This is a genomic window from Alteribacillus bidgolensis (assembly GCF_002886255.1).
Classification (GTDB): domain Bacteria; phylum Bacillota; class Bacilli; order Bacillales; family Marinococcaceae; genus Alteribacillus; species Alteribacillus bidgolensis.
Map to the genome: position 1 here is coordinate 573,697 of NZ_KZ614149.1, position 230,686 is coordinate 804,382.

The 230,686-nt window shown below is 37.9% G+C and carries 213 protein-coding genes, 7 pseudogenes, 3 riboswitches and 1 other annotated feature (2 of these 224 running past the window's edge); of the genes and pseudogenes, 181 read left to right on the forward strand and 39 right to left on the reverse strand.

All coding sequences use genetic code 11. The features are described from left to right. The 16 genes from CEF16_RS03065 to CEF16_RS03140 all read left to right on the forward strand — a co-directional run. Nucleotides 1-360, forward strand: the 3' portion of a protein-coding gene (locus CEF16_RS03065; RefSeq protein ID WP_091579509.1) for an ABC transporter substrate-binding protein. 615 nt of this gene lie to the left of the window's left edge; the window shows 360 of its 975 coding nt (coding positions 616-975); its start codon lies off the left edge, out of view; it ends in the stop codon at nucleotides 358-360. Further along, entirely contained in the window at nucleotides 344-1,387 is a 1,044-nt protein-coding gene (locus tag CEF16_RS03070) for a FecCD family ABC transporter permease (RefSeq protein ID WP_091579512.1), read from the forward strand. Before CEF16_RS03065 ends, CEF16_RS03070 begins: the two co-directional genes overlap by 17 nt. A gap of 22 nt (nucleotides 1,388-1,409) precedes the next feature. Next, nucleotides 1,410-2,897, forward strand: a complete 1,488-nt coding sequence (locus tag CEF16_RS03075; RefSeq protein ID WP_091579514.1) for a heme ABC transporter ATP-binding protein — start codon at nucleotides 1,410-1,412, stop codon at nucleotides 2,895-2,897. After that, on the forward strand, nucleotides 2,888-3,853 hold the full coding sequence (gene cbiB, locus CEF16_RS03080; RefSeq protein ID WP_091579516.1) for an adenosylcobinamide-phosphate synthase CbiB: 966 nt from the start codon (nucleotides 2,888-2,890) through the stop codon (nucleotides 3,851-3,853). Before CEF16_RS03075 ends, cbiB begins: the two co-directional genes overlap by 10 nt. Beyond that, the gene (cobD, locus tag CEF16_RS03085) at nucleotides 3,840-4,922 is read left to right on the forward strand and encodes a threonine-phosphate decarboxylase CobD (protein ID WP_091579519.1); all 1,083 of its coding nucleotides are present in this window, start codon (nucleotides 3,840-3,842) and stop codon (nucleotides 4,920-4,922) included. The genes cbiB and cobD overlap by 14 nt, the downstream gene beginning before the upstream one ends. Beyond that, entirely contained in the window at nucleotides 4,916-5,470 is a 555-nt protein-coding gene (locus CEF16_RS03090) for a bifunctional adenosylcobinamide kinase/adenosylcobinamide-phosphate guanylyltransferase (RefSeq protein WP_091579522.1), read from the forward strand. Before cobD ends, CEF16_RS03090 begins: the two co-directional genes overlap by 7 nt. Next, nucleotides 5,467-6,966 carry a cobyric acid synthase gene (locus CEF16_RS03095; protein WP_091579524.1) on the forward strand — a complete coding sequence of 500 codons (1,500 nt, stop codon included), beginning with the start codon at nucleotides 5,467-5,469 and terminating at the stop codon, nucleotides 6,964-6,966. The genes CEF16_RS03090 and CEF16_RS03095 overlap by 4 nt, the downstream gene beginning before the upstream one ends. Further along, nucleotides 6,963-7,766, forward strand: a complete 804-nt coding sequence (locus CEF16_RS03100) for an adenosylcobinamide-GDP ribazoletransferase (RefSeq protein ID WP_091579527.1) — start codon at nucleotides 6,963-6,965, stop codon at nucleotides 7,764-7,766. The genes CEF16_RS03095 and CEF16_RS03100 overlap by 4 nt, the downstream gene beginning before the upstream one ends. Next, nucleotides 7,724-8,332 carry a histidine phosphatase family protein gene (locus CEF16_RS03105; RefSeq protein ID WP_091579529.1) on the forward strand — a complete coding sequence of 203 codons (609 nt, stop codon included), beginning with the start codon at nucleotides 7,724-7,726 and terminating at the stop codon, nucleotides 8,330-8,332. Before CEF16_RS03100 ends, CEF16_RS03105 begins: the two co-directional genes overlap by 43 nt. Continuing rightward, a complete protein-coding gene (locus CEF16_RS03110; RefSeq protein ID WP_091579532.1) occupies nucleotides 8,281-8,721 on the forward strand; it encodes a bifunctional adenosylcobinamide kinase/adenosylcobinamide-phosphate guanylyltransferase in 441 nt (146 codons plus the stop codon). Before CEF16_RS03105 ends, CEF16_RS03110 begins: the two co-directional genes overlap by 52 nt. 13 nt (nucleotides 8,722-8,734) lie before the next feature. Beyond that, nucleotides 8,735-9,316 carry a cob(I)yrinic acid a,c-diamide adenosyltransferase gene (locus CEF16_RS03115; protein WP_091579535.1) on the forward strand — a complete coding sequence of 194 codons (582 nt, stop codon included), beginning with the start codon at nucleotides 8,735-8,737 and terminating at the stop codon, nucleotides 9,314-9,316. A 194-nt stretch (nucleotides 9,317-9,510) separates the two neighbouring features. Further along, nucleotides 9,511-11,013 carry a spore germination protein gene (locus tag CEF16_RS03120; RefSeq protein ID WP_091579537.1) on the forward strand — a complete coding sequence of 501 codons (1,503 nt, stop codon included), beginning with the start codon at nucleotides 9,511-9,513 and terminating at the stop codon, nucleotides 11,011-11,013. A 28-nt stretch (nucleotides 11,014-11,041) separates the two neighbouring features. Further along, entirely contained in the window at nucleotides 11,042-12,139 is a 1,098-nt protein-coding gene (locus CEF16_RS03125; protein WP_091579540.1) for a GerAB/ArcD/ProY family transporter, read from the forward strand. Beyond that, nucleotides 12,136-13,233 (forward strand): Ger(x)C family spore germination protein, encoded by a 1,098-nt coding sequence (locus CEF16_RS03130; RefSeq protein WP_170031542.1) that lies wholly within the window; start codon nucleotides 12,136-12,138, stop codon nucleotides 13,231-13,233. Before CEF16_RS03125 ends, CEF16_RS03130 begins: the two co-directional genes overlap by 4 nt. An 84-nt stretch (nucleotides 13,234-13,317) precedes the next feature. After that, a complete protein-coding gene (locus CEF16_RS03135; RefSeq protein WP_091579545.1) occupies nucleotides 13,318-14,010 on the forward strand; it encodes a peptidoglycan DD-metalloendopeptidase family protein in 693 nt (230 codons plus the stop codon). A gap of 60 nt (nucleotides 14,011-14,070) precedes the next feature. Continuing rightward, the gene (locus tag CEF16_RS03140; protein ID WP_091579548.1) at nucleotides 14,071-14,475 is read left to right on the forward strand and encodes a hypothetical protein; all 405 of its coding nucleotides are present in this window, start codon (nucleotides 14,071-14,073) and stop codon (nucleotides 14,473-14,475) included. Between the two features lie 41 nt (nucleotides 14,476-14,516). Here CEF16_RS03140 and serA read toward each other — a convergent pair whose 3' ends face one another. Beyond that, nucleotides 14,517-16,139, reverse strand: coding sequence for a phosphoglycerate dehydrogenase (gene serA, locus CEF16_RS03145; RefSeq protein ID WP_091579551.1), 1,623 nt, complete (start codon nucleotides 16,137-16,139; stop codon nucleotides 14,517-14,519). A gap of 158 nt (nucleotides 16,140-16,297) precedes the next feature. Next, nucleotides 16,298-16,519, reverse strand: a binding site (T-box leader). Nucleotides 16,520-16,666: 147 nt separating this feature from the next. Here serA and CEF16_RS03150 point away from each other — a divergent pair. Continuing rightward, entirely contained in the window at nucleotides 16,667-17,731 is a 1,065-nt protein-coding gene (locus tag CEF16_RS03150) for a M14 family metallopeptidase (RefSeq protein WP_245917744.1), read from the forward strand. 42 nt (nucleotides 17,732-17,773) lie between these two features. Here the strand turns inward: CEF16_RS03150 and CEF16_RS03155 are convergent, their stop codons facing one another. Then, a complete protein-coding gene (locus CEF16_RS03155; protein WP_091579553.1) occupies nucleotides 17,774-18,265 on the reverse strand; it encodes an inorganic diphosphatase in 492 nt (163 codons plus the stop codon). Nucleotides 18,266-18,475: 210 nt separating this feature from the next. Next, nucleotides 18,476-18,724: a ferredoxin gene (locus CEF16_RS03160; protein ID WP_091579556.1), complete on the reverse strand. Its 249-nt coding sequence runs from the start codon at nucleotides 18,722-18,724 to the stop codon at nucleotides 18,476-18,478. 332 nt (nucleotides 18,725-19,056) lie between these two features. Between CEF16_RS03160 and CEF16_RS03165 the strand changes: the two genes are divergently transcribed. From CEF16_RS03165 to CEF16_RS03175, 3 genes are all read left to right on the forward strand, one after another. Next, nucleotides 19,057-20,139 (forward strand): YpbB family protein, encoded by a 1,083-nt coding sequence (locus CEF16_RS03165; protein WP_091579558.1) that lies wholly within the window; start codon nucleotides 19,057-19,059, stop codon nucleotides 20,137-20,139. Continuing rightward, nucleotides 20,111-21,595 (forward strand): RecQ family ATP-dependent DNA helicase, encoded by a 1,485-nt coding sequence (locus tag CEF16_RS03170; RefSeq protein WP_091579561.1) that lies wholly within the window; start codon nucleotides 20,111-20,113, stop codon nucleotides 21,593-21,595. The genes CEF16_RS03165 and CEF16_RS03170 overlap by 29 nt, the downstream gene beginning before the upstream one ends. An 84-nt stretch (nucleotides 21,596-21,679) precedes the next feature. After that, nucleotides 21,680-21,919, forward strand: a complete 240-nt coding sequence (locus tag CEF16_RS03175; RefSeq protein WP_139185880.1) for a hypothetical protein — start codon at nucleotides 21,680-21,682, stop codon at nucleotides 21,917-21,919. Between the two features lie 364 nt (nucleotides 21,920-22,283). Here CEF16_RS03175 and CEF16_RS03185 read toward each other — a convergent pair whose 3' ends face one another. Continuing rightward, nucleotides 22,284-22,508 carry a hypothetical protein gene (locus CEF16_RS03185; RefSeq protein ID WP_091579569.1) on the reverse strand — a complete coding sequence of 75 codons (225 nt, stop codon included), beginning with the start codon at nucleotides 22,506-22,508 and terminating at the stop codon, nucleotides 22,284-22,286. 286 nt (nucleotides 22,509-22,794) lie between these two features. On the opposite strand from CEF16_RS03185, the gene yhfH reads away from it, so the two are divergent. The 56 genes and pseudogenes from yhfH to CEF16_RS03460 all read left to right on the forward strand — a co-directional run bounded on the left by yhfH (nucleotide 22,795) and on the right by CEF16_RS03460 (nucleotide 77,402). After that, entirely contained in the window at nucleotides 22,795-22,926 is a 132-nt protein-coding gene (gene yhfH, locus CEF16_RS03190) for a protein YhfH (protein ID WP_091579572.1), read from the forward strand. Between the two features lie 314 nt (nucleotides 22,927-23,240). Then, entirely contained in the window at nucleotides 23,241-23,996 is a 756-nt protein-coding gene (locus CEF16_RS03195; protein WP_091579575.1) for a metallophosphoesterase, read from the forward strand. An 82-nt stretch (nucleotides 23,997-24,078) separates the two neighbouring features. Further along, nucleotides 24,079-24,642: an adaptor protein MecA gene (locus CEF16_RS03200; protein ID WP_091579577.1), complete on the forward strand. Its 564-nt coding sequence runs from the start codon at nucleotides 24,079-24,081 to the stop codon at nucleotides 24,640-24,642. Nucleotides 24,643-24,812: 170 nt separating this feature from the next. Next, complete coding sequence (locus tag CEF16_RS03205; protein ID WP_281259206.1) at nucleotides 24,813-26,045, forward strand: Glu/Leu/Phe/Val family dehydrogenase; 1,233 nt, start codon at nucleotides 24,813-24,815, stop codon at nucleotides 26,043-26,045. A 111-nt stretch (nucleotides 26,046-26,156) separates the two neighbouring features. Continuing rightward, entirely contained in the window at nucleotides 26,157-27,164 is a 1,008-nt protein-coding gene (locus CEF16_RS03210) for a YpdA family putative bacillithiol disulfide reductase (protein ID WP_091579583.1), read from the forward strand. Nucleotides 27,165-27,176: 12 nt separating this feature from the next. Then, a complete protein-coding gene (locus CEF16_RS03215; protein WP_091579585.1) occupies nucleotides 27,177-28,133 on the forward strand; it encodes an asparaginase in 957 nt (318 codons plus the stop codon). A 132-nt stretch (nucleotides 28,134-28,265) separates the two neighbouring features. Further along, nucleotides 28,266-28,925, forward strand: a complete 660-nt coding sequence (gene prsW, locus CEF16_RS03220; protein ID WP_342750462.1) for a glutamic-type intramembrane protease PrsW — start codon at nucleotides 28,266-28,268, stop codon at nucleotides 28,923-28,925. A 15-nt stretch (nucleotides 28,926-28,940) separates the two neighbouring features. Further along, complete coding sequence (locus tag CEF16_RS23560) at nucleotides 28,941-29,105, forward strand: hypothetical protein (protein WP_170031545.1); 165 nt, start codon at nucleotides 28,941-28,943, stop codon at nucleotides 29,103-29,105. A gap of 63 nt (nucleotides 29,106-29,168) precedes the next feature. Continuing rightward, nucleotides 29,169-29,281, forward strand: a riboswitch (SAM riboswitch). A gap of 100 nt (nucleotides 29,282-29,381) precedes the next feature. Next, entirely contained in the window at nucleotides 29,382-30,485 is a 1,104-nt protein-coding gene (locus CEF16_RS03225) for a methionine biosynthesis PLP-dependent protein (protein ID WP_091579588.1), read from the forward strand. A gap of 32 nt (nucleotides 30,486-30,517) precedes the next feature. Further along, complete coding sequence (locus CEF16_RS03230; RefSeq protein WP_091579591.1) at nucleotides 30,518-32,344, forward strand: bifunctional homocysteine S-methyltransferase/methylenetetrahydrofolate reductase; 1,827 nt, start codon at nucleotides 30,518-30,520, stop codon at nucleotides 32,342-32,344. A gap of 31 nt (nucleotides 32,345-32,375) precedes the next feature. Further along, a complete protein-coding gene (metH, locus tag CEF16_RS03235; RefSeq protein ID WP_091579594.1) occupies nucleotides 32,376-35,819 on the forward strand; it encodes a methionine synthase in 3,444 nt (1,147 codons plus the stop codon). Between the two features lie 245 nt (nucleotides 35,820-36,064). After that, nucleotides 36,065-37,033, forward strand: coding sequence for a spore cortex-lytic enzyme (sleB, locus tag CEF16_RS03240; RefSeq protein WP_091579597.1), 969 nt, complete (start codon nucleotides 36,065-36,067; stop codon nucleotides 37,031-37,033). Nucleotides 37,034-37,050: 17 nt separating this feature from the next. Beyond that, nucleotides 37,051-38,409 (forward strand): germination protein YpeB, encoded by a 1,359-nt coding sequence (gene ypeB, locus CEF16_RS03245; protein ID WP_091579599.1) that lies wholly within the window; start codon nucleotides 37,051-37,053, stop codon nucleotides 38,407-38,409. 330 nt (nucleotides 38,410-38,739) lie between these two features. Beyond that, a complete protein-coding gene (gene cmk, locus CEF16_RS03250; RefSeq protein WP_091579602.1) occupies nucleotides 38,740-39,417 on the forward strand; it encodes a (d)CMP kinase in 678 nt (225 codons plus the stop codon). After that, a complete protein-coding gene (locus CEF16_RS03255) occupies nucleotides 39,414-40,010 on the forward strand; it encodes a lysophospholipid acyltransferase family protein (protein ID WP_091579605.1) in 597 nt (198 codons plus the stop codon). The genes cmk and CEF16_RS03255 overlap by 4 nt, the downstream gene beginning before the upstream one ends. 120 nt (nucleotides 40,011-40,130) lie before the next feature. Beyond that, a pseudogene (gene rpsA / locus CEF16_RS03260) lies at nucleotides 40,131-41,286 on the forward strand (30S ribosomal protein S1). A gap of 16 nt (nucleotides 41,287-41,302) precedes the next feature. Further along, nucleotides 41,303-42,367: a type 2 isopentenyl-diphosphate Delta-isomerase gene (fni, locus tag CEF16_RS03265; RefSeq protein WP_091579610.1), complete on the forward strand. Its 1,065-nt coding sequence runs from the start codon at nucleotides 41,303-41,305 to the stop codon at nucleotides 42,365-42,367. Nucleotides 42,368-42,458: 91 nt separating this feature from the next. Further along, nucleotides 42,459-43,061, forward strand: a complete 603-nt coding sequence (locus CEF16_RS03270; RefSeq protein ID WP_091579612.1) for a YphA family membrane protein — start codon at nucleotides 42,459-42,461, stop codon at nucleotides 43,059-43,061. 183 nt (nucleotides 43,062-43,244) lie between these two features. Then, nucleotides 43,245-44,558, forward strand: coding sequence for a ribosome biogenesis GTPase Der (der, locus tag CEF16_RS03275; RefSeq protein WP_091579615.1), 1,314 nt, complete (start codon nucleotides 43,245-43,247; stop codon nucleotides 44,556-44,558). A 45-nt stretch (nucleotides 44,559-44,603) separates the two neighbouring features. Next, nucleotides 44,604-45,251: a glycerol-3-phosphate 1-O-acyltransferase PlsY gene (gene plsY / locus CEF16_RS03280; protein ID WP_091579617.1), complete on the forward strand. Its 648-nt coding sequence runs from the start codon at nucleotides 44,604-44,606 to the stop codon at nucleotides 45,249-45,251. 15 nt (nucleotides 45,252-45,266) lie between these two features. After that, nucleotides 45,267-46,349, forward strand: a complete 1,083-nt coding sequence (locus CEF16_RS03285; RefSeq protein ID WP_091579620.1) for an NAD(P)H-dependent glycerol-3-phosphate dehydrogenase — start codon at nucleotides 45,267-45,269, stop codon at nucleotides 46,347-46,349. Between the two features lie 65 nt (nucleotides 46,350-46,414). Further along, nucleotides 46,415-46,681, forward strand: a complete 267-nt coding sequence (locus CEF16_RS03290; protein WP_091579622.1) for a stage VI sporulation protein F — start codon at nucleotides 46,415-46,417, stop codon at nucleotides 46,679-46,681. Nucleotides 46,682-46,954: 273 nt separating this feature from the next. Continuing rightward, entirely contained in the window at nucleotides 46,955-47,149 is a 195-nt protein-coding gene (locus tag CEF16_RS03295) for a DUF2768 family protein (protein ID WP_091579625.1), read from the forward strand. Between the two features lie 50 nt (nucleotides 47,150-47,199). Then, nucleotides 47,200-47,919 (forward strand): hypothetical protein, encoded by a 720-nt coding sequence (locus CEF16_RS03300; RefSeq protein ID WP_245917745.1) that lies wholly within the window; start codon nucleotides 47,200-47,202, stop codon nucleotides 47,917-47,919. Between the two features lie 369 nt (nucleotides 47,920-48,288). Continuing rightward, the gene (gene spoIVA, locus CEF16_RS03305; RefSeq protein ID WP_091579627.1) at nucleotides 48,289-49,770 is read left to right on the forward strand and encodes a stage IV sporulation protein A; all 1,482 of its coding nucleotides are present in this window, start codon (nucleotides 48,289-48,291) and stop codon (nucleotides 49,768-49,770) included. Nucleotides 49,771-49,948: 178 nt separating this feature from the next. Next, a complete protein-coding gene (gene folE / locus CEF16_RS03310) occupies nucleotides 49,949-50,518 on the forward strand; it encodes a GTP cyclohydrolase I FolE (protein WP_091579630.1) in 570 nt (189 codons plus the stop codon). 23 nt (nucleotides 50,519-50,541) lie between these two features. Further along, on the forward strand, nucleotides 50,542-50,760 hold the full coding sequence (mtrB, locus tag CEF16_RS03315) for a trp RNA-binding attenuation protein MtrB (RefSeq protein WP_091579632.1): 219 nt from the start codon (nucleotides 50,542-50,544) through the stop codon (nucleotides 50,758-50,760). 395 nt (nucleotides 50,761-51,155) lie between these two features. Beyond that, nucleotides 51,156-51,968 (forward strand): heptaprenyl diphosphate synthase component 1, encoded by an 813-nt coding sequence (locus tag CEF16_RS03320; protein WP_170031548.1) that lies wholly within the window; start codon nucleotides 51,156-51,158, stop codon nucleotides 51,966-51,968. A gap of 16 nt (nucleotides 51,969-51,984) precedes the next feature. After that, nucleotides 51,985-52,719: a demethylmenaquinone methyltransferase gene (locus CEF16_RS03325; RefSeq protein ID WP_091579638.1), complete on the forward strand. Its 735-nt coding sequence runs from the start codon at nucleotides 51,985-51,987 to the stop codon at nucleotides 52,717-52,719. Then, on the forward strand, nucleotides 52,716-53,576 hold the full coding sequence (locus CEF16_RS03330) for a UbiA-like polyprenyltransferase (RefSeq protein WP_091579640.1): 861 nt from the start codon (nucleotides 52,716-52,718) through the stop codon (nucleotides 53,574-53,576). The genes CEF16_RS03325 and CEF16_RS03330 overlap by 4 nt, the downstream gene beginning before the upstream one ends. Next, on the forward strand, nucleotides 53,573-54,181 hold the full coding sequence (locus CEF16_RS03335) for a UbiX family flavin prenyltransferase (RefSeq protein WP_091579643.1): 609 nt from the start codon (nucleotides 53,573-53,575) through the stop codon (nucleotides 54,179-54,181). Before CEF16_RS03330 ends, CEF16_RS03335 begins: the two co-directional genes overlap by 4 nt. Beyond that, entirely contained in the window at nucleotides 54,178-55,041 is an 864-nt protein-coding gene (locus CEF16_RS03340) for a menaquinone biosynthesis protein (protein WP_091579646.1), read from the forward strand. Before CEF16_RS03335 ends, CEF16_RS03340 begins: the two co-directional genes overlap by 4 nt. Nucleotides 55,042-55,052: 11 nt before the next feature. Beyond that, nucleotides 55,053-56,024: a heptaprenyl diphosphate synthase component II gene (gene hepT, locus CEF16_RS03345; protein WP_091579649.1), complete on the forward strand. Its 972-nt coding sequence runs from the start codon at nucleotides 55,053-55,055 to the stop codon at nucleotides 56,022-56,024. 127 nt (nucleotides 56,025-56,151) lie between these two features. Next, nucleotides 56,152-56,595 (forward strand): nucleoside-diphosphate kinase, encoded by a 444-nt coding sequence (ndk, locus tag CEF16_RS03350; protein WP_091579651.1) that lies wholly within the window; start codon nucleotides 56,152-56,154, stop codon nucleotides 56,593-56,595. Between the two features lie 133 nt (nucleotides 56,596-56,728). Beyond that, nucleotides 56,729-57,556, forward strand: a complete 828-nt coding sequence (locus CEF16_RS03355; protein ID WP_091579654.1) for a CheR family methyltransferase — start codon at nucleotides 56,729-56,731, stop codon at nucleotides 57,554-57,556. A gap of 157 nt (nucleotides 57,557-57,713) precedes the next feature. Then, entirely contained in the window at nucleotides 57,714-58,886 is a 1,173-nt protein-coding gene (gene aroC / locus CEF16_RS03360) for a chorismate synthase (protein ID WP_091579657.1), read from the forward strand. Further along, on the forward strand, nucleotides 58,886-59,986 hold the full coding sequence (gene aroB / locus CEF16_RS03365; RefSeq protein ID WP_091579659.1) for a 3-dehydroquinate synthase: 1,101 nt from the start codon (nucleotides 58,886-58,888) through the stop codon (nucleotides 59,984-59,986). Before aroC ends, aroB begins: the two co-directional genes overlap by 1 nt. Beyond that, a complete protein-coding gene (gene aroH / locus CEF16_RS03370) occupies nucleotides 59,979-60,353 on the forward strand; it encodes a chorismate mutase (protein WP_091579661.1) in 375 nt (124 codons plus the stop codon). The genes aroB and aroH overlap by 8 nt, the downstream gene beginning before the upstream one ends. A 294-nt stretch (nucleotides 60,354-60,647) precedes the next feature. Then, nucleotides 60,648-62,186 (forward strand): anthranilate synthase component I, encoded by a 1,539-nt coding sequence (trpE, locus tag CEF16_RS03375; protein WP_091579663.1) that lies wholly within the window; start codon nucleotides 60,648-60,650, stop codon nucleotides 62,184-62,186. Next, the gene (gene trpD / locus CEF16_RS03380) at nucleotides 62,155-63,180 is read left to right on the forward strand and encodes an anthranilate phosphoribosyltransferase (protein WP_091579666.1); all 1,026 of its coding nucleotides are present in this window, start codon (nucleotides 62,155-62,157) and stop codon (nucleotides 63,178-63,180) included. The genes trpE and trpD overlap by 32 nt, the downstream gene beginning before the upstream one ends. Beyond that, entirely contained in the window at nucleotides 63,173-63,946 is a 774-nt protein-coding gene (gene trpC / locus CEF16_RS03385) for an indole-3-glycerol phosphate synthase TrpC (RefSeq protein ID WP_091579668.1), read from the forward strand. The genes trpD and trpC overlap by 8 nt, the downstream gene beginning before the upstream one ends. After that, complete coding sequence (locus CEF16_RS03390; protein WP_091579672.1) at nucleotides 63,927-64,571, forward strand: phosphoribosylanthranilate isomerase; 645 nt, start codon at nucleotides 63,927-63,929, stop codon at nucleotides 64,569-64,571. Before trpC ends, CEF16_RS03390 begins: the two co-directional genes overlap by 20 nt. Continuing rightward, nucleotides 64,564-65,763: a tryptophan synthase subunit beta gene (trpB, locus tag CEF16_RS03395; RefSeq protein WP_091579675.1), complete on the forward strand. Its 1,200-nt coding sequence runs from the start codon at nucleotides 64,564-64,566 to the stop codon at nucleotides 65,761-65,763. Before CEF16_RS03390 ends, trpB begins: the two co-directional genes overlap by 8 nt. Beyond that, nucleotides 65,760-66,569: a tryptophan synthase subunit alpha gene (gene trpA, locus CEF16_RS03400; RefSeq protein WP_091579677.1), complete on the forward strand. Its 810-nt coding sequence runs from the start codon at nucleotides 65,760-65,762 to the stop codon at nucleotides 66,567-66,569. Before trpB ends, trpA begins: the two co-directional genes overlap by 4 nt. A 115-nt stretch (nucleotides 66,570-66,684) precedes the next feature. Next, on the forward strand, nucleotides 66,685-67,791 hold the full coding sequence (gene hisC, locus CEF16_RS03405) for a histidinol-phosphate transaminase (protein WP_091579680.1): 1,107 nt from the start codon (nucleotides 66,685-66,687) through the stop codon (nucleotides 67,789-67,791). 112 nt (nucleotides 67,792-67,903) lie between these two features. Then, a complete protein-coding gene (locus CEF16_RS03410) occupies nucleotides 67,904-69,004 on the forward strand; it encodes a prephenate dehydrogenase (protein WP_091580718.1) in 1,101 nt (366 codons plus the stop codon). Nucleotides 69,005-69,332: 328 nt separating this feature from the next. Next, entirely contained in the window at nucleotides 69,333-70,208 is an 876-nt protein-coding gene (locus CEF16_RS03415; protein WP_091579681.1) for a hypothetical protein, read from the forward strand. 17 nt (nucleotides 70,209-70,225) lie between these two features. Next, nucleotides 70,226-71,494: a tetratricopeptide repeat protein gene (locus CEF16_RS03420; protein ID WP_091579684.1), complete on the forward strand. Its 1,269-nt coding sequence runs from the start codon at nucleotides 70,226-70,228 to the stop codon at nucleotides 71,492-71,494. 80 nt (nucleotides 71,495-71,574) lie between these two features. After that, nucleotides 71,575-72,129, forward strand: coding sequence for a ReoY family proteolytic degradation factor (locus CEF16_RS03425; protein WP_091579687.1), 555 nt, complete (start codon nucleotides 71,575-71,577; stop codon nucleotides 72,127-72,129). 179 nt (nucleotides 72,130-72,308) lie between these two features. Beyond that, nucleotides 72,309-72,773, forward strand: a complete 465-nt coding sequence (locus CEF16_RS03430; RefSeq protein WP_091579690.1) for a YpiF family protein — start codon at nucleotides 72,309-72,311, stop codon at nucleotides 72,771-72,773. Nucleotides 72,774-72,917: 144 nt separating this feature from the next. Continuing rightward, a complete protein-coding gene (locus tag CEF16_RS03435) occupies nucleotides 72,918-73,418 on the forward strand; it encodes a Rieske (2Fe-2S) protein (RefSeq protein ID WP_091580720.1) in 501 nt (166 codons plus the stop codon). Nucleotides 73,419-73,432: 14 nt separating this feature from the next. Continuing rightward, a complete protein-coding gene (gene qcrB, locus CEF16_RS03440; RefSeq protein ID WP_091579692.1) occupies nucleotides 73,433-74,107 on the forward strand; it encodes a menaquinol-cytochrome c reductase cytochrome b subunit in 675 nt (224 codons plus the stop codon). Between the two features lie 52 nt (nucleotides 74,108-74,159). Beyond that, nucleotides 74,160-75,023, forward strand: a complete 864-nt coding sequence (locus CEF16_RS03445) for a menaquinol-cytochrome c reductase cytochrome b/c subunit (protein ID WP_091579695.1) — start codon at nucleotides 74,160-74,162, stop codon at nucleotides 75,021-75,023. 69 nt (nucleotides 75,024-75,092) lie between these two features. Beyond that, a complete protein-coding gene (lhaT, locus tag CEF16_RS03450; RefSeq protein WP_425427949.1) occupies nucleotides 75,093-75,695 on the forward strand; it encodes a lipoprotein heptaprenylglyceryl N-acetyltransferase LhaT in 603 nt (200 codons plus the stop codon). A 96-nt stretch (nucleotides 75,696-75,791) separates the two neighbouring features. Beyond that, the gene (locus tag CEF16_RS03455; RefSeq protein WP_091579698.1) at nucleotides 75,792-76,616 is read left to right on the forward strand and encodes a sporulation protein YpjB; all 825 of its coding nucleotides are present in this window, start codon (nucleotides 75,792-75,794) and stop codon (nucleotides 76,614-76,616) included. A 108-nt stretch (nucleotides 76,617-76,724) separates the two neighbouring features. Further along, the gene (locus CEF16_RS03460; RefSeq protein WP_091579701.1) at nucleotides 76,725-77,402 is read left to right on the forward strand and encodes a zinc metallopeptidase; all 678 of its coding nucleotides are present in this window, start codon (nucleotides 76,725-76,727) and stop codon (nucleotides 77,400-77,402) included. Between the two features lie 39 nt (nucleotides 77,403-77,441). Here CEF16_RS03460 and CEF16_RS03465 read toward each other — a convergent pair whose 3' ends face one another. Then, on the reverse strand, nucleotides 77,442-78,317 hold the full coding sequence (locus CEF16_RS03465; protein WP_281259142.1) for a YitT family protein: 876 nt from the start codon (nucleotides 78,315-78,317) through the stop codon (nucleotides 77,442-77,444). A gap of 143 nt (nucleotides 78,318-78,460) precedes the next feature. Here CEF16_RS03465 and CEF16_RS03470 point away from each other — a divergent pair, with 143 nt between their 5' ends. From CEF16_RS03470 to CEF16_RS03560, 19 genes are all read left to right on the forward strand, one after another. Continuing rightward, nucleotides 78,461-78,802 carry a nucleotide pyrophosphohydrolase gene (locus tag CEF16_RS03470; protein ID WP_091579703.1) on the forward strand — a complete coding sequence of 114 codons (342 nt, stop codon included), beginning with the start codon at nucleotides 78,461-78,463 and terminating at the stop codon, nucleotides 78,800-78,802. Beyond that, a complete protein-coding gene (gene dapB / locus CEF16_RS03475) occupies nucleotides 78,802-79,605 on the forward strand; it encodes a 4-hydroxy-tetrahydrodipicolinate reductase (RefSeq protein WP_091579706.1) in 804 nt (267 codons plus the stop codon). The genes CEF16_RS03470 and dapB overlap by 1 nt, the downstream gene beginning before the upstream one ends. Before the next feature lie 12 nt (nucleotides 79,606-79,617). Further along, nucleotides 79,618-80,031 (forward strand): methylglyoxal synthase, encoded by a 414-nt coding sequence (mgsA, locus tag CEF16_RS03480; protein ID WP_091579709.1) that lies wholly within the window; start codon nucleotides 79,618-79,620, stop codon nucleotides 80,029-80,031. Next, entirely contained in the window at nucleotides 80,028-80,735 is a 708-nt protein-coding gene (gene bshB1, locus CEF16_RS03485) for a bacillithiol biosynthesis deacetylase BshB1 (RefSeq protein WP_245917746.1), read from the forward strand. Before mgsA ends, bshB1 begins: the two co-directional genes overlap by 4 nt. Then, complete coding sequence (gene bshA, locus CEF16_RS03490) at nucleotides 80,732-81,853, forward strand: N-acetyl-alpha-D-glucosaminyl L-malate synthase BshA (RefSeq protein WP_091579714.1); 1,122 nt, start codon at nucleotides 80,732-80,734, stop codon at nucleotides 81,851-81,853. The genes bshB1 and bshA overlap by 4 nt, the downstream gene beginning before the upstream one ends. Before the next feature lie 17 nt (nucleotides 81,854-81,870). Continuing rightward, nucleotides 81,871-83,028: a CCA tRNA nucleotidyltransferase gene (locus CEF16_RS03495; RefSeq protein WP_170031551.1), complete on the forward strand. Its 1,158-nt coding sequence runs from the start codon at nucleotides 81,871-81,873 to the stop codon at nucleotides 83,026-83,028. Continuing rightward, nucleotides 83,018-83,983 carry a biotin--[acetyl-CoA-carboxylase] ligase gene (locus CEF16_RS03500; RefSeq protein ID WP_091579719.1) on the forward strand — a complete coding sequence of 322 codons (966 nt, stop codon included), beginning with the start codon at nucleotides 83,018-83,020 and terminating at the stop codon, nucleotides 83,981-83,983. Before CEF16_RS03495 ends, CEF16_RS03500 begins: the two co-directional genes overlap by 11 nt. 188 nt (nucleotides 83,984-84,171) lie before the next feature. Next, on the forward strand, nucleotides 84,172-85,011 hold the full coding sequence (gene panB / locus CEF16_RS03505; protein WP_091579722.1) for a 3-methyl-2-oxobutanoate hydroxymethyltransferase: 840 nt from the start codon (nucleotides 84,172-84,174) through the stop codon (nucleotides 85,009-85,011). Further along, entirely contained in the window at nucleotides 85,008-85,901 is an 894-nt protein-coding gene (gene panC / locus CEF16_RS03510) for a pantoate--beta-alanine ligase (protein ID WP_091579725.1), read from the forward strand. Before panB ends, panC begins: the two co-directional genes overlap by 4 nt. Next, nucleotides 85,876-86,259 carry an aspartate 1-decarboxylase gene (gene panD, locus CEF16_RS03515; protein WP_091579727.1) on the forward strand — a complete coding sequence of 128 codons (384 nt, stop codon included), beginning with the start codon at nucleotides 85,876-85,878 and terminating at the stop codon, nucleotides 86,257-86,259. Before panC ends, panD begins: the two co-directional genes overlap by 26 nt. 99 nt (nucleotides 86,260-86,358) lie before the next feature. Beyond that, on the forward strand, nucleotides 86,359-89,175 hold the full coding sequence (gene dinG, locus CEF16_RS03520; protein WP_091579730.1) for an ATP-dependent DNA helicase DinG: 2,817 nt from the start codon (nucleotides 86,359-86,361) through the stop codon (nucleotides 89,173-89,175). A gap of 25 nt (nucleotides 89,176-89,200) precedes the next feature. Beyond that, entirely contained in the window at nucleotides 89,201-90,538 is a 1,338-nt protein-coding gene (locus CEF16_RS03525) for an amidohydrolase (protein ID WP_091579733.1), read from the forward strand. Then, a complete protein-coding gene (locus CEF16_RS03530; RefSeq protein ID WP_091579736.1) occupies nucleotides 90,538-91,014 on the forward strand; it encodes a hypothetical protein in 477 nt (158 codons plus the stop codon). The genes CEF16_RS03525 and CEF16_RS03530 overlap by 1 nt, the downstream gene beginning before the upstream one ends. Nucleotides 91,015-91,221: 207 nt before the next feature. Next, nucleotides 91,222-92,406 (forward strand): pyridoxal phosphate-dependent aminotransferase, encoded by a 1,185-nt coding sequence (locus CEF16_RS03535; RefSeq protein WP_091579738.1) that lies wholly within the window; start codon nucleotides 91,222-91,224, stop codon nucleotides 92,404-92,406. A gap of 100 nt (nucleotides 92,407-92,506) precedes the next feature. After that, on the forward strand, nucleotides 92,507-93,796 hold the full coding sequence (gene asnS, locus CEF16_RS03540) for an asparagine--tRNA ligase (RefSeq protein ID WP_091579741.1): 1,290 nt from the start codon (nucleotides 92,507-92,509) through the stop codon (nucleotides 93,794-93,796). A gap of 72 nt (nucleotides 93,797-93,868) precedes the next feature. Then, nucleotides 93,869-94,573 carry a DnaD domain-containing protein gene (locus CEF16_RS03545; RefSeq protein ID WP_091579743.1) on the forward strand — a complete coding sequence of 235 codons (705 nt, stop codon included), beginning with the start codon at nucleotides 93,869-93,871 and terminating at the stop codon, nucleotides 94,571-94,573. Between the two features lie 17 nt (nucleotides 94,574-94,590). Further along, a complete protein-coding gene (gene nth, locus CEF16_RS03550) occupies nucleotides 94,591-95,253 on the forward strand; it encodes an endonuclease III (RefSeq protein WP_091579745.1) in 663 nt (220 codons plus the stop codon). Then, nucleotides 95,246-95,782 carry a YpoC family protein gene (locus CEF16_RS03555; RefSeq protein ID WP_091579747.1) on the forward strand — a complete coding sequence of 179 codons (537 nt, stop codon included), beginning with the start codon at nucleotides 95,246-95,248 and terminating at the stop codon, nucleotides 95,780-95,782. Before nth ends, CEF16_RS03555 begins: the two co-directional genes overlap by 8 nt. 27 nt (nucleotides 95,783-95,809) lie before the next feature. Beyond that, a complete protein-coding gene (locus tag CEF16_RS03560; protein WP_091579750.1) occupies nucleotides 95,810-99,400 on the forward strand; it encodes a dynamin family protein in 3,591 nt (1,196 codons plus the stop codon). 58 nt (nucleotides 99,401-99,458) lie between these two features. Here CEF16_RS03560 and CEF16_RS03565 read toward each other — a convergent pair whose 3' ends face one another. Beyond that, nucleotides 99,459-102,191, reverse strand: coding sequence for a penicillin-binding protein 1A (locus CEF16_RS03565; RefSeq protein ID WP_091579752.1), 2,733 nt, complete (start codon nucleotides 102,189-102,191; stop codon nucleotides 99,459-99,461). Nucleotides 102,192-102,290: 99 nt separating this feature from the next. Continuing rightward, nucleotides 102,291-102,881, reverse strand: a complete 591-nt coding sequence (gene recU, locus CEF16_RS03570) for a Holliday junction resolvase RecU (RefSeq protein WP_091579755.1) — start codon at nucleotides 102,879-102,881, stop codon at nucleotides 102,291-102,293. Between the two features lie 253 nt (nucleotides 102,882-103,134). On the opposite strand from recU, the gene CEF16_RS03575 reads away from it, so the two are divergent. The 4 genes from CEF16_RS03575 to CEF16_RS03590 all read left to right on the forward strand — a co-directional run bounded on the left by CEF16_RS03575 (nucleotide 103,135) and on the right by CEF16_RS03590 (nucleotide 105,576). Continuing rightward, the gene (locus CEF16_RS03575; protein WP_091580728.1) at nucleotides 103,135-103,392 is read left to right on the forward strand and encodes a DUF370 domain-containing protein; all 258 of its coding nucleotides are present in this window, start codon (nucleotides 103,135-103,137) and stop codon (nucleotides 103,390-103,392) included. A 324-nt stretch (nucleotides 103,393-103,716) separates the two neighbouring features. Further along, a complete protein-coding gene (locus CEF16_RS03580) occupies nucleotides 103,717-104,211 on the forward strand; it encodes a helix-turn-helix domain-containing protein (RefSeq protein ID WP_091579757.1) in 495 nt (164 codons plus the stop codon). 82 nt (nucleotides 104,212-104,293) lie between these two features. Next, the gene (locus tag CEF16_RS03585; protein ID WP_091579760.1) at nucleotides 104,294-104,662 is read left to right on the forward strand and encodes a YppE family protein; all 369 of its coding nucleotides are present in this window, start codon (nucleotides 104,294-104,296) and stop codon (nucleotides 104,660-104,662) included. A 74-nt stretch (nucleotides 104,663-104,736) separates the two neighbouring features. Further along, nucleotides 104,737-105,576 carry a sulfurtransferase gene (locus CEF16_RS03590; RefSeq protein ID WP_091579762.1) on the forward strand — a complete coding sequence of 280 codons (840 nt, stop codon included), beginning with the start codon at nucleotides 104,737-104,739 and terminating at the stop codon, nucleotides 105,574-105,576. A 49-nt stretch (nucleotides 105,577-105,625) separates the two neighbouring features. Here the strand turns inward: CEF16_RS03590 and CEF16_RS03595 are convergent, their stop codons facing one another. From CEF16_RS03595 to CEF16_RS03605, 3 genes are all read right to left on the reverse strand, one after another. Continuing rightward, nucleotides 105,626-107,302, reverse strand: a complete 1,677-nt coding sequence (locus tag CEF16_RS03595; protein WP_091579765.1) for an ABC1 kinase family protein — start codon at nucleotides 107,300-107,302, stop codon at nucleotides 105,626-105,628. A 54-nt stretch (nucleotides 107,303-107,356) separates the two neighbouring features. Continuing rightward, nucleotides 107,357-107,686: a phasin family protein gene (locus tag CEF16_RS03600; RefSeq protein WP_091579767.1), complete on the reverse strand. Its 330-nt coding sequence runs from the start codon at nucleotides 107,684-107,686 to the stop codon at nucleotides 107,357-107,359. A 123-nt stretch (nucleotides 107,687-107,809) separates the two neighbouring features. Further along, nucleotides 107,810-107,989, reverse strand: coding sequence for a hypothetical protein (locus tag CEF16_RS03605; protein WP_091579770.1), 180 nt, complete (start codon nucleotides 107,987-107,989; stop codon nucleotides 107,810-107,812). Between the two features lie 226 nt (nucleotides 107,990-108,215). Between CEF16_RS03605 and ilvA the strand changes: the two genes are divergently transcribed. The 5 genes from ilvA (at nucleotide 108,216) to CEF16_RS03630 (ending at nucleotide 111,750) form a co-directional block, all read left to right on the forward strand. Next, nucleotides 108,216-109,463 carry a threonine ammonia-lyase IlvA gene (gene ilvA, locus CEF16_RS03610; RefSeq protein WP_091579772.1) on the forward strand — a complete coding sequence of 416 codons (1,248 nt, stop codon included), beginning with the start codon at nucleotides 108,216-108,218 and terminating at the stop codon, nucleotides 109,461-109,463. A gap of 66 nt (nucleotides 109,464-109,529) precedes the next feature. Then, nucleotides 109,530-110,279 carry a DUF3891 family protein gene (locus CEF16_RS03615; protein WP_170031554.1) on the forward strand — a complete coding sequence of 250 codons (750 nt, stop codon included), beginning with the start codon at nucleotides 109,530-109,532 and terminating at the stop codon, nucleotides 110,277-110,279. A gap of 58 nt (nucleotides 110,280-110,337) precedes the next feature. Then, complete coding sequence (locus CEF16_RS03620) at nucleotides 110,338-110,862, forward strand: type 1 glutamine amidotransferase domain-containing protein (protein ID WP_091579777.1); 525 nt, start codon at nucleotides 110,338-110,340, stop codon at nucleotides 110,860-110,862. A gap of 114 nt (nucleotides 110,863-110,976) precedes the next feature. Then, complete coding sequence (locus CEF16_RS03625) at nucleotides 110,977-111,309, forward strand: thioredoxin family protein (RefSeq protein WP_091579780.1); 333 nt, start codon at nucleotides 110,977-110,979, stop codon at nucleotides 111,307-111,309. Nucleotides 111,310-111,324: 15 nt separating this feature from the next. Then, a complete protein-coding gene (locus CEF16_RS03630) occupies nucleotides 111,325-111,750 on the forward strand; it encodes a TlpA disulfide reductase family protein (RefSeq protein ID WP_091579783.1) in 426 nt (141 codons plus the stop codon). Between the two features lie 38 nt (nucleotides 111,751-111,788). Here the strand turns inward: CEF16_RS03630 and CEF16_RS03635 are convergent, their stop codons facing one another. Continuing rightward, nucleotides 111,789-112,514 carry a metallophosphoesterase family protein gene (locus CEF16_RS03635; protein ID WP_091579785.1) on the reverse strand — a complete coding sequence of 242 codons (726 nt, stop codon included), beginning with the start codon at nucleotides 112,512-112,514 and terminating at the stop codon, nucleotides 111,789-111,791. A gap of 218 nt (nucleotides 112,515-112,732) precedes the next feature. Between CEF16_RS03635 and CEF16_RS03640 the strand changes: the two genes are divergently transcribed. From CEF16_RS03640 to CEF16_RS03655, 4 genes are all read left to right on the forward strand, one after another. Then, nucleotides 112,733-113,875: a conserved virulence factor C family protein gene (locus CEF16_RS03640; RefSeq protein ID WP_091579788.1), complete on the forward strand. Its 1,143-nt coding sequence runs from the start codon at nucleotides 112,733-112,735 to the stop codon at nucleotides 113,873-113,875. Nucleotides 113,876-114,157: 282 nt separating this feature from the next. Further along, nucleotides 114,158-114,370, forward strand: coding sequence for a hypothetical protein (locus CEF16_RS03645; RefSeq protein WP_091579791.1), 213 nt, complete (start codon nucleotides 114,158-114,160; stop codon nucleotides 114,368-114,370). Nucleotides 114,371-114,388: 18 nt separating this feature from the next. After that, on the forward strand, nucleotides 114,389-114,868 hold the full coding sequence (locus tag CEF16_RS03650) for a PH domain-containing protein (protein ID WP_091579792.1): 480 nt from the start codon (nucleotides 114,389-114,391) through the stop codon (nucleotides 114,866-114,868). Continuing rightward, complete coding sequence (locus CEF16_RS03655; RefSeq protein WP_091579795.1) at nucleotides 114,861-116,294, forward strand: PH domain-containing protein; 1,434 nt, start codon at nucleotides 114,861-114,863, stop codon at nucleotides 116,292-116,294. The genes CEF16_RS03650 and CEF16_RS03655 overlap by 8 nt, the downstream gene beginning before the upstream one ends. 51 nt (nucleotides 116,295-116,345) lie before the next feature. Here the strand turns inward: CEF16_RS03655 and CEF16_RS03660 are convergent, their stop codons facing one another. From CEF16_RS03660 to CEF16_RS03675, 4 genes are all read right to left on the reverse strand, one after another. Next, entirely contained in the window at nucleotides 116,346-117,344 is a 999-nt protein-coding gene (locus CEF16_RS03660) for a DUF2777 family protein (protein ID WP_091579798.1), read from the reverse strand. A 312-nt stretch (nucleotides 117,345-117,656) separates the two neighbouring features. Then, nucleotides 117,657-118,595 carry an MBL fold metallo-hydrolase gene (locus CEF16_RS03665; protein ID WP_091579800.1) on the reverse strand — a complete coding sequence of 313 codons (939 nt, stop codon included), beginning with the start codon at nucleotides 118,593-118,595 and terminating at the stop codon, nucleotides 117,657-117,659. Nucleotides 118,596-118,716: 121 nt separating this feature from the next. Continuing rightward, nucleotides 118,717-119,655 carry a hypothetical protein gene (locus CEF16_RS03670; protein ID WP_091579803.1) on the reverse strand — a complete coding sequence of 313 codons (939 nt, stop codon included), beginning with the start codon at nucleotides 119,653-119,655 and terminating at the stop codon, nucleotides 118,717-118,719. 43 nt (nucleotides 119,656-119,698) lie between these two features. Then, on the reverse strand, nucleotides 119,699-120,736 hold the full coding sequence (locus CEF16_RS03675) for a toxic anion resistance protein (protein WP_091579806.1): 1,038 nt from the start codon (nucleotides 120,734-120,736) through the stop codon (nucleotides 119,699-119,701). 226 nt (nucleotides 120,737-120,962) lie between these two features. On the opposite strand from CEF16_RS03675, the pseudogene CEF16_RS03680 reads away from it, so the two are divergent. The 5 genes and pseudogenes from CEF16_RS03680 to kapB all read left to right on the forward strand — a co-directional run bounded on the left by CEF16_RS03680 (nucleotide 120,963) and on the right by kapB (nucleotide 129,086). Next, a pseudogene (locus CEF16_RS03680) lies at nucleotides 120,963-121,375 on the forward strand (DUF2203 family protein). Nucleotides 121,376-121,392: 17 nt separating this feature from the next. After that, on the forward strand, nucleotides 121,393-122,157 hold the full coding sequence (locus CEF16_RS03685) for an NRDE family protein (RefSeq protein WP_091579809.1): 765 nt from the start codon (nucleotides 121,393-121,395) through the stop codon (nucleotides 122,155-122,157). 228 nt (nucleotides 122,158-122,385) lie between these two features. Further along, on the forward strand, nucleotides 122,386-126,984 hold the full coding sequence (gltB, locus tag CEF16_RS03690) for a glutamate synthase large subunit (protein ID WP_091579811.1): 4,599 nt from the start codon (nucleotides 122,386-122,388) through the stop codon (nucleotides 126,982-126,984). An 84-nt stretch (nucleotides 126,985-127,068) separates the two neighbouring features. Then, on the forward strand, nucleotides 127,069-128,553 hold the full coding sequence (locus tag CEF16_RS03695; RefSeq protein ID WP_091579814.1) for a glutamate synthase subunit beta: 1,485 nt from the start codon (nucleotides 127,069-127,071) through the stop codon (nucleotides 128,551-128,553). 149 nt (nucleotides 128,554-128,702) lie between these two features. Next, nucleotides 128,703-129,086: a kinase-associated lipoprotein KapB gene (kapB, locus tag CEF16_RS03700; protein WP_091579816.1), complete on the forward strand. Its 384-nt coding sequence runs from the start codon at nucleotides 128,703-128,705 to the stop codon at nucleotides 129,084-129,086. A 57-nt stretch (nucleotides 129,087-129,143) separates the two neighbouring features. Here kapB and CEF16_RS03705 read toward each other — a convergent pair whose 3' ends face one another. Then, on the reverse strand, nucleotides 129,144-130,853 hold the full coding sequence (locus CEF16_RS03705; RefSeq protein WP_170031557.1) for a PucR family transcriptional regulator: 1,710 nt from the start codon (nucleotides 130,851-130,853) through the stop codon (nucleotides 129,144-129,146). A 213-nt stretch (nucleotides 130,854-131,066) separates the two neighbouring features. On the opposite strand from CEF16_RS03705, the gene CEF16_RS03710 reads away from it, so the two are divergent. The 7 genes from CEF16_RS03710 (at nucleotide 131,067) to CEF16_RS03740 (ending at nucleotide 139,891) form a co-directional block, all read left to right on the forward strand. After that, nucleotides 131,067-132,281, forward strand: a complete 1,215-nt coding sequence (locus tag CEF16_RS03710; RefSeq protein WP_245917748.1) for a cystathionine gamma-synthase family protein — start codon at nucleotides 131,067-131,069, stop codon at nucleotides 132,279-132,281. 19 nt (nucleotides 132,282-132,300) lie between these two features. Then, complete coding sequence (locus tag CEF16_RS03715; protein WP_091579824.1) at nucleotides 132,301-133,509, forward strand: M20 metallopeptidase family protein; 1,209 nt, start codon at nucleotides 132,301-132,303, stop codon at nucleotides 133,507-133,509. Between the two features lie 13 nt (nucleotides 133,510-133,522). Beyond that, nucleotides 133,523-134,563 (forward strand): homoserine dehydrogenase, encoded by a 1,041-nt coding sequence (locus CEF16_RS03720; RefSeq protein ID WP_091579826.1) that lies wholly within the window; start codon nucleotides 133,523-133,525, stop codon nucleotides 134,561-134,563. Nucleotides 134,564-134,592: 29 nt separating this feature from the next. After that, nucleotides 134,593-136,032: an aldehyde dehydrogenase family protein gene (locus CEF16_RS03725; RefSeq protein WP_091579829.1), complete on the forward strand. Its 1,440-nt coding sequence runs from the start codon at nucleotides 134,593-134,595 to the stop codon at nucleotides 136,030-136,032. Between the two features lie 78 nt (nucleotides 136,033-136,110). Beyond that, nucleotides 136,111-137,328 (forward strand): M24 family metallopeptidase, encoded by a 1,218-nt coding sequence (locus CEF16_RS03730; RefSeq protein WP_245917749.1) that lies wholly within the window; start codon nucleotides 136,111-136,113, stop codon nucleotides 137,326-137,328. 237 nt (nucleotides 137,329-137,565) lie between these two features. Beyond that, nucleotides 137,566-138,933 (forward strand): hypothetical protein, encoded by a 1,368-nt coding sequence (locus tag CEF16_RS03735; RefSeq protein WP_091579832.1) that lies wholly within the window; start codon nucleotides 137,566-137,568, stop codon nucleotides 138,931-138,933. A 22-nt stretch (nucleotides 138,934-138,955) separates the two neighbouring features. After that, nucleotides 138,956-139,891 carry a DMT family transporter gene (locus CEF16_RS03740; protein ID WP_245917750.1) on the forward strand — a complete coding sequence of 312 codons (936 nt, stop codon included), beginning with the start codon at nucleotides 138,956-138,958 and terminating at the stop codon, nucleotides 139,889-139,891. Here the strand turns inward: CEF16_RS03740 and yidD are convergent. The 3 genes from yidD to CEF16_RS03755 all read right to left on the reverse strand — a co-directional run bounded on the left by yidD (nucleotide 139,888) and on the right by CEF16_RS03755 (nucleotide 142,536). After that, nucleotides 139,888-140,115: a membrane protein insertion efficiency factor YidD gene (gene yidD / locus CEF16_RS03745; protein WP_091579838.1), complete on the reverse strand. Its 228-nt coding sequence runs from the start codon at nucleotides 140,113-140,115 to the stop codon at nucleotides 139,888-139,890. The genes CEF16_RS03740 and yidD overlap by 4 nt on opposite strands. A 121-nt stretch (nucleotides 140,116-140,236) precedes the next feature. Further along, nucleotides 140,237-141,124, reverse strand: a complete 888-nt coding sequence (dapA, locus tag CEF16_RS03750) for a 4-hydroxy-tetrahydrodipicolinate synthase (RefSeq protein WP_091579841.1) — start codon at nucleotides 141,122-141,124, stop codon at nucleotides 140,237-140,239. Nucleotides 141,125-141,277: 153 nt separating this feature from the next. Beyond that, a riboswitch (Lysine riboswitch) is annotated at nucleotides 141,278-141,461 on the reverse strand. 571 nt (nucleotides 141,462-142,032) lie between these two features. Then, complete coding sequence (locus CEF16_RS03755) at nucleotides 142,033-142,536, reverse strand: hypothetical protein (RefSeq protein WP_091579843.1); 504 nt, start codon at nucleotides 142,534-142,536, stop codon at nucleotides 142,033-142,035. A gap of 234 nt (nucleotides 142,537-142,770) precedes the next feature. On the opposite strand from CEF16_RS03755, the gene CEF16_RS03760 reads away from it, so the two are divergent. From CEF16_RS03760 to CEF16_RS03785, 6 genes are all read left to right on the forward strand, one after another. Next, nucleotides 142,771-143,037: a hypothetical protein gene (locus CEF16_RS03760; RefSeq protein WP_091579846.1), complete on the forward strand. Its 267-nt coding sequence runs from the start codon at nucleotides 142,771-142,773 to the stop codon at nucleotides 143,035-143,037. 55 nt (nucleotides 143,038-143,092) lie between these two features. Further along, nucleotides 143,093-143,485, forward strand: coding sequence for a type II toxin-antitoxin system PemK/MazF family toxin (locus tag CEF16_RS03765; protein ID WP_091579849.1), 393 nt, complete (start codon nucleotides 143,093-143,095; stop codon nucleotides 143,483-143,485). A gap of 112 nt (nucleotides 143,486-143,597) precedes the next feature. Next, a complete protein-coding gene (gene nfsA, locus CEF16_RS03770; protein WP_091579851.1) occupies nucleotides 143,598-144,344 on the forward strand; it encodes an oxygen-insensitive NADPH nitroreductase in 747 nt (248 codons plus the stop codon). Nucleotides 144,345-144,494: 150 nt separating this feature from the next. Continuing rightward, on the forward strand, nucleotides 144,495-145,661 hold the full coding sequence (locus CEF16_RS03775) for an alpha/beta hydrolase (RefSeq protein ID WP_091579855.1): 1,167 nt from the start codon (nucleotides 144,495-144,497) through the stop codon (nucleotides 145,659-145,661). Nucleotides 145,662-145,942: 281 nt separating this feature from the next. Continuing rightward, nucleotides 145,943-146,635 carry a hypothetical protein gene (locus tag CEF16_RS03780; RefSeq protein ID WP_139185882.1) on the forward strand — a complete coding sequence of 231 codons (693 nt, stop codon included), beginning with the start codon at nucleotides 145,943-145,945 and terminating at the stop codon, nucleotides 146,633-146,635. Between the two features lie 187 nt (nucleotides 146,636-146,822). Beyond that, complete coding sequence (locus CEF16_RS03785) at nucleotides 146,823-147,134, forward strand: hypothetical protein (RefSeq protein WP_091579860.1); 312 nt, start codon at nucleotides 146,823-146,825, stop codon at nucleotides 147,132-147,134. Between the two features lie 57 nt (nucleotides 147,135-147,191). Here the strand turns inward: CEF16_RS03785 and CEF16_RS03790 are convergent, their stop codons facing one another. Then, nucleotides 147,192-148,529 (reverse strand): YjiH family protein, encoded by a 1,338-nt coding sequence (locus tag CEF16_RS03790; protein WP_091579862.1) that lies wholly within the window; start codon nucleotides 148,527-148,529, stop codon nucleotides 147,192-147,194. Nucleotides 148,530-148,860: 331 nt separating this feature from the next. Continuing rightward, nucleotides 148,861-149,652 (reverse strand): HAD family hydrolase, encoded by a 792-nt coding sequence (locus CEF16_RS03795; protein WP_091579865.1) that lies wholly within the window; start codon nucleotides 149,650-149,652, stop codon nucleotides 148,861-148,863. A 444-nt stretch (nucleotides 149,653-150,096) separates the two neighbouring features. Here CEF16_RS03795 and CEF16_RS03800 point away from each other — a divergent pair, with 444 nt between their 5' ends. The 7 genes from CEF16_RS03800 (at nucleotide 150,097) to CEF16_RS03830 (ending at nucleotide 167,018) form a co-directional block, all read left to right on the forward strand. After that, a complete protein-coding gene (locus CEF16_RS03800) occupies nucleotides 150,097-152,937 on the forward strand; it encodes a 2-oxoglutarate dehydrogenase E1 component (RefSeq protein ID WP_091579867.1) in 2,841 nt (946 codons plus the stop codon). A 15-nt stretch (nucleotides 152,938-152,952) separates the two neighbouring features. Next, nucleotides 152,953-154,242, forward strand: coding sequence for a 2-oxoglutarate dehydrogenase complex dihydrolipoyllysine-residue succinyltransferase (odhB, locus tag CEF16_RS03805; protein ID WP_091579869.1), 1,290 nt, complete (start codon nucleotides 152,953-152,955; stop codon nucleotides 154,240-154,242). 360 nt (nucleotides 154,243-154,602) lie between these two features. Then, entirely contained in the window at nucleotides 154,603-154,911 is a 309-nt protein-coding gene (locus CEF16_RS03810; protein WP_091579872.1) for a hypothetical protein, read from the forward strand. 340 nt (nucleotides 154,912-155,251) lie between these two features. Next, on the forward strand, nucleotides 155,252-158,755 hold the full coding sequence (gene addB, locus CEF16_RS03815) for a helicase-exonuclease AddAB subunit AddB (RefSeq protein ID WP_091579875.1): 3,504 nt from the start codon (nucleotides 155,252-155,254) through the stop codon (nucleotides 158,753-158,755). Continuing rightward, entirely contained in the window at nucleotides 158,755-162,435 is a 3,681-nt protein-coding gene (gene addA / locus CEF16_RS03820; protein ID WP_091579877.1) for a helicase-exonuclease AddAB subunit AddA, read from the forward strand. The genes addB and addA overlap by 1 nt, the downstream gene beginning before the upstream one ends. A 12-nt stretch (nucleotides 162,436-162,447) precedes the next feature. Next, nucleotides 162,448-163,602, forward strand: coding sequence for an exonuclease SbcCD subunit D (locus CEF16_RS03825; protein WP_091579880.1), 1,155 nt, complete (start codon nucleotides 162,448-162,450; stop codon nucleotides 163,600-163,602). A gap of 2 nt (nucleotides 163,603-163,604) precedes the next feature. Beyond that, entirely contained in the window at nucleotides 163,605-167,018 is a 3,414-nt protein-coding gene (locus CEF16_RS03830) for an AAA family ATPase (RefSeq protein WP_091579883.1), read from the forward strand. Between the two features lie 106 nt (nucleotides 167,019-167,124). Here the strand turns inward: CEF16_RS03830 and CEF16_RS03835 are convergent, their stop codons facing one another. From CEF16_RS03835 to CEF16_RS03850, 5 genes are all read right to left on the reverse strand, one after another. Further along, a complete protein-coding gene (locus tag CEF16_RS03835) occupies nucleotides 167,125-168,297 on the reverse strand; it encodes a CapA family protein (RefSeq protein ID WP_091579885.1) in 1,173 nt (390 codons plus the stop codon). Nucleotides 168,298-168,307: 10 nt separating this feature from the next. Beyond that, entirely contained in the window at nucleotides 168,308-168,757 is a 450-nt protein-coding gene (gene pgsC, locus CEF16_RS03840) for a poly-gamma-glutamate biosynthesis protein PgsC (RefSeq protein ID WP_091579888.1), read from the reverse strand. A 16-nt stretch (nucleotides 168,758-168,773) separates the two neighbouring features. Beyond that, nucleotides 168,774-169,964, reverse strand: a complete 1,191-nt coding sequence (gene pgsB, locus CEF16_RS03845; protein WP_091579891.1) for a poly-gamma-glutamate synthase PgsB — start codon at nucleotides 169,962-169,964, stop codon at nucleotides 168,774-168,776. 123 nt (nucleotides 169,965-170,087) lie between these two features. Further along, nucleotides 170,088-170,249, reverse strand: coding sequence for a hypothetical protein (locus tag CEF16_RS23565; RefSeq protein WP_170031560.1), 162 nt, complete (start codon nucleotides 170,247-170,249; stop codon nucleotides 170,088-170,090). A 20-nt stretch (nucleotides 170,250-170,269) separates the two neighbouring features. Beyond that, a complete protein-coding gene (locus tag CEF16_RS03850; protein WP_091579893.1) occupies nucleotides 170,270-171,937 on the reverse strand; it encodes a gamma-glutamyltransferase family protein in 1,668 nt (555 codons plus the stop codon). 180 nt (nucleotides 171,938-172,117) lie between these two features. On the opposite strand from CEF16_RS03850, the gene CEF16_RS03855 reads away from it, so the two are divergent. Continuing rightward, a complete protein-coding gene (locus CEF16_RS03855; RefSeq protein WP_091579896.1) occupies nucleotides 172,118-172,861 on the forward strand; it encodes a ZIP family metal transporter in 744 nt (247 codons plus the stop codon). A 159-nt stretch (nucleotides 172,862-173,020) separates the two neighbouring features. Here CEF16_RS03855 and CEF16_RS03860 read toward each other — a convergent pair whose 3' ends face one another. Next, nucleotides 173,021-173,356, reverse strand: coding sequence for a CHY zinc finger protein (locus CEF16_RS03860; RefSeq protein ID WP_091579898.1), 336 nt, complete (start codon nucleotides 173,354-173,356; stop codon nucleotides 173,021-173,023). A 434-nt stretch (nucleotides 173,357-173,790) separates the two neighbouring features. Here CEF16_RS03860 and CEF16_RS03865 point away from each other — a divergent pair, with 434 nt between their 5' ends. From CEF16_RS03865 to CEF16_RS03900, 8 genes are all read left to right on the forward strand, one after another. Next, nucleotides 173,791-174,225: a hypothetical protein gene (locus tag CEF16_RS03865; RefSeq protein ID WP_091579901.1), complete on the forward strand. Its 435-nt coding sequence runs from the start codon at nucleotides 173,791-173,793 to the stop codon at nucleotides 174,223-174,225. A 247-nt stretch (nucleotides 174,226-174,472) separates the two neighbouring features. Further along, complete coding sequence (locus CEF16_RS03870) at nucleotides 174,473-175,213, forward strand: SDR family oxidoreductase (protein ID WP_091579904.1); 741 nt, start codon at nucleotides 174,473-174,475, stop codon at nucleotides 175,211-175,213. A gap of 90 nt (nucleotides 175,214-175,303) precedes the next feature. Beyond that, complete coding sequence (locus CEF16_RS03875; RefSeq protein ID WP_245917751.1) at nucleotides 175,304-175,963, forward strand: type 1 glutamine amidotransferase domain-containing protein; 660 nt, start codon at nucleotides 175,304-175,306, stop codon at nucleotides 175,961-175,963. A gap of 12 nt (nucleotides 175,964-175,975) precedes the next feature. Next, the gene (locus tag CEF16_RS03880; protein ID WP_245917752.1) at nucleotides 175,976-176,422 is read left to right on the forward strand and encodes a hypothetical protein; all 447 of its coding nucleotides are present in this window, start codon (nucleotides 175,976-175,978) and stop codon (nucleotides 176,420-176,422) included. A 115-nt stretch (nucleotides 176,423-176,537) separates the two neighbouring features. Beyond that, nucleotides 176,538-177,026, forward strand: coding sequence for a hypothetical protein (locus CEF16_RS03885; RefSeq protein ID WP_091579911.1), 489 nt, complete (start codon nucleotides 176,538-176,540; stop codon nucleotides 177,024-177,026). A 261-nt stretch (nucleotides 177,027-177,287) separates the two neighbouring features. Next, entirely contained in the window at nucleotides 177,288-178,502 is a 1,215-nt protein-coding gene (locus tag CEF16_RS03890) for a NupC/NupG family nucleoside CNT transporter (RefSeq protein WP_091579914.1), read from the forward strand. Nucleotides 178,503-178,760: 258 nt separating this feature from the next. Next, the gene (locus CEF16_RS03895; RefSeq protein WP_091579917.1) at nucleotides 178,761-178,964 is read left to right on the forward strand and encodes a DUF6501 family protein; all 204 of its coding nucleotides are present in this window, start codon (nucleotides 178,761-178,763) and stop codon (nucleotides 178,962-178,964) included. 76 nt (nucleotides 178,965-179,040) lie between these two features. Continuing rightward, nucleotides 179,041-179,424: a hypothetical protein gene (locus CEF16_RS03900; protein ID WP_091579920.1), complete on the forward strand. Its 384-nt coding sequence runs from the start codon at nucleotides 179,041-179,043 to the stop codon at nucleotides 179,422-179,424. Between the two features lie 369 nt (nucleotides 179,425-179,793). On the opposite strand, the gene CEF16_RS03905 is transcribed toward CEF16_RS03900, so the two are convergent. After that, the gene (locus CEF16_RS03905; RefSeq protein WP_091579923.1) at nucleotides 179,794-180,606 is read right to left on the reverse strand and encodes a YihY/virulence factor BrkB family protein; all 813 of its coding nucleotides are present in this window, start codon (nucleotides 180,604-180,606) and stop codon (nucleotides 179,794-179,796) included. A 118-nt stretch (nucleotides 180,607-180,724) separates the two neighbouring features. On the opposite strand from CEF16_RS03905, the gene CEF16_RS03910 reads away from it, so the two are divergent. Next, the gene (locus CEF16_RS03910) at nucleotides 180,725-181,552 is read left to right on the forward strand and encodes a S1C family serine protease (RefSeq protein ID WP_170031563.1); all 828 of its coding nucleotides are present in this window, start codon (nucleotides 180,725-180,727) and stop codon (nucleotides 181,550-181,552) included. Between the two features lie 1,002 nt (nucleotides 181,553-182,554). Here CEF16_RS03910 and CEF16_RS03915 read toward each other — a convergent pair. After that, nucleotides 182,555-184,156 carry an ABC-F family ATP-binding cassette domain-containing protein gene (locus CEF16_RS03915; protein ID WP_091579930.1) on the reverse strand — a complete coding sequence of 534 codons (1,602 nt, stop codon included), beginning with the start codon at nucleotides 184,154-184,156 and terminating at the stop codon, nucleotides 182,555-182,557. Nucleotides 184,157-184,327: 171 nt separating this feature from the next. Between CEF16_RS03915 and CEF16_RS03920 the strand changes: the two genes are divergently transcribed. The 4 genes from CEF16_RS03920 (at nucleotide 184,328) to CEF16_RS24230 (ending at nucleotide 188,107) form a co-directional block, all read left to right on the forward strand. Continuing rightward, nucleotides 184,328-185,212, forward strand: coding sequence for a TetR/AcrR family transcriptional regulator (locus tag CEF16_RS03920; protein ID WP_091579933.1), 885 nt, complete (start codon nucleotides 184,328-184,330; stop codon nucleotides 185,210-185,212). A 26-nt stretch (nucleotides 185,213-185,238) separates the two neighbouring features. Continuing rightward, nucleotides 185,239-186,660, forward strand: a complete 1,422-nt coding sequence (locus tag CEF16_RS03925; RefSeq protein ID WP_091579935.1) for an MDR family MFS transporter — start codon at nucleotides 185,239-185,241, stop codon at nucleotides 186,658-186,660. A 270-nt stretch (nucleotides 186,661-186,930) separates the two neighbouring features. Then, the gene (locus CEF16_RS03930) at nucleotides 186,931-187,740 is read left to right on the forward strand and encodes a uroporphyrinogen-III synthase (RefSeq protein ID WP_091579938.1); all 810 of its coding nucleotides are present in this window, start codon (nucleotides 186,931-186,933) and stop codon (nucleotides 187,738-187,740) included. Nucleotides 187,741-187,909: 169 nt separating this feature from the next. Next, nucleotides 187,910-188,107, forward strand: coding sequence for an acyl-CoA thioesterase (locus tag CEF16_RS24230; RefSeq protein ID WP_245917753.1), 198 nt, complete (start codon nucleotides 187,910-187,912; stop codon nucleotides 188,105-188,107). A gap of 37 nt (nucleotides 188,108-188,144) precedes the next feature. Here the strand turns inward: CEF16_RS24230 and CEF16_RS03940 are convergent, their stop codons facing one another. Next, on the reverse strand, nucleotides 188,145-188,720 hold the full coding sequence (locus tag CEF16_RS03940) for a molybdenum cofactor guanylyltransferase (protein WP_091579941.1): 576 nt from the start codon (nucleotides 188,718-188,720) through the stop codon (nucleotides 188,145-188,147). 235 nt (nucleotides 188,721-188,955) lie between these two features. Continuing rightward, nucleotides 188,956-189,990, reverse strand: coding sequence for a formate dehydrogenase accessory sulfurtransferase FdhD (gene fdhD / locus CEF16_RS03945; RefSeq protein WP_091579943.1), 1,035 nt, complete (start codon nucleotides 189,988-189,990; stop codon nucleotides 188,956-188,958). 523 nt (nucleotides 189,991-190,513) lie between these two features. On the opposite strand from fdhD, the pseudogene CEF16_RS03950 reads away from it, so the two are divergent. The 6 genes and pseudogenes from CEF16_RS03950 to sinI all read left to right on the forward strand — a co-directional run. After that, nucleotides 190,514-191,034: pseudogene (locus tag CEF16_RS03950) on the forward strand (hypothetical protein); the annotation flags it as partial. Nucleotides 191,035-191,069: 35 nt separating this feature from the next. After that, a complete protein-coding gene (locus CEF16_RS03955) occupies nucleotides 191,070-191,435 on the forward strand; it encodes a Na-translocating system protein MpsC family protein (protein WP_091580734.1) in 366 nt (121 codons plus the stop codon). A gap of 42 nt (nucleotides 191,436-191,477) precedes the next feature. Continuing rightward, nucleotides 191,478-191,579, forward strand: a pseudogene (locus CEF16_RS03960) (DUF1641 domain-containing protein); the annotation flags it as partial. A gap of 166 nt (nucleotides 191,580-191,745) precedes the next feature. Beyond that, nucleotides 191,746-195,099: an ATP-binding protein gene (locus tag CEF16_RS03965; protein WP_170031566.1), complete on the forward strand. Its 3,354-nt coding sequence runs from the start codon at nucleotides 191,746-191,748 to the stop codon at nucleotides 195,097-195,099. Nucleotides 195,100-195,148: 49 nt separating this feature from the next. Next, nucleotides 195,149-195,850, forward strand: coding sequence for a response regulator transcription factor (locus CEF16_RS03970; RefSeq protein WP_091579951.1), 702 nt, complete (start codon nucleotides 195,149-195,151; stop codon nucleotides 195,848-195,850). A 139-nt stretch (nucleotides 195,851-195,989) separates the two neighbouring features. Then, a complete protein-coding gene (sinI, locus tag CEF16_RS23155; RefSeq protein WP_245917754.1) occupies nucleotides 195,990-196,133 on the forward strand; it encodes a DNA-binding anti-repressor SinI in 144 nt (47 codons plus the stop codon). Nucleotides 196,134-196,466: 333 nt separating this feature from the next. On the opposite strand, the pseudogene CEF16_RS25085 reads toward sinI, so the two are convergent. Continuing rightward, nucleotides 196,467-197,547, reverse strand: a pseudogene (locus CEF16_RS25085) (alcohol dehydrogenase catalytic domain-containing protein). A 208-nt stretch (nucleotides 197,548-197,755) separates the two neighbouring features. On the opposite strand from CEF16_RS25085, the gene CEF16_RS03980 reads away from it, so the two are divergent. Then, nucleotides 197,756-198,751, forward strand: a complete 996-nt coding sequence (locus tag CEF16_RS03980; protein ID WP_091579954.1) for an aldo/keto reductase — start codon at nucleotides 197,756-197,758, stop codon at nucleotides 198,749-198,751. A gap of 25 nt (nucleotides 198,752-198,776) precedes the next feature. Here the strand turns inward: CEF16_RS03980 and CEF16_RS03985 are convergent, their stop codons facing one another. The 3 genes and pseudogenes from CEF16_RS03985 to CEF16_RS03995 form a co-directional block, all read right to left on the reverse strand. Further along, the gene (locus tag CEF16_RS03985) at nucleotides 198,777-199,286 is read right to left on the reverse strand and encodes a cupin domain-containing protein (protein WP_245917755.1); all 510 of its coding nucleotides are present in this window, start codon (nucleotides 199,284-199,286) and stop codon (nucleotides 198,777-198,779) included. Between the two features lie 64 nt (nucleotides 199,287-199,350). Beyond that, a pseudogene (gene uvsE / locus CEF16_RS03990) lies at nucleotides 199,351-200,307 on the reverse strand (UV DNA damage repair endonuclease UvsE). After that, nucleotides 200,304-200,597 carry a hypothetical protein gene (locus tag CEF16_RS03995; RefSeq protein ID WP_091579963.1) on the reverse strand — a complete coding sequence of 98 codons (294 nt, stop codon included), beginning with the start codon at nucleotides 200,595-200,597 and terminating at the stop codon, nucleotides 200,304-200,306. The pseudogene uvsE and the gene CEF16_RS03995 overlap by 4 nt, the downstream one beginning before the upstream one ends. Nucleotides 200,598-200,739: 142 nt before the next feature. Here CEF16_RS03995 and CEF16_RS04000 point away from each other — a divergent pair, with 142 nt between their 5' ends. The 10 genes from CEF16_RS04000 (at nucleotide 200,740) to CEF16_RS04045 (ending at nucleotide 209,512) form a co-directional block, all read left to right on the forward strand. After that, nucleotides 200,740-201,924, forward strand: coding sequence for an MBL fold metallo-hydrolase (locus CEF16_RS04000; protein ID WP_091579965.1), 1,185 nt, complete (start codon nucleotides 200,740-200,742; stop codon nucleotides 201,922-201,924). Between the two features lie 105 nt (nucleotides 201,925-202,029). Then, on the forward strand, nucleotides 202,030-203,319 hold the full coding sequence (locus CEF16_RS04005; protein ID WP_091579968.1) for a glycosyl hydrolase family 18 protein: 1,290 nt from the start codon (nucleotides 202,030-202,032) through the stop codon (nucleotides 203,317-203,319). Nucleotides 203,320-203,389: 70 nt separating this feature from the next. Further along, on the forward strand, nucleotides 203,390-203,635 hold the full coding sequence (locus CEF16_RS04010) for a YkuS family protein (RefSeq protein ID WP_091579970.1): 246 nt from the start codon (nucleotides 203,390-203,392) through the stop codon (nucleotides 203,633-203,635). 182 nt (nucleotides 203,636-203,817) lie between these two features. Next, entirely contained in the window at nucleotides 203,818-204,585 is a 768-nt protein-coding gene (locus CEF16_RS04015; RefSeq protein WP_091579973.1) for a 6-carboxyhexanoate--CoA ligase, read from the forward strand. Further along, a complete protein-coding gene (gene bioA, locus CEF16_RS04020; RefSeq protein WP_091579976.1) occupies nucleotides 204,582-205,946 on the forward strand; it encodes an adenosylmethionine--8-amino-7-oxononanoate transaminase in 1,365 nt (454 codons plus the stop codon). The genes CEF16_RS04015 and bioA overlap by 4 nt, the downstream gene beginning before the upstream one ends. Next, nucleotides 205,927-207,102, forward strand: coding sequence for an 8-amino-7-oxononanoate synthase (gene bioF, locus CEF16_RS04025; protein ID WP_245917756.1), 1,176 nt, complete (start codon nucleotides 205,927-205,929; stop codon nucleotides 207,100-207,102). Before bioA ends, bioF begins: the two co-directional genes overlap by 20 nt. Continuing rightward, the gene (gene bioD, locus CEF16_RS04030; RefSeq protein WP_091579979.1) at nucleotides 207,103-207,837 is read left to right on the forward strand and encodes a dethiobiotin synthase; all 735 of its coding nucleotides are present in this window, start codon (nucleotides 207,103-207,105) and stop codon (nucleotides 207,835-207,837) included. A gap of 215 nt (nucleotides 207,838-208,052) precedes the next feature. Continuing rightward, complete coding sequence (locus CEF16_RS04035) at nucleotides 208,053-208,397, forward strand: hypothetical protein (RefSeq protein WP_091579982.1); 345 nt, start codon at nucleotides 208,053-208,055, stop codon at nucleotides 208,395-208,397. 109 nt (nucleotides 208,398-208,506) lie between these two features. Next, nucleotides 208,507-208,809: an S-layer homology domain-containing protein gene (locus tag CEF16_RS04040; protein ID WP_091579985.1), complete on the forward strand. Its 303-nt coding sequence runs from the start codon at nucleotides 208,507-208,509 to the stop codon at nucleotides 208,807-208,809. Then, nucleotides 208,781-209,512 (forward strand): C40 family peptidase, encoded by a 732-nt coding sequence (locus tag CEF16_RS04045; RefSeq protein WP_091579987.1) that lies wholly within the window; start codon nucleotides 208,781-208,783, stop codon nucleotides 209,510-209,512. Before CEF16_RS04040 ends, CEF16_RS04045 begins: the two co-directional genes overlap by 29 nt. A 168-nt stretch (nucleotides 209,513-209,680) precedes the next feature. Here the strand turns inward: CEF16_RS04045 and CEF16_RS04050 are convergent, their stop codons facing one another. Continuing rightward, a complete protein-coding gene (locus CEF16_RS04050; protein WP_091579990.1) occupies nucleotides 209,681-211,129 on the reverse strand; it encodes an NADP-dependent glyceraldehyde-3-phosphate dehydrogenase in 1,449 nt (482 codons plus the stop codon). A gap of 613 nt (nucleotides 211,130-211,742) precedes the next feature. On the opposite strand from CEF16_RS04050, the pseudogene CEF16_RS04055 reads away from it, so the two are divergent. The 3 genes and pseudogenes from CEF16_RS04055 to CEF16_RS24245 all read left to right on the forward strand — a co-directional run. Beyond that, nucleotides 211,743-212,377 (forward strand): annotated as a pseudogene (locus CEF16_RS04055) (ATP-grasp domain-containing protein); the annotation flags it as partial. A gap of 55 nt (nucleotides 212,378-212,432) precedes the next feature. Then, nucleotides 212,433-213,554 carry a LysM peptidoglycan-binding domain-containing protein gene (locus tag CEF16_RS24240; protein ID WP_245917757.1) on the forward strand — a complete coding sequence of 374 codons (1,122 nt, stop codon included), beginning with the start codon at nucleotides 212,433-212,435 and terminating at the stop codon, nucleotides 213,552-213,554. Nucleotides 213,555-213,915: 361 nt separating this feature from the next. Then, nucleotides 213,916-214,272, forward strand: a complete 357-nt coding sequence (locus CEF16_RS24245) for a peptidase M56 (protein WP_245917758.1) — start codon at nucleotides 213,916-213,918, stop codon at nucleotides 214,270-214,272. 212 nt (nucleotides 214,273-214,484) lie between these two features. On the opposite strand, the gene CEF16_RS04065 is transcribed toward CEF16_RS24245, so the two are convergent. Together CEF16_RS04065 and CEF16_RS04070 are read right to left on the reverse strand one after the other, a co-directional pair. Next, a complete protein-coding gene (locus tag CEF16_RS04065) occupies nucleotides 214,485-215,363 on the reverse strand; it encodes an Mrp/NBP35 family ATP-binding protein (RefSeq protein ID WP_425427955.1) in 879 nt (292 codons plus the stop codon). Next, nucleotides 215,363-216,088 carry a Crp/Fnr family transcriptional regulator gene (locus CEF16_RS04070; RefSeq protein ID WP_091579996.1) on the reverse strand — a complete coding sequence of 242 codons (726 nt, stop codon included), beginning with the start codon at nucleotides 216,086-216,088 and terminating at the stop codon, nucleotides 215,363-215,365. The genes CEF16_RS04065 and CEF16_RS04070 overlap by 1 nt, the downstream gene beginning before the upstream one ends. 149 nt (nucleotides 216,089-216,237) lie before the next feature. On the opposite strand from CEF16_RS04070, the gene mobA reads away from it, so the two are divergent. The 8 genes from mobA to CEF16_RS04110 all read left to right on the forward strand — a co-directional run bounded on the left by mobA (nucleotide 216,238) and on the right by CEF16_RS04110 (nucleotide 223,997). Then, nucleotides 216,238-216,756: a molybdenum cofactor guanylyltransferase gene (gene mobA, locus CEF16_RS04075; RefSeq protein WP_091579998.1), complete on the forward strand. Its 519-nt coding sequence runs from the start codon at nucleotides 216,238-216,240 to the stop codon at nucleotides 216,754-216,756. A gap of 105 nt (nucleotides 216,757-216,861) precedes the next feature. Then, nucleotides 216,862-218,004: an MFS transporter gene (locus CEF16_RS04080; protein ID WP_091580001.1), complete on the forward strand. Its 1,143-nt coding sequence runs from the start codon at nucleotides 216,862-216,864 to the stop codon at nucleotides 218,002-218,004. Continuing rightward, complete coding sequence (fdhF, locus tag CEF16_RS04085; protein WP_091580003.1) at nucleotides 217,997-220,135, forward strand: formate dehydrogenase subunit alpha; 2,139 nt, start codon at nucleotides 217,997-217,999, stop codon at nucleotides 220,133-220,135. The genes CEF16_RS04080 and fdhF overlap by 8 nt, the downstream gene beginning before the upstream one ends. Before the next feature lies 1 nt (nucleotide 220,136). Next, the gene (locus CEF16_RS04090) at nucleotides 220,137-220,682 is read left to right on the forward strand and encodes a 4Fe-4S dicluster domain-containing protein (protein ID WP_091580006.1); all 546 of its coding nucleotides are present in this window, start codon (nucleotides 220,137-220,139) and stop codon (nucleotides 220,680-220,682) included. Between the two features lie 19 nt (nucleotides 220,683-220,701). After that, nucleotides 220,702-221,235, forward strand: a complete 534-nt coding sequence (locus tag CEF16_RS04095; RefSeq protein ID WP_091580009.1) for a QcrA and Rieske domain-containing protein — start codon at nucleotides 220,702-220,704, stop codon at nucleotides 221,233-221,235. Continuing rightward, nucleotides 221,228-221,428 carry a hypothetical protein gene (locus CEF16_RS04100; RefSeq protein WP_091580012.1) on the forward strand — a complete coding sequence of 67 codons (201 nt, stop codon included), beginning with the start codon at nucleotides 221,228-221,230 and terminating at the stop codon, nucleotides 221,426-221,428. The genes CEF16_RS04095 and CEF16_RS04100 overlap by 8 nt, the downstream gene beginning before the upstream one ends. Before the next feature lie 292 nt (nucleotides 221,429-221,720). Continuing rightward, nucleotides 221,721-222,908 (forward strand): MFS transporter, encoded by a 1,188-nt coding sequence (locus CEF16_RS04105; protein WP_096241738.1) that lies wholly within the window; start codon nucleotides 221,721-221,723, stop codon nucleotides 222,906-222,908. A gap of 378 nt (nucleotides 222,909-223,286) precedes the next feature. Next, entirely contained in the window at nucleotides 223,287-223,997 is a 711-nt protein-coding gene (locus tag CEF16_RS04110) for a Crp/Fnr family transcriptional regulator (protein ID WP_091580018.1), read from the forward strand. A 46-nt stretch (nucleotides 223,998-224,043) separates the two neighbouring features. On the opposite strand, the gene CEF16_RS04115 is transcribed toward CEF16_RS04110, so the two are convergent. After that, a complete protein-coding gene (locus CEF16_RS04115; RefSeq protein WP_091580021.1) occupies nucleotides 224,044-224,598 on the reverse strand; it encodes a hypothetical protein in 555 nt (184 codons plus the stop codon). A 254-nt stretch (nucleotides 224,599-224,852) separates the two neighbouring features. On the opposite strand from CEF16_RS04115, the gene CEF16_RS04120 reads away from it, so the two are divergent. The 6 genes from CEF16_RS04120 to CEF16_RS04145 all read left to right on the forward strand — a co-directional run. Continuing rightward, complete coding sequence (locus CEF16_RS04120; RefSeq protein WP_091580023.1) at nucleotides 224,853-225,050, forward strand: cold-shock protein; 198 nt, start codon at nucleotides 224,853-224,855, stop codon at nucleotides 225,048-225,050. A 185-nt stretch (nucleotides 225,051-225,235) separates the two neighbouring features. Next, nucleotides 225,236-225,433: riboswitch (cobalamin riboswitch) on the forward strand. A gap of 180 nt (nucleotides 225,434-225,613) precedes the next feature. Beyond that, nucleotides 225,614-227,233: a precorrin-3B C(17)-methyltransferase gene (gene cobJ, locus CEF16_RS04125; RefSeq protein ID WP_091580026.1), complete on the forward strand. Its 1,620-nt coding sequence runs from the start codon at nucleotides 225,614-225,616 to the stop codon at nucleotides 227,231-227,233. A gap of 13 nt (nucleotides 227,234-227,246) precedes the next feature. Then, nucleotides 227,247-228,149 (forward strand): sirohydrochlorin chelatase, encoded by a 903-nt coding sequence (locus CEF16_RS04130; RefSeq protein ID WP_091580029.1) that lies wholly within the window; start codon nucleotides 227,247-227,249, stop codon nucleotides 228,147-228,149. Then, a complete protein-coding gene (gene cobK / locus CEF16_RS04135) occupies nucleotides 228,146-228,922 on the forward strand; it encodes a precorrin-6A reductase (RefSeq protein ID WP_091580031.1) in 777 nt (258 codons plus the stop codon). The genes CEF16_RS04130 and cobK overlap by 4 nt, the downstream gene beginning before the upstream one ends. Then, nucleotides 228,923-229,597 (forward strand): precorrin-8X methylmutase, encoded by a 675-nt coding sequence (locus CEF16_RS04140; RefSeq protein WP_091580034.1) that lies wholly within the window; start codon nucleotides 228,923-228,925, stop codon nucleotides 229,595-229,597. It begins immediately after the preceding gene. Continuing rightward, nucleotides 229,575-230,686: the 5' portion of a cobalt-precorrin-5B (C(1))-methyltransferase gene (locus CEF16_RS04145; RefSeq protein ID WP_091580036.1), read on the forward strand. Its footprint extends 19 nt past the window's final position; only the first 1,112 of its 1,131 coding nucleotides appear in the window; its start codon is at nucleotides 229,575-229,577; the stop codon falls past the right edge of the window. Before CEF16_RS04140 ends, CEF16_RS04145 begins: the two co-directional genes overlap by 23 nt.

Sequence of the window (230,686 nt, forward strand, 5' to 3'; positions counted from 1 at the left end):
TGGGTAGAAATACAGCCGCCTCCTGAAATCTTTACTACGGGACAAGGAACTTTTATAAATGAAATGCTCGAAACGATTAATGCAGAAAACGCAGCTGGAGAGGAAGAAGGCTGGATTCAATATAGTGAAGAAGAGGCAGTTGCGCTTAATCCAGAGGTTATTATAACCACGTACGGACATTATGTAGATGATCCATCAGCTGAAATCAAAGAAAGAGCTGGATGGGAACAGGTGCCTGCTATTGAAAACGATGATATTCATGATATAGACAATGATACTGTAAGTCGTCCTGGTCCGCGGCTGACTGAAGGTACTGAACAATTAGCTGAGCTGGTATATCCAGATGAATTCTCAAACTAGTAAAGCGATCCTTTGTTATTTAATCGGGGCAGTATTTCTTTTCGTTTGTATTAGCATTGGTATTTCAGCGGGCAGTTTATCGATTCCTTTTCTAACGAGTGCGGAAGTTTTATGGCGTTCGCTATGGAATTTGGATATGCCTGTCACAATAAACGAAACACATGCAACGATTATATGGAATATACGGCTGCCGCGCGTATTATTAGCTGCTCTAGTTGGCTCATCTCTAGCTTTAGCTGGAGCGGCATTTCAAGGTTTGTTAAAAAATCCTCTCGCAGATCCATATACACTTGGTGTATCGTCAGGGGCTGCTTTAGGAGCTGTTTTCGTATTATTTTTAGGGTTGTCGATTCCGCTTTTAGGCAGCTTTACTTTACCTGTAGTCAGTATACTTACTGGTTTTCTAACCTTGTTTTTCTTATTGGGTTTTGTACGTTTTATAGAAAAATCATTAACAACAGAAACCATTATATTAGCAGGTATCATTGTTAGTTCATTTTTAGGATCACTGATTTCGCTTTTAATTGCTTTAACAGAGGATGAGTTAAGGCAGATTATATCTTGGCTTATGGGCAGTGTAGCCATGAGAGGCTGGGACTATATATGGTTAAATGTCCCTTTTTTTGTATTAGGAGCAGGTTTGTTGTTCGCAAATAGAAAAGAGTTGAATGCGTTAGTGTTTGGAGAAGAAACGGCAAAAACGTTAGGCGTAGATACGGATAAACGCAGAATGACTATTCTAGCTGGTGCTTCTCTTTTAACCGGGGCAGCCGTTTCTGTGTCTGGAACAATTGGGTTTGTTGGACTAGTCATTCCTCACCTGGTTCGGCTTTTATTTGGCCCCGACCATCGGCTGCTTTTGCCAATGTCAATCTTTACGGGGGGAGGGTTTCTCGTCTTAACTGATTTAGCAGCCCGAACTATAATTTCTCCGAAAGAACTGCCTATTGGGGTTATAACGGCAATTATCGGGGCGCCAATATTCGGAATTCTTTTGTTTCAGCAGCGACTCAAAAGGATGAAATAATCAAATACCGCGGGGTGATGAGTTGCTCGAGTTAAAAGGTGTAGCTGGCGGCTACGGATCTGTTCCAGTAGTAAAGAATGTTAATTTTCAAGTGAATGCTGGTGAAATATTGGGAATTATCGGCCCTAATGGAAGCGGGAAATCAACATTATTAAAATTCATCTATGGATTTCTTCAGCCAGAAAAAGGTCAGATAGTGATTGATGATCAACCTCTTACCAGCTATTCTCAAAAGAACTTAGCCAAAAAGATTGCTGTTCTTCCTCAACAGACAGATAGTGCTTTTTCTTATACGGTAAGACAGGTAGTTGAGCTTGGAAGATATCCTCATCAAACCGGCTGGTTTTCTTCTAACAGTGAAAAAGATGAAAAAGTAGTCAATAAAGCTATGAACGATACCGGGGTTTTTTCATTTGCTGACCAGCCCATTGATAGTTTAAGCGGAGGAGAAAAGCAAAGAGTGCTGTTAGCCAGGGCTTTGGCGCAAGAACCTGATATTTTACTTTTAGATGAACCAACCAACCATTTGGATATCTCCTATCAGCTCAGTTTACTTGATACGTTAAAAGATTGGACCAATTCAAAACAATTAACAGTAATAGCTGTACTGCATGACCTAAACATGGCAGCCATGTACAGTCATCGGATTCTTCTGATGGACCAGGGACAGCAAATAGCACTTGATAAACCATCGTATGTCTTGGAAAAGACAGTATTAGAGAAAGTTTACGACGCCCATCTGCAAAGAAAAGAGCATCCTTCCGTTCCGAGTCCGCTCATTACCTTAGAACCTTCTGACAGATCATTTGAACAGCCATCGGATTTACTTAATACGTTGACCTTTGATGAAACAGAAGAGAGAGTTTGCATTTCTTCTCGGTTTTATTGGAAAACTTTATCATCAGCAGTTATTGGAGCAGGATTTGGCTGGCATCGATTTTTTGTTAACCGGCACGTCGATAAAGACTATGATTGTGATAATCCACAAGAAGAGTACGGTGCTTATCTTCAAAATATTTCTTTGGAAACCGCCGATACTGTGGGAATGATGACGGCTGCTTTATTGAAAGACGGCTCATTCATACGTTTGAAAGATTCGGAAGGGGATGTTCTTGTCTACGCTACTGCCGGCACTTCTAATGCTGTTGACGTCTCTAAAGCATATGAAAATGCAGTCCAGTCTTTTACAATCGGCACGATTAATATTTGGATATTTATTGATGGTAAACTAACCGAGGCTGCATACGCTCAAGTTATGATGACAGCAACAGAAGCTAAATCAAAAGCTTTGCTAGATCATAAAATCATCGATAATCACACTAGAACACTTGCTACAGGTACGTCTACAGATAGTATGTTAGTAGCTGCTGTTCACAGTGGCAAAGAATATATGTATGGGGGTACAGCATCTCCTCTCGGGAAGAAAATCGGTAAAGCTGTGTATGATGCAGTTGCAGAAACATTAGAAAAATATAATCAAAGAAAGAATGAGAATGAAGAATGGGAATAATTGCTGCCCACCTTCTCGCCATTACTATTTCATATCTACTAGACAAATTATTTGGGGACCCGCACTTTTCATTTCATCCGGTAGTATTAATGGGACGGATGATTTCTTATATAGAGAAAAAATGGAATAAAGGGCGTTGTATTAAAGGAAAAGGTATTCTTGCTAGTCTTCTTCCGGCCATTTTATTGTTAGGTCTTTCTTATGTTTTAACGTTTGCAGCATATAAGTTTTCAATATGGACAGGTATTTTAACAGAAGCGCTTATCATATGGTTTATGATCGGCGGCACAAGTATGGTGAAAGAAGCCAAACTAATATACCGTTATTTATTGCAGGATGATTTAGCAAAAGCTAGAGAACAAACTGCGATGATTGTATCTAGAAATACACATCAAATGGATGATACACAAATTACTCGTTCTGTATTAGAAAGTACTGGAGAAAATATTGCAGATAGTGTGACAGCTCCGTTCTTTTATGCTTTCATCGGCGGTGCGCCGTTAGCTGTCTTTTATCGTTATATTAATACATCTGATGCGATGATTGGCTACACTTCCAAACGTTTTAAGCAATTTGGCTGGGCAGCTGCCCGGTCTGATGATGTTTTAAATTACATACCAGCAAGGCTGACTGCATTAGTGATGACGTTGACGGTTTGGAAAATAAAAGCATCTTCTTGGCGTGCGACACTATTAGTAATTAAACATTACGCTCCCTTACATGAAAGTCCAAACAGCGGGTACGGGGAAGCAGCAATGGCGGGAATTTTACATGTAAAACTTGGCGGGCCAACACCTTACCTGGATAAATGGGTAAAGCGTCCTCATTTTGGCAATGGAGATCGCTTTTTACATGCTGAGCTTATTAAAGAAGGATTAATAGTGTGGCACCTTTCTATTATTTATTTTATCAGTTTACTATGGATAACAGGAGGGTTTTATTATGTCTTGGCCTGAACACGGAGCGATGCCGGCGGCTCTTTCTGAACAACTGAGTCAAGCCCGATGCAGGAAAATAATAGATTTTAGTGTGAATACCAACCCTTTTGGACCTCCCGCTGATTTAAAAAGAAAACTAAAAGAATGGACAGGTACTATTTACCAGTATTCTGATCCCAGTCACCGCACATTAAGAGAACATATGGCGGAGAAAATCAGCTGCAAGCCTACTCAAGTGCTGCCTGGTAATGGAGGAGCAGAATTGATTTTTGCAGCAGCTAGACTTTTTGCTAATAAAAAAGTTGTTTTAATAGAACCGACTTTTACAGAATATAAACAAGCATTACAAGCAAATGGTGCAGACGTTGTTTCTTTTTACACAAAAGAAGAAACGAAATGGCAATGGTCATTTCAAGAGCTGCAGCCATTACTAGAAAAAGCAGATGGCATATGGTTTTGTCATCCGAACAATCCTACCGGAAGTATCTCTGCTGAAGAAGAAATAGTGCAGCTTTTAACATACTGCCGTGCCAATAATAAACTATTAGTAGTAGATGAGGCCTTTTATGATTTTCAACAAGATCCGTTTTTATTTCATCGTTATATAAAGGAAAATGATCCTATTATTCTACTTCGGTCTATGACAAAAATGTATGCCGTTCCAGGCTTAAGGCTTGGATATATGCTCGCTTCAGACAAATTAGTAGAAAAAGTAAATAACTATTTACCACCATGGAATGTGAACAGTATTGCTGAACAAGCAATGAACTATTTGCTGAATCAAGAAGCATTTGTGGGCCAAACGGTACATCGGATTCATAAAGAAAAAAAACGTGTCTTAAAAGAGTTACAGACTTTAAAAGAGATAGAAGTTTTCCCATCAGCGGTGAACTTTTATTTAATACGGCACATAAAAAACATGGATATGCGGCCTCTTTTAACGTTTTTAGCGCAAGAAGGAATTCATGCTAGACACACTTATCATTTTCCTGGATTAGATGGAAAATATCTTCGATTAGCAGTAAAAACAAAAAGTGAAAATGATCAATTACTACAAAGTCTTGCGAGGTGGAGTGGAGGATGCTGACTTTTGTGTGCGGTGGTGTAAGAAGCGGAAAAAGCAATTGGGGAGAAAAAGCTGCAGAAAAATTAAGACGAGCAGACGGAAAGCTTATATATTTAGCAACTGCGCAGCCAAGTGATGAGGAAATGAAAAATAGAATCCTCCTTCATCAAAGAGAACGACAAGCAAAATGTGCAGAATGGACCACCATAGAGCAGTCTGTGAAATTAGATGCCTGTGCAGACTTTTTAAGAAACCATGACATTCTTTTTTTGGATTGTTTAACGACCTGGCTAAGTAATGAAATGTTTATAGATTTTAACAGACAATTACAGCCAAAAGATATAAAACGTCGTATTATTGCAGCGGTAGCAGCCTTAGAGAGAGCCTGCAATCACGTCATTATTATTAGTAATGACTTGTTTCACGAACCTATCCCCCATGACAAACACGTGTACAGGTACATAAGGGTACTCGGAGAACTCCACCAATACTTTGTCCACCATGCAAAAACAGCAGTGAAAATGGAAGCAGGCAGACCAGTAGTGATGAAAGGGGAAGTTCTCAGATGAAAGGTTTAATCGTGTGGGGAACCACGTCAGATGCAGGCAAAAGTTATATTGTAACGGGATTGTGCCGCGCGCTGGCCAATCGCGGTTTAAAAGTTGCGCCTTTTAAAGGACAAAACATGTCAAACAATTCCTATGTTACATTATCCGGGCATGAAATCGGCAGATCACAAGGTTTGCAAGCAGAAGCAGCGAAAGTTGCTCCTACTGTACATATGAACCCTGTATTATTAAAACCTAGAAGTGACCGGAGCGCAGAAGTAATTGTACAAGGGAAGTCGCTAGGCAGTCCAGCTGCAGCTGAATACCGTAAAAGCTTTTTTGAAAAAGCGAAACAAGCTGTAGAAGATTCGTTAAATACTTTATCAAAAGATTATGACGTCATATTAATGGAGGGTGCAGGCAGTCCTGCAGAAGTTAATTTAATGGATAAAGACCTTGCAAACCTTGCAACGGCAGAAATGGCTAATGTTCCTGCCCTGCTTACTGGTGATATAGAAAGAGGCGGCATTTTTGCAAGTATTACAGGAACCCTTAATCTTCTGCCAAATATTCACAAACAAAGAGTCAAAGGGCTGATTGTTAATCGTTTTCGAGGAGATCCTGCTCTATTTCAAAACGGAATATCCTGGCTGGAGAGAAATACAGACATCCCCGTCCAAGGTGTTCTGCCCACTCTAGACATCAGAATGGAACAAGAAGATTCCCTATCATTTGCTGTTCTTAATAAAATTAACAGTTCTAGAAAGCTAAACATCGATATCGCTGTTATTGCCATGCCTTATGTATCAAATTATACTGATTTAGAACCATTTGCTGCAGAGCAAGATGTATCCGTTCGTATTGTGAAAGAAGCTGGCGAATTCGGTTCACCTGATGCCGTTATCATACCAGGTACAAGAAGTACCATTCATGATTATGAACACTTGCATAGCAAAGGAATTTTAGAAAAAATCCTTGAACATAAAGATGATACCTTCCTTGTTGGGATATGCGGCGGATTTCAAATGATGGGAGAACTGTTAATCGATAAATATGGGGCTGACACCGGGCATGAAGGGAAAACAGCCAAGGGGCTTGAAGTGTTTCCCATGCGTACAACTTTTATGGAAACGAAAAAAACGACTCAATGGAAAGGAACTTTTCAAGAAAACGGGAAAAATATAGCATTAACAGGTTTTGAAATACACACAGGAATAGAAGAAGTCGATTACGGAGAAGAATGGCAGCCGCTTTTTAATGATGAAAATAATAATCCAGAAGGTTTAATCTCATCCGATAAAAAATGTTTCGGCACTTATGTACATCATGTTTTTCATAACGATAACTGGCGGAATTGGTGGCTTAATCTTCTTAGACGAAGGAAAGGACTAAAAAATATGCCAGTAGTTCATTATTCTGCCAATAAAGATAAAAGACTGGATGCTTTGGGAGAAGCAGTGGAATCTCATCTTGATGTGAGCAGCATTATTCGAATAATGGAAAAGGGATTGTCATGAAAGAAAAAGCCCATCTCATGCTGCAAGGTTTTCAGATGGCGATCGCTTTCCTCACTGTGTTTCCTTCAAAAAATGGGGTTTGGAAAGAATCTGCTGCACGTTTTTCGATTTTCTTTTTTCCGGTATGCGGATTATTCATAGGTGCTGCCGCTGTGTTTGTCATTTACGTACTGCTTGCTCCTTTTGCATTGCCCAATTACATTATCGCATTCTTTATAGTTGCTGCACTGTTAGTGATGCATGGAGGACTGCACCTTGATGGCTGGATGGACGTTAGTGATGCGGCAGCTTCTTGGCAGAATATAGAAAAAAAATTAGAAATTATGAAAGACAGCAGAACGGGATCTGCTGCTGTCTGGACAACGATCTTATTACTTGGCGGCCGATTTCTATTTGTTTTATTTGTCCTTCAAACGGATGTTTTGGCCGTATGGTTCCTTCTATTCCTTATTCCTGTTTTAACTCGCACCGCAATGGGACATTTAATTATTGCAGCCCCGCTTGCTAAAAGTAATGGTCTGGCTTCTTGGTTCAGAAAGGAATCTAAAAAGCATGATACTTGGATTGTTATCTTCATATGCGCATTTTTGATAAGTTTTCTATTCATACTTCAACCTGAATTTATCAAGGCTGGGTTGTTTATTACAGCAATAGTTATAGCTGTATACTGGCTTGCACGCTATTTATTTTTCTCTATGTTTGGAGGCATTAATGGTGATATGGCTGGAGCTCTATGTGAGGGGATGGAAACAGTAATATGGTTGAGCAGCGCATTGTATATCTCTTACGTCATGGTATGACACACAGTAATTTTCATAAACAATACTGCGGCTGGTCGAACCCTCCGTTATTAAAATCAGAGGCAGAACGATTGAAATGTAATGTACGTCGGGTATTTGTAGATGAGGTGTGGTGCAGCGATCTGTTAAGAGCAGTACAGACAGCAGAATTATTATTTCCCAACGCGTCGTTACGTAGTAAAAAAAGCTTAAGGGAAATACATTTTGGAGATTTTGAAGGAAAAACATATGAAGAATTGAAAGGGAGCAGTGCATATCAAGCTTGGCTGAAAGATTTTTTTCATAGCACTCCAAGAAATGGAGAAAATTTAGCGGCTTTTAGAAAACGTATTCAATATGGATGGGGAAAAATAACGAAAAGTGAACAAAAATCGATTGCCGTTGTCACGCATAGCGGGTGGATCAGAGAATGGTGCGGACTTTACTTCTCTGAGAGTAAAGCAGATTATTTATGGAATATACCTTATGGCGGGGGATTGGCCGCAAGATTTGAAATAAAAGGAGGGGATTGGCATTGTATTTCATTACAGGAGGTGCGTTTAACGGAAAAAAAAGATGGGTTTTAACGAATTACTCGTATGTTGTGAAAGATGACTGCAAATGGTATCACTGTTATACAGAAAAAAACAAACACATTATGAACCTGCCCTATTCAAAAGAAAGTACATTAGTGATAGAAGGAATAGAGAACAGTTTAGAAGAATATTTAAAGCATGGTCATTGTACAGCAAAAGATTTTTACGATAGATACTTATTAAGGTTAATAACGTGGGAACAGCAAGATGAGAAAAGAAAACTTATTATTATAGGTACGGATATGACAAAGGGAGTTGTACCAATGGATAAAGGTGCCAGGCATTTTCGAGATGAATTGGGCCGTCTTTATCAAAAGCTTGTTCAATTGTCTGATGACACCATTATTGTGTGGTTCGGACTGGGACAATCATTATCCTAGGGGAGGAATTATGATGAGACTATATACAAAAAGCGGCGACAAAGGCAAAACTAGCATAATAGGCGGAAGAAGAGATAAAGACCATATAAGAGTAGAAGCTTATGGGACGTGTGATGAATTAAATGCGTTTGTAGCAAAAGCATCGGCCGTGCTTGATAAAAATTTGTTTCCTGACATTCAGCCTGAATTAATTAAAATCCAGCATGAATTATTTGACTGCGGAAGTGATCTTGCCAATATTAAAAAAGATAGAGAATTTAAAGTCAAAGATGATATAATTACTTTTTTAGAAGAGCGTATTGATGAGTACATTAAAGAACCGCCAGAATTGGAACGTTTCATATTGCCAGGAGGTTCTTCTGAAGCAGCGGATTTGCATGTGTGCAGAACGGTGGCAAGAAGAGCAGAACGTGTAACAGCAGCGCTTATGAAAGAAGAAGAAATCAACAGTGAAGTATTCAAATATTTAAACCGGTTATCAGATTACTTTTTTGCAGCAGCGAGGGTGGTCAATTACCGTCTGAACGTAGCAGATGTGGAATATGAAAGAAGTGCTGTCGTATTTCGTTCACCTAAAAAAAAGAAAGAAGAATAGATTTACAAATTGTAAGCTTTCCCACCTATCGGGAAAGCTTTTCTCATCCGTGCTAATGAAATGAAAATAAAGTATAAAAAAACTGCGATCATAGGGACTCGGCGGCAAGCCGAGTTTTTCTAATGGCTAAAAAAGTATAAATATCAAATATTTTCTCATACTAACTGTGACTTTCAATTGGAAAGGAGCAGAGTATGAATTTTTTTAAGCGAAAAAAAAGTTTTCAAGCAGCTTCACCGAAATCAAAAAATTTATCGGAGTGGCTTTCTGCTCTTTCTGATGGAAATGAAGATTTTATGGAAGAAGTCATGGAAACACCATTTGGGAGTGTAAAGATTTTTTACTATACCACGCTTATTGATCATCAAAGGTTAAATGTTGATGTTTTGCAGCCCCTGAAAACAAATCCCTGGAGATCGTATAAAGACATCCAAAGTCATGTATATGTAGACGATACCGAAGTTACCAAAGACATTTCGACAACTAACGAAAAGCTGTTAGCAGGTTGTGCTGCTTGTCAGATTCCTGGCCGAAAAGAAGAAGTTTTATTAATAAATGCTCCGGCTGATGTACAAAGAGAGGTAAGTATTCCAGAAACTGAATTTAGTGTAATCGGTCCGCGGGAGGCTTTTGTAGAAAAACTAGAAACGAATATTTTCCTTATACGAAAACGGCTGCCTATTGAAGACTTGCGGATTCGAAAATTAAAAATAGGGACGTTGTCGAGCACAGAAACAGCTGTTTTTTATATAGATGGCATAGCTGATAAGGAAAATGTGAATACAGTAATCCAACGGATCAATGAAGTTAATTTTGACGATGTTTTAGGGGCTAATGCTTTGGCACAAATGATTCAGGACCACTCTTATACAGTATTTCCACAATTCGTCAATACAGAGAGACCAGATCGTGTGGCTGCTTCATTAGCGGAAGGTAAAATAGTGTTTATGTGTAACGGATCTCCAGAGGCCATTATTGGACCATCGACACTAGTTGAATTATTTTCTTCTCTTGAGGACTATTATCTTCCATGGCATATTGCATCTTTTGTACGTATGCTCCGTTTATTTTCTGTCGTTTTCTCTGTGCTTGCCACACCGATTTATGTATCCGTGCTTACATTCCATTACGAAATGATTCCAAAAGATTTACTGTCTACGTTAATAGCTTCTCGTAGTAATATTCCATTTCCGCCGTTGGTAGAAGCTTTGTTTTTGGAATTTACGATTGAGCTTTTAAGAGAAGCAGGTGCAAGACTGCCCACAAAAGTAGGCCAAACGATTGGTATTGTTGGCGGTATTGTGATTGGGCAGGCTTCTGTGGAAGCAGGTTTAACAAGTAATATTTTGTTAATTGTTGTAGCTCTTGCTGCACTTGCTTCTTTTACAACACCAGTTTACCAAATGGGTAACACAGTCCGTATTATAAGATTTCCATTTATCATTTTCTCGGCAATGTTCGGAGTAATAGGTATTGCTTTAATACTCGCTTTTGTCATTGCTCATTTAATTCGACTTGAATCATTAGGACGTCCTTATTTAGCCCCTTTTTATCCGCTGCGTTTTACAGATTGGAAAGATACATTTGTACGGCTGCCTTATAATATGTTTCAGCAGCGTCCGCAGCAAATGAGCCCAGAATCAAAAGTAAGAATAAAAGCTTCAAAAAAGCGGAGAAAGAAAGATATTGATGAATGATAAGTAGAAATAAAAGGAGGAACAGAAAATGCATTCGAAAGTAAAAGAGCAATTTCAAGTTTCTCCTCCTATGTTGTTTTTTTTGATACATGCTATGCAGATTGGTGTAGGGATGCTTGGTTTTCAACGAATAGTTGCTAAATACAGCGGCTACGATAGCTGGATAGCAGTACTTATTGCAGGAATAATAATATCCATGCTTATAAGCATGGTGTATTTTGTATTAAAAACGAATCATAACGATATTATTGAAATTCACCGTAACCTTTTTGGCAAATGGGCAGGCGGAGTATTAAGCTTAATTATTATTCTGTACTTCTATGCACTTGGGATCCTTGTTTTAAGAACCTATATTGAAGTTATTCAAGTATGGGTGTTTGAAGACATGCCTACTTGGGTTTTAACATTATTGGCCGGTTGTTTTTTTTATTATGTGATTCAAGGCGGCTTTCGAACGGTAGCCGGCCTCTGTGTAGCAGGAGTTTTTATTCCTTCTATATTATTTTTTGTTTTATTAATGCCTCTTCAATATGCAGATTTTTTAAACTTTCTTCCGGTATGGAAGCATTCTTTGAAAAATATTTTTTTAGGTGTGAGGGAAACGACACTCACGTATTTAGGTTTTGAACTGCTGCTCTTATTTTATCCATTTATAAAAGACGGTCAGCGTTCTCAAAAATGGGCTCAGCTTGGCCACTGGGCTAGTGTATTTGTTTACACGCTGTTAATGATTGTTACACTGTCTTTTTTTAGTGAAGGTCAATTAAAGATGACAATATGGCCTACATTAACTCTTCTAAAAATTATTGAGTTTCCTTTTATAGAACGGTTTGAATATTTAGGGATATCGCTATGGCTTATTATCATTATCCCCAACATTGCAACAGCTTTTTGGGGAGCAAGCAGAGGTGTGAAGCGATTGTTTTCTATAAAACAACGTTATGTCATTATCGTTTTGATGATTGTGATGGCCTTTACCGTTCCACTGCTCGATAACCGCCAGGCTGTAAATACATTAAACAATGTTATCTCCCAAATTGGATTTTGGGTAATAGCAGCTTACATTCCATTCATATGCATTGTTCAATATATTGCTCAAAAAATGGGAAGGAAGCGGAGTTCATGAAAAAAAAGGTATTTATATCTTTATCCGTTCTTATTTTAATAACTGGATGTCTTGATACGCAAATCATCGATGAAATCCTGCTAATACAAACAGTAGGGATTGATAAGCATGAGGAACAGAAACTCAAATACTCGGTTACCTATCCATTTTTTTTAGAACAGGGTGAAGAAAGCACACTAAATATGGAGCAGATTTCTGTTATTTCTGAAACACCCGAAGAAGCACGCAGCCTTTTAAACACGAAGGCTCAGCAGCCGCTAAGATATGGTCAAGTAAGAGTTATTATGTTTGGAAAAGAAGTAGCAGAAGAAGGACTAGAGAAATACGTAAAATCTTTCTATCGTAATCCAAGAGTGGGCAGTAAAATTTTTTTATCGCTTACAGAAGGAAAAACAGAAGAAATTTTAAACCTGAAAGGGGAAGAACAGCAGAGAATAGGTATGTATTTTTCCGATCTTATTGAGCAGAATATTGAGTTTGAGAACATTCCTGAAACGAATATGCATCTTTTTTTGTTTGATTTGTACAGCGATGGCAAAGATGCCTTTTTGCCGTTAATAAAAAAAGTAGAAGGAGAGCCTAAGTTAATTGGTTCAGCATTATTTGATTTTGATCGTTATGTCGATCATATTGATATGAATCAGACCTACATTCTCAAGCAATTACAAGACGGAAGCGAAGGGGGGACAAACCAATTTATGGTTGAGTATAAAGGAGAAAAAGAATATGTAGTAATTGATAATGTGTTTACTGAAGTCCAGTATAAAGAAAAAAAGCGAACCCCCTATCCTGAGTATGATATTGAACTGCAAATTCAAGGGGAGATTACGGATAATACGGGTAATATAGACCTAAGTGATTCTAATCAAGTTGCAATAATAGAGCAGTCCGTAGGGAAGCAAATCAAAACAGAAAGTGAAAAATTAATAAAAAGGTTTCAGGAATTAAAAATAGATCCTTTAGGGTTTGGTGAAAAATATAGAAGCAAGACAAGAAATTGGAAACCAAATGAATGGAAGGAAAACATTTATCCTAAAACAAAATCAAATGTAAAAGTTGACTTAGAAATTTTACAATCTGGAGCCATTGAGTAATGGACACTCATACGAATGAGTTACACATAAGTAATACAAGCTTTCATATAGTAAATATGTGATGTTTTATAAGTGGAGGCAGGTATGAATTATATGAGACGGTTTGTTATTGTAGGGATTTTTTCTGTTGTTCTGTTTTTGATTTACTTATTTATTGGTGTATCAGCCACATATGCAAGGGAAGGTGAATATATTTGGCCGGTACATGGGGAAATAAGTGATACATTTGGTACAAGAGACGGAACACATTACGGAATTGATATAGCTGCAGAGAAGGGTACAAAAGTGTATGCTGTAAAAAAAGGTGAAATAGTAAAATCCTATTTTTCCTCTTCATACGGCAACGTCATTATTGTCGGGCATAAAGATAATGAGGAGACGTTGTATGCACACTTAGATAAAAGGTTAAAAGAAAAAGGAGATTTAGTTAACCAAGGTGAAGTGATCGGGACATTAGGCAATACTGGACACTCCACGGGACCACACTTGCATTTTGAGTTACATGAAAAAGAATGGAGAGAAGATAAAAAGTTTGCAGAAGATCCTTTAACGGTGTTAAATACTGCTTCGTTAAGGGAAAGTAAACATTCGACTGAAGTCAGGTCATATGATACCAATAGAAAGGGGAGCTCCGGTGAAATAAAGTATAAAGTTCACTCTGGTGATACGCTTTGGGAAATAGCAAAACAACACGGTACTTCTGTTGAAGTTTTGATGGAGTCAAATAAACTTAATGATTCTGTTATTGAAACAGGACAATTATTAATCCTGCCTTAAACGTATACAGCAAAAAATATGATAAAATGATAGAAGCATAAGATAAAGGAAGATAAAACAATGAATTATCAGACAAACCAAGCCATTTATATTGATACGTCCTTTTTGCTTTGGCTTAATAAACAGAGTGACGGGCATCAGGAAGAATGGATGCTTGACGGATTTTTGTTTGTGTTAAAAAAATTAACATTACACCAGCAAATCAGGCTGGATCGCGATGGACATCTGCACCGGCGTTTTTGGAAAGGAATGGAACAAGTTTTTCAAAGACAGTTATTAACGAAAAGTAAAAAACCAAAAGATGTGTTTTATTATCAATTTATTGAGATGATTGCTGTCAAAGAGGGATGGATAAAAAAAGGGAGCCATTATGCTTCTATTACATACCACGGACGTGAGTTTTTAGATTTGCCAAGACGAACGCAATGGAATCATATTCTTAGATACATATGGCCTGAAAAATAAAAGAATCCCTATGTGTAAATGCATAGGGATTCTTTTATTATTTATACCTCAATTTTGTCTGCATGTTTAATTTCGTCAATAGATGTTAAATCAGCCAGTACCTCTTCATTCGCTTCTTTATCAACAGCAAGCATCATAATGGCGTCTCCACCTTCTTCTTTACGGCCTACCTGCATTGTCGCGATGTTCACTTGATGTTTTCCAAGAAGCTGCCCCATTTTACCGATTACCCCAGGTTTATCCGTATGTTTAATATAAATTAAATGCCCTGTTGGATAAAAGTCGACATTAAAATCATTAATACGAACAATTCTTGGTCCATATTCTTTCACATACGTTCCGTGGATAGTAAATGTCCGATTTTCACCTTGTACTGTAGCTTGAACTAAATTTGAATAGCCTAGATCGTTCGTCTGATGTTTTTCTCCGTACGTAATTCCACGCTCTTTAGCAATTAAAGATGCATTTACATCGTTTACCGGAGCATCAATACGGCTTTGTAAAAAGCCTGCAATCAAGGAGCGGCTAAGCACGGATGTCTCTAATTCTGTAACTTCACCGCTATAATGAACATCAATATCTTGCACTGGGCCTTTCATGCTTTGAGATAAGATATGTCCCATCTTTTTTGAAAGCTCATAATAAGGCTTAAGTGTTTCAAATTTCTCTTTAGACATAGCGGGAAGATTTATGGAATTTAAAGCCGGCATCCCTTTTAAAAACTGCAGTACTTCTTCAGAAACTTGAGCGGCAACGTTTAATTGTGCTTCTTTTGTAGACGCAGCGATGTGCGGTGTAGAGATAACTTGCTCAAAATTCAACAGCTCATTGTTTTGGGCAGGCTCTTCCTCAAATACATCGAGGGCTGCTCCAGCAACATGGCCATTTTCAAGATAGTGTTTTAAAGCTTCCTCATCAATGATCCCGCCGCGCGCGCAGTTAATGAGAAAGACACCTTTTTTCGTTTTATTGATGTTTTCCATTCCAAGTAAACCTTTTGTATCTTTTGTCAGCGGTGTATGAACTGTAATAATGTCAGCTTCAGCAAATAATTCTTCAAGCTCGGCGAGGCGAACACCAGATTTTTCAGCTCGTTCTTTTGTTAGAAATGGATCATATACTACTGTGGACATGTCAAAACCGCGTGCACGCTTTGCAAGTTCGGAACCAATCCGGCCAAAACCGACAATACCAAGAGTTTTTCCGCGAAGTTCTGTTCCTTGAAAAGCCTTTCTGTTCCATTCCCCACCTTTAATAGAGGCATTAGCTTGAGGTACTTTTCTTGCAAGGGAAATGATCATAGCAAACGTATGCTCAGCTGTGGAGATTGTGTTACCATCTGGAGCGTTAATGACAACGATCCCGCGCTTTGTTGCAGTATCAATATCAATATTGTCAACGCCAACCCCTGCACGTGCAATGATTTTTAAACGGTCCATTTTGTCCATTAACTCAGCTGTTACGGTTGTACCGCTTCTTACGAGGAGCGCATCATACTCTGCAAGGTCGTTTGTTTCATCTACATTCTGCTGTACACATTCCATGTTCTCATTTTTTAATAACGGTGCAAGACCTTCTTCGCTCATGGGATCAGATACGAGAACCCGATAAGCCCCATTGATGGTTTTCTCCTCTGCTTTCTCTGCTACTGGCTGTTGAATCATCTAACTCCCCACTCCTTTTTTGTATCTAAAATATGTAAACCAAGTTCCAAAACACTTCACTTTTTTTATCCAAAGTGTGTGAGTATGGTTCCCGGTTTATTCGCTTTGTGTTGAAAGCGCTGTAATGTAAAAAAACTTCCACCCACACGAATATTTTCGTGAGGGGCGGAAGTTTCCGCGGTACCACCCTCATTTTCAGAATCAAGCATTCTGACTCTCAGGGAGCTCCTGCTCCAAGATAACGGGTCATCCGTCCGCTTCTACTTTACTGTTCGAAGCAGCTGCTCAGAAGTGCTATCAGAAATGGATCATACCGGTTCCCAGCTATGCCGGCTCTCTGAAATGAAAAGCATTTCTTCATTCTTCCTCATTGCATTATCTATATACTTGTTCACTCTTGAAAGACAACTGTCTATCGATTACTTAGTTGTTTGCAATTTATCATATGTTAATGTAAATGTCAATTCTATTTAAGATAGAAAGACATATTAATGCAGTGAGTGTATAAATCAAAAAGGGGGACTGCAATGATTTCTTATCAAGTAAAAAAAGGAGATACTTTAGCAAAAGTTGCTTACAATAATAAAGTAAGAATAACAGATCTGCTTTTTTTTAATAGAGACATTTTATCAGAAATGGATTATATCAGCCCAGGTACTTATCTTCAAATACCTGAACCTGGGCCTGTCTCTCATATAATGGAAAAATCTGCTTGTTTTTATGAATATGGCTTTCGGGAACTTGAAAAAGATAGAGAGGTCTTGGCGGAAAGTTTTGTTTCAGAACAAATCGGTACGTCTAGACTGGGAAAACCGATATGGTTGTTTAAAGCAGGACAGGGGAAAAAGAAACTTTTTTTCTCGGGGACGTGGCATGGAAATGAATGGCTGAACACTTGGCTGTTAATGGAGTTTTTAAAAGTTTTGCAAAAAAAATTGAATAATAAAGAAAAGTGGTACGGAATAGATATAGATGGGTTGTTAGACCAAACAACTATTTACATTGTCCCATTAGTAAATCCAGATGGAGCCGAGTTAGTACAAGAAGGTCTTAACGGACAACACCAGTACTATAATGAAATATACAAAATAAACCAAGGATTTAATGTTTTTCATCATTGGTCTGCAAACGCTCTTGGTGTTGACTTAAATCACCAATGGCCAGCTGGCTGGAAAGAAGAAGCAGCTTCGAGTCCAAATTGTCCATTCCCACGGCATTACGGTGGCGAAGCTCCTTTAACGGAACCGGAAGCAAGAGCGGTTTACGAACTCACAATGAAAGAGGAATTTTCCTGTGTGCTGGCCTTTCATTCCCAAGGGGAAGAAATATATTGGGGATATCGTGAGATGGAACCGTCGATAAGCAGCAAACTGGCAGAAAGGCTGGCAGGAGCAAGTTCTTTCAAGGCTGTTCGAACAGCAGATAGTAAAGCAGGGTATAAAGACTGGTTCATAAAAGAATTTAAACGTCCGGGATTTACGATTGAGACAGGAGTAGGGCAAAACCCGCTTCCCTTAGAATCATCTGTAAGAATTTGGATAACAACGATACCTCTTATTTTAGAAAGTCTTACTTTTCCGGATTTTTCATAAAAAAAACGGACCCAATCAGAGGATCCGTTTTCTTCATAATTCTTATTTTTTATATCGTTCAAGGCAAGCATCGGTAAGTTCAGCTGCAGCTTGAGCATCTTCCCAGCTTCCGATTTCAGTCTTTTTGTTTTCTAAATCTTTATATGTTTTAAAGAAGTGAGCAATTTCTTCTAGTTTATGAGAAGGGACATCATTAATAGAATGAACATCTTTAAATCTTGGATCTTCAGTAGGTACAGCAAGCAGCTTTTGATCTTCTTCCCCATCATCAATCATATTTAGGTACCCTATAACACGTGCATCAATAACGCATCCCGGGAAAGTTGGGTTGGTAACAAGTACTAAAATGTCTAATGGGTCCCCATCAAGCGCAAGTGTTTCATCAATGTAGCCGTACTCTGCTGGATAAAACATGGAAGAAAAAAGGACACGGTCTAGTTTGTAAACCCCTTTTTCTTTATCAAATTCATATTTGTTTTGACTGCCAGTCGGAATTTCAATAATAGCTTCTACTACTTTATTTTCTGCAGCCATACGATTCGCCTCCTTTTTTATGTATAACAACACGGTTAAAATTATAGCAGGAAACAGCACAGATTAAAATCTAACAAAAGGAAAGTAAACAATATTGTATTAGAAAAACGTGGCTTATCCCAAGTTTAAATGGCGATATACTTTGATCCTTTAGTAAAGTTAAACTCCTAAAGGATAAAAAAACGCCGGAAGATCCCGGCGTTTTACATTCTATTCATATTTTAATGCATCACCATCAAATGGCTGTTCTGCAATTTTAATAGAATCGGTTGGGCAGCCCTCAAAGCCGTCCATCATATCTTCTTCGAGTTCTTCAGGAACTTCGACCGTTCCTGTGTTATCGTCAAGGATCACTTCTGCGAGTCCCTCATCATCATAATCATAAATATCGGGTGCTGCAGCCCCGCATGCTCCGCAGGCGATGCATGTATCTTTATCTACGATAGTATATTTTGGCATGAAAAAACCTCCTGAAGAATCATTTAATATCCATAACAGTGATAAAGGCCGGCATGTAAAATGGACTATATAACACTGTAAGGAAAATATAAAATGTTATTAATAAACAATATAAGGGAAACCACGGCCATTCGCTGTAACTCGGAGGCACGCCGAGTTTTTCTAAAGATGTTTCCTAAACCGAGTTTCTTTAATGTCTATTTCATATTGTATGCTTTCATGATAAACTTTTCAACAGAAAAACAGTAAATTCGAGCCTGATCCCAGAATGAAAACGCTGTTATTTCAAGGTCTTTGATAGATTCCTACTATGAATTTGGAGGCTGGGATTATTGAAAAACCTCTCCTTCCGCCATTTCCTTTTCCTTTTTTTACTAAATCGTTTTAAAGGTGATCGTACAATAAAATCTGTTTTTCACCTCTTAAATGGAAAACGGTCTTCACAAACAATACAAGATATAAAATGGTATGGTTTGACTGAATTTTTTTCGATGCTTCCCACTTGGAAACTTTCTGTTTTTGAGCAAGAGACTAAGTGGATGGAAAATCATTTGTTTATCATTAACAGTGATAATAAAGCACATATGACGAAAAAAGGGAATATAATTGTTGAAAACTATTTTAATAACTATGACTGGCCGCCACAAGTGAATGGGTGGAAATATGGACAGACTGCTGCTATTTTCTGGAAAAGACTGGCTTTACTTGTCCAGTGTTTGTCGTTTTCATTAGAAGAAAACCGTTCGTATGTACCTGTTTTTGATGACCGTGATATTCAGCAGTGGTTAAAACAAAGGTGGCCGCGAAACAAGAAGGACAAAAAAGAGATGGCTTTTCATCTGTACAATGAATTATTTATTTTGTTAGATAAAATCCCGGAAAAAGATGCTTTTTTATTTACACATAGACTTTCAGGGCATCAGCATACGGGAAAAACGATACAGCAGTTAGCCGGTTTAATGAATCAGGACCCTGATGAAAGTTATTTCCGCTTTCAAGCTACACTTCATTATTTATTAGCAAATGCACATCAAACAACCTACTTAAAGGACACTGCAGCAGGGCTGCTTCAAAAGCATGTATTAACAGACACCGCCAAAAAAACAAACATGTATTTACAAAAAGGTTTAACTATACAAGAAATAGCAGCAATAAGAGGATTGAAAAGAAGCACGATTGAGGATCATATTGTAGAGCTTGCCTCAGAAGGAACAGACTTTATAATTGACATCTATGTCTCAAATCATTTGCAAAAAGATATTATGGATACCGTTCAACGTATACGTACATATCGATTGAAATTAATAAAAGAAGCTCTAGAAAGTGAAAACGTTCATGCAGACTATTTTTCGATTCGAGTTACTTTAGCTTATTTTGGAGGAATACATGAAAATGCTCGAACATTATCTATATAAATATTTTAGTTACACCACATTCAAAGAAAAGCAGCAAGAAATTATCGAGGAAGTAATGACTAAAAGAAATGTGTTTGCAATGTTGGCTACTGGTTCGGGTAAATCCCTTTGTTATCAACTTCCTGCCTTAATTAATGAAGGGTTGACGATTGTGATTTCGCCACTATTAGCTTTAATGGAAAATCAAGTGCAGGAATTGAAACAAAAAGGAATAAAACGTACAGCTGCCTATAATAGTTTTTTATCATTTAAGGAAAAAAAATATATATTAAGTAACTTGTCTTCCTATAAAATCCTTTACATATCACCTGAGAGCATTCAACAGCATGATGTATTGTATCAACTTGCTAAACAAAACATTTCTTTGTTTGCTGTAGATGAAGCCCATTGTATTTCACAATGGGGACATGAATTTCGAACGGATTATTTGAAATTAAGCAATATACGTGACGTACTAGGAGCCCCACCTTGTTTGGCTTTAACAGCTTCTGCCGCTCCAGAAGTACAAAATGATATTCTGCAGCAATTACAACTAAAAGACCCTGTCATATTCTGTGATTCCATTGATCGTAGAAATATTTCTATAGAAGTTGTGCCAGCTAGTAATGAAGAGGAGAAGAAAAAAGTATTAATTGATTTTTTAAATGTGCTCCCTATGCCTGGAATGGTGTATGTATCAAGCAGAAAAAAAGCTGAGAAGTTATCCATTATGATAAAAGAGGAAACTGCTCTTACTGCCTTTTCATATCATGGAGGGATGACACAAGAAGATCGAAATTTAATACAGCAGCAATTTTTAGAAGGAGAAACGAATGTTATTTGTTGCACGAATGCATTTGGCATGGGAATAAACAAACCAGATATTCGGTTTGTACTTCATTACAACTATCCAAAAGACTTAGAATCATATATTCAAGAAATAGGAAGAGCAGGAAGGGATGGATTTCCAAGTACTGCGATACTTTTAAGATCGAATGAAGACAAAATTTTTCCTCGCCGATTAATTGAAAATGAGTTTCCTGCCGAAAATCAGATTAATGAAGCAAGTATAGAAATCGAAAAAAACGCACAGCAAAAATGTTCTGAACAATTTTTGATGGAAAGATGCGGATTTGAAGAAACTCATGCTCGTTTTTTTACTCATTATTGGAATGAATGGCACAATCACTCACACAAGCTAAACGAGGTCAAAGAGTACATTTTAAAGATTATTGATAAGAGAAAGGGATGGAAATTTACAAAGCTGAAACAAATGGAAGAATGGATATGGAATGATGACACATGCAGAAGAAAAAGGTTATTAGAATATTTTGGGGAGAAACAGCTGACAAAGCCGGAACAATGCTGTGGGATTTGTGGAGCAGATCCGCTAAAAAAGGAGAGACATATAAAAAAACCATCTAAAAACATGACTTGGAAAGACCGCCTGGCTTCCTTGTTTCATCAGTGCAGCTAAGCACTTAAATGGAGCTTGAAACCTGAAGATGTGTTAAAATAATAATAATAAAGCCTTTTCTATCGTACAAAAAGGGTGATGGTAATGATGAATTCTAACCGTCAAGGAGACCAGGCTGAAAGTCTTCGTAGACGAACACGTCAAAATAAGATAAGGGAAGAAAGATCCATTAACGTTTATTCGCTTCCTCCAAGAAGTGAAGTACATAAGAAGAGAAAGAAAGTTATGCTTAAATATCCGATGGTACGTCTTTTGCTTGTTTTATTTATCCTTATCGTACTGATTGCTGTATTTATTTCGATTCAAATAGGTTCGAATGTATAATAAATGTTATGAAGTAACCTGTTCTAGATGTCTCTGTCCTATAAAAATAAAATCCTGTCTGTCAAAACATGAACCAGCTACGCAAATAATATGATGTGAATATCTTTCAATCTGACCAAATGCAATGGTTGATTCTGAATGAGTACAAAAAACTTCTACAGGGATACCAAGCCGGAAATTGTAGTCAACATCTTTGTCAGTTATGAGCGAGCGGCACGTCAATTTGTTTAATAACATTGGTTCCGCCTCCTGTTTAAATGAAAGGTTACGTATAGTATAACGAAACTTGTTAGAATTTTCAAATAAATGCAAAGTTAAACCCTCTGCAAGAGAGGACTTCGGCTAGTACCGTTAGAACGCTTACTTACTGATACAAAGACTGCTTTTCCATCATCAACTTATGTAATGTGAGTTGAGTTTCTTCTGTTAATGGAGAAGATAGCAGCAGTCCGATAAAGCAAACAATCACTCCGATCCCCATTAATATAAAGGGCACTACCAAACTTTTTTTCTTTAACAATAAAAAAAGTAAAAGAAAGAATCCTCCCCCAAATAAACCAGCACCGATTAAGAATATGGTTAAGTCCACTCTCTGCTGCCTCCTTCTTTACGTTTTCCTTAATATTATAATTCAGTCTAGAAGCTATTTTCCATCATCAAAGTAAAAAGTTACGAAAACGTTCTTAATAATAAGATTCTATTATGTAACAGTTTGAAGTTGTTTCAAGGAGTTTATGTAATGACAGGTGGTTTTGTCCCGAATTATTCTTTTTGCAAAGAATAATTAGGCGAAAAATGTTCTAAAACAAGTTGACAAAATTAAATCTGTTATAATACAATAAGTGTAAGAAAAGATCGAAAGGGGAGCTTCTTAAATGAAAAAAATAACTGAATTTTTCAGAAATCTTCCGCCAAAACATTGTTCAGATTGTGGAGAAGTGATGGAAGAAATGCATGAGTCCTATATGAATCAATGCGATAAATGTTTGAGGAACACCGATATATAAAAACCTGATATTTATTATATGATAGAACGGGAAACCGTTCTTTTTTTTTACTTTAAAACTTTGTTAAAGGGTCAAAGCATAAGTAAAACTACGTCTTCCGCCATAGGACTCGGCGGCAAGCCGAGTTTTTCTAATGTGTTTTTAATAAAGAAATTTTGTGCAATTTGAACTTATCAAATGTAAAAAAATGATAAATCGTTATTAAGCTATTTTTCTAGTACATTCCATTTTATTAACCAATATTCTTATGCTATTATTTTAGCTGCTGATAATATGAAGGAGTAAAAAATAAAGATTGGGAAGGCGATTATAAAATGAAATGGTTTAAGATGTTGTTTTATCTTTTATCCTTATGGGCATTACTTATGTTTATAGAAGGAAAGCGAACAAGAATACGAAACGAAAATCTATACTTAACTCACTTACCTAAAAGCTTCTGGGATAGAAGTATTTTTTTTATCTCAGACATACATTTCCGCTGTATTCCCAATCGGTTAATAAAAAAGGTAAAAAATAAAGCAGAACTCGTTATTATTGGCGGAGACATTATGGAGGAAGATGTTCCTTTAGAGAGAGTACAGAAAAACATTAGAAAACTAAGTGAAATTGGCCAAGTTCTCTTCGTTTGGGGAAACAATGATGCAGAAACAAAAGAACGTTTACAGGTTTTACTTGAAAAAGAAAAGGTTATTACTTTAGAAAACAGTATTTACAGCTGGCAGATAAATAATGAGGTATTAAAAATTGCCGGTTTAGTGGATAAGGAACAAAGATTAAATGAAGCAGTGTTAGCTGATAAAAAAGAAAAAGGAATTCCTATATTAGCTGTACATGATCCAGCGGTATTAAATCAATTGTCAAATCCATCTGTATTTGAAGCCGTTTTGAGTGGACACACACACGGAGGACAAATACGACTAGGGCATATCGGACCGCGCGAGAAAGGCGGCTGGAAAACACGACGAGGTGTTCAGCTGTTGATAAGTAATGGATTTGGAACGACTTCTTTACCTCTCCGCTGGGGAGCACCAGCCGAATCGCATCTTATCACTTTAAAGGCAAAAGCCTAATATATCTTCACCCCTCCTTGCCGACATGAATATAGTATAGCAAGTTAAGACGGGAACAATGGCAAATTCAGGGGGATATAAAATGGAGATATACACATGGCCTGGAGATCGTTTGAAAGTTCATCTTAGCCAGCAAGAACTTTCCCAATACGGAATCGATCCATACAATGGCTTAGTTAATAATGATCGTGCCGAATTGTTTTTTTCCTCCCTTCTTTGGATGGTTTCCAACCATTTCAATATCGACCAGAATGCACAACTTGACGCAGAAATCAACGAAGGAGAAGAAGGTACCATTTATCTTATTATCAGTTTTTTTGATAAAGAGGGCAGTAAAATGAACGTATTAAACGAAACAAAAAAAAGTGATTTTATGGTCTTGTTTCGTTTTTCACGTAAAGAAGATCTGCTTGCTTTAGCGGAGCGCGCTGTGCATCACAATATAAAAGGCGGTATGTTAATCGAATGGCCCCCTTATTATTATCTTTATTTTACTTTCTATCAATCAAAACAGCCTGACTTTCTTTTACCGTTACTTGAAGAATACGGAGAAAAAGCATATGTAGACCCAGTGATTGTAAGAAAAAAAGGAAAGATACTAAAAACGGAATCGGCTCTTCAATCTTTAGCCTCTAGTAAATTATAACTTTCTTTTCCAATATTTGAGTGGAAATAATGGCAGTAATTCTTTATAGTAGTAATTGATTAGGTTCCGTAAAAAGTCAGACATCAAGCAAAATGTTTCAGAGGTGAAAAGTGATGGAGGAACATGAGAAAAAAGATCATGAACATCCTAAGAATGAGCAGCTTGAAAATATGAATGTACTTGATTCTACCCAAACAGTTATTAAAAATGCTTTAGATAAATTAGGATACCCCGAAGAAGTATTTGAACTAATGAAAGAACCAATGCGATTATTAACCGTGCGCATTCCTATACGAATGGACGATGGGTCTACTAAGGTTTTTACTGGCTACAGGGCCCAGCATAATGATGCAGTTGGACCAACCAAAGGCGGTGTCCGGTTTCATCCGGATGTTACAGAACAAGAAGTAAAAGCACTTTCAATTTGGATGTCATTAAAAGCAGGCATTGTTGACCTTCCTTACGGAGGGGGAAAAGGCGGCATTGTTTGTGATCCAAGGAAAATGTCGTTTCATGAATTAGAGCGATTGAGCCGTGGATATGTACGTGCTATAAGTCAGGTAGTAGGCCCGACTAAAGATATTCCTGCTCCTGATGTTTTTACAAATTCTCAAATAATGGCGTGGATGCTTGATGAATACAGCAGAATTCGCGAGTTTGATTCACCTGGTTTTATAACTGGAAAACCCATTGTTCTTGGAGGATCTCACGGCAGGGAATCTGCCACAGCAAAAGGCGTTACGATCTGCATCAGAGAGGCTGCAAAGAAAAAAGGGTTAAATATGAAAGGTGCAAGAATAGCTGTTCAAGGCTTTGGCAACGCAGGAAGTTTCTTGGCTAAATTTATGCACGATGCAGGAGCGAAAGTTGTTGGAATTGCAGATGCTCACGGGGCTTTATATGACGCTGATGGACTTGATATTGATTATTTACTAGATAGAAGGGATTCATTTGGAACTGTAACGAACCTTTTTAAGGATCGGCTGTCTAACCAGGAGCTGCTTGAAGTAGATTGTGATATTCTAGTGCCCGCTGCGATTGAGAACCAAATCACCGAAAAAAATGCTGAAAATATAAAAGCTGAAATAGTAGTAGAAGCTGCAAATGGACCAACGACATTAAAAGCCACAAAAATATTAGCGGACAGAGGAGTTTTATTAGTACCGGATGTGCTTGCAAGTTCAGGTGGTGTTACTGTTTCTTATTTTGAATGGGTCCAAAATAACCAAGGGTATTATTGGACAGAAGAGGAAGTAGAAACAAAGCTGGAACAAGTTATGGTTCAAGCCTTTGAAAACATATATAAACTCTCTCATGGAAGAAGAATAGACATGCGATTAGCAGCTTATATGATTGGTGTCCGTAAAATGGCCGAAGCTTCACGGTTTCGCGGCTGGATTTAACAAACATAAAAGATTTAACAAATATGCTCAGAGACTCGCCCGCTATCTCGGCGAGTTTTCTTTCATTCAACGTACAAAAGATGGAGAAATGGTTAAGGAGAGATACTTAATATGCTAGAAGAAGAGATTATCATTATCGGAGCTGGTCCTTGTGGACTAGCAGCAGGAATTGCCTTGCAAGAGAAGGGGTATAATCCGCTGCTTATAGAAAAAGCAAATATCGTACATTCTATATACAACTATCCATCTCATCAAACGTTTTTTAGTTCTAGTGAAAAATTAGAAATAGGAGACATACCTTTTTCTTCCATTGAAAGGAAACCAAAACGTCATGAAGCGCTTGTGTATTATCGGCAAGTAGCAAAGCGTCGTAAGCTGAGAATTCATTCGTATGAAAAAGTAGAGAAAGTTAACAAATCAACCGATGGATTTGATGTTTTTACGTTATCAATAAATGGAAAAGAAAAAGCTTATCATTGCAATTACATAGTAGCGGCTACTGGGTACTATGATAATCCGAATATAATGGAAATAGAGGGAGAAGGGCTTCCGCACGTTTTTCACTATTTTAAAGAAGCCCATCCTTTTTTTCAAAAAAAAGTGACAATCATTGGAGGCAAAAACTCTGCCGTTGATGCTGCACTTGCTTTAGAACAAGCAGGTGCAGAGGTCACCGTATTGTATAGAGGTAAATCATTTTCAGATGCAGTAAAACCTTGGATTCTGCCTGATTTTTATTCGCTTGTAAGACAGCAAAAAGTGGACATGGTTTATGAAGCAGATGTAAAGAAAATAACTACTCATTCTGTATATTATAAAAAAGAAGGCAAGGAACACCAAGTTGAGAGCGAATTTGTGTTTGCTATGACGGGTTATCATCCAGATCATTCATTTTTGCATAGTATGGGGGTTAAAACAGATGCTGATAGCGGACGTCCCGTATTTAATGAAGATACAATGGAATCGAATGTACAGGGGCTTTATATTGCTGGTGTATTAGCAGCAGGTAATGATGCCAATGAAATATTTATTGAGAACGGTCGTTTTCATGGCGAATATATTGCAAACTCGATAGAAAAACAAAATAAAAATCAAATAAATCGAAATGTGAACATGTAGTGAGGTGAGAGTATGAAAAGAGTGGTTTTAGTTGCTACAGGCGGTACAATTGCAAGTAAAACAAAAGAAGGTTCAGGTTTATTAGCTGCCGGAGAGCTGACAGGAGAAGAACTTGCTTCTATGTTTGATCTGCCAGACCATGTGGAATTAATCATAGACTCATTTATTCAAAAGCCAAGTATTCATTTAACTTTTGATGATTGGCTGAACTTAAGGCGAAGAATGCAAGATTATTTAAATGACAAAACGATTGACGGTGTAGTAGTAACACATGGAACAGATACATTGGAAGAAACAGCCTATTTCCTTGATATAACCCTCAACAATAAAAAGCCAATTGTTATGACCGGTTCCCAAAGGGCTCCAGAAGCATTAGGCAGTGATGCTTACATAAATATCCGCTACGCGATTTTAGCTGCATGTGCGAATGATTTAAAGGATTTAGGGACGGCCGTAGTGTTTAATGAAAGAATTTTTTCAGCAAGATACGTAAAAAAAGAACATGCATCTAATATCCAAGGATTTAATTCGTTTGGCTATGGATATATAGGTATAATTGACAATGATAAAGTAATCCTTTACCAAAAGCCGAGTAGAAGAGATTATTTAGGATTAGGAAATCAATTACCTAGAGTAGATATAGTAAAAGTTTATTTAAATGCAGACGGCAGTCATATCGATGCCTCAGTGAATAGTGGTGCAAAAGGTATTGTGTTAGAAGGCGTTGGGCGTGGGCAAGTTACTCCTAAAATGGTAAATAGTATAAAGAATGCAATCGACCATAACATTAAAGTTGTTCTTACCACTAGTGCTGAAGAAGGCCATGTTTATACGACTTATGATTATAATGGAAGTGCTTATGATTTAGAGAAAATGGGTGTGGAATTAGGAGAAGATTTAGATTCTAAAAAAGCGAGGATTAAATTAGCTGTTTCATTATCTTTAAATAATGAAAAACGTCGTCTCTAATTTAATAATTAGTTTATATAATAAAGAATAAGAGTAACATAAGAAGAGTGAAGAGGATGGATATTCTTACCCGGAACCCTTATTTTCATCGATAAAACAGCGTGTTACGATAATATAATAAGAGGGGACGGGATGAAAGTGATTGCGCTTATTATTGCAGCTTTGGCACCTGCCATTGCTCTGTTAAGTTATTTTTATTTAAGAAATGAATATGAATCAAATATTCTTTTACAAGTATTAAGAACCTTTATTATTGGCGCATTGCTTGTGTTCCCTATAATGGTTCTGCAATATGCATTAGAAGCAGAAGGTGTTTTACGTTCTGAATGGTTACATGCTTTTTTAGGAGCAGCAGGTTTAGAAGAGTTTTTTAAATGGTTTTTATTGTTTTTTACTATTTATAAATTTGTATCTTTCCATTCGCGCTATGAGGGAATTGTATATGGCGCATCGATCTCCTTAGGGTTTGCTTCGGCTGAAAATGTAATATATCTCATGGCGACTGGAATTGATTATGCAATAGGTAGAGCTCTACTTTCAGTTTCCAGCCATGCTTTATTTGGAGTAGTAATGGGGTATTATATAGGATGTGCTCAAATTGCATCAACAAAGGTAAAAAAAGTAATCTGGATGATATTCTCACTTATTGTGCCTCTTGTTTTACATGGGTTATATGATTTGATATTATTGACCGTCCATAAAAATGTAATAGTTATCATTGTACCATTTATGTTTTTCTTATGGTGGTTCGCATTGTCGAGGTCAAAAAAAGCGAATGAAAAAATGGCATAAGAAAGGATGGAAGTTATGGCTGTTCAGACTCGTTATCGTGTAATTGTCCGCTGTCCTAAATGTGGTGAAAAATATATTCTTCGAGGAAGAAACAATGAAAAAGGAGAGCTCGAAACAGGATTTAAGCGATGCGTATGCGGTAATGAAACGAATCTTCACATTGATGCAACCCCGGAATAATTTGTTATTGCAATTATGCTTTTTATCGTGTACGGTTTTACTAACAACAATTACATTTTTATATTCTTATCGAGAGAGATGGAGGGAAAGGCCCTATGAAATCTCAGCAACCAGCCACGCAATGGTCAGGTGCTAAATCCGACAGACGATATACTTACTCGTCTGAAAGATAAGATGAAGTGTACATGCCTTTATAAAGCAGGCCTTCTTCTTATCGAGAAGAAGGCTTTCCTATTAGGGAAAAAAGAATATACATAAAAAATGAGGTGCATAAAAATGAGCAGTAAACACCATATAGAAACAAACTTAGCGCAAATCGGCAATAATCAAGATGAAAAAACAGGGGCTGTTAGTGCTCCCGTGTATTTTTCAACTGCTTATCGTCATGCTGGAATTGGACAATCCACTGGATATGACTACTCTAGAACAGGCAATCCGACAAGAGAAATACTCGAAAATGCGATTGCTGCACTTGAAAACGGCAGAAAAGGATTTGCTTTAAGTTCTGGAATGGCAGCCATACAAACGCTCTTTGCTATTTTTGAAAGTGGAGATGAAATTCTTGCCTCACAAGATTTGTACGGAGGTACCTACAGGCTTTTTGAAGAAGGCTGGAAAAACTGGGGAGTAACTATACAATATGGAGATCCTCGTAATTTAGAAAATTTTGAGCGGTTGATAAACGAGAAAACCCGCGCTTTGTTTATCGAAACACCAACGAACCCATTGATGCAAGAGGCTGATATTGACGCTCTTGCTGCAATCGCAAAAGACAAGCAATTACTGCTTATCGTAGATAACACCTTTTACACTCCTGTTTTGCAGCAGCCTTTAGACAAGGGAGCTGATATAGTTATTCATAGCGCTTCTAAATACTTAGGAGGTCACAACGACGTTATTGCTGGATTAATTGTTGCTAATGATGAAAATATTTGTGAGCGAATAGGGGCTTTTCATAATGGCATGGGCACTATTTTATCACCGATGGATTCTTGGCTGCTTATGAGAGGGATGAAAACATTGTCCCTTCGTATGGAAAAACATACAAAAAATGCACAGGAAGTTGCAGACTTTTTAAATAAACACGATAAAATTGCAGATGTTCTCTATCCAGGTAAAGGTGGAATGTTATCTTTCCGCCTTCAAAATGAAGAATGGGTGAATACTCTTCTGCAGGAACTGGACTTAATAACATTTGCTGAAAGTCTTGGCGGTGTAGAAAGTTTTATGACCTATCCAGCAACCCAAACCCACGCTGATGTACCAGAAGAAGTAAGAATAGCAAACGGTGTATGTAATCGGCTGCTTCGTTTTTCTGTAGGTATTGAAAATGCTGAGGATTTAATTGCAGATTTAGACCAAGCTTTAGCTAAATTATAAGCGCGCTCTTAAAAAGAAAGGATGACAGAGTAGTGGAATTTCTTAATAAATTACAGCAAAACATGCTTGTCGGTGACGGTGCTATGGGCACCTATTTATATGATAAAGGTATTACCGGGTGTTTTGAAATGTTGAACCTGAGTAATCCAAATACAATAAAAGCTGTTCATAAGGAATATGTAAAAGCAGGTTCTGATGTTATTCAATCGAATACATATGCTGCAAACAAAATAAAACTTGAAAAATACGAACTAAGTGAAAAAACAGTAGAAATAAATAAGGCAGGAATACGTCTTGCAAAAGAAGCTGCTGGGACAGAAGCTTTTGTTTTTGGGACGATCGGAGGCATCAAAGGGGTAAAGCAGCTCGATGTCAGCAGTGAAGACATACAAAATGCTTTTAAAGAACAAGCAGAGGCTTTACTTTCAGAAAACCCTGACGGTTTAATGCTGGAAACCTTTTATGACTTAAAAGAAACAATAGATGCGGTACAATTAATTAGGAAATTGACGGATTTACCCATAATTACCCAAGTCGCATTAGGCGAGGTTGGGGTTATGCATGGAGGCACCCCGGTTAGTGAAGTATTTCAAAAGCTCAAAGAAGCGGGTGCTGACATAGTAGGGCTAAATTGCAGAATGGGCCCATATCATATCTTGCGCTCATTAGAGACCGTCCCTTTAATGAAAGACACCTATTTTTCTGCATATCCTAATGCAAGCCTGCCTGATTTAGATGATGGCAGATTTGTTTATCAATCGAACCCTGACTACTTTTACGAAAGAGCACAAGATTTAAAACAGCAAGGAGTAAGATTGATTGGAGGGTGCTGCGGAACTACTCCTGATCATATTGCAGAGATAGCTCGAGCGGTAAAAGGGACAACGCCTGTAACCGAAAAAGTAACAGTAGAGGAAACGTTAGCTGATCAACTAGTATCTTCACAAGTGCCGTCCGACACCGTTCGTCTAAACGAAAAGAAGACAAAGCCTTCTGTCATAGTGGAATTGGATCCACCTAAAAAACTAGCAACAGAAAAATTCATTCAAGGTGCTGAAGAATTATATAAGGCTGGAGCAGATGCTGTTACGATGGCTGATAACTCCTTGGCTACCCCTCGTATTGATAATTTAGCGATGGGAGCAATGGTTAAAAATAAAACGAATGCAAGACCGCTTCTTCATGTTGCTTGCCGTGACAGGAACTTAATAGGATTGCAATCTCATTTATTAGGACTGCATGCTCTTGGTATTCAAGATGTATTAGCGGTTACTGGTGACCCGACAAAAGTGGGTGATTTTCCAGGAGCAACCTCTGTATACGATGTTAATTCTTTTGATTTAATTTCTTTAATGAAGGAAATGAACGAAGGGCGTTCCTTCTCTGGTAAATCGTTAGGGGAAAAAACGTCGTTTACCGTAGCAGCAGCTTTTAATCCAAACGTAAGAAATCTCGAGCGTGCCGTGAAAAGGCTGGAGAAAAAGATAGAAGCTGGTGCTGACTATTTTATGAGTCAGCCTGTATATGGAAAAGAGCAATTTAAAGAAATTTATGAAGCGACAAAGCATTTAACTGTTCCAATATATATAGGAATAATGCCTCTTGTTAGCAGTAGAAATGCAGAATTTCTACATAATGAAGTACCAGGGATTAAATTAACAAATGAAATAAGGCAGAAAATGGGAGCATGTGGAGAAGATAAACAAAAAGCTCAAAGGGAAGGTACAGCGATAGCAAAATCACTTATAGATGAGGCTTTAAAATATTTTCATGGAGTATATCTCATTACCCCGTTTTTGCGGTATGATATAACAGCAGAATTAACGGATTATATAAGAAAATCGGCTTTACAGCGTTAGCAGCAGCTACACGAAGGAGTGGAAGACTACAATGGTTCAATTTAAAGAAAGATTGAAACAATCGATATTGTTACTAGATGGTGCAATGGGAACGATGCTTCAAAATGCAGATTTAAAGCCGGAGGATTTCGGAGGAGAGCATTTTGACGGGTGTAACGAATATCTAAATGTTACATCTCCGCATGTTATTGATCGGATACACCGCGAGTATTTAGAAGCTGGTGCTGACATTATAGAGACAAATACATTTGGGGCAACCAGTATTGTACTTGCCGATTATGATCTTGAAGACAAAGCAGAAGAGCTGAATGTAGCTGCAGCAAAGCTGGCCAAAGCAGCAGCTGATGATTATTCAACTCCGGAATTTCCAAGATACGTAGCTGGAGCGATGGGACCGACGACGAAATCATTATCTGTAACGGGAGGCACAACATTTGAAGAATTAGCAGATGCTTATGAGGAGCAAGCTGCAGGATTAATAAAAGGCGGCATAGATGTGTTCCTGTTAGAAACAAGCCAGGATATGCGTAATGTAAAAGCTGCTTATGTTGGCATTAAACGTGCAGAAGCAAGCGCGAAAACGGAATTGCCGCTTATTGTTTCAGGAACAATAGAACCGATGGGGACTACGCTGGCAGGACAAACGATTGAATCTTTTTATATTTCACTAGAACATATGAAACCTACTGTTGTCGGGTTAAATTGTGCTACGGGTCCAGAATTTATGAGGGACCACCTGCGTTCATTATCTGATTTAGCTACGACTTATGTTCATTGCTATCCAAATGCAGGATTACCTGATGAAGAAGGCCATTACCATGAATCGCCGGAATCTCTTGCATCAAAGTTAAAAACATTTGGAGAAAAAGGCTGGCTTAACATTGTAGGCGGCTGCTGCGGGACAACCCCGGAACATATTAAAGTAATGAGAGATACTTTAAAAGATTATTCTCCAAGAGTACCTGTTGAGACTCACCCGCACACTGTCTCTGGAATCGAGCCGCTTGTCTATGAAGAAGACATGAGACCGCTGTTTGTTGGGGAACGGACAAATGTCATTGGTTCTAGAAAATTTAAAAGACTTATTAACGAAGATAAATTTGAAGAAGCATCGGAAGTGGCGCGAGCACAAGTAAAAAGAGGTGCTCATGTTATTGATGTTTGTCTAGCGGACCCTGATCGTGAAGAGCTAGAGGATATGGAAAAGTTTCTGAGTTATGTAATAAACAAAGTAAAAGTACCGTTAATGATCGATTCAACAGACGCTCAGGTTATTGAAAAAGCACTAACCTATTCACAAGGAAAAGCAATCATCAATTCTATTAATTTAGAAGACGGGGAAGAACGTTTTGATGACATTATTCCAATAGTAAAACGTTTTGGAGCAGCAGTTGTGGTAGGAACCATCGATGAACAAGGGATGGCTGTTACTGCCGAAAGAAAACTTGAAATTGCTAAACGTTCACATGATTTGCTCGTTCATAAGCACGGTATGAACGCTAAAGACATCATTTTTGACCCGCTGGTATTCCCGGTTGGAACGGGAGATGAGCAATACATTGGATCCGCTGAAGCTACAGTAGAAGGAATTCGATTAATTAAGGAAAAACTCCCTGACTGCTTAACGATTTTAGGAATAAGTAACGTTTCATTTGGGCTTCCTCCGGTTGGTCGAGAAGTTCTAAATGCAGCTTTTATGTATTACTGTACCAATGCAGGTTTAGACTATGCGATTGTTAATACAGAAAAGCTCGAACGTTTTGCAAGTATTCCAGATAACGAAAAGGAAATGGCCAGAAAATTATTGTTTGAAACCTCGGATGAAACATTGGCAGAATTTACGGCTCATTATCGAGGGAAAAAAGCTGAGAAAAAGAAAGTCGAAAAGAACCTTTCTCTTGAAGATAGATTAGCTGAATATATAGTTGAAGGAACAAAAGAAGGGTTATTTGAAGATTTAGATGAAGCGTTGAAAAAATTCGATGAGCCTCTTGATATTATTAACGGTCCATTAATGAACGGAATGGACAAAGTTGGTAAATTGTTTAATAACAATGAATTGATTGTAGCGGAAGTGCTGCAAAGTGCAGAAGCGATGAAGGCGGCCGTTGCCCATCTTGAACCATACATGGAGAAAAAAGAAGATGATGATTCAGGAAAAGGGAAAATATTGCTTGCTACTGTCAAAGGTGACGTTCATGATATCGGGAAAAATTTAGTAGACATTATTTTATCAAACAACGGCTTTAAAATCGTTAATTTAGGAATCAAGGTCACCTCAAATGAACTAATTGAAGCTGTTAACAATGAAAAACCGGATGCTGTCGGTTTAAGCGGTCTGCTAGTTAAATCTGCTCAACAGATGGTACTTACAGCGCAAGACTTAAAAAACCAAGAAATCTCTATACCTGTGCTTGTAGGCGGAGCAGCTTTAACGCGCAAATTTACAGAAGAAAAAATAAGTGCAGAGTATGATGGAATGGTTCTATATGCAAAAGATGCAATGAACGGTTTAGATATAGCAAATAAACTGGCTGTACCTGAAGAACGGACCAAACTGCAGCAAGAATTGATTGAGAAACGAAAAAAACGGTTAGATAATGCGCAAAACAAAAAAGTTGTAAAAACGGTAAGCGAAGAAACACCAGCTCGTTCAGAGGTTTCAACAGAAGTGCCGGTACAAACTCCTCCAGATCTAAAAGAACATGTCCTGAAAGATTTTAGTATTGCTCATTTAGAACCGTACGTAAATTTGCAAATGCTCATAGGAAAACATTTAGGTCTGCAAGGAAAAGTCAGCCGGTTATTAAAAGAAAAAAATGATAAAGCAGTAGCATTAAAAGAAAAAGTAGATCATTTAATGAATAGAGCTAAAAAAGAAAATCTTTTAAAAGCGCACGGTATGTATAGATTTTACCCGGCTCAGTCAGATGGAAATGAGATATTCATTTATAATGATCCAGTAGAAAAGAAAGTACTCGAACGCTTTTCATTTCCAAGACAGCCTCGTGCTCCTCATTTATGTTTGGCTGATTTTATTCGTCCTGTTGGCAGTGGTGATATGGATTACGTTGGATTTTTAACTGTCACTGCTGGAGAAGGTGTAAGAGAAATGTCTGCCAAAGCGAAAGAAAACGGAGATTATTTATTTAGTCATTTGGTCCAAGCTGCTGCCTTAGAAGTGGCTGAAGGTTTTGCGGAAAAAATTCATCAAATGATGAGAGATCAGTGGGGGATTCCGGATTCGCCTGAATTGACGATGGAAGAACGTTTTTCCGCCAAATATCAGGGAATAAGGGTTTCTTTTGGTTACCCTGCTTGTCCTGACTTAAATGACCAGGCTAAATTGTTCCGATTACTCAGACCAGAAAAAATCGGTGTTCAATTAACAGATGAATATATGATGGAACCCGAAGCTTCTGTTTCTGCGATGGTATTTGCCCACCCGGAAGCAAGATACTTTAGCGTTCTGTAAAATAGCATTTTTGGCCCTTTTCGACTTGTTGTCGAAGAGGGTTTTTTTGTACTTTAGGAAATGTTTAACTTTGTTAACGGATCAAAGTATAAGTAAAACTACGTCTTCCGCCATAGGACTCGGTGGCAAGCCAAGTTTTTTAAATAAATGGCATGGAATAAATAACTCTTTATGAATAAAAAAACCAACACAGAAGAAAATAAGAGCAACCAAGTGTTGTGGAGTAAAAAGGAGGGACAACCGTAATGAAAATATATCAAATAAACCTATCGAAACTTATTTTCGTTTCCTTATGCTTTTTCATTTTCAGCTATGCCTATCCCAATACAACAGCAGAAGCCTTCACAGATCAAGTCATTCAAAAGGGTGCTACTGGTGATGATGTAGTAGAACTGCAAGCAAGGCTTCAGTATAACGGTTTTTACAACGACAATATTGATGGGGTATTTGGCTGGGGTACCTTTTGGTCTGTTAAAAATTTCCAAGAGGAATTTGGTTTAGAAACAGACGGCCTTGTTGGGGAAAAAATGAAAAGCATGCTTGAAAAATCTACCGAATACGATGAAGCATTTGTAAAAGACGCTTTAGAAAATGGCAGGAAATTTACCCATTATGGGGGTACACCAAAAGAAATTCAAAAAGGTGAGAAAGGAAGCAGAGATAAAAAAGGAAAACAACAGCCTCAAAAAGAGCAGCAGCCCCAGCAAGAACAACAGCAGGGCGGCGGCCAGCAGCGTAATGGACAGCGCAGACAAGATGGAGCAGAAACAGAGCAGCCGCAAACAGATCAAGAGCAAGTTGATGAAGATCAATCAAATGAACCTAATATTCAAAAAGCAATGAATGTACCGGAAGGTTATTCAGAAAATGATATTCAAATTATGTCAAATGCTGTTTATGGTGAAGCACGAGGAGAGCCATACGTTGGCCAGGTAGCTGTAGCTGCAGTTATTATAAATCGAATAAACAGTCCAACGTTTCCAAATACGGCGAGCGGTGTCATATTCGAACCGAGGGCATTTACTGCAGTTGCTGATGGGCAAATTTACATGGAACCTAATGAAGAAGCTCGAAAAGCTGTTCTTGATGCTTTAAATGGCCAGGATCCCTCTGAAGGATCACTATATTACTATAATCCAGTGACAGCTACATCAGGCTGGGTAGCGCAAAGGCCACAAGTGAAAACGATTGGGAAACACGTATTTGCTAAATAACGGAGGTGAATATTAATATGGTTCGTAATGTCTTAATAGCTTTACTTGTCATTGCCTTGATTGGAACAGGCTGGTGGGGAGCTAATCAAGCAAATCAAAAAGAAGCTCTGCTTGTGAATAACGAAAACAATTATCAGCGTGCTTTTCATGATTTATCTTTTCATCTTGACCAAATAGAAGATGAAGTAGGTTCTACACTAGCCATGAATTCGAGAAAACAGTTATCGAGCTCGCTTGCACAAGTCTGGCGCCTTACATCGTTGGCGCAAAGTGAGTTGGGGCAGCTGCCGCTTGGAATGATGGCTCTTAATGAAACAGAAGATTTATTGCATAAAATTGGGAATTTCAGCTATGAAACGACCATTCGTGATTTAGGCAAAGAACCTCTGTCTGAGAAAGAATACAAACAGTTGAGCAATTTCTATAAAGAGGCTGGAGAAATTAAACATGATTTAAGAAAGCTTCAAGCATCAACGTTAAAAGAAAACGCTAAATGGACAGAGGCAGAAGAAGCAATGGCCAATAACGATGAGCCAATGGACAATTCGATTGTGAATGGGTTTCATATGATTGATGACAAAGTCAAAGGCTTTTCAGAAGCAGAATTTGGCCCTGAAATGGAAGAAGGATTTGCTCCAGATTTAGATAAGAAAATTGCTGAAAATGTTAAAGGGAAAGAAATAAGTAAAAAAGAAGCAGCCAAAAAAGCGAAAAAATTTGTAGGCCTTCCCGATTCGATGAATGTTAATATTGAGGAATTAAATAAACAAGGCCTTGAATTCGAAGGGTATACGTTAACAATAGAGGAGCCTGAGGGAGAAGACGAAATTTACATGGACATGACAAAAAAAGGCGGACACCCTCTTTGGTTTTTGCAATCTAGACCAGTAGATGAACCAGAAATCAGTTTAAATAAAGCATCAAAAAAAGGTTTAGAGTTTCTAGAGAAAAATGGATTCGAAAACATGGAAATGGTGGATGGTAAGCAGTATGACACGGTAGGCGTATTTCAATTTGTATCCATGGAAAACGAAGTGAAAGTGTATCCGGATACTGTTTATTTAGAAGTAGCGCTTGATGATGGAGAAATTATTGGTTACAAAGGAGCAGAATATATAACTAATCACAAAGAACGAAAAGACCTTGATCCTTCTCTTAGTATAGAAGAGGCAAGAGATGAAATTAATCCAAAAGTAGAGGTTAGAGAAGAGGGTCTAGCTTTAATTGAAAATGAAGATGAAGAAGAAATTTTGTGTTATGAATTTTACGGTACTATTGATAAAGATACCTACAGAATTTATATCAATGCGGACAACGGAGACGAAGAAAGCGTGAAAAAGTTGGAACAAGCTGAACCTGTGTATGACACTATGTAAATCGAAGAATCATTACAATTTAAAAAAGTGAGAAAAAGAAGAGGCTCCTTGCTTCTTCTTTTTCTCACTTAAAAGAATTATTACTGTAAAGTCAAGTCAAGGGGCAAACGGCTAAAAATCTGACGCAGTACAGCGTAAATGATTGATGAATAAGAATGATTTATCAATCGATGAATCCAATTATACTTTAATGAAAAAGAATGCTTAAAGTCGGAATCGTTAGATTTGTTCATTGCTTTATGGTATGATACTCTGTGAATATATAAGTTTTAGGGAATCCAATCGCCCTTAATCATCGCAGTAATACATATCGTCTCGATGGGGTGCACTATGAAAAAAATCAACATTGCTATTGATGGACCTGCGGGTGCAGGGAAAAGTACGGTTTCAAGAAAAGTAGCCTCTGAATTGGGGTATATTTATATAGATACAGGGGCGATGTATCGTGCTTTAGCGTGGAAAGCTATTCACTCGAACGTAGATATTCAGGATGGACAAGTTCTATCTTCGATGTTAGAATCAACAAATTTGCAATTAACTTATGCAATCGATGGAAACAGGATTTTTGTTGATGATAATGAAGTCACTGACGATATACGCTCAAGTGAAGTCACAGCTTCCGTTTCTGCTGTGTCTGCACATGCAGGAGTAAGGGAAAAAATGGTAAAAAAACAACAAGATTTAGCCAGCAGCAAAGGTGCAGTTTTAGATGGAAGGGACATAGGAACAACCGTTCTTCCACAAGCCGAACTGAAAGTATTCCTGACAGCTTCTGTTGAAGAAAGAGCAAAACGCAGACATTTTGAAAATGTAGAAAAAGGGAGAAGCTCAGATTTACAAATGATTATGAATGATATTCAGTTAAGAGATGACAAAGATTCTACAAGAAAAATATCTCCTTTAATAAAAGCCGAAGATGCTGTGGAGATTGATACAACAAGTTTATCAGCAGATGAAGTGGCAGAGAGTATATGTTCATTAGCTTTAGAAAGGATTCAAAAGCAATGAGCGTATATGCAATAGGCAAAACGATATGCAAAATGTATTTGTCATTGGTTATTCGTGCAGAAGCAATTGGTCAAGAAAATATTCCAAAAGAAGGACCGGTGCTGCTTTGTTCTAATCACATTAGCAATTATGATCCTCCATTAGTAGGTTCTTTTATGAAAAGAAAGATTCACTTTATGGCAAAAGAAGAGCTTTTTAGTCAAAAGATTCTAGGATCTCTATTACCTTCTCTCGGAGCTTTTCCTGTAAAGAGAGGCGCAGGCGACCGTCAAGCTTTACGAAAAGGTTTGAGTTTATTAGAAGAAGGGAAGGTTTTATGTCTTTTTCCGGAGGGTACAAGGAGTAAAACCGGTGAAGTTGGAAAAGGGCTGTCTGGATCAGGTTTTTTCGCTCTTAGATCCGAAGCGGCTGTTGTCCCGGTTGCCGTTTTTGGAAAGTATAAACCTTTTCAAAAAGTGACTGTTGTTTACGGGAAACCGTTGAATTTTCAACAATTAAGAAATCAAAAAACAAGCGCTGCTGACGCTACTGAAGAAATTATGGATAGTATCCGTAAGTTAATGGCTCAACACCAAGCTGAAAAAAATAAATAGAGCAGAAAAAGCTGGAGTCATTTCGTTTAATGTGTTTGGTGAAATAAATTCTTTAGCATAAGGAATTTATTATATTTTAGTTTTATGTTCCCTAAAGGAAAGTGAAGGAGGCAAATGTCAATGGTTGATGAAATGAATAATGAATTGGTCGGTATGCAGGATTTAAGTGTAGGAGATCTTGTTACCGGAAAGATTACTAAAGTTGAAGACAAGCAGGCCTACGCGGACGCTGGATATAAAGTGGACGCAGTGATACCGATCAGCGAACTTTCAAGCCTTCATGTAGAAAAGGTTAATGATGTACTCCAAGAAGGCGACGAGCTTGAGTTAAAAGTCATTAAACTTGAGGACGATGAACTTGTATTGTCACGCCGCGCTGCTTTGGCGGATAAAGCATGGGGGGGAACTCCAAGAGAAATTTGAAGCTGGTGAAATAATAGAAGCTGAGGTGGCAGAAGTGGTAAAAGGCGGACTCGTTGTTGATCTTGGTGTCCGCGGATTTATCCCTGCATCTTTAGTTGAACGTCATTTTGTGGAAGATTTTAGCGAATATAAAGGAAAAACATTACGATTAAAGGTAGCTGAAATCGATCCAGAAGAAAATAAACTTATTCTTTCTCAACGTGCCGTTCTTGACGAAGAAGCAGACAAGCAGAAAAAAGAATTACTTGAAAACCTTCAAGTTGGAGATGTGGTTAAAGGTACAGTACAGCGGTTGACTGATTTTGGTGCATTTGTAGACATAGGAGGCGTAGACGGCCTTGTCCATATATCACAAATGGCACATCACCGTGTAGAATCTCCTGGAGAAATTGTAAAAGAAGGCGATGAAATAGATGTGAAGATTCTCGCTGTTGATTCTGAAAGTGAAAGGGTTTCTCTTTCTATTAAAGAAACGTTGCCGGGACCTTGGACCACAATTGAAGGACAATTCGAACCAGGAGATATTATTGAGGGTCAAGTGAAGCGTCTCGTTTCTTTTGGAGCGTTTGTAGAAGTAGCACCTGGAGTAGAGGGATTAGTTCATATCTCTCAAATCGCTAATCGTCATATTGGCACTCCAGGAGAAGTTCTTGAAGAAGGACAAACAGTGAAGGCAAAAATTCTCGATATCAGCCCATCAGAACAACGTATCTCATTGAGCATTCGTGAACTAGAAAAAGAAGATACTCCTGATAAAAAAGTTCAGGAAGAGTATGAAGCCCCTGAAGAAGACCATTCTGGTTTTTCATTAGGTGATATGATTGGTGATCAATTAAAAAAGTATAAAAAATAAGGAGTTTGGTTTTCAGGTGTCTCGTGCTGAACGAAAGAAGGATCATATTAATTACGCTTTAAGCGCAGAAACAGAAAAAAAGAACAGCTTTGATGATGTCCGTTTCGTTCATAACAGCTTGCCGGGGACTTCTGTTTCTCAAATAGACCAATCCGTATCAATCGGCGAACTTTATTTAAGTTCGCCGATTATTATTAATGCAATGACAGGAGGCGGCGGCAAGGAAACAGAAAGAATGAACGAGTGTCTTGCAGCGGCAGCTAGAGATACTGGAGCTGCTATGGCAGTTGGTTCTCAAATGGCAGCTTTCAAAGATCCAGCAGAAGAAAGAACGTATAATATTGTTAGGAAAGTAAATAAAGATGGTGTGATATTTGCTAACTTAGGAAGCGAATTAACGTTAGAGCAAGCAAAGCAGGCTGTAGACATGATAGATGCAAATGCATTACAAATACATTTAAATGTTATACAAGAATTAGTAATGCCTGAAGGAGACAGAGATTTTAAAGGTGCTCTTGAAACTATTTCTGAAATCGCTGCATCTTTACATGTACCTGTCATTATAAAAGAAGTTGGATTTGGATTGTCCTATGAGACTGTAGCACAATTAAAACAAACGGATGTCCAAGTTGTTGATACGGGAGGAAATGGCGGCACAAATTTTGCAGCGATTGAGAATAAAAGAAGAGATGAGCCATTTGATTTTTTTAATAAGTGGGGTTTGGCTGCGGTCCCATCTATTGTAGAGTCCGTACATGCAGCTTCGCGTTCTATTTCAGTAATAGGATCAGGCGGAGTAAGAAACGGATACGATATTGCAAAAGCCATTGCTTTAGGAGCTGATGCAGCGGGTATAGCGGGGAAAGTTTTAGCAGCTGCAGACCAGGGCGGAAAAGAAGGTGCCAAACGTTTTATTACTAAGTGCCAGGAAGAATTAAAAATGGTAATGACTGCTGTCGGTGCTGAGCGAATAATGGATCTCAAATATGCACCTCTTGTACTTACAGGGGAGTCGAAACACTGGTTAGAAGAAAGAGGATTTCCCCCATCAAACTACAGCAGAAAAAGGCTCGGGAATTGAAAACTGGTTTGTCTGTTTGATAAACCAGTTTTTGGTGTGTTATTGAATAGATAAAGAAATATTGTCCATACTGTAGAAAAAAAGGAAAAAAATGGAGAATATTTTATTACTAATCATTAGTTGGTATTTATGGATCATTCAGACCTTTTTAGTAGGAAAACAAAATAGATATCGTTTTGTTTTGTCCCTGTTCTTGCTAGCAATAATCAGTTTTTACCCTTTGGACTGGTCTTTCATGCAGGTGACAATCAAGCCTGTATTTATTTTGTTTTTTGCAGGAGGTTTTCTTTGTTTATGTGATCAAACCTCCTTAAATAAATGGAAAATATTTTTTATGTCTATTAGTTTTGCATATTTGTTTGCAGCTTTACGGTTAACCGAATGGTATGAACCAGTCATTTTCTTATTTGGTCATTTATTGACGTATATTATTTGTTTTACCTTTATATTTTTTCTCTTTTTTCATTCATTTAAGGAACGCTTAGCTTGTGCGATAATAGCTTCTTGCAGCGGAGAAATAATTTACCAATTGCATATACTTCCGTTTACTTCGGTACTTAATGTAGGTGAAGTGTTCTTTTTAAATTACCTTATTACCCTAATTGCAGCATTATACAGTTTAGAATTATTTCACAAATTAATAACTATGATTAATAATGTAGCATCTCCACCTCGTTCTAACTTGCCTGGGTAGAGAAAAATCTGCTAAAATAAACAAGTTGAGGTACTAATACTTTAAGAAAAAGAACTCGGCGTGAAGCCGAGTTCTTTCTAAATAAAGTAAAAAGCGGTTCATAGGAGTGACTTACGTATGCAAGTCACTGGATTTATTGATTAAATTAGCTAAGTGGTTAAGGGAGAAAGGAAAGAAAAAATTATGCCAAAACCAGTAGCAGCCATCGTTGGAAGACCTAATGTTGGAAAGTCTACTATTTTTAACAGGATTGTAGGAGAGAGACAGGCAATTGTAGAAGATATACCCGGCGTTACTCGAGATCGTATTTACAGTAAAGCTGAGTGGTTAAACCGTGAGTTTCACGTAATCGATACCGGCGGAATAGAGATAGGAAATGAACCTCTTTTAGAGCAAATGAGAGAGCAAGCTCAAATTGCCATTGATGAAGCCGATGTAATTATTTTTTTAGTAAATGGAAGGGATGGAGTGACTGGGGCAGATGAAGAAGTGGCTTCCATTTTGCATCGTTCCAAAAAACCTGTCGTTTTAGGGGTTAATAAGATTGACAACTTTGAAATGAAGGATAAAGTATATGAGTTTTATGCGCTTGGTACTGGTGAAGTTTTTGGGATTTCCGGGGCTCACGGCCTTGGCCTAGGTGATTTGCTCGATGAAGTCGTTCGCCATTTTCCAGCTGACCAAGAGGAAGAATATGAAGAAGATACAATTAGAATGGCAGTTATCGGCCGGCCTAATGTAGGGAAGTCTTCTCTTGTTAATGCCGTTCTCGGGGAAGAAAGAGTAATTGTAAGTGATATTCCTGGAACTACCCGGGATGCAGTGGACACGGTTTTTGAAAAAGATGATCAGGAATATGTGCTAATAGATACAGCTGGAATGCGAAAACGAGGTAAAGTATATGAAGCGACTGAAAAGTATAGTGTTCTTCGTGCTCTAAGAGCGATGGAGCGTTCTGATGTTGTATTAATGGTAATAAACGGGGAAGAAGGTATAAGAGAACAAGATAAGAAAATTGCAGGATATGCCCATGAAGCAGGAAGGGCTATGTTAATCGTAGTTAATAAATGGGATGTCATAGAGAAAGATGATAAAACCATGTCACGGTATACAGAAAAAATACGTGATGAATTTCAATTTTTATCTTACGCTCCAGCCCTTTATTTGTCGGCCAAAACAAAACATAGATTGCAGCATTTACTGCCTGCTGTAAAACAAGCTGCAGATAACCATAATCTTCGCGTCCCTACAAATGTGTTAAATGACGTCATTATGGATGCAGTAATAATAAATCCTACTCCTACTGAGAACAATCGCAGACTGAGAATAAATTACGCAACTCAAGTGGCAGTGGCTCCGCCTACCTTTGTGTTGTTTGTAAATGACCCTGAACTCTTGCATTTTTCATATAAACGATATATAGAAAATAAACTGCGCGAAGCATTTCATTTTGAGGGAACACCACTTAAAATTATTGCGCGAAAAAAGAACGAGTAAGCTTTTAGTAAAAATTATATCAATTAATCGGGGGAAACGGGAGAAATGGAATTATTAGTGTCTATAATCGCTGCTTATTTATTAGGGTCGATTAGTTTTAGCTATGTGATTGCTCAAAAAATGATGAAAATTGACATTCGACAGCACGGCAGCGGGAATGCAGGAGCTACCAATATTTTAAGAGTGTTAGGCAAAGGACCAGCTATTTTAGTGTTGAGTCTTGATATATTCAAGGGGATCGCGGCAGTGTGGTTTGCAAAATGGCTGGAAATGTCGGGTATATTTCCGGTATTTACTTCTCTCGGGGAAATGGATGGCCTTGCTCCCGCTTTAGCAGGTTTAGCTGCAATTCTTGGGCACAATTGGCCGGTATATTATGGGTTTAAAGGTGGAAAAGGTGTAGCAACAGCAGTTGGAGTAGTAGGCAGTCTTGTATTTTTCCCGGCGGTTTATGTCGGCATTGTTTCTATTTTAGCCATCGTGGTTACGAGATACGTTTCGTTAGGTTCATTGATTTTTGCCGCTGCGACTCCTATATTAATCTGGTTTACAAAAGAGCATTATGGACATCCCGATCCATACTTTTACTTAACTGCACTATTAGGACTAATGTCGGTTTGGAAACATAGAACAAATGTTGAGAGGTTAATAAAAGGTACCGAAAACAAAATCGGGGAAAAGAAATTATCATAAACGAGGGGGAAAAGAATGAACTCAAACGTTGCGGTAATAGGGGCAGGTAGCTGGGGAACAGCCTTAGCTACAGTGTTAGCAGATAACGAGCACAATGTGAAAATATGGACAAGAAGACAAAAACAAGCAGACGAAATAAACAATTCTCATACAAATACAAAATATTTGCCCGGCTTTGCCCTTCCACATGCTATTCAGGCATCAAATGATTTAGCATGGTGTACAGAAGATGCGAAATACGTCCTCCTCGTTGTCCCTACGAAAGCTATTAGGGATACAGTGACTCAATTAAAACCATACGTAAAAGATTATAATATTCTTATTCATGCCTCCAAAGGCATTGAACCTGGAACCTCAAAGCGGATTTCAGAAATGATGGAAGAAGAGCTGGATGAAAAAAAAGGAGAAGCAACTGTAGTGTTGTCTGGCCCGAGTCATGCTGAAGAAGTGTGTGAAAGACAGCCAACTACCGTTACAGTATCATCTCACGCAGCTCAAGCGGCTGAACAGGTGCAAGAATTGTTTATGAATAATAATTTTCGGGTGTATACAAACCAAGATTTGATTGGAGTAGAAATAGGCGGTGCGCTTAAAAATATCATTGCGCTCGGTATTGGATTGACAGAGGGCCTTGGGTACGGCGATAATGCAAAGGCTGCTCTTATGACTAGAGGGCTGGCCGAGATTGCACGTTTAGGCATTAAACTTGGTGCAAATCCGCTCACTTTTACTGGGCTCTCTGGATTGGGTGATCTGATTGTTACCTGTACCAGCCAGCATAGCCGTAATTGGCGGACTGGATATAAACTGGGGATGGGGAAAAACCTTGAAAATGTGCTGGATGAAATGGGTATGGTTGTAGAAGGAGTAAGGACGACAAAGGCAGTAAAAGAACTTTCAAACAGACTGAAAGTAGAAATGCCAATTACAGAGGCATTGTTTGAAGTTTTGTTTAATGAAAAAAAACCCGAAGCTGCAGCACATCAATTAATGGGAAGAGTAAGGAAACATGAAGTAGAGAATGTTTCACTTTTGTTAGGGCCTGATTTTCAAGAAAAATGGCAGGAGAAGTCATGGAGTCCAAATGATAATGAGTAACAATTGGCACGCCTCCTTTAATCATGCATAGGATAATTTGAATAGTGATTAAGGGAGGCTGTTACATGCGACACCGTCAAAACGATTCATTTTTTGACCAGATTGAGAAAAAAACGAATGTAAAACAAGAAGATTTATTTAAACTGGTACAATCCTTGAATGGAGCTGACTTTCAAGATGAGCAAACCGTACGCCGCGTCATTTCTGATGTTGGTAAACTTGCTGGGAAAACTGTATCCAAAAAACAAGAAGATGAATTAGTCAAAGCCATTGTTAACAACAATATCCCGTTTGATTTGGCTTCTTTAAGCAAGTGGTTCCAGTCAAAATAATTTTAGATTTCTTTATGCTTCAAAGGCATATGCTCATTCCAATGGATACCTTTATGAATACAGTAAAAAGAATAGAATAAAGGCTGTAGAAAAAAAGGAAAGAATATAGCAAAAGCCAGCTGGATCAGCCCCGGTTCAGCTGGTTTTTGATGGAAAAAAAGAAACGAATGGGATATATTATTTTTCTACAAAACATTGAAAACAATTCGGACATGCAGTCACAGCTTGTTCCATGTGTTATAATATGGACTGAATTAAAGGAGGTTGCGGTTGATGACAGCTTTACAAAACATGTGGTTTTCCTTTTTTGGTATATTTTTAATGTTTGTGTCGGCCGGGCTTACCGTGTTATCACAAAAGCTGCCTGGAATTTGGCGGGTATTATTACTTATATTGTCATTTTTATGTCTTATGATAGCTGGTCTAATTGTTTTTGCCGTCGTAGTAAGAGGGCCGCTGGCTGAATAAAAAAACTCTACGTTAACATATAACGACCTTTCTGCTTAGGAGGTGAAGCAGTGAAAATTAAATTGATTGCATCATGTTTGGGTTTGATTCTTCTATTTTTCTTATCGGGTTGTATGTTCCCGCAGGAAAAAAGGGCGGAAAATCAAGTACCTTATGAAAATCAGCTTGCTTCCGTTCAGCAAGCGGTTGATCAATATAAACAAGATAACAGTGTGCTTCCTATAAAAACAAAGGATGAAGATACACCGATATATCAGAAATATGTAATAGATTTTAAGCAGTTACTGCCGCGTTATATGCAAGAGCCGCCAGGAAATTCTTTTGAAAATGGTGGATTTTATCAATATGTGATTATTAATCCGGAAGAGGAAGCAGAAGTTAAAGTAATTGACTTACGTATTATGAGAGAGATACAAGAACTACAGCGAGAAGTAAATAACTATATTAAAGAAAATGAATATGCTCCTATTGAAGAACCCATTGGCCCTGGGGTTTATTCCATAGATATGGAGAAGCTGGATTACCATCGGGATGCGAAAGTGGAAAGTCCATACAATGAGACATATTTACCTCTAATCATTAATAAACATGGAAATGTTTTAATCGATTATGCAATGGATTTAAATATAGCTTTACGAGAAAATGACCATAATTTCAAAAAAGGTGATGACATAAGAGAAATATTAACGGACCATTCGCCGATAGTACCTGTATTCTCTGTTCCGTATACGATTGATGACAATGGAGAGCCGTCATTTAAAAAAGAATAACAATATAAAACATAAAACGAAGAAAGACACTTTCCGTTGTAAAACATCAGGAGAGTGTCTTTTTTACTTACAAAATGTAAATACAATTCGATTAACTGTATAAGCAAAACCTATATTATTTAACGTACAGGACGGAGTAACGATGTTATGGACGGCATTTCGAGTGAGATATAGCTAATCTGTTATATGCTAGCTGTTATTCTTTGAAAGCTTTACCGTCTCATTTCTCTTTTAAGTTTAAGCATATAAGTTTGAATCATAGCATAAGTAGAAATGAGAAAGTCATATCCGTCGGACATTATCATAAATATATAATGTCATACATGCAAGACCGGTATCGGAATTTCACATTGAACAGGAGGGGATCTAGTGGAAAAGGTTGATATCTTCAAAGATATCGCGGAGCGGACCGGTGGAGACATCTATCTAGGAGTAGTCGGAGCAGTCCGTACCGGTAAATCCACTTTTATTAAAAAGTTCATGGAGCTTGTCGTTCTTCCTAATATGGAAAGTGAAGCAGATAAAGCACGAACAAAAGATGAACTGCCGCAAAGTGCTGCCGGGAAGACGATCATGACAACAGAACCGAAATTTGTTCCTAACAATGCTGTCTCATTAGAAGTGGATGAAGGGCTTGAAGTAAATGTTAGACTCGTAGATTGTGTTGGATATGCCGTAGAAGGTGCTAAAGGATATGAGGATGAAAATGGACCACGAATGATAAACACACCGTGGTATGAAGAACCCATCCCTTTTCAAGAAGCAGCAGAAATAGGAACACGTAAAGTTATTCAAGAACACTCAACTTTAGGAGTTGTTGTTACTTCAGACGGTACGATTGGTGAAATCCCACGCATGGATTATATGGAAGCAGAAGAACGGGTAGTAGATGAATTAAAAGAGGTTGGAAAACCTTTTATAATGATCGTCAATACAGTCAGGCCGCATCATCCAGAAACAGAATCACTGCGTCAAGAATTATCAGAAACGCATGACATTCCAGTACTGGCATTAAGTATTGAAAGCATGACAGAACATGATATTCATAACGTATTAAGGGAAGTTCTTTTTGAGTTTCCAGTGCATGAAGTAAATGTTAATTTACCAAGCTGGGTAATGGTATTAAGAGATAACCATTGGCTTAGACAAGAATATGAGCAGTCCGTAAGAAATACAGTAAAAGATATTAAAAGGCTGCGAGATGTGGATAGAGTTGTACATCAATTTGCAAATGAATTTGAGTTTATAGAAGAGGCAGGTCTGGCTGGAATTGAAATGGGACAGGGAATTGCTGAAATCGATCTTTTTGCTCCAGATCACTTGTATGATGAAGTATTAAAAGAAGTTGTAGGAGTAGAGATTCGAGGAAAGGATCATTTGCTTCAGCTTATGCAAGATTTTGCTTATGCAAAAAGTGAATATGACCAAGTGAGTGAAGCGTTAAAAATGGTAAAACAGACCGGGTATGGCATTGCTGCTCCCGCATTAACTGATATGAGTCTGGATGAACCAGAAATTATACGTCAAGGTTCTCGTTTTGGAGTAAGACTGAAAGCAGTAGCACCCTCGATTCATATGATAAAAGTGGATGTAGAATCGGAATTTGCTCCTATTATCGGCACAGAGAAACAAAGTGAAGAATTAGTTCGCTATCTCATGCAGGATTTTGAAGAAAATCCACTATCTATCTGGAATTCTGATATATTTGGAAGATCATTAAATTCAATTGTGCGTGAAGGTATCCAAGCCAAACTTTCTCTGATGCCTGAAAATGCAAGATATAAATTAAAAGAAACCTTAGAAAGAATAATAAATGAAGGATCAGGCGGATTAATCGCTATTATTCTTTAATGATTAAAAAAATGTTAGAAAGAAGGAGCAGTGTATAAAGCTGCTTCTTTTCTATGTGTAATTAGTTAACATAATAAAATTATTAAAAACTTATATCATTGCTCATCTTTTGCTTTATACCTACCCTTATGCTAAAATTTTTCAAAGGTTAAACTTAATTCGATAGGGGGAAAATAGATTGCCTACTGTTGATCATGATAAAATAAAACAAGCTGTTCGGTTAATACTAGAGGCTGTTGGTGAGGACCCAAATAGAGAAGGTTTAATGGATACACCTAAACGGGTTGCAAAAATGTATGAAGAAGTTTTTCAAGGGATTCATCAGGACCCGTCTGAACATTTACAAACGGTATTTGGAGAAGACCACGAAGAACTTGTGTTAGTTCGTGATATTCCGTTTTACTCCATGTGTGAACATCATCTTGTCCCATTTTATGGGAAGGCTCATGTAGGATACATACCTAAAGGAGGAAAAGTAACCGGCTTAAGTAAACTAGCTCGTACTGTAGAAACGGTTGCTAAAAAACCTCAGCTTCAAGAAAGAATTACTTCGACAATTGCTAATACCATAGTGGAAACCTTAGAGCCTCATGGTGTTATTGTTGTAGTGGAGGCAGAACACATGTGTATGACCATGCGTGGTGTTAAAAAGCCTGGTGCTGAAACGGTTACATCTGCGGTTAGAGGTACGTTTGAAAAAGATGATGCCTCAAGAGCGGAAGTATTAGCATTAATAAATAGATCTTAACTTTTTTAAAGCAGGTGATGATAGTGAATAGTAAAGACGATTTTTTTGTCATTAAAGCCGAAGAAGACGGTGTTAACGTGATTGGTTTAACAAGAGGCACGGATACAAGGTTTCATCATTCAGAAAAACTTGATAAAGGCGAGGTTATGATTGCACAGTTTACCGAACATACATCAGCTGTAAAAGTAAGAGGTAAAGCCGTCATACAAACCAGCCATGGAGAATTGAGAACGGAAGAATAAAGTGTAGATATAGGGCTGATAACTTTTAGATATGTCAATATAGCGTGAAATTTACAATAAAGTTTCGCCCTGTATTAATTTGTCAGAAATGCTAACTAATGACTTTGCAGCAAGCCAAATTTTCTAACACTGTTAGGATTGTATAAAAGTAAGTTCAACGTATAGGTACTATTGCCACCACTTGTCGCAGAAAGCGGTGGCTTTAAGAATTGATGGACAACAGGTACTAATAGAGGTTTCGACGAATTTCGCTTCTATGCTATAATAGCACCGTTAACTTTTTTATAGTTAGCAAAGTACGAAAACGTAAGCGGTATAAATGTTTGAAGATATGCCAAGATTTCTAATGAATTACATATTATCACCAAGCTAAAATTATGGGAGGGACGTCTAACATGATTCAATCACAACAGCAGGCTGAGGAAGTTAAAGACATTGAAAATCAGTTTTTAAAGATGACTACCCACCCATACTTGAAAAAACATATTGATAGTGCAGAAATAGAGTATGATATTATATTCTTTTTGTTAGAAATAATGAAAGAGACTAGTCTTACCACAGAAGAAAAACGAGAACAGATACTATCTGCTCTGCTTGTTCAAGCAGCTTTTCTTACGCACGAAAAGGTTCACAATACAAAGTTAGAAGATAGTATGGAAAAAAAACCGAGACAGCTAACTGTTTTAGCAGGCGACTTTTTCAGCAGCCTTTATTATTTCATGCTCGTCAAAAATGTACATGATGATATACTTCCCGTTTTTAGCAGCTCAATTCAGAAAATTAATGTTGAAAAAATGAGTCTGCATTTTTCTGAACATCAATCTGAAGATGAATTGATGAAACGTTTAGAGACTGTTGAGGGAGGATTTATTTCTGATATAGCCCTTTTTTATAAAAAAAACGAACTTGCTTTCCTTGCCGAAAATTTCTTTTTATTAAAACGATTATTTAAAGAAAGAGAAAAGTCAAACTCAAAATATTTATCGGCATTTGCTTCAGCTATTCATTCTTTTAGAGAAGGATATAGAGCAGATGAGATTACAAATTGGCCGCCAGCACGTACAAGCAGTTTTTTAAATGAAAAAATATCTGAACTGCAGGTTAAATTGCAAAATCAGCTGGATACTTATCCTGCTATTCATAAGGTCCCGCTCTATAACCGACTTAAAAATTGGATAAATATGGAATGTGAAGCAAAGATAAAGTAATGGGAGAAGGGATAAGATGCAAAAATCCAAAGAAGAAAGGGTACATGAAGTCTTTGAATCGATTCACGATAAATATGATCAAATGAATTCTATTATTAGCTTTCAGCTTCATAAGTCTTGGCGTAAAGATACAATGAACAGAATGAACGTTTTTCAAGGAGCTAAAGCTCTGGATGTTTGCTGCGGGACTGCTGATTGGGCTATTAACCTTGCTGAAGCTGTGGGAGAAAACGGACATGTTATTGGATTGGATTTTAGCCAGAATATGCTTGAAGTCGGCAATCAAAAGCTTAGAAATAAACATCTTACAAATGTAGAATTGATAGAAGGAAATGCTATGAGCCTCCCATTTGAAGATAATACATTTGATTATGTAACCATTGGATTTGGTTTGCGTAATGTTCCTGACTACCAAACGGTATTAGAAGAGATGCATCGTGTATTAAAGCCTGGCGGACTGGCAGTATGCCTTGAAACCTCCCAACCAGAACATAAAAAAGTTAAAGGAGTCTATTCTTTTTATTTTAAGCGGGTTATGCCGCTTTTGGGGAAATACTTTGCTGGCAGTTATGAAGAATATTCCTGGCTGCAAGAGTCGACTATGTCTTTTCCGAATAAAAGTTTGCTTGCTGTTCTTTTTTCTGAATCTGGCTTTCATCAAGTAAACGTTATACCATATTCGATGGGTACAGCTGCTGCACACTTTGCAAGAAAAGGAAAAGCAGCTCAAAGTGAGGAAAATCTAAGATGAAAAAACTTAAAATAATACTTGAGATGATCAAATTTGAACATACCGTTTTTGCCCTTCCTTTTGCATTTTTAGGTGCAGTTTTAGGTAATTTAATGGTAGAAGGAAGCTGGCCGACAATATCAGAATGGATTTGGATCACTCTTGCTATGGTTGGCGCAAGAAGTGCGGCCATGACCTTAAATCGAGTGATTGATTCCAATATTGATAAAAAGAACCCTCGAACGGCTGACAGAGCAATACCTGCTGGATTGATTACGACCAGCCAGAGTATTTTATTTATCACTGCTTCCTTTCTTTTATTGTTTATTTCTGCTTATCAGCTCAATATGTTATCAGTTTATTTACTTCCTATAGCCGTGTTTTTTCTTACTTTTTACTCTTATACCAAAAGGTTCACATGGCTTTGTCATATCTTTCTTGGTGTAACAATAGCAATTGCACCTCTTGGCGGCTGGGTAGGTGCTACAGGCACTCTTCACAGTGAGGCTTTTTTATTGTTTTTAGCCGTTGCTTTTTGGATTGCGGGTTTTGATATTATTTATGCTACCCAGGATGCTGATTACGATCAGCAGGCAGGCCTTTACTCTATACCTTCAAGATTTGGTGTTAAAAAAGCATTATACTTAGCACGTTGTTTTCACGTTATTAGTTTTATATCTTTGTTAACACTTCACTTTTTATCGCCTCTTTCTGTTGTATATCTAGCAGGTGTGTTGCTAGCTGGTATCATTATGGCTTATGAGCATTCAATCGTAAAACCTGATGACCTTTCCAAAGTAAAGGTTGCTTTTTTTCCAATGAATGGGATTGTTAGCATGGTTATGCTGTTATTTACGATTGGGGATATTCTTCTATGAATGAAAATAAAAAAGTGTTTACGGTAGCAATTACTGGGGCAAGCGGGGCAGTATACGGCGTACGTCTTGCACAAATGCTGCTTCAGAATCACCATTTTGTACATTTTTTGGTAAGTGAAGCCGGATGGCAAGTTTTTAGAGAAGAACTGCTTCTAGATACATCTGATCGAGAAGCTTGTCTAGAAGAGTTATTTTCTAAGTCTTATCAAGAAAACTTAAAAATTCATGACTTGCGTGATTTTAAAGCGCCAGTTGCCAGTGGATCGTATCGAACAGACGGTATGGCAGTTATTCCTTGCTCTATGGGAACCCTTTCTAAAATTGCAAACGGCAACTCCGGTAATCTATTAGAAAGGGCAGCAGATGTGATTTTAAAGGAAAAGCAAAAATTAATCCTCGTTCCAAGAGAGACTCCGCTTAATGGTATTCACCTTGAAAACATGCTTAAAGCTGAAAAAAATGGAGCCCACATCATTCCGGCAATGCCCGGATTTTACCATTTGCCGGAAACAAAAGATGATCTTATTAATTTTGTAGTAGGAAAGGTTTTGGACGCGTTAAATGTCCATCATTCCCTTTTTACAAGGTGGGGGAGCGGAAAATGAGTTTAACCATTGGAGAAATTTCATACACTAATATTTTACCTATGTTTTTCTATATAAATCGTGAGTATTTAAAGTCAAAAGGATGTACTTTTATCCCAAAAGTTCCCTCTGGTTTAAATGAAGGAATGAAAAAAGGTACGATTGATGTTGGAGGTATTTCTTCTTTCGCATTTGGAGAAGCATCCGGTCAATACCAACTGATGCCAGGCTTATCGGTATCTTCTTATGGAAAAGTCGGTTCTATTTTTCTATTTTCACATAAACCTTTGCAAAAACTGGAAGGCGCAAGTATTGCCTTAACTTCTTCAAGTGCAACTTCTGTTCATTTATTGAAAATCATTATGGCTGAATTCTATAATCATTCAACTATTCATTACACTATAATGGCACCGGATCCGGCAGAAATGAAGAAAAATTACGATGCTTTTTTATTGATCGGAGATGACGCTATTCAAACTTCCTGGAAAAATAAATCAGATTTATACTGTTATGACCTCGGAGAACTGTGGTTAAACCATACAGGTTATCCGATGACATACGCTGTTTTTGCAGTAAGAAAAGAGGCTGTACAAGAGAAAGAAAGCGTACTGAAGCTGTTGTATAAAGAATTTTTATACAGTAAAAAACGTGTTCTTTATACACACTTAAAAGAAATGACCACTTCTATTAAAAAAGAACATGGAGGCACTCAGGATTTTTGGATAAATTATTTTCGGAGTCTTCATTACGATTTTCAAGAAAAGGAAAAAGAAAGTCTTTTGTATTATTACAACCTAATGTATAAACATGGGTACTTTAGTGAACCAGTAAATAAAATTGATATGTGGCTTGCGGGAAACGAGGTGCAATACTTATTTTGAAGGTGAATATAATGAAGTTGGCGGACTTATATTTGTTTCTAAAATCGGACATAAATAAAATTGAAAAAGAGCTGGAAAGGTCCGTGGAAGCTCAGCATCCTGTCTTAAGGGATGCTTCTCTTCATTTGCTTCAAGCAGGCGGAAAGCGGATCCGTCCTGTGTTTGTATTGCTGAGTGCGAAGTTTGGCAGCTACGATATTGAAAGGTTAAAACATATCGCAGTAGCTTTAGAGCTTATTCATATGGCCTCTCTCGTGCACGATGATGTAATAGACGATGCAGAGCTAAGAAGAGGAAAAAAAACGATCAAAGCTCAATGGGATAATCGTGTTGCTATGTACACTGGTGATTACATATTTGCCAAAGCAATTGAAAAAGCTGCTTACTTTAAAAATGAAGACATTCACCGCATTATTTCACGTGCTATGCATGAAATGTGCCTGGGAGAAATTGAGCAAATCAGGGACCAATATAATTGGGATCAGACATTAAAAACGTATTTAAGGAGAATTAAGCGAAAAACGGCATTGTTAATTGCAGTTAGTTGCCAACTAGGAGCAGTGAGTGCAGGGGCGTCTTCAAAAGATCAATCACGGCTGTATCATTATGGTTATAATGTTGGAATGTCTTACCAAATCATAGATGATATTCTAGATTTTACTGGGACCGAAAAGGAGCTTGGCAAACCTGCTGGCAGTGATCTCTTGCAAGGAAATATTACACTGCCTGCGCTATATGCTATGTGCAAGCGTTCGAATATCCGCTCAGAAATTTCCGGGTTATGCCAGAATAAAAACCATTCTAAATTCGATATTACCCCCGTGTTAGAAATGGTAAAAAACTCTGGCGGTATTGAGTATTCAAAAGAATTAAGCAAAAACTATTTAGAAAAAGCGTTCGTTGCACTAGAAGGACTTTCTGATATTTCTGCTAAAAAATCACTAAGTGATATAGCAACTTACATAGGCGGGAGAAAGCGTTAATTGCCTTTTCTGTAAACCTTCTCCTTTCCAGGAAAGGTTTAATAATGGTTTTCGTTGCTAGCGCTTTCATAGTTTGTTATAATCAATAAGGTTTAACTGTATTACATACAAGGAAAGAGGGATAGTAATGGAAAAAACATTTATTATGGTAAAACCAGATGGGGTGCAACGTAATTTAGTAGGAGAGATTGTTCATCGTTTTGAAAGAAAAGGATTTACGCTTGCAGCTGGAAAACTAATGTCTATACCAAAAGAACTTGCTGAAGAACACTATGGCGAACATAAAGATAAACCATTTTTTGGTGAATTAGTGTCTTTTATAACCTCTGGTCCTGTATTTGCTATGGTATGGGAAGGAGAGGGTGTTATTGGCACAGCACGTAAAATGATGGGTGCGACAAATCCTGCTGAGGCTGAACCAGGAACGATTCGAGGAGATTTTGGCGTACAAGTAAGTATGAATGTAATACATGGATCGGATTCACCAGAAAGTGCTAATAGAGAAATCGCATTGTTTTTTAACGAAAGTGACTTGATTCAATATAAAAAATCAGTTTCAGAGTGGGTTTAATGAGAGTTTTCATGACGTCTTTTGCTTATGAGCGAAAGACGTTTTTCTTTCGAATTTAAAATTTTTCAATAAATGTCAGTAATGTGTGGACATGGTATAATGAGACTAGTTTCAAGAGAGAGGACAATCATTCATGCAAACCCAGTCAAAAAAACATCCTCATAAAGATTATATTAATAATGATTACACTAGTTTCGTTCATAAGGTAAAAAAGAAAACGGGCATCGATCTATCGATGTATAAAGAAGCACAGATGAAACGCCGGCTTCGTTCTTTCTTTGAAAAAAAAGAATTTTCCAGCTTTGAGGATTTTTTTTATAATGGGATTAATAAGGATGAAGACGTCCTTGCCGAGTTCTTAGAAAGGATGACGATCAATGTCTCAGAATTTTTGAGAAACCCTAAACGGTGGGAGATTTTAACGGACGTTATTCTGCCCCGTCTTCTAAAAGACAGATCAAAACTTAAAGTTTGGTCAGCAGCCTGTTCTACCGGAGAAGAGCCTTACACCTTGTCCATTATTCTTGATCAATATTCGGGCAGAAAAAGCAGTTCTATACTGGCAACAGATATTGATGAAGCTATTCTTTTGCGTGCAAAAACAGGATTTTACACAGAGAAAGCGCTAAAAGAATTATCAAAAGATATGTTATTACATTATTTTATTAAGGAAACTTCAGGTTACCGAGTGAAAGATACTTTGAGAAATGGGATTAGGTTTAAAAAACATAACCTCTTAGCGGATATGTTTGAGACTGGATTTGATCTTATTGTTTGTCGTAATGTACTAATATATTTTACAGAAGAAGCAAAACATAATATATATAAAGAGTTTAATAAAGCGCTTAATGTAGGCGGCGTGTTGTTTGTGGGCAGTACCGAACAAATATTCAACCCGGCCCGTTATGGTTTTGAAGCGGAAGATACGTTTTTTTATAAAAAAATAAATAAAGTGGAATGATACAGGTCTACATATCTATAAAATGATCAGTGTTCTTTTTCGTATTTTCTAAAAAATTCTTTGGCTGCGCACACATAAAAAAACAAATATGTTATCATTTAATGCATAAAAGCACTAAAGAGAGAATCGGCAAGTATGTAAAGAGGAGTGGAAGATAATGAGATACTTAACAGCAGGGGAATCACACGGTCCGCAGCAGACTACAATTATAGAGGGGCTTCCAGCTAACATGGAGCTGCTTGAAGAGGATATTAACACAGAGCTTGCCCGCAGGCAGGGAGGATACGGACGAGGGCGCCGTATGCAAATCGAAAAAGACAAGGTACAGATTCTAAGCGGGGTACGCCATGGGAAAACGACGGGTGCTCCGGTAACTCTTGTAGTAGAAAATGATGATTTTAAACATTGGCAGAAAATTATGGGAGCAGAGCCTTTATCTCCTGAGGAAGAAAAAGAAGTTAAACGTAAAATAACCCGTCCGCGTCCTGGCCACGCTGACTTAAATGGAGCTATAAAATACAATCATAGAGATATGCGGAACGTACTAGAACGTTCATCTGCCCGAGAAACAACTGCACGTGTTTGTGCAGGTGCTGTCGCTAAGAAAGTGTTGAAAACGTTCGGGATAGAAGTCGGAGGACAAGTCCTCGAAATAGGCGGTATTAAAGCAGAGAATCCGGCTTATGAAAATGTGGACGATTTAAAAGAAAGAACCGAAGCATCCCCTGTCCGCTGTCTCGATAAAGAAGCGGAAACCCAAATGATGCAGGCCATTGACGATGCTAAAAAAGATGGTGATTCTATAGGGGGCGTGGTGCAGACTGTAATCAGCGGTGTGCCGTCCGGTCTTGGGAGCCATGTTCATTATGACCGAAAGTTAGATGCAAAAATAGCAGGAGCGGTCATGAGTATAAACGCATTTAAAGGAGTAGAAGTCGGTATTGGCTTTGAAGCAGCCAGCCGTCCTGGAAGCAAAGTACACGATGAAATTATTTGGGATGATAAAAACGGCTATCAGCGTAAAACCAACAATTTAGGCGGATTTGAAGGTGGAATGACGACAGGAATGCCAATTATTATCCAAGGTGTTATGAAGCCAATCCCTACGCTCTATAAACCATTAGAAAGTGTAGATATTGATTCTAAAGAGCCATTTAAAGCAAGTATTGAACGTTCAGATAGCTGCGCTGTACCAGCAGCATCTGTGGTGATGGAAAACGTTGTAGCATTTGAAGTTGCAAGTGCTTTGCTTGAAACGTTTGGTTCTGACCGTGTGGATGCGATAGAGAGGAATATAAATGAACATATTCAGTGGTCGAGGGATTTTTAATGAAACAATTGACTATTAATACCTCTAATCAATCTTACCCTGTATATATTGGTAACAATATTCTAGAAGAGGCGCCGGACTTGCTGGGTTCATTCTTAGATGATAAGAGTAAGGCACTGATTATTTCGGATACTAATGTCAGCGAATTATATGGGGATAAACTAAAAAGAATTCTTGAACCAATTCTCCCGGTGAGCATTATTACCGTGCCAAATGGAGAACATTCTAAATCAATGGCTAGTTATGAAAAACTGCTGACTGCCTGTATAGAACAAGGACTTGATCGTCAATCGGTCATTTTTGCGCTCGGCGGAGGTGTGATTGGCGATTTAGCCGGCTTTTCCGCAGCAACTTATATGAGGGGGATTCCTTTTGTCCAAGTTCCTACTACACTATTAGCTCATGACAGCAGTGTAGGAGGGAAAACGGGAATCAATCATCCTTTAGGAAAAAATTTAATAGGGGCGTTTCATCAGCCGTCAGCTGTCCTTTACGATACGGGTACACTGACTACACTGCCTGATGAAGAATGGCGGTCGGGTTTTGCTGAAATGATAAAACATGCTTATATTCAAGATCCAGATTTTTTACATTGGTTAAAAGAAAATGTAAAAACAATCGCTGATATTAAAACGGATAAAATCCGCCAATTTTTAAAGCGTTCTATTGCCGTTAAAGCAGAAATAGTAAAAGAAGATGAAAGAGAGGCAGGCATTCGCGCATTTTTGAACTTTGGGCATACACTAGGCCACGCACTGGAAAAAACTTCTGGTTATGACGGGCAGATTACTCACGGTGAAGCTGTGGCAGCTGGGATGGTATTTGCTATGCGGCTGAGTAATGAGTTAGGGATTTCCGCTTGGAATGTGTCTGAAGAGATAAATTGGTTGAAATCGTTAAATTACCCGGTAGAAGCACCATCTCAATACTCTGCTCAAAAATTAATAAATGCTATGAAAAAAGACAAAAAAGCGAGTGCAGGAAATATTAAGTTTGTGCTGCTAAAAGAACCTGGCCGGCCCTTATTATACACTATAGATGAAAAGCTTCTAATTGAATTGCTTACGAATGATCAAAGGGGGATGACTAGGAATGATTAGAGGGGTTCGCGGAGCGATTACAATTGACAATAATACAGAAGAAGATATAGTACACAGTACAAAAGTACTGCTTGAAGAAATGATTAATGAAAATGAATTGAAGCCGGAATTTGTATCACATATATGGTTTACAACGACTTCTGATATAGATGCTGCATTCCCGGCAAAAGCAACGCGCTTATTTGATGGATGGCAATGGGTGCCCGTTATGTGTGCTCAAGAGATAAATGTTTCTAATAGTATACCGTTATGTATTAGAATCATGCTGACGGCAGAATTGGATACAGCACAAGAAGATGTACAGCATATTTATTTGCGTGAAGCAAAACAACTTCGTCCTGATCTGGAGTTGACAAAAAAGAAGTAAAGTGTGTAATATAGAATTAGTTTAGTTGAGATGAGAAACCATAAAGAAATAACAAAATATATAATATTATAGTCGAGCAGAGTGCAGTTAGAAGAGAAGAGCAGAGTTCAGTAGAGCGGAGTATATATGCAGAACCGCCTGAAACTGGATGTTTCAGGCTTTATATTTTTTTGATAATGGCAGCGGTAATTTGGTTTGCAACACTTTTTCGCCTTTCTATCGCTGTACATTATTTCTTCTTTGTTCTCTCCTTCCCTTCATGCTCTCTTCTTGTCATTAATAAGAGGTGAGCCCATGTCAGAATCTTCCTATCAGTTATTTAAAGACCAATCCTTGCTTAATAAAATGGTGCCGTATGTTAGACGTTTCTTTACGGACACTCTAACTCCAATAGAAGTATTTAGAAAACTTGAAAGTGAAGCAGTATTTCTGCTGGAAAGTAAAGATGAAGCGTCTCCTTGGTCTAGGTATTCATTTATTGGACTATCTCCACAATATAAAATTCAAAGTCAAAATGGGAAATATGCATTTGTAGATAATAACAAAAAAATATTGCTGCAAAATGAAGATCTTGCAGTATTGTTTGAAGAGTCCATTGCATGGCTGAAACCGGGTTCTCCTTCCATTGAAGTGCCTTTTAAAGGCGGAGCTGTCGGTGTTATTCCTTATGATACAGTAGAAGAATTTGAGCCAGACTTGAAATCAAATGATGATCCTGAACGTGAAGATGAAGTAGTACTTCTGTTTTGCCAGACGTTAATTGCCTTGGATCATGATACAAAAGAACTGACATTTATTCATTATGACGCGGATAGCCAATTAGATGTATTTCATCGTTATGAAAATTCACAAGCAATTGTTTCAAGGTTAATGGAACAACTCACCTTCGGTTCTAAGGAAGAAGCATTTTTGTCACCAATAGCAAAAACAGTGGATGTTGATTTTGAGGGAGTCCGTTCCAATTATCCTAAAGATAAATTTTTACATGACGTTGAGAAAATTAAAGAATATATAAAAGCTGGTGATATCTTTCAAGCCGTACTTTCACAGCGATTTGAAAAGGAGGTCACTGTTTCAGCTTTTGATATATACCGCACTCTTCGAATGATTAATCCATCACCTTATTTATTTTATCTAAAACTTGACGATCAAGAAGTTGTAGGAAGTTCTCCTGAAAGGTTAATTCAAGTACAGGATAATCATGTGGAAATTCACCCGATAGCTGGGACTAGAAAGCGCGGGACTACAACAGAAGAGGACGGCGAATTAGTCCGTGAACTTTTAGATGATGAAAAAGAGAAAGCCGAACACTATATGCTTGTTGATCTTGCAAGGAATGATGTAGGCAGAGTAGCAGAATATGGCTCTGTAGACACTCCTGTATTACTTGAGATCGGGAAATTTTCCCATGTCATGCATATTATTTCGAAAGTAACGGGGAGACTTGCAGCAAATACAAAGCCGGTTAAAGCCCTGCAAGCCTCGTTTCCAGCAGGAACCGTTTCAGGTGCACCAAAATTTAGAGCCATGGAAATATTGAAAGAATTAGAGCCTGAGCGACGCGGCATTTATGCAGGAGCAGTTTGTTATTTAGGATTTGATGGCAATATTGATTCTTGTATAGCCATCAGAACAATGATCGTTAAAAATAATAAAGCTAGAATACAAGCTGGTGCAGGGATTGTAGCAGATTCCATACCTGAAAAAGAATTTGAAGAAACACAAAATAAAGCGGCAGCCCTATTAAAAGCAGTGGAATCTGCAGAAAAAATGTTCGGGAAAAATGGGGAGGAGAATGTTCATGCTGAAAAATATATTGAACAAATGTATTGAAGGGAACACTTTGACAGAAGAAAATGCAAAAGATGCGATGGATGAGATAATGCAAGGAAATGCAACAGAAAGTCAAATAGCCAGCTTATTAACCGTTTTACGTTTTCGCGGTGAAACAGTAGATGAAATGACAGGTTTTGCAAGATCTATGCGGGACCATGTAATAAAGATTCCTCATAATGAAGAATTTGTAATTGATACATGCGGAACGGGTGGAGATCAAAGTTCAACATATAATATATCCACTGCTTCTGCTATTGCTCTTTCTTCGTTCGGTGTAAAAGTAGCTAAACATGGAAATCGTTCTGTTTCATCAAAGAGTGGCAGTGCCGATGTGCTAGAAGAGTTAGGCCTTTCTGTACAGACTACACCAGAAGATGCAGCTGTCTCTCTTAGGCATCATGATATGGCCTTTTTGTTTGCCCCTTTATACCACGTAGCTATGAAACATGCAGTTGCTCCTAGAAAAGAAATTGGATTTCGGACTATTTTCAATTTATTAGGCCCTATCACAAACCCTGCAAATGCAAAAGGACAGGTTATTGGGGTTTTTAATAAAGAATATGGATTAAAAATGGCACAGTCTCTTCAGCGCATGGGTGCAGAACGTGCTATGTTTGTTACCGGTGAAGACGGTCTTGACGAAATGACGATAACCGGGAAAACATTTGTAACTGAACTAATAGATAATGATATTAAGCAATATACTATTACACCCGAGCAATTCGGTTTAAAAAGGGCTGACATTGATCCTGTACAAGTAAATAACGCCAAGGAAAGCGCTCGTCTTATTGAAGATATTTTTCAAGGAAGTGTAAGCGGTGCTGCCAAAGATATTCTCGTGCTGAATATAGCCGCAGGACTGTATATAGCAGATCAAACTGCATCCCTTAAAGAAGGAGTTAAAGAAGCTAATAGAGTATTAGAAAATGGTGAAGTTCTTAAGCAATTGCAGCGTCTTAGAAAAGAAAAGGTGGAAGAACAGCATGCTTAATAAAATTATTGATACAAAAAAATCAGAAATACAATCTTTACAGCTGCCCCCTAAAGCAGATGTATCAAATTACTCTTTTAAGAATGCTCTAGCACAACATAGTGACGTGCAGGTTATTGCAGAAGTAAAAAAAGCATCCCCTTCAAAAGGGTTAATCCGGCCAGATTTTCATCCAGAAAAAATTGCAGAAAGTTATCAAAAGGGAGGGGCAGCAGCACTCTCTGTTTTGACTGATGAACCATACTTCCAAGGAAAACGCGAGTACTTAACGGCGGTAAAACATATGGTATCTATTCCTGTGCTGCGAAAAGATTTTATTATCGATAGATTACAAGTAGAAGAAAGTGCAAGAATCGGAGCAGATGCCATTCTTCTAATAGCAGCTGCTCTTGAGCCTGCCCATCTGCACGAGCTATATGAGGAAGCACATGAAAAAGGATTAGAAGTACTGGTTGAGTTTCATTCTAAAGAGGAACTTGGAAGTGTGCTGAAAATCTTCAAACCTGCTATAATTGGTATTAATAATCGGGATTTACGGACTTTTAAAACGACGTTGGCAGTGACAGAGGAATTGAGTGAATTTATCCCTTCTGGCAGTTTGCTCGTAAGCGAGAGTGGTATATATACGAATCAAGATATTCGTAGAGTGCAGAATGTCGGGGCTGAAGCTGTTTTAGTTGGTGAATCCTTAATGAGGCAGTCCAATGTCGAACTTGCTTTACGACAATTAAAAGGAGAAAGATTTCATGACTCGTCCTTATCTTAAACTATGCGGGCTTCATTCAGAACAGGATGTAGAGGCTGCACGTTCTTCAAACGCTGATTATGTAGGATTTGTAATGGCAGAAAGCAAAAGAAAAGTATCGCCTAAAGAGGCTGCTTCCTGGCTTGAAAGGCATAAATTGCCGGAAAAGAAGGTAGCAGCCCTCTTTGTTAATGCCCCATTAAAAAACATACAAGAAGTAGTTAATGTTCTATCTCCTGATATTATTCAATTGCATGGCTCAGAATCTCCTGAAAAGGCAGCAGAGACGAAACAGAAGTTCGGTTTGGAAGTTTGGAAGGCTCTTCCTCACGATGAAGATACCATAAAGCGAATGGAAAGCTATTTAACTAAAGTAGATGGATTTGTTATCGATGCGAAAGTAAAAGGAGCCTGGGGAGGAACTGGTGAACGTTTTGATTGGTCGCACGTTCCAAAATATGTTGAATTTGGAAAAGAACACGGCATTCCTGTTTTCATTGCTGGAGGGGTGAATCCAGATAATGTAGAAAAGCTGCTGCCCTATCAGCCATGGGGAATTGATCTATCAAGTGGTGTTGAAACAAAAGGTGTAAAAGATAAACAGAAATTGACTCGTTTGGAAAAGAGGTTGAATAAAAATGAGTAAAGTCTATCCGGACAACAATGGACGTTTCGGCAGTTTTGGAGGGAAATTTGTCCCTGAGACTTTAATGTACGCCCTCGAAGAGTTGGAAAAATCATTAACAGAAGCATGGGAAGACTCGACATTCGTTGAAGAATACAAACATACATTAGCAGAATATGCTGGTCGTCCCACTCCTCTCACGTATGCAGAAAGGCTTACCCAAAAACTGGGAGGAGCAAAAATTTACTTAAAAAGAGAAGATTTGCTTCATACTGGGGCCCATAAACTTAACAATGCTGTAGGACAAGCGTTATTAGCTAAACGAATGGGAAAAAGCAAGATTGTAGCGGAAACTGGCGCAGGTCAGCACGGGGTGGCAACGGCAACTGTGTGTGCACGTCTTGGCCTAGAATGCAAGGTATTTATGGGAGAAGAAGACATGCGGCGTCAGGAACTAAATGTGTTTAGAATGGAATTGCTCGGTGCTGAGGTTGTGCCAGCAGTTTCGGGTAGCAAGACACTAAAAGATGCTACAAATGAAGCAATACGTTATTGGGTGGCTAACGTAGAAGATACTTTTTATCTTATCGGATCTGTTGTTGGTCCGCACCCTTATCCAAAAATGGTTAGAGATTTTCAACGAATTATTGGAGATGAAACAAAAGAGCAATTACAAGATAAAGAAGGAACTCTTCCAGATGCAGCAGCAGCTTGTGTTGGAGGAGGAAGCAATGCCATTGGTATGTTTTATCCTTTTTTAGAAGATGAAGTGGAACTATTTGGAGCAGAAGCAGCAGGGAAAGGCATATCGACTAAAAAGCACGCAGCTACTATTACGAAAGGAACGAAAGGGGTTATTCATGGATCGCTCACTTATTTAATTCAGGATGAAAATGGACAGATTATCGAGCCTTATTCAATTTCAGCGGGTCTTGATTATCCTGGAATTGGACCGGAGCATGCATATCTTGCAGAAAGCGGCCGAGTCGCTTATGAAGGTGTGACTGATAAAGAAGCGCTGGAAGCTCTATCGCTGTTAACACGAGCAGAAGGAATACTGCCTGCTATTGAATCTGCACATGCTTTGCATCTAGCTTTTAAAAAAGCAAAAGAGATGAAGGAAGGACAAACCATTGTCATCTGTTTATCCGGAAGAGGAGATAAAGATGTTAATTCCATAAAAGAAGCAATGGAAAAGGAGTCTAAATCATGACTAGAATGAGTGTGAATGAAGCGGCCAAAAAAGCAGAGTATCCACTATTTATACCGTTTATTATGGCAGGAGATCCTGATCCATCTACAACAATTGAACTTGTGCTTCGTATGGAAGAAGCAGGCGCACACATAGTAGAACTTGGAATTCCTTATTCCGATCCCCTGGCTGACGGTCCGGTGCTGCAGCGTTCGGCAAAAAGAGCATTGCAGCAGGGAATGAGTCTTATGCGCGCGATGCAGCTGGTGCCAGAAATGAGAAAAAGAGGTTTAACAATCCCCGTTATTATATTTACGTATTATAATCCAGTATTTCAAATGGGAGTAAAAACCTTTCTTGATAAAGTGAAAGAAAATGAAGCTGATGGAGTTTTGATTCCAGATCTGCCATATGAAGAAAGCCAGGAACTCACAGTAACTGCTAAAGAAAATGGCCTGGCTAATATTTCACTTGTTGCCCCGACATCGTCAACAAGAATTGAGAAAATAGCGAACAAGGCAGAAGGGTTTTTATACTGTGTATCCAGTTTAGGAGTTACGGGAACGAGGGAGTCTTTTTCAGAGGAAGCATACACATTTATAAAAAATGTCAATTTGAGCAGCAAAGTTCCTGTAGCTGTTGGCTTTGGTATTTCGAAACCAGAACACGTAGAGAATCTTCAAGGAGTATGTAATGGAGTTATAGTAGGCAGTGCTATTATGAAAAAAGTAGAAGAACGTTTAAGCGAGTTTTCACAAGAAGAGAAAATGAAACAAAATGCTCTCCAGGAAATAAAATCATTTGTTTCTTCTCTCATTTCGTCGTAACATAGAGAAAAGAGAAAAGAGAAAAGAGAAAAGAGAAAAGAGAAAAGAGAAAAGAGAAAAGAGAAAAGAGAAAAGAGAAAAGAGAAAAGAATTTATTGAGGTGAGGTGCTAAAGTATGAAATTTAAATCGCAAATATTGGGGATGACGCCGTATAAACCGGGAAAGCCAATGGAAGAGGTGAAAAAAGAACTCGGTTTAAAAATAGTCCATAAATTAGCTTCGAATGAAAATCCTTATGGTGCCTCTCCAAAAGTGCAGGAAGCGATTAAACAAGCGGCACTGCATCCTGAAGTGTACCCTGATGGTTATGCCGGAAACATTAGAGAAGCAGTGGCCGAACATTTAAATGTTAAACAGAGTCAATTATTATTTGGAGCCGGCTCAGATGAGGTCATTTTAATGCTATGCCGTGCTTTATTGACTCCAGAGACCAACACCGTGATGGCAACTCCGTCTTTTTCTCAATATAAACACAATGCTGTTATTGAAGGAGCTGAAATTAGAGAAGTCCCTTTAAAAAATGGCATACACGACCTGCCAGCCATGCTTAATCAAATAGATGACAAGACGAGAATTGTATGGGTTTGTAATCCGAATAATCCATCTGGCACGTATGTTGGCAATGAGGAGTTTGAAGATTTTTTACAGCAAGTTCCAAATCACGTCCTTGTCGTATCGGATGAAGCCTATATTGAATATGTTACAGCCCAAGATTTTCCTAATACGCTTTCTTCTTTAGATAATTTTCCTAACTTAATGGTGCTTAGAACTTTTTCTAAGGCTTACGGCCTGGCTTCTATGCGAATCGGCTACGGTGTTGCTTCTGAAGAACTAATGAATAAACTTGATCCAGTTCGGCCGCCGTTTAATACGACTACGATAGCCCAGCATGCCGCTATTGCAGCATTAAATGACCATGCGTATATAGAAGACTGCCGAATAAAAAATAGAGAGGCATTGGATCAATTTGAAGCCTTCTGTAAGGAAAGAAAACTTTCCTATCTGCCTTCTGAAACGAATTTTATGTTAATTCACACAGGCATCTCGGGTGATGAAATGTTTAATTCCTTGTTGAAGAAAGGAATTATTGTTCGTTCAGGAGAAGCTCTTGGTTTTCCGGAGTGGATACGGGTTACAACAGGCACGAGTGAGCAAAATAAATATTTCTTACAGGCATTTGAAGAATGTTTAAATGAACACAAACATTCTATTAAAGGATAAATCAAAAGCAGCGGCCTGATTCTAGTGGTTTATAAAGAATTATCCGCTGCCTTTTGAGTTTGGAGAGAAACTTTTAGTGCCTCGAAAGAAAAGAGAAGGAGGGGCAGGATTGGTGAAAAGAAAAATATGCATCATTGGTATGGGTCTTATTGGCGGATCCATCGCTTTAGCTATAAAAAAAGAGCATAGTGTACATATTACGGGAATTGATATTGACAGCAATCAATTAAAACTGGCGCAGTCTCTGGGAGTGATTGATGAACCAGCCGAAGAGTTAGCAGCAGGCGTAGAAGATGCGGATTTAATCATAATTGCTGTTCCTGTTACAAAAACAGAATGTATTATTGAAGAATTAGAGGCCGTCCCATTAAAGAGCGGGGCTATTGTAACGGACGTTGGCAGTACAAAGGATAGAATATTTCATAAAGCGAAGCAATTATACAAAAAAAATGTAACCTTTATTGGGGGACATCCTATGGCAGGATCCCATAAAAGCGGGGTCCAGGCAGCTAAGTCTCATTTATTTGAAAATGCATTTTATATACTAACGCCTTGTGAAAACACAAATACTAATAAAATCATACAACTTCAAAACTGGCTTAAAGGGACAAAAGCACGTTTTATCGAATTAACGCCCAAACAACATGATAAATTTGCAGGATTAATCAGCCACTTTCCTCACATAATTGCTGCGGGACTGGTCCATCAAGTAAAAAATACAGAAAATGAAGACGAGCTTGTTTCTAGACTGGCAGCAGGCGGCTTTCGTGACATCACGCGTATTGCTTCCGCAAGCCCGGTAATGTGGAGAGATATTCTTTTGCACAATAAAGATACTATATTATCACTTCTTCATAATTGGAAAGAAGAAATGAACAATGTTGAACAAATGCTGAAAGAAGAAGATCCAACTGAAATATTAAATTATTTTTCTGCGGCTAAAACATTCAGGGATGGACTTCCGACAAAAGAAAAAGGTGCTTTACCAGCATTTTATGATTTATTTGTAGATGTCCCGGACCACCCAGGTGTAATATCTGACGTGACGGGAATTTTAGGCGAAGCAGATATTAGTATTACTAACATTCGTATTATTGAAACGCGAGAGGATATAATGGGAGTGTTGCAGCTTTCTTTCCGAACAGAATATGACCGGGAAGAAGGTCGTCAACATTTAGAGAATGCTTTATACGAAACATATGTTATGGAATAAACAGTTAAAACAGCAGCAAACTATTCTGCAGGATTGTAAAATTCGTAAGGATAGTTTGTTGTTTTAAAATCTATTTAAATTTAAAAATAAAATGTTATTGACTTTTACCTTTAGTTCGTTATAATAAAAGTAGCGTATGGTTTCTCTCCACTCCTATCCATACTCTTAATTGAATAGCATTTTTGCTAACCCGATTTGTAAGCGTTTACTTATCGGGTGTTTTTTTGTCTGCGAGTCCTTTTGTACTAACAGCCTTTGCTTCGGCAGTTCATATTTTTTCGTTTTAGCTCATATTTTTGTGTAAAAGACAAGAAAGGTGAGGAGAACGATGAAATATTGGCTCGTTAGTGCTTCGGAAACAGACAGAGGAAAGGTCAATATGAAAATTGAAAATCAATCTATTTTATATAGGGGACGTCATCAATTTGATACAACGATAAAAATAAGTGCCAAAGGTTTTCGCATAGAACCTGCAAAAGTGGCAATAGGTGGAACAGTGAAGCAATTTTGTGGGAACAATTGTGTGGAAAGATGGAAGAAGCTAATAAGAAAAGGAATCACCACCTCTCTTTTGATTATGCCGATATCCAAAATAAAAAAAATAGAAGAGATAAGAGAAGAATCTCTATCTTGTTTAGAAAAAGCTCCTATTGATTTTATACTTGTTCCATCTATTAATAGTAAAGATTTTACCCCTGAAGTAGTTAAATGGTTAATAAAAAATAAATATCCAATTGTTGAAGTTTTTTTTACTTCGTTAGAAGAATGCCGGTATGTTGCTTGGGATTGGATTAAACAAGCAGTCGGTCCTTCTTCGATAAGCTTTACCTTTTGTTTTCCACCTATCTATACCAAGGAAGACTTGCGGGTGAAAGAAAATTGGGATGCGGTACTTTCTCGGTTATTTAAAATGGTTACGTTTCAAAAAGGGGCAGTATTAAATAAAGACGAAATGCAGATTACTGGCGTTTACCCTTCTAAAGGTACAATTGCTCGAGGGGATGCTGATTATTTGTTATACTATGATTTTAAAGGAGAACAAATAGAAAACGAAGTATCTGCAAAAATGGGACAAGAACCTGATATTGTAGTGTTAAGAGGGAAAGTTTTAAAAGCAGGATCACGCATACAGATTGATAAAGGGTTTGGACGTTGTTGTAATGACTTTCTCCCTGGTCGACTTCGTTCAATAAATGGTGTGTAAACGTTGGAGGGTTAAAAATGCAAAAGAGCCTTGAGGAAATAATACAAGTGATTCAAGAGGGGGATATAGAAAAAGGCCTTAAAAGCCTTGAGCAATATGAAAGGAAAGCAGATCATCAGGAAAAATATGACCTTGTTCAATTATACGAAGAATTAGGGAGACTAGATAAAGCAAAGCCTCTAATAGAAGAATTAATTAATTATTATCCTGAAGAAGGAGAATTATTAACAATGGCAGCTGAAATTGCTATCGATATGGACGAAGAAGATGAGGCGATTGAATGGCTGTTAGAAGTTGATGAAGAAGACGAAGCTTTTTTACGGGCACAAATGCTTCTTGCTGATCTTTATCAACTGCAAGGTCTTGATGAAGTTGCAGAAAAGAAATTAAAAGATGCGCTGCAAAAAGCTCCTGATGAACCCGTCCTTTTAGCTGGTTTAGGAGACTATTATTTAGATAGAGGAGACTTTGCAAAGAGTATTCCTTATCTAAAGCAAGCAGAAAGGATGGGGTTTGAATTTCCTGAAGGCGGCTTAGATTTGAGGCTTGCTGAAGCATACAGTGCTACAGGGGAGTTTGAGACAGCATTACCTTATTATCAAAAAGGGTTAAACGAAAAAGCAGATCCTCATGCTATGTTTGGGTACGGTTATACTGCCTTGCAAATAGAAGACTATGACTTGGCAGCTAAGGAATTTAATAAGCTAAAAGAAGCTGACCCTGATTTTGTCACGCTATACCCATATTTGATTCGAGCTTACGAAGGTTTAGAAAAATATGAGTTAGCACTGAAAACAGCAGAACAAGGCTTATCTGTTGACGAATATAATGATACATTGTTTACAGAGGCAGGAAAACTGCAATTGTCATTAGGAAATGAAAAAGTGGCAGAAGAGCGGTTTAGAGAAGCACTATCTATAAATCCAGGTAATCAAGAAGCTGCGACTTCTGTTTTGGCTTTATGGCTTGAACAGGAAGACTTTGAAGCAATAGAAGATCTTGTAACGTACTTAAAAGACATAGGAGAAGAGGATGCTAGCTTTGATTGGTATCATGGAAAAGCTTTATGGGAAAAAGAGGACTTCCAAAATGCGTTTCAAGCATATGAAAAGGCTTCTGCATCTTTTATGGATAACGAAGAATTCTTAGAAGATTACGGGAAGCTGTTATTAGAGATGGGACATAGAGACCAAGCTTTAAAGATATTTAAAAAGGCATTTCTTCTCGACTCCTCAAATGAGTCACTTCAATTATTAATAAGTGAACTTGAAGATAATTTTTTATAATGGAATGAAAGGAATGAAGGGCTTACTGTCGAATTATACTGTAAATGTACTGGATGGTTAATTCGTAGGGGGGATTTGAGATGAACAGTGCAATTTCTACGATTGAAAAGAGAGGTTTTTTAAAATGGCTCTTAAAAGGACAGCATATAAAAAGAAGAGAATATGCATGGATTTTAAATTACCTCCTAAGTGACAGTAATTTGCTAGAACATGTTCATTTCGTGGAAAAAGCAGAGTTTTGTCCAAAAGCAATTATTTTATCAGCTGAGGGTCTCAGTAATATTCCTTTTTCATTCCATAAGCATCAATATGTTACGATGGACACAGAAAGATCATTCCACGACATACGGCTCCATCCGGATGAAGAATTATACGTCCAGCTAAACTTTGATGACGTAGATTTTCAACGTCACTATGTTTCTGTCTTGGAGGAGAATCCTTATTTACCAGGACGGGGACAAGAAAAACTGCTATTGGAAGTAGTTGCAGATATAATATTAAATCAGGCTTTAATTGATTTTAAGCTTCAAACATTACGGGAAAAAATTGATAAAGCCTTAGAAGAAAAGAATAAAGAAGAATTTTATGCTTATAGTCAGGAATTATTAGAATTAAAGCGCAGCATAGAACCATAAACTTTTATTTGAGTTTTTTAGCGCTGTCCCTAAAAGGACAGCTTTCTTTATTCTTTAGGAAAGTTTAACTTTGTTAAGGAAGTAAAGGGCAAGAAAACTAAGGCTTCCGCCAAATGGACTGAGCGGGAAGCCGATTTTTTAATGGTTTTTATAATAAAAAATAGAAAGCGGGTAAAAATATGAAATGGACTACTGAGGATATACCGTTCTTCATAAATGAAAGGGAATATATTGATACGGCTCTTATCCCTCTTTTGCCAATTGATTTTGGGAATGGGATACGTCAAAGTGCTGCGATGAGTGAGTTTATTACAGTCATTACAGCGGAGATTGAGCGCCAATTCAAGGGAAGAGTACTCCTTGTTCCACCGTTTACTTACTTAGATTCAGAAAATATTACTGATTGTAAGGAAAATCTTGAACAATGGACAACCAAAATGAAAGAAGAAGAAATGAAACATGTGATTTTAATAACAGCTGACCCTTCTTGGAAAAAGGTTGAAGTAGATATAGAGGATCTATTAGTATGGATGCCTCTTGTACCTTTGGAAAATATGGAGTCAGAATATAAGAAACAAGTAGTCTCAGAACAAATAAAACAGCTTATTCCTTTAGTAATGGACAAATGGAAAAGCGGCCCTTAGCGTCGAAATTACTCGCAAAATAGACCCGTAAAAGATTGACAGCATATTCAATACTAGGCTATCATGAGTATGTCCTAGTTTTGAAAAAGTGTGTGTGAAATACGTCCGTTAGGACCGAACTTATATAGCAGGGGGGGATATGTGGTGAGTGAAAAAAATCATAACGTGTCGAGGCGTCAATTTCTGACATATACGCTTACAGGTGTTGGAGGTTTTATGGCTGCAGGCATGATACTGCCTATGGCAAGGTTTGCGATTGATCCCGTGCTCAAAGCTGGAGCTGCAGGTGATATGAACGCTGTTGCAGAAGTTGCTGAACTGACGGAGGAACCTCAGCGTTTTGACTTTTCCTTTGAGCAGCAAGATGCCTGGTACACGTCGGAAGTTACGGAAACAGCATGGATTTATCAAGAAGGAGATGACATTGTAGCTCTTTCACCGACTTGTACTCATTTAGGGTGTACAGTGAATTGGGATGCAAATGAAGATCATCCAAATCAATTTTTCTGTCCTTGTCACGGTGGACGTTTTGAAAAAGACGGGACAAATATTGAAGGTACTCCGCCGACTGAGCCGCTTCATAAATATCAGGTTGAGGTGCAAGATGGAACGGTCTACCTTGGAAAAGCTGAACCACAAATTTAGGAGGGGCGTCATTTATGTTACAACGAGTGTATGAATGGGTAGATGAACGCCTGGACATCACTCCAATGTGGCGTGACATCGCTGACCATGAAGTGCCCGAGCATGTTAACCCTGCTCATCACTTTTCAGCGTTTGTTTATTGCTTTGGAGGGTTGACATTTTTCATTACTGTCATTCAAATATTGTCCGGGATGTTTCTTACGATGTACTATGTACCCGATATTGTAAACGCCTACGAATCGGTCAAATATTTGCAAGGTGAAGTAGCGTTTGGACTTATTGTACGCGGCATGCACCACTGGGGAGCTAGTCTCGTAATAGTGATGATGTTTTTACATACCTTGCGCGTGTTTTTTACCGGTGCTTACAAACGACCTAGAGAATTAAACTGGGTTGTAGGTGTACTTATCTTTTTTGTTATGCTTGGATTAGGTTTTACAGGCTATTTACTTCCATGGGATATGAAGGCGTACTTTGCAACAGTAGTAGGGCTGCAGATAGCAGAAAGTGTCCCGCTTATAGGTACTCTAGCTAAAACGTTATTAGCGGGGGATCCGGAGATTATAGGAGCTCAAACACTTACTCGCTTCTTTGCTATTCACGTATTCTTTTTGCCAGGAGCTTTGCTTGGCTTGATGGCAGCTCACTTTATAATGATTCGAAGACAAGGCATTTCCGGACCGTTGTAAGGGCAGCAGGTACGAAAAATGAAAAAGACAGAATTTATAAGGAGGGAAACCAATGCATCGTGGAAAAGGTATGAAATTTGTTGGGGATTCCCGCGTGCCTGCCGAGCGAAAACCGAACATTCCGAAAGACTATTCTGAATTCCCTGGGAAAACAGAAGCGTTCTGGCCAAACTTTCTACTGAAAGAGTGGTTGGTTGGGGCAGTTTTTCTAATCGGTTATCTTTGCTTGACGGTAGCACATCCATCTCCATTAGAACGGATGGCGGACCCTACGGACTCCGGCTACATACCATTGCCGGACTGGTACTTTTTATTTTTGTACCAGCTTTTAAAATACGAGTATGCAGCTGGTGATTTTACCGTCATCGGAGCGGTGATCATTCCAGGTCTCGCTTTTGGTGCACTACTCTTGGCACCATGGCTTGATAATGGACCAAGAAGACGAGCTTCACAACGGCCCGTTGCTTCTGGTTTAATGATTTTAGCTGTTATTGCTACGGTCTATCTTACTTGGGAATCGGTGGATCATCATGACTGGGAAGCAGCAGCAGAACAAGGTGAAATGCTGGATGAAGATGAAGCAGCGGCTGTAGAAGAGGTCGATACGGAAGCGGAAGGCTACCAGATATTTGCCGATCAAGGTTGTATAGGGTGTCACGGTGACCAGCTTCAAGGTGCAGGATCTGCCGGACCGGCGCTCTTTGATGTTTCTTATGACGCTGATTCTATTAAGGATATTGCTGTTAACGGTATTGGCGAAATGCCGGCTGGCCAGTTCGATGGTTCAGATGAGGAACTGGATATTCTTGCTGAATACATTGCCAGCGGGGGTAACCCGGAAGGTAATGACGGTGAGAATGAAGAAGATGAAGAAGGATCAGACGAAGAGACTGAAGATGGTGAATCTGAAGAATAATAAACTCTTAATCTTAGCTGCCCTTTATGAAAGAGGGCAGCTTATTTCATTACAGGATGGTGGCGGAAATTGCAACTTTTCATAAAGTTTTTAGGAATGCCTTCTATACTGGCCCTTCTTTTGATTGTAAATATATTAGGTACAATCTATGGCTATTGGTGGTACAAAGTACAACTTGAGCAAACACCGTCTATCTTCCTCATTTTTGTCCCAGACAGTCCTACTGCCAGCTTGTTTTTTTGTATCGTACTTGTTTTATTTTTATGTAAAAAAAGCAATGGTTTAATAGAGGCTTTGGCATTGGTAACCCTGGTAAAATATGGATTATGGGCTGTTGTAATGAATATAGCAGGCGGGGCTTTTGGTGATGAACTCCAATGGCAAAATTATATGTTAATAGCTTCTCATTTGGGGATGGCCATCCAAGCAGTATTGTTTTCACCATATTACCGAATAAAAGTATGGCATTTAATCGTTACAGCAGTTTGGACCCTGCATAATGACATTATCGATTATGTTTATGGAATGTACCCATGGGTTTCCCCGGCGATTAGTGATTACATAACACATATTGGCTATTTTACATTTTGGTTAAGTATTTTTTCTATTACGGTAACTTACTTTTTAGGTGTGAAAAAAAACAGACACACTTTGGATCTGCCTTCATTGTGAAAAAAAAATCCAAACCAAATGAAAAACAAAGCCTTCCGGTCTACTCTTGTCCATTTATTCATAGAATGTGACGAGGAGATTTAGGAGGGATTTTTTATGAGAAGTGATAGCGTGTATGCTTTGGATAATACGCTGCTCAAATATGGATTAGCTGTTATTTTAGGTATATTATTATTTTTTTCTACAATAGGACAAACTATGGGCGAAGAACACACTGATATGGATTTGAAAGTGATAGACGAGAAAGCATCTCTAATGTATGATCTCGTTAAAGACGGCAAGTATGAAGAAGCTAAACAGTTACATGAATGGATGACAGTACATTTTCCTTCCGTTTCATTTGACGATTACGCCATGAATACCAATCAAATGTCAGAATTGTTTCGTGCGTTTGATCGAGCGGGTGAGTCTGTAACGAAAGCAGACTTAAGTGAACAGCAGCGAATACAATATATTTTTGCTTTTCGGCTGGCTGTTGATGCTGTCATTAGTAAAGAAAATCCGTTGTGGGAAAAATCTGCTGAAAGACTCTTAGTAAATCTAGATGAGATAGAAAAACGAGTAAAAAATGATGATCCTGAAGCTGCTCGTCAATCATTTCAAGATTGGCTATTACAATTTGAAATAATAAGACCTGCTATATATGCAGGGGTAGAAGAAAAACGTTATTTGCCGTTTATTTCATATGTACGTTACTTGGATCATCATTCAGATTGGATGGAGTCAACTGATGCTGAAGAAGTAATAAAATTAAAATCCTCTTTACACGACCTGCTTTCTGAACAGGATGAACAGTCTTCAGCTGATCCTTCGCTGTGGTTAGTAATGATGTCTATAGGAAGCGCTATATTTGTATCTTTGACATATGTAGGCTGGAGAAAATATAAGGGAGAAAAGCAAAGACAACATTTAAGGGATTAACTTTCAAATAACCGTCAAACTCTGCAAGGCAGCTTAATTGACTTTATTTGACGTTTAAAATAAAATAAAATTAAATCAAATCAAAAAACTGGAGGGGGTAATAAAACAATGGGTATATGGATTTTGTATATAGCAGCACTATTAATTATTCCAATATGGGCACAAATGAAAGTTAAAAAAGCTTATCGTAAATATTCAAAGGTTTCAAACTCCTCTGGGATGAGTGGAGCTGAAGTTGCGAAAAAAATATTGAATGAAAACGGTATTTTTGATGTGACTGTGGAGCCAGTAAAAGGACAACTTTCTGATCATTACGATCCAAAAGCGAAAGTTGTACGTTTATCAGAAGATAATTATTATGGCACAAGTGTTGCTGGGCAGGCTGTGGCAGCTCACGAAGTAGGCCATGCTATTCAAGACGCGGAAGATTATGCATTCCTGCGTTTTCGTCACACGCTTGTTCCTGCAGCTAATCTCGGTTCAAACTTATCGTTTTTCCTAATTCTAGCCGGCATGTTATTGCAAGCGAGCGGACTATTACTCGTCGGTATTGTATTTATGTCTGCAGCAGTACTATTTCAATTGGTAACACTGCCTGTTGAATTTAATGCGAGTAGTCGTGCTATGCACCAGATCGTATCTACCGGTATCATTAGAAACGATGAAGAAAAAGAAACGCGAAAAGTTCTTGATGCTGCAGCATTGACTTATGTAGCGGCTGCCCTTGTTGCGGTACTTGAGCTGGTTCGGTTCGTTTATATGTATTTCTTAATGAGTGAGGAATAATAATTGCGCAAGCCCCTTATAATGGGCGCTTGCGCTTTTTTAAGTAGAATGTATTGGTTTTTTATTTTCGTCCAATGTGAAGCCTTCTCCTGCGACATCCTGTACATCATTAACCGTTACAAAAGCGTGAGGATCTGCTTTTTCCACTATATGTTTTAACCGTACTACCTCATTTCTGCCAACGACACAATATAAAACTTCTTTTTCCGACCCAGTAAAAGATCCTTTTCCCCTTAAGACGGTCGCGCCGCGGTCCATTTCTTGAAGAATCATTTGCGAAATTATGTCGGTTTTCTCAGATATAATAAAAGAGGCTTTCGCCGAGTAGGCACCTTGTTGTATAACGTCTATAACTTTAGCAGCTACAAATACTGCAACGAGTGTATACATTGCTTCTTTGTAATCCAAATATACTAGAGACGCCGTAATAACGCATGCATCAAAAACAAAAAGGGTTTTTCCCATACTCCATCCTAAATAACGAAAACCTAATTTAGCGAGGATATCCGCTCCTCCTGTCGTACCTCCATAACGGAATACAATTCCAAGACCAGTACCAATGAATACCCCTGCAAAAAGAGCTGCTAATGTCATGTCTTGTTCAAGAGGAAGATGGAGCAGCGGATATTTTTGAAAGAGCCACAAGAAAAGCGAAATTCCAACGGTACCGATGATTGTATATATAAATACAGTTCTTCCTAGTATTTTCCAACCAATGAAAAATAGAGGTATATTTAAAAATAAATTGGAATAAGCAGGGTCTATTTGAAAAATAAAATATAAAATAAGCGTGATACCAGTAAATCCTCCGTCTCCCAGATTATTTTGCATATTAAAATAAACGAGACCAAAAGACATAATAGCTGAACCGAGAAGGATAAAAAAAGAATTTTTCACATGTTTAGTTAATCTCACTTTCCTTTCCCCTTTCTTAAAAAAAGAAGACGAGCTTAAATTCTACCTCATTATAAGGAAAATATATCAAACAAGGCAACATTCATTAAGATTGTCAAATCAAATGGAATTCGATACGATAAAGTGGAAGGTGAGGGATACATATGCAGACAAAAACAATAAAAGAGATGCAAAAAGAAGTGGATAACCACATTTCACAATACAAAGAAGGATATTTCAGCCCGCTTTCAATGCTTGCACGGCTGAGTGAAGAAACAGGTGAACTCGCTAGAGAAATTAATCACTATTATGGAGAAAAACCTAAAAAAGAAAGTGAAACAGAAAAATCCCTAGAACAAGAAATGGGAGATATTTTATTTGTATTAATTTGTTTTGCTAATTCGTTACATATTGACCTTGAGGAAGCATTTGATCTAGTTATGGATAAATTTCAAACAAGAGATAAAAACCGCTGGACAAAGAAAACGGAAGGAGACGTGGAGTAATGGCAGCCAATACAAAAATTATTATTGCTGGTCCAAGAGGAAAGATGGGTAAAGAAGCTGTCCATCTTGTACATGAAACTGAAGAATTTCAATTAGTTGCAGCTGTTGATTCAAAAAATAATGGACTAACAATAAAAGAGTTACCAGGGATGCCGGACGAAAACGCTTTCATTTATGATGACATGCAAACCTGCTTAGAAGAAATGGAGGCAGACGTACTCATTGATCTTACCACCCCTACAGCAGGGAAACATCACCTTGAATTAGCGCTTGATCACCATGTGAGACCGGTAGTTGGTACAACTGGCTTTACACCAGAAGATATAACAAGACTTAGAAAAAAAGCAGAAGAAAAGGAAATAGGGGCAATTATTGCACCTAACTTTGCAGTAGGTGCGGTTTTAATGATGAAATTCTCGCAAATGGCTGCAAAATATTTTTCTGATGTGGAAATTATTGAAATGCACCATGATAATAAATTAGATGCTCCGTCTGGTACAGCAGCTAAAACGGCTGCTCTCATCAATGAAGTAAGACCGCATAAAGAGCAGGGACATCCGGAGGAACAAGAAGAGTTAGAAGGAGCAAGAGGAGCACAGGTAGACGGATTGCGAGTACATAGTGTTCGTTTACCGGGATTAGTTGCTCACCAGGAGGTCATGTTTGGCGGTTCAGGTCAAACGTTAACAATCCGTCATGACTCCATTAATAGACAGTCGTTTATGCCGGGAGTAAAGCTTGCAGTAGAAAATGTTCTGCGCGTTAATACGCTTGTATATGGCCTTGAAAACATTATGGAGTAGGAGGAGCTTTATTTGGATATTGCATTGATCGCCCACGACAAGAAAAAAGAAGATATTATTCGATTTGTACAAGCTTATAAACCAGTTATCGAAAAACACAGTCTTCATGCTACTGGCACAACAGGGGCTAGACTTGAAGAGGAAACAGGAATCACTGTTACGAAACATTTATCAGGTCCGCTTGGAGGAGATCAACAAATTGGTTCGTTAGTAGCTGATGGAGTGATAGACCTTATATTGTTTTTTAGAGATCCTTTAACGGCTCAACCGCATGAACCTGATATTTCAGCTTTAATTAGACTTTGTGATGTACACAGTGTTCCTGTAGCAACAAATATGGCTACTGCAGAAGTATTAGTAAAAGGTTTAAATAGCGGTTTTTTCGAGTTCCGGAAAGCTATACAAAAGGAGCGTAAATCCAAGTGAAAAAAAAGGTCATACTTGCGGTAGGAGCCCATCCAGATGATATTGAAATCGGTATGGGAGGAACGGCTGCATCTCATACTAAAAAGGGTGAAGATGTTTATATTTGTAACTTGACCAAAGGGGAATTGTCGTCTAACGGTACAATAGAAGAACGCCAGCATGAAGCAGAGAAGGCAGCTAGCATTCTTGGAATAAAAAAAAGGTTCCAGCTGGATTTTTCTGATCGTTCCCTGGATCGTTCGGATAGTGAATATTCTCATTTAATAACACTTATTCGAGAATTGAAACCAGACGTCGTTTTTGCGCCGTATCATGAAGACAGACATCCAGACCACGGAGCATGCTGTCAATTAGTAAAAGAAGCTGTGTTTGATGCTGGTATCCGCAAATTTCCAGGATCTGAACTAGAACCACATAAAACACCGTCCCTTTTTTACTACTTTATAAATGGTTTCTCTGTTCCTGATTTTTTTATTGATATTTCATCCACACACAACGTGAAAGAAGAAGCTTTGTCTTCCTATCAGAGTCAATTTGTTAAAAGAGCTGAAAGCGTGAGTACACCTCTTACCGACCGCTACATAGAAAGCGTGAAATCGAGGGATTCTCTATTTGGAAAAGAAGCAGGTGTATTATTTGCAGAAGGATTTAAAACTGGCTCGCCATTAGTTTTTTCTGCTATCCCGCAAAGGAGTTCATTATGAAACAGAAAATCGGAATAACGTGTTACCCGACTGTAGGCGGGTCGGGTGTGGTTGCTACGGAATTAGGCAAGCTGTTAGCCGAAAAAGGCTATGAGATTCATTTTATATCAACGAGTTTGCCGTTTCGGTTGAATAAAACATACCCTAATATTTTTTATCATGAAGTCGAAGTAAATCAATATGAAGTGTTCCAGTACCCGCCATACTCTTTAACACTTGCAAGTAAAATGGCAGAGGTGATAGAACGTGAAGAGTTGGATATTTTACATGTACATTATGCTGTCCCTCATGCAGTATGTGCCCTTCTGGCAAAAGACATGGTCCATAGAGATGTGAAAGTAGTAACCACTTTGCACGGTACAGATATCACTGTACTTGGTCATGATCCCTCTTTAAGAGGTATTATTCGTTATGCTATTGATCGTTCCGACAAAGTCACAGCCGTTTCAAAAGCGCTTGCTTCTCAAACAAAAGAAATGTTGCATATATCCAAGCCGATTGAAACGATATATAATTTTATTGATGAACGGGTTTACAGGCCTCATTATTTAAAAAGTGAATTAAAAGAAGCGTATGAGATTAAAGAAGATGAAAAAGTAATTATTCATATATCTAATTTTCGGCCTGTAAAGAGGGTCATTGATGTAGTAGAAGCTTTTTCCGTTTTGCAAAAAAATTGTAATTCTAAGTTACTGATGATTGGAGATGGCCCAGAGAGAAACAAATCACTTAAACGCGCTGAGGAGCTTGGGATAAAGGATTATGTTTTATTCTTGGGAAACCAAAAAAATATAGTAGATTACTTAAATATAGCTGACTTGATGTTTTTGCTTTCAGAAAAAGAAAGCTTTGGATTAGCGGCACTTGAAGCAATGGCTTGCGGGGTTCCTGTCATTGGAACAAATACTGGAGGTATACCAGAAGTTATAGTAGACAATCAAACAGGTTATATTTGTTCTGTTGGGGATGTAAAAGCAGCTGGCGAATCAGGGGCTCGTCTCTTAAAAAATAAACAGCTATATGAAGCATTTTCTTACGCCAGTCAGCAGCGAGTAGAAAAAGTATTTGCTTCTTCTCTTATCGTAGAATATTACGAAGCTGTATATAATGAGGCATGAAGGGCGGCGGGAAAAATATGGACAGCTATTGGGAAAAAGCATTTTATTTATTAAATAAGTTTGAATCGCAAGGGTATTCTGCTTATATTGTAGGAGGCGCAGTACGCGATTATCATCTAAAAAGAACGGTACATGATTTTGATATTGTAACCAATGCTTCTCCTAATGAAATAAAAACACTATTCCCTAAAGCTGTTCAGCCGTCCAAACGATTCCCGACACATATCATTCGCTGGCAAAGCATTTATTTTGAAGTCAGTCCGTTCCGATTGGGAGCTAAAACGTTACAAGATGACTTGTTCCATCGAGATTTTACTATCAACGCTATCGCTATGGATAAAAATCAAAATATTATTGACCCTTTAAATGGTATTTCTGATATAGACATGAAAATTATTCAGGCAAGTGACCCCATTGCTCGGTTTAAAGAAGACCCTTTACGAATGCTTAGAGGGTTTCGTTTTGTATCCGAGCTAAACTTTACAATGGAAGAGCATACACTCAAACATGTTTTAGAACAACTTCCTGCTTTAAATGCTCTCCCCGTGGAAAGAATTCAATTAGAAATAGAAAAACTTTTAAAAGGGCACTGGCATGCTGCTGCACTTTCATGTTTATTTTTTTACACCATTCCTCAGTTTTTTCCACAGACACTTCAAACGGAAGTCTTTTTCCTATCAAGAAGTTTAAATATGCACAGTTTAAAAACAACAAATGAAAAGTGGGCAGCTTTTTTATGGCTGTTATATGGTAGAAAAGCGAGAGAAAAAGCAGCTTCTTGGAAGTTTTCAAAAAAAGATAAAAAAAATATTATAACGATGCTTTGGTTTTCCGAAAATTATTTATCACGTATTCCTTGGAGGAAGCATTTAGTTTATCAAACCGGAAAAAAGCTTGCACTCCAAATAGAGCGTGTCCATCAATGGATATATTGTTATGAAAATGAAGATAATTTCATTTTAATATGTCAATTGTATGGTTCGCTGCCTATTACAAACAGAAAAGAATTAAAGTTAACTGGAAAAGATATTATTAAAGCTTTTCCTCATATAGAAAAAGAAAAGATTGGTGTTATATTAGGCTGCCTTGAAAAAGAAGTAGTAATAGGGAATTTAAACAATCAATTTACAGAACTAGTAACTTTTGTAAAGGAGAAACTTACTAATGAGAGGTAAATTATTACAATTATTAATGCGAACATCCAACACATTTGTTTCTGGACAGGAGATAAGTGAAAATTTAGGAATATCCCGGACGGCAGTTTGGAAGCATATTGAGGAATTACGTAAAAACGGTTACGAACTTGAAGCAGTGCCAAGAAAAGGCTACCGTCTCACACATACTCCAAACCATGCCACTGCAGATGAAATTGAAGCAATACTTTCCACTGAAAATATAGGCAAAAACATTATTTACAAAAAAGAAGTGACTTCGACCCAAGCATTAGCACATGACATGGCAAGAAATGATGCTTCGGAGGGTACTCTTGTCGTGGCGGACTACCAGCAGAAAGGTAAAGGAAGACTGGGAAGAGAATGGCATTCTCCTCCAGGAACTGGCTTATGGTTCAGTTTAATTTTAAGACCAGACATTCCACCGCAAAAAGCCCCGCAGCTCACATTATTAACAGCAGTAGCAGTAACCGAAGGAATTAATAAGGCTGCGGGTATTGAAGCACAAATAAAATGGCCTAACGATATTCTCATCGACGGAAAAAAAACAGCCGGAATATTAACGGAAATGCAGTCAGAGCCTGATCGAGTACAAGCAGTGATCGTTGGTATTGGAATAAATATTAATCAACAACCTGAACATTTCCCTGAGTTGCTCCTGTCAAAAGCTACGTCTCTTTCCATTGCTAAAGAAAATAAAATATTTTCACGTGCTAAAGTTATAGCAGCCATTCTTGAGCGGTATGAAGATTGGTATTATCAGTATTTAATCGATGGTTTTGAGCAAGTAAGAAAACGTTGGGAGGAATTAGCGGTTACAATTGGTAAAGAGATCACTGCCACTACTGTAACAAAAACGGTAGAAGGATTAGCTCAAGGAATAACAGAAGACGGGGTATTGCTTTTGAAAAAAAAGGATGGACAAATAGAACATATTTATAGTGCGGATATTCACTAACCTCCTGGCCAATATTTTTTGGTATACTGACATTACAGGCAATATCTAATCAGAATTGCACTGTATATCTTTTTACCAAAAAATTTCATCTGCCTTGATCCATTCAGGACAGGGACGGAGAGAGTGGAGGAGCAATCGGTTGAAAAGAAGATTACTTCTCACTTCTCCGAAAGAAGGAGGAGGAAAAAATGAAGAGCACAAGCACGTTTTTGAAAATGAAGAAAGAACGTGAACCCATTGCTATGATGACTGCTTATGATGCTCCATCAGCAAAAGCAGCAGCAAAGGCAGGAATGGACATTATTCTCGTAGGTGATTCTGTTGGAATGGTTGTTCATGGTTATGATTCTACAATTCCAGTTACTCTAGACGATATGGTACTGCATTCAAAAGCAGTACGGCGCGGGGCGCCAGATACATTTGTTGTTACTGACCTGCCTTTTTTAACGTTTAACGGGGATTTTGGTACTACCCTTTCTGCAGTGAAAAAATTAATGCAGCAAACAGGTACTAATGGTGTGAAACTTGAAGGAGGCGGCAGAACACTTTCTGTTATTAAACGGTTAACAGAAGCCGGTGTTCCCGTTATGGGTCATTTAGGATTAACCCCACAATCGGTTGGAGTTCTCGGCGGATATAAAGTTCAAGGGAAAACCGAAGAATCAGCTAATCGATTGGTAGAAGAAGCAAAAATTATAGAAGAAAACGGTGCATTTGCTCTAGTGCTAGAATGCGTACCTAGACAGTTAGCAGCGCACATATCTTCGTTATTAAATATACCTGTTATCGGTATCGGAGCCGGTGCTGAAACAGACGGACAAGTTCTTGTATTTCACGATGCAATTGGGTTTTCGGATGGTTTTTCTCCTAAGTTTGTAAAACAATATGCGAATATCCAAAATGATATTGAAGTGGCTTTAACTGATTATGTCAATGAAGTAAAACAGTTAACATTTCCTGGAACAGAGCATACTTTCACAATGGATGAAAACACACTAGAAAAGCTGTACGGCGGGATAAGGTCATGAAAGTAGTTACCACTATTAATGAATTGCGTGACCATATTAAAAGCATAAAATCAAATCATAAATCAATAGGGTTTGTGGCTACGATGGGGGCCCTTCATAAAGGTCATTTATCACTTATGGAACGGGCAAAAAAAGAGAATGATGTGCTCGTTACCAGCATTTTTGTAAACCCTTTGCAGTTTGGTCCAGAGGAAGACTACGAAGTATATCCTCGTTCTATAGAAAAGGACCGGGAGCTGGCAGAATCCCAAAAAACAGATATTTTATTTGCTCCTTCCGTGGATGAAATGTATCCACGCTCCATGGTTAATGAAGTGAATATCACTTCTGGTACAGATGTACTTTGCGGCAAAAGCCGTCCTGGTCACTTTAATGGAGTAGCAACAGTGGTGTTAAAGTTATTTCAACTTGTTCAGCCAGATTATGCTTATTTTGGACAAAAGGATGCACAACAAGCAGCCATTATTAAAAACATGGTAAATGATTTTAATATTCCTGTCCACGTTGTGGCTTGTGAAACAATGAGAGAAGAAGATGGTTTGGCTATAAGTTCTCGCAATATTTATTTGACGGATAAAGAACGAAGGCAGTCTGCTTTTCTCTATGAAAGTTTGCAAAGAGCTATGCATCAAGTAAAAGAAGGAATAATAGATCCACTGGTTCTGCAAGAAGAAATACATTCGTATTTAAAAAAACATACAGATGCTGAGATTGATTATGTACAAATCCTATCGTTTCCTGAATTAAAAGAAATCAATACAATTGCCGGACAAATTATTATCGCTGGAGCGCTTCAATTTACTAAAGCACGTCTAATTGATAATATTTTGTTACATGTGAATGAAATGGAAGGGGGCAATAAATATGTTTCGCACCATGATGAAATCTAAACTGCACCGGGCTACTGTGAAAGAAGCTGATTTAAATTATGTAGGCAGCATAACGATTGACCAAAATTTAATGGATGCTGTGGATCTTCTTGAAAATGAAAAAGTCCAAGTCGTCAATAATAATAATGGTGCTCGTTTGGAAACATATGTTATATCAGGGGAAAGAGGAAGTGGAGTTATCTGTTTAAACGGTGCAGCTGCTCGTATGGTACAGCCTGGAGATAAGGTAATCATTATAGCGTACAGCTTGATGAAAGAAGAGGCTTGTCGTACGTTCAAACCTAAAGTAGCTGTGTTGGATGAAAATAATCAAATTTCCCAGATGCTCTCCTTTGAGCCCTCTTCTACAGTTATGTGAGAAACGGCCCCCGATGGAGTGAACTTCTAGTCGGGGGTCTCCTTACGTAATATGTCTATATAATAAATTATTAAGTTTGACCACACCGGGGTGAACACAATGTCTGAAAAGTATGTTGTAATAGATACAGAAACAACAGGAAATGCACCAAAAAAAGGTGATAAAATCATACAAATTGGGGCTGCCGTTATTGAAGACAATCAGGTGAAGCAAACCTTTTCTACTTTTGTTCGCCCCTTTCAGCATATTCCGGTTTTTATTAAACAGTTAACAGGGATTAGTAATGAGGATGTTAAAAATGCCCCATCCTTTTCAGAAATAGCCCCTGAGCTGCTTGAATTATTGGAAAATGCTTATTTTATTGCTCACAATGTTCCGTTTGATTTGAATTTTATAAACCAGGAACTTATTCAAGCTGGATATCGCCCATTTAACGGCCCGACAATTGACACGGTAGAATGCGCTAGATTTTTATATCCTACTGCTCCAGGCTATCAGTTATCGCAGCTGGCTGATTGGTTAAATATAACTCACGACAGGCCCCATCAAGCCGACAGTGACGCAATCGTAACCGCTTATTTATGGTTGAATATGAAAGAGAAATTATTTCATTTGCCTGCTCCCACTTTAAAATCACTGATCTCATTAGCTGTGTACATGGATAGTGATATTGGGTCTTTAATAAAACATGCACATACATTAAATAAACATCATACACTTTCTGAAGAAGACGGAATTGAAATTTATAAAGGATTAGCGATAAAAAAGCTAGAACCTTTGCAGAAAAAGGAACAAACCTCAAAAGAAAACATACTAGGGGAAAAAGATTTCTTTTCAACTGACGGTATGCTCGCACGAAGCTGGTCGGATTATGAGCCAAGACAAGGACAAGACCAAATAGCCAAAGCAGTAAAAAAAGCATTTCAGATGAGGGAGCATTTACTTATAGAGGCGGGAACCGGTATTGGAAAAAGTTTATCCTATTTAGTGCCTGCTTTGTTCTATTGCAAAGAAGCTGATCGCCGCGTTGTAGTTTCTACCCATACTGTTAACCTCCAAGAACAGTTAATGGCAAAAGAAATTCCTTTGCTGAGAAAAATATTGCCATTTCATTTTAATGCAGTAGTAATGAAAGGCAGAAATCATTATCTCTGTCTTAGAAAGTTTAAACAGCTATTAAACACTGCCCCTTCTACATATGAAGAAGTATTAGGTTTGGCTCAAATTTTAACCTGGATACTAGAAACAAATACTGGGGATGTAGAGGAAATTAATATTGCTGGAGGGAGCAGCAGTTCGTTTTGGGAAAAAATGATGAGTGATGAAACAACATTTTCAGAAGCTTCATCATCCTGGTTCCCAAAAAATTATTACAATCGAATAAGAGAACAAGCAAAACATGCTGATTTGCTGATCACCAATCATGCGCTGTTGTTTTCAGATTTGTCAAAAGACAGTGGCTTCTTGCCCTCTTATAAAAATGTTATTGTAGACGAAGCACACCATCTAGAGGATTTGGCTGCTAAAAATCTTGGTTTAGAAGTAAACTACTTGGATTTAACGCAAATTTTTCACAAACTTGGTTTAATGGATAAGACTGGTTATTTTCAACGATTAATGGTTTATGAACAATCGGTTCACCAGCATTTTTCTTCTTCTTGGTATCAGTATAGAGAAGATCATTTTACTCTTTTAAAGTATGAAGTCGATGAATTATTTAGGATGCTCTATCAATTTTGCATGAAAACCGTCCAAACCAAGCAGACCGATGTAGGCAGAATATCTATAAGATATATTCCATCAATAGAATTGTCTTCTGACTGGCAGGTCATTCAAGATTCTCTAAAGCGCGTTCTTGTTTTATTTGAAGGAGAAGCGAATGAATGGCTGTCTTTTTATCAACATTTATCATCCCATGCACCATCTGGGTCTTTAGAGTACGGATTGCTGTATGATTTTAAAGCTGCCGTAAAAGAAGCAGAAGACGTTTGTGATCAGTTATTTGCACTATTAATGGAAAAAGATGAAAACTATGTATATTGGATGGAAATTGATAAAAAAGGGGCTGCAAATGCTGCCTATTTGTATGCTAGACCGGTTGACGTATCTGATCTGTTAGCAGATCGTTTTTTTGCCAAAAAAGATAGTGTAGTTCTCACATCAGCGGCACTTACTGTTGAAAATTCTTTCACCTATGTAATGGAAAAATGGGGACTAGTAGACTTTGCTCCGTCAGTTCTTCAGCTGCCCTCTCCATTTGAATATGATAAAAAAGCAAAAGTTTTTATTCCAGAAGATATGGCAGCTATAAAAGATGGTGAAAAAGAGTTTATTATACAAACAGCAGAATTCATTTATCAAGCTGCTTCTGTTACAGAAGGAAAAATGCTCGTTTTGTTTACTTCATTTGATATGCTGAAAAAAACGTATTATCAGTTAAGACAGTGGGATGAAGCTAGTAATTTTGTTGTGATAGGCCAAGGCCTTAAAAGCGGCAGCCGGTTAAAGCTATTAAAGGCTTTCAAACAATATGATAATGCGATTTTGTTAGGTACGAATGCATTTTGGGAAGGGATTGACATTCCAGGACAAGATTTAAGCTGTTTGGTTATTGTTAGACTTCCATTTTCTCCTCCTAATGAACCTGTTGCTCAAGCGAGAATGGAAAAAATCAAATCTGCTGGTGGAAACCCTTTTAGAGAAGTGTCACTTCCACAAGCTGTATTGCGTTTCAAACAAGGTTTTGGAAGACTTATCAGACATCAAAATGATAAAGGGGTAGTCATTGTACTTGACAAAAGAATTTTGCAATCAAAATATGGGATGCATTTTATTCAATCACTTCCAAAGCTGCCGGTTGTGCATAAACCTGTAGACTCCGTATTGAATGACATTGCAGCTTTTCTAGGCGATTAAGTGGAGAAGATAGGAGTGATAGACTGTGGACCAATATGTTCTCAATCATGTTCATATCATGACAACAGATCCTATTAATAGGTTTCAAAAAGATATGTATCTTGTGATTAGGAACGGATTAATTCAAGAAATCGGACACACCCCTTTACCGGATGCGTTAAAAAAAGATTTGCCAGTTATTAATCAGAAAGGAAAACTGCTGCTGCCTGGCTTGTATAATACTCATGCTCACACTCCAATGTCCCTTTTACGCGGTGTTAGTGATGATGTCCCGTTAAAAACTTGGCTGGGAAAAGAAATTTGGCCGCGTGAAGGATTGTTAGATAAACGAAAAGTGCAGGCCGGTACTTCGCTAGCATTAGCAGAAATGATTAAGTCGGGTACAGTAGCTTTTTTGGATATGTATCACCTACATATGAATGAGGTATTTAAATTAACAATGGATGCTGGCATGAAAGCAGTGTTAAGCCGAGGCATGATAGGGTTAGGTACTAAAAAAGAGCAGCATTCAAAACTTAATGAAGCTTGTGAACTAGCAAAGTATTGGAATGAAAATGGAAAAGGAAGAGTGAAAGGCATGCTGTTTCCTCATGCACCTTACACTTGTCCACCAGATTTTTTAGAAGCAGTTATTTCACAAGCTCATCATCATCAGCTTCCATTAGGCACTCATTTAGCGGAAACGTTAGAAGAAGTGAATGACCATAAACATCAATATGGTAAGTCTCCACTCCATCACCTGCATGAACTTGGCTTTTTTAATAAAAAAGCCATCTTAACACATGTCGTTCATGTTACTGATGAAGAGTTAGATCTGTTAAAAGACGGTATGATCACTGTTTCCCATAATCCAATGAGTAATGCAAAACTGGGATCAGGAACAGCTCCCATTCCGAAAATGTTAGAAAAGGGAATTTCAGTATCACTTGGGACAGATAGTACTGCTTCAAACAATAATTTAGATATGTTTCAAGAAATGAGAACAGCAGCTCTTCTGCAAAAAGGAGTTAATAGGAATCCGGATATTGTTTCGACGGACCAAATATTGGAAATGGGCACATTGCAAGGAGCAAGATCTCTTGGCTTTGCAAAACACGGTCTTCTTCAAGCTGGTTCTCCTGCCGATTTCATTATGCTTGATATGTCTTCGTTACATTTACAGCCTGAAGATAATTTAATTTCCCATTTGATATACTCTGCGTCTGGCCAGGACGTCACAGATGTTTATGTAGATGGAAAGCAGCTTATGAAAGATAAGGAACTGCTTACTCTTGATGAAGAAAAAATTATGTATGAAGCAAATGAGTGTTTTAAAGATCTAGAAAGCCGTTTCCTAAATAAACGGAGAAAGGAAGACAATTAATGCAGCGTTTGATTTTTGGAGCTGCAGGCCTTGGTATCATTATTATTTTAGGTGTGACGGCAATCATTTTTTTCTCTGCCCGCTCTTCCTTGGCTGAAGAGCTAGATAATGCTGAACGCGCGCTGCTTGTTGAAGATGATATAGCTGCTGTTAACAATGTGAGTTATTTTTTTGGAAATGAAGCGGTATATACCGCGGAAACCATAAATACAGAGGGGGAAGCTGAATGGGTATTCTATCAAGATGGAGAAATAAGAGAGAGAGTACTAAAACAAGATAGTTTAGATCGCTCGCAAGTTGAAAATGTCGTAAAGGAACGATTTGAGCTGCAAAAGATTAGAAATGTAAAGCCTGGATATGAAAATGGAGAGCCGGTTTATGAAGCTACCTTTGAAAAAGATGGCCGTCTTCATTTTTATTATATGAAATTAAGGAATGGTGAGTTTATAAAAAGGTATAGTATGAAGCAATCTTAAAAAACATCCTCTAGTGTGAACGAGAGAGACGTTTAATACAGTTCTAGGAACGTAATAAGATAAAACGGACCTTGAATTAACTGCGTCATTTTTATAAACTGACTTTATTGTATGAAAATGAGAAACATAATGATGTATAGTACGAATATTTTCTCAAAAAGAGCTGAATTTTAGACTTCTTAATCAACCCAAGGAGGAAAACAACTGATGCAATTATCTAAACGAGTATCTACCCTTACGCCTTCTTCTACGTTGGCGATTACGGCAAAGGCAAAGGCCCTAAAAGCAGAAGGACATGATGTGATTGGACTTGGAGCAGGTGAGCCTGACTTTAATACCCCTTCTTACATAATTGAAGCTGCTGCCGCATCAATGAGAGAAGGCCATACAAAATATACCCCTTCTGGAGGATTGCCGGAACTAAAAGATGCTGTAACAGATAAATTCAAAAAAGACCAGGACCTTGATTATTACCAAGATGAAATCATGGTTGGGACAGGCGCAAAACATGTATTATATACCCTGTTTCAAGCTTTGCTTGATGAAGATGATGAAGTAATAATACCTACTCCTTATTGGGTAAGCTATCCAGAGCAAGTAAAACTGGCTGGCGGTAAACCTGTTTATGTAGATGGACTAGAAGAAAATGATTTTAAAATTACTCCAGAACAACTTCAAAGTGCAGTGAATAGTAAAACAAAAGCAGTAATTATTAATTCTCCAAGTAACCCAACAGGAAATATGTACAGCAAAGAAGAATTAGAAAAAATAGGTGAAACAGCTTTAAAAAATAATCTGCTCGTTGTCTCTGATGAAATTTATGAAAAGTTAATTTATGGAGATGTCGTCCATCATTCGATTGCTCAAGTTTCACAGCAGCTAAAAGATCAAACTGTAGTAATTAATGGTGTCTCAAAATCTCATTCCATGACAGGATGGAGAATCGGTTATGCAGCAGGGAACGCAGAGTTAATTAAAGCAATGACCAGTTTAGCAAGCCATTCAACATCAAATCCGACTGCGAGTTCTCAATATGGAGCTATTGCGGCATACACGAAAGAAGATGGATCTGTTGAAAAAATGCGGCAAGCATTTGAAGAACGTCTTGACTGTGTGTATGAAAAACTTGTACAAATTCCAGGTGTGTCATGTGTAAAACCTAAAGGTGCGTTTTATCTTTTCCCTAATGTAAAAGAAGCAGCCAGCTCCTGTGGTTTTTCCTCTGTAGATGACTGGGTGAAGACTCTTTTAGAAGAAGAAAAAGTTGCAGTCGTACCAGGCAGCGGTTTTGGTTCGCCAGACAACATTCGTTTGTCTTATGCCACTTCTCTTGACTTATTGGAAAGTGCATTGGAAAGAATGGAGCGATTTATAAATAATCATTCTTCATAGATGGATATCGCGGCCAGAAAACGCTTCGTTGACGGTGCTTTTTCAAGAACGGTATAATAGAGCTTGTTAGCATAGCCTTTTTTGAAGGAGGAATATTCTATTGAAAACGACCATTCAACATATAGGCAATTATAAAGGAGAGAAGGTTCGTATTGGCGGTTGGATCGCAAATAAGCGATCAAGCGGTAAAATTGCTTTTTTGCAGCTGCGAGATGGAACTGGCTATATACAAGGCGTCATTGTGAAAAGTGAAGTGGATGAAAAGCTGTTTCAAACGGCGAAAAACCTTCCTCAGGAAAGTGCTGTTTATGTAGAAGGAACGGTCCAAGAGGATGAACGTTCTCCTTCCGGCTATGAGCTGCAAGTGAGTTCTTTAGAAGTAATACATGAATCAACAGATTATCCGATTACTCCTAAAGAACATGGCACCGAGTTCCTAATGGACCATAGACATCTATGGATTAGGTCTAAAAAACAACATGCTATTTTAAGAATTAGAAATGAAATTATAAATGCAACGTATGAATTTTTTAGGAAAGAAGGGTTTATAAAAGTAGACCCGCCTATTTTAACAGGAAGTTCTGCAGAAGGTACTACGAATTTATTTCATACGAAATATTTTGATGAAGATGCATACTTATCTCAATCCGGCCAGCTCTACATGGAAGCTGCTGCAATGGCATTTAATCGAGTGTTTTCCTTTGGTCCGACGTTCCGTGCGGAAAAATCAAAAACGAGACGGCACTTAATCGAATTTTGGATGATAGAACCGGAAATGGCATTTGTTGATCATAATGAAAGTCTAGTTATCCAAGAGCAATATGTTACTCACGTTGTTCAGTCAGTATTAGAAAAATGTCAACTCGAACTTAAAGCATTAGGACGCAATACCAGCATTTTAGAAAAAATTCAGGCTCCATTTCCTAGAATTACGTATGATAAAGCAGTTGAAATGCTTCAAAAAGAAGGGCATGAAATTACGTGGGGAGAAGATTTTGGTGCGCCGCATGAAACAGCAATTGCAGAAAAATTCGATAAACCAGTTTTTATCACACACTATCCACTAGAGATTAAAGCATTTTATATGAAACCAGACCCTGATAGAGAAAATGTTGCTCTTTGTGCTGATTTAATTGCACCAGAAGGTTATGGTGAAATTATTGGCGGCAGTCAGCGCATTGATGATTTAGAGCTAATGAAGCAGCGTTACAAAGAGCATAATCTTTCAGAAGAAGCTTACCGCTGGTATTTAGAGCTGCGGCAGTATGGTTCTGTTCCGCACTCTGGATTTGGTTTAGGTCTTGAAAGAACAGTTGCGTGGATAGCTGGAGTAGAGCACGTGAGGGAGACGATTCCGTTTCCTCGATTACTCAATCGATTGTATCCTTAATACTTCAGAACATCTCCCCCCTTTTTTTGGGGGGTTTTCTATTAAATTAGAGTAAGGAAAGGAGAGAAAAGAATGGAGCGGTCACAAATTGTTGCATTAATGCAGTACGGTCACTCTTCCATCTCCAAGCTGTTACTGGATTATTATGCCAGGCTTGGAATTAAAGAAACGGAAATGATGCTATTACTTCATATACATCGCTTCATAGAAGATAATCATCCTTTCCCTACTCCGGTTGAATTATCAGAACGTATGTCTATTACAGACAAGGAATGCTCTGAATTATTACGTTCTTTGATAAAAAAAGACTTTTTACGAATGGAAGATAATCAAGATGAAGACCAGGTTATGTATGAAACCTATTCTCTTACCCCGCTTTATGAACGAATTATTCAAGAGATGTATCATGAAAATGAAAACGAGAGTGGGAGTGCATCTAACGAAGACGGGAAATTATATGAAATATTTGAAGAAGAATTCTCGCGGCCGTTATCTCCAATGGAATATGAAACGATAAAAGTATGGCTGGACCAAGATAAACACAAACCTGAGCTTATAAAAACAGCGCTGCGCGAAGCTGTGATTTCAGGAAAGCTCAATCTTCGCTACATAGACCGTATTTTACACGAATGGCATAAAAACGGAATAAAGTCATCCCAAGAAGCAAAAATGCATGGCGATAAATTCAGGCAGTATCAAAAAGGGAAACGGTCTGCTGGACAAGGGAAAGGGACCTTGCCGCAATATCCTAATATTAACTGGCTTGATGAATCTTAAAAAAGGAGAAAAAAGAAATGTTAACAAAAACACAAGTTCAAGAGGCTCTTTTGCATATAGGAGATATGTTTCCCGAAGCAGAATGCGAATTAACACATTCGAATCCGTTTGAACTACTTATTGCTGTTGTGTTGTCTGCTCAATGTACAGATGCCCTTGTAAACAAAGTTACCCCTGGCCTATTTGAAAAATATATAAAGCCAGAAGACTATGTAGAGGTAAGTCAGGAAGAACTAGAACAAGATATACGCTCTATTGGATTATACCGCAATAAAGCAAAAAATATAAAAAAACTATCTCAATCCTTAATCGAACAATATAACGGCGAAGTTCCGCAAACTCGCGAAGAGCTGATGAGTTTGGCAGGAGTAGGCCGTAAGACCGCCAATGTAGTAGCTTCTGTTGCATTTCATACACCGGCTATTGCTGTAGATACTCATGTAGAAAGAGTGTCAAAACGATTGGGTATATGCCGTTGGAAAGATAACGTCCGTGAAGTAGAAGAAACGTTAATGAAAAAAATTCCGAAAGAACAGTGGGCACAAACGCACCACCGGTTAATTTTTTTTGGGCGTTATCATTGTAAGGCGAAATCTCCGCAATGTCATATATGTCCGCTGCTTGACATGTGCAGAGAAGGGCAAAAGAGAATGAAAAAGCAGGAGGCTCGTCATGGTTGAGCTTGTCATTCCAAAAGAACTAGCAAAAGAACCGTTTTATACTACTCAAACTACAGTTTCTTTAACAGAAGAGGAGGCTGCTAAAGAGAATATTCTTTATATTCCTTTTATGGCGGAAATATTGTGGTACAACAATAAATTAGCATCACCTCCTTGGAATAATCCTTTAAAATATATACCAATTATTCAAAAAGAGTGGGAACGCGATCTAAAAATGTTAAACTCTTTATATGAAGAACGTAATAGAAAAGATGCGAAGCCGTTAATGATTAAGCATATTGCTTCTTTAATGAACGCGATATGGTGGATGAACCGAAGAAAAGTTCCTGCTGCGGCGTGTCAAGATGTTAAAAAAACAGCGCATGAATTACCTAAGATCCCTGTAAATGCAGGAGAAAGGCTTGTATTTTTATTAGAGACACCAGATCATTATCACAGTTTTGTGCAGTTAAAAGAATTATTTAATGAAAGTAAAAAGCAATTCGCTGTCATAAAAATTAAGGAACAACAGAAAAATTATAACAGTTAAACAATTTTAAAAAAGAGAGGAAAACCTATGACGGAAACACAAACAAAGGCTTTGACGTTATCGCTAGAAGACCTTCCTTTTTACCCGGAAGATCAAAAACGGATCAGCCGTTTAAATAAAAAAATTGAAGAATCTTCGTTTGAAGTAGCTTTTTGCGGTCATTTTTCTGCAGGGAAATCTACATTACTGAACCGTCTTTTAGGCAGTGAAATACTTCCAACTAGTCCCATTCCAACCAGTGCAAATATTATAGCCATTCAAAATGGTCCGGTTAAGTTAGAAGTGACAAATTCGATAGGAGAAGTAGAGGCATGGGAGCAAGAGATTCCCTGGAATCAAGCAAAAAAATGGGGAATGGACGGAGAGGGTATTCATTCGATAAATCTTTTTGCACCTTTGCCATTTTTGACAGAACACGGAAAAATCCTTGACACTCCGGGAGTAGATTCTACTGATCCCAACCATCAGCGTGTTACGACAGAACAGCTGTATACGACGGATATGATTGTGTATGTTTCCGATTATAATCACGTGCAGTCGGAAACAAATATCGAATTTTTAAAAAAATTAGCGAGTGAAAACAAACCTATTATTCTAGTAATTAATCAAATTGATAAACACGACAATAAGGAATTAACACTTCAATCTTTTGAAAATGCAGTTCGTAGCATGCTAGCTAAATATGAAATAAAACCTGTACAAGTATTCTTTACATCGATGAAACATGAAGAACATCCTTTTAACCAATTTGAGGAACTAGAAACATATATAAAAGCAATTATATATAACAGCACCTCGCTAATAGAGCAAAGTAAGATGATGCTTGAAAACGCTGCTGTATATCAACTAATGGAAAGAGTGGAAGAGGAAAAACATGAAAAGTTTGCAGAGTGGAAAGAGGAAATGGAAGAAAAGGGAATTAACCCAGAGGATGCGAGAAAGAGTGATCAATGGCAACAAAACCTTTTAAATATTGAAGAAGAAAAACAGGAAGCTATTCGAGCAGTATACAAAGAAAGAAATCAATTGTTTAAAAATGTTATCCTTTTTCCATATACAACCACAGAAAAGGCTCAAAATTGGCTTGAGAGCAATCAAAAGAATTTTAAAGTCGGTATGTTTTTTTCTAAAAGAAAAACAGAAGCCGAAAAACAGCATAGAATGCAATTACTGTTAGATGAACTGAATGAAAAAGTAAAAACACAGCTGCTATTCCATTTAAGAAATTTGCTCCTTCAAGCAGATACATCATTTTTAGATGACCCTGCAACTTATGAAAAAAATGTACAAGAACTTTCATTTACAGTTGATGAATCCCTTTTGCAAGCCTATGCTACTACATCTGAAATGGATCGAAATTTTGTATATACGTATACAAAAAAAGTAACAGATGAGATTGTTAAGACTATAAAGACAAAAACGAATGAATTATTTTTACAATACGAAGAATCAATCGAAAAAAAATATATGCAGCAAAAAAATGAATTAGAAAACAAGCTCCAATCATCTGATCAATGGAAAGAAGCGTGGGAAATGTGGAAAGCAGTAGAAAGAAACTATGATCTTCAATTAATTGAGCTTAAGGATTGGTTAAGCAATAGAAAAATATCTGCAAACTTTTCAGACTTGCTGCAGCAGATAGCAATGAAAGGATATCCTGACGCACAAACACTACACATTCCGATTGTACAAGAAGATGAAAGTGTTATTGCTTCAGAAGCAGTTTATTCCTCTATACCAGAGAAAAACATTACGGTAGATGACTCTTTTATGGAACATCTCCAACAGTATTTGGCACGTTTTCAGTCAAGAAAGATTTTCACAGAAGAGAAAGAGCAATTAAATGATCTAATCGATCAATATAACAATAATTCAGCCGTTATTTCATTGTTTGGTGCATTTAGTGCTGGTAAATCCAGTTTTATTAATGCGATGCTAGGAGAAGATATTTTACCTGTTTCTCCACATCCTACAACAGCAGCTGTTAATAGAGTCAAGAAAAGTACTGAAACACATCCTCATAAAACGGTCATTATTTATGTGAAGGATGAAGAGTTTTTAGATAAAGAAATAAAAGCAGCTGCAAGAGAGCTTTCTATACCGATCGACCTTTCATCCATTGAACAATGGAAAAAGCCGAACAATCAGCTTTTAAATGGATATCAAAGAATGTACGCAGATTACCTTTATACGTTGCAGCAAAGTATTAGAAAAAGAACCATACAGCCTGGAACCTTTATAACAACTACTTTAGAAGAACTGAAAGAGTGGGTAGCTAAGGAAGAAAGAGCCTGTATGATCAAAGAAGTGGTTATTTATTTTGACTGTGATTGGACGAATAAAGGACTGGAGCTAGTTGATACTCCCGGAGTAAATTCTATTCATGGCAGACATACTAATGTCGCATTTGAACAGTTAAAGCGTTCTGATGCTATATTCTATTTAACCTATTATAACCACGCTTTTTCCAAAGCAGATCAAGTATTTTTGCAGCAGATCGGACGAGCAAACGAAAACTTTGAAACGGATAAGCTGTTTTTTATTATAAATGCAGCTGACCTTGCAGCGACGCCATTTGAGTTAAACGGTGTAACAAATCATGTGAATGAGCAGCTACGTAAAAATGGAATTACAGAGCCTCGTTTATTTGCTTTGTCAAGTAAAGAAGGTTTAAAGGTAAAACAGCATCAACAAGAGGAAGAAACCAAAACAGGACAAGCTTTTTTAGCCTTTGAAGAAACATTTTCACGTTCTACATGGGACCAGCTAAAAGTGCTGCATCTTAAAAAGATACGCTCTCTATGGGAAAATATTTATGATCAAACCAATCAAATTTTAAATGCATTTTCAAACGATGAAGAGGATCTAAAGCTGCGATTGAATGAGCGTGAAGATTTGGTAAATAGATTTTTACAAAAGCTAAGTGACTTTAACTTACAGTTTTTATTGCCTTTTTTAGAAGAAGAAATCCAACAGCAATGTGCCTTTTTAAAAGAAAGAGCAGCTTTTATTGTACAAGATTACTTTCCCCACGCTGTTAATCCATCTACAGTGGCGGGTTCAACAAAAAAGCAGCAAAAAAGTCATTTAAATGGCGCAATTCAAGAATTAGAAGGTTTTGCGCGAAAATATATCTCACAGGAGCAAGAGACAATCCTCATTAGAATAGAGGAACAATTAAAAAGAAAGATGCATTCTTATTTTCAATCATTTTTGGAAAAAGAATCCGAGAAAACATTGCACTTCATTCCGCCTTCGCTCTCCGTTGATCTAAGTAATAAGATCATGACATATGATGATGTAAATTTTAATAAAGGATCATTAATGGATATTTATCACTCAAACAAAGATTTCTTCGAAAATAAAAAAGTATTAATATTAAAAGAAAAAGTGACAGGCGAGGTTCAAAAAGAAACAAATGAGCTGCTAGATCATTTTGAAAGAGAAGCATGCGAGCGTATCAGGGATTATATTAAAGAATTAAATGAGCTCGGAAAAAATAAGCTGGAAAATGAAGCCCGTAAAGAAACCGAGCGGGCAGCTTGGATGTTTGATATATCAAGAAGAAAAGAATTAGAGGAAGAATACAGCTTTATAAAAGAAGCTCTTTTCCGTTAATTATTCAAAAAGCCACCTGGTAAGCTGTTTGATAGAGCTTATCAGGTGGCTTTTAGTATTAGTCATTATCTGCCTCGTCATCGTCAGTATCCGGTTCCGAATTGTTGTCTTCTTCTGCATTTTCTTCATTATTGTTTTCATTTTCATCGTCATCGTCTAATGGGAGGTCTTCTAATGGATCTTCATCGTTTTCATCATTTCCATTTCCATTACCGTTTTCATTCCCATTCCCATTGTCGTTCCGATTCCCATTTTCATTCCCATTTTCATTTTCATTATTTCTACCGTCCTCATTTGGTATATCATTATCACTTGGCGCTTCTTCGTCGTTTTCTCTTTCGTCTTCCTCATTTTGGTCTTGGTTTTCGTCTGATTCTTCATCAAGCTCATCGGAATCAGGTATGCTGACCTGAACTTCAGCTGAGTCACTGGAATCGTCTGGACCTTCTTGATTGATCACGGTAACTCTAAATTGATGTGTTGTTCCTTTTTCAGGATTGGAAAGCGAATAAGTCATTTCATTTTGTGTATTGATGGACTGATAATCTTCATTATCCACCCGATGTTCAATTTCAAAGGCTCTGCCCTCTAATTCTTCTTCATCATAATTCCAGCTTAATTGTATCTCATCTGTTTCTTCATTATAAACTGCGTTTAACCCATTAATTTCACTTGGAGTTGTAAATTCTTTGGATACTTCTTCAGGGCCTGTTCCTTTTACAAAGAGTTCTGTGATAGCCTCAGAAGAAGGTGTAAACGGACTTGCTCGTTTTCCAGTACTTTTTTCAATTTGTATTTCTTCTACAGAATCTGGTTTTGCAAAATCAGGAGTGTCTATATCTTCTGATACATTACTCATAATAAGCCGGAAAATCTCTTTAGCAATATCACTTTCATCATTGATGAGATAATTTTCCCCTCTTCTTCCACTAAATCCTGTCCATACAGAAGCTGTATACTGCGTGGTATACCCAGAAAACCATACATCAGGGTCACCGCCTGATGGTATGTTAAATTGTTGATGCTCTTTATCTGTGAAGTTGGTCGTTCCTGTTTTTCCTGCTACAGGTAAACCGGGTATATTAGCTGCACGACCTGTCCCTCTACTGTCTGTTAGAACGTCTTTCAACATATCAGTAATCATGTAAGCTGTATAATCACTCATGGCAGAGGTGGATTCTGGTTCTAAATTAATTTCGCGGCCATCTGGAAATTCAATCTTTCTAACAGCGTAAGGTTCTGTATACTGTCCATTATTACCAAATGCTGCGTATGCGCCAGCCATATCAAGGCTGGATACACCTTCATTGACTCCGCCAAGTGCTGCAGCTTCGTTTACTTCTTCCATTGGAATACCTAATCCACGAACGAAATCACCAGCTTCTTCTAGTCCTGTTTGCTGAAGGGCTTTAACAGCAGGAATGTTTAATGAGCGAACAAGAGCTTCACGCATACTAACATTTCCTGCATAATTCCCAGAGTAGTTCGTGATTTCTTGCCCGTTTGAATACTGATGAGGTGCATCTTCTAATTGATGATACGTGGACCACTCGTTATGTTCAATGGCAGGACCATAATCCAATAATGGTTTGATGGTAGAACCTGGCTGGGCATTGGAACGGGCAGCGTAGTTCAGCCCTCTAGCCACGTCCTGGCCTTGACGATTTCCCACCATCGCTTTTATAGCACCAGTCTGGGTGTCAAGCAGGGTAAACCCGACTTGAAAATCATCATTTTCTGGGTAGTTGTTAATATGCTGATTTGTTTGTATTACTTCTTCTGCAAAATCTTGAGCATTTGTATCTAAGGTTGTGTGTACTTTTAGGCCGCTCGAATAAATATCAGAAGACGTAATTCCATCCACTTCTTCAAGTTCATTTTGGACTTGAGTAATGAAAGAGTCGTAAACGACGCCTTCTTCGGTAGGTGAAAAATCAAGCTGCTCTTCTACTGAAACACTTTTAGCTTGCTGGGCGTCTTCGTCGGAAATAAAGTTATGTTCTGCCATTAAATCTATCACTCGATCGCGCCGGTCTTGTGCAGCATCTGGGTTCTGAGTAGGATCGTAATAGCTTGGTCTTCGTGGAATGGCTGCTAATAAAGCTGCATCTTCAATAGTAAGCTCTGTAATATCAGATTTATTAAAATAAATCTTAGAAGCTTCACCAATCCCGTATGCACCTTGATTAAAATAAATTAGATTTAAATACATTTCGAGTATTTGATTTTTACTGTATTGCTGCTCAAGACGTATAGCAAGGTACTGTTCTTGAACTTTTCTAGTAATGGTTTTATCCGTGGATAAAAAAGCATTTTTTACAACTTGCTGCGTTATCGTACTTGCCCCTTCTGCTCCGAAACCGCCTGTAATATTTGCAGCGAGCGCACCAAACAAACGGCGGATATCTATTCCAAAGTGATCATAATAGCGTACATCCTCAATCGCTACAAAAGCAGATTTAGCATGCTCAGGGAGTTCATTGATATCAATTAAATCTCTGTTTTCTCCTGCTTGCAGTCTTGTGATTTCCTCTCCATTTTGATCATAAATTTCAGCAGCTTGTGAAAAAACAAGTTCATCTGGATCAAGGGCAGGAGCTTTGCTGATTATAGCAACCGTTGTAATTGTTCCAGCAGTAAGTAAGATAATTCCTGCTATGAGGAGTGAAATAAAGACTTTACGCCAGATGGAGCGTTTCGGTTGTTTTTCTTTATCAGGCTTTTTATGATTGCGCTTTGCAGATTCTTGTGCTTTGCGTCTTTCTTGTCTTGAACGGTAATTGTCGCTCATTTTTTGAATTCTTCCTTTCTTATAGATGCCGCTTGCATGTTCGTTTATCCTCCTACAACATGCGTATCATTAGACGCGTATTCAGAAAAAAAGTTACACCTAAAAATAAATTTTATCGATCGTGGAAAGGTAATCTAAGCGGGGGGCATACCCTTCTGGAATTAAATGACCGTCTCTTTCAATATCGTCCTTAGGGATTGATTTTCGGTCCGATTGTTCAAAATACCACCAGCTAAAATGAGAAGCATCGTAAAGGTATGTTTGATTATGTTTAGAAAAACGTATAATAAGAAAAGCAATCCCTTCGTGTTTCATGACAGCTTTCATGTGTTCTGCTTGATGAACATGAATATTGTTAAACGGAAAAGACGTTTTATTTCTCGTTTCTTTTGCTTCAAAATCAATATATTTTCCCCGGTAAATACCATTATAATCGGTGGTGGAAGGCTGCTTGAAGTATGCTTCGGTTATTTTGGCCGCACTCCTTTTTGGATAATCAACGTTGACAATTTGGACAGGGGTCGGTTTTTTATGTATTACACATTGACCTGTCGATTGATAATATATATTCGTTTCATTTAAATCTTGTTCTAAAGACATCCCCCTATTTCCAAAGCTTTTATTAGTGGAGCTGATTGTAGAAGCAGAGGAAGCTGCATATTTTTTTCCGCTAGGATAACGAAAGGCCATCTCTCGACACTTCCTTTTTTATATACTTTAGGAATGATTAACTTTGTTAAAGGATCAAAGTTTAAGCAAAACTATGACTTCTGCATTTGGATTTGGCGGCAAGCCAAGCTTTTCTAAAACATTTGTCATCCCTTTATATTAGCATATATTATTACGTTAAAGAACAGGATGAAAGTATTAAGATGCACTTAAATTGGACAATCATGGGTATGGTCATGTTACGATAAGTACGGAAGAGAAAGTGAGGGATATAATGAGTGATAAGCCGGTTAATCTTGGATTTGGAAATATGATGCCACCAGAAAGAATTGTATCTATTGTCAGCTCTGATTCTGCTCCAACTAAACGTCTCATTCAGGAAGCAAGAGAAAGAAAAATGCTTATTGATGTAACAAACGGCAGAAAAACGAGAAGTATTATTTTAGCTGATAGTGACCATGTCCTTCTTTCCGCTATTCAGCCGGAAACGGTTGCTCAACGACTGCATGACAATACCGAAGATGAAGAATAAAAAAAGCTCCGGCTGGACCGGAGCTTTTTCACGTTTTTGGTTCATTCGGACCTTTTAATTTTTTATCTCCATAACCAACATTTCGCTTTTCCGTGTTATGTTGATTACGCTTTTTTTCTCCGCTCTTTTTCGTCATTCGATACCCTCCTTGCCGCTTAATTTCCCCACTATTATAGGATTTATTCCACCTAAAAAGGAGGATATGTAGAAAAAAAGATAATTTCTGTTTTCTTACTCGAAACAACACTAGTTCTGTCACAGCAGCAGGGTATTCCCTCCTTTACTACGAAATCATAAGAACCTACTAAATGAAGGAGGATAAGGATGAAAGAAAAATTATATAAAACGAAAGATGTGGCGGATCAATTAAATGTTTCTGCTGGAACCGTTTTAAAATGGGTGAAAAAGCACGACATTCCTTATTCAGTTAATCAATACGGCCACTATTGTTTTGAAGAAAAACACCTCCCTTTATTTAATGAAATTAAAGAACAAAACCGCCAGCTCAACTCTACAAATACAAAAAAAGAACCTCCTGTCACTACAAATGTTCTTACGGAAAGAATAACGAATATGGAAGATAAGATTAAAATATTAGAAAGGATGGTTTCTAGTAAAGCTGATGACATTGTATCTTTTCAATTAATGGAACATCGAAAAGAGATAAGATCTGTAAACAAGCAGCTGCAAAAAATTGAGGACAGACTGTACAAGCTAGAGGATAAAAAGGAAACTTGGGCAATGACTGAGCTGGAGAAACAGACTAAAAAAGATAAACGGGTTTTAACTAGTATTCTCTCTGCAATGAGAATCATGTAAATACTATTTCAACGTTTTGTATTATTTGATAAGCCTAGGTCCTGCTGGTAAGATATGTAGCTAAGGGGGCCCAGATAATAATATGCTTAAAGAGATTAAAAACAAGCTTTATGAGCGGACAGAGGAACTGAGGAAGCTTAACAATGAAGCACTTCAGTCATATGTGAAAATAAAAGAAGATAAGGAGAATACTCCTGATTTTTATGAATGTGTGAAGCCTTTTGCTGATAAAGTTAAAGCCTGTGCTGATGAGTGGAAGCCTTTAGCGGAACAGTGGATAATAGAAGACAAGCCTGATTATTTTTATATAAAACAAATGGAAGATACCCATGAAAATCTGCTTATTTCTTCTGTGCTGGCCTTTCAAACTGATACGAAAGAAAAAAGGTTTCGTGAAATGATACAGTCTATTGATTACATTTTGACAGGAATAACAAATCAATTAAAATAATATATAATCTAACTTAAATTGGTTGTAAACACATTTTTCAGAGCGATTTGACTTATCTAGTACAGGAGGAGACTATGCGTTATCTTGTAACTTCAGGGTGGCTAGAACAACAGTTGAACAAAAAGGAATATAGAGTGGTTGATTGTCGGTTTCATTTAGATGCCCCCAATAAAGGAAGGGACCTCTATAAAGAAGGGCATATCCCAGGATCAGTTTACTTTGATTTAGAAAAGGATATGTCTGGTGAAGAAGAAAATCATGGAGGCCGCCACCCGCTGCCAGATATGAATGACTTTGCGGAAAAGTTATCTAATTGTGGGATAGACAAAAGCACTAAAGTAGTAGCGTATGATGATCAAGGTGGTGCAATGGCAGCCAGGTTTTGGTGGATGCTTATGTTTTTAGGACACAAAGATGTTTATGTGTTAGACCGGCCATTCTCTGTATGGAAGGAAGAAGAAAGACCGGTAGAACAGCACATACCAACCTATGAGCCAAAAGTATTCCTGCCTGAAATCGAGCCGCGTTTGCTCGTTCATTTAGAAGAAGTTAAGCTGGTACTGCAAGATAAGACTGCTGCTCTTATCGATGCAAGAGATGAAGATCGCTTTAAAGGAAAGCGTGACAATATAGATGGTATTGCTGGACATATCCCAGGAGCACGGCATTATTTTTGGAAGAACGTGTTGGATGAAAGTGGAAAGTGGAGAGACAGAAATAAATTAAAGACTTATTTTAAAGATCTGCCTAAAGAAGATGATATTTTCTCCTATTGCGGCTCAGGGGTAACTGCTTGTGTTAATGTACTTGCTTTAAAAGAGGCAGGGTATGAAAATGCGAGACTATATGCCGGAAGCTGGAGTGATTGGATAACGTATGATGATCTCCCTATTGAAACAGATAAAGAAAATTAATTAAAAGGAAAGCCTGCCTATCTACATGCTGGCTTTCCTTTTTAAATAGCTAAAATCTCCCTGATTTAAATATAGCGTATAAAAGCCACAGAAACATTAAAAATGTAGCTATAAAGCTGATTTCGATGACAGGTAAACGGACAAGCGGTGATGACGAATCGCCGAAAGTAGATCCAATAATTAATCCAACCATAATAATGCTGAATGCTAACAAGATTATACTAAAGGAAAGCCGGTTACTGATTCTGTCTAACTTATTAAGAAAGATATTGATTTTTGGGATTTTCATTTCCACACCAACATGGCTGTTGTTTAATTTTTCAAGAGCAGCGCGTAACTCGCGTGGAATGTCTAATAAGTATTCTTTTTGTTTCTGGCCTTCTTTTAGCCATTCACTTACCTTTGTTTTCGGATTTAATCTTTCTTTTGCCAGCATCCTTCCATAAGGCTCCGCTACTTCTACAATACTAAGCTCTGGATCAAGATGTTCTACTACGCTTTCAAGAGTAATAATGGCTTTGGCAAGCATCGTGTACTCTTTATAAATTTGAATTTCATATCGGTGAGCCGTGGAAAAAATATCATTAATTGCTTCACCAATACGAACCTCATTAAAAGGCCGGTCGTAATACTTAAATAACAGATATTCAACATCTTCTGCAAATTGATCATCATCAATAGCATTAGGGATGTCTGCCATATCATAAATAGCACTAGCTACAAGGTCTGGCTGTTTTTTTGTCATAGCAATAATGTAATTAATAAATTGTTTTCTCATTGCTTTGTTCAAGCGGCCAATCTGCCCAAAATCAATAAAGGCTGCTGTATCATATCCCGTGAAAATAATATTCCCAGGGTGAGGATCACTATGAAAAAATCCGTTCACTAAAACTTGGTGCAAAAAGGAATCGGTTAATGTACGAGCAAGTCCTTTCTTATTAAAATCTTTTTTTGTATCTCTAAGTTCAGACAGTTTAACTCCTCGTGAAAATGACATTGTCAATATACGCCGGCTAGAATAGTCTTCTAATACATCAGGTATTTCAATTTTTGAAAAGCCGGCCATATTATTTTTCATTTTCTCAGTATTTCTTGCTTCTACATAATAATCGACTTCGTCACGAATAGCATCCACATATTCTTCAATAATATCTTGCAGCCGGTAGTAACGTGCCCAATGAAATCTTTGAGTAAACAATTTGGCTAGGTCGCGAAGAATATCAATATCTTTTTCCATTATTTCTTTAATATTCGGTCTAGAAACTTTTACTGCAGCTTCACGTCCATCATGGAGGACTGCATAATGGACTTGGCCAATAGATGCTGCAGCTAGAGGTTCTTCACAAAAGTGTGAAAATACATCATTTAATGAGCAGCTTAGATCATTTTCAATAATTTGTTTACTATATTCAAAGGGAAACGGTGGAACTTCATCTTGAAGTTTTTCTAATTCTTCAATGATCGAAGGAGGAAAAATGTCTTTTCTAGTGCTTATAAGCTGCCCTAATTTTATAAAGGTAGGGCCTAACTCTTCAACAACTAGCCGGACTCTTTTTCCTATCGAGTGAGTATTAACATCTTTAGAGTCAGCGGCTAGTCTTTTAGGGAGGGATAATATATGAAATAGTCCAACTTCTTGTAATATATAGCCAAATCCGTGCCGGGCTAGTGTGGCAGCAATTTTTCGGTAACGGTTAGCATGTTTTAGTCCACGGGTTAAAGCCATTTGAAAATTCCTTTCTAGAGCTTCAGCAGGATATGATACTAGTTAATGAACAATTCATTCCTTGTTTTCCTTAAAAGAATTTGTTAAGTTGAATTCTAATTTTTGTTCTAACTCTTGAAGTTTTTTTTCTAATACTTCTACATCTTTTGCAGTTGCTAATCCCATTTCTTTAAAAGATTCCTGCATTTTTTCTTTGGCTTGGTTAGACCATTCCATTTCTGTGTCGCGGCCTTTTTGAATGAACTCCTCTTTCCATTGTTCTGCTTCACGAGGAGTAATTTTTCCTTTCGTCACGAGATCATCAACATAGTTTTGTATCTTTTCTTTGCCATAGGCTGCTGCCCCTAAACCTAGAAAAAAACCTTTTTTAAGCATTTCATTCATTTGGACGATCCTCCTTGTTGAAAGTTATAATCTACGTTTTTATTTTACCAAAACCTTGCTGGATAAAACATCAAAAAAAGGGCCTTGCCTGAATGTCAAACTTGTTCAGGTAAGGCCCATTATTTATCCGTTATCTCTTAACATTAAATAAATAAATACAAAAATGGTGATCACCGATAGTATGGTAAGTACGGTGATAAACATCGGTTCTGCATCATTCCAGCCGTTAACGGATGCAAATGCGTTAGAAGGTACAAGTGTTAAAACCACAGCAGTAAAGATTGCTGTCATCCATTTATTCATTAAAGCGCCTCCTTTTTATTTTTATTGTAGTATGTAACGAAATAAGTTAATGATTATCCAATTTTATTATATAGGGTGATGCAGAAATTATCAATTGGCGCTGTCAGCTTTTAACCATCTAAAAAAATGTTATAATAGGTACTGTTTTTATTGTGTGAAAAAAATTTGAACTTATTAGGGAAAAGATTATATAAACAACTAGGACAGTGTGGAAAGGATAATGAAGATGGGTAAGATTCATATTGAAGACATCATTATAGCGAATCAGACACTAAAAGATGTTGTAACACATACACCTTTGCAAAAAAACCAAGTGTTATCGGAGCGTTATGATGCTAATGTTTATTTAAAAAGAGAAGATTTACAGGTCGTTCGTTCTTTTAAAATTAGAGGAGCCTTTCATGTCATGCATAGTCTTCCAAAGGAAAGTATGGAAAATGGTGTAGTATGTGCTAGTGCTGGGAACCATGCTCAGGGAGTTGCTTATTCGTGTAAAGCTCTTCAAGTTAAAGGGAAAATCTTTATGCCTACGACAACGCCTCGTCAAAAAGTCGAACAGGTAAAATTGTTTGGAAAAGAATTTGTAGAAGTTATTTTGACGGGGGATACTTTTGATGATGCGTATCTACAAGCAAATTCTTACGGTGAAAAAAACGATATGGCTTTTATCCATCCCTTTAATAACGAGAAAATCATTGCCGGACAGGGAACAGTGGGGATGGAAATTATGAATGATATAGAAGAGGCGATTGATTATTTGTTTTGTTCAATTGGAGGAGGAGGGCTGATATCTGGAATCGGCACGTATATAAAGTCCATTTCTCCCAATACAAAAATTATCGGGACAGAACCTGCAGGCGCTCCGGGAATGAAAGAATCACTCGCTCGTAATGAAGTAGTAGAACTTGATAAAATTGATAAATTTGTAGATGGTGCTGCTGTTAAGAGAGTAGGGGATATTCCATATGAAGTATGTCAATCTGTAATAGACGATATTTCTCTTGTGCCGGAAGGGAAAATTTGTACTACGATACTCGAGTTATATAATGAAAATGCTTTAGTCGCAGAACCAGCTGGTGCTATGCCTATTTCAGCACTCGATTTTTATAAAGAGGAGATCAAAGGAAAAACAGTTGTTTGCGTTGTAAGTGGTGGAAACAATGATATTGGAAGAATGGAAGAAATGAGAGAAAAATCTCTCCGCTACGAAGGGCTGCAGCATTATTTTATTATTGATTTTCCCCAAAGGGCTGGTGCACTAAGAGAATTTCTTCATGAAGTTTTGGGACCAGACGATGATATTACAAGGTTTGAATATGCGAAAAAAAATAATAAATCAAACGGCCCGGCTTTAGTTGGTATTGAATTGACCGACAATAAAGATTATCTGCCTTTAATTGATCGCATGCAGAAAAAAGGTTTCCATTACAATGAAATAAATAAAGAAGAAAGCCTGTTTAATTTTCTTATTTAACCTTCCTGCGGGAAGGTTTTTATGTAAATGAATAATGGGTATGAATGTACTAAGGGGGAGAGTATAATGATTGTAAATGAGTATAAATCTTACTTTGAAATGATACCTCAGCATGAGCATGCCAGAATATCTTATGAAATATTAAAAAACTGGGGTGATCGCTCAGTAGAAAAGAGTTCAGTATGGGAGGCTCTCCTGCTTGCAGTACGAGAACATGACAGGGCGTGGATACCGCTTGATGCCAGCCCAATAATGAATAAAGAACAAAATAAACCATATTCTTTTACGGATTACCCTGAAAAAGAAAAAATAACCGCTTATCAGCAGGGGATACAGACAGTGGTTAAAAAGAATGCGTACAGCGGATTGCTTAATAGTTTACATTATGCATCTTTTTTTAAAAACAATACATCAAAAAAAGCTGTATCATTTTTAAAAGAAGAAGAAAAACGGCAGGAGAAATTACGTGAATTACAAACACATTCTGAGGAATCTTTTCATCTAAGGCTGCTGCAATTTTGTGATGATCTGTCTTTATATGCGTGTATGAATGATCCGGGAGCTAGGGAAGACGAAGAAATAAGCTGGTTTAAAAACGGCTTTCGACATACTTTCGAATTTCTTGACTATAAAACGATTCAGGCACAGTTCATCTCCACAAATGAAATTCAACTCACCCCTTTTCCTCTTCGTTCACCGCTAAAAGTAACCATTCACGGAAAGGCTGTGAAAAAAACGGTGATAGCAGAAGAAAACGTGGATGCAGCTTTTCAATCGGGAGAAGAGGCAGTAAGAAATTTTAGCTTCGTACCTTGATGATCTGGGAAAAATATATGAAAATGGGAAGAGACGTTATAAATGAAAGGAGTATATGATGCAATTATCACAAACACGAATTATTGCACTAGTAGATGAGGATTTTGAAGATTTAGAGCTTTGGGTGCCTGTAATGCGTCTAAGAGAAGAAGGAGCAGAGGTGGTGTTAACGGGTAAAGAAAAAGGAAAAACCTACCACGGAAAGTACGGTGTACCTGCTGAAGCACAAGCTGGTTTTTCCGATATTAATCCTGAGGATTTCGACGGCATTTTAGTTCCGGGGGGCTGGGCTCCAGATAAGCTGAGACGTTTTGATGAAGTAATCGATATGGTAAAACATATGGATGCCAACAAAAAAATTATCGGTCAAATCTGCCATGCAGGCTGGGTTTTAATATCAGCTGATGTGTTACAAGGCAAAAAAGTAACAAGCACTCCGGGTATTAAAGATGATATGAAAAACGCCGGTTCTATTTGGAGTGACGAAGCAGTTGTAGTGGACGGCCATCTCATCTCAAGCCGCCGGCCGCCGGACATTCCTGAATATGGAAGAGAGTTAGTAAAAGCTTTTCTTAACCAGTAGCTTGAGTATCGCCTGACAAGGCTTAAATTTCTAAATAGAATGTGAAGTAAAAAATGAAGAAGCAGGTCTGATTCTTAAAGGAATCAGGCCTTGTTTCGTTAAAAAGGAGCAGGCATGATTGAAAAAAATGAAAAGCAAATCTTTCATATGAAAGCAAGCGGAGAGCCCTTTGTATTATTTCTTTATTCCCCGTTATGTGGAACATGTAAGAAAGCTGAGCAAATGATGTTTGCATTAGAAAACGTATATGATAGCATGCTTTTTGTAAAAGCAAATATAAATACGATTCCTTCCTTCGTGAGAAAAGAAAAAATAAAAAGTATTCCATGTTTACAAGTTGTGCAAAACAAAAATACTGTAAAAACAATCTATGCGTTTCATTCCATCCCTTCGCTAGTTGAACGGCTGCACCCTATTATAGAAAAGCGTCATGCTGATCATGAATAGAAAGGATGAACTTTTTTGATTGCACCTTCCTTCGAATTAAAGGATATGTTTACAGACCAAACCGTTCCATTGCATGCCTATAAAGGTAAGCCTCTAATGCTTACTTTCTGGGCATCGTGGTGTCCGGATTCACAAATTGATTTATCTCAAAAACAAAGGTTTTATGATTATCTCGATACACATCAACTTGGATTTTTAACGATAAACGTTACCGGAAGAGAGGGAAAAGAAGAAAATGCAAAAGAGTTCATAGAAAAAGAAGGCTACACCTTCCCTGTACTATTAGATAATGGCACAAATACGTACGATTGTTACCAGTGTATGGGAGTTCCTACTACCTTTATTCTTGATGCAGATCAACAAATTATCAATCGCTTTAACGACAAAGCAGCATTTTTAGATATTATGAAAGGAATGAATCAAGTCATAAGCAAAAAATAAACCCGGCTTATATAAATACAGCCGGGTGCATATTCCTTTTAAGGCTTTTTTCCCTGTTTTACTACTGCTTTCATTTGTTCACTATTTGGATAATCATTAGCATCATATTGATTTAAAACTCTTTGCAGATCATAAGACACCCGATGTATAGAGGCAGAAAAAGCATCATCTTCTATGTGAAGAAGTACATAAGAGGGGCGCGGATCACCATCAAAAGGAAGGCCAACACTGCCTGTGTTAATAAAGGTTTTATCCCCGATTGTTTTTATAAATGGAGTATGGATGTGCCCGTAAACAATAATGTTTGCCTTTGTGTGAAACGATAGTTTTTCTTCTAATTTTTTATCTGAATGGTCCGCAGTAACTACATCAAATAAGCTTGTTGGCGTAGCATGGAAAGCATGCATGATTACAGAATCACTAAAACTCTCTAAAAATGATTCAGGAAGTCGGCTTAAATAGTTTACATCTTCTTGTGATAGTCGTTCCAGCGTCCAGTCGCGTTCTTGATTCATCAAAGCCAGAGCATTATCTGGGACTTCGTTTTTTAAAACACCGCGCACTACCCATTCGTCTGCATTACCTTTTAATACTTTAGCAGGAGAGGAACGCACAGTCTCTAAAGCGTTTTTTGGTTCTGGACCTCTGTAGCACAAATCACCGAGTATATACATTTTGTCTACTTTTTTATCTTTTAGGTCATTGAGTACCGCTTTTAAAGCTCGGGCATTTCCGTGTATGTCTGATAATAGAGCAACTTTCACAACGATAACCTCCCTGATTATGTATAAATAAAAATTCACGTATGTTTTTCACGTTTTACCCTTCCATTATACAGGATAAAAGCTGCTTCAATAACCCTCACAATGAAGGTTTAGAAATTGGAAGAAAATCTTGCGGTTATGTTACAATCAAAATTACCTAATATAGTGGGAATGTTTGGGACGAACTTAAAGTTTAGAAAGGAGTTTACTATACTGCTATGAAAATTGTATCTATAGAACCTACACCAAGTCCTAATACAATGAAGTTAATATTAGATGAATCCTTGCCTTCAGGGAAAAGCAACAATTATTCTGCTAAAAACATAAAGGATGCTCCTGATTTTATTCAGCCAATTTTAGAGATTGAGGGTGTAACGGGAGTATATCATGTCGCAGACTTTATGGCAGTGGAGAGGCATCCTAAATCAGATTGGAAAGCGCTTCTTCCCAAAGTTCGGCAAGTTTTTGGAGAAGAAGATGTTGAAGAAGACCGGCAGTCCAATGAGCAGGGAGAAGCATTTGGTGAAGTGCAGATTCAAGTTCAGGCTTTTAAAGGAATACCGATGCAATTAAAAATAACAACTGCAGATGAAGAAAAAAGACAAGGACTGCCAGAAAGGTTTCAGGAGGCAGCTTTTGCTGCGCAAACAGAGAATGACAATGTAGTTATGCAAAGAAAATGGGAAGATCATGGTGTACGGTATGGAAATGATTTAGAGTCGATCGGTAAGGAAGTAGCAGAAGAAATAGCAGCAGCCTATCCGAAAGAAAGACTTGATCGTCTCGTGAACATGTCGCTAACAGGTGAAAAACAGGTTCAAAAAAATGCCAGCCGTTACATTAAAGTTACATTAGACATGCTAGATGATCCGGATTGGAAAAACCGTTATGCAGCACTAGAACAAATGGACCCTAAAGAAGAAGATCTTCCAGTGCTTGAGAAAGCTTTACAAGATGAAAAATCTTCAGTTAGACGTCTTGCGGTTGTATACCTTGGAATGATTGAAAAACCAATTGTATTACCGCTTCTTCGTCAGGCGATGCAAGATAAATCTGTAACGGTTAGAAGAACAGCAGGTGACTGCTTTTCTGACATTGGTGATACAGCCGGTGTTCCTGCAATGATTGATGCATTAAAAGATAAGAACAAACTTGTACGCTGGAGAGCGGCTATGTTTTTATATGAAGTAGGAGATGAAACAGCAGTAGACCCTCTTAGAGAAGCCGCAAATGATCCGGAATTTGAAGTAGCTTTACAAGCTAAAATGGCTCTTGAAAGAATAGAAGGCGGGGAAGAAGCTAAAGGTTCGGTTTGGAAACAAATGACAGAAAAAATGGCTGAAGGAAGAAATAATGGTTAACAATAAAAATAAGCTGACGTTAACAATGTTGTGCAGCTTGAACGAAAAGGCCGTCTCCCGCAAATAATAGAGACGGTTTTTTTACACTTAGGAAAGTATAAAATTATATTGGAAAACAGTATAAGTAAAACTACGGCATTCAACGTATAAGATGTACTAATGCCGCCGCTGCCACAGGACGCGCATCTTTAGGCGGTGTCCTTTTATATGGCGGCCAGCCGGGTTTTTCTAAAAATAAACGAATTAGTAATAAGGAATGAAAAGACACAGGAGGTGTTCATAATGACAAAGGAAGAAATAAAAAGTATATTAAAAGAAAAACAAATGGAAGAAGCGCTTGAACTGATTGAAGAGGCAGAAGCGGGTGAACTTGCAGAATTAGAGTTGGTACAATCCTTAGGGTTGCTGCGGGATCCCTCCCTAAATGAAAAAGTAATACGTGTACTGCAAGAAGAAGGCGTTTCTATCATATATATTTCAGACGAAGATGCTTAAAAAGAGAGGAAGCAAAAAGTGCGTGGTCAACCAACACATCGAATATCAAAAAAAGCTTTATCCGTGTGGCATTTAAAAGGAGTAATCTCAACCGGGCTTTTATTAATCATACCAGCTGCATTGTTTTTTTTCTCTTACAGACTTCAATTTCCGCTGTTTTATGTTTGGATAAGCGGAATACTTGTTGCTGGATATGGGCTGTGGAATATTGTTGTATTGCCAAAAATACGGTGGAGTATGTGGCGGTATGAAGTATATGACAAAGAGATAGAACTTCTGCGCGGGGTATTTATTATCCGACACACTCTTATTCCGATGACACGTGTTCAGCACGTCGATACGGAACAAGGTCCGATTTACAAAAAATATGGACTGACGGCGGTTACGATCTCTACCGCTGCTGGAGTTCATGAAATTCCTGCTTTGTCAGAAGCAGTTGGCAGCAGGCTGCGAGACAAAATTGCATATTTAGCAGGAACGGAGGAGAGCGATGAATAATTGGTACAAATTGCATAGCGCCTCCATTTTATTAATGTTTACTTCCAAAGTGAAAGATTTACTGATTCCTTTATTGTTAACTTTATTTGCTGGCGGTACGGGTTATGGGTCTCGATTTACCTCTTTGCTTTTTCCTATACTGATTATCGTTATTTTGTTGTACAGTTTCCTATACTGGGTGTCGTTTAGGTATCAATTTTATGAAGGTGAACTAAGAATTAAACAAGGAATCTTTATCAAGAAAAAACGTTATATTAGAAAAAATAGAGTACAATCTGTAGATATTGTTTCCGGAATGTTTCATAGACTGCTGAAAGTAGAAAAAGTTAAAATTGAAACTGCAGGCGGAGGGATGGAGCCTGAAGTTGAATTAGCAGCAGTCAAACAAAAAGAGGCGCAATTTATTCGTACACAGCTTAGAAGCGTAGACGTACCAAATCAGTCTGAAGGTGAGGAGGCAAAAGAACTCGGACTGTCTACGGAAAGAAGTTTTTATTATAAAGTGCCATTAAAATCAATTATAATAGCGGGATTTACTTCAGGAAAAGTAGGCCTTGTTTTTTCAGCTGCTGCTGCTCTTATTTCTCAAATTGATCAATTTCTTCCTCGTGGATTTTACGAGAATTCTATTGGTGTACTGATTTCTAAGGGAGCTGTCTTTTTGACAGGTATATTACTAGTTGTCGCATTCATTGCATGGATCATTTCCATCTTCATTACAGTTATTCAATATGGTAACTTTGAGATTTCCAAAAATGATAAAGAATTAATTATTTCTCGAGGCTTATTAGAAAAAAGACATTTGACATTGCAATTAAACCGGATAACAAGCGTGCGCTATGTGTGCAATCCCATACGACAATGGCTTGGTGTATGGAGTATTTACGTCGACAGTGCAGGGGGAGGCTCTAAAGAAGAACAACTTTCTACATTGCTTTTGCCGCTTGGCAGCAGAAAAGAAATAGATCATTTAATGAAAGAAGTGCTGCCTTATGCCCAAATGCCAGAAACAATCCAGCCTTTACCCAAAAAAGCCGCTCTTCGCTATATTATTCGTACATCGATTATTTGGTGGCTGCTCACTTTTCCGGTGATGTGTTTCCTTCCAAATGGCTGGGTATTTTTTATACTGCCGCTTTCTTTTTCTTATTTGGGCTGGCTCAGATATAAAGACAGTGGTTTTACGCTGCGCCGCAATCAGTGTGTATTACAAACGAGACTTTTTAGTTTATCTTGTAATATACTTCCAAAAAATCAAATTCAGTCCATTACTTATCAGCAATCTTTTTTTCAAAAAAAAAGAAAGTTGTACACATTATCAGCAGATATTTTATCAACTACTGGGGGCCGTACATTTCAATTAAACGATATGGAAACAGATGAGCATCAAAATATTTTTGAATGGTATAAAAGAAACAATAAATAAAAAGCTGCAGGAAACACTTCACTGCAGCTTTTATGATACTCAATGAAAATATTATGATTCGTAGTCCTTGCTGTAAGCATTTGTATAAGTGGATATACTTCTTTCCCCGCTGTCAGTAGTACATTCGAACCGATCGAACACATAATCTTGGGAGTGAGTACGTAATATCCGTTCGTAATGATGCTGTATAAGTAATGTTTTACCTGGCTTTCGAAAGGTAAGGAAATTTACACCTTTAAAAGAAGAAGTCCCTTCTGCCTGCAAAAGTTCATATAATAAACGATTGTGGCAATCTTCTAAGTGGGTTCTTTCAAATCCAAAAGAGTGGATCCTCTGCCAAAGACTTTTACGTGCAGGGTGTTCCAATTCGTTTAACAGAATAGTAAAGGGCTGAAATTGCTCTTTATGAATTCTTACCGAATCGTTTTTCTTTATTTTATATTCTTTCCCTTTGTGGTCTTGAAAAGTAAAGTGGTTTTTGTAGGTAACCGGAACCCATATATTACTTGATTTCTGAATTTCAAGCTCAAATGGACAGCCTTCTAACTCCAGCGTATCTCCATTTGTTGGTTCAATTAGATGTACATCTCCTTGATTTTCTTGGATTTGATAATAAATATAATTTTGTTCCTCTGTTTGACTTTCCTCTTTGTTTAACGGCAGGGACGGTATAGTAATCTGACCGTAAACGGAACCAATATCCTTCCATGTCTGAGCGGTTTCCAATTGTTGCTTAGAAGCAGTGTATAACTCATTGATAGTTGTTTGTATAGCTTTCACAACGGAATCGTTAAAAGACATATCCCATTTCTTATCCGGTGAATGGATTTTTGAACCGGGAACTGTTACATAAGCATTCTTTTTTTCATCAATAGTATCTGCTGCATGCAGTTCAGGTGTTTGGGCTACTCCGAGGATGAAAACTTTTCCTGACCAAGCTTTTTTAGGAGGAGTAAAAACCTCATCTAAACGGCCATAAAAAACGCCTTCTATTCCTTTATCAACCAGGACGGTGCTGCCTTTATGTTTAGTAGCTTCTGTACGATTCATGTAAACCCTCACTTTTGGTTGTCGTTTTTTTAGTTTATTTCTCGGTGTGAATTTCCGTGTTCCCTATTTGAATTAGAGGAGTGCAGGAACACACGCCGAATATGAATAATAAAATGTGCCATACCTTTTCTCCGGATAGGTATAATAGAGCGTGGTTAGTATTAACACATTATTAATGGACATATGTATATGCCTTTTTGAGAGAAATCAGCTGAAAAATTTCAACATTCCCCTTCCTCAAGGGGAGGTTTATTTCATTATACGAAAAAAAGGGGCCTTCCGGCAAGAAGACCCAAAATGAAATGGAATAAGTTATTTGGAGAGATAATCAAAAATCCCCATTGCTGATACGGCAGCGTCCATTTTAATAAAAGTAACGAGAGGATGATTATCATCAAGGTGATGCAAAGAATAATTCCTTAAAACATCTTGCCCTAATCGTTCAGCTAATACTCCAAAGGCTAAACCTTCTCCTTTAACAGCTTTTCCTTTTTGAATAAAGTGCGGAAGCCAAAATCTTATTTGTCTTTGTATTTCATTGATATTTTTAGAAGCTCCGTAATGCCCAAAAAATATAGAAGAGGGCTCGTATGAAAGAATAAGCTTAAGCGATTCTTCCATTTTGTCAGGGTCAAATTGATTGGGAGAAGTGGAAGGCAAATAAATGTCTTTTTGAAGATTATTTGCATCCGTATATTGAATACCAATAGTGTCCCCGGTAAAAATTCCATTGCTGTGTGAATCTATAATGCTAAAGTGATGAGAGGCATGCCCTGGTGTGTCAAGGAAAGTGAGTGTTCTTGCAGAAGAGAGGGAGAGTGTTTCTTCATGATCTTTAATAATAACTTTTTCTTCTGCAATAGGAACAACTGGATCAAATAAAGATTCGAATCTTTCCCCATAGACTGCCTGAGCCCCTTTTACGAGACGAGCCGGATCAATTAAATGTCTGGCACCGCGGGGGTGGACTACCACTTTTGCATTTGGGCACTCTTTTAAAAGCAGACCAGCTCCTCCTGCATGATCAAGGTGGACATGAGTGACAATTATATATGTAACTTCGTTTAGAGATCTTCCCAAGTGTTCAATGCTCTTTATTATGCGGGGGACAGACAAGCTCGGTCCAGTGTCAATTAATGTTAAGTCTTTTTCATTAATAATGTAAGTGCCGGTCCTATTGGGCAGGTGAAGATCAAATCCATCTGAAATCCAAATATCGTCCGTAATCAATTCTGGTTTTTTCCAGTTCATAAGATATCATGCCTCCAATGTGAGGGTTTTCTTTTATAGGTGCACAGAAGCGGGCAAACAGCCCGTCTTCACGTTGTCTGGCATAAAGTTTTAAAGTATTGTTGTCGGTTAATACACAGCATCAATCGAACATATTCTTATTCTGTCTTCCTGGGTACCGTTTTTCGTATAATTTTAAAAGCTGTTCCATCTTTTCTACTTTTGTGTGTTCTGCCTTCTCTCTTATTATGCGGATGTTTACTTCCATTTTAGTGAGCGTTTCATACAGCTGTTCTGTTTGGGCAGTTTTTAAATCCGAAGAAAGAGATAAATAAGTCTTAATTAAGGAAGGTACATCTCTTTGAAGCAGCCGCTTTAAAGTGTATTTTTCCTCTATATCAAGCAATTCATATACGTTTGCAGTACGTTCGGTTTCTTCTAGCAGTCTCTTTAGTCGATTTTCAATTAATTTCCCGAGCTTAACATAGTGATTTGCTAAAAATTCTTCAAGTTCTCGAATGTATGGATAAGGTTCCTCTGAAGATTGAATCAACTCTTTATCTTCCTTAGAATCAGGAAGAGAAGAAACGGAAGGGTTAGCTGATGTTTTTTCAATCAAACCGCCTAACAGAGCATCATCAAGAAGTTCAAATTTATAAAAAAGGTCCTCAAAATATCTTGATTTTTGAATACTCCGTACAAATGTCTGGCCATTTTTAATATATTGAACAGTTGCCTCTTTAAAACGGTTTGGCCGGTTTTTAGACAGATGGGTTTTACGAAGGTATTCAATAATAATTCTTTTTTTTATTGCTGCTTCTGATTTTGGAGTTTCATAGCTTAATAATTTCATCCGTTTTTGATTGATTTTCAAACGAAAATGGAATGTTTTACTATTTTTTTTAAATGTTTGCGCAGATTTTACTTGTTTGCCGTGTTGAATCAAGCGATCCAACGCTGCTTCTGTTTCTTGAACAAGCACTAAACCGTACGCGTCAGAAAAGATATGGTCATCCACTGGCTTTAAATGGTCCGGCAAAAACTTTTCGAGCCAGGGATGACTAAGCCAGTCTTTTGTCAACACGACCACCTTCTTAAACGATGTTCAAAGGTTTCAGCACACCTTATTCCAACAATTTTGTTTTCATTTGGTTATTTAGTTCATCTAATTCAGAAATGAATTTCTTTCCAGATTGTACGATGCGTTCATTCGATTGTTCAGTCATTTGAATGGCGGCATACACATCTTCATATGCTTTTCGAAAGGTTTCAATTGCGACAGCAGGTTCTTCTAGTGTTTTTAAAGTGTCTTCTGTGTTGCTTTTCAGCATTTCTGCGTTGCTTAAGATCATATTTTCTGTGGCTTCATTTACGCTTTGAACAGCATTAATCACTTTACGCTGATTGCCAAGTGCAAGCTGAATAGAGGCCGTAACAGTAATGATGTTTTTCGTCATGGTAATGGCATTGAAAATAGCTTCTTCTAATTTCTCATTATTATCTAATATTAAATCGACCGAAGCTAAAGATTGCTGTAAGACCATTACTGCCTGGGTCATGTTTTTTATTCTTGAAACCACTTTTTGCTGACCCTTTTGAAGTGCAGTCGGGTTGTCCAGCAATTCTTCTTTTGTCATTTCATTTTCTAACATTTCATTTAAGGTTTTACCAGTTTGTATCTGTTCTTCTAGGTCAGATATTCGTTCTTTTGCAGTCTCTTTTAATTGTTCTAGCATAACGTTATCTTCTTGAAGTTTATCTCTGCCTGAGAGCAAACCTTCTATAATATTCTCTACTTGAGCTTCAACGGTATCGTACTTTTTGGCATATTGTTCTATTGGATTTCTTCTTAATATTTTATTCCAGGTTTTTTTCCATTTTCCCTCTTTTAAATAATCAGGTTCTAGCTCTCCAACCATGCCTTTTAATTCATGAAGTTTTTCCGGGAGTTCATTATCTTTTTGGTTCATCATTTCACGAACAGGCTTTTTTAAAGCATCTAAAGAGTCGCCTGCTTTTTGTTGTTCTGCCTCTCCAAGTCCTCCAAGTGCGGATACTAAATCATCGGAACTTTCTGCGCTTTTAAATCGTTCTAAAAACTTTTCCGCCTTCTCCTTGGCTTCGCTAGTTTCCGCAGGATGGTTGTATTGTTCTTGGGCCATTTAGCGCTCTCCTTTCTGTTTATGCTTATATATAAAGCGGTCACAGCGCTGATAAGTTTTTCGTAGGATAGTATTATTATATCATTTATTGCCAGGTTTCGTCGTATATCCCTTTTCATTATTGTGTGATTTAGGTACGATGTAATCTACAATAAGTTTCGGAAATAAAAAATTATTTTTTTAAAGCTTGAATTTCGATATATTTATACCAAGGGGAGTGTATGAAATGTTTAATAAATATTTCACGCTTCAAGAAGCAAATGATCTGCTCCCGTCCGTTAGGGAAGAATTGGTGCATCTTCAATCTTTAGAGCGCGAATGTAAAACCGTTCATCATCATCTTCAGGCTGTTAAAAAGGGTGCTTTAGAGGAAGTGAACAGTAGACAAGAAGACATTTTTCTGCTGGAAACAGCGGTCGATTTTTTAGAAATTCAAGCCCAGAGTTACGTGAGCCAGTTAGAAAAAACGGGATTTATATCAAAAGTATTGATGAAGGGCTGGTTGATTTCCCTGCAAAAGTAAAAGGAAATTCAGTACTGCTGTGCTGGAAACAAGGTGAAGAATTTATTACTCACTACCACCATTTATTTGAATCTTTTAAAAAAAGAAAGAAAATTTACAGTACGGATGATGAGTGAGATAGAGGGAGGTTAAGATGTGCCTGATTGTTTTTGGGTATGGTGTTCATAAAGATTATCCATTGATTGTGGCAGCAAACCGTGATGAATTTTATTCTAGGCCGACAGTTCCTCTTCATCATTGGCCGCGTTCTCCAATTAAAGCGGGAAAAGACAAAGAAAAGGGCGGCACATGGATGGGGGTTACAGAGAGCGGACGATTTGCTGCTATAACCAATGTGAGAGCATCAAAACAGAACCCTGCCAAGTATTCAAGAGGAGAAATTGTCAAAGGATTTTTAGAAGCAGAAGATCCGCATACGTTTTTAGAAGAATGTAATGTACACAACGAGGATTTTGATGGTTACAATTTGATTTCGGGAAACAGTAGCCAATTATACTATTCAACCAACCAGGACAAGCATAGCAAGCACAAGTTAAAAAAGGGTGTTTATGGTTTGAGTAATGCGTTTTTAAATACGCCGTGGCCAAAAGTAGTAGATGCTAAGAAGAAATTCACCAGTATTTTAAAAAAGCAAACGGCATCTTTTTCGCCTGAACCGTTATTTGAAATGCTTTCTGATACTAATGAAGCAGACGAGAAAGACCTGCCTGAAACAGGAGTGGACAGACAACTTGAAAAAAAACTGTCTCCCTTGTTTATTAGAATGAAAGGGTACGGTACACGTTCTCAAACGGTGCTGGTATTTACGAAAAAAGGTGAAGTGATAATGGAAGAGCGGACATATAGTGAAAACGGACACATATTAAATCAAAAGAACTTAAATTGGACAATCAAATAAAGTTGAATATCTATTGAAAAAGATGAATAAATATAAATGATTGCGTTTTCTTAAAATTAATTAATAATATAAAAAAAGTGAAAAAAACGCGACAGAAAGCGTTTTCATGGAGTTTTCTTTATGTGAAATAATTTGCCGAAATGTCAGAAAAATGATATGCTTTCGTATATTAGATAAAACTAAAGGGATATGTTTTGTTAGACAGTTTTTAGAGAGGTGGAGAGGGCAATGACACAACCTTACATTTCACAGAGAGAAGGCCTTTACGATTCTGATTTTGAGCATGATAATTGCGGGATCGGATTTTTGGCTAATATAAAAGGGAAGAGATCACATGACATCGTGAAAAAAGCCCTTGACATTTTGGTCAACCTTGAACATCGTGGCGGTCAGGGTGATGAACCAAACACAGGTGATGGTGCCGGTATTTTATTACAATTACCGCATCGCTTTTTCAAAAATAATGAAAATGACTTAGGATTTGAAGTTCCTAAAGAAGGTCATTATGGAGTAGGAATGGTGTTCCTTCCTTCCGCAGACCAAAAAAGACATCAATGTGAAAAAGAGATTGACCAGATTATAGAAGAAGAAGGGCAGACTGTTTTAGGGTGGAGAGAAGTTCCAGTAGATGACTCAATGATCGGAAAAGCTGCACTTAAAGCAAAACCTGCTGTGTACCAAGTATTTATTGGACGAAGTGACGATGTACAGTCTAGAGAAGAGTTTGAAAGAAAGCTGTATGTTATTCGAAAGCGTGCTGAGCATGAAGCGGGGCAAGAATTAGAAGACAATGATTCTTTTTATTTTGCCAGCCTTTCTTCACGCACAATTGTTTATAAAGGGATGCTTACGACAGAGCAAGTACCTCAATTTTATAAAGATGTAAATGATAAAGATTTTGAAACAGCTGTAGCACTTGTACATTCCCGCTTCTCCACAAACACATTTCCAAGCTGGGAACGTGCACATCCAAACCGCTACTTGATTCATAATGGGGAGATAAACACGGTTAAAGGTAATGTAAATTGGATGCATGCTCGTGAAGCAGTTTTTCAATCGGAATTATTCAAAAATGACCTTGGTAAAGTACATCCTGTCATAGACCATCACGGCAGTGACTCCTCGATGTTTGATAACACGTTTGAATTTCTAACACTTGCAGGTCGTTCTATGCCTCATTCAGCTATGATGATGATACCGGAACCGTGGCAGAATGACCCATTAATGAACGAAGAGAAGAAAGCTTTTTATCAATTCCACAGCTGTTTAATGGAACCATGGGATGGTCCGACAGCGATTGCTTATACAGATGGCAATAAAGTAGGAGCATGTCTGGATAGGAATGGACTGCGTCCAGCAAGATATTATGTAACAAAAGATGATCATATATTGATGTCTTCTGAAGTGGGTGTTTTAGATATTGATCCAGAAGATGTCCTGTATAAAGAGCGGCTGCATCCAGGCCATATGCTTTTAGTAGATATGGAAGAAGGCCGAATTGTGCCTGATGAAGAAATTAAGCATTCTATTGCTTCTGAAAAGCCATATAAAGAATGGGTAGATACTTATATGGCTGACTTAGAAGACGTAATGGAAAGCCAAGATGTTTACAATACGGAATTTGATCAATTACAAAAAAGGCAGCTGACTTTCGGGTATACGTATGAAGAGCTTGAAAAAATGGTGAAGCCAATGGCTGCAGAAGGCGTCGACCCGGTAGGTTCTATGGGTTACGATTCCCCATTAGCAGTCTTGTCTAAAAAACCACAGCTTCTATACAATTATTTTAAACAATTGTTTGCCCAGGTAACTAATCCGCCGATTGATGCTATTCGTGAAGAATTGGTTACTGCGGTCGGAACGACTATTGGTAAAGAAGGAAATCTTCTTCACCCCGAACCAGAAAGTGCCCGGCAGCTATTTTTAAAGACGCCGCTTTTAAACAATGAGGACTTTGCAAAACTGCGTGCTAATAAACAAAAAGGATTTCAATCGGTAACGCTGCCTATGGTTTTTGATGCTTCAAAAGGAAAGGAAGCATTAAAGCCTGCACTTGATCAATTATTTGCGTCTGCAGACCAAGCAGTGGAAAACGGAGCAACAGTAATTATTTTAAGTGACAGGAATGTAGACAGTCAGTACGCTCCGATACCAGCACTGTTAGCTGTTTCTGGTTTGCATCACCATTTTATCCGCAACGGTATGAGAACTCGTGTAAGCTTGGCAGTTGAAACGGCTGAACCAAGAGAAGTTCATCACTTTGCCGTATTGCTTGGCTACGGTGCAGAAGCGGTCAATCCATACCTTGTCTTTGATTCTATTGACGGGATGTTAAAAGATAATTTAATAGAAGGCACGTCGTATGTTGAAGCTGTCCAAAAGTATATTAAGGCAGCTACAAAAGGCCTTATGAAAGTACTTTCAAAAATGGGAATATCTACGATCCAAAGTTATCGAGGCGCCCAAATATTTGAAGCGGTTGGTATCGATTTAAACGTTGTAGATGAATACTTTACATGGACTCCTTCACGCATAGGCGGAATAACACTTGACATTATTGCAGAAGAAGTACTGCTCAGGCATAAACGAGCATTTACTGAACAAGAAGGTCAAGATTTAACACTTGAGCCAGGTGATGACCTGCAGTGGAGAAGAAATGGGGAGCCTCATCAATATAACCCGCATACGATCCATATGCTTCAGCATGCAGCAAGGAAAAACGATTATGACTTGTATAAAAAATATTCAAAGGCAATAAACGAACAAGAAAAAGAGCAAACATCTTTACGAGGTCTACTCTCGTTCAATACTACAAAGGCCAATCCTGTTTCTATTGACGAAGTAGAATCTGCATCAGATATTGTGAAACGTTTTAAAACAGGAGCGATGTCGTTTGGCTCTATTTCCAAAGAAGCACATGAAGCTCTTGCGATCGCGATGAATCGAATTGGAGGACGATCCAATACTGGAGAAGGCGGGGAAGACCCTGCGCGGTTTAAACCAGATGCTAATGGTGATTTGCGAAGAAGTTCTATAAAGCAGGTCGCTTCTGGACGTTTTGGAGTAACCAGCCATTATTTAGTGAATGCAGATGAAATCCAAATTAAAATCGCTCAAGGCGCAAAGCCTGGTGAAGGTGGCCAGTTACCTGGTAATAAAGTATACCCATGGGTAGCAGAGGTTCGCGGTACGACAGCTGGTGTTGGACTAATTTCGCCTCCGCCTCATCATGATATTTATTCCATTGAAGATTTAGCAGAGTTAATTCATGATTTAAAGAATGCTAACCCTTCAGCGCGTGTAAGTGTAAAGCTTGTTTCAGGCACAGGTGTAGGTACCATTGCAGCCGGTGTTGCCAAAGGCCGGGCAGATGGACTTGTAATCAGCGGCTATGACGGCGGCACTGGAGCTGCAGCTAGAACGAGTATTAAACATGCTGGGCTTCCTTGGGAAATTGGTCTGGCTGAAACGCATCAAACATTAGTATTAAATAACCTTCGAGATCGTATAAAAGTAGAAACTGATGGAAAGCTCATGACGGGCCGGGATGTAGCAATTGCTGCACTGTTAGGTGCTGAAGAGTATGCCTTTTCCACAGCTCCTCTTGTTGTATTAGGGTGTGTTATTATGCGCGTCTGTCATTTAGATACGTGTCCAGTGGGAATAGCTACCCAAAACCCAGAACTGCGCAAAAAGTTCATGGGTACTCCGGATCACATAGTAAACTTTATGCACTTCATTGCAGAGGAAATGCGTGAGATCATGGCGGAATTAGGATTTAAAACTGTGAACGAAATGATCGGCAGAACGGATCTAGTTGAACAGAAAGAAGAAGTAGATAATTGGAAAGCAAGCACAGTGGATTTGAGTAATCTGTTGTATCGTCCTAAAAAGCTTGATCAGTCAAAACATTTCGGTCACCTTGAACAGGACCATATGCTTGAACAATCTCTGGATTATACTACGCTATTAAAAGCTGCTAAACAGGCTATAACCAATAAAGAAGCTGTATTTGGCGAGTTTTCAATAAAAAATACAGACCGTGTTGTTGGAACCATTGTTGGAAGTGAAGTCACGAAACATCATGGAAAAGATGGGCTGGAAGAAGATACTATTCGGTTTACTTTTAGAGGATCTGCAGGGCAAAGTTTTGGTGCCTTCATACCAAAGGGTATGACCCAAACGTTAATAGGAGATGCCAATGATTATCTCGGAAAAGGTCTTTCAGGCGGAAAAATTATTGCCTATCCCCCTGAAACGTCCACTTTTGCTCCGGAAGAGAGTATTTTAATCGGTAATACGACTTTCTATGGCGCAACAGCAGGAGAAGCATATATTCGCGGTGTAGCAGGAGAACGTTTCTGTGTTCGTAACAGTGGTGCCCATGTAGTAGTAGAAGGGGTCGGCGACCATGGTTGTGAGTATATGACAGGAGGTATAGTAGTTAACCTCGGCGGTACTGGCAGAAATTTTGCTGCTGGTATGTCTGGCGGAATCGCTTATGTACTGGATAGAGACGGTAATTTCGCTGATTACTGTAACCATGAAATGGTGCAATTAGAGGAATTAGAAGATACAGAAGAAATCAAACAGCTGAAAAGCTTAATTGAAAACCATGTTTACTATACGGAAAGTTCGCTCGCAGAGAGCTTGTTGCAGCAATGGAAAAACTCTGTTTCTAAATTTGTGAAAGTCATTCCAAAAGACTACAAACAAATGATGGAATCGATTGAAATTGCTAAAAAAGAAGGTTTATCTGAGCAGGAAGCTATCATGACAGCTTTTAACGAGACGAAAACGAGTAAAGCAAGAGTTGGAGGAAAGTAAAATTAAAAAAGCAGGCAGCGGTGAATGGAAAGTGGTTTGCCGCTGTCATTAAACATCAAGATTTAGAAGTCTGGAGTGAGAGATGTGGGGAAACCAACAGGTTTTATGGAATATACAAGGGAAGCTCCTCCTAAAAAAGATCCACTTGCCCGAGTGAAGAATTGGCAGGAGTTTCAAATAGTTATGCCTGAAGAAAAACTGCAGGAACAGGGAGCGCGTTGTATGGACTGCGCGATACCTTTTTGCCAGGCAGGCACAACAATGGAAGGTTCAGATGAAATTGGCTGCCCGGTTTATAATCTTATCCCTGAGTGGAATGATTTAGTTTACCGTGGAAAATGGAAAGAAGCATTAGAACGTCTTCACAAAACTAACAACTTTCCAGAGTTTACAGGCCGTGTTTGCCCGGCACCTTGTGAAGGATCTTGCACCGTTGCATTAAATGACGACCCTGTTACTATTAAATCGATCGAATTTCATATTGTAGAAAAAGGATTTAAAGAAGGGTGGATTAAAGCCTCCCCTCCTAAAAAGCGAACGGGAAAACATGTTGCTGTAATAGGGTCAGGTCCAGCAGGTCTTGCCGCAGCAGCACAGTTAAATAAAGCGGGCCATCATGTTACTGTATTTGAGAAAGATGATCGAATCGGTGGTTTGCTCACTTACGGTATACCAGATGTAAAGCTCCCTTATCATATTGTTGAACGCCGTTTAACGCTTTTAGAAGAAGAAGGCGTGAAATTTGTAACGAACACAGAGATAGGTAAAAATTATTCTACAGAAGAATTGAATAAAAATTTCGATTCCGTTATTCTTTGTACTGGAGCCCAGGTTCACCGCGATGTTCCGGCGGAAGGAAGAGGTCTTGACGGCATTCATTATGCAATGGATTTTCTACGTCCTAATACAAAATCTTTGTTAGACTCCGAGCATAAAGATGGTAATTATATTTCTGCCGAAGGTAAAAATATTATTGTTATAGGCGGGGGTGATACTGGAGTTGACTGTATTACTACCTCATTAAGACACGGATGTAATTCACTTGTTCAATTTGATATTCATCCGGAAAAAGACAGCACACGTGATGAGAATAACCCATGGCCGCTTTACCCTCAAGTGTACACACAAGAAGAGGGGCATAAAGAAGCAGAAGCTGTTTTTGGGAATGATCCGCGTGCGTATAAAGTGATGACTAAAAAATTCGTAGGGGACGAAAATGGACGAGTTAAAGAACTTCATACTATTGAAGTAGACACAGTATATGAAAACGGGAAAAAGATTAGAAAAGAAATTCCTGGAACGGAAAGAGTATGGAAAGCAGATCTTGTATTTCTTGCTATTGGGTTTACAGGTCCGGAACAAGAACCGCTCAAGCAAATGGAAATTGAAACAGATGAAAGAAGCAATGTGAAAGCAGAGTATGGAAAATATTCTACTAATAAAGAAGGCGTTTTTGCTGCTGGAGATAGCAGAAGAGGACAAAGTTTGGTTGTTTGGGCTATTCATGAAGGCAGAGAAGCTGCCAGAGAATGTGATAAATACCTGATGGGAACAACAAATTTAACTTAAAGAATACAGCCCCAGTTTAATGTGACTGGGGCTGTTTTAAATACGAATTAAAAATTTCACGTACTGTATTTAGTGATACAATAAACTATAAACATCAAATTATATTTGTTAGAATAAACAAAAAAGGTCGAGATGAGGAGGATATTAATATGGCTGAAAACAACATAGTAAAGGCCCCATATAAAACGGGCCTTTATGTAGGGGAAATTTTGAAAGAAAAGGAGAATAAAAGACTGATAAAAGTTATAGCTGTTTTAAAGCATCCTAAGCAAGGTGATCTCCATAACCCAAATCAAGTAGAAGTACCGTTGTTTCATGAACGAAAAGCTTTGGCGGAAAATGAAAAGGTTTGGGTGCCTGCATCTGTTTTAAACGATTATGAAGAAAGTATCCCATCATACGAAAAATCTTTGAAAATGGCGGTAGAGACTATGGTACAAGACCTCCATAATAAAAAAGACCCTTATTCGCAAAAGGCACTGGAAACTTTAAATAATGTTTCTAAAGATTATCCGATTACGATTCATATTTAGCAGCTAAATTTGTTGAGATAACAAACCCAGCAGGTAAAATGTTGTACCTGCTGGGTTTTAATGTGCAATTGTCCCAGGATCGTTTTGTGCGCTAATCGTATGAAGCCGGATGGATAAATCTATTAGGAATGTATCGTCTGAATTATCAAGGCTGCATCCTGTCAATGTTTCAATTTTACGAAGTCTGTATAGTAAGGATTGCCGGTGTAAATTAAGTTCTCGTGCTGTTTGACTCACATTACCCCTGTGCCGGTTATAAACCATAAACGTGTGGACTAAATCGATGTTTCGTTCACGTGAATATTTTTGCAAAGGCGCAATAATAATATCGGTAATTTTTCGAAGTTCCTCATTTTCTGCTAAAGCTAATAAAGCCCGATCAAATCGAGTATCAGCATACGTGCTGATATAGCCTTCCCCTTTTTGTCTTCTTCCAATATCCAATGCAGAATAAGCTTCTTGAAAACCGGTGTGAAATGAATCTTTACCAAAAGTTTTAGCGATCCCCCAAGAAACAACAAGGCGCGGATATTTTTGAGTCAACCGGTATTGCAATAATTCTATAAATGGAAATGCCGTTTCAATACTTTTTTCAGAAAGCAGTTCTACGTAAATAATAAGTTCTTCTTTTTGAAAAGTGGACATGGTTTTTAAATGCATTGTTCTGCCAGTATGATACACTTCTTCTTCAAGCATATCCCCCAGCTGCTTCAGCCAATTTTCAAACGACATATTTCCAAAAGGTTCTTGGTCATAAAGGATGGAAAGGTTTTCTGGCTTTGCAATTAAACATAAGTAGGGAATTTTTAAATTATAGCCTAACGATTTTGCTCTTGAAAGGGCTGTATCAGTGGAGTCAAATTTCCCCTTTGCTAAACTCCATACAAAATCATCTTTTAATCTCATTTCCGTTTCTAAAGCAGCCTGGTCATGCAAAAAACATAGGGCAGAAGAAGTTACAGCATGTTCAAGTAATATTAAAATTTGTTCAGAAAAGACATCATCTTCTTGTAAATGTTCTGGCCATTCTAATAATAGAAAACCTTGTACCTCTCTTGCACTTTGTATAGCTAGCTGCAAAATAGTAACAGTATCGGTGTGAATCCAATGCATATTATTAGGAAGTGAAATGGTTTCATTACTTTCATCGTGCTGGAAATATAAAGGGTCACCATGAGTAAGCAAATGAGCATTCCATTTTTCTTCTAAAGCTTTAGCGCTTTTACTTTTACTTTTTACAATACCTCTTCGATCTGTTATCACTACAGGCATATGGAGTGATTTGCCAAGATAAGAAGCGATTTTGGCAATCCCTTCCCCTTTTAAAATAATTTCAAGCATTTCTTTGCGAACTTTATCTGAATACTCAACTAAACTTCTTTCTTTCTGGTGCAGGGCAGTAGATATGGCGTGACTGACATCGGCAAACCGGACTTCCCAGGGAAGTTCAATTAATGGGAAGCCGTGTTCTTCACAAAATTGAATGACTTTTTCAGGAAGGTTAGTAATATATCGGCCGGTAGCGATAACGAGTGCTGCTGCTTCAGCTTCCATAACTTCTTTTGTAAAAGTCAATAATTTATTTTCATCTTCTTCACAGCCTATACCCGCAGAAAGCACAAATTCATTTTTTCTTACAAAATTTTCTACTGGCATTTCAATAATTGATACCCAATCCACTGGGGTTTGTAATCGAGATTTGGCTTCTGTGGCCAGATTGGCTTGCTGCATTATAGGTAGCTGCAGGACATCTTTTACTGTAAACATCGTTATCCCTCCCCAAAAAATCCATGAGCTCTTTAAGAACTTAGTATACAACTTTTTCATTATTTTAGCATAACTGGATGGCAGTTAACCTTTCATTCACATTGTCAGGTGCGGAAATATTAATTTCATACAAATTGGTGAATGGAATTATTTCATCCATATAATAAGATACAAGTAAGAAATAAAGAAGTATTCAGAAAAAGGGGTGTTCCTGTGAGAAAATATAACGAACAAAACATTAATCGTTCAACCAAGGCTGTTTGGGCAGGGGAAAAAGAATACAGAGTGCACGGTGCAAGCCAGGTCCCTGTTGTACACAGTGTAGCATATACGTATGACGATCTTGACGATTGGTACGAAGTAGCAATAGGGAATAAAAAAGGACATATTTATGGAAGGAACACTAATCCTACTGTAGAGTCATTTGAACAAAAAATTAAAGAGCTTGAAGGAGCAGAAGCAGCGACAAGCTTTTCAACAGGTATGGCGGCAATCAGCAATTCGCTGGCGACATTTTTAAAACCTGGAGATCGTGTTGTGTCTATAAAAGATACCTATGGAGGAACGAATAAAATATTCAGTGAGTTTTTGCCGCAAATGAATATAGATGTTGTTCTATGTGAAACCGGAAATCATGAACAGATCGAAAAAGAAGTCCGAAAAGGGTGTAAAATTTTATATTTAGAAACTCCAACAAATCCTACTGTGAAGATTACAGATATTAAAAGGATGGTAAAGGCTGCCAGGCAAGCAGGTGCTCTTGTTTTTGTAGACAATACTTTTGCCACTCCTATCAATCAAAACCCGCTTGAATTCGATGTAGACCTTGTCATTCATAGTGCTACAAAATTCTTAGGGGGGCATGCCGACGCGCTTGGGGGTGCAGCATGCGGAAGGAAAGAACTTATAGAAAAAATTTATCATTATAGAGAGATTAACGGAGCGACGATGGACCCGATGGCGGCTTATCTTATTATAAGAGGAATGAAAACATTGCATCTTCGCTTAAAACAATCCTGTGATTCTGCGCTTAAAATTGCAAAATATCTACAATCTCACGAACAAGTTGATCAAGTGTTTTATCCTGGTCTTGAAGATCATCCAGGACATGATATTGCCAAAAAACAAATGCGTCAATTTGGCGGCATGCTTAGTTTTTCGGTGAAAGGCGGATTGGATGCTGTACGTGAATTTCTCCCACAACTAAAATATGCTAATCGTGCAGCAAACTTAGGAGCGGTGGAAACAACCGTCGGTCCGGCTCGTACGACTAGTCATGTAGAGAACACTCCGGAGGAAAGAGCAGAACTAGGCATCCCGGAAAGTTTAGTCCGCTATTCAGTGGGAATAGAAGATACACAAGACTTAATTAACGATCTAGAACAAGCAATGGCTCACATCTCCGAAAAAATGGTAGCGAAACGATAATAAAACAGGAGGAATAAAGATGAACTCCGGGCAAATGCTGCATAGAAAAGCTCAAGAAATGCACTCTTCTCTCGTAAAGTGGCGTCGTTATCTGCATCAGCTTCCGGAGCTTAGTTTTCAAGAAATAAATACAGCTTCGTTTGTCGAATCAAAGCTGCGTAAAATAACTGGAATGAAAGTACTGGCTGGAAAACAAGAAACAGGTATTAAGACGGGTGTAGCTGGAATCTTAAAGAAAGGAGAAGGTCCCGTTGTCGCATTAAGAGCCGATATGGATGCTCTCCCTATTCGTGAAGAAAACGAAGCAATCTATAAATCTCAGCATGATGGAGTGATGCATGCTTGTGGACATGATGCACACACATCTATTCTTCTAGGGGCAGCACATTTACTTGCAGATAGTGATATCCCGTTTTCGGGTACTGTAAAGTTTTTATTTCAGCCTGCAGAAGAAGATACGGATCAATCAGGGCGAACGGGAGCTCCGTATTTCATTGAACATGGATTATTAGATGACGTTTCGATGGCGTTTGCACTGCATATGGATCCAGAACATGAGCCAGGAAACATTAAACTTCATGCTGGTCCTAGTATGGCAAATGTGGATACTTTTAAAGGAATTATACAAGGTACGGGCGGCCATGGTGCCTATCCTCATTTAGGAACGGATCCAATCTGGATGTTATCTTTTGTTCTTCAAGCAATACAAGGCGTTGCCGCTAGAAAAACATCCCCGTTATCACCAGCAGTTATAAGCGTCGGGGAAATTAAAACGGGATCTTCTACGAACGTTATACCAGAAAAAGTAACACTACAAGGAACGATGCGAAGCTATGACAGGGATACTAGACGCCATTTAGTAGAAGAACTAGAAAATGCTTTTTCCATTACACACTCCATGGGAGGAATGTATGAGCTTGATATCGAACGTGGAGAACCTGCTTTAAATAACGATGTGAAAGCGGTAAGCATTTACCACTCAGTCATACAGGAATACTTTTCAAGTTTTCATATTTTAAATGAACCTTATGGACTCGGTGGAGAAGATTTCGGGCATATAGCTGAAAAAGTACCAGCTGCAATGCTGTTTTTAGGGGCGGGTTTTACCGAAAAAGAAAATCGTGGTCTGCATATGCCTTGCTTTGATATTCAAGAAGATATATTGCCGGTTGGGGTTTCATTACTAGCTGGAGCCGCTCTGCACTATATAAATGAAGCAGAAGAGTGAGGAGGGGACATTTATGGCACACAAACTAGCGTTTATAGGATTTGGCGGTGTTGGACAGGGGCTTGCTAATATTATAAAGACGAAAGGTTCATGGCTTAAAGAACAATTCGGAACAGATTTTCAAGTGGTTTCAATAGCTGATTTATATAAAGGATCACTTCACCATCCAGAAGGATTAAATGTTGAAAAAGTGCTAAATACGTTACAAGAGCATGGCAGCTTGGAGCATTATCCGGAAGAAGCAGGCTTAATTCGCGGCTGGGACAGTATGACCACGATAGAAAAATCAAACGCAGATACTATGATAGAAATTACTTTTACCGATGTTCATACAGGTCAGCCTGCAATTGATCATTGCAAAAAAGCATTTGAGTCTGGTAAAAATGCTGTGTTGACAAACAAAGGTCCGGTTGCCCTTGCTTACCAACATTTAAAACATCTTGCTGATGAAAATAACGTCCGTTTTTTATTTGAAGGTACAGTAATGAGCGGTACACCTGCTCTTAGGATGCCTTTGGTCTCCCTAGCCGGTAACGAAATTAATGAAATACGCGGTATTTTTAATGGCACAACTAATTATATGCTTACGAAAATGGAAGACGGAATGTCTTTTGAAAGTGCATTAGAAGAAGCTCAATCGAAAGGTTATGCCGAAGCAGATCCAACAAGTGACATTGAGGGTTATGATGTATTATACAAAGTCGTTATATTAGCAAACGTGGTGATGAATGAACCATTACGTAAAGAAGATGTGGCTTGCCGGGGAATATCCCATTTAACACCTGAAGATATGAAACAAGCTGCTAAAGAAGGAAAGAAATGGAAGCTGTTAGGAAAAATAAAAAAGACAGATGGCCGAGTCGAAGCATCGGTAGAGCCTGAAAAAATAGAAGAGGATGACCCGCTGGCTGGAATTTCAGGATCGTTAAATGCTGTTACGTATGATTGTGATTTGTCGGGTCCGGTCACTTTAATTGGAGCAGGAGCGGGGATATCTGAAACTGGTTTTGCACTTTTAATAGATTTAATAAATTTAGAGAGGAAGAATATGTAAAAAATAGGGACAGAAAGGTGGCGGGTAATATGGCAACAAAACTAGCTGGTAAAAAAATGCTGATAGCTGGTGAGTGGGAAGAAAAGGAAGACAAAATAGAGGTATTTAACCCGGAAAATAACGAATTGATTGATTCTGTTCCTGCCGCGAAAGCAGATGATGTACGAAGGGCTATTACGCTTGCTAAAAAAGGTGCTGATGTTGCAGCTGATCTTTCTGTACGGCAACGCATGGATATTTTAAATAAAACGGCGTCTTATATTGAAGGCAATTTAGAAGATTTTGCTACTACGATTGCATTAGAAGGAAGTAAAACGATAAATGAAGCTAGAAGTGAAGCAGCCAGGGCTGCAGAAACGATCCGTCTTAGTGCAGAAGAAGCCAGACGGTTAAAAGGAGAATCTATAAATTTTGACCAAATGCCGGGTAATGAGGATAGAATGGGTTACTATTTTCGCTTTCCGGTAGGAGTTATCGCAGCCATTACACCGTTTAATGATCCCTTAAACCTTGTAGCTCATAAACTAGGACCGGCAATTGCTGCTGGAAATGCCATCATTGTAAAACCTGCTACGGAAACACCTTTAAGCGCCCTGAAGTTAGCGGAAGCATTTATGAAATCAGGCCTTCCTAAAAAAATATTAACTGTTATAACCGGCCGTGGCCGTGATATTGGAGACTCATTGATTGAAAGTAAAGATGTTCATATGATTAGTTTTACAGGTGGCTTAGAGACAGGAGAAAAAATCTCGAAAAAAGCCGGCTTAAAAAAATTATCAATGGAGCTTGGCTCTAATTCACCGGCGATTGTAAGAAGAGATGCAGACATAGAGCTTGCTGCAGAAGCAACAGTTTCAGGAGCTTTCGCAGCAGCTGGCCAGAATTGTCTCAGTGTCCAACGAATATATGTGGAAGAAGAAGCATATGACGCTTTTAAGGAATTATTCCTCGAAAAAGTAAAAGACGTTAAAACCGGTAATAAATTATCTGAGTCAACAGATATGGGACCGCTTATTAATGAAAAAGAAGCAATGCGGATAGAAAATTGGGTTAACGAAGCAGTTGACCAAGGCGGAACACTTCTGAGCGGCGGGACTAGAGATGGAGCACACTACGAACCTACTGTTTTGGAAAAAGTTCCAGAAAAAGCTAAAGTGGTGAAAGAAGAAGTTTTTGGTCCAGTTGTTCTTTTATTTAAAGTTAAGGATTTAGATGAAGCAATCGATCGAGCGAATAATGTGAATTACGGGCTTCAAGCTGGTATATTCACTTCCAATATTAATGCGGCATTAAAGGCTTCAAAAAAACTCCATACTGGAGGCGTAATGATTAACGACAGCAGTGACTTCCGCATAGATGCAATGCCTTTTGGGGGTGTGAAAGGTTCCGGTCTGGGAAGAGAAGGCGTTGAATTTGCTGTTAGAGAAATGTCAGAGGAACGAATTGTATGCTTTAAAATAACTGAATAAATTCATTGGGGTGCTATTCAATAAAGAATAGCACATCCTTTTCTATAGAGACAGAAAGGACAGAAAGGGGTGGCAGACTTGTTTTCTAAAGAAGAATATCTAACAAGAATGAATCATACAAAGCAAAAAATGATGGAATATGGAGTGGAAGTTCTCCTTATCTCTAATCCTTCAAATATGTTTTATTTAACAGGCTACAATGCTTGGTCTTTTTATGTGCATCAAATCTTAGTCGTTATGATTGATGAGGAGCAGCCCATTTGGATAGGAAGGGAGATGGATGCTCATAGTGCAAAAATCACAACTTGGTTAGACGAGAATCATATCATTCCTTATCCAGATGAATTTGTACAATCAACGATTAGGCATCCGATGGATTTTGTTGCCAATATATTGAATGAAATAGGCCAAGGAAATCGTAAAATCGGCCTGGAAATGGACGCTTTTTATTTTACGGGCATGTGTTATGAGCGAATCACTCAAGGACTTCCGAATGCCGAATTTAGGAATTTCAGCACTTTGGTTAACTGGGTGCGTTTAATAAAATCTGATAATGAAATTGAATGCATGAAAAAAGCAGCAAAAATTTTAGAAAATGCGCTGCATGCTGCATATTATACTGCTGATGTCGGGATGCGGGAAAATGATGTAGCAGCAGCTATTTATCAAGCTCAAATTAGCGGTACTGCAGAATTTGGCGGAGACTACACATCGATCGTACCGATGATTCCCACCAGTGAAAACACGGCAAGCCCCCATTTAACTTGGACAGATCGCAGGTACAAACATGGTGATTATTTAACGATCGAAATTGCTGGCTGCTATCGCCGTTATCACACTCCAATGGCAAGAACAATGGCTATAGGAGAGGCACCAGACAAAGTAAAAGATCTGGCAGAGGTGGTTGTAGAGGGTATCGAAACGACTATGGATGCTATAAAACCAGGGATGACTGCAGAAGAAGTTGAAAGCATCTGGAGCAAAACAATAGCAAAACGAGGTTATTTTAAGGAGTCTAGACTTGGCTATTCGATTGGTTTAAGTTTTCCACCTGATTGGGGTGAGCACACAGTAAGCTTTCGAAAAGGTGACCGAACGATATTACAGCCGAACATGACCTTTCATTTAATGCCTGGAATATGGCTTGATAATTATGGAGTAGAAATTACGGAGTCTATAAGGATCACGGACAATGGCTGTGAAACGTTTGCAAACGTTCCAAGAGAACTTTATATCAAAAAGCCATCCAATATATCAGCCATGACTAGAGCTCATAAAGAACACACAGGTTCCTAACAAGCATTTCCGTTCTCTGTAGTGGAAGATATCCGCTGCAGATTTTTTCACGATTAAAATTTCATACAGAAACTAACCCAGATGAGTAGCTGCCAAAAGCGAGGACGTGCTGGTATGAATAAATAGTATAAGCTTTATCTAATAAGCAAAATACTGTTCAGTCGGCACTTTACATGTTAGCATATAATAGTGAAAATAAGATAAGGTGAGGTTTGCAGGAAGGCGGAGAGAATATATATGAAACAAACCTACCTTGGGATTACCTCTTTTTTGGCAGTTGTCATCTATTTAGTGAGTGTATTTTTCCCTTCACAAATACTTACTTCTATATACAGTTCTATTGCTTTTTTATTATTACTGTCAGCATTAAAAAAAATGAATGGAGCCAATCGGTTTGTAGTATTACTTCTTTTGATCAGTGGAAGTATACTTTTTTTATTTTATAACGTTTCTTTTTTGGAGGCACTATTTAGTTTTGGAGAAAATCTGAACCTATTAGGATTATTTTTACTCATCCCTTTATTTGGGGTATTAATGTCGGAAGCTGGTTATTTACAAGCTTTACAAACAGCTTTACGCAAAAGAGAAAAAAGCAGACAAGCTCATCCTTATCGCCTTGGCTACATATTGACAGCCTTTATGGGATCATTACTTAATTTGGGTTCTATGCCGCTTGTATATAAAATAGGTTCCGAAAGTTTTTCTTCCTTTGAAAATAAGAAGTTTGGATTAACACTCTTAAGAGGATTTGGCTTTTGTATGCTGTGGTCGCCTTATTTTGTCAATGTGGGGCTTGTTCTCATTCTATATGAGCTGACGTGGCAAGAAGTAGGGGGATATGGATTTCTCATAGCTGTCGTCTATACAATTCTCGTTGCGGTTTTTTATCCATTTATAACATTTTCTAAAGAAGAATATATACAAAATGATTCGAAATCAAGAAATAATTTTTATCACGGTACGTCTCCCTTAAAAGGTTTATCTTTTTACATTATAATATTATTATTTTTATCTATTGCTATAGAAATAGTATTGCCAGTAAACATGTTAACGGTCGTCTCGATTCTTGCTCTTGGATATCCGCTCGTATGGTCCGTTTCGATAGGGACGGCACAGGGATATTTACAAGCTGCTTTTCATCACATTTCTCATTCTTTTGAACGTTTAAACAATGAGATTGGTATATTTATAACAGCTGGTTTTTTTGGAGAAGCGCTGGCTAGAAGTAATGCCGGAAACTTACTTGCTGACGCAATTTTATGGATTTCCAAAGGTATTATCCCTTTGTTAATTCTTATTCTTATAGTAAGTGTAATGTTTCTAGCTTTTATCGGTGTTCATCCTGTCATTATTGTCTCAGGGCTTGGCAGCTCTTTAACTCCAGAACAATTTGGGGTTCCTCCTGCTTTTATGGGAATATTGCTTTTGTGCGCTTGGACTTTATCAACCCAAATATCGCCATTTTCCGGCTCTATCCTCATGGGAGCGCACTTAATGAAGGAACGTCCATGGAATATTGTGAAAAAAAATGCAGGATTTGCCTTCACAGCTCTTATCGTATTTACATTACTTTTAACTGTTTTTGAGTGGATTCAAGCAAGATAGCTTCGTTAACAAGAAAGGAAGTATGATGAATCAACAAAATAAAATATGGATCAATTACTTGTTTGTCATTGGTGTAATGGTTTTATGGGGATTAAATGTAGTTGCTTTAAAAGTATTAGTTGCATACATGCCTCCTGCAAGCATGCAGACCTTACGTATTATGGTTGCTGGAGCTATTATAGTGATTATAATGTTATGCTGTAATGAATGGCGAAAGATTTCTAGAAAAGAACTAAAGCATATTGCGGCAGCCTCAGTATTTGGTGTAATTGGCCACCATTTTTTCTTAGCTTTGGGTCTTATGAGTACTTCTGCGGTTAATACGTCTTTAATTCTAGCGCTTGTTCCATTAACTACCTCCCTTTTAGCAATGATAATACTAGGAGACCCGGTGACAAAAACTCGATTTTTAGGAGTAGTGTTAGGTTTTATTGGTGTCGGACTGTTAACCATTGCAGGATCTGGCAGTCAAGTCAGCGGTCTGTCATCTGGTGATGTACTGATATTCTTAAGTATGTTTTCACAAGCAGTCAGCTTTATCTATATAAAAAAAGCGACCACTACGCTGCACCCGCGAGCTATGACAGGTTTTATGTTTTTAATTGGGTCGGCAGGCCTTCTGCTTATCAGTTTGTTTATGGAACCGGGCGGGATAGCACAAGTATTTAAGGCTCCTTTATTTGTCTGGCTGATTTTTTTTGGCTCTGCTGTACTGGCTACTGCTTTAGGGCACCAGCTATTTAACAGCTCCATTCAGAAGATAGGAGCTGGTGAAACAGCAGTATTTAATAACCTTGTTCCATTCTTCGGATTAATAAGTTCAGCTGTCCTTTTAAAAGAAACGGTGTATCCTGCTCAACTGACAGGCTTCATTTTTATAGTAGGAGGCGTTTTATTAGGTACGGGGTACGTGGAGCAAAAGTGGATCAATTATCGACGCAAAGCACATCAGCATTAAGATTGGCGTTTTTTCTTCGGTACCGGGTCAAAGCCACCAGGGTGAAAAGGGTGACATTTACAAACTCTAACGATGGTTAAACATCCGCCTTTAACAGCACCGAATCGTTCAATTGCCTCTTTACCATATTGTGAACAAGTAGGATAAAAACGACATGTCGGGGGAGTGAAAGGAGAAATAAATTTCCGGTAGAAAGATATAAAGGTAAGGAGAATGATCTTCAAGAGTTAACACCCCTTTTAAGTTATACTATTCAAAATATAGAATATTCATATTTAGCTGTAGACACCAAAAGAAAACGGACTGTTTCTTCCAAACAATAAGGAAGAAACAGTCCATTTTAAATTAACTAACGTAAAATGTTGTTTTTGGCCGCAGAGTAGAGCGGAGCATATTCATTTCTTCCTCATTCAACCGAACCATTGGGAGTCTTACATCCCCTGATATTATCCCCTGAATTTCTAAAGCAGCTTTTACAGGGGAAGGGCTTGGAGCTGTAAACATTGATTTCATGGTAGGAAGCAGCTCTCTATGGCGTTTGGAAGCATATTGGGGATGACCATTTAAAAAGCTTTGCACCATATCCTGCATTTCATTACCGATAATATGGGAAGAAATAGAGACTACCCCAGCTCCTCCAATAGACATTACAGGAAGTGTTAAACTATCGTCTCCGCTGTATAAAAGGAAATCTTCAGGTGTGTGTTCGATGATATATGCCATCGCATCTAAATCACCGCTAGCCTCTTTAACGGCCATAATATTTTCTGTTTCAGCCAAACGAATAATTGTTTCAGGTGTGAGGCCAGCAGCACTTCTTCCGGGAATATTGTAGAGCATAACCGGAAGCTGAGTAGACTCGGCCACTTTTTTGAAATGCAGATACATACCTTCTTGAGATGGTTTGCTATAATAAGGAGTAACTAGCATGACTGCATCTACGCCGGTTTTTTCCGCTTTTTTTGTTAATTCTATCGAAGCTTTTGTATTATTACATCCCGTACCTGCAATAACTGGAACGCGTCCGTTTACTACTTTTACGACATGCTCAAAAAGCGTAAGTTTTTCTTCTTTTGACAAAGTAGGAGATTCACCTGTCGTTCCTGCTATAACTAAGCTGTCTGATCCGTTAGAAATAAGATGGTTTACTAACTTTGTCACTGCACTGTAATCTACTTCTTCGAGATTATCAAATGGTGTTACCATTGCTGTACTAATTCTTCCAAAATTCATTTTCAATCACCCTCTGTTAGAGATTAAAGTCTCGTTAATAACAATTTACAGAGGAGGGCCGGTTCTCACCGGAAAATTCAAAGTTACGCAAAAAAACAACAATGAGAGCCTCATTGTTGCATGAACGTTCCAGCTATAAACAGAACCGTTTATGCGTGAGATAGCCCTCCATATAGCATCAGCATGCTATATGACAGTTTCGTACTTATTAAATACGAAACCAGCATCCAACTCATGAGAAGTTGTCTGCTTCGGCAAATCCCCCTTTCAGCAAAAATCACTGGACCTCATGTTCCTCCTAATGCTTACTCATGGTCTTTGCGCCTCTAACCTCACTTCTTATAAAGAAGTAGGAAATTAATTTATAATATTTTCGTTACTGAAAACTTTACCAGACCATGAATAGAATTGCAATTGATTTAAAAAAAATTACTAAAAAAATTTTATATCAATCAAACTGTTGTTCACAGAGGGAAAAAGTAAGATCAGTACTTTTTGTTGACGTTCTTCTACATCATAGAAAATTAGTAAGAGTACTTCTGCTATATCTTGACCGACAAAATTCCTGCTAAAAAATTCGCAGCGGAGAAGCCCACTTCCTCTGAAAACCGGGGTGGTGTCCATTTCTGTAGTAATTTAGGCGTTTTACAATGTCTAGAGGGACTGTAGCAAAAGGTTAGATGGTTATTTGGCAACTGGAATATGTGAGACTCCTGTTAAAAATAGGACATTATGATTACCTCGAAGGTTTGCATACAAGAAGACTGAACCGTCGTCCGCGGCAAAGGACACTACGAGTACGAGCAAAGAGAGTTGGAGTAGATGCCGCCCTTGTGCCCTGAGGGTGAAAGTGAGTATATTCCAGCTGCGCTTGCCGAAAATTGACTTATGGGTTAACTCCCCTATTGTTATAACCCATTATCAAATAAAATGTCTTTATACGTTTCATCCATTGTTTTGTCAACATAAAACAAATTGTTTAAATGAGTTTGCATTTCCTGACAATGGTTATTAGATTTAAAACAATCAGAGGCATTTGTTTTTGCCATCTTCAACTCATAAGCTGCACTTAACTGAACTTCTTTGAGCGGCTCAAAAGCGTTTGGTACGTCAGATGTAATATCATCTGTCTTCTTTAGCATTTGATTTAGCTGTTTTTGTACCCAATACTCATTAATATCATTTCTTTGCACCTCATCAGCTACCTGACGTAAAGAGCGATGAAAATAGGTGAGATAATCCTCATATTCATTAGCTGCATTTTTAAGTTTATCATTTACTTGATAATCTTTCTTTTGTTCATAGGAACTAGGTTCTGTTTTTAACTCTGTGTTTTCACTCTGTTCCTTTTGTACAGGATTACAACCAGATATAAGAAAACAACAGATTAGATATGAAATTGCCTTTTTCAATCAAATGCCTCCCTTCTCCACTGTAATAAAAATTGAATAATGTGGCATTATGTAGTATGAGACAGAATATGAAAAGATTATTCTTATTAAATAAATTTTTCCTTTAAAACAGGCTATATTTTATAAAATTTGAAGGGAGAGAATAAAATTTATTAGAAAATACGTTTTATTTACTAAAGAAAATCATTTATAATGATGGGTGGGAATAAACCATGCATGGGGGGCCGTCCAGGTATGTCTCAATTTCAGCAAATTGCATTAGAACTTCCAGAAGAGATTTATTCTGAAATTGAGCACCTTACGGAGGAAGAAAAAAATTCTTTCTTTCGTAATGTGTTGCAAGAACAAATTGAACAACGGAAAACATCCGATTTAGAAAACCAAATGAAACAAGGATATTTAGAAATGGCTCAAATTAACATGGAGCTTTGCAAGGAATTTGAAATAGCGGAAGAAGAAGCCTTGCGTACCGGAGAACGTCTTATTGTTTCAAAAGAATAGGAATAAGACTTTCCTTTTCAGCATATCCTGTTAACGGAACCGGTGAAGGAGGTGAATGGATGAGTTGAGTGATACGCAAAATTATCACCAATCCAAAAAAGTTGTAAAGCGTGGAGACGTTTTTTTTGCTGATCTTTCACCGGTAGTAGGTTCGGAACAAGGCGGTGTGAGACCTGTTCTCATCATACAAAATGATATTGGCAACAGGTTTAGCCCCACCGTCGTTGTTGCTGCCATTACAGCCCAGATAAAGAAAGCAAAACTTCCTACCCACGTGGAAATTGATGCGGCGAAACATCGTTTTGACCGGGACAGTGTTATATTGCTCGAACAAATTAGAACCATTGATAAACAGCGTTTAACAGATAAAATTACCCATTTAGATGAAGATACAATGGAGAGGGTTAAAGAAGCACTTGAAATTAGTCTCGGCATAAAAGAAGTGTAACAATAGCTTCAAGAATAAACCGTACATAACATCAAGCATGTTCTCTAGTTTAAGAGAGGACATGCTTTTTTACCTAGGAGCAGATGAAAACAAATAAAGAAAGGCGGATTGGATGAACAACACCATCGAAACGATACTAAAACACCGTTCCGTAAGAGCGTTTACTGAAGTGGAAATACCGCAATCAGACGTAGATCAAATTATAGAAGCAGCTCAAGCAGCTTCCACTTCAAGTTTTCTGCAAGCATATTCTATCATAGGCATAACAGACCCCGAAAAGAAGAGAACCTTGTCTATTTTAGCCGGAAATCAGTCTTATGTGAAAGAAAACGGGTATTTTTTAGTGTTTTGTGCTGATTTGTATCGTCATGAACAAGCTGCAGAGCAACACGGCGTAGATATTACACAAACGACCGAAAGTACAGAGGCTTTTATGATTTCTTTAATAGATGCAGCTTTAGCAGCTCAAAATGCTGCAGTTACAGCTGAGTCAATGGGGCTTGGGATTTGTTACATAGGAGGAATAAGAAATAACCTAAAGCAAGTATGTGAATTACTTCAAACTCCAAATAAAGTTGTTCCTTTGTTTGGAATGGCTATAGGTTATCCAAAGCAAATAGAAGAACAAAAACCTCGGATTCCAAAAGAAATAATTTTTCACGAAAATCAATACATGCAAGATAATGACATTTTAAATGAAAACTTACAGCAATATGATCAAATTATTTCGGACTATTATAAACAAAGAACCAATGCAAAGAAAAACATGACTTGGACAAAGCAAATAACCAATACTTTGGAACATTCAAAAAGACTTTATTTAAACGATTTTATAAAACAATGCGGCTTTTTGCGTTAATTCAGTTCCCCTCTAAAAATGGAGGGGAATTTTTTTAAGAATAATTGTGTAAAAATGTGAAAAAAGATGATATTTTTTAAAGAAACTTTAAAAAAATTTGTTATAATATAAAGTGTAAGAAACAGAAGCTGTCTCTGGGAGGGGATAGGCATGTGGAAAAAAACAATTAAAATAACTATATTTCTTAGTTTAATAATAAGTTTGATCATAGCATGGTCGATTGAAGATTGGTCTAGAACAGTACACGGTAAGCTTCCATCAAAAACAGCAGTCATTCTGCATGCTGTTAATAATAATTTGGTTCCGCTCGACCCCGATCTTGAGCCTCCTGGCTTTCTTGCTTCCAACTCAGGTAAAGAAGGTCAAGTGACGATGGTAAGAGATGAAGAAAGCATTCAATTAAACAATGAAAAAGAAATTCCTGTACGCATTTACAGTTATTCTGATGCAAAGGAAGCACCAGTAATTTTATATTTTCATGGAGGAGCTTTTTTAGAAGGGTACGGAAGTATTGACACCCATGACAATATAATTCGCTCTCTGGCAGCCAGAACAGGTGCAGTAGTAGTAAGCCCTGGTTATCGTGTTGCTCCTGAACATGTTTTTCCAACTGCTGTTAATGATAGTTACCGTTCTTTGGAATGGGTTTATGAAAATGCGGAAAGGTTTGGTGGCAACCCCGAAAAAATTGCAGTAGCTGGGGATAGTGCAGGAGGAAACTTAGCAGCTGTTACTGCCCTAAAATCGCGTGATTCCAATGGACCGGATATATTCGCCCAACTTTTATACTATCCATTAACTACTTTTAAAGATATAGAATTAAATTCAAGGAGCACCTATGACAGCGGCTATTATTTATTATCAAAACAAGTCATGTTAAAAGCTAGAGAAGCTTATACCCCGGAAGAAAAGATGTGGAATAACCCTTATACCTCTCCGCTTGAAGCGGAAAACTTAGAAGGGCTTCCTCCAGCCATGATCATAACAGCGCAATATGATCCTTTAAGAGATGAAGGGGAATTATATGCAGAAAAATTACATGAAGCTGGAACACCGGTAACTGCTGTTCGCTATAATGGGGTAATGCACGGGTTTGTATCGTTTTTTGAAATCATGAAAAGCGGTGAAATGGCATTAAATGAATCAGCACTTTTCCTTACAAAAGCAGCCGATGAATCTATTGATTTAGAGAAGGAATATAAGCTGACCGTGCAAAAAGCACCTGGAGGGCTTAATCGGGTAAAAGAGGAAGCTGAAGCTTTTGCAATAGCTGCATTTTTAGTTGGCAAGCATACCTTTACGACAGTAACAAAATAATATATTTTGAAAGGATCTGTGTTAACAAGCAGGTCCTTTTTTCTGACTTCTTAAACAGTTTATTAGCTTATTTATTTCGAATATAGACGATTTGACCTTATATGAAATGATTATGAAGGAATATAATTGTATAAGTCTTAAATAGATAAAAAAACTTTCAAATACTCTATTTTATTTTTAGTTAGGATGTGATACACTCTTCATTGGAAATCGACAGAAAGATAGAAATGCCTGCTGTGACGGGCAAAGAAAATAAAGATAAGATGGAGGGAGGCTTTCATATGTTGAAGGCAATGAAACACAAATTTCACCAAAAAAAATCCGTGTGGGCAGAAGAGACAGCTAAACGGATAGAAGAGTACGCAGAGCAGCAGCGATTACAATCGGTAGAGAAAATGCAAAGGGAAGAAGAATTAAATCACTTATTGCATCATGAAATTGAAAAATATCTATATACTATCCATCCTTCGTTTTTGCTAAATCCTGATGTGGTACGTGCTCTTCATAATAGGTTGATTGCCCGATCACAAGGAAGGTTTTCCGTATCTTTGCACGTTACTAGTGAAATGAGACTTGCTTTGGATTTTTACAACTCAGATCTATCTGTATTTGTCAGATTGCTTGAGAAAAAAGGCTTTCAACTAAAAGGCAATGAGGAGCGTGTACTAACGGCGCTTTTAAATAAACTAAGCGAAAATAATTATCGTACGTATTTGGAACGTTATGGGGATTTTGTGGACGAAAATCTTTCTTTACAGGATGCTATATACAAGTTTTTAGAGAGAGTAGAAGATCATAATAAATATGACAGCGGCCGTCTTGATTTTCTTCATAAGTATTTAATTAACAAAGGTTTATTAATGCCTGATTTTACAATTAAGAAAATGAAGAAGCTTGTTAAATCTTTTGATAAAGTGTATGCGGACGATTATAAGGTAACTCGACTGGAAAAGAGAATGCATGAGATTGGTTAATCAATAAAGCTCTTCTTTGATCATAGAAAAAAGAAGAGCTTTTTTTACGGATTTGATAAACAGCATCATTGCTAGTTTTTTTAAAACATTAGAAACATATATTAATGTTATGCATTTCTCTTTGCGTTTTCGAAAACTTATGGCAAAATGGTATTAAATAAGATTATCTATTTAGGGAGGGAGAGAAATGGCAAAAGACATTCCTGCTTTTTTTAAGGAAAAACTTTATAATGCAAAAAATCAGTTTGAACGTACGATTGATTGCAAGCACACGGAATTTGATGATCTTTATCCTTATATGAGTGAACAGCCGCAGTTTTTCTGGTATAAAAGGTATGTTGCTTGGCAGGAGCTCCTTACCATTGTCAAACTAGCTGATGAATTAGATATTTCTTGGAAAGATGAATTTAATGAGGCGCAGCAGCGTTTTATAGAAAAAAAGGTTTTAGATGCGAAAGTTCTTGATGATTGGTATGGAAAAAAACGAACAGAAGCTTAAGTACAAAAAACTGGACGCCGCCGGGCGTCCAGTTTTTCCGTTTTTACGCAAATTCTTTTAAAAAATGAGATGGGCAAACCCGATAATAATAGGCAGCGTGATGATGGTGCGCTCTAAGAAAATGAAAACAAGATCCGTAAACTTGACAGGGAGTTTAGAGGCAAGCAAAAGACCACCAACCTCGGACATATATATAAGCTGAGTAACAGATAATGCAGCAATGATAAAACGAGTTAGTTCACTTTCAATACCTGAACCTATAATAGCTGGCAGGAACATATCAGCAAAACCGATTACCATTGTTTGTGAAGCTTCTGCGGCTTCAGGCACTTGCATGATTTCTAAAAGAGGCACAAACGGCATTCCAATTATTTCAAAAAACGGAGTAGTCTCGGCAATAACCACAGCAGCAGTACCCAAAGCCATAACGACCGGAATTACTCCAATCCACATATCTAAAACGTTTTTCAGACCGCCGTTAACTATAGAAAAAGCTTTATTTTGTACAGCTTTTTGAGCAGCTTGTTTCAAGCCCCATTGAAATGGATTATATTCGGGCGGCCTTGAATCATCTTCTTTTTTATTTGTTTCATTAAAATAGTCATCTTTTTTTAAGGACAATGGCGGGATTCGCGGCATTATTAGTGCAGCAGCAACTCCTGCTGCAACGATAGTAAAGTAATAAGGCACAATATATTGCATCAAATCCATTTTTGAAAGTATTACAATACTGAAAGTGATGGAAACGATAGAGAAAGTCGTACCGATAACAGCAGCTTCTCTTTTGGAATAGTATCCTTGTTCATACTGCTGGTTCGTCAGCAGCACGCCAATGGTACCGTCCCCCATCCAAGAAGCAGCACAGTCAATTGAAGAACGCCCAGGCAGTGTAAAAAGCGGTCTCATTATTGGAGTTAAAATCGCACCGCAAAATTCCAGCAGGCCGAAATTTAAAAGAAACGGAAGAAAAAAACCAGCAAATAAAAATACAGTAATTAGAAGCGGAATTAAATCAAATAACAATAAGCCGCCAGTATCTGGTGAAACAATCCAATCGGGCCCTGTATTAAATAAAACCATTAAAGAAAATATAAGACCAAAAACACGAATTCCAAGCCATACCCAACTAACGTCAAATAATGATTTTATGAAGTGATTTGAAATATTCGTTATTTTCACTATGATGGAGCCTGCGACTGCAACGAACATAAAAAACGAAGCAATAGGCGGGAGAGCTCCAGCTGCTTCACCTTGCAGCCAGTTTGCCAGTAAAGCAACTGGAATGGTTATTTCACCGTTGACCGATACCGGAATCATAAATAAGAAAATTCCTATGAGAGAGGGAATTAAAAACCTTAAGGTTGAACCCTCGTTGTTTGACTTGCTATTGTTCATTTTCTCACCTCTTCATATGTGTAAAATATGCATAGTTATACTTTTGTTAACAAAGAATACTACGATTTTACTCGTTATAACTTGCATATGACTGCATAAATTCAAAAATGCATTTATAAATATAACATCTTTTTAGATTAGAATAAAGAGAATGATAATAATAGTAATTTTCAAAATTCCTCATCATTACGCGAAGGAAAGGATAACTTGAGTGATAACAAATAATGTACGTCATTTATAAGTATGTTTTTAGCTGAATAGTATTCTGAAAAATAAAAAACGAAAGAGGATGCTCTTTCGTTTTAAGGAAGTTGTATTATTTTCATTATCATTAGTCAATAGCAGTTAATAAAGATGGGATTTCAGATAAGCTTTTTACTTCCCAGCCAAAAGAAATATTGGGGTCAGGTGTAACTCCTTCACGATTGATCCAAATGTTTTTTATGTTAGCTCGATTAGAACCGAGTATGTCTGTGTTTAAATTGTCCCCAATCATAATAGCTTCGCTTGCTTCAAGCGATAGCAATTTTAACGTATGTTCAAATATAGACGGATCGGGCTTGCCAATTCCAAAAGCGCCTGAAACTAATATGTATTCAAAAAAAGGAATAAGCTGCGGGGTCATATTAAGTTTTTCATCTTGTAGGGTTGGGGACCCATTTGTTAATAAAAATAGGCGGTAGTCTGTTTTTAGTTCAGCTAAAACTTCTAGAGTGTCTTCATAAAGAAAAGGCAGTTTTTTGCGATGAAAGCGATATTTTTCAGCTAACGTTTGGCCGAGTTCTTGATTTTGAATTCCATGTTTAAGAAGGGCATTGGTCCATGCTTTTCGTTGATATTCAGGCATTAATTTATTCATCTTGCGAAAGCCTGCGTTCGTTTTGTCGGAAAACTCTCCCCATAACCCTTCAAAAGGGTTAATTCCAATTTTTTTTGTGAATGGATACGTTTCGTATTCTGCGTATAATGCTGCTGCTTCCTTACGTAACGTTTGCTCAAGATCTCTATGATCAACACCCGTCTCTTCTTCTGCTTCTAAACAAACGATCCTTAATGCTTCTTGTACACTTTTCTTATCCCATAACAACGTATCATCTAAATCAAAAATTAAAGCTTTTAGCATAATCTCTTCTCCTTTCTTCGACACAACGATATTATACCCCTTAAAAGATGAGAAAGCATTAAAGAAATTTGTCTTCAGCACTTTTATTCTCTATTTTTTGTTGTACAATAACAATGAAGGTTCACATTTTTGACATTTTTTTTAAATAGAAAATATTTTTTATGTATTTTATATCTGTTTCTACATATTTATATTGCTTGTCATAAAGCGACAAATTTTTACCCCTTGCTTTTGAGAACGCGCTTACAACGTGTTAGAATAAAAGGACAGACAAAAATCTTTTAAAAGAAGTAATATAAAAATGTTAAAAGCAGGTATACATCCTGAGGGGAGTGGTTGGAAAAGATTGCTTATAAAGATTATAAATCATTTTCTTTAAAGAAATGCATTACATAATTTTTTCAACCTTACCAAATATCACTTAGCAGTTGGAGGTAGAACCCGATGAGTAATAATTCAGCCAAGCATGATGAGCCGTGGCAGGAATTTTATGGTCCCAACCTTGGTTATTTAATGGATCTTTATGAACAATATAAAGAGGATCCATCAGCCTTAGAACCCGAAACAAAAAAATGGTTTGATCAATATGGTGCTCCGCAGGAAGAACAGACAGTGCATACAAATGGGAAATCTGCAGGCACTGCAGAAGAAGTGCAGCCTAGAGCCGGTACTGTTGTTAAAATTGCAGCTGCTGTAAAGCTTGCTGAAAATATCCGTATCCATGGACATTTATCTGCAGATGTTAACCCTCTTCAAGAGCCAGGTGAAGAAACATCTTTTTTGAAAATCCATGAGTATGGATTGACAGAAGAGGACTTAAAACACTTGCCGGTACATGTAATCTGCCCAGATGCACCGGAAAATATTTCAAATGGTCTAGAAGCTATCAATCATCTAAAAGAAATGTACACGAAGTCTATTGCTTTTGAATTTGACCATGTACACGATGTTGAGGAACATCAATGGTTAAATCGCCAAGTGGAATCTGGTGATATCTACAAATCTTTATCTGAAGATAAAAGGAAAAGAATTTTAAAGAGTTTAACGGAAGTAGAAAGTTTTGAACAATTTCTTCATAAAACATTTGTTGGGCAAAAGCGCTTTTCTATTGAAGGCGTCGATTCCTTAGTACCAATGCTAGATGAGTTTGCACAAGATTCGATCCAAGACGGAGCTAGAAACGTAATGATAGGAATGGCCCACCGCGGACGGTTAAGTGTATTGGCGCATGTGCTTGGAAAGCCGTATGATCTTATTTTCTCTGAATTTCAACACGCCCCAAATAAGGATTTAGTACCTTCTGAGGGTTCAATAGGAATAAATTACGGATGGACAGGGGATGTGAAATACCATTTAGGTGCTCATAAGAAGATTGAACAAGAATCCTTTGATTCCCGTATTACGCTGGCAAATAATCCAAGTCACCTAGAATTTGTAAATCCTGTTGTAGAGGGATACGCGAGAGCTGCACAAGATGACCGCTCACAACCTGGTTTTCCACAGCAGGACACAAATAAGTCAGTTGCTCTTCTCATACATGGAGATGCAGCTTTCCCTGGTGAAGGTATTGTTACTGAAACGTTGAATATGAGCAGGTTAAAAGGGTATCAAACAGGTGGTACTCTGCACATTATTGCTAACAACCAATTAGGTTTTACAACGGACACGCATGACTCAAGGTCAACAACTTATGCAAGTGATCCTGCTAAAGGCTATGAAATCCCAATTGTTCATGTTAACGCTGATGATCCTGAATCTTGTATGGCTGCTATCGATTTGGCTTATCAATACCGACATAGATTCAATAAAGATTTTGTTATTGATTTAATTGGATATAGAAGATTTGGACATAATGAAATGGACGAGCCGGCAGCTACACAGCCTTACTTGTATAACATTATACGAAAGCATCCGACTGTTAGGGAAATCTATGCCAAATCATTAATTTCTGACAATGTCATTTCAGAAGAAGAAACAGAAACATTAAAAGAAGAAACAATAAAGTTTTTGTCATCCCAGTATGAAAAAGTGGCTGATAATAAATCGGATGAACCAGAAAAAGTAGTTATACCTGAAGAAGTAGAACAAAGACTTCCTGTTATTGAGACAGGATATAATTTAGACGAATTAAGACATATTAACAAAGAGTTAATTACTTGGCCTGAAGGATTTAGTGTTTTTCCGAAATTAAAGAAGATTTTAGAGCGCAGAGAAGAGGCCTTGGAGGATAATGGCAAGGTTGATTGGGCACATGCTGAAACGTTAGCTTATGCCACAATTATTTCTGATGGCACCCCGGTACGACTAACGGGTCAGGATTCTCAAAGAGGAACCTTCGCCCACCGCCATATTGTCTTGCATGACCATAAAAACGGTGATATTTACTCTCCTCTTCATACATTATCAAAAGCGAAAGCATCTTTTGCTGTCCACAACAGCCCGCTTTCAGAAGGATCTATTGTTGGTTTTGAATATGGATACAATGTTCATGCACCTGAAACGCTCGTTTTATGGGAAGCGCAATTTGGTGATTTTGCAAATGCAGCTCAGGTTATTTTTGATCAGTTTATTTCGGCTGGCCGTGCAAAATGGGGACAAAAATCAGGTATGGTGCTGCTGCTGCCGCATGGATATGAAGGTCAAGGCCCGGAACATTCAAGTGCTAGATTGGAACGCTTTTTGACTTTGGCTGCTGAGAACAATTGGAATGTCGCGAACTTAACAAGTTCAGCTCAATATTTTCATCTGCTTCGCAGACAGGCAGCTTCTCTAGGCACAGAAGAAATGAGACCGCTCGTGTTAATGACACCAAAAAGTCTATTAAGAAATCAAAATGTCGCTTCTTCGCCAGAAGAGTTTGCAAACGGGCGATTCCAAGCCGTATTGGAGGACCCTAAAACAGGAAAACAAAAGGATAAAGTAACTCGAATTGTATTTGCTTCTGGAAAAATGGCAGTTGACTTACATGAAGCCATTGAAGAAGAAAGTGCAGAAAATGTTCATATTATACGGATTGAAGAATTATATCCATTCCCAGGAGAAGAAATTCAAGATATTGTACGAGAGTATAAAAATGTCAAAGAATTTAAATGGGTACAAGAGGAACCAGAAAATATGGGTCCTTGGAATTATATCCAGCCGCTTCTGCGAGATATTGCTCCAAATAACGTTTCCACAAGTTATATTGGCAGAAGACGCCGGTCAAGCCCTTCTGAAGGGGACCCTAAAGTACACAAAAAAGAACAGACACGGATTATCAACGAAGCACTCACAGGAAAATTATAAGGAGGACTCATCATCATGGCCGAAATTAAAGTACCGGAGCTAGCAGAATCTATTACAGAAGGAACAATAGCAGAATGGTTGAAACAACCAGGTGATCAAGTAGAAAAAGGAGAAAATATTGCAGAATTAGAAACAGATAAAGTGAATGTAGAAATTACTTCCGAAAAATCTGGAGTTCTTCAAGAGCTTCTCAAAGAGCCAGGAGATACGGTGGAAGTTGGAGATGTTATTGCAGTGGTTGACGAAAATGGTGAGGCAAGCGGAAATGAAAAAAGCGGGGGAGAGGGCAAAAAAGAAGAAGGCCAAGAACCTGCTGATACTTCAGCAGAAGACTCTGCAAAAACGCAAGATAATAATGATGAAAGCAATGAAGAAGACTCTTCAACAGACCGTCCGGTAGCTTCTCCATCTGCTAGAAAGCTTGCCAGAGAAAAGGGATTAGATCTAAACCAAATTCCAACGAGAGACCCACTAGGAAGAGTAAGAAAAGAAGATGTAGAAGACTACGAGAAAAATAATAAAGCAGCTGCCTCCACAAAAGCTGACAGCGGTGCTGCATCTAAAAAAGAAAGTGCCCCTGCCCAAAAAGATGAATTTGAAGGCAAGCCGGTAGAACGTGTGAAAATGTCTCGCCGCCGTCAAACAATTGCAAACAGACTAGTAGACGTACAGCAGACTTCAGCAATGTTAACAACCTTTAACGAAATAGACATGACGGCCGTTATGAATGTAAGAAAAAGAAGAAAAGAAGCTTTTCAAGAAGCGCATGACGTTCGTTTAGGTTTTATGTCATTCTTTACAAAAGCAGTTATCGCTGCGTTAAAACATTATCCATTATTAAATGCAGAAATTCAGGGAAATGAGATCATCAAGAAGCAGTTTTATGACATTGGAATGGCTGTTTCTACTGATGACGGTCTTGTCGTTCCGGTTGTAAGAGATGCGGACAAAAAATCATTTGCTGAATTAGAACAATCGGTAGTGGATTTATCGAAAAAAGCAAGAGATAATAAATTAACTCTAAAAGACTTGCAAGGCGGATCGTTCACGATAACAAACGGCGGCGTTTTTGGTTCCTTGTTATCCACACCAATTCTGAATGGGCCGCAGGTTGGTATTTTGGGAATGCACAAAATCCAGTGGCGCCCCGTTGCTATTGATGAAGAGAAAATGGAAAACCGCCCAATGATGTATATCGCGTTGTCTTATGACCATCGAATTGTGGATGGTAAAGAAGCTGTAAGCTTTTTAGTTAAAATAAAAGAGCTCTTAGAAGATCCAGAAACTCTTCTTTTAGAAGGATAATTATTATTTTAAAAGCTTTTCCTTGTCATTTGAGGCAGGGAAAAGTTTTTTTATATCAACAGATTTTTTTAGGAGAATGCTTTACATGATGACAAGGCGATTTCTTCAAATATGTCAATTGAAATGTTAAGTCAGCTCTTTCATACTAGCTTTAAAGGATATTAGTTTGGAGATTTTTCAGCCTAAATTTCGACAAAATTTATCTCATTTTACGATTATTAATCATATAATATCATGAATCACTATTAAAACAATTTAATTTAAATTTTCTCTTTATATCTATTGATATGTACCTATATCTTCGTGTTATAATCGCATTGTGAAAAATTATAGTGAACATTTTCTTAAGGAGGTTTTTTTATGACTCGCATTAACATGGACAAAAAAACGGTCAGCTGGATTAAAAAAAACGGCGGTATTGTAACACTGCATCCATTTTATCCGTTTAACCAGAAAAAACAGCGCGGGCCAGTAGATGTTATGCTTACATTTGATAAGCCGGAAAGCGATAACAATTTTAACATTGTGCCGCACGAAGGTATAGAAGTGTATATTCATAATCATCTTCGCATCAAGAATCAACTGAGACTTCGTATTAGCGGAATTGGACCATTTCAGCACCTTAGCTGCAGCGGTATAAAACATTTCCGAAAAAATACTGCTGTTTAAGTTTTCAGAAAAGCAGGGAATTTAAGAGGACAATATAAAGAAACAAATAGTGTAAGGAGGTTCAATATATGAGTCCTCCCATCCGGAGATTGTTAACCATTACGATGGAGTAACAATCTCTTTTTGTATGTATAAATAGTAACCAAGCTGCTTGTACAAGTCCGCACAACACAGCTGCACTCCACATATTTTGGTTGTCCAACCTTTTCTTTTGTTTTCCATTTTGCAGTTATGCCTTTTCCTTTTGTAGATATTTATATAAAATGTAAGAAGAAAGCGAACATATGATTCATTTGAATGTAACTATAAAAGAATTGTTTTAAAAGCGGAGGCGATCAATATGGGGGCAGTCTTTTACATAGGAAGAACAGGAACGGGCAAAACACAAGCTATTCAAGCAGAGATGAAAGACAAACTCAAGAAACAGCCTAAAGACGGCCCGCCAATTATTTACTTAGTACCTGATCAAATGACATTCCAAGCAGAATACGATCTTTTAAAAAGAACAAAAACAGGGATGACAAGATGCCAAGTTTTAAGTTTTTCACGAATGGCATGGCGGGTTCTACAAGAAACAGGCGGGATAACCAAAACCTATCTTCAGCAAACCGGCATTCAGATGGTGCTTCGAAAAGTGATTGAAGAACAAAAAGATGGTCTCCGTTTATATAGAAAAGCATCTGATAAAAGCGGATTTATTGAACATTTAGAACAGTTAATAACAGAATTTAAACGCCAGGTTGTTTCGGTAGATATGCTTGAACAAAAATATTTGGATTTAGAAGCAGAAACCGACAAATCAGCGCCAAATCAAGTATTAACAGATAAACTCCACGATATTGTTAATATATGGAAAAATGTAGAGCTGGTTTTAGGAAATCGTTATGCAGGAACGGAAGATTATTTGCGCCTTTTAGCTGAAAAAGCAGAAAACTCCTCGCTGTTAGAGGAGGCTGAAATATATGTAGATGGTTTTCATTCGTTTACACCTCAAGAACTTAATGTTCTACAAGCCCTTATGAACAAATCAGAACATATAACCTTTGCTTTGACTTTAGATAAACCTTATGACATGGAACCTCCGCATATGTTGGATTTATTTCAACAAACTGGAACGACTTATCAAAAATTAAGAGCACTATGTGATCAAACTGATTGTAATATAGAGGAAACAGTAGTATTTAAAGAGCAAAAAAAATATAAAACGTTAAACTTGCGGCATCTAGAAAAGTATTTTGAGAAACGCCCAACGATACCAAGTAAATCAGATAACAGTATTATGATCAGAGCAGCAGTAAATAGAAGAGCAGAGATTGAAGCTTGTGCAAGAGAAATTATAAAGCTTGTGCAGGAAAAGGGATATCGTTATAAAGACATTGCAGTAATTACTAGAAATATGGAAGATTACGGAGAAATGCTTAGTGCTTCCTTCCAAGATTACAATATACCTTTGTTTAACGATCAAAGACGTCCTATGTTGAACCATCCTGTTATTGAATGTATACGTTCTTCTTTAGAAACCATTTCTGAAAACTGGAGATATGAACCGTTATTTAGATCGTTGAAAACAGATATGTTTTTTTCCATAGAAGAAGACTGGGAACAAGAAAGAGAAAAAGTGGATATGTTAGAGAATTATGTACTTGCGTATGGTATTAAAGAAAAACATTGGAAACAAAAAGGTCCTTGGGGATATGTAAGCAAGAGAACATCAGCAGGAACGGAGGACCTACGCAGGAAAAAAGACGTTAAATATGAACGCACTATAAATTTACTTCGCGATAAGTTTTCATCCGCGCTATTACATTTTGAAAAACGTATAAAAAAAAGAAGTACCTTAAGAGAATTCAGCGTAAGGTTGTTTGAATTTCTAGAAGAGCTGTATGTACCTAATAAAATTGAAAAGTTAAGAGACAAAGCAAAGGATGCAGGTGATCTAGCAAAAGCTAGAGAGCATGAACAGGTGTGGGGAGCGGTTATTGAATTATTGGAGCAAATCGTTGAAATGGCCGGGGATGAGGAAGTGACTTTTTCTGATTTTCAAAAAATAATAGAAGCTGGACTGGAGTCGATGAGTTTTAGTATTGTGCCGCCTGCGATTGACCAAGTTACTGCAGCGGACATGGAACGCTCGAGGCTGACAAATATTAAAATCGTTTTTTTACTAGGTGTGAATGAGGGAATTATTCCTGCCGCATTTGAAGAAGAAGGCATACTCAATGATGATGAAAGACAATGGTTTGAAAAACAAGGGATGGAGCTTGCGGATGATTCCGGCCAGCAGCTTCTCAATGAGCAGTTCCTTATTTATCGTGCTTTAAGCTTACCAGAAGAGAATTTGTATGTTAGCTACCCATTGGCAGATGAAGAGGGAAAAACATTACAGCCTTCTATAATTATAAATCAATTGAAAGATATCTTTCCTGATTTAGAGGAGAGTCTGCTATTTAACGAACCAAACGAGTTTACACAAAGTCAGCAGATTGATTTTGTGGGTCCTCACCGGAAAACATTGTCTTTTTTAACATATCAGCTTCAATTATGGAAAAAAGGATACCCGATCTCTTCTATATGGTGGGACGTATATAATTGGTATATAAAAAATGATCCGTTTGGACTGACTCCATCTGTTTTAAATAGTTTGTATTATATGAATCAACCTGTTCGTTTATCTACTGATACCAGTAAATATTTGTATGGTGAAAAATTAAAAGCAAGCGTTTCGAGGATGGAAAAATTCGAGTCCTGTGCGTTTTCTCAATTTGCTTCCTATGGTCTCAGTTTAAAAGAACGGGATATTTATAAATTAGAAGCACCCGATATTGGCCAGCTGTTTCATGCTGCCTTAAAAGATATGACCGAGGTTATAAAAAACGAAGGAAAAGACTGGGGAGAGCTTTCTCCAAAAGAATGCCGCCAGATAGCTAAAGAATGTGTGGCGGTCTTAGTCCCTAAAATACAGCGAGAAATTTTGTTAAGTACGAATAGATACAAATATTTACAAAAGAAGCTGGAAGATACAGTCGGACGGGCGTCAGAAATGCTAAGCAAACAAGCAAAAGTATCTGGATTTTCACCATATGGATTAGAACTTGGCTTTGGTCCTGAACAAGAGCTTCCTCCTTTGCGTTTCACCTTGGCCGATGGAACGGAAATGGAAGTGGCTGGAAGGATTGACAGAGTAGATACGGCTGATGGGACTGAAGGTATTTTTGTGAGAATAATTGATTACAAATCGAGCGAGAAAGACATTAAGCTAGCTGATGTCTACTTCGGTTTAGCCCTTCAAATGCTGGTTTATCTTGATGTTATATTATCATTTTCTGAAGATTGGATTGGGGATAAGGTACAGCCAGCAGGAGTACTGTATTTCCATGTTCATAACCCGTTTATTCAAGCAAAACAGGGTTTGAGTGAAGAAGAATTAGAAAATGAATTTCTCAAGCGGTTTAAAATGAAAGGGCTACTCTTGGCAGAAGAAGAATCAGTGCGGTTAATGGACCAAGCCCTTTCGACAGGACATTCTCAAATCGTTCCTGCAGCTATTAAAAAGGATGGCTCCTTTTACAGTAATTCTTCGGTGCTGCCCTCCTCTAACTACGAATCACTCAGGCAGTATATACGTAAGAAACTGCAAGATATCGGCTATTACATTATGCAAGGAAACACGGAAATAAAACCTTTTAAAAACCAGCAAAATACCGCTTGTTCATTTTGTTCTTTTAAAGCTGTTTGTCAATTTGACACTTCTTTTGAAGCAAATGACTACCGAGTGTTGTCTAAAAATAAAAAAGAAATACATTCTTATTTGTTTGATAACGAACAGAAGAAGGGGCATGAATAATGAAAATGAAGTGGAAGCCTAAACCAGTTGGAGCATCATGGACTGAAAGTCAATGGGAAGCTATCTCTGGATCAGGTAGCAGCCAACTTGTCTCAGCAGCTGCTGGCAGCGGGAAAACAGCAGTGCTTGTGGAACGAATCATTAATAAAATAACCGACAAAGATCATCCAGCAGATGTCGATCGGCTCCTTATTGTGACATTTACAAATGCAGCTGCAGCAGAAATGAAAAATCGCATTGCAGAAGCACTGGAGCAAGAAATAAATAAAAACCCTGGTTCATTGTATTTACGCAGACAGCTAGCGTTATTAAACAGGGCGCAAATTTCTACTCTTCATTCCTTTTGTATGAGCTTAATACGAAAATATTATTACAAAGTAAACATAGATCCTCAATTTCGTATTTTAGATGAAATTGAAGGGGAACTAATGAGAGAAGAAATTCTAGATGAAGTGTTTGAAGAACAGTACAGTAAAGAAAACAATACTTCATTTATCGATGCTTGTGATAGATTCAGCGGCGATAAATCAGATGAAGGCTTCCGAAACGTCGTTCGAAATGTATACCGTTTTTCAAGAGCTCATCCCGATCCAGGTCACTGGCTGAGTACTATGGCTTCTTATTATAACTTGGCTGAAGATCAAAGCATGGATGAGTTAGAATGGGTAAAAGAAATTTGGAGAGATGTGAAGGCACGTCTATCTGCCTCTTTTGAAGCTCTGCAAAAAGCAAAATCATTATGTGAATTAGATGGCGGCCCTGCTCCTTACTTAGAAACAATCGTTGAAGATGAAAAAATGCTTGAAACATTGTATGGTGCTAGTACTTGGGAGAAACTGTATGATTCAATTCAGCACATTGCATTTAAACGTTTAAAAACGATTAAAAAAAATGAAGATGTTGAGGAAACTTTAAAAGCTCAAGTAAAAGATATTCGAGATAAAGTAAAAAAAGAGATTAATAGTATAAAAACAGAGGCATTTGACGAGCATCCTTACATTTTACTTCAGGATATCAAGGAGATGGCTGTTCCTGTTCAAACGCTTGTAAATACTGTTCGTTTATTTGCTGAAAGCTATCAGTCAGCTAAAGAAGATAAAGGCCTTGTTGATTTTTCTGATCTTGAACATTTATGTTTAGCTGTATTAAACGAAGAAGATTCAGAGGCTGTTCATGAATGTCGGTATCGTTTTGAAGAAATTTTGGTGGACGAATATCAGGACACAAACCATACCCAAGAAGCAATTCTTCAAACGATTTCAAATGGCGATAATTTATTTTTGGTAGGCGATGTCAAACAAAGTGTGTACCGTTTTCGTTTGGCAGAACCTGCACTTTTCCTAGAAAAATACCAAAAATATAATCAAACCAATGGCATTCCAGGTTGGAAAGTAGACCTTGATCAAAATTTTAGAAGCCGTACAGAAGTTCTAAGTGCTGCTAATTTCATTTTTAAACAGCTTATGGATGAAAAAGCTGGAGATGTAAAATATGATGAAGCTGCTGAATTAAAAGCTGGAAATAAAGAGTATCAGCAAATGGAAAATAGAGATCCAGAACTTGCGCTAATTAATAAGGGTGATCCATTAGAATATTCAAGCGGACAAAACGCCGATGAAGCAGAAGAGGACACTGAAACAGCGCAATTAGAAGCGAGATGGATGGCCGAAAAAATCAAGCAATTAATAAATGAACAATATCAGATACTAGATAAAGAAACAAAACAATTGCGAAATATTACCTACCGTGATGTTGTTATATTAATGCGTTCGATGCCGTGGGCTTCTACAATTATGGAGGAATTTAAAAAAGAGGGACTGCCTGTTTATGCAGAACTAAGTGGTGGTTATTTTGAAGCAGTAGAAATTAATATTATGCTGTCTTTGCTGCAAGTAATTGATAATCCAAGGCAAGATATTCCTCTGGCTTCTGTTTTGCGCTCTCCTATCGTCGGAATGAATGAGGAAGAGCTGGCACAAATACGGCTGATGAATAAAAAAAGTACATTTTTTGATGCACTGAAAGAATCCGTCATTTCAGGACCGGCATCGGTCTGGAAAGAGAAAGCACTATTATTTTATGAAAAACTTCGTGTATGGCGAGAGCGCGCCCGCAGTGAGTCATTATCTGAATTTATTTGGGATCTATTACAGGAGACAGGATATTATGATTTTGCAGGAGGACTCCCTGGCGGCAAACAAAGACAAGCTAATTTATTAGCTTTATATGACCGTGCAAGATCATATGAGAAAACGTCTTTCCGGGGATTATTTCGGTTTTTGCGGTTTATTGAGCGTATACAAGAACGCGGGGATGATCTAGGAACAGCCAGAGCGTTAGGAGAACAAGAAGATGTCATTCGGTTAATGACGATTCATAAAAGCAAAGGCCTCGAATTCCCAGTTGTTTTTATTGCCGGGTTGAATAAACAGTTTAATTTCCAGGATGTTTACCGTAACGTTCTTCTTCATAAGGATTTAGGTATCGGAGCCAAATCTATAGATCCCAGTCAAAGAGTAATCAAAGAATCCATCCCCCAGCTGGCCGTCAAAAAGCGGATTCACCGAGAAAATATAGCAGAAGAGATGAGAGTTCTTTATGTAGCTATGACCCGAGCGAAAGAAAAGTTATTCTTAGTTGGTACATTAAAAAAAGCAGAAAAAACATTGAATGCCTGGTTAGAGTATACGCAGCACGGGGAATGGGTTCTGCCAGAGGTAGACAGATTAAAGGCCAAATCATATGCAGATTGGATAGGTCCTGCGCTGTTTCGTCATCACTCTGCAAAGGACTGGCAACAAGAGGAAGGAAGCTGCGGATTTTCGGACGTTTACTATTATCCTTCCAATTGGAAGATAACTTTTGTTGAGCATCAAGACTTACAAGAAGCAGATGAAGACGTTGTATCCGTGGTACAAGAAGTGGAACAAGCTTTAAAACAACAGCAGCCGGTAAATGTTCAGAGTGAACATTTGAATGATATAGAAAAAAAGTTAAGCTGGTCCTATCCTTATCAATCTTCCGTCACCCATCGCTCGAAACAGACCGTTAGTGAATACAAAAGGACTCTTCAAGATGAATATAGCGAGCCGGCTTTTCAGCCATCCTTTCAATCTCAACACGCAGAACGACCTCTATTTATGCAGCAAAAAAACACCAGGCCAACAGAAAGAGGAACAGCAGTCCATACGGTAATGGAGCATATTCCACTTGAAACAACGATTTCAAAAGAAAACTGTCAGCATAATATTACAGAATTAGTATATAAAGAGCTATTAACTGAAGAGCAAGCCAATATGGTTGAGGCTAGTGAAATTGTTTCGTTTTTTTCCTCTAATCTTGGAGAAAGAATGAAAAAATCTTCACAAGTTTTTAGAGAAATCCCTTTTAGTTACGGATTAAAAGAAAGCAGTGCAGAAGATTTGATTTTAATCCAAGGGGCAGTGGACTGTGTGTTTCGTGATGAAAGAGGGCAGCTTGTTTTGATTGATTACAAAACAGATGCGTTCAAAAGCAGGTTCCCAGGTAATATCAACACAGCTGTAACAATGATGAAAGACAGGTATCAATCGCAAATTGATCTTTACCTAGAAGCTTTATCTAATATTTGGCAAGAAGAAATACAAGAAGCGTATCTTTACGCTTTTGACGGTCATTATGTGATTGATATGATGAATTAGGGAGAGGTTTTTATGAGAGTACTGCATACAGCAGATTGGCATTTAGGGAAAACGCTTGAAGGAAGAAGCAGAATGCCTGAACAAATTGCTTTTTTTGAGGAATTGGAAGTTATTATAAGAGATGAAAAAATTGATGTATTATTAATGGCTGGTGATGTGTTTGATTCTGTGAACCCGCCTGCCTCAGCTGAAGAATTATTTTATGAAAGCATAGCAAACTTCAGTGAAAAGTATAACATACCAATTATTATTATAGCTGGAAATCATGATCATCCAGACAGACTCCAAGCCGCAAGAAAGATGGCAAAATGCCAAGGGATATATATTTTAGGATACCCAGGTATAGAACCTGTTAAGATATCAGTAAAAGAGGAAGTGCTTCAACTAGGAGCTCTTCCTTATCCTTCTGAATCACGCATGCAAGCTGTATTCAGCAGTTCAATGGAAGAGCAGTCTTTGCAAAGCGCCTATAACAAAAAAGTAAAACACCTGTTTCAGCAGTTAACCCAATCATTTAAGAAAGAAAACGTTTGTATGGCGATGAGTCATGTATTTGCTGCAGGTGGCGCGTCGAGTGATTCAGAAAGACCAATTGAAGTCGGAGGAGCATATACGGTTTCGCCTTCATCATTGCCTGGAAATGTGCAGTATACAGCTCTTGGACATCTTCATCGGCCGCAAAATATTCACGGATCCGATGGCTTAACAAGGTATAGTGGATCACCGATCGCTTTTAGTTTTTCCGAATCAGGATATTCCAAATCAGTAACCATTATTGATATTAAAGCTCAAAAAACCCCTTATATAAAAGAGATTCCACTATCTTGCGGAAAGCCTTTAGTGAAGTGGGATGCTCGTCATGGGTTGGAAGAAGTCTATCGGTGGATAAATGAAAAAAGAGATGACAATGCTTGGATTGAACTGGACTTGCATATTACAGAAACTCCTTCTATGGAAGAGATTCATCATATAAGAAAATCACATGAAGGAATCATACATATTCACCCGGTTTTTCCTGACATGCAAAACAATATAACCTTAGAAAAAAGAAAAGAATTTCCGATTAATGAATTGTTTAAGAAGTTTTATGAGAGGCAAACAGGCGGAGCACAAGCCGATGAAAAACTAGTCCGATTATTTATGGAGCTGGCAGAAGGAGGGGAATAAAGGTGCGCCCTATAGAAATCACAATTAAAGGTTTGCACAGTTTTAGAGAAAAGCAAACGGTAAACTTCTCTTCCCTATGCGAAGGGGGGGTCTTTGGAATATTCGGTCCCACAGGAAGCGGAAAATCTTCTTTATTAGATGCAATGACATTAGCGTTATATGGCAAAGTAGAGCGGGCCTTGAACAACACGCAAGGTATTATTAATCAAGCAGAAAAAACATTATCCGTTTCTTTTGCCTTCGAACTTGGTCATAAAGGAAGTGCTTCAACTTACATGGTAGAACGCAGCTATAAACGTACGAGTGAATTTAATGTGAAAACTTCCTTCTGCCGTTTGCTTGATATGACAAAGGAACCTTCTGTATTAGCTGATAAAACCAATGACGTGAATAATCAAATTGAAAATTTGCTTGGATTGTCCATAGATGATTTTACAAGAGCAGTAGTACTTCCCCAAGGTAAATTCTCGGAATTTCTAAAACTTCGCGGGAACGAAAGAAGAAAAATGCTGCAGCGATTATTTCATTTAGAGAAGTATGGAGACGACCTAATTAAAAAAATTAAAAAGAATCTTCAGGATGTTACGCATGAAAAAGAAAAAATAGAAGCGGAGCAACTTGGACTTGGGAACGCATCGAAAGAAGCATTACTTACGGTAGAAGATAACCTTAAATATTGGGATAACGAACTTCAACAAGCCTTAATAAGAAAAGAGCAAACAGAAGAAAAGTGGGAACAAATAAAACAATTAAGAGCTTGGCAAAAAGAAAAAGAAGAAGCCTATCAAGAGCTTCTAGAATTAGAAAAACAAGCACCACAAATAGAAATCCACAAAAATTATATACAGCAATCAATAGAAGCAGAGTCGCTGCTTCCATATGCCAATGCTTGCCTCTATGCCGATAAAGAGCAGAGAGAATGGAAAAAGAAAGCTGATGATAAAGCAAATAAGCTTCATGATATTTTAGTTAACGAAAAACATCTGCTTTCTCAGTGGGAAGAATTTCAACAAGAAAAAGAATCAAAAGACGAAGAAATTGCCTCTATCCATCAATCTATTGATAAAGCAGAGGAATTGGAAAAAGAAGTGTCTCAGTATACTCAAGAAAAACAAAACATAGAAGATGTGTATAAGACATTGACAAATAAGTTGGATGAATATCATAAAGAAGCGGAAAAAATAAATGCAAACGTAATGAAATATTCAGATGCAGTAAAAACACTAAAAGATCGTCAAAAAATATTGCTAGGAACCCGGGAAGAAAAAAATACATTATTTAGAGCGATACAAGAAAAACAGCATATACGGCATCTCGATCAACACTTAAAAAATATAAAAAGAGAAGAAAGCGACAGAAAACAACAAACAGATAAAGCTTTCGAAGACAAAAAAGAAGCAGAGCAACAGGTAAACAAAGGGAAGGAAACATTAACTGCCCGATTTTCTCAAGTATTGTATTGGTATGATAAAACCGCTGCAGAAAAAGGTTGGATAGACCAATTTTTACATCATTTGCAAAGATGGTTAAAAGAAGAGACAGACAAAGAAAATCATATGAAAGTTAGGGAAATGTCGTATCATTTATCTACTCATTTGAAAGAAGGCATTCCATGCCCGGTATGTGGTTCTTCTGAACACCCTGCTCCTGCCGTTCCAGAAGAAAAATCTTTGAAATTCACAGATGAACATGCCGTTGAACGAGAAAAATTAGAAGAATGGATCAGCAAACTTCAAAGCTATCAACTCGTAATGAATCACAGGGAATGGACATTGCAGCAAACATCTTCTTCTATTGTGGACCAAATGGGAGAAGAAGTGGGAGCATCTCTTGCTAATGAAGAGGATACTGATGATTTATTTTCATTAAAAAAAGCTGTCGAATGGGAAGAGAAGATACAACGAAAGCTTGTACAATGGGATAAGGAAGAGGAAACACTTTCTCGACTGCAAAAAAGCATCGAAAAAGAATTAAAACATTATTATCAAGCGATAGAAAATAGGAAACAACACGAATATGAATGTGATAGCAAATATAACGTACACAAAGAATTAGTAGAAAAAAGAACGACTGCAGAGATTGAACGAGATAGAGCGAGGCAGAAATGGGAGGAGAACTTCCCATCTTATTCGTTTGATGCATTAGAGGATAGATATGAAACGCTCCAACAGAATGAAGAAGAAGGCGAGCATTTACAAAAAAGAATAGAGGATGGCACGAAACACATTGAAGACTTACAAGGTCGTTATGATGGTTTATTAAAGAAGCTCCATGTGATAGAAGTAAAACAAATTGAGGCAAAAACACAGGTTGATCAGATGACTGCTTTTGTAAATGATAGAGCAGCACAGTTAGAAAAAATCTTACAGGGCCAGCATTTAAACAAGTTAAAAAAAGATGTAAATGATCAAATTGCTGCTTGGGAGAAAAAAGAGAAAAACTTGGACAGCGAATTAGAAAAATTAAAAACAGAAAAACAACAAACAGAGCAAGAAAAAGCGGTTGCCGAGCATTCTTATGATGAATCTGTATCACGATTAGAAAAAGCGCGGATGGTTTGGCAAGATAAAGCTGATAGAAGCACATTACAGCTGCATCCTGCTTCTGTGAGCGACGCTATATTAAGTGAACAGGAAAAAGATGAATACGAAAAGAAAATTAAGACGTTTGAACAGGAAAAGGAAAAATGGAAAAGAATAAAACAAGAATTGGTGCAAAAATTATCCGACCATTATGTTACAGACAAAGAATGGGAAGTGTGGAAAGAGACTTGGCATGCTATTAATAAAAAATTAGATGATTTAAGGGAAAAAAGAGGAGCTGCTTCTAAAAGTTTAGATGAAATAAAACAAAAGCACACATACTATAATGAGCTTGAAAAGGAAAGAAAAAAAAGAGAAGAGAAAGAAAACCAATATCAACAGTTAGATACTGTTTTTCGTGGTAAAGGATTTGTTGAATTTATAGCAGAAGAGCAGCTTGTTCAAGTAAGTAGGCTCGCATCTGAACGTCTGTATACATTAACTAATGGACGCTATGCCATTGAAGTAGATTCTAGCGGCGGTTTTATTGTGAGAGATGATGCCAATGGCGGAATAAAAAGACCTGTTACGACATTATCAGGGGGAGAAACGTTTTTGACAAGTCTTGCTTTGGCATTAGCTTTGTCGGCTTCCATTCAATTAAAAGGGCAGTACCCATTAGAATTTTTCTTTTTAGATGAAGGGTTTGGAACCTTGGATCATGAACTGCTAGAGACAGTAATGAGCGCTTTAGAAAAGCTTCAGACAGATAATTTATCAGTTGGTGTTATAAGTCACGTACCAGAGCTGCAGGAAAGACTGCCAAAAAAACTATTCGTCAAGCCAGCTGAACCAGGCGGTCCTGGCAGCAAAGTGTACATCCAAGGAATGTGAAAATCTTTTATAGATAGGTAAAAATAATATTATTATGTAAACTAATATTCAAAAGAAACAAGCACTGTCTTAAAGATAGTGCTTGTTTCGTAAATATCTTTCGATTTTATTCCTTGTTTTTTAATACATGAGAATGATCAGCCGATATAATTAAACGTTCACCATTTTCTACTATATTCTCTTTTGCTTCTGTGTCTTTTGTCAGCTGCCTAAATATTCTTTTCTTGTGAATATTCTTCGTTAACCCTTGCACCGGGCGCGGCTGTGCTTCAAATACACGAAAAGGGTGCATTTCAAGCATCGCAGTGCCATCTTCTTTTAATTGATAATCAGCAATGACGCTGTCCCGTGTTCTTGTCCAGCCTTGATCAAAAATAAAATTACCAAGTGAATACATGATGAGTGTATCGTTATAAACATCGATTGATTGAAGAACATGGGGATGGTGTCCAATTATAATATCTGCTCCTGCATCCGCTATGGCATGAGCCAATTCTTTTTGGCGGGTAGTGGGGGAGCTGTCGTATTCTTGTCCGCTGTGCAGATGAACCATGACTAAATCTGCATTTTCTTTTGCTTTTTTTATAGCTGGAATAAAATCATCGGGATCTGATGTTAATATGCCAGACGTGGTTGGACTTGTGCTTTCCATATCAGAATAAACAATATCATTTATACCTAATGTAGCCACATCCAGCCCCTCATATTGATTGACTGTATAACTTTCCGATGCATTTCCGTTTTCAACGACTCCTGCTGGATCAATGGAAGTTTGCCGAAAAGCATCGAGCGTAGCTGAAAATCCCTCTGATTTATAATCCATCATATGATTATTCGCCAAGTTCACTGTAGAAAAATTTAATTGTTCAAAAGCGCCTAATGACCTTTGTTTAGAAGACAAGTGAATCGTTTTATCAGCTTTCTCAAACTCGTCTTCATTATCTATAATTGGATGTTCGAAATTGCCGGTCGTATAATCACTAGAGCTTAATATATTTTCAGCATAAGCAAACAGTGAAGCGTAGCCATGGCGTTTAGTTATTTCTTCGACATGACGGCCCAGCATAATATCACCAACCATAGACGCTGAAAATACCGTATCATGTTCCACTGGTTTACTGTTTTTTTCAAGAGCTTCAGGCTCAGACCAACGGATAAGGGAGATTAATAAAAAACATAGTAATAATGCGATCCAAGCTTGATGAAATCCTTTTTTCTTTTCTTTTTTGGTAATGGCTAATATCTTTTCTTTAAATGTTAAACCTTTTTGTTTCATCATATGGAAACTCCTAAATAAGATAATATAACGTTATAATACCGAACGTAACGGCAGTAAGTACTAATGTACTTGTAAATGTCGGGATGACACCTTGTTTTTGCATTGTATTCGCAATAAGGCCTGGAACGATTACACCTAAACCACGGAATTCATATATTTCAAATGGAAGGACTGGATAAAAATAATCAAACAGCAGCTTTAATGCAATTCCTGTACAAAGCATGGCCGTAAATTTTCTTCTCCCGTAAAGTACCATAAATTTAGATAATCCAAAAGTGACAATCAAATAGGTGACCAGGCTTATAATAAATATCGTTAAGAGAAATACAGGTTGATCAAAAACAAGAGCTAAATAACCGGGAACGATTAGCCCGGCAGGCATTATACCTGTTTTCTCCGCATATATTAAACTGAGCACAGCGCCTATTACTAAGGCGATGTATAAATCTGTACCAAACAATGATATTGCCTCCTCATTAACTTACTTTATTGCTGTCCATAATATTAGGAGAAGTATAAAGAGCATTCATAAATGCCTCTCCGGCACCATGGATATTTCCTATTCCAAATATAGTTGCATGGCTTGCTTCGTTTATAACTCTATCTAGTACTTCTTCTGGTTTGTTTCCTTCTAAATTAATAACTGTTTCAAAGGGAAGGTTCCCTTTTTCATAATCAGACAATACGTGTTGAACGTTCTTTCCTATTAGTATCAATTTTTCTCCATGAAGATGAGGAAGCACGTTTTCACTAAAGTCCTTGGTGCGGTCCACTCTGTCTTCTCGGCAATTCATAATAACAATAGGATGGTTGGTTATAAATTCGGATGTCTTAATCCTTTCCCAGATCGAAAGAGTGGAGTGAGCATCATTAGCGGCAAAACTGTTAATAAAATAAGAAGATTTTTGAGCACCGTCTTTAAATGCTGTAATTCTAAGAGCACCTGGGTCTGGGTTTGCATTCAGCATTCCTTTTAAAGCTGTCTCTTTATCAATATTTAAACTCTCGGCCACGGCTAAAGCTATTGCTGCATTCTCTGGGAAAATCATATAATCAAACTTATGAATAAATCCTTCGGGCAGCTTTTTCGGATCAGCACAAATGACTTTGGTATTTCGTTTTTGTGCTATATCGTAGAAATAAGAATAAAACGGACCATCTGTCGTGATTAGTGTGCCGTTATATGGAATAGTCGAAGCAAAACCATCCGCCACATGCTGAAGTGTAGGACCCATAACATCCATATGGTCTTCGTAAACATTTAAAATGACGCCAATATTTGCTTGCAGAAAATCTTTTTGAAGAATGTCTTGATATTCTGGATTAATGGCCATGCATTCACTTACAAATGCTTCTGCTCCTTGGGCAGAAACCTGTTGTAAAATTGTTTTTTGTTCTTTAATGTTTGGTCCTTCTAGCCTTCTTATTATAGGTGTTTCCTGTCTTTTCCAGTCAATAAGGCGGGCAGAGGTACCTGTTGTTTTTCCGAATGTCTTGTATCCAGCTTCCGTTAAGACCCCGGTTATTAGACGTGTTACAGTAGATTTGCCTCGGATCCCGTTTACGTTTACACGAACGGGAATCGTATCAATTTCTTTTTGGTGTTTTCGTTTTTCATGATAGCCAAAATAACATAAAATGGCACAGGCCATTAATATAAGAAGCATGGCTTGTCCTCCTAGTCAGCCCTGTATTTATATTGCTCTTATTTTATTCACACCGTGCATAAAATGGGGCGTCCTGTAACTTCACTTGATCGGACGCCTGACCTTGCAAAAAAATTACTGTTTTTAATCTGATAAAAAACTTTCATCTTCGTCTTCATGTTCGAGGTGAGAATCGATAGCTTCTGATTCTTGTGGTGTCAAGACTTCATCATGTTTAAAGAAATACATGAATAATACTAGACCTAATAAGAATAAATAAGGAAGTACTGTTCTTAGTTTAGGCATAAAAATCACACCTGCAAATATTAATTAATGTCGAATGAACCTTCTCTTCGTTCATCAGCAATTCCAGTCATCTCCTGTTTGTCGTAATCTTTTATTAAAGCTGAAATATTTCCGAAGTAGGTGCTTACACCTTCCACTTGATAATCATATCCGTAGCTTTCTAGTTGTGCAATAAGACTCTGGTCCTCAATAAATGCTTCAGTATCTTCTAGATGAATCAGGTCTTTCTCAGGGTGAAAGCGACCGGCATTGACGGTGTCTTGGTAATCTTCTTCCAAGTATGCCTGTCTAATCAAAAACTGGGTAAGAACACCAGGAATACGGTTGCCCCCTGGCGTGCCTATTCCCATAACAACTTCGGAAGTCTCATTTTTAATAATACTAGGTGCAATAAAACTGCGTGGACGTTTTCCAATTTCTATATAATTTGGTGAATTTGGATCATCGCTGAAGTTGCCCAAGTTGCTGTTCATCCACATGCCGTCTACCATGTTTCCTGATCCGAAGAAATTTCCTAAAGTGTTTGTAGCTGAAACGGTTTTTCCTTCTTTATCAATAATGACAAAATGAGTGGTGCTTGTGTGTTCTTGCATATTGTTATCCTGTTGTGCATCTAAAGTAAGTTCATCGCTTAATCTGCTTTCCGTGACATAATTTGCACGTTCCCTTATAAAGTTATCGCTCGTCAGGTGATCTACGTTGACATTTTCAAAGTTAGGATCACCAATGGTGTTCAATCGTTGATAATATGCTTCCCTTGTAATTTCACTCATCAAATGTATATACTCGGCGTTATTGTTGTTTAAATAGTTTTTAATATTTAAATGTTCGGCCATGCCAAGCATTTGAATGAAGGTTGTTCCAGATAGTGGAGGAGGAGCAGAATAAACCGTATGATCTTCAAATGTCCCTTTCACAGGTTCCTTTTCATCTACTGTATATTGTGATAAATCACTGCTGTTAATATGGGGAACTTGACCAGTTAAACTGTTTGAAACATTTCCTTCGTAAAAATCATTTAAACCGTTTGTTTGTAACTGTTTCAATGTATCAGCTAAGTCTTTTTGAACAAGCGTTTCTCCAATTTCAATTGGTTCCCCTCCAGGGTAAAAATGCGGTACTTCTTCTGTATGAATACGGTATGCTGCATTTTTTAAGCGGTAATGTAAATCTGAGTTGACTTTAAATCCATTCTCAGCATAAGAAATAGCCGGTTGGAGCAGCTCATCTATTGGCAGTTCTCCATGTTTTTCATGTATAGTCTTCATACCTTTAACAAATCCAGGAACTGCGATTTGGTCAGCAGGATTTTGGGTTGAAGCTGTTTCCCGGTAATCATAAGTGATTGGATCGTTTTTTAGAGAAGGCATATACAGCATGGCACCGCCGCCTCCTAAGCCAGAGCCATAAGGTTCTGTAACTGCTAAGGTGAAGGAAACAGCTACTGCAGCATCGATAGCGTTGCCTCCTTTTTCCAAAATATCCATTCCTGTTTCAATTGCGTAATCGTTAGAGGAACTTACCCCGTATCCTTCAAATTCTTCTAAGGAAACTTTTTGTGCTTCATCTTCAGAATCGGGTGATGAGTCCTCAGCATTTTCGTCCCATGTATTAGAAATGAAAACATAAATAGCGAAACCTAGTATGATGATTCCTGCTAATATATTAGTAATTTTTGTGGTAGACAAATTTTTTGGCACTCCTTTCAAAAAACGACAACAACTCTATGTTGTATATCCTAACAATAAAGGATTTAAAACGCCATTGTATCGAAAATAATTGATAATATTTGATATTCTTTTAGATTTCTTTCTATTTTTTACTAAAGTGCGTACACTATAAAAGGTAGTATGAAAGAGGGTGAAGTCATGGAGGAATTCATACTGGCAAGTGGATTGTCTGCATTTGCCACCGGATTAGGAGCAATTCCTGCTATATTATTAAGAAATACAACTCACCGAGGAAAAGATATGCTGCTTGCTTTTAGTGCAGGAATGATGATGGCAGCATCTATGTTTGAACTTATACCAAAGAGCTTAAACCTTGGTGGTTATGAGGCTGTTTTTATTGGAATATTTCTTGGAATGTTGATTTTAACATTATTAGAGCAGAATATTCCTCATGAGCATATTGAGCGGACCAATAATAATGAGTATTTTGACATTAAAATGATAGATCGAAAAGCAATGCTTATTATAATGGCCATCACTCTGCATAACATACCGGAAGGATTATCTGTCGGGGTAAGTTACAATAGTGGGGTAGAAGGTCTTGGATTATTGATAGCTCTTGCTATTGGGGTTCAGAATGCACCGGAAGGTTTTATCATCGCATTCTTTTTAATTGAACAAGGAGTTAAAAAAAGCCATGCTTTTATAATAGCTTTAGGTACAGGTTTTGCGGAGTGGATTGCAGCTTTTGTTGGTTTTTGGTTAACGGCTGTTGCCAGTCAGTTAGTTCCAATAGGATTAGCTTTTGCGGCGGGATCTATGCTATATATTGTGTACAAAGAATTAATCCCCGAAAGTCACGGGGATGGATATGCTTTAAGTGCGACTTATTCATTTACAGGCGGGCTGCTATTGATGGTAGCCATGACATGGTTTTTTTAGTGAGGTGAAACAACGAGGTGGACAACAATAAATTAGAAAAAATACTTGCACTAATAAGTTTTTTCGTTGGAATTATTTTATTCATTTCGTTAATAAGACAGTTGATAGATTTTCTATGAAGAATGAGTCTCAGGAATTTTGAAGTATTTATTCTAAAAGTTACGTTTGAAAATATAAATGATAATGATGCTGACAGGCTGGGTTATATAAAGCTTTGCACACAGGGCAAGAATAGTTGCATTGTAAATATTCTTGAATGGTGAGTTTATATCCGCAGGCTCCACAAAGAATGGCTTTTTGGTTCCATTGATCTTTAGGCCATTGTAAGGGGGGATGATCGCATATTTGTTCATGACATTTATAACAGCAGAAAAAATCTCCACAGCAAAAAAATTGAATAGCAATGATATCTTCTTTTTTATGATAGTGGGCACAACGGCTTTGTTTATCTGGGCGTGCCCCTTTTACAACGGTATTACCTATATTTACTTTCATAAAAACCCTCTTTTTGTGAAATGATAAAACAGATTACAAATAGTATTAGAATGCGTTGCCTGCTCTTTAAATTGTTATAGATTACAAAAAACTTTATCCATTCCTAAAACAGTATAACAAAAATTCATCTGATAAATGATGTTTAATTTCAAACGAGGAGGGTATATACAAAAATGTCTCATTTTTTATTTAGGGGTACTAATATTTCTGTCACCGAATGTTCATTGACCGTTTGATGTTGATGGCGTATTATTAAAGATGTAATAAAACCAAAAGCTAATTTGTGACAAAAGTTAGAATTTTCATTCAATTAATCGACAGAATGCTGCTTTTGTGTTATATTTATTCTATGCGTTAATGTTCAGAATTTTCTACATTACATGAAGGAGATGGTTCATGGCACGGTGTAGAGTATTTTTTAAGGAGGAGATCGTATGCCTGTAAAAGAAAATCAAGAAACACTTGTGAGAACCAAAGCAAAAGAGCTCTGCAGTGCAATGGAATTAAGGGGTTGGGCAAGCACAAAATTTGTACCTACTCCGCCTTATGGATTTACACTAGTGAGTATGACGGGATGTCGTGCGTGGTTTGGCAAACGGTGGGGCATGATTTGTGATGATATGGAAGATCATCTTAAACTTGTTTTAGATATTCCAAGAGGAAGGTCATCGGCCGAAGAAATTTCTGAACGGTTAAACCTTCCGTTAGTAAGTGGCAACAAAGGGAAAAGCGGAGTTGAGATGATTGATAACCGGGATCGTATTACTGTAGTTCTCTATCTGTTTACAGATGAATTAAAAAATACGGAGTTCCGGAATAGTGAAGTAATGGAATTTGTTAGTGATGTTAGACGTTGGTCCTGCCTGTAAACTTCATAATTAAGAACCACACAGGGCGTCACCCTTCTCGGGTGCGCTTATTTTTTACTTCAGGAATGTTAATTTTGTTAAAGGATCAAAGTATAAGCCAAACTATGACTTCGCCATTTGGACTTGGCGGTAAGCCAAGTTTTTCTAATTCGTAAAAGTAATGTTTCAATTAAATATTGTAAAACATAATTAATAACCCTTTTAAAACAAATGAGTCCATCCCTTTGATTATGGAGGTCTTTTTAGAATGACACTTGATAAAACAGTAATTATTACAGGTGCAAGCAGTGGAATAGGTGAAGCGGCAGCAAGAAAATTGACCCAAGAAGGTGCCAATGTTGTGCTTGCTGCTAGAAGTCTAAATAAATTAAAACAATTACAATCAGAACTAAATAATAATAAAGGAGAAGTGATTATTCACCAAACAGATGTTACTTCGTTAGACGAAATGAAGCAGCTGGCCGCTTACACCATAGAATCATTTGGCAAAATAGATGTGATGTTTAATAATGCAGGTTTAATGCCGCTTTCTTATATGAAAAACACGAAAGTTGACGAATGGAATCGTATGATTGATGTTAATATCAAAGGCGTATTGAATGGGTTTGCAGCAGTATGTGATCATATGCTTGCCAGAAATCAAGGTCATATTATTACAACCTCTTCTGATGCAGCGCATAAAGTCTTTGTTGGATCTGCAGTTTACAGTGCTACAAAGCATGCTGTGTCTGCTATTATGAAAGGTTTGAAACTAGAGATGGCAAGGACGGATTTACGATTTACTGCGATTTCTCCAGGAGCTGTTGCTACTGATTTAACGAATACCATCACGGATGAAAATATTTTAAAGAGCATGAATGAAGAGGGGATGCCTTTTGAACCTCTCAAAAGTGAAGATGTAGCGGAGGCAGTATATTATGTTGTCACTCAGCCTGAAAATGTAGATATAAATGAAATAGTTGTGCGTCCTGTTCATCAGGATAGTTAATACATTAACATTTGTAACATTTTTACGTTTCCATTAAAATGAAAGATAGAAAAAGAAAGAGGGATGATTATAAAAAGGGGGAGGCGTACATTGGCTTGTATTTTGATCGTTGTTACAAACGCTGGCAACGTAATAAATGGTAGAGAGACAGGAGTATGGTTATCTGAATTTGCAGAATCTTATCTCAGTTTTATTCATGCTGGTCATGAGGTGATTGTTGCCAGTCCTAAGGGGGGAGAAGCTCCTATAGACCCAAAGAGCAAAGGAGGAAATCTTCTTAAAGAGTGGAAAAAAGCAGCAGATGTTTTAAAAAACACTGTCTCTCTTGATAATTTGGATAGTGAAGACTTTGATGGTATTTTTTTAGTAGGCGGTCGCGGAACAATGTTTGATTTCCCTAGTAGTGAACGTCTTCAATACATATTAAATGAGATGGCAGAAGACAATAAAGTGATAGGAGCTGTCTGTCATGGTTCCGCAGGTTTTACACATTTCCTTTTACCTGATGGAACTCCATTTTTAGAAGGGAAACGGCTAACAACTTTTACAAATAAAGAGGAAAAAGAAATGGATTTAGACAAAGATATGCCTTTTTTATTAGAGTCTAAAGTAAGAGAACTAGGGGCTACTTTTGTCGCTGCTCCTATTTTCACAGAAAATGTAGAAATGGATGGAAATTTTATAACCGGTCAAAACCCGCAGTCAACTTTACGAACGGCTAGAATGTTCTTAGAGAAAATAGAACATTAGGAGGGGCTGGTTATGACCGAAGAAAAGGCTTATAAAATTTTGCAGCGAGTTTATACGGATGAATTAATGCAGCAGGAAAAACGAAGAGTCTTGCGGCTATTGTATCGTCATATAAAAGAACAATTGAATGTATTAGGTATTAGAGATCAACTTGAAAGCGCAAATAATAAGCTGGAACGATTTAAAGAATTTACTTATATACCTGGAGATAATATTTTAAAATCCATGCAATATGTTTTTAATGCGGCTCGCGGGGAACGCAACACAAATAAAGATGAAGCCCGCCTGCATCTTCAACGTATTTACAAAACATTATATCAGCCGGCTGGGAGAAAACGTCCTGTCATTCCTGAACATTTTTGGAGCACTCCGTTAGGGGCAGCATGTTTAGTAACAGAAGGTGGGGTAGAAACTATATTTGATCTCTTAAAAGAAGTAGAAGAAACAGAGAGGGAATAATTAACAATCGGAATCAGCCCATGAAACTTTATTAAAAGTATAGGAAACTTTCTTTATAAATGTTACAATATTTAAAAGTTTAGAATCAGACAAAATTCGAAAGACGGGGTGCGGAATGAAAGCGTATCGTCGTAAATTTTATTATTTAGGACAAAACCAGCGGACGATGGAACCTATGAGCATGGATCGTATTAGACAAGCCGGATTTGATATAACAGTAAAGAGAGATGACTTGCCTTACATGATTAGTTTTTGCCGTGAATGGCGGTCGTTTTTCGAAAAAACAGCAAAACATGTTCATCCGCTTTATCGTCCTTATATAGAAGAATCTTCTTCCTTTTTTGATGAGCAGGTAGAACAAATGACACTCTGCACGGCGCCGCATCATGATACAAACACGTACATTCTTCCTTTTACAGATCTGGTATCAGCTTTAATGCTTGCATATGATGCATTTGACAGAGTTCTTGACGCCTATCAAAGTATGCCTGCTCATTTTGAGACAGCCTTGAAGTATTACAGGCAATTTTCTTTAAAATCAGACGCTGATAAAGCTCAGTTTATTTTAAATCATCTGCCAGATCTGAGATTAAGTGTTGAATAATGAAGTATTAAAAACTCCGATCAAAAATCGGGGTTTTTTATTTTCGGTTATAAAATTCAATTTGACAATTTTCAAGTCATATGTATTAAAACTATTCAGTAGTCAAAAGATATATTAGATAATGACAGGTTTCTTTCTGTACTTAATATTTAATTGATATTTACTTTTTAGAACTTGTTTGATAAAGTATCAAATGTCCTTCCATTATAGGGAAGAAAGCGTTTTCCATAATGGGAAATTTATAAAAGTGGTGGTGGAGGTATGAATTTTTTGTGGGGCTTAATGGGGATTGCATTTATTTTGTTTCTTGCTTTTCTATTATCGGCAAGAAAAAAGTCGATCAATCCAAGAACTATTTTAGGTGGACTTGCTTTTCAAATATTTTTTGCATTTATTGTTTTATACTGGCAAGCAGGAGTGAACGCCCTTGAAGGAGTTACAAGAGCTGTCCAAAGCGTTATAGGTAATGCTAATGAAGGAATTCTCTTTTTATTCGGTGATTTAATCGAATTAGAAGGTGTTGGAAATATTTTTGCATTTCAAGTATTACCGGTCATTATTTTCTTTTCTTCTTTAATTGCAGTTTTATATTACATTGGTGTTATGCAGTGGATAGTAAAGATTATTGGTGGATTTTTATCTTTTATACTTGGTACTAGTAAAGCAGAATCGATGTCTGCCGCCGCCAATATATTTGTTGGGCAAACGGAGGCGCCTCTGGTGGTCCGCCCCTATTTGGCCAAAATGACGAAATCAGAATTATTTACCGTTATGACAGGGGGGCTTGCTTCTGTAGCAGGTTCAGTATTGTTTGGATATTACGCTCTTGGAATTCCGTTAAACTATTTGCTTGCGGCGAGCTTTATGGCAGCTCCTGCCGGTTTGATTATGGCAAAAATGATGATGCCAGAAACCGAAGTATCGACTACATCCGATGAAATAAAAATTGAAAAAGATAAAGAATCACAAAATGTTATTGATGCAGCAGCCAGAGGGGCTTCGACAGGGCTGCACTTGGCATTAAACGTTGGTGCCATGCTGCTTGCATTTATCGGTCTCATTGCATTAATTAACTCTCTATTAGGTTTAGTTGGCGGATGGTTTGGTGCAGAATACTTAACGCTTGAACTTATTTTAGGATTTATTTTTGCCCCAATAGCATTTATGATTGGTGTTCCTTGGGCGGAAGCTTTGCAGGCTGGAAGTTTTATAGGTCAAAAACTTGTAGTAAATGAATTCGTAGCTTATGCAGCATTTGCCCCGGAAATGGAAACTTTTTCTGAAAAAGCACAGGTCATCATTACATTTGCATTGTGCGGGTTTGCGAACCTCTCTTCCATGGCTATCATTCTTGGCGGTATAGGAGCGCTTATCCCAGAACGACGCAAAGAATTAGCGCAGCTCGGACTTCGTGCTGTTGCTGCAGGTGCGTTGGCATCTTTATTAAGTGCGGCCATTGCTGGTATGTTTGTTTAATTCGTTTGCAGCCAGTCCTTCGCTTAGAGGGGGTGGCTGTTTTTATTTATACTTATGGAAAATTTAAATTTGATAAAGGATCAAAGTATAAGCAAAACTAAGACTTTCACCATAAGGACTTGGCGATAAGCCAAGTTTTTCTAATAAGAAGTTGATTCGATTATGTATTGTTGATATGATTTTGAAAGAACGGGACGGAGGCAAACAATTCAGTCATCGTTTTCTTGAATTGAATTGAAAAAGATTAGGAGGCAAATAATGATACATAAAACATGGACAGAATCAGAAACAATAAAACAGCTGAAATGTGTGCATGCGAATGCTAAAAAATATAAGGTGGACCGGGTGCTGACCCCCGGAAAAATATATGACGTAAAAAATGAAACTGAGGAGTTTTATTTTGTTGTTGACAACTCTGGTAAAGTTGGCGGCTTTAAAAAAGATTACTTTGAAGAGCTTTAAATAAAAGAAATTTTTTCTCCAGAGCAGAAAAGTTACGCCGCTGCTTTGGAGTTTTTTGTTCGAAGGGGGATGGGGATTGAATATATTTTACCGATTAAGTCGAATAGGCAAAGGTAGAGAAGAAACATCAGAAAAACCAAAATTTCCGGAACTTCAAACGAGGTATTATGCAGCTGATTTTTCTCAAGTTTTTCAGAAAGTAAAGGAACTTGAAAACGAGGAAGTGATGGGCCGAATGATAAAAGTTGATGAAGCAAGAGGGGAAGTGCTTGCCGAAACAGCTTTAGAAAAAGATCAATTTGATGTTGTATTAACGGTCATTCCATTGGAATCAAATGTTACTGTTTTAGATGTAGTGTCTTCCATTCGAACGAAAAAAGGAGATGGGGGTAAAAATTTTTTGATTATAGATCGTATTTTGAAAATAATGGATAAATCACTCCCGCAAAATAAAGTGTAAGTGTTTATAAGTGATTATAAGCCATTTGCCAAGAAGGGCAGATGGCTTATTGTTATTTAGGGAATTATATTTTACGAAATGTCTGCTAAAAACGCGCACGTCTACGTATAGGACGTTTTAATGTTGCTAATGCCGCAGGGTGTGGTGTTTTTTGGGATCTTCTGCTAAGTTCACGAACGTCATGTAAAACAGGGTGCTTGCGCTTTAGTACTATGTTGTTATACTTTAGCAGCGTATAAGAGTGAAACAGTTTTGTTGTGTCTTTCATGAGAGGACAGGTTAATAAACTAATAATTTTTCTACCTGCCTTTATTATATTAGAAAATCTTTCAGAATGACAGATAAATTATATTGATATAATTAGTTTGTTCACCATCTATTTTTCCTTTTTTCTGCAATCATGGCATTTAATTCACCACCGGCTAATATAGAAAATCCAGAAATATAAAACCAGATCATTAAAACAATAATGTTGCCAAGACTGCCATAAATCACCGAGTAGTCGTTATTTTCTACATAAAAGAAAAAGCCAAGCGAACCTGCCTGCCAGCTTATGAGAGCAAATACAGCTCCTGGAAAGGCTTCTTTTAGAGAGATTATTCTATTAGGAACAGTTAAATAAATGTATAAAAGCACCAGTCCGATGACAATAAAACTTACGCCCCAGCGCACCCATTCCCAGATATACATAAAAAAGGCATCCCATCCAATGAGGGAAAATAAAAAAGATCCAAAAGGCCGTCCGTAAATCGGAAGCAAAAGCGAAATGATAATCGCTAATAGTATTGACATCATAAGACCAAACCCAATGATAAACATTTTATATAACCGTGGGTACGATAAACGGTAAGCGTGGTTAATCGCTCTTATAATGGCAAATGTTCCCAATAAAGATAGCCAAACGGTTGCAATCGAACTAAAAGAAAGAGTATCAAAACGCTGGACATCTATAATGGTATTAATATTAAAAGTAATAATATTCAGCGTTCCGGGAGGCACGTAAGGAGAAATAAACCTAAGAACATCATTACTTGAAATAGGTAAGAAACTAATAACACTTAAAATAAACAGAAGCAATGGAAACATGGCCATTAAGAAATAATAACCGAGTTGTGCAGACACATCGAAAATCCTGTTTTCTCTAATACGTTTAATGAAATGACGGATAAATGTTATATACACTCCTTAATGCCTCCTAAAAAAACGATGTTTTAAAGTCTGTGCCCAAACAATCTTCCTTATATAGTATAGTTAAAAAAGTACGATGATATTTCTTAAGTGTAAAAGGAGTTTCAATTTCATGGATGATAAACATAAAGATAAGCTTGATGAATTGTATGATGAAAAGTATGAAGAAATTTCTTACGAAGAATTTAAAGAAGCATTAGATGAGGAAGCGCAGCGAAAACCATCAGATAACATGGAGAAAAAGAAAAACAGACGAGGCGTGCGCGTTATCGCAGTTTTATTAACACTGATGTTGGTTTTTCAAGTTTTAGCAATGTTGTTTGACATGTTCCGGATTGATGCTATCGAGTTTTTAAAAACATCTTATCGACTTTCTCAGGATGAAGACATTCAGGAGTGGAAAGAAGCAGTTGTTACTATTCAAGGGGAAGGAAGATTTGGGCGTTCCAAAGGAACCGGTTTTTTTATTGAAAAAGAAGGGCTGGTTTTAACAAATCATCATGTGATTGAACAACAAGACACAATTGGAATAAATACAGAAGATGGAGAAATCTATGAAGGAGAGTTGTTAGCCAGTGACGCCGAAAAAGACCTGGCTTTAATTGAAATAGAAGGAGAGGAGGGGTTTGAAACCTTGCATCTGCAGAATAAAATATCTGAGGAAAATGAACACATTTATGTGATAGGAAATCCGCTTTCATTCACTAAAATAGCAAATGAAGGAAAAATTTTAGGTGAAGAGACGACAAGAGAAAACGCGTTGGGTATATCAGCTCCAATATACCGCGGCAATAGCGGCAGTCCCGTTATAAGTGAAAATGGGGACGTGACAGGGGTTGTTTACGCGAAAAAATCGATTAATCATCCAGAACAAGAGTCCATTGGTTTAGCTGTTCCAATAGATGATGTACACTCCTTTTTAGAAGAAACGAAAGAATGAACTAAACTTAGTAAATCTTAACAGTGTATAAAAACCTCAAAGTAAATACAGCTGTTTGGACTAACCTAAAATAATGGGACAATATAAAACACCTTCGAAATGGTACAATCAATGAAGTACATTCTCGGAGGTGTTTTTGCATGGGCAAAAACGTTTATTCTAAAGAAATAAAGTGGGCGGTTGTTCAAGACAAACGGAGTGGAAAACGGACAAACCAGGAAATAATGGAGAAGTATGAAATAAAAATGTATCTCAAATGAAAACATGGATGAAGTGGTACAAAACGGGAGAAATGTATCGTTTTGATCAACCTTAGGAAAACAATATATGTATGGCCATGGACCAGAGGGTAAGACAGAAGAAGATCGTACAAATAGTCAGCTCACCCATTTGAAGACGGAGAATGAGATCTTAAAAAAGTATTTAAAAGGAGTGGATAAAAGAATAGATCTGAATCTAGTTGGAAATCTACGCAGAAAATACACGGTAACAAAGTAATTGAACGTATTAAAGGTACCCCGTTCCACTTATTATCGTTGGGCCCCAGGAAGAGACGGTAACATATAAGAATAAGTATGAAGATTTGATTATAGAGGTCTGTAAATCAACAAATTACCGAAATGGTTATCGAAAGATACGAGCTATTTTAAAACGTCAACATCAGTAAAGTTAAATCGGAATACCGTGCAAAAAATGATGTAAAAGCACCATCTCCAATGCAAGGTAAAACCAAAACGGAAGTGGAAATCTCAAGGGGAAAGTGAGGTTATAGCGCCTAACAATAAGAAGTTGTTTCTAGAATTAGAAAATATATTCAACACTCTAATGAAGAGCGAATACAAGAAAAACTAGGCTGCCTTACTCCAAAAGAGTTTGGAGTCAAAGCAGCCTAGCAGGTGTTTTATATCTATCTCATTTAGCTATCGCAGTTCAGTTGAGTGGGTTTTTACTTGTCAGTTAAAAAGAGGCTGTACTGCGTATGAGCAGAAACAGCCTCTTTTCTTATTTCTTTTGCATCTTTTGATCTTCGATATATTCATCATACGTCGTTTGTTTATCGATAAAACCGTCTGGAGTGAACTCAATAATCCTGTTTGCGATCGTTTGAATAAATTCGTGGTCGTGTGATGAAAACAGCACCGATCCTTTAAAATCAATTAAACCATTATTTAAAGCTGTAATTGATTCGAGATCTAAGTGGTTTGTAGGTTCATCTAATATGAGTACATTTGCTCCGCTTAACATTATTTTAGAAAGCATGCAGCGTACTTTTTCTCCTCCGGATAACACGCTTGCTTTTTTAAAGACTTCTTCTCCTGAGAAAAGCATACGGCCGAGAAAGCCACGGATAAATGTTTCGGTTTGATCGTCAGGCGAGTACTGTCTTAGCCATTCGACTAAATTTAAATCAACACCGTCAAAATAAGGGGAGTTATCTTTAGGAAAATATGCTTGGGAAGTTGTTAATCCCCATTTAAACGAGCCGCTGTCTGGTTCCATTTCTCCGGTGAGTATTTTAAATAGCGTTGTCTTCGCAATTTCATGATCTCCTACAAAAGCCACTTTATCCCCGCTGTTTAGTACAAAGCTGACGTTATCAAGAACTTTTACCCCGTCAATTGTTTTAGTGAGTCCCTCAACAGTAAGCAAATCTTTACCAAGATCACGGTTTGGCTTGAACTGTACGAATGGATAACGACGCGAAGAAGGCTTTATATCATCTAACGTAATTTTTTCTAGTGTTTTTTTCCTCGAGGTAGCTTGTTTTGATTTAGATGCGTTCGCACTAAATCTAGCGATAAACTCTTTTAATTGCTTAATTTGATCTTCTTTCTTTTGGTTTGCTTCCTTTGCCATTTTTTGCGCGAGCTGGCTGGATTCATACCAAAAGTCATAATTCCCTACGTATAGCTCAATCTTTCCGAAGTCCAGGTCTGCAATATGGGTGCACACTTTATTTAAAAAGTGACGGTCGTGAGAAACGACGATAACTGTGTTTTCAAAGTTAATTAAAAATTCTTCCAACCATTGAACAGCTTCAATATCAAGGTGGTTTGTCGGCTCATCCATTAACAGTATATCAGGATTTCCAAATAAAGCTTGAGCGAGAAGTACTTTTACCTTTTCTGGACCAGTAAGTTCTGCCATCGTTTTTTCATGAAGTTCTTCTGGTACTCCAAGCCCTCTAAGGAGCTGGGCAGCCTCTGTTTCTGCCTCATATCCATTCATTTCTGCAAATTCAGCTTCGAGTTCTGCTGCTTTCATACCGTCTTCATCGGAAAAGTCAGGTTTCATGTAAATCTCATCTTTTTCGTGCATTACTTCATACAAGCGGGAATGCCCCATAATGACAACATCAATCACCCGCTTTTCTTCATAGGCAAAGTGATCCTGTTTTAAAACGGCGACACGCTGTCCTTTGTCTATATGAACATGCCCGGATTGAGAGTCAATTTCACCAGACAGGATTTTAAGGAAAGTAGATTTTCCAGCACCGTTGGCTCCAATCAAACCGTAACAATTACCGGGAGTAAATTTAATATTTACGTCCTCAAACAGTTTTTTATCTCCATATCTAAGCCCGACGTTTTGGCAAGTAATCATTCACATACATCCTTTTTCTATAAACTATAGTCATCATAACATATATGCCATCGGAAGCAATATTTTTGACAACGTCTTCGGATCAATATAAACTGTAATGGTCGTTATAAAACTTGTTGGTTTTATAGTGACCGATTAGTCACTAAAGAATCGGGAGGAAATAAATTAAACATGGATAAAAGAGAGCGTCTTATTGTTTCTGCCATGCATCATTTTTCGGAAAAAGGCTACTTCTCTACTTCTGTTCAAGAAATAACTTCATCTTGCGGGGTAGCAAAAGGAACTTTTTATAAATTTTTTCGGTCTAAAGAAGATTTGTTAATTGAAGTTTTTCGTTATAATCACCAGCAAATGCTTCTCCGTGCAAAAAATGTACAGTTAGATGATTCTTTATCTGCTAAAGAACAACTAATAAGGAAAATATCTTTAGAACTAAACGGCCTTTATGATAATAGAGAATTTTTTCTTTTGTTACACAAAGTCGTTTCTGTTCAAGAGCACAAAACGATTATGCCGCTTATGAAGAAAACAAAAGCAGCGATGATGAACTGGCATAAAGAGTGGCTCCTAGAAGTATATGGAGAATCTATTCAAAAGCAGGTATGGGACCTTGTCCTTTTTTTACAGGGGGCCTTGAAAGAATATATAGGTTTAATGGATGAGACCAAGCATATCGTTGATACAGAAAAAGCCTCTAGAAAGATTGTAGCTCGCATGGATGTGTTAGTGAATTATTCCGGAGATTTTGAGCCTATATTAACGAAAGATATTATGAAAGATTATGAACAAATAGCAATGGAGCCAGAAAAAAAGACGAAAGAAGAGGAAATAAAGGAGCTTTTGGAAAAAGTAAAAGGCGATATTAAGCGTTCTTCTTTTACATCATCTACGGAAAAAGAAATGCTCCAAGCTGTTGAACTTATAAATGAAGAGTTACAAAAGCAAAAGCCGCGAACCTTTTTAATGAAAGCTCTCGCTTCGTATATAAAAGAAAACACTAATTTAGAAGAATGCATTTCTACATTAGAACAATTTATTGTAAAAGCCAGGGAGTAAAATTATAAAAAAAGAAGGCGTATAGTATGACAGATTTAAATAATAGAGGAGAAGAACAGAAAGAAACAAAAAAAATCCCGATTATGACAGCACTTATGATTGGAGCCTTCGTTGCCATTTTAAATCAAACGTTATTAGCGACAGCGATTCCTCCCATCATGAAAGACTTGCAGATATCAGCGAACACTGCTCAATGGCTGACAACGATTTTTATGCTTGTAAATGGTATTATGATCCCAATAACTGCTTTTTTAGTGGAAACCTTTACGACAAGAAAATTATTTTTGACTGCAATCAGCACTTTTGCAGCAGGTACGCTTATTTGTGCGGCAGCACCCAATTTTTCTGTTTTAATGATAGGAAGAATAATTCAAGCAGGCGGTGCAGGGGTGATGATGCCGTTAATGCAAACAGTCATTCTTCTTATTTTTCCAATGGAAAAACGAGGCGCGGCCATGGGATTTATTGGGTTGGTTATATCATTTGCTCCCGCTATCGGACCTACGCTCTCTGGGTTTATGGTAGATCATTTTCACTGGCGGACATTATTTTATATTGTTTTACCAATTGCAGTCTTAGATATTATTCTTGCCTATTTTGTACTAAAAAATGTTACAGAACAAAAATATCCAAAAGTGGATATCCTTTCCATTATTTTATCCACTTTCGGTTTTGGCGGTATTTTGTATGGGTTCAGCAGTGCAGGAAGTACAGGATGGGGAAGCTTTCCTGTTGTTTTGACGATGACTGCAGGCATCGTTTGTCTGATTTTATTTTCATTCCGTCAATTCCAATTATCACAGCCTATATTAGAACTCAGAGTATTTAAATACGGAATATTCACCTTAACAACCGGGATTGGTATGTTAGTATTTATGGCTATGATTGGCGCCGCTACAGTGCTGCCTATTTATATGCAGGATATGCGTGACTTTACCGCTATGGAGTCTGGTTTAATGATGCTGCCTGGAGCCGTACTAATGGGAATTATGTCCCCTATAACAGGCAGGATCTTTGACAAAATCGGTGCAAGAAAATTATCCCTTACAGGGCTTGCTCTTATGACAATCTCTAATTTTATGTATACGGATCTTACAGGTGCAACATCGTTCACTTATATGACGATTATGTATTCGCTTCGAATGGCAGGCATTGCTATGGTAATGATGCCAGTAACCACAGCCGGTTTAAACGTCCTTCCAAAGCACTTGATTCCTCATGGTACGGCTGTAAATAATACGATGAGGCAAGTATCAGGTTCCATTGGTACTGCTCTTTTAGTAACAGTGATGACAACCACCGCAATGGGTAAGGGGCCGGAAGTAAATGCAGAGGCTCTCATTCACGGCGTAAATATGTCCTTTTGGGTGGCGTTTATTTTTGGTCTGATAGGTTTTGTGCTTAGCTTTCTTATCAAGAACAAAGAGGCTGTTTCCCAAAATAAGTAGTTAGCAGGCAGGTAATACTGCCTGTTTTTTTATGCTTTAAGAAAGTTTAAAATGTTAAAGATCCATGTATAAGTAAAACTACGGCTTCTGCCATAAGGATTTGTCAAGCAGAAATGAGTAAGAATGTGGAAATGAAGCCGTCTAAATGACTTGCATCTGCTATACGAACTTGAGCCGAACTGCTCTTATCTAGTGCTGCGCTTTAATAGTATGAATGGATAGGTTAGATTGATATAATTTTATATAGATAACAAAAAAGGAGGAAATCGAATGGGTAAAGGACTTGAGGAGAAAACAGTAGCAATTGCTGCTTCTCGGAAAACAGATGAAATGACAGCTTTGATTGAAAAGCAAGGCGGTACTGCAGTGGTTCGTCCATTACAAGGAACAACTTTTTTAGCAGAAGAAGACATACAGCCGGATTTTAGAAAAATTTTGGATGAGAAGCCGGACTGGTTGATTTTTACGACTGGTATTGGAACAGAAACATTACTTCATGTATCTGAGCAATTAAACCGGAGAAAAGATTTTGAAAAAATACTAAGAGAAGGAAAAGTTGCAGTCAGAGGATACAAAACAAAGAATGCTCTAAAAAAAATTGATATTATTCCTGAAGCAAGAGATGATGATGGAACAACGGCAGGTTTAATAAGTGCGATGGAGAACAAAGATTTTACCAACAAAAAAGTTATGGTTCAGCTTCACGGGGTGAAAGCTCCTCGTCTTGTAGAATTTCTAAAAAGAAAAGGGGCTTCTTCTGTATCGGAACTTCTTCCTTATCAACATATCCCGCCAGAGAAAGGAACGCTTGAAATGATATGCGGGGAATTGCGTCGGGGGGAAATTGATGCAATATGCTTTACAACCCAGCTCCAAGTACATTCCTTGTTTCAACATGCACAAGAGCATCATTTGAAAGAGGAGCTGATTTCGATTTTTGAAAATAAAACAGTAGCTGCTGCTGTAGGAAAAGTGACTGCTGAGGCATTAAAAGAAGTAGGAGTAAAAAGGTTGTTAGCCCCAGAAAATCAGAGGATGGGAGCTATGATAATGGAACTTTCTCAATCCTATCAAAAATAATGTACTGGGGCAGATCGCTTATGTTTCAGAAAACAATAGATCCGCGCGTATCTGAAACGGATGGAGCAGGCCATTTCAATAATACAATCATTCCAGTATGGTTTGAGTCGTATTTAAGCTGCTTACCCCGAGTCTGTCATTTAAAAAATGGGAATGCGTTATTATTAAAATGAATGTAGATTTCGTTGGTCAATTGTTTTATGGTGAACCGGTTCAAGTGAAAACGTGGATCAATAATGTGAGAAATTCAAGCTTTGAGATCTATGAGGAAATACATCAAAGAGGAGAGGTGTGCGCAAAAGGAAGCCTACGTATGTTAATTTTAATTTTGATAAGCAAAAAAGCGAGCCGATCCCTGAACACATAAAATCCGAGCTTAAGCATCACTTATATGAAATGCGAAATTAAATAAACCAATCTTCTTTACGATTAATATTTAGGAAATCTTTTTGATCTTTTGAAAAAAAGAGAGAATGGACAGTAACAGACTGAATGAGTGGGTACATACTTTTTTTATTATTATTTATCATCTCTTCGATGATAGGCAGACACCGTCTGTGATACATCCCGTGCAGCGGCTGCAGTTTGCTGCCCGTAACGGGAACGAAAGCATCATATGGCTTCTCTGCTTTTTCAGCATGAGATATCACCGTTTTAATAAAAGAAGAAGAAACAAATGGAGTGTCAGCGGGTAATAGAAATACCCATTCGTTTTTCTTAGCCATATGGTGTAATGCAAAAAAAAGAGCATATAACGGACCTTGATGTTTTTTATCTTCTACGAGTATATCAGCTTTTTCATTGTTAAAATAAGGAGCCAGCTGATTATTGGTTGAAATTGATATATCGTCTATCCCGCCAGCTTTAAAAGCATGAATACTATGTTCATAAAATGAAAGACCTTTGTACTTTTCAAACATTTTTGGTTTTCCATAACGTGAAGATTGTCCTCCAGCAAGTACAATACCTGATATATTCATTTGCTTGATCCCCTTTAAAAAACTTATACGAACGAAAGAAATACCTCTCTGCTTTGTTTAGGGAGGTATTTGTTTTCTCACACTCCGTTTTTGGCAAGCGCAACTGGAATACACTTGCTTACTGGGGGCGGAGGTTCCAGCAAACCGGGGTCTTCATACTGCCCAAATTCCCGCTGGAGTCTCGTATATTCCAGTTGTGCATCATCCTCAAAACTACCTTTTAGACAGTCCTTTGTTATTCAGCTAATGCTTTCATTTTTTCATCTCGTTCCAGTCGCTCTGCTTCATCTTTTAAATCATATTTTTTTAACAGATGAAATAATTCATTTAACGTACTTTGAGAAGGATGATCAGCTAACAGCGTGTTACAAGATTGATAAACGGAGGAGGGGAGAAACGGTTTTTGACTTTTAAGCTTTTCGATGACGGATTCTTTTGTGTGGTCAATGCTGCATGAACTCATTGGACACTTCTCCTTTTTCATTTTTTTAATTCTAAATTTATGAGAGTAAACATTAAAAGAAGACCCGCGTATAAAACCAACGGCTGTAATGTTTAAGTCTTCAGCTAATTTTATTGCTAAATCAGTAGGAGCAGATTTAGATAACACGAGACCAACGCCAATTTTTGAGGCTTTTGTTAATACTTCGGAAGATAATCTGCCGCTGAAAACAAGAATTTTATCCTTAATAGCAATATTATGAACGAGGCAGTAACCGTAAAGTTTATCAAGAGCATTGTGTCTTCCAATATCGGCCCGGTCTATAATGATATGGTCAGGAGTGCAAATGGCTGCATTATGAACTCCGCCTGTTTTCTTAAATACTTGGCTGTTTTGCTGCATTTGTTTCATTAAATGAATACATTGTTCAGCAGTAAGCGAAGCAGTACTCATAGAGGTTTTGGAAATTACTGCGTCATTTTGAAAATAAAACTGCCGGCTTTTTCCGCAGCAGGAATTTATTACGCGCTTGGAGTAAAACGATTGATCTTTAGTGAGCTTTTTGTTTAATTCAACGTACGCAAAGCCTTTATCTTCATCAATTTCAATAGTGGATATTTCGTTTATAAACAAAATGACGCCTTCTGAAGCAAGAAAGCCAACTACCATTTCTTGATAGTGCTGCGGTGAACAGACCATGGTTGCAAACTCTTCTTTGTTCACAAATATTGTAAGAGGGACTTCAGAAACGATATCGTCTTCTGCATCCTGAAATTGACCGTCACGGTAGGCAGTAATTGTTTTTTTTACGCTTATACGCTGTTCCAACCCTTTCCCTCATTTCCGCAATGATTAGAAAAACATGGCTAACCTCCAAGTTCTTATAGGTGCTGTCATAGTTTTATTTATACAGCTGACTAATATAATGTTATAAATTCTTAATTGAAAGTATAAACATAACTTTTTTGAACTTACAACCCTAAAGCTCCACAGAAGAAAAATTTTAATCTAATATCGTTTAAAATGATTGAAAAGTTATCCAAAACAGGGTATAGTTTTTTATAGTTCAGAAAACTGTAACAAATAAGATACGAGACAGCGATCCTGTTTTCGGTTTTAACTGTTGCAGATTTGAAAGCGATTACTTTGGTTGAAGAGCAGCGTACCTGCTTGATGCTAAAACGTCGTAATTTTATGCAGATAGGTGTGACCTATTTGTTAGAAAATTACGGCGTTTTTTGATTTATATGAGGAAAAAGTGGTTATACAAAAGGAGTGAAAACATGAAAGCCAAAAAAACCGCTGGCCCTTGCTTTATCTGTTGGGATACATATCCATCTGCTCCGTGTAAGCTACGATGGTAGGGATAATGGGATTTTTTAACGGTGCAGGCCGGATAGCATGGGCTTCTATCTCGGAAGGCCCAACGTTATACCGTTTTTTACGTTTCAAATAGCTGCCTATTATATTTTGCCTGATACCACACAAGCATTGTTGTTTCAGATCCTCTTATTTTTAATTATAACTTGTTACGGAGGCGGGTTTGCATCCATTCCGGCACACATCGAAGATTTATTTGGCACAAAACATTTAGGAGCTATTCATGGGTATATTTTAACGGCTTGGGCTGCTGCTGGTCTTGTCGTTCCAAATGTTGCAACCTGGATTCGTGAGACGACAGATAGTTATGCTTTGACTCTATATATATTTGGCGGATTAGTAGTTGCTGCATTCATTATCTCCCTTTTAGTCCGAATTGATATCAAACAATTGAAACGAGCAGCAAAAAGACACAGTGGCGAGTTGACAATTTACCTGCTTGCTAATACGCTGTTTTTAGTAAAAAAATATAGGAAAACGAGTTATGTATAGGAAAGTAACTTAATCGAAAAGGATTGGCAATGAACATGGACAAACACGAAGCAGAATTCAGCAATTTAGTTCGTGCTTTTCGGAAAAAACATATGGGAAAAGGCCCAAGTAAAATCAACACTACCTTCTGTAAAAATTGGGCTATTTGTGAATTAGAAGGAAATTTATCTCCAGTAGAAAAATTTATTGCAAATGCAGATGAAGGAAAACAAATGTTAAGAGAAGCACGGACGGAAATGGTAAAAGAAATGTATCGGCAACATCATCCAGTAGAAATGGAAGAATATTTACAATGTCATTTTGTTGATCTATTTGTTGATATTGATATAGAAAGAGATTTTGGCATGTCTATTTTTGTGTTCGATGAAAATATTGAAGAAAAGTTTTTATCTAAGAAGTAGGTTGGTACAATGCAGCGATTATGCTAAAGACCCCTTAAGGATGAAGTAAATCGGGCCATTACTTTAATGTTAACCTTTCTAAAAGGGATGGGACAAGAAACCGAAGAGGAGATGGAAAAAGAACATCCAGATCAAAAAGTTTAAACGATTTTTCTAAAAAACTGTGAACTCATATTTAATAGTTCGCAGTTTTTTATTGTCCATACTATTCTCTTGTTTATTTTACTTTTCTAAAAAATGCTACATTTTAAATGGAAAATTTAGTATGATTTTTATTAGATGGCTGTTGAGAAGGAAAAGAGGTACATATATGCTCATGAAGTGGTTTCCATTTATTGTTGTTATAGTTCTATGTAGTCTTTGGCCAGGGGAACTAGAGGCAGCAGCGGCTGTAGATCTCAAACAAAGTGAACAAAAATATGATCTGCATTCGTCTTTAGAACTACTACAAGATAAAGAAGGGATATGGTCTGTTGAAGAGGTTTCTTCTGAAGCTTTTTCTGCTTCTTTTACAAAAAATAAAGGAAGTATCCCTAGTTTTGGATACACGTCTTCTGTTTATTGGATTCGTTTTCAATTGGAAAATAACACGACGGTAGATGATTGGGTATTAGAAATAGCTTATCCGCCTCATGACTCTATTGAACTATATGAAATGGTAAATAATCGTCCTTTAAAAGCAAGCGAAACAGGTGATTTAAAAGATTTTTACAATAGAGATAAGAACCATCGTCATTTTACTTTTAATCTGAATCCTCCTGAAAATGAACCACTTACATATTATTTGCGTTTTGAAAGTGAAGGATCGATGCAGGTGCCTCTGACGCTTTGGTCAGAAGAAGCTTTTGCGAAAAAAAGTCAGATAGAATACTTGATATTAGGATTGTATTACGGAATATGTATTGTCATGATATTATACAATCTGTTTTTGTTTTTTTCGCTGCGGCTGCATAGTTATTTATGGTATGTTCTATTTATTTTAGCTCTTACGTTCACTCATTTGACTTTAAACGGAGCAGCTTATCAATTTTTATGGCCGGAAAGTCCATGGTGGAACAATCGGGCTATTGTCTTTTTTATGGCGGCATCAAATGCAATGGCTTTTCTTTTTACCAAAAGTTTTTTAAATACTCCAGTATACACACCTAAGCTAAACCAGATGTTTAAACTGTTTGTTCCCTTTCAATTTTTCATTATGGCTTTGTTAATGATTAGTTATAATGCAGCTTTGAATCTTGTGATGTTATGTACCATTGTGCTTGTATTTATTGTACTTACCGCAGCAGGATTTATTTGGAGGAAAGGGTACAGCCCTGCTCGTTATTTCTTCTTCGGCTGGATAATCTTTTTAGTTGGAGTATTTCTTTCTTCGGTAGCAGACGCAGGCTTTATTCCTATTACTTTCTTTACAAAATATGCTTCTCAAATCGGCTCTGCTTTTGAGGTCATTTTGTTTTCTCTGGCTCTTGCTGATAAGTTTAATGTTTTACGGATGGAAAAAGAAAAAGCAGAAAGACATGCAAAAGAGAGCCAGGAGTTAGCTGTAGAGCAGTTGAAAAAGACCAATCGGTTAAAAGATGAATTTCTTGCAAATACCTCTCACGAGCTGCGGACGCCATTAAATGGGATTATTGGTATTGCTGAGTCGTTAAGAGATGGTGCAGCTGGTCAAGTGAATATATCTTTAAAAAATAATCTTAACATAATCATACAAAGCGGAAAACGATTATCCCACTTAGTAAATGACTTGCTTGATTTTTCGAAATTAAAACATAAAGCCATTGAATTGCAATGGAAACCTGTTCGTTTAAAAGAGGCAACAGACGTAGTCTTTTCCTTATTGGAACCTCTGATGAAAGGTAAACCTATCACATTTAATTACAATATAACTACAGATTTACCGTTGGTAAAAGCAGACGAGAACAGGGTGCAGCAAATTTTGCATAACATTATTGGCAATGCTGTTAAATTCACCGAAACAGGGTCTATCACTGTTACTGCTGAAAAAGAAAAGGACAGTGTGCTCATAACAGTTCAAGACACAGGAATTGGCATTAAAGGTGAGGACTTAAATATAATATTTAACGAGTTTGAGCAAGGCAGTGATGAAAACGTAAGACGAAAAAGGGGAACTGGATTAGGTTTAAGTATTACTAAAAAGCTGATAGAGCTGCATGGTGGAACGATTTCAGTTATGTCAGAACCTAAAAAAGGTACGACTGTCCGCTTCAGCCTTCCTTTGTATGATGGGGCGGTAAATAATGCAGCATTTCCACTCGCATATTATGAAAACTATAAAGAGGAAGCGGAAGTAATGGATGATTCCCGTCATCTTTTAACGAAAAAAAGAAATAAAGGAAGTATTTTAATTGCGGATGATGAGCCAATCAACTTGCAAGTACTCCAAAATCATTTACGAATGGAAGGCTATGACGTAACGGCAGTAACCAATGGTGAACAAGTGCTGCAGAAAGCGAAAACACACGTTTTTGATTTAATCATTATTGATGTAATGATGCCCGTTTTATCTGGTTATAAAGTAAGCGAATTGTTAAGAAAAAACTATTCCTTAACAGAATTACCCATTTTAATTGTAACGGCTAGAAATGAATTAGAAGACATTGTTACGGCATTTCGTTTTGGAGCCAATGATTACTTATCAAAGCCATGTTATAAAGAGGAACTGCTGGCACGGGTGCAAACTCTTTTAACGATGCAAAAAGCTATGAAAGATACATTAACTCAAAAAGAAGCATTAAATCAGGCGAATAATGAGTTAAAACTTTTAAATCATGAGCTTGAAGAAAGAGTGAAGGAAAGAACGAAAAAACTCGAATTAAAAACCGAAGAACTGCTTAGAATGGAAAAATCACGCCGTCATTTATTGTCTAATATATCACATGATTTAGGTACGCCTATGACTTCTTTACAAGGATATATTAAAGCAATGATTGATGAAGTTATTTCTGTGGATAACAAATATTATTTAGAAATGGTTTATGAAAAAGTATTATTTATTGATCGGTTGATTCGGGATTTGTATGACTTATCGCGATTAGAAGCAAGACAGGTAAGCTTTCATTGGGAATATATTAATGCATCCACCTTTATTAATCAGTTTTTACCTTCGTTTGAGTCAGATGTAAGATCAGAAAACCTTTCCTTTGTCACGCAAAATCTTTTTACTGCGACAAAAGATGGGGAAGCGATCTATGCTGATCTTGACCGTCTTAAGCAAGTTATGACCAATCTCATCTATAATGCTGTAAAATATACATCAGACAAAGGAACTATTGTTATTGAAGTGAACGATTCTTCTATGCCTTCCAGACACTTTAGAGATCATGGCAAAGGCAAAGAAGAGACAGCTTTCACTTTAGAAGAGCCAATTGAAGATCAAAGACACAGCCGCTGTTTAGTTATTGGTGTACACGATACGGGCAGGGGAATAGATCCAGAATCTCTTCCATTTATTTTTGATCGCTTTTTTCGTGAAGATTCTTCTAGACCTTCTAGTGATGGCAATATCGGTCTCGGACTTAACATTTGTAAAGAAATTGTTGAGTATCATGGAGGCACGATTTGGGCAGAAAGCAAAAAACAGAAAGGAAGTACGTTTTATTTTACCCTTCCTCTTTATCCGTTAATAAAAGAGCGCAGCTAGATTCTCAACTTTTATATATAGAACTATAGAATATAGGAGGGTTGTTAAAATGGGGAAAGATACGATATTAGTAGTAGAAGATGAAGAAGATATTAGAAATTTAATTCAATTATATTTGCAAAAAGATTATACAGTGTTTACTTCAATAAACGGGAAGGATGCGTTAAAGCAGATCAAAAAACAAAAACCAGACTTAGTTCTATTAGATATCCTCCTTCCCGAGATGAACGGTTTTGAAGTTTGTGAAAAATTGAGAGAAACAGATGAAGAAACACCAGTGTTATTTTTAAGCGCAAAAAGAGAATTTGAAGATAAAATCCAAGGTTTAGAGTTAGGAGCAGATGACTATATTACAAAGCCTTTTGATCCTGGGGAGATGCTTGCAAGAGTGAAGGCTCACTTACGAAGAAGGCATTTGAAAACAAATGTAAAGCCAAAAAGTGAGTCGTCCCGCTATTTGCAATTTGGGGATCTTTCTATTGATATAGAGGGCTATTCTGTATTTCGAAACGGGGAACTAATTCACTTATTTGCAAAAGAAATGCAGTTATTACTGTTATTAGCAAAAAATCCTCATCAAGTTTTCAGTGTAGAACAATTGTATGATAACGTTTGGGGGGCTGATCGGTTCGGAGATTTAAAAACGGTATCAGTGCATATAAGTAAGTTGCGAAAAAAAATAGAAAAAAATCCAGCGAAACCTGAATTTATTATTACTGTAAGAGGTTTTGGCTATAAATTTCTGCCATAATAAATGTAAATAATGAATGTTAATTTTTCTGAATTAATTTTATAATTTTAACCTCATTTTAACCTGCTTCTTTTATCCTAAAATTAGACGTCTTAGAGCAGCCCGCCTTATAGAAGTATATAAATCGGAGGGGATTTTTGTGAAGAAAGGAATGGCAAAAAAGGAGTTAGATAGAGAGTGGGTAGAATTAATTAAAGCAGCAAGGGACTCAGGATTAGAGAAAAAAGAAATTCAATTATTTTTGCAAGAGCAAGCTCTTCACAAGAAGCGTTATACTATTTAAAGAGCCAGGATATTGAGGGGGAAAAATACTTAATATCAAATGAAACAGTCCCTTGGGCTGTTTTTTTGTAAGGGGCTGTCTGAAAAGGTTCTTTAGGGTGTGTCGTCATCTAGCAGCTAAAATAAGCGCTGCTCTCCTGCGGGAAATAGGGCAGTTTGAAGACCCCCCAGTGAAGGGTTTACTCACGAGAAGGCTTAACCGCCGTCCGAAGCCAAGAAGACACTACGAGAACGAGCAAAGAGAGTTGGAAGAGGCCGCATTTGTGCCCTGAGAGAAAGCAAGTATATTCCAGGTGCGTTTGCCGAAAATTGACTTACACCACAGCTCCTTACGTTATGGTTTTAATACTACTTTGATACAATCATCATGTTTTTCATCAAATATATCGTATCCTTTTTCTGCCTGATTTAGAGGAAGGCGGTGTGTAATAATATCTGCTGGATCGAACTCTTGAGTTATTATTTTTTATATAACGCTGGAATATAATGAATAATGGGTACTTGTCCCATCTTTAATGTTATGTTTCGCGTAAAAAAATCACCTAATGGAAAAGCATTATAACGTGTACCTTTACTCCTACGATACTAACCGTTCCTCCTTGAAGTTTAAGGGCTGTTTCCACCATTTCCACTGCAGATTTTTTTCCATCCATTCCTACACAATCAATAACAGAATCTGCCCCTCCTTTTGTTATTTCTTTTAAAATGGGTACCTAGATGGTCCTGCTTAGAAAAAACATAGACTTCCACTTTATTTACATTTTTAGCATCGATATTGAACATAATCTACTGCAATCACGCGCTTTGCCCCTTTTAACCAGGCAAATTTCTGTGCAAGCAAACCTACTGGACCGCAGCCTAGCACAATAACGGCGTCATTTATTTTTGACATTTGATTGTTCTACACACCAATAGGCAGTTGGAATAATATCTGAAAGAAACAGAATGCTTTCGTCTTTGAGATCGCATTCTTTTGGCACGACATATGGCGTGAAATTTCCATGAGGAACTCTTAATAACTCTGCTTGACCTCCGGGATACCCGCCAAATGTTCCAGAATACCCGAAATATGCTCCTGCCTTGCTATGAGAATTTGAGTTGTCGCATTGACTCTCTAATTGATTCTTGCAATAGTAACATTCCCCGCACTCAATGTTAAATGGGACAATAACTCTGTCTCCTTTTTTCACTTTTGTCACATCAGGCCCCGTTTCTTCAACAATTCCCATTGGCTCATGTCCAATAATATAATCCTCCGAAAAATTAGGAATCTATTCCGTGGACCAAATGGAGATCTGAACCACAAATGGCTGTACTTGTAATTCTTACTAGTATGTCGTCTTTTTTTCTATTTTTGCGTCTGGAACTTCTTTTACTTTCACATCTTTTATTCCTTGATAAGTTACGGCTTTCATATTTTCGCCTCTACGATTGATTGTTAACTGCTCCATTCGTTTCAAATATCTACTGCATTAATATTTAGTCGGTACTTAAGAAATGTCATTCGATGTACAAACCGTCTCCTTTAAAATAACCGTTCCTAAATGAAAAGAATTATGATATTTGTAAAAAAAGCTGTTACAATAAGAATCGTTATTTTTGCTAATGAAAGGAAGTGCAGAAATGAAATACAAAAAGTTAGGAAAAAGTGGTGCCATTGTTTCTGAATTGTGCTTAGGTACGATGACGTTTGGAAAAGGAACTTCTGAAAAAGATGCTGTTCGCATGGTTCATCAGTTTCTTGATTATGGAGGAAATTTTATCGACACAGCTGACGTATACGTTGGCGGAAAATCAGAAGAAATAGTTGGGGAGGCTATTAAAGATAGGCGATCCGATGTAGTACTGGCTACAAAAGTTCGGATGAAAACAGGAGAAAATCCGAATGATGTTGGATATTCACGTAAACGTGTGATGGAAGGGGTTGAACAAAGTCTTAAACGACTTAAAACAGATTATATTGATCTCTATCAGCTGCATGTATGGGATCATCTTACCCCAATAGAGGAAACACTCCGCACGCTTAATGATCTCATTTCTTCTGGGAAAGTTAGATACATCGGCTGCTCTAATTTTTTGGCATGGCAGTTAATGAAGTCTTTGTCGATTAGTGAACAAAAAAATATAGCTAAATTCATTACCATTCAGCCGCAATATAGTTTACTGCATCGGGAAATGGACAGGGAGATGCTATCTCTTTGTCAAGAGGAAGGGATAGGGATTCTTCCGTGGGCTCCGCTTGGTGGTGGTTTCTTAACAGGAAAATACGATTCTTTACATAAGCCAGATGAAGAGTGGCGATTAGTTACAGCAGGGCCTGGTGAATACTATTGGGAAAATAAAGCGCTTGAGAGAAACTTTATCATTCTTGAAAAAGTAAAAAAGATAGCAGCTGAGATTGATAAGACACCGGCTCAGGTAGCGCTAAACTGGCTGTTAATGAAAGAAGGTATCACATCACCTATTTTTGGAGCAAGAACCCTAGAACAATTTGAAGAAAATATAAACGCTGCTGGCTGGCAATTAAGTAAAGAACACTTTGAAGAACTTGATCAGATTAGTGCACTGCCTCCGGAATATCCTAATCGATTTATTGAAAAATTTAAAAGAGACATTTAAACAGTGAGAAGGGTAAGCTCCCTTCTCATTTTTCCTCTATCCATTTTTTAATGAGTGGTCCATCTTTACCGAAAACAGGGTCAAACTTAGGCAGGGGAACATTTTTTATATCCTCCATCACTTCTGGTCTTTCCTTTCGTTCTCCGGTCTTAAGGTTATAATTTGATCCGTTCGGATACGCACCAGTCATTCGAAAATCGAAACTAGAACTCATTTTTTTGTGGCCGGTTCCGGCAGGAAGAACGATAACGTCTCCTGCTTCCAAATCAAAAGCAGTACCTTTTTTGCCGCCGAGTTTAATACGGACAGAACCTTTCAAAACGCCTAATACTTCATGAGAGTCACTGTGATAGTGGTGGTAGTCTAACACATCTCCTCTCCAGCTGTTTTTCCAATTGTTATGATGAAAGGTATCTTGGCATGCTTCAGGTTCATTAGCAAATACTGCTGAATACAATAGGACCGGCAATTTTTCATTATTTGGTATGCTGCCGTCATCTGTAAAAGTCATAGAGGTGATTTTTTGTTTTTTCATGTTCATCCCTCCTAGGTCTTCAGCTATTCCTTCATATATCCTTCTTTGTTATTAATTAAACGAATTATATCTTCAAAACTGCTCCGTCCAGGCGTTTTATACCGCGTAAATCTGCCAGTTCTTTTACTAATTGCAGAGCGGCTTTATCTTTTTGCTTCGCTTCTACCATTATATCCAAAGATTGTCCGTATTGTTTTATGGCATTGATAAGTAGAAGGATAAATGTAAGATCTACATAATCGGCATGACTTCTGCAGGCTGCTTCAGATTTTGGCGAAGAGACGTGAATTTTTGGAGGATGCGGAGTATGTTTCCATGTTTTAAATACACGCGGCAAAATTATTTCAAGGTTTTCGGATGAATGCCGATTTGCCTTGTAGTGATGAAAATCAAACATACAAGGGATGTTTTCTGTTTCACAGATATCTAATACTTCAGAAGCCGTGTAGGTTTTATCATCATTTTCGAGAGTCATCTGTTTTTTTTATATAAAGCGGCAGCTGCTGAAGGTTCGTATAAAACCGATTAACAGCAGCACTTTTAGTGCCGTATGCTCCGCCGACATGAAGATTAATATAAGCTTCTGATGATAAATTCATGGCATCTAACAAATGGTAATGATATTTCATGTTGTTTACTGCGTTAGCTGTAATATACGGCTTATTGCTTGTGAAAAGGGTAAATTGATTAGGATGAAAGCTTGTTCGAATGCCATGTTGTTTAACAAGCTCTCCTATCTCCTTATAAAGATGGAGAAAAGGCGAAAGATAGTCCCACTCGACTTTCTGATGAGCAGCAAGAGGGATAAGTGATGATGAAAATCGATAGAGTTTTATGCCATGTGCAATATTAAAATGCAGGGCACATATGGTATGTTCAAGGTTTTTCTTCGTAATCTCATACAATGAACTATTTCTTTCTTGAGCATTCATTTTTTCCATCGAATAAAAGTAAGGGTTTTCGCAGGTGAAGCATTCCAAAGCGAGGCGGCGTGAGCAACATAACCTAATCGAATAATCATTGCTTCTCTATTTCCTTGGACACCACAAAAGCCAGGTCGTCATTACCAAATAAGGACAAGACCCCTAGCAACGTTTCATTTGATATGTCTTCTGATTCTTCTTTAGGTACCGTTAAATCAATAGCCTGCTCAAGTTGAGGGTTATTGCCTTGGTCTGGATAAGCTTTCAGATACAGTTCATGTGGATTTAAATGATGGTTAACGCACCACTGAGCAAAAACTAATATCATCATCTTTTCATCCTGCTGGTAGCTTTTAATGATTTTATCTTCTACTTCTTTTTGATTCATTTTATCATTTCCTCCGTGGTGAATCTTTTTATGAGTGTATTTCTATAGTAAAGGACAAAATATTCGTTTACAAATACAAATCACTCCTTCGTTCATATTCCTCTAAGCATTGAGACATAGTAACAATACGGAGGGATAAGAAATGAAAATACTGCGTTATATGCTGACGCTTACAATACTATTTTCTTTCCTTTTAACGGAAACCACTTTAACCTTTTCCGAAGACTCACAGGTTTTTGCATCAAAAAACAAAACAGTTCGGTTTGATGACGACGATGATCTTGCCCTTTTTACGGAATCTCATACAACACTTGATTTTCATTTTTTAGATGTCGGGCAAGGAGATAGTACGTTAATTGTTTCTGATACAGGTGCTGCTATGTTAATTGATGGGGGAAAACCAGAATGCGGAAAGGAAATAGTACGTTACTTGAACGAAGCGGGGATTGATAAATTAGAATGGGTGGTTGCTACTCACCCTGATATCGATCACATAGGCGGTTTAGTTGAAGTATTAGAAGAAATGGACGTAGAAAAAGTATTAGACAGCGGAAGAGAACATGATACAAAAACCTATCAAAAGTACAGGAAAATAATTAAGGATAAAAAGATTGATTTTTTTCTAGCCGAAGAAGGGGAACGTGTAAAAACAAAACTTGCAGATCAAGTAAACGTATTAAATAGTTATTCTGATAGTGATGTGCGAAACGATTCTTCTATCGTGCTTCAAATTGAGTATGGTGACACGAACGTATTGCTGGCTGGGGACGCGACCGTAGTAAATGAAAAGGATATGATGAAAAAGTATGACTTGGAATCAGACATTATAAAAGTAGCTCATCATGGGTCGCTTACTTCAACAGGGAGTGAATTTATAGAAAAAGTTGACCCGGAAATAGCTATTATACCGTTCGATAAGAAAAATACATTTGGCCACCCAAATGCTAGTGTAGTAAATCGTTTGAGAAACACGGGTGCAGATATTTATACGACGGAACATTCCGGTCATATTTTAGTCTCATTGTATAAAGAGAATATGTACATTTCAAAAAAACCTTGGACAGGAAAAGGAAGAAAATTCCCAACACCCGTACCAAGAATCCACATGGCTAACGAAAAAACCTACAAAATAGATAAACCCGTAAATATTAATACAGCTTCTAAAAAAGAAATAGCAAAACTTCCGCATATAAGTCCGGTGGCGGCAGAATTGGTAGTGGAATATAAAGATGCAAACGGGCCTTTTCGCACAAAAGAAGAATTAATTAAAGTAAGCGGAGTTGGAAAGTATACGTACAAAAAAATAAATAAATATATTACAACCTGAGGTGATTTGTCCTGTAATCTTTTTTCCTTTTATAAAACTGGTTATTTATTTTCTTATAAATAAATACGGTTAGATAAGAAGAAAAAATGACAGGAGGACGAATCTGTGCAAATACATGTAGTTGCTCCAGGTGAATCCCTATGGGTTATTGCTCAGAGGTATAATGTTCCGTATAACACAATTTCTCAAGCCAATCAGCTTCCTAACCCTGATCAATTAGTTGTAGGCCAAGCACTTGTTATTCCTATTGAAGGACGTATTCATTGGGTACAGCCTGGAGAGAATGTTTGGCACGTTAGTCAGCGCTATCAAACACCTGTAAAAGAAATTTTAAGAAGAAATAGACTCTCGTTTCCGCAATATATTCCAACAGGTTATCCGCTTTATATTTTAAATGAGTTCAGACAAAAGCCATCGGTTGATGTTGGCGCTTATATTGATTTGCAAATAACAGGAGAGGAGTCCCAGTCTGTAATTAATGAAATCGGTCAACATTTAACTTTTTTACAAGTATTCAGTTACCACATGAATGACGATGGGACTCTTACTCCTATTGAAGACCAGCCAATTATTAACACAGCTTATCAAAATGAAATTGTACCTTTAATGGTGATCACCAATATTGAAGACGGAGAATTTAATACTGAGCTTGCTACTACGGTTTTAGGAAGTGAAGACTTACAGAACAAGCTCCTAGATGAAGCGCTGGCTATCATGGAGGAAAAAGGGTATTTAGGTTTGGATTTCGATTTGGAATATTTGGGGGCTGAAAACAGAGAACCTTACAATAATTTAATGAGAAAAGCAAAAGAGCGGCTGGATGAAAAAGGTTATTTTTTATCTAGTGCACTTGCTCCTCAAGTGGAACCTGGGATGCCTGGAGTTTTATATGAAGGACATGATTTTGAAACGCATGGTGAGATTGCTGATTTTGTATTTTTAATGACTTATGAATGGGGATGGACAGGAGGCCCCCCGATGGCAGTTGCTCCTATTAATGAAGTAAGGCGGGTTATTGAATATGCTGTTTCTGTCATGCCAAGCGATAAAATTATGATGGGAATTCCTTTGTACGGATATAACTGGACTCTTCCTTATGTAGAAGGAGAAACACAAGCGGAATCCATTGATCATCAACAGGCTATTGAGTTAGCTATTAAATATAATGCTGCTATAGAATATGATCAAGAAGCTCAATCTCCTTTTTTTAGATATTATGATGAACAAGGGAACGAACATGAGGTATGGTTTGATGATGCAAGAAGCATTCAAGCTAAATTTGATCTTATCAAAGAGTTTGATTTACGAGGGTTTTATTATTGGGTTCTCGGTTGGGAATTTCCGCAAAACTGGCTGCTTTTAGAAGATAACTTTAATGTAAACAAACGAGTATAGGAAAATGCATGAAAATAAAGGATAAGAACATATTAAGGGAGACAACATTACAAGGAGGTTGAAGGAACAAATGGCTCGAATTGGAGTGGAAGAATCCCTTACTGATGTTCAACAGCAATTACAAGAACAAGGGCATGAAGTAATTACATTAAGGCAGGAATCGGATGCTGACGGCTGTGATTGCTGCGTTATTACTGGCCAGGATCAAAACATGATGAATATGCAAAATACAACGCTTGAAGGGGCTGTTATCAACGCCCACGGTTTCAATTCCAACGAGATTTGTGAGCAAGTTGAACAAAAACTTCACCAATAAGAGTGAATGAAAGCCCGGTCATCTGCGCTTTAAGATGGCCGGTTTTCAGCCCACGGGTTAAAATTTCACGTACCGTATTAAATTATAAAAAACAAAAAATATTTGACTAACTAAAATGTTAACTATAAAATATAATTGGTTAACAATAGAAAATTCTTCTGGAAAGGTTGTTGTTGCTAAAAATGGAGAAACTCTACAGTGTTCGAATGAGAGCAGCGGTTGGAGGTGCTCATGAGAAAGGGGGAAAACATATTTCCGGTGGAGAAAATCTGGCTTATGAAACCGAATTGCAAGAAAAAGCTGATCATTTAATTAAAAAAGCATTTTTACATCAACGAGGAAAGCCAGATTTTTTTAATCTTGTGATCGAAAATGTAAAAGAGCCAGTCTGCTGCAGTGAACCACTGCTTGTCTCCACGTATAATGTGAAAGATGCGAAAGATGGCAGAATTACTGCAGAATATCTTTTACAACAATGCGGATTGACCAATGCAGTGATAAACAAAGCGTTTAACATTCTTGTTAGTAACTTTCATGTTCGCGGAGCTATTCTTGTTGATGCTCAAACGGGACAACGCCTTGATAACAGAGAGGATCAAGGTGTACGTGTGTCTCAGCTTGATTGGAGACAAAATGATTTTAAAAATTGGTGTAAATTCCATGAATTACATGAAAACTTTCGCCTGAAAGAAGCATTAACTTTAGCTGCAAAAGTATGCAGACATTCTGCAACAATTGCCGAACTTTGCTGGAGCGATGATCCAAACTACATAACGGGTTACGTAGCTAGTCCAAAAAGAGGCTATGAACGAATCACTAAAATGAAAGAAAAAGGAGATGAACAAGGTGGACGGGTGTTATTTATAGACCCCGTTCAAGACGTTGATGCCTATGTTTACTATTTAGAAAAGAAACCTTTTATGATAAGAAACGGAGGAGAAGAAAAATGAATTTAATAGAAAAAAGCAAGCAGCATTTATGGCTTCCATTTACACAAATGAAAGACTATGATGAAAATCCACTGATTATTGAAAGTGGTGATGGTATCAAAGTGAAAGATACGAACGGAAATGAATATTATGATGCCTTTTCTTCTGTATGGTTAAACGTCCATGGCCACCGAAAAAAAGAATTAGATCAGGCGATTATTTCTCAATTAGATAAAATTGCTCATTCCACGTTACTTGGTATGACCAATGTTCCTGCGACAGAACTTGCTGAAAAGCTAGTTGAAATCGCTCCTCCTGCTTTATCGAGAGTGTTTTATTCAGACAGTGGCGCAGAAGCAGTAGAAATTGCTGTGAAAATGGCATTTCAATATTGGCAGAACCTTGGCCAAACAAAAAAACAAAAATTTATTTCAGTAAAAAATGGCTATCACGGAGATACAATTGGAGCAGTTAGTGTAGGATCGATTGATATATTTCACAATATTTACGGCCCCTTAATGTTTGAAAATTATCACACGCCCGTCCCTAATGTGTACCGCCACCCGAGCGAAGATCCTGTTCAGTGTTCAGAAGAATGTTTAGAAAATTTGGAAACACTTTTAGCGGAAAATCATGAGAGTATTGCAGGGTTAACCATTGAATCAATGGTACAGGGAGCAGGTGGAATGATTGTCATGCCTGAAGGGTTTTTATCTGGTGTTCGTAAGCTTTGCAGTAAATATGATGTGCTAATGATCGTTGATGAAGTAGCAACGGGCTTCGGCCGGACAGGAAAAATGTTTGCATGTGAACATGAATCTGTAGAACCGGATTTAATGGCAGCGGGCAAAGGTCTTACCGGCGGGTATTTACCAGTTGCAGTAACCTTTACGACAGAAAGAATTTATGAAGCTTTCTATGATGACTATAAAAATTTTAAAACGTTTTTTCACGGACATTCTTATACGGGAAATCAGCTTGGCTGCGCCGTGGCATTAGAAAACCTCCGATTATTTGAAAAAGATAGAATAGTTGAACAAGTATCTGATAAAACAGACTTTTTGAGAGGATTACTTGAAAACATAAAAGAACTTGATCATGTAGGGGATGTTCGGCAGCTTGGTTTTATGTGTGGAATTGAACTCGTACTGGACAAGAATACGAAAGAATCTTTTCCTTTTGAAAGCAGAACAGGCTATAAAACATCTTTGAAAATGAGAGAACTCGGCTTATTAACACGCCCAATGGGAGATGTAGCTGTTTTTATGCCGCCGTTAGTCAGTACGAAATCTGAACTTAAGAAAATGACTGCCATTATGAAAGAAGCGATTGAGGCGGTGACAAAAGAGGAGGTGCAGCGTCTTGATCAAACCGACGTATAGTTGGGTCGATCAACAAATAAACGATCTTAAAAAAAGGGGACTATATCGTCATTTACGAACGATTGAAAGTGGTCCTGCTTCAACAGTTGAAATAGAAGGAAAAGAAATGCTTATAGCATCATCTAATAATTATTTAGGTTTAGCAGCAGATCAAAGGCTGATAATGGAAGCATCAAAGGTGGTGCAGCAGTTTGGAGTAGGAAGTACGGGCTCAAGATTAACTACTGGTAATTCTACGTGGCACGAAAAATTAGAAAAGCGGATAGCTGCTTTTAAAAAAGAAGAAGCCGCTATTGTATTTTCAAGCGGATACCTTGCTAATGTTGGCGTTATTTCTGCTTTAGCACAGGACGGGGATGTTATTTTAAGTGATGAATTAAATCATGCTAGTTTAATTGACGGCTGCCGTCTTAGTAAAGCGAATACAATGGTTTACCGGCATGTGGATATGAATGATTTGAAAAAAAAGCTGCAGCTGGCGCGCAATGCTCAAAATAAGTTTATTGTGACAGACAGTGTGTTCAGCATGGATGGCAATCTTGCACCATTACCTGAGATAAAAGAATTAGCGGACCAATATAACGCCTTTATCATTGTCGATGACGCACATGCTACTGGTGTTTTAGGAGAAAATGGAAGAGGCAGCACAGAACATTTTCATGTTGAGGTTGATATTACTATTGGTACGTTTAGTAAAGCCATTGGTACAGAGGGCGGGTTTGCTGCAGGTTCTTTTCCAATCATAGAGTTATTACGCAACAAAGCACGTTCCTTTATTTTTCAAACAGCTCTGCCGCCGGGAAGCGTTGCAGCTGCCATAAAATCAATCGACATTATTGAACAGGAAAAATCGTTAATTCATTCTCTAAGGGCTAACATAGAAAAGCTACAAAAACAGCTTGCTGAAATAGGCTTTGTTACAATGCCAACTCCGACTCCCATCATACCTGTGTTGATTGGAGAAGCCCAAAAGACGGTTGCATTTTCTAAACAGCTTGAAAGAGAAGGGATTTTTGCCCCAGCGATCCGGCCTCCTACTGTGCCAGAAGGAAAAAGCAGAATTAGGCTGACGGTAATGGCTTCTCACACCGACAAGCACATTCAGCAAGTTTCCCAGGCTTTTTACACAACTGGCAAAAACATGGGGGTAATATAAATGACAACAAATGGTATTTTCGTAACAGGAACGGACACTGACGTAGGTAAAACATTTGTAGCTTCAGGGATTGCAGCTGCTTTGCGGAAAGAAGGAAAGGATGTTGGAGTCTTTAAGCCAATGCTAAGCGGTATAGAAAGAGAGGAACCTAACAGTGATACCTTTCTATTAAAACAAATGGCTGAAGATGAAAATGCACTTCAAGACATCACTCCTTTTGTTTTCGAAGAGGCTCTAGCTCCTTACCTTGCAGCTAAACGGGCCGGTGTTTCTGTGAAGTTAGACGATATTATGAAAAAATGGAAAAAAATACAAGGGAGTCACTCGTTTTTCATTGCAGAAGGAGCTGGCGGCATCACTGTGCCTTATGGAGAAAAGTGTTTAGTAAGCGATGTTGCAAAAGAAATAGGTTTTCCTATTTTAGTGGTAGCCAGAGCTGGTTTAGGTACAGTCAATCACACCATCTTAACTGTAGAACATGCCCGTAGTAAAGGTTTAGCGGTTGCTGGTGTTGTTATTAATGGATTCAAAGAAGAAGGGGACGATCTTGCTTCAAAAACCAATCCCGAACTGATTGAAAAATTTGCTAAAGTGCCTGTGCTTGGAGTGGTGCCATGGGCAGAGAATCTTAATAAAACGGAAATGGCTGCCTTTTTTAAGAAACATATGAAGCTTTCTTTGATAGCAAATCTTAGAGAGAAGGAGGTGGTCATGGATTCGTCCCACAACTTTTGAAATGACAAAAGTAAGTATGCTTTCGTGCTTTATTGCGATTACTGGCATGATTAAAATTCCCTCTCCTATCCCTGGATCAGAGTTTCCGCTTTCCGCACCGATTGCGTAGCTATTGTGGCAGTGTTTGGCTTTTGGCGATATATGATAGCAGGAATGCTGTCTAGCACAGTTCTTTTCCTATTGGGATTACACACGATCATTAATGAGAGATTTCGATGATTTTTCGCCTTACAGTTGCTATCATTGTTTCTATTTTTGGTTCTTCTGCCCCGGTATTATTAATCGCGGATCCAATAGGCTCACTTGCGGCTAGATCAGGACTTGCAGAAACATTACAGGTGAATGCCTTACCGTTAATTATTGGAGCGGTACAGGGAATGATTTTCACAATGGCTGATGTGCTGTTTAACTTTGTCAAAGATTCAAAGTATAAGAAATACTACGACTTCCGCCATAAGGACTCAGCGGCAAGCCGAGTTTTTCTAATGTCAAAAGCAGTAAATGGTTTAAAGAAAAACGAGCAGGTAAATAGCCTATGCTCGTTTTTCTATTGTCTCTAAGTTTTAGAAAATTTTTCTATAAAATACGTTGAATTTTTCTAAAAACCTTCTATAATAAAATTTAGTTCACAACTAGATTAAAAGCTATTCATTCAGACAGGAGAAGAAAATGAAAAGACATACATTCATTTTGGCAGCTGTTCTATTGTGGAGCACTCCAGTCACTGTATATGCAGATAGCCATTTGTCTGCCATTCAAGGTAAAGATTCGGTGTTTACTGATATTGGTTCTACATATTGGGCTTATAACGAAATAGACCGTATACGGACTTTAGGCATTTTTCAAGGATATGCAGATGGAACGTTTCGCCCAAGTAATTCTATTACGCGCATACAGACTATTGTAACTGCTGTAAGACTGCTAGGACTTGAAGAGGAAGCAAATGCAAAAGAGTTTAGTACTCCGGGTTGATTTTGCAGACGCAGACCACTATTTTGGCAAAGAGCGCAACCGATGGGCTAAAGGATATGTACTTGTAGCCATAGAAGAAGGGCTTCTTAATAAAAATGGTGAACGTTTAGATCCAAATGAACCAGCAGGGCGGCTTTGGGTAGCTAGTGTTTTAATTAGAGTGCTTGGGTATGAAGAAGAAGCACAGAAACAAATGTCAACTGATATTACATTTAAGGACAAGGAAGCGATTTCGAAAGAGGCTGCTGGATATGCTATTGCAGCAGAGAAATACGGCATTTTTTCGGGAACTAGTAATGGAGAGTTTCAGCCTTCTGTTTCTATAACAAGAGCTCAGATGGCTGCAGTACTCGACCGAACGCATAAAAAACTTCAAAGTGTGATGTCAAAAGATACGTTCATACATATGGAAGGTAATGAAGAAAAAATAAAAGATTTGATTCGACGCGGTAAATCATATCAAGGGGCAGAATACCTTTTTGGTGCAGACCCGTCTAGCACAGAGTTTTTTGATTGTTCTTCATATACGAAAAAGATTTACGGGGAGATAGGCATAACCTTGCCGAGAACATCGAGAAGTCAATTTCAGGCTGGTAAAAAAATAGAACAAACTGAACTTCAAACAGGTGATTTAGTGTTTTTTGATACAAGGGAAGATGAAGTTATTAACCATGTAGCTGTTTTTATATGTTTTTATAAATGAAAATACACTTCTCCACGCTACGCGAAGTAAAGGTGTAGATTACACTGCATTCACCGATTATTGGAAAAAATACTATATAGGAGCAGTTCGTGTCATTGAAGAATAAAAGCGGCCATGAAAAACAGCCCCCGACCAGTTTATGGAACGGAGGCTGTCTTGATAAGGAAATTATCCGTTAAAAACTTTAACTTTTTCTCGGCTTAAAGAAAGGAGACTATAGCGCACACCCTGAACGCCTTGTCCAGATTGTTTCACCCCTAGGAAAGGGAAATGGTCTGGACCGCGTGAAGTTTTGCCGTTCAGCTGAACGCTTCCTACTTCTAATTGATCAGCTATACGGTTGGCAGCGTCTATATCTTGTGTAAATACACTTGCTTGCAAACCGTATTCTGACTCGTTCGCAATTTGGACAGCTTCTTCTTCTGACTTAACACGAATCATTGGCAAGACTGGTCCAAAAGGTTCTTCCCAAGCAACGCGTGATTCAGTTGTTACTTTATCTAACAAAGTAGGGGCCAATAGACTGCCGTTTCTATCATCGCCAGTAATAACCTCTGCACCCTTGTCTATCGCATCATCAATCAGCCCTTGGACATAGTCTGCACTTTTTTCATTAATAAGAGGAGTGATATCTGCATTTTCTTCTGGCTGTCCAACTTTCAGCTCTTCTGCTTTTTCTTTAATTTTCGCAACGAGCTCATCTGCGGTGTCTTCTTTTACGAGCACTCTTTTGATTGCAGTGCAGCGTTGGCCAGAATAAGAAAATGCACCTGCTACAATTTCTTTTGCTGCTTTATCAAGATCTGCATCCTCAAGAACAATAGCAGGGTCTTTACCGCCAAGTTCTAGTACCATTGGAACCATGCTTGCTTTTTTCGCCAAATTCATGCCCGTTTCGGAACCGCCTGTAAAGGAAATTTGATTAATTCCAGGGTTGGTAACGAGAGCATCGCCGATTTCAGATCCTCGTCCTGTGGCAATATTTACAAGCCCTTCAGGCAAACCTGCTTTATCAAGTTCTTCAATCATCATAATTCCGCTTAAAGAGCCTTGTGTTGCTGGTTTAAAGACTACGCTGTTCCCCATCATAAGAGCAGGAGCTATTTTAGAAGCTGAAAGGTTGACCGGATAATTAAATGGTGCAATAGCAAGAACCACACCTAAAGGAACGCGATTAACCTGCGCTATTTTATTAGGAGAACCACCATTATAGCTGTCTCCAGTAAGAAGGTCTCCGGTGATGCGGCAGGCTTCTTCGGCCGTGTGGCGAATTAAGTCTGCTGTACGTACGACTTCATCAATGGCAGAGGATTTTTTCTTCGCTACTTCCTGCATAATCATATGGCCGATTTTTTCTTTGTTTTCAACAAGGTTATCAGCCCAGCGGTATAGTAATTGTTTTCTTTCATGAAGAGCCGTATTTTTCCATTCTTTTTGAGCAGCACTTGCAGTTTCTACTGCCTTATTAACTTCTTTTTCAGAAAGAGCTGGAACACTTCCAATTACTTCACCATTTGATGGGGAGTTTAACGTAATACGGTTTCCATTTTCACTTTCTTTCCATTCCCCATTTAAAAGAATATTTTTTTGTTCTGCTTTGACACTATTCGTTAACATAAAGACCTCCGCTTTAAAATGTATTTTTGTGTTTTACTGTACTAATTATTTATTTTTTCTGTATCAGTTTTGAAGCTTACCATATACCTTAACAAAACTTGCCGAAAAAGTTAATTTTCTTGTTTATATGATCTAACACCTGTCAACAAAGGGAATGAAAGCGTTACAATAAAGTTCAGTAAAATCATTTTTTTCAAAAAACTTAAAATAAGGTACTTATGTAATGGGTAATATAGCTTAATTATTTAAATATTTGAGGGTAAAAAGAATTATATAAATGGAAAAAATAACCTTTTAATAGTTGAACTTGGTAATTCATTGCCAGATAATATTTTTGCCGGTTATGGTTTGAAAAATCCCTGTATAGAAGACATTTCCAATAGTAATCATAAAATAGAACAATAATTATAACTACTTTGAAATAAATCAAATAAAGTATAACAGAATGAAAAATAAAGTGTAACAGAATGAAAGATTGAATTTCTGTTCAGTAAAAGCTAATTATGGAAAAAGATAGAAGATTAATTAATGTCTTATACAATGGAATCAATTTCATAAGTGCTATTTTGATTATCAAAAACGAACATTATATCGATTGTAGCGTAAGGTGGCGATTCCCTCCGGAAGTGTGATCGTAGAAGAACTTATTCCGTTTGAGGCCACAAATTACTTTGCTAACCGTTCGATCAGTGAGTGGGACTGCCTTCTGTACTCCATTGGCCATGTGCAAAAGGATGGGAATTATGTTGAGTCGTGGCAGCCAGATGACATTGCTTAGGAACAATTAAAAGAAGCAGAAGAAATTGCAAAAAAATTACAGACTCATTAGGTGATTATGGCATTTTTGGCGTTGAATTATTTATCACTCCTGAACGAATATTTTTCAATGAAGTTTCTCCTCGACCACATGATACTGGGATGGTTATTATGACAACTCAGGATTTATCAGAGTTTGCTCTTCATTTACGAGCGCTGTTAGGATATCCAGTTAACGATATTCATCTTTTGAGCAGAGGGGCCACCCGGACAATAAAAGCTGAAAAAGAAAGTGACACTTATCAAATAAGTGGGATGGAAGAGGCTTTACATGTGCCTCGGACCCAAGTAAGACTGTTTGGAAAGCCGACTGCTAAATCAGGAAGACGGATGGGAGTGGTACTTAGCTCGGCAGAAACAGTTGAGGCTGCAAGAAAGCAAGCTGATGAGGCTGTTTCTTATATAAACATTATAGATAATCGCTCACAGTAATATTGTTTTGAATCTCTTCTTGCCTATGTGAATACGTATAGGAAGGGGGGATTTTGTGGAAAAACAATCATTACAGTATTTTTACACGGTCCGTCCAGGGGATACTTTGCATGATATAGCCAGAAGGCGGGCACTTCCTATCGAAACGGTTATAGCTGCAAATAATCTAACTGCTCCTGATAAGTTATTTACAGGCCAGCAGCTATCTATTCCGCCAGGGGTTACCTCTTATAGGGTAAATGTTGGTGACACTATATATCAAATATCTCAATTTTATGGTGTACCCATGTCTGTCATTATAGAAGCTAATAGTCTGCAGGCACCTTATTTCATTTATCCTGGCCAATTGCTGTCTATTCCGGCTGGTGTTCCTTATTATATTGTACAGCCAGGAGATACCCTTTTTCAGATAGCGAGGAGGTTTAATGTAGTAACAGCAGGGCACAGCAGTCCTGAATTAATTAGACAGGTCAACCAGTTGCCATCTGTTGAAATTATACCTGGGATGAAATTAAGGATTCCATTTGCTCCACCAGGAACTAATGGATTAATAGCTTATACATCTAATAAAAGTGGTATTTTCGATATCTGGCTTTATTCGTTATCTAATGGTAAGCACGTTCAACTAACGAGGGGATTAGGAGCTTCTTTTAGTGAACCTATTTGGGCGCCTGACAGCACACGCATTGCTTTTACAGGTCAAAACCGATTCATTTATGTATTTGACCTACAAATCGGTAAGGCGGCCTTGATCGATCAATTTGAAGTAGAAGCCCTTTTTACTTTACATTGGTCTCCAAATAGCCAAATGCTTGCTTATACAAAACATGATCAAATTGTATTATATAATGTCACGTATCATCTGGCCCAAATCATAGCAGAGCCTGGTGCAAGTGATGTCCAATGGTTTCCAAGCGGGGAGGAAATCCTTTTTCAAGCTCCTGATGAGTCAGGTGTGAGCCAGTTATTTCGGATGAAAACAGATGGCACGAGTAAACAACAAATTACACAAAATCAAGATTTTCCATTTCATAATGTTTATTTGTCCCCTGATGGGCGTTTTGCTTTGTATACTTCCCCTGGAGTTAGTATCTCTATTATTTATAGTATAGACTTGACGTCTGGTGAATTATTTGAAGTTAGAGGCGGTCCATTAGCTAAAAATTATTACCCTTAATGGTCACCAGATGCTGCTAGAATAGGGTATAGTGCTACTGCTTTTTCTGAAAAGGGAAATTTTTCACTTATCCGAACTGCAGGGAAAAGAGGGGAGAATGATCGTACATGGGCTATTTCGGATTGTTTTGCAACGCCAGTGACCTGGTCTTATAACAGCAAAAAAATTGCTTATCTTTCTGGCTGTAAAGCCGAACAATTATTTGCAGGAGAAATGTGGTATCTAGACCTTTCTCATCCGGTACCTATTGCACTAAACAGCTGGTATAAGAATTACTTCTCTTCAATGGTCTCCACTTCCTATTAGCCTGCCAAGAAAAACATATTATAATGAAACTTATAATGTAAGCTTTGCATACCCATTGAATTGGCATAAAGTGGCTCCAGAACGTTATGAAGGGGAAGATGGCTTTTTCCAGATTGCTGCTATTTCTGCGGGGTCAGATATAAAAGAAGTTTGCAGAAATGAAGCTTTTCATTCCTTAATGCCCTACGGCTCGCGACCTCAGATCATAAAAACAGAGATACATTCTCAAGAAGCTTGTTTCATTTTTCCATCTAGTGATCAACCTCTTGAACTAGAAGAGCAAACTGCTTTCATTGTAAGATATCCTTCTCCGGTTTATATACAAGACGAGCAATACAATTACTTTATTCTTTGGGCAAGCAAGGATGAAATCCACGAGTTCGTTTCTACATTAGCTTTTATAAATACGTAAAATTATCTTAGATATGTTGCTAGGTCCTTTATGACTTGTGTTTCCTTCATAAATGAAAAGCCGTGATTTCTCTTAAAAGGGAAAACGGCTTTTTGTACAATCAGGAATAAATTGTATAAGTAAAACGACGGCACTCAACATATAGGATAAGTTAAAGCTGTGGTTGCTAGAAGACGTTTATGCAAGCCAACTTTTCTCATAACGTTAGTAGTTTATGAAGTAAAGGGGACATCTAAATGATCTATAGTAATTGCTGCTTTTTGATAAATACTTTTTATTTCTTGATTTTCATTACATTTAGAAGAAACCTGTTTATCATTGGGAGGGGGGATGACCGGAATTTGACCTATTAAGCTGGTATTTAATAAAGCAGCTAATTTTTCCCCGCCGCCATTTCCAAAAAGATGAAATGTTTCACTAGATCCTTGCGGTGAAAAATAAGACATATTCTCTATAACTCCGAGGATGCGTTTGCCTGATTTTTTTGCCATGGTCCCCGCTCTTTCGGCAACGTGCACAGCCGTTGGGTGCGGCGTTGTTACAATAATCTCTTTGCAATCCGGCAGTTTCTGGTGCATATCGAGAGCAACGTCTCCAGTACCTGGCGGAAGGTCTAAAATTGTATAATCCAATTCTCCCCAGATCACATCATTAAAAAAGTGATCAAGCATTTTGCCAAGCATCGGACCGCGCCAAACGACAGGGGCGTTTTCTTTTACAAGAAAGCCCATGGACATAACTTTTATGTTATCAAATCCAACAGGTATAATTTTATTGTTGACTGTCTTTGGATTTGAAGAAAGATCAAGCATTTTTGGAATGCTGAAACCGTAAATATCGAGATCAATTAGAGCCACCTTTTTCCCCATATCTGCAAGCGCTAACGCAAGGTTAATGGATATAGTTGATTTTCCAACTCCTCCTTTACCGCTTGTCACTGCCAACACATTGCCGCTTAACAATAGCATCACGCTCCTTTTTAATCTGTACTCAGTGTAATAGATGTGAAGGCCCATGGCTGTGATGAAAATCACATTAAAAGAGAATGAAAAAAACTCCTGCTTTAAAACAGGAGCTGCAACTACAATCATTACATTCTGCAGACAGCCAGGGGACATTCTTCACAATGACAAACGGATTTTAAGTATTGTAAATCATGTATAACAATATAACCTTGGTGCTGTGAAATAACAGCTTTTTTCTTTAAATCTGACAGCATCCGGTTAACGCTTTCTCTTGTTGAGCCGATATATTCTCCTAATTCTCCATTTTTCATTTTCCTGGTTATCGTAATAGTATTTGCTCTTTTTATACCGTAAGAATTGGACAATCGAATCAACGTAGAAGCAAGGGCGCCTGCTTTACCGTAAAATGTTAAATCGCGCATTTTTGATTTCGTTATCTGTCCCATAAGCGTTGTCCATTTCATAAATTCAATGGCTAAACTGCCGTGCTGCCACAACAGCACTTCAAGGTCTTTTTGCTGTATAAAACCTATTTCACTATCTTTTAAGATAAAAGCATTATAGGTATAAGAAAGTGTATCAAAACCGCTGATATCTCCTATTAAATCGCCTTCTCCATACAATCCGAAGATATATTCCTTTCCATCCGCTGTCGTTTTTGTTAGTTTTACTACCCCTTTTTTTACGTAAAATAGTTTGTTCGCCGCATCGTCTTCCATAAATAAAAAACTGCCGGTGTTTAATGTGTGGGTATACATTATTTCTTTAATTTTTTCAAAGTTCTCCTCAGTAAATGAGGAAGTGTTTTGGAAATTATTTATTTCTTTATTTAAAAGGGCTTGATTTCCCATTATCATTCCTCCTGAACAAATTCTGTAGTTTGATCATACAAGAGAGAAACATTTTAGAAAGTGAGAAAACTCACACTGAACCCAAAAATGTGATGAATGTAACAGAATGAACACATTTCATATTTTTTAAACAAGGAGAAGGTATAGATATGAGTCTAACAGGAGTCATTTTAGAAAATAACTTTAAAAACACTGTTCTATCAGAGAAATTGAGCTCAGTACAAAGACAGGCCGAAAAAATGAAAAAAATATGCACGGAAGTCATTTTTGTCACGAACACCCCGCATCATTATCTTCCTGTATTAGGAAGCTCCATTCGGATAATTACCGAATACTATCAACGCTATCATCCGTTTTGCGGCATGCACGCTTCTTTTTCGTTAGCGAAAAATGAAAGGATGTGGGTTGTATTAACGAATTCCAGCCTTTCCTCTGATATAGCTCGTATCTTAAATGAATATGATGTTTCAAAAAACCTGGATGCTGTTTTGCCAGAACGGGACGGGGAAGTTCAACCTTTCTATGGCATTTATCATTGTCGATGTGCTGAAGTGTTAGAAACATTAATCAAGAATGAAATATATAAGGCTGAATTCTTTTTAGACAGCATTAATTGGGTGAAATATCACGAAGGAAAACCTCAGACAATAACTTATAAAAAAGTTTGAAGATTTAATATACAGATGTGAAAAATATCACAGTTATGATTACAAATCCTCCCTACAATGAATGTACTTCACAAATTCAGAAATGAATTCAAAAGGAGTGGCAGAATGAAACAACTAGAAAAAACCTTCTATTCCAAGACAAGTATGTATTCTTTTGTAGTGGTCATGGTATTGATTCTCTCGATGTGGATTGGAACAGAACAATTTGCCCACATTGATATGATGCTGTTTGGCTACATTATTTCTTCTTTTGTATTTGCTATTGGAATGACAGTCAGGTTGTGTTCATGGTTGATTAGGCCTGCTACACGTCAAATGATCAAAAGAAGTTTGGCTAACCTAAAGCAGCGTAAAAGGGTAAAACGAAATGTTTTTTCTATTTTGAAAACAGCGATGGAAAATATCTTTTTACAAAAATTTATTTTTAAACGCGGAATCTACCGGGGGATTATGCATTGGTTGATTGCCTGGGGATGTATTGGTTCTTTTGCGATTACATTTGGTTTAGTTTTTGGCTGGATGCATTTTAAATTAGTAGACCCTGAAACGTATCAAATTATTGTGATGGGGATTCCTACGATCAGCATGTCCGCCCACGGAATGTTTGCTGAATTAGTTTATAACGGGTTGAACATAACAGCACTGATGGTATTAATCGGAGTCACGATGGCGCTGATCCGCCGTTCAGTCAATAAAAATGTCAAAGCGATGCAGCGTACAGAATTTGATTTATTTCCTCTCTATATATTGCTTGCTGTAACTGTCACAGGTCTAGTGTTAACTCTATCCTACGCTTTTTTAGAAGGCTGGATGCATCCTCATTTATCTTTAATACATCAAGTTACCGTCGTTATTTTTCTCGTTTATTTTCCTTTTGGGAAGTTATTTCATCTTCCGGTTCGTCCCCTTGCGACTGCGGTACCAATGAATTACCAGGAGACAACGAGAGTAGACAAGAGAGCATGCCGAAGCTGTCAATCTCCATACAGCAGTGATGACCAAATAGCGGATGTGAAGAGTATTCTCGGCGTGCAAAGCTTTGACCTTCAGCTTGCTGACGGTTCTTTCCTTGCCGATTATTGTCCTGCCTGCAGGCGGAAAATGCGAGTGATGAAACAATTAAACATAGAAACAGAATTAGAACAGCCTTATGCACCAATCCAAACAATAAATGATGTTCAAATACCAGGATTTGGAAGAAAAAGAGCGGCAGCTTATTATGAAAGAGAGGAGAAGGCAAATGACTGATTTTATGGCAAAGCCAGGGGTAAAAAACCTTCATAAAGAAGGAGAAAAGTTAATTACAACGCATTGCAGCTACTGCGGTATGCAATGCGGTATGCATATAAGAGTCTCTGAAAAAACAGGAAAGGTCCTAGGGGTAGAACCAAGGTATGATTGGCCGGTCACCAATGGGAAACTTTGTCCAAAAGGGGTAACAGCTTACCAGCAAATTGATCATAAAGACCGGATTAAACGGCCTTTAATCAAGAGAAACACAACGTTCGTAGAAAGCAGCTGGGACGAGGCTTTAGATTTGATTGCAGATAAATTCAGCGAACTACAAAAGAAATATGGGAAAGATACGTTATCGGTGTTTGGAGGCGTATCCATGACAAATGAAAAATGCTACCTGGTCGGTAAATATGCTAGAGCAGCGCTTGGAACCAGATTTATAGATTATAACGGTCGTTTTTGCATGAGTTCGGCTGCCGGGGGTTTTTTGAGCACATTCGGGATTGATCGAGGATCCACGCTACCTTGGACAGAGTTAGAGCATAGTGACTGTTTTTTAATCGCCGGTTCAAATACAGCTGAATGTCATCCTACCAGCATTCAATGGTTTTGGAAAGCAAGAGACAAAGGCGCGAAAATGATTGTGGTAGATCCGCGGGAAACACCAACCGCTAGAATTGCAGATGTTCACTTAGATTTAAAGCCGGGTACAGATTCAGCACTAGCAAATGGGCTTTTGCACCTTTTAATAAAAGAAGACTACGTGGATGAAAGGTATGTGATGGAACGCTGCAATAATTATAAAGAGCTTAAAGCTTCTGTTGATCCTTTCACTCCTGTAGTGACGTCTGAAATAACCGGAGTAAGCGAAGAGAAAATAATCCAGGCTGCTCACATGTACGGAAAGTCTCCTCGTTCTGTCGTTATGTTTGCAAGAGGCGTTGAACAGCAATCTAAAGGAGTAGATAACGTTACGTTATACACGGCGCTGGCACTTGTTCGCGGACAGGTAGGAAACTTTGCATCAGGTGTGGCAACGTTTACTGGTCAAGGCAATGGGCAAGGCGGCAGAGAACATGGACAAAAATCAGATTTACTGCCGGGTTATCGTAAATTAACAGACCCGGATGCAGTTAAGTACATTTCAAAGGTATGGGGGATTGAGCCAGAAGAAATGCCAAAACCAGGTGTTTCTGCTTTTGAAATGTTTGATGAAATTCAAGCAGGTAATATACGAGCCATGCATGTCATTTGCAGCAACCCAGCTGTTTCTGCCCCAAATACAGAATATGTTTGGGATTCCTTTAAGAAGCTGGACTTTTTGGTCGTAAATGATTTCTTTCTTTCGGAAACAGCAGAGTTTGCAGATGTCGTTTTACCGGCTGCCAGCTGGGCAGAAGATGAAGGAACTACGACGAATTTAGAAGGGAGGGTTATTCATATACGCAAAGTGTCAGAACCTCTCTATGAATCAAAACCAGACTGGGTCATTTTAAGTGAAATAGCAAAACGAATGGGGAAAGGAAAACATTTTCCTTATGAAAATTCAAGAGAAATATTTGAAGAATTACGTCTAGCCGCAAAGGGAGGAAACGCTGATTACTATGGAATTACTTATGATCGGATAGACCAGGAGGACGGAGTGTTTTGGCCATGTCCCTCTGAAGACCATCCGGGCACACCGACGATGTTTAAAGAAACGTTCAGTACTCTGGACGGAAAAGCGAACCTGCCTGCTGTGACGTGGGAAAAAGCAGGGGAAATACCTAGCGAGGAGTTTCCTCATATTCTCACCACTGGGCGCGTTGTCTTTCATTATTTATCAGGTAATCAAACAAGAAGAATTAATTTTCTAATGGAACAGTGTCCATTGCCATACGCTGAAATACATCCGGAGCTTGCCAGTCAGTATAATGTGCAAAATGGAGAAACCATCAAGCTTACAACCCCTAGAAATACGATGGATTTAGAGGTGAAACTTACAAAGGCGATTCGAAAAGATACGATCTTTGTACCGTATCATTGGGGAAAAAAATTAGCCGTTAATCAGCTTACGAATCCATGTTTAGATCCTATATCAAGAATGCCTGAATTTAAAGTGTGTGCGGTGAAAATGGAAAAATTAAAACGGGGAGAGGGGTAATATGAATAAAATCATGTATCTTGAATTTGAACGTTGTATTGGCTGCCGTGCATGTCAAGCGGCTTGCCGTGAATGCGGAGGACATGATGCAAAAGAGCGAAATTATGTAGAATACGTGGATTTTATGGAGAGCAGGCAAACGTATCCCATGTTGTGCATGCAGTGTAAAGACCCAGCATGTGCTAGAGTCTGTCCCGCTAATGCAATACAGATAACAGAAGACGGAGTCGTGTTATCTGCAATGGAAGAGAAATGCATCGGCTGTCGAAATTGCACCTTTGGCTGTCCCTTTGGCATACCGAAATTCGATTTTGAGGAAAACAAAATGTACAAATGCGATATGTGTTACGACCGCTCCCAATACGATATTGCACCGATGTGTGCATCAGTATGTCCAAGTGATGCGATTCGCTTTATTGATTTTGATGAAATGCAAGCTCTTCGCAGACGCCGCACACAAATGAATTTAGTAGAAGGAAAAAAACCAACAGAACAGGATAAATGGGAATACGTACCTGAATTTTTTGGTGTATATACCGGCCAATAAGAACGGGGGACATCTTTTTATGAATGATAAAAAGTATACAAAACGAAATCAGTCTAATAGCAATAGTGATATGGTAAATTTGGTGAACAATCTTGATCAAAAAACAGATTTGAAATATAATCGGCGAGCTTTTTTAAAAACGGCTGCAGGCGCTTCAGTTGCATTAGGAGTTGCTACACTGCCGTTATCTGTACGCACGCTCGTTGGGGCTTTTGAAGATGATTCAGACCATGTGGAAATAGTGAAACTCTCTGAACTTCCAAAAGGATCTTCTGTAAAATTTAATTATCCGACAGAGGAAGATTCAGCCTTGCTTGTACACACGAAATCAGGCGAGTTAAAAGCATATAATAACGCATGTACCCATTTAATGTGTCCTGTGTTTTATGAAGAAAAAGAAGAAGTGCTGCTTTGTCCCTGTCACAAAGGATATTTTGATCTTAATAATGGTCAGCCAATTGCAGGACCGCCGCAGCGTGAACTTCCTTTGATTGAAGTGGAAGTAATCAATGGGGTTGTATATGCCGTTGATAGGAAGTATCGCCATGGGTAAAAAAATATGCTGGATCATCATATTTATCACGTTAGCGATGAACGTAGTAATGCTTCAGTTTACGGTACACTCGTATTTAGGGAGAGAGTCAAACCAGGTTTATGTTTATAGCGGAGTTGCTGTAATTTCAGGGATGAGTACAGTGATCACTTATCTGATTTGGAGAAAGAAAGAATATAACGAAAATGCGTAAAAGCTATTTTAAACGGTAAAGCCCGTTTCTTTTAATGTTGTTTATAAAAGAAACGGGCTTTTTTGTATTTTCAGTACACAACTAAAAGGAAGCATACTACTGCATGCAACGACAGTTGTACACAGCCTCTATATTACGTCTTACTTTTTTAGGCGGTTCCTTTTAAAGGGCGATAAGCCTAATAAATAAACAGTGACGAGGAAGGTAACTGTGATGAATCTAACAGGCAGGAAGACTATATTTTCCTATACTAAAAACATCAATTCAGTATAAAAGAAAAGGCGGGGTTACGATGAAAAGAGATGCAAAAATAAGTAAAAGAATATTAATTTTAACCACATTGGCAATGGCTTTTTCTTTTACTGTCTGGGCATCATTATCACCGCTTGCAACCGAATTCCAGGAAATGTACGGGCTGACGAATACAGAGAAAAGTATTTTAGTTGCGGTGCCAGTCTTGCTTGGATCGGTAATAAGAATACCTTTAGGAATTTTTACAGATAAGTATGGAGGCCGCAAAGTGTTTACCGGACTTCTGCTGTTTACCATCATCCCTCTAGTTGGGGTCAGCTTTTCTTCCTCTTACTTTATGTTATTATTTTGGGCTTTCTTTTTAGGAGTGTCTGGAGCTTCCTTTGCAGTGTCTATAGCTTTTGTGTCAAAGTGGACACCGAAAGAAAAACAGGGAACCGCTCTTGGTATTAACGGCATGGGAAATATCGGAACAGCAGCTGCCAGCTTTTCTTTACCTGCAGCAGCAGCTTTACTCGGTATTCAGGGAGCTTTTTGGATGTTGATGCTTCCAATAGTCATAATGAGTATTCTTATATGGTTTTGGACGCCGGAAACACCAAAAACCGGAGAGACAAACACGATATTAGGTTCTTTGGAAGTGTTGAAATATAAAAACAGCTGGGTTCTTTCATTATTTTATTTTGTTACATTTGGAGCTTTTGTAGCTTTTGGGATTTATCTGCCTACTTTGCTAATGGACTTATACAATATAACAGCCGTTGACGCAGGGGTAAGAGCAGGCGGATTTGTTGTGCTTGCCACACTGGCTCGGCCGCTTGGCGGAAATTTAGCAGACAAATTAGGGGCAGGCAAGATATTAACCATCGTATTTCTTGGAATCATTGCCGGCGCTCTTGGAATAAGTTTTAGCATGACGAGTCTTGTCGTTATGACCATTCCTTGTTTGCTGGTAGCTTTTATGACAGGAATTGGGAATGGCGCAGTGTTTAAGCTTGTCCCGCAGTTGTTCCCTAAGGCAACTGGTGCCGTTACTGGGATCGTCGGGGCAGCTGGTGGCTTAGGAGGTTTTTTTCCTCCAATTTTACTTGGTACCGTGAAAGATTTTACAGGTAGTTATGTATGGGGGTTCATTTTTCTATCTATTGTCGCTTTTACTTGTTTCATTATAAATAAAACATATTATGATCGAAATAAAAAATTAAACATAAAAGCAGCTCGGACCTAATAAATATCGTGAGGCTGTCTCAAAAGGTTAGTATAAGGAAAATCATCTAGCAGCTGGGATAGGCGAGACTCCTGCTGGGAAATAGGGCAGTGTGAAGCCCCCTCAGTGAAGGGTTTACTCACGAGGAGGCTAAACCGCCGCCCTTGTGCCCTAAGGGTGAAAGCGAGTATATTCCAGTTGCGTTTGCTGAGAACTGACTTATGGGAAAGCTCCCTTTCCAAGCAGAATGTATACGTTCCATTGTCAGATATACGGCAGACTTTCTCTCATTCATTTACAGACGATACTGCATTATGTACTATAAAATTAGTTATTTCAACTATTGATAATAGAAAAAAGAAATTGTTTTAACAACGTTTTATAAAGAGAGGGTAATACATGCCTAAAAAGAAACTTAAGCTCAACCGTTTCTTTGCCCAGTTAACCGACGAGAACAAAGAGCTGCTGCTAGCCAATGGGACAAGTCAAATAGTAAAGTCTAAGAAAGTGTTATTTACAGAGGGAGAAGACCCTGAATATGTATATTTAATACGTTCTGGTATTGTCCGTTTAAGCAAAATGACGGTAGAGGGAAAAGAATTTTCTGTCCACCTTAAACAAAAAGATGAATTAGTCGGAGAAGTAGGCTTATTTAATGAAATGGCTATTAGCGTTACAGCGACAGTAGAAGAAGAGGCTGAGTTAATACGATTTGACCGGAAGACCTTAGAAAAAATATTTAGAGAGAATGGGGATATTGCTGTGGCATTTATGAAATGGTTTGCCAGCCACACGCAGTCGACTCAATCTAAATTCCGTGATTTACTGCTTTGCGGCAAAAAAGGAGGGTTGTATTCCACATTAATCCGTTTTGGTAATTCTTATGGAGTAGAGCATGACCATGGTACTTTTATTGAAGTAGAGCTGACGAATCAAGATCTAGCAAATTATATAGGGACAACCAGAGAAGGTGTCAATCGGATGATGAATGAATTAAAAAAAGAAAGGGTTATTGATTACGAAGATAATCATATTTTACTGCTTGATATTGCTTATTTAAAAGATTATTTACAGTGCGGGGAGTGTCCTGTAGAAATCTGCACAATATAAATCAGAAAAGCTAGATGAGCGAATCATTTAGCTTCTCCTTTTCTTTTTAGATAAACTCACCGGTTGCTTCCACATGAAGAAACTTTCCGTTCACTCTTTTTTCACCCAATGCAGTTAATAAAGTACAATAGGTTATTATACACTCGCTATTAACAAATGTTTCTTGATAATCTAGTAAAATTCCCCGCCAAGCACCTGCTTTGCTCTTTACTTCCACTTTCTGACCTTTCATCGATTTATACTTCGCATGTAAAAGAAAGGCCTTCCAATTTTTCCATTCGTGAAATAAATACGCTTTTTGTCCATTTTCTAAATACCCCATGAACGCTTTCGTATCATCCATATCAGCTTGAAGATGGTGAGCCAATAGAAATATTGCTTCTCTAATCAGCTGATAGTCATTCATAGAAAGGTTTTCAGAGAAAGTAATGGTGATTTTTGAGAAAGCAGAAATGATATTCCCTGTTACTTCTGTATTGGTGGATTCTAGTATACTTTTTAAGACATAGTTCTGTTTATTTTTATAAAAATGTGCATCATAAAACGCATTGTCAATCTCTTTTATCCCTTTATTTGGAAAGGTGAGGGCAACTTCAAGCATAGTTAACCTCCTTAACTGTTTAATTTAACAAAAGTCTAACAACAAATATTGATTCTATCTGTGATTTGCATCACAAAAGATTCTGGCAAGAGTGCTTGCATTCATTTGAAAAACATGGTAAAGTGAATTTACTTAAGTTTGTTCATGCTTCTTAAAGTTAGAAAAAGGGATAACCTATTTCGTCTTACCGCAGAGTAGAACAAGATTTAAGAATAAATGTTGTGTGTTTTAAACGCACAAGGAGGAAATGGAACATGGAACAAGGTACAGTAAAATGGTTTAATGCAGAAAAAGGATTTGGATTTATTGAACGTGAAGGTGCTGACGATGTATTCGTACACTTCTCTGCTATTCAAGACGAAGGGTTTAAAACTTTAGAAGAAGGACAAAGCGTTTCTTTTGACATTGTGGACGGTCAACGCGGACCACAAGCAGCTAACGTACAAAAATAATACACCCAAGCATATATATTTGAACATCTGCACGGATACAAACCACCAAAACTTTATTTGGTGGTTTTATTTTTGAATACCACTTTAGAGTCTGCTGAAAAATGAGACAAAGAGTGAAATTAGATTGACAATGATAGAAATTTATTCTAGTCTGTTTTTTATAGACTATATTTATAACCATAAAAAACTGCATATTGGAAAAAGGTGAAAACAGCCTATGAAACTGTTTTCTTAATAGGGAAGTCCGGTGAAAAACCGGCGCGGTCCCGCCACTGTAACTGGGTTGTCTGCTTGCTAAACCACTTTCGGCGTCATAAACCGGGGGGAAGGATAAGCTGATGAATACCAGGAGCCAGGAGACCTGCCTTTTTCAACAACACCGTTTAACCTACGGGCCATAGGGAGGTGTTAAAGTGCGTGGGTTTTCACTGCTCTGTTTGACCGCAGGAGCAACCTATTAATCTCGTGAATACTAAGCATCTTTAACATTCTCCATGAATGTTAAAGATGCTTTTTTATGTTTCATAAACTTTCACTAATTCTAAAATGAAAGGATGATATGTATGACAGCCGGAAAGATATTCGTAGTTGGCTTTGGTCCAGGTGATGAAGCCCATATGACACACCGGGCAAAAGAAGCAATTGTAGACTCTGATAGTGTCATTGGCTACAAAACGTATATGGATCTTGTCAGCCACTTAATACAAGGGAAAGAGTTAGTGCGGACAGGGATGACAGAAGAAGTAAGCAGAGCCCAAGAAGCTGTCAAGCAAGCCGAAAACGGAAAAAAAGTCTCGGTTATATCGAGTGGAGATGCTGGGTTATACGGGATGGCTGGTCTTGTTTACGAAGTGTTAATTGAAAAAGGCTGGAAAGAGGATGAAGGGATTAGTGTCGAAATTATACCTGGTGTTTCAGCAATTAATTCTTGTGCTTCCCTTCTAGGTGCTCCGGTGATGCATGATGCTTGTACTATCAGCCTCAGCGACCACCTAACTCCTTGGGAACTCATTATGACAAGAGTAGAAGCAGCAGCAAAAGCGGATTTTATTATCGCTCTTTATAATCCGAAAAGCGGTAAACGAACACGCCAAATAGAAGAAACGCAGCGGATTTTATTAGAACACCGTGACCCGAAAACGCCAGTAGGCCTTGTGAAAAGCGCTTTTCGAGAAAGACAGCATATTGTTATGACGGACCTTGAACATATGCTTGAGTATGAAATTGGAATGCTGACGACGGTCATTATCGGAAATAATTCTACATTTTACTATGATGGAAAAATGATCACTCCGCGAGGATATCAACGGAAATATACATTAGGAGAAGAAAAACAGCCTTTAAAGCCAGCTCAGCGCTTGAAACGTGAAGCGGAACCTTGGGCGATGCATGGCGGAAAAGACGAGGAAGCTAATTCATCCGTATCACCAAAAAAACTAACGTCCCTGAACTCAGTTGAACTAGCTGAGGAAGCCCTTTCCGCTGTAATGGGGAAAGCTCCTGAAAAGCCCGCAAATGAAAGTCCTATTTTTAAACAAACGGCTGTTTTTGAATTTGCTGTTTCTCCAGGCGTATGGAATAAAAAAGTGAATGCAAAGCAGCTTGCTTTCTTAGCAGAGGTAATTGGTGAAAAGGGGGAAGTTTCCTATACAACCAGCCACTATTTACAGGTGTCTCTAGAAACGGATGAGCCGCAGACGATTACAAGAAAGCTTGAGCAGGACGGGTGGCTGATTTCTCCTGTTGGAGATGTCATACATGTGAAAGCATGTGATTTTTGTGACGGTGAAAAGAAAGACGGTATCCCATATGCAGAAGAATTACAAGAAAAATTGGGAGGTTTAAAAGTTCCAAAGGTAATGAATATAGGATTTAATGGCTGCGGAATGGCATGTTATGGTGCGGTCACAGATGATATTGGGATCATTTACCGAAGAGGTGCGTTTGACTTATTTCTAGGCGCAAAAACAACCGGACGAAATGCTCATACCGGCCAGCCCGTAGCAGAAGGTCTTTCACCAGATAAACTAGTGGAAACGATGGTAAACGTCATTGAAGAATACAGAGAAAAAGGGCTGCCAAACGAAAGGTTTCACAAGTTTTTTAAACGTATACAAAATATTCAAGGTTTCCAATATCAAAAGATGCCGGAACCTGTAAAAGTGGACAATCCATGCGAATAGAGGGAGGAAGCTAATGAAGGCTGTACTTTTTATTGGCCACGGAAGCCGTAAACGAGAAGGAAACGAGAATATATTATCGTTTGTAGAGAAAGTAAAACAGACCATAGACGTACCAATTGTTGAAACGGGGTTTCTAGAGTTTGCAGCGCCAACGATATCAGATGGCATTGACGCGTGTGTTAAACGAGGAGCTGACAATGTTGCATTGGTTCCTATTATGTTTTTCCCGGCAGGACATTCCAAAATTCATATCCCTCATGCAATGGATGAAGCGAAAGAAAAGTATCCAAACGTTCGTTTTACATACGGACGGCCAATTGGAATTCACCCAGAAATGGTAAATATTTTACAGGAGAAGTTAGCAGATGAAACCATGCTGCCAGAGGAAGGAGACGCAGACACCGCCGTACTTCTTGTCGGACGAGGCAGCAGTGATGCAGATGCTAATAGTGAATTGTTTAAGCTTTCCCGGCTGCTTACCGAAAAATTGGATCATCAGGTAGTGGAAATCTCTTATATCGGTGTTACTAAACCAACAGTAGAAGAAGGGGTGAACCGGCTTTCGCGGCTTGGAGCGAAGAGAATAATCATGGTTCCGTACTTTTTCTTCAGCGGTATTTTAGTAGATCGAATGGATGAGAAACTATCAGCTTTTGAAACCGAATATCCAGGTTTAGATTTTTCTATGACGAAACCAATTGGCTTTCATCCGCGGCTTGAAATCATTTTGGAAGAAAGAGCAAAAGAAGCACTTCAAGGAAATGCGAGCTTAAATTGTGACATGTGTCAATACAGACTGTTTGCTGTAGAACATATGGGAATTGATCATCACCATCATCATGATCACGATCATCCTCATAGTCATAACGAGGACAAAGAAGAAGCAGTTCAAACGGTGAAAGGAGAACGGCCATGATATTTATGCTCGCAGGCACAAGTGATGCAAAAGAATTGGCTGAAAAGATAAATCAAGATGGGCACTCCCTTTTAGCATCGGTTGTAACAGACGAAGCTGCTGAAAAACTGGAAGCAAGCGGGATTAACACTAGAACTGGACGGTTATCGGCAGATCAAATGACGTCAGTGTTAAAAGAAAAAATGGCCAGAGTAGTAGTTGATGCGTCTCACCCGTTTGCAGAAGAAGCTTCCCGCCATGCGATACAATCTGCCGAAGAAGCTGGAATTCCATATATTCGCTATGAGCGAAGTTCGATTCATACCTACGATAAAAAAGTAAACAAAGTAGATTCTTATGAAGAAGCAGCCAAGAAAGCTGCTGAAAAGGGCGGCACGGTTTTTCTGACAACAGGAAGCAAAACATTAAGAGTTTTTGCCGAAAAACTTGTGAAAGATGAAAACGTAAGAATGATCTGCCGGATGCTTCCGCGCTTAGAAAATATGGAAAAGTGTAAAGAGCTTGGTATAGCTCAAAAAGATATTGTGGCGATGCAAGGCCCTTTTTCAAAAGAACTTAATCATGCTCTGTACAAGCAGTTTGGCGTTGATGTTGTCGTTACAAAAGAAAGTGGTAAACAAGGTTCGTTTGATGAAAAAGTAACCGCAGCACTTGACCTTGGTTTAGAAGTGATTTTAATTAAAAGACCTGATGTAGATTATGAAAAAGTGACAGATCACCCTGAGGAAGTACTCGATTATCTTCGAGGTTTACTAATAAAGGAGGAGCAGTAAATGGATTTTTCAACCGAATTTAAACCATTAACGGTGCAGCCAACTGAAATTGAAGGAAAAAGCTTTGAAATGATTACCGAAGAAATCGGAGAACACTCTTTTACAAAAGAGCAATATCCTGTAGTTCAGCGTATCATCCATGCTTCCGCTGATTTTGAATTAGGAAGAAGTGTACAATTCCACCCTGATGCTGTACGAGCAGGCGTCGCTGCAATCCGCTCAGGCAAAGGAATAGTGGCAGATGTACAAATGATACAAGCGGGGATCAGCAAACCGAAGCTGAAAAAGTTCGGCGGGGACGTTAATGTTTATATATCTGATCCAGACGTGATTGAAGAAGCGAAGCGTTTAAATACGACCCGTGCGATTGTCTCCACCCGAAAAGCGATCAAACAAGCGGATGGAGCCATATTTGCAATTGGAAATGCACCAACTGCTCTTTTGGAACTTATTCGTCTTGTAAAAAGCGGAGAAGCTAATCCCGGGCTGGTAATTGGAATGCCGGTGGGATTTGTATCCGCGCAAGAGTCGAAAGAAGAGCTAGCTAAATTGGACATTCCTCATATTACAAATTTGGGAAGAAAAGGCGGCAGCCCTGTAACCGTCGCTGCTGTAAATGCGCTTATCCGTATCGCAGAAGAACAGGTGGCTCATGAAGAAAAAATCAGCACCTAAAAAAGATCCGAAAGATTTACGTCACGGGTATACGACAGGAGCCAATGCGACTGCTGCAGCAAAAGCAGCGATGTTAAGCTTGGCTTCTCAAACAAAGATTATGACAGTAGAGATTACGCTTCCGATTGGAGAGCGCGTGACCTTTCATATGAAAGACATAGAATACGATACGGAATCGGCGCAAGCAAGCATTATTAAAGATGCAGGCGATGATCCTGATGCTACACACCAGGCTGAAATTACAGCGTCAGTAAAATGGAATGATGAGTTAGTTATAGACGGGGGCAAGGGGGTCGGACGTGTGACAAAAACCGGTCTTCCTGTTCCCGTGGGGGAAGCTGCAATAAATCCGGTGCCGCGAAAAATGATGACAGAAATGGCGAAAGAAGTTCTTGGTGAAACAAAACATGCAGGAGCTGAAATTATTATTTCTGTCCCTGAAGGGGAAACCATTGCAGAACAAACTATGAATGGAAGGCTAGGCATCATCGGAGGAATCTCCATTCTCGGTACGCGCGGCACCGTCGTTCCTTTTTCTACTGCTGCATTTAAAGCAAGCATTGCTCAAGCAATAAGTGTGGCTTCTGAAAGCAGCTGCGAACATATTATACTTTCAACCGGTGGACGAAGTGAAAAATATGCGATTACGTTATTTCCAGAACTGCAAGAAGAAGCGTTTGTAGAAATGGGAGATTTTGTTGGATTCAGCTTAAAACAGTGCAAAGCAAAAAGAAGAAAAAGGGCGACTCTTGTTGGAATGATGGGTAAATTCTCAAAAGTAGCGCAAGGAATTATGATGGTACATTCAAAAAGTGCCCCGGTCGATTTTGGATTTCTAAAAGAATTGGCTGCGCAAGCAGGTGCTGATGAGAAGCTGCAGCAAGAAGTAGAAAATGCCAATACGGCGACGGAAGCCGGTAATGTTATGAAGGAAGCAGGTTTTGATAACTTCTTTTCGCTTTTGTGCGAACGTGCTGCAAAATCAGGTTATGAGCATGTAGGCGGAGGAATAGAAGTCGAGGTTATTTTAATGACGATGAAAAATGATCTGCTCGCTCGAGTCGTATATGAAGGACCTGTTGAGGAGAA

Coding starts and splice junctions, on each gene's coding strand:
- CEF16_RS03070 (WP_091579512.1), top strand. CDS start 344: ATGAATTCTCAAACTAGTAAAGCGATCCTTTGTTATTTAATCGGGGCA.
- cbiB (WP_091579516.1), top strand. CDS start 2,888: ATGGGAATAATTGCTGCCCACCTTCTCGCCATTACTATTTCATATCTA.
- cobD (WP_091579519.1), top strand. CDS start 3,840: ATGTCTTGGCCTGAACACGGAGCGATGCCGGCGGCTCTTTCTGAACAA.
- CEF16_RS03090 (WP_091579522.1), top strand. CDS start 4,916: ATGCTGACTTTTGTGTGCGGTGGTGTAAGAAGCGGAAAAAGCAATTGG.
- CEF16_RS03095 (WP_091579524.1), top strand. CDS start 5,467: ATGAAAGGTTTAATCGTGTGGGGAACCACGTCAGATGCAGGCAAAAGT.
- CEF16_RS03100 (WP_091579527.1), top strand. CDS start 6,963: ATGAAAGAAAAAGCCCATCTCATGCTGCAAGGTTTTCAGATGGCGATC.
- CEF16_RS03105 (WP_091579529.1), top strand. CDS start 7,724: ATGGTTGAGCAGCGCATTGTATATCTCTTACGTCATGGTATGACACAC.
- CEF16_RS03115 (WP_091579535.1), top strand. CDS start 8,735: ATGAGACTATATACAAAAAGCGGCGACAAAGGCAAAACTAGCATAATA.
- CEF16_RS03120 (WP_091579537.1), top strand. CDS start 9,511: ATGAATTTTTTTAAGCGAAAAAAAAGTTTTCAAGCAGCTTCACCGAAA.
- CEF16_RS03125 (WP_091579540.1), top strand. CDS start 11,042: ATGCATTCGAAAGTAAAAGAGCAATTTCAAGTTTCTCCTCCTATGTTG.
- CEF16_RS03130 (WP_170031542.1), top strand. CDS start 12,136: ATGAAAAAAAAGGTATTTATATCTTTATCCGTTCTTATTTTAATAACT.
- CEF16_RS03135 (WP_091579545.1), top strand. CDS start 13,318: ATGAATTATATGAGACGGTTTGTTATTGTAGGGATTTTTTCTGTTGTT.
- CEF16_RS03140 (WP_091579548.1), top strand. CDS start 14,071: ATGAATTATCAGACAAACCAAGCCATTTATATTGATACGTCCTTTTTG.
- serA (WP_091579551.1), bottom strand. CDS start 16,139: ATGATTCAACAGCCAGTAGCAGAGAAAGCAGAGGAGAAAACCATCAAT.
- CEF16_RS03150 (WP_245917744.1), top strand. CDS start 16,667: ATGATTTCTTATCAAGTAAAAAAAGGAGATACTTTAGCAAAAGTTGCT.
- CEF16_RS03155 (WP_091579553.1), bottom strand. CDS start 18,265: ATGGCTGCAGAAAATAAAGTAGTAGAAGCTATTATTGAAATTCCGACT.
- CEF16_RS03160 (WP_091579556.1), bottom strand. CDS start 18,724: ATGCCAAAATATACTATCGTAGATAAAGATACATGCATCGCCTGCGGA.
- CEF16_RS03170 (WP_091579561.1), top strand. CDS start 20,111: ATGAAAATGCTCGAACATTATCTATATAAATATTTTAGTTACACCACA.
- CEF16_RS03175 (WP_139185880.1), top strand. CDS start 21,680: ATGATGAATTCTAACCGTCAAGGAGACCAGGCTGAAAGTCTTCGTAGA.
- yhfH (WP_091579572.1), top strand. CDS start 22,795: ATGAAAAAAATAACTGAATTTTTCAGAAATCTTCCGCCAAAACATTGT.
- CEF16_RS03195 (WP_091579575.1), top strand. CDS start 23,241: ATGAAATGGTTTAAGATGTTGTTTTATCTTTTATCCTTATGGGCATTA.
- CEF16_RS03200 (WP_091579577.1), top strand. CDS start 24,079: ATGGAGATATACACATGGCCTGGAGATCGTTTGAAAGTTCATCTTAGC.
- CEF16_RS03205 (WP_281259206.1), top strand. CDS start 24,813: ATGAATGTACTTGATTCTACCCAAACAGTTATTAAAAATGCTTTAGAT.
- CEF16_RS03210 (WP_091579583.1), top strand. CDS start 26,157: ATGCTAGAAGAAGAGATTATCATTATCGGAGCTGGTCCTTGTGGACTA.
- CEF16_RS03215 (WP_091579585.1), top strand. CDS start 27,177: ATGAAAAGAGTGGTTTTAGTTGCTACAGGCGGTACAATTGCAAGTAAA.
- prsW (WP_342750462.1), top strand. CDS start 28,266: ATGAAAGTGATTGCGCTTATTATTGCAGCTTTGGCACCTGCCATTGCT.
- CEF16_RS23560 (WP_170031545.1), top strand. CDS start 28,941: ATGGCTGTTCAGACTCGTTATCGTGTAATTGTCCGCTGTCCTAAATGT.
- CEF16_RS03225 (WP_091579588.1), top strand. CDS start 29,382: ATGAGCAGTAAACACCATATAGAAACAAACTTAGCGCAAATCGGCAAT.
- metH (WP_091579594.1), top strand. CDS start 32,376: ATGGTTCAATTTAAAGAAAGATTGAAACAATCGATATTGTTACTAGAT.
- sleB (WP_091579597.1), top strand. CDS start 36,065: ATGAAAATATATCAAATAAACCTATCGAAACTTATTTTCGTTTCCTTA.
- ypeB (WP_091579599.1), top strand. CDS start 37,051: ATGGTTCGTAATGTCTTAATAGCTTTACTTGTCATTGCCTTGATTGGA.
- cmk (WP_091579602.1), top strand. CDS start 38,740: ATGAAAAAAATCAACATTGCTATTGATGGACCTGCGGGTGCAGGGAAA.
- CEF16_RS03255 (WP_091579605.1), top strand. CDS start 39,414: ATGAGCGTATATGCAATAGGCAAAACGATATGCAAAATGTATTTGTCA.
- CEF16_RS03270 (WP_091579612.1), top strand. CDS start 42,459: ATGGAGAATATTTTATTACTAATCATTAGTTGGTATTTATGGATCATT.
- der (WP_091579615.1), top strand. CDS start 43,245: ATGCCAAAACCAGTAGCAGCCATCGTTGGAAGACCTAATGTTGGAAAG.
- plsY (WP_091579617.1), top strand. CDS start 44,604: ATGGAATTATTAGTGTCTATAATCGCTGCTTATTTATTAGGGTCGATT.
- CEF16_RS03285 (WP_091579620.1), top strand. CDS start 45,267: ATGAACTCAAACGTTGCGGTAATAGGGGCAGGTAGCTGGGGAACAGCC.
- CEF16_RS03290 (WP_091579622.1), top strand. CDS start 46,415: ATGCGACACCGTCAAAACGATTCATTTTTTGACCAGATTGAGAAAAAA.
- CEF16_RS03295 (WP_091579625.1), top strand. CDS start 46,955: ATGACAGCTTTACAAAACATGTGGTTTTCCTTTTTTGGTATATTTTTA.
- CEF16_RS03320 (WP_170031548.1), top strand. CDS start 51,156: ATGATTCAATCACAACAGCAGGCTGAGGAAGTTAAAGACATTGAAAAT.
- CEF16_RS03325 (WP_091579638.1), top strand. CDS start 51,985: ATGCAAAAATCCAAAGAAGAAAGGGTACATGAAGTCTTTGAATCGATT.
- CEF16_RS03330 (WP_091579640.1), top strand. CDS start 52,716: ATGAAAAAACTTAAAATAATACTTGAGATGATCAAATTTGAACATACC.
- CEF16_RS03335 (WP_091579643.1), top strand. CDS start 53,573: ATGAATGAAAATAAAAAAGTGTTTACGGTAGCAATTACTGGGGCAAGC.
- CEF16_RS03340 (WP_091579646.1), top strand. CDS start 54,178: ATGAGTTTAACCATTGGAGAAATTTCATACACTAATATTTTACCTATG.
- hepT (WP_091579649.1), top strand. CDS start 55,053: ATGAAGTTGGCGGACTTATATTTGTTTCTAAAATCGGACATAAATAAA.
- ndk (WP_091579651.1), top strand. CDS start 56,152: ATGGAAAAAACATTTATTATGGTAAAACCAGATGGGGTGCAACGTAAT.
- CEF16_RS03355 (WP_091579654.1), top strand. CDS start 56,729: ATGCAAACCCAGTCAAAAAAACATCCTCATAAAGATTATATTAATAAT.
- aroC (WP_091579657.1), top strand. CDS start 57,714: ATGAGATACTTAACAGCAGGGGAATCACACGGTCCGCAGCAGACTACA.
- aroB (WP_091579659.1), top strand. CDS start 58,886: ATGAAACAATTGACTATTAATACCTCTAATCAATCTTACCCTGTATAT.
- aroH (WP_091579661.1), top strand. CDS start 59,979: ATGATTAGAGGGGTTCGCGGAGCGATTACAATTGACAATAATACAGAA.
- trpE (WP_091579663.1), top strand. CDS start 60,648: ATGTCAGAATCTTCCTATCAGTTATTTAAAGACCAATCCTTGCTTAAT.
- trpD (WP_091579666.1), top strand. CDS start 62,155: ATGCTGAAAAATATATTGAACAAATGTATTGAAGGGAACACTTTGACA.
- trpC (WP_091579668.1), top strand. CDS start 63,173: ATGCTTAATAAAATTATTGATACAAAAAAATCAGAAATACAATCTTTA.
- CEF16_RS03390 (WP_091579672.1), top strand. CDS start 63,927: ATGACTCGTCCTTATCTTAAACTATGCGGGCTTCATTCAGAACAGGAT.
- trpB (WP_091579675.1), top strand. CDS start 64,564: ATGAGTAAAGTCTATCCGGACAACAATGGACGTTTCGGCAGTTTTGGA.
- trpA (WP_091579677.1), top strand. CDS start 65,760: ATGACTAGAATGAGTGTGAATGAAGCGGCCAAAAAAGCAGAGTATCCA.
- hisC (WP_091579680.1), top strand. CDS start 66,685: ATGAAATTTAAATCGCAAATATTGGGGATGACGCCGTATAAACCGGGA.
- CEF16_RS03415 (WP_091579681.1), top strand. CDS start 69,333: ATGAAATATTGGCTCGTTAGTGCTTCGGAAACAGACAGAGGAAAGGTC.
- CEF16_RS03420 (WP_091579684.1), top strand. CDS start 70,226: ATGCAAAAGAGCCTTGAGGAAATAATACAAGTGATTCAAGAGGGGGAT.
- CEF16_RS03425 (WP_091579687.1), top strand. CDS start 71,575: ATGAACAGTGCAATTTCTACGATTGAAAAGAGAGGTTTTTTAAAATGG.
- CEF16_RS03430 (WP_091579690.1), top strand. CDS start 72,309: ATGAAATGGACTACTGAGGATATACCGTTCTTCATAAATGAAAGGGAA.
- qcrB (WP_091579692.1), top strand. CDS start 73,433: ATGTTACAACGAGTGTATGAATGGGTAGATGAACGCCTGGACATCACT.
- CEF16_RS03445 (WP_091579695.1), top strand. CDS start 74,160: ATGCATCGTGGAAAAGGTATGAAATTTGTTGGGGATTCCCGCGTGCCT.
- CEF16_RS03455 (WP_091579698.1), top strand. CDS start 75,792: ATGAGAAGTGATAGCGTGTATGCTTTGGATAATACGCTGCTCAAATAT.
- CEF16_RS03460 (WP_091579701.1), top strand. CDS start 76,725: ATGGGTATATGGATTTTGTATATAGCAGCACTATTAATTATTCCAATA.
- CEF16_RS03470 (WP_091579703.1), top strand. CDS start 78,461: ATGCAGACAAAAACAATAAAAGAGATGCAAAAAGAAGTGGATAACCAC.
- dapB (WP_091579706.1), top strand. CDS start 78,802: ATGGCAGCCAATACAAAAATTATTATTGCTGGTCCAAGAGGAAAGATG.
- bshA (WP_091579714.1), top strand. CDS start 80,732: ATGAAACAGAAAATCGGAATAACGTGTTACCCGACTGTAGGCGGGTCG.
- CEF16_RS03495 (WP_170031551.1), top strand. CDS start 81,871: ATGGACAGCTATTGGGAAAAAGCATTTTATTTATTAAATAAGTTTGAA.
- CEF16_RS03500 (WP_091579719.1), top strand. CDS start 83,018: ATGAGAGGTAAATTATTACAATTATTAATGCGAACATCCAACACATTT.
- panB (WP_091579722.1), top strand. CDS start 84,172: ATGAAGAGCACAAGCACGTTTTTGAAAATGAAGAAAGAACGTGAACCC.
- panC (WP_091579725.1), top strand. CDS start 85,008: ATGAAAGTAGTTACCACTATTAATGAATTGCGTGACCATATTAAAAGC.
- panD (WP_091579727.1), top strand. CDS start 85,876: ATGTTTCGCACCATGATGAAATCTAAACTGCACCGGGCTACTGTGAAA.
- dinG (WP_091579730.1), top strand. CDS start 86,359: ATGTCTGAAAAGTATGTTGTAATAGATACAGAAACAACAGGAAATGCA.
- CEF16_RS03530 (WP_091579736.1), top strand. CDS start 90,538: ATGCAGCGTTTGATTTTTGGAGCTGCAGGCCTTGGTATCATTATTATT.
- CEF16_RS03535 (WP_091579738.1), top strand. CDS start 91,222: ATGCAATTATCTAAACGAGTATCTACCCTTACGCCTTCTTCTACGTTG.
- CEF16_RS03545 (WP_091579743.1), top strand. CDS start 93,869: ATGGAGCGGTCACAAATTGTTGCATTAATGCAGTACGGTCACTCTTCC.
- nth (WP_091579745.1), top strand. CDS start 94,591: ATGTTAACAAAAACACAAGTTCAAGAGGCTCTTTTGCATATAGGAGAT.
- CEF16_RS03555 (WP_091579747.1), top strand. CDS start 95,246: ATGGTTGAGCTTGTCATTCCAAAAGAACTAGCAAAAGAACCGTTTTAT.
- CEF16_RS03560 (WP_091579750.1), top strand. CDS start 95,810: ATGACGGAAACACAAACAAAGGCTTTGACGTTATCGCTAGAAGACCTT.
- CEF16_RS03565 (WP_091579752.1), bottom strand. CDS start 102,191: ATGAGCGACAATTACCGTTCAAGACAAGAAAGACGCAAAGCACAAGAA.
- recU (WP_091579755.1), bottom strand. CDS start 102,881: ATGGCCTTTCGTTATCCTAGCGGAAAAAAATATGCAGCTTCCTCTGCT.
- CEF16_RS03575 (WP_091580728.1), top strand. CDS start 103,135: ATGAGTGATAAGCCGGTTAATCTTGGATTTGGAAATATGATGCCACCA.
- CEF16_RS03580 (WP_091579757.1), top strand. CDS start 103,717: ATGAAAGAAAAATTATATAAAACGAAAGATGTGGCGGATCAATTAAAT.
- CEF16_RS03585 (WP_091579760.1), top strand. CDS start 104,294: ATGCTTAAAGAGATTAAAAACAAGCTTTATGAGCGGACAGAGGAACTG.
- CEF16_RS03590 (WP_091579762.1), top strand. CDS start 104,737: ATGCGTTATCTTGTAACTTCAGGGTGGCTAGAACAACAGTTGAACAAA.
- CEF16_RS03595 (WP_091579765.1), bottom strand. CDS start 107,302: ATGGCTTTAACCCGTGGACTAAAACATGCTAACCGTTACCGAAAAATT.
- CEF16_RS03600 (WP_091579767.1), bottom strand. CDS start 107,686: ATGAATGAAATGCTTAAAAAAGGTTTTTTTCTAGGTTTAGGGGCAGCA.
- CEF16_RS03605 (WP_091579770.1), bottom strand. CDS start 107,989: ATGAATAAATGGATGACAGCAATCTTTACTGCTGTGGTTTTAACACTT.
- ilvA (WP_091579772.1), top strand. CDS start 108,216: ATGGGTAAGATTCATATTGAAGACATCATTATAGCGAATCAGACACTA.
- CEF16_RS03615 (WP_170031554.1), top strand. CDS start 109,530: ATGATTGTAAATGAGTATAAATCTTACTTTGAAATGATACCTCAGCAT.
- CEF16_RS03620 (WP_091579777.1), top strand. CDS start 110,338: ATGCAATTATCACAAACACGAATTATTGCACTAGTAGATGAGGATTTT.
- CEF16_RS03625 (WP_091579780.1), top strand. CDS start 110,977: ATGATTGAAAAAAATGAAAAGCAAATCTTTCATATGAAAGCAAGCGGA.
- CEF16_RS03640 (WP_091579788.1), top strand. CDS start 112,733: ATGAAAATTGTATCTATAGAACCTACACCAAGTCCTAATACAATGAAG.
- CEF16_RS03645 (WP_091579791.1), top strand. CDS start 114,158: ATGACAAAGGAAGAAATAAAAAGTATATTAAAAGAAAAACAAATGGAA.
- CEF16_RS03655 (WP_091579795.1), top strand. CDS start 114,861: ATGAATAATTGGTACAAATTGCATAGCGCCTCCATTTTATTAATGTTT.
- CEF16_RS03660 (WP_091579798.1), bottom strand. CDS start 117,344: ATGAATCGTACAGAAGCTACTAAACATAAAGGCAGCACCGTCCTGGTT.
- CEF16_RS03665 (WP_091579800.1), bottom strand. CDS start 118,595: ATGAACTGGAAAAAACCAGAATTGATTACGGACGATATTTGGATTTCA.
- CEF16_RS03675 (WP_091579806.1), bottom strand. CDS start 120,736: ATGGCCCAAGAACAATACAACCATCCTGCGGAAACTAGCGAAGCCAAG.
- CEF16_RS03685 (WP_091579809.1), top strand. CDS start 121,393: ATGTGCCTGATTGTTTTTGGGTATGGTGTTCATAAAGATTATCCATTG.
- gltB (WP_091579811.1), top strand. CDS start 122,386: ATGACACAACCTTACATTTCACAGAGAGAAGGCCTTTACGATTCTGAT.
- kapB (WP_091579816.1), top strand. CDS start 128,703: ATGGCTGAAAACAACATAGTAAAGGCCCCATATAAAACGGGCCTTTAT.
- CEF16_RS03705 (WP_170031557.1), bottom strand. CDS start 130,853: ATGTTTACAGTAAAAGATGTCCTGCAGCTACCTATAATGCAGCAAGCC.
- CEF16_RS03715 (WP_091579824.1), top strand. CDS start 132,301: ATGAACTCCGGGCAAATGCTGCATAGAAAAGCTCAAGAAATGCACTCT.
- CEF16_RS03720 (WP_091579826.1), top strand. CDS start 133,523: ATGGCACACAAACTAGCGTTTATAGGATTTGGCGGTGTTGGACAGGGG.
- CEF16_RS03725 (WP_091579829.1), top strand. CDS start 134,593: ATGGCAACAAAACTAGCTGGTAAAAAAATGCTGATAGCTGGTGAGTGG.
- CEF16_RS03735 (WP_091579832.1), top strand. CDS start 137,566: ATGAAACAAACCTACCTTGGGATTACCTCTTTTTTGGCAGTTGTCATC.
- CEF16_RS03740 (WP_245917750.1), top strand. CDS start 138,956: ATGATGAATCAACAAAATAAAATATGGATCAATTACTTGTTTGTCATT.
- dapA (WP_091579841.1), bottom strand. CDS start 141,124: ATGAATTTTGGAAGAATTAGTACAGCAATGGTAACACCATTTGATAAT.
- CEF16_RS03760 (WP_091579846.1), top strand. CDS start 142,771: ATGTCTCAATTTCAGCAAATTGCATTAGAACTTCCAGAAGAGATTTAT.
- CEF16_RS03765 (WP_091579849.1), top strand. CDS start 143,093: ATGGATGAGTTGAGTGATACGCAAAATTATCACCAATCCAAAAAAGTT.
- nfsA (WP_091579851.1), top strand. CDS start 143,598: ATGAACAACACCATCGAAACGATACTAAAACACCGTTCCGTAAGAGCG.
- CEF16_RS03775 (WP_091579855.1), top strand. CDS start 144,495: ATGTGGAAAAAAACAATTAAAATAACTATATTTCTTAGTTTAATAATA.
- CEF16_RS03780 (WP_139185882.1), top strand. CDS start 145,943: ATGTTGAAGGCAATGAAACACAAATTTCACCAAAAAAAATCCGTGTGG.
- CEF16_RS03785 (WP_091579860.1), top strand. CDS start 146,823: ATGGCAAAAGACATTCCTGCTTTTTTTAAGGAAAAACTTTATAATGCA.
- CEF16_RS03790 (WP_091579862.1), bottom strand. CDS start 148,529: ATGAACAATAGCAAGTCAAACAACGAGGGTTCAACCTTAAGGTTTTTA.
- CEF16_RS03795 (WP_091579865.1), bottom strand. CDS start 149,652: ATGCTAAAAGCTTTAATTTTTGATTTAGATGATACGTTGTTATGGGAT.
- CEF16_RS03800 (WP_091579867.1), top strand. CDS start 150,097: ATGAGTAATAATTCAGCCAAGCATGATGAGCCGTGGCAGGAATTTTAT.
- odhB (WP_091579869.1), top strand. CDS start 152,953: ATGGCCGAAATTAAAGTACCGGAGCTAGCAGAATCTATTACAGAAGGA.
- CEF16_RS03810 (WP_091579872.1), top strand. CDS start 154,603: ATGACTCGCATTAACATGGACAAAAAAACGGTCAGCTGGATTAAAAAA.
- addB (WP_091579875.1), top strand. CDS start 155,252: ATGGGGGCAGTCTTTTACATAGGAAGAACAGGAACGGGCAAAACACAA.
- addA (WP_091579877.1), top strand. CDS start 158,755: ATGAAAATGAAGTGGAAGCCTAAACCAGTTGGAGCATCATGGACTGAA.
- CEF16_RS03825 (WP_091579880.1), top strand. CDS start 162,448: ATGAGAGTACTGCATACAGCAGATTGGCATTTAGGGAAAACGCTTGAA.
- CEF16_RS03835 (WP_091579885.1), bottom strand. CDS start 168,297: ATGATGAAACAAAAAGGTTTAACATTTAAAGAAAAGATATTAGCCATT.
- pgsB (WP_091579891.1), bottom strand. CDS start 169,964: ATGCTTCTTATATTAATGGCCTGTGCCATTTTATGTTATTTTGGCTAT.
- CEF16_RS23565 (WP_170031560.1), bottom strand. CDS start 170,249: ATGCCTAAACTAAGAACAGTACTTCCTTATTTATTCTTATTAGGTCTA.
- CEF16_RS03855 (WP_091579896.1), top strand. CDS start 172,118: ATGGAGGAATTCATACTGGCAAGTGGATTGTCTGCATTTGCCACCGGA.
- CEF16_RS03860 (WP_091579898.1), bottom strand. CDS start 173,356: ATGAAAGTAAATATAGGTAATACCGTTGTAAAAGGGGCACGCCCAGAT.
- CEF16_RS03865 (WP_091579901.1), top strand. CDS start 173,791: ATGCCTGTAAAAGAAAATCAAGAAACACTTGTGAGAACCAAAGCAAAA.
- CEF16_RS03870 (WP_091579904.1), top strand. CDS start 174,473: ATGACACTTGATAAAACAGTAATTATTACAGGTGCAAGCAGTGGAATA.
- CEF16_RS03880 (WP_245917752.1), top strand. CDS start 175,976: ATGACCGAAGAAAAGGCTTATAAAATTTTGCAGCGAGTTTATACGGAT.
- CEF16_RS03885 (WP_091579911.1), top strand. CDS start 176,538: ATGAAAGCGTATCGTCGTAAATTTTATTATTTAGGACAAAACCAGCGG.
- CEF16_RS03890 (WP_091579914.1), top strand. CDS start 177,288: ATGAATTTTTTGTGGGGCTTAATGGGGATTGCATTTATTTTGTTTCTT.
- CEF16_RS03895 (WP_091579917.1), top strand. CDS start 178,761: ATGATACATAAAACATGGACAGAATCAGAAACAATAAAACAGCTGAAA.
- CEF16_RS03910 (WP_170031563.1), top strand. CDS start 180,725: ATGGATGATAAACATAAAGATAAGCTTGATGAATTGTATGATGAAAAG.
- CEF16_RS03915 (WP_091579930.1), bottom strand. CDS start 184,156: ATGATTACTTGCCAAAACGTCGGGCTTAGATATGGAGATAAAAAACTG.
- CEF16_RS03920 (WP_091579933.1), top strand. CDS start 184,328: ATGGATAAAAGAGAGCGTCTTATTGTTTCTGCCATGCATCATTTTTCG.
- CEF16_RS03925 (WP_091579935.1), top strand. CDS start 185,239: ATGACAGATTTAAATAATAGAGGAGAAGAACAGAAAGAAACAAAAAAA.
- CEF16_RS03930 (WP_091579938.1), top strand. CDS start 186,931: ATGGGTAAAGGACTTGAGGAGAAAACAGTAGCAATTGCTGCTTCTCGG.
- CEF16_RS24230 (WP_245917753.1), top strand. CDS start 187,910: ATGAATGTAGATTTCGTTGGTCAATTGTTTTATGGTGAACCGGTTCAA.
- CEF16_RS03940 (WP_091579941.1), bottom strand. CDS start 188,720: ATGAATATATCAGGTATTGTACTTGCTGGAGGACAATCTTCACGTTAT.
- CEF16_RS03955 (WP_091580734.1), top strand. CDS start 191,070: ATGGACAAACACGAAGCAGAATTCAGCAATTTAGTTCGTGCTTTTCGG.
- CEF16_RS03965 (WP_170031566.1), top strand. CDS start 191,746: ATGCTCATGAAGTGGTTTCCATTTATTGTTGTTATAGTTCTATGTAGT.
- CEF16_RS03970 (WP_091579951.1), top strand. CDS start 195,149: ATGGGGAAAGATACGATATTAGTAGTAGAAGATGAAGAAGATATTAGA.
- CEF16_RS03980 (WP_091579954.1), top strand. CDS start 197,756: ATGAAATACAAAAAGTTAGGAAAAAGTGGTGCCATTGTTTCTGAATTG.
- CEF16_RS03985 (WP_245917755.1), bottom strand. CDS start 199,286: ATGAAAAAACAAAAAATCACCTCTATGACTTTTACAGATGACGGCAGC.
- CEF16_RS03995 (WP_091579963.1), bottom strand. CDS start 200,597: ATGAATCAAAAAGAAGTAGAAGATAAAATCATTAAAAGCTACCAGCAG.
- CEF16_RS04000 (WP_091579965.1), top strand. CDS start 200,740: ATGAAAATACTGCGTTATATGCTGACGCTTACAATACTATTTTCTTTC.
- CEF16_RS04010 (WP_091579970.1), top strand. CDS start 203,390: ATGGCTCGAATTGGAGTGGAAGAATCCCTTACTGATGTTCAACAGCAA.
- CEF16_RS04015 (WP_091579973.1), top strand. CDS start 203,818: ATGGAGAAACTCTACAGTGTTCGAATGAGAGCAGCGGTTGGAGGTGCT.
- bioA (WP_091579976.1), top strand. CDS start 204,582: ATGAATTTAATAGAAAAAAGCAAGCAGCATTTATGGCTTCCATTTACA.
- bioD (WP_091579979.1), top strand. CDS start 207,103: ATGACAACAAATGGTATTTTCGTAACAGGAACGGACACTGACGTAGGT.
- CEF16_RS04035 (WP_091579982.1), top strand. CDS start 208,053: ATGATTTTTCGCCTTACAGTTGCTATCATTGTTTCTATTTTTGGTTCT.
- CEF16_RS04040 (WP_091579985.1), top strand. CDS start 208,507: ATGAAAAGACATACATTCATTTTGGCAGCTGTTCTATTGTGGAGCACT.
- CEF16_RS04045 (WP_091579987.1), top strand. CDS start 208,781: ATGCAAAAGAGTTTAGTACTCCGGGTTGATTTTGCAGACGCAGACCAC.
- CEF16_RS04050 (WP_091579990.1), bottom strand. CDS start 211,129: ATGTTAACGAATAGTGTCAAAGCAGAACAAAAAAATATTCTTTTAAAT.
- CEF16_RS04065 (WP_425427955.1), bottom strand. CDS start 215,363: ATGATTGTAGTTGCAGCTCCTGTTTTAAAGCAGGAGTTTTTTTCATTC.
- CEF16_RS04070 (WP_091579996.1), bottom strand. CDS start 216,088: ATGGGAAATCAAGCCCTTTTAAATAAAGAAATAAATAATTTCCAAAAC.
- mobA (WP_091579998.1), top strand. CDS start 216,238: ATGAGTCTAACAGGAGTCATTTTAGAAAATAACTTTAAAAACACTGTT.
- CEF16_RS04080 (WP_091580001.1), top strand. CDS start 216,862: ATGAAACAACTAGAAAAAACCTTCTATTCCAAGACAAGTATGTATTCT.
- fdhF (WP_091580003.1), top strand. CDS start 217,997: ATGACTGATTTTATGGCAAAGCCAGGGGTAAAAAACCTTCATAAAGAA.
- CEF16_RS04090 (WP_091580006.1), top strand. CDS start 220,137: ATGAATAAAATCATGTATCTTGAATTTGAACGTTGTATTGGCTGCCGT.
- CEF16_RS04095 (WP_091580009.1), top strand. CDS start 220,702: ATGAATGATAAAAAGTATACAAAACGAAATCAGTCTAATAGCAATAGT.
- CEF16_RS04100 (WP_091580012.1), top strand. CDS start 221,228: ATGGGTAAAAAAATATGCTGGATCATCATATTTATCACGTTAGCGATG.
- CEF16_RS04105 (WP_096241738.1), top strand. CDS start 221,721: ATGAAAAGAGATGCAAAAATAAGTAAAAGAATATTAATTTTAACCACA.
- CEF16_RS04110 (WP_091580018.1), top strand. CDS start 223,287: ATGCCTAAAAAGAAACTTAAGCTCAACCGTTTCTTTGCCCAGTTAACC.
- CEF16_RS04115 (WP_091580021.1), bottom strand. CDS start 224,598: ATGCTTGAAGTTGCCCTCACCTTTCCAAATAAAGGGATAAAAGAGATT.
- CEF16_RS04120 (WP_091580023.1), top strand. CDS start 224,853: ATGGAACAAGGTACAGTAAAATGGTTTAATGCAGAAAAAGGATTTGGA.
- cobJ (WP_091580026.1), top strand. CDS start 225,614: ATGACAGCCGGAAAGATATTCGTAGTTGGCTTTGGTCCAGGTGATGAA.
- CEF16_RS04130 (WP_091580029.1), top strand. CDS start 227,247: ATGAAGGCTGTACTTTTTATTGGCCACGGAAGCCGTAAACGAGAAGGA.
- cobK (WP_091580031.1), top strand. CDS start 228,146: ATGATATTTATGCTCGCAGGCACAAGTGATGCAAAAGAATTGGCTGAA.
- CEF16_RS04140 (WP_091580034.1), top strand. CDS start 228,923: ATGGATTTTTCAACCGAATTTAAACCATTAACGGTGCAGCCAACTGAA.